Raw genomic sequence first — 230,686 nt, forward strand, 5'->3', positions numbered from 1 at the left:
TTAAAATGATGTCTGGCGATGTGCCACTTGATGTCATTTGGCTTGATTGAGCTTTACTTATTCATCTTTTGTATCTTATAAGGAAAATTGTATGAACTGTGCTTATCGTATTATTTTTAATCATGCCACAGGCGTGTGGCAATGTGTGAGTGAATTGGCTCGCAGTAAAGGCAAAACTAAGTCATTCAAGGCGTTATCTGTTGCCATTATGATGACGATGGGCAGTGAAGCTATGGCGGCTGATATTGAGCTGAGTGATGGGCAGGTGCATCATTATGATACCAGTGTTAGCTTAATTGGTGATATTTTAATCACTAATGCTGGTACGAAGCTGACAAGTGGCAACCAAGTTATTTTTGGCTCAAATCCTAATAATCCTGCCAATACTACCGACACCACCATTGAAATCAGCAATGGTGCCAGCACCGTCAGCACCATTGAAACGATTATTTCCAACAATAGCAACACCTTGGTAACTGTCAATAATGCCACACTTGATAGTGGAAAATCATTAATTGTGGGTTTCAATCCTAATTATACCGCAAAATTAATTGGTGAAAACGGTGCAAAAATCAATGCCAACGGCATTGTTAATATCGGCTATGCTGATGGTGGCACGGCAAGTGTGGAGTTATCAGGTGATGGCACCACTTTGACCGTCCAAACCGATAACAATAACATCATCAATATCGCCCTAGAAAACAACGCCATCGGCACCTTGAGCGTAAAAGACAAAGCCAGGGTTGATGCAGGACAAATAGCGGTCGGACGCAGTACTGGCTCAACAGGTACACTAAACACTGACAACGCCACCATTAATAGTAATAGTTTGATAGTTGGCGTAGAAGGCAATGGTATCGCCAATCTAACAAGCAGTACTTTCAATCTTAATAACGCCTATTCTTTGGCAGATGGCACAGGCTCAATTGCCAAGGTTGATAGCAAAAACAATTCCTTTAATATAGAAGGTATAATGGTTGTTGGGGCCAGTGATGCAGCAACCTTAAATAGCACAAACGACACCTATAAAATCACAAAGAATCTTACCGTTGGACAAGAGTCAGATTCCAAAGGGGTAGCAAACTTTACAGACAGCATTATAAGAGCAAAAGATTTTGTGCTTGCAGTGCGAAACGGCTCAAACGGTGAAGCAACCATCAATGGCACAAAAGCTCGTTTGCAAATTGAAAATGAGCTACACATTGGCTCAGGTGGTACGGGTGCATTAACCTTAAATCAAAACTCTGAGTATAATGTGGGGCACACTTATGTGGGCAAGGCCATCTATATCGGTGGCAGTGGTGCCAGCGGTACCGCTGGCACACAAGGTGGTACAGGTACACTGACCCTAAATGACAGCACATTGCGTACCAATGAAATTATGGTGGGTAATACAGGAAGTGGCACACTTCGCTTAAATTCGCTTGATCCTAATACCTACCTAACAGGATTATACACCAACCAAATCAGCCGCAATGCCAACTCTAAGTTGTCTGAAATTTATATCAATGGGGCAGAAATTGGCATTACTGCCGACCAACCTAATTTGTTTGCCAATTTTACCAAAGACAATAAAATTGAGCTTGGTAGCAAAGGCGTGATTTTCCAGACCGACAATTATCAAGCCAAAACTGGAACTGATGTTATTATCAATCCAAATGCCGTCATCACAGGCAATGTTGGTACGATTGATTTAAATAATCTTGATAAAACTTCTGGATTTATGAAAACTGGTAAAGGCACGCTGACCATTTCTGAAGACAGCAAGCAGTTTACAGGTGATTTGGCTGTAGCAGAAGGCACGCTTAAGATTGATGGTAATTATGTCATGAATGGCGAAAATCTTGTGATTGGTTTGATTGACAGCAATGAAGATGGATCTTTTGATAATCAAAGCGAATATGGCAAATTTGTCGTTACAGGTAAGACTGATATTAGTAATGGCAACCTAAAAGTTTATGTTGATGAAAACATCAACCAAGGCTTGGTATCTGGCACAGCAGTCAATGAAGTTGTGAGTGCAGGCACATTGGTCGGTCAGTTTAAACAAATCAGCGACAATCATGCTTTGGTGGATTTTACTGCCGATTATTCTGAAGCCAATAAAGTTCATCTTACCATGGTGAAACAAGGCTCAACGCCAACGCCAACGCCAACGCCAACGCCAACGCCAACGCCAACGCCAACGCCAACGCCAACGCCAAACGATGGTACGCGATTTGTTAAGGCTGTCAAGAGTGAAAATAACTTTGCTTCCCTACCTCTTGCCACAAGTCTAGAAAATGCGTTGGACGATTATATCGCCGCCAACAACAATACCATGCGCAAAGCCGACAGTTATGGGCTAATACAGCAGTTGGGACGCGACTTGCCATCATCAATCACAGACGCACAGCTATCACGCGTTGTTACAAGTTTGCAGCCGCTGCTTACAGGTTCGGTCAATCGCACCATCTTGACCGCCAGCCGTCATGCGGTTGATGCTATTTATGACAAACGCCTTAATTTTACGCCAATTGCTCAAGGTAGTGATGACCGTCAACGCAGCCTATGGGCAAAAGCAATCGGAGTGAACAACTCGGCAACAGGTACTGATGGTGCTTTGGGTTATAACCAGCGTGATTTTGGAGCGGTTGTTGGAGCAGATACCAGCTTGGGCAACGGCAAAATCGGCTTTGCTTTAAGCTATATTGACAGCAATACCGACAGTGATACGGTCAATCACAATGTTGCCGCCAAAACAGGCGAAGCTGTCATTTATGGTAACTATCAAGCCCATGACAACACAACAGCCTATGCCCATATCGGCGTAGCCAGAAGCGATATCCAAGGTGAGCGTCATATCGCCATCAGTAATCAAATCGCCAAATCTGACTACACTGCCGATACCGTCATGGCAGGGCTTGGAGTAAGTCATATGATGGGCGAAACAAACCGCCACATCGCACCGTTTGCTCGTCTGGATTATGCCCAAGTGCGTGCTGATGGTTATCGCGAAACAGGGGCAGGAGTCTATAATCTTGTTGTGGATAAGCAAACCTACACAAGCCTACGCCCAACACTTGGCATCAAAGCCGCTACCGCTATCAGCCCTCGTTTACAGTTGGCTGGCAATCTGGCGGTAAGCTATGAAAGTGGCGATAAACAAAACATCATCAATGCAGGTTTTGAGGGAACATCGCTTCGCTTTGCCACCACCGATACCGACATCGGTCGCACCATCGGCACAGCAGGCGTGGGATTAAACTACGCCATCAGCCCTGCTACAACCTTGAGCTTGAATTATCAAGGTCAATGGCGTGATAACTATGAAAGCCACGGCGGTGCAATTGGTATTAAATCAGTATTTTAATCCATCTATTTGCACACCAAAACAGCTGTATCAAATACAGCTGTTTTTTTATTGATAATCCCTGTTGTTTTGCCATCTCAACCAAGCCCAAAACATACCACAACGCTCCTATATATACATACCCACAAGATTGCCAAGAAGTGATACTTGCAACCTCAAATAGCCCAAACTTACCGTGAATTAAGCTTGGGATTAATGGTCGCACCCATGCCATTTAAACCAGTGAAATAATCCAAATAAAACACGCCTCTTAATTGGCGACTTGACTGTATTGATGGTTTGTATTTTGTTTGGTGGGATTTTTGACAACTTGTAGGCTTGGTAGTATGGTATAATGTGCCATAAAAGTTTAAGCATATCTACAGGGTTAATGCACAATGAAATTTAATAATGTGCATATGGCGTATTTCTGGTGATTACAAATTGCCACTTCTTGTATGTATACAATCAGTGGTTAAATTATCCCATATTGGCGTTAATTGACATATTTTTAAAATTTAGAATGTTTATCAAGGCTACAAATCCAACAACACCCCTGATGATTTTTATTAAACCCCACCGCAATCACGCCAGCAAATAAAGCGCAACATACCAAGACAACAACCAAACTGTGTCAGTTAGCCCTTGATTCAATCAAACCAAACTCACTCGGTAAATTGCACTTATTATGATAAAAAGACAAGATTTTTTTGGCAAAATTTGCTATCATTACAAGCATTTGGTAATTTTTACCATATGTAGCAATAGATTTTAAAATAAATAATAGGCAGCCAATGAATATTCAACAAATTCTTAATGATAAAATCAAGCAAGCCATGATTATCGCAGGTGCTTCAGATGACAGTGAGGCTCTGGTGCGTCAATCAGGCAAACCACAATTTGGGGATTATCAAGCCAATGGCATCATGGCAGCCGCCAAAAAAATGGGCAAAAATCCACGCGAATTTGCCCAAAGTGTGGTAGACAACCTAGCCCTTGATGACCTTGCCGAAAAAGTTGAGATTGCAGGTGCAGGGTTTATTAATATTTTCTTAAAAAATGACTGGCTATCCAAACAAGCCACCGCCTCTCAGCGTGATGAAAAACTGGGCGTTTTAACCAAGCAAAATCAGCGTGTAGTGGTGGATTATTCTGCACCCAATGTCGCCAAAGAAATGCATGTTGGGCATTTGCGTTCCACCATCATTGGCGATAGCATTGTCCGAGTGCTTGAATTTTTGGGCAATAGCGTTATCCGTGCCAATCATGTTGGTGACTGGGGAACGCAATTTGGTATGCTGATTGCTTATCTTGAAAAAATGCAAGCCGAAAACGCCAGCGAAATGCAGCTGGCTGACATTGAGGAATTTTATCGTCAAGCTAAGCTAAATTATGATAGCGATGAAAATTTCGCCGAAAAATCCAGAAATTATGTCGTCAAACTACAAAGTGGCGATGCCTACTGCTTGGATATGTGGCAAAAACTGGTCGCCATCACCATGAATCAGTGCCAGCAAACTTACGACAGACTTAATGTTACCCTAACGCCCAATGATGTGATGGGTGAAAGCCTGTACAATCCACTCTTGCCAGAAGTTGTGCAAACACTCAAAGACAAAGGGCTTGCTGTTGAAGATGATGGTGCTGTCGTTGTTTTTTTAGATGAATTTAAAAATAAAGACGGCGACCCAATGGGTGTCATTGTGCAAAAAAAGGACGGTGGCTATCTGTATACCACCACTGACATTGCCGCCGCCAAATATCGCTACGAAACGCTCAAAGCAGATCGCGTGGTGCTATTTACCGATGCACGACAAGCACAACACATCGCCCAAGCATGGCTGATTACTCGCAAGGCAGGCTTGGTTCCTGACGAATTTGGCCTTGAGCATTTTACCTTTGGCATGATGCTGGGCAAAGATGGTAAGCCTTTTAAAACTCGCACAGGCGGCACAGTGAAGCTCTCCGACTTGCTTGACGAAGCCGTCATGCGTGCCACCGCCATCATTGAAGCCAAAAATCCCACACTCAACGATGACGAAAAATCCGCCATCATTGATGCCATTGCCATCGGTGCGGTGAAATATGCCGATTTGTCAAAAAATCGCAATACTGACTATGTTTTTGACTGGGATAATATGCTCTCTTTTGAGGGCAACACTGCCCCTTATGTGCAATACGCCTACACTCGCATTCGCTCAATCTTTGCTCGTGCGGACATCCGCCAGCTGCCAGTTGGTGATATTGCCATCGGCACGGACAAAGAGCGTGCATTAATCATAAAATTACTGCAATTTGAAGAGGTGTTATTGCAAGTGATAAAAGATGGCTTGCCACATTTATTGTGTCAGTATCTATTTGAATTGGCAGGGATTTTTTCAGGATTTTATGAAGCCTGCCCAATTTTATCCGCCGATGATACCACCAAGACCAGCCGTCTATTGCTTGCAGATTTTACCGCCAAAACTCTAAAACAGGGCTTGGATCTGCTGGGCATTAAAACAGTTGAAAAAATGTAATCATAGGTAGAATCATGCACTCACCCCAAAAAGGCAAAACTGGCATTCAGCGTATCATTAATGCTGCAAATTATTCTTTGGCGGGACTTACCGCCGCCTATCACAATGAGGCAGCATTTCGCCAAATTCTTTGGCTAAATATTGTACTGATACCGCTTAGTTGGATACTGCCCGTTACTGGCGGCGAGCGTGCTTTGATGATTTTTGTTTGCTTGTTTTGCCTGATTGTTGAGTTATTTAACTCTGCCATTGAAGCGGTGGTTGATCGCATTTCTACCGAACATCACCCACTGTCAGGGCGTGCCAAAGACATGGGCAGTGCTGCACAGATGATTGCACTGACTGCCCTTGTGTTGGTTTGGGTGGTGATTTTGTTTGATAAGTTTGTTTAATTTAGTATGGTTTTATAAGCCAAAAGATTCTTTATAAACCCAAACTCCAAATCACAGCCATTAACCCTGAACAAGCTACATTTTTCATGAAAAACGATAATAATACTGACAGTATTGAAAAGACCTCCCACCATAGAGATGGTGAAGCTAAGTGGTGTGGCATGACCGCTGATAACGAATAGCTTGACCGAAACCAGTTCGGTAATTATGGATTAATGCAAAGGTGCCAAATCAAGACATCTTATTTTTTAGCAAGAACTTTTCTTAAAAAAATTCAATCAACATTGGCAAATATTTATGGCGTACAAACATTGTCTGGGTACAGATTTATAATATTACACGCTCAAATAATCTTAACCCCCAAATGCTGCATTTGCCGCATTGCCACTTGAAGCGAACCATCTTTGTCAATGGCAGCAGTTGCCTCTTGAATGACCGTGCAATCAAAGCCCAATTTTACCGCATCCATCGCTGTCCAAGCGACACAATAATCAGTTGCAATACCCACCAAATATAGTGTATCAATGCCCCGCTGCTGCAAATACCCTGCCAGACCTGTATATGTGCCATCTGCCTCAACAAAGGCAGAATAACTATCCACCGCCTGCTGATAACCTTTGCGAATAATCAGCTCGGCATGTGTGATATCCAAATCCTGATGAAAATCCGCATCCGCCGTACCCTGCACACAGTGTCTTGGCCATAATATCTGCTCACCATAAGGCAGGCGAATGCTCTCAAATGGCTGCTTATCCACATGATTATCAAAAAATGAAATATGATTGGCAGGGTGATAATCTTGCGTCAAAATCACATGGTGAAACTGCCGTGCCAGCTGATTAATCAGCGGAATAATCTTGTCAGCACCAAGCACCGCCAAATTACCAGTGATAAAACCATTTTGTACATCAACAACAATCAATGCCGTGCGATTTTGTTCGATTGATAAATTTTGCACAATTTCACCTTTATTAATAATAAATTGTATATTTATTTATAATACATATTCATCAAGGCAATCTGTCGCATAATGATGGCAATTGATGATATTTTATTAATAAAATATTTACCAATAGTTCTCTACAGCGATATTACCCACCCCTCTGCGATTCATCACCAAGCCTTGTGCTTGCAAGGCTTTCTTAGTATCCTCAACCATCTGCGGATTGCCACACAGCATCACATGAGAGCTAGAATCAAGTGGCACACCAGCAGCTCTGCTAAGCTCGCCTGTCGCAATCAAGGCTGGAATGCGTTGATTAAGACAGTTTGGCAGCAACTCTCTGGTAACAATTGGCAGATAGTGGAAATTTGCAGGATTGTCGGTCAAACTGGCAAAATTATCAGGCAAGCTATGTATCTTATCCTGATATGCCAATTCGGCAGCAGTTCTGGCACTATAGACCAAGACAATATCTTGATACTGCTGCCAAGCGTACAAATCCTGCAACATGGATAAAAATGGTGCAAGACCTGTGCCTGTTGCTAATAACCACAAAGTTTTTGGGCTGGGCTGCTGATAGCGAGACAGGGTCAAAAAACCAAATGGCGTGCTGTTAAGGTACAGCGTATCGCCTGCTTGCAGGTGCTGCAATTGTGAAGTAAACGCCCCTGTTGGCACCACCACCGAAAAAAATTCCAGCACCTCCTCATAAGGTGAGGATAGGAGTGAATACGCACGAAAAATCGGTGGCATCTGTGTCAGCTGCTTATCTTGATTGGCTTGTAGCTGCGATACCTTTAGCCCCAAGCGGACAAATTGCCCAGCCTCAAAACGAAACCCCGTTGGCCGTGTGGTGGTAAAACTAAATAAGTTATCAGACCACAGGGTTTTTGATAGTACCGTTATGGCAACTGCATTATCATCACTCATGAGAACTCTTTTTATTATTAAGACATGAAACCAAGCACTCAACAATCGCTTATTTTTGGATTTATCGAGTAAATTACTAACTATACCAAAGCCTGCAAAACAAAACAAGCACCAAAAGGTGCCTGCTTATTAGCCAATGGTTGCCAGCATCGCAAGTTGCATCAGCCCCTCTGGCAATACACCAAAGATAATGACCAATGCAGTTACAATCATTACCATCACGCCACCTGCTTTAATACCCCAGTGATCATGTGCATCAAATTCAAGGGCAAGTTTTGGTTTTTTGTACAAATTCACCAAAACCTTCAGATAATAATACAAGCCAATGGCACTGCCGATAATAATCATCGCTGCCGCCCAAAAACGCACACCCTCTACCGCAGCAAAGAAAATGGTAAACTTGGTAATAAAACCTGCCGTCAGCGGAATGCCAGCCAACGATAGCAGCATCACCGTCAGCACTGCTGTTAAAATCGGACGACGCCAAAATAACCCCTGATAAAAACGCACATCGTCCGCCTCACCGCTAAGAGAGGTATGACCTCGCTCACGATATGGGCTGGACATCAAAGCAATCACGCCAAACGCCCCGATTGAGGTCAGGGCATAAATCGCCATATACATACTTACCAAGCCTGCACCAGAAGCTCCAACTGACAATAAGCCAATCAATGCATAGCCAATGTGTGCAATGGATGAATATGCCAACATTCGCTTTAGGTTGTTTTGATTGATTGCCAGCAAGTTACCAACTACGATTGACAAAACGATAATCACACTTAACATGGTATCAAAAACTGTCAAAACAGGCACCATGCTGCCGATAAAAAACCGCAGTGCCAATGCCATCATCGCCACTTTGCTGACACTTGCCAAAAACGCCGCCACAGGTGCTGGTGCCCCTTCGTAGACATCTGACACCCAGCCATGAAACGGTGCTGCCGATAACTTAAAGGCAATGGCAATCAGCATCATCACCACGCCTGTTATCGCCAATACGGACAACTGTCCTGATAACAAGGCTTTTGCCAAATCGGCAAATGCCAAAGTACCCGTATCAGCAAAAATAAACGCCATACCCATCAGCAAAGTTGCTGATGCCGCTGCCGACATTACCAAATATTTCAGCCCTGCCTCCAGTGATCTGGCTCGCAAAAAAGTATATGCCAACATACCATACATTGGTATTGATAGCAGTTCAAGACTCATAAAGAACGCCGCCAAATGCTCCGCTGATACCATCAACATCGCACCCATGGTTGAGATAAGCATCAATAAATACAGCTCATCTTTATTGTCCTTGAGCGTCTCAAAAAATCCATAAGCCAGCGTACAACATGCCAATGCCGAGATTAAAATCACAGCCATGTTAAATTTGGCAAAACCATCAAACACAAACAGACCGAATGCCTCGCCTGACTCAATTAAGCCCATCGCCTGTGCCAATAAGGCAAGCAAGGCGATATTTAATCCCGCCACACTCAAACTGGCTGACCAAAAATGCGAACGCTTCATGGCGATGGCAATCATCACCACCAATGCTGTCAGTGCCACGACCAGTATCGGCAATAACGACCAAAGTGATGTCATAATCATAGGGTTCATATCACTCTCCCTGTGTTGTTTGCTGGATTTGAGTGGTTTGTGCGGTGGTGCCATCTTGTTGATAGGCTTTGGCAATCCACTGCATCGCTGTCTCTGACTTGTTTAGCACAGGTTGTGGATACAATCCCAACCACACCAATCCTATCGCCAAAGATAAGAGCAATGCCAATTCACGCTTGCCCAAATCTTTGAGCTTGCCACGATTTTTTTCAACCAATGATAAGGTAGTATTGTTGCCAAACAGTGCTTGATATACCATGATTAATGCATACAATCCAGCCAGCACAAGGCTTGCCGTTGCCAGAATTACCGCAATTGGATAATTGGCAAATGCACCCAACAAAATCAAAAACTCACCGATAAAGTTGCCAGTGCCGGGAATACCCAGCAATGCTGCACTAAAGAACATCAGTAGCGGTGCGATATAGCGAAATTGTCCCCACATACCGCCCATCAGCGTCATATCACGAGTGTGCAATCGCTCATATAACTGCCCTGCCATGATAAATAATGCTGCACTTGATAGGCCATGTGCTACCATTTGCACCATCAGACCTTGTAGTGAGATAATACTGCCATCATAAATCGCCAATACCACAAAACCCATGTGCGAGACGCTGGTATAAGCAAGCAAACGCTTAATATCAGTCTGAGCAAATGCCAAAAATGCTCCATAAAAAACACCAAACAAGCCCAAAGCGATGGCAATCGGTGCAAAGGCCTCAGAGGCATTAGGGAATAATGGCAACACAAAACGCAACAAGCCAAAGGCTGCGGTCTTAATCAAAATACCTGCCAAATCCACCGAGCCTGCAGTCGGTGCTTGAGCATGGGCATCAGGCAACCAGCCATGCAGCGGAAATACGGGCAATTTCACCGCAAATCCAATAAAAAAGCACAGCATGATGATATATTCCCAAGCACCCAGATTGCGTCCGAGCAGTTGGTTATAATCAAAGGTTAGTACTCCAGTTTGGCTAAAATTAATAACAACCAGCAACAAAATGCCAATCAGCATCACCAATCCTGAGGCTTGGGTATAAATAAAAAACTTGGTTGCAGCATATTCTTTGGTTTTGCCCGCTGTGGCATTATGCCCCCACAGAGCAATCAGGAAATAAATCGGCAGCAGCATCATTTCCCAAAAAAAGAAAAATAGGAACAAATCAACTGCCAAAAATACCCCAATGACACCGCCCAATGACCACAGTAAGTTCAAATGGAAAAATCCAACACGACGCTGAATCTCACCCCACGAACAACCCACTGCCATAATGCCCAAAAATGCCGTCAAGGCAATCATCAATAGCGACAAACCGTCCATCGCCAAATAAAACTGAATGCCAAAACTTGGAATCCAAGGCAAGACAAACTGTGCCGCCCATGGCAAATTTTCGCCAGTTGCCACAGCATTGCTGGCAAGCAAAGTACCAAAATCACCCTGCTGCCACAGCAGTATCGTCAAAGCAAAAGTAGCCATCATGCCAAGCAAGGCAATCCAGCGTGGCAAACGGTCGCTGATTTTTTCTACCAGCCAGCAAAGCAGCCCTGCAACAAACGGAATTGCAATCAATGTTGGCAGCACCCAATTTTGTTCCATAATCATTTTACACCACCATCATCATTGCCAAAATCAACACAGCTGCCACAGCCATGCCAAAACTTAGCATATGCGTACGCAGCAGACCTGTCTGAGTCTTAACCATTACTTTATTGCCAGCCGATGCCAAGGCTGGGAAAATATTTATCAGTTTATCAACAGGGTCATTTTTTAGCAGTTTGGCAATTGCCAAAAATGGCTTGACAAATAACCAATCGTACAAGGCATCGAACCCCAACCCGTGATAACACCAATGATACAAAGCAGCACCAAGGGTGGTATTTTTAAATTTATCCAACAGGCGACCTTGGTTAATAACATACAAAAACACAGCCACAAGTAAACCTGTCGCCATAAATGCCATGGCGATATATTCGGCACGATATTTACCCGCAACTTCGCCTGCTTGCTCAAGCAGCTGCCCCGCTCCCAAAGGCAACACTTCGTTTAACGGTGGCGTAATCAACGCCCCCAAGCCTGTGGATAGTAGCAAAAGCACACTAAGTGGCAACCAATATGCGATGCCAGACAAAGGCTCGGCATGGGTTTTTTCTTTGCCAAAAAAAGCAATCCAAACCAAACGGAAAGTGTACAATGAGGTCAAAAATGCACCGACAACCCCTGCCCAGAATAGCACTTGGTAGCCGCCTGCATACGCCTCCCACAGGATTGCTTCTTTGGAATAAAAACCAACGGTAATAAATGGCAAAGCAACCAAAGCACCGCCACCAACCACAAAACAGGCAAATACCAAAGGAATTTTTTTGGCAAGTCCACCCATCTTAAAGATATTTTGTTCATGATGAACCGACACAATCACCGCCCCTGATGCCAAGAACAGCAATGCCTTAAAAAATGCGTGCGTCATCAAATGAAAAATTGCCGCTTGCCATGCACCCACGCCCAGTGCAATAAACATATAGCCCAGCTGGCTCATGGTTGAGTATGCCAAAATTCGCTTAATATCCGTCTGTGCCAATGCACAAAACCCTGCCACCAGCATTGAAACAGCACCAACACCACCCACCCAGTACAGCAAGACATCAGGGCTTAGTATAAATAGCGGATGCAAGCGTGCAATCAAATACACGCCAGCAGTTACCATGGTTGCTGCATGAATCAATGCCGAAACAGGCGTAGGGCCTGCCATTGCATCAGCAAGCCAAGTATGTAATGGAATCTGTGCCGACTTACCCCATGCCCCACCGACAAGCATCATGGTTGTCAATATCATGGTAGGATTGTTGATATCAAACACCATTGGTGCTTTGGTGATGATTTCATTGATATTAAGCGTGCCAAATTCTCTAAATAACAAAAATAAGCCGATTGCCAAAAATACATCGCCAACACGCGTTACCGTAAAAGCCTTGATGGCAGCACGACCATTGGCACGGTTGGCAAAATAAAACCCAATCAAAAGATAGGAACAAATGCCAACACCTTCCCAGCCTAGGTATAATAATAGTAGATTATCCGCCTGCACCAACAGCAACATACTGGCAACAAACAAATTTAAATAACTAAAAAATCTGGCAAATCCCTGCTCGCCATTCATATACCATGCAGCAAACAGGTGAATCAAAAAACCAATGCCTGTGATGATGGCGGTCATGGTCAAGGTCAAGCCATCAAATGCCAAGCCAAAACTTGGGGCAAACTCCCCTATTTTTAGCCAAGTCCACAGTGGCACCTCGATACGCTGATTGGCAAAATTTTGCAAATAATCCAGCCCAACATACAAGGTAGCAGCCGCTGATAGCAACATCGAACCCGTACCAATAACAGCAGCCAGTGTTTGTGATAGACGATCACGCAAAGTTGCCAATATCAAAAATCCAATCAGTGGGCAAATAAAAGTCCACGCCAGCATACTCATATCCTACCCCTTTAATTTATTGGCTTTATTGACATCAAGACTGCCAAATCGATGATAAAATTGCAATAAAATTGCAAGCCCAATCGCCGCCTCTGCTGCTGCCAAAGTCAGCACAAAGATAAACATCACCTGTCCATCAGCACTGCCCCACATATTGCCCGCAACCACAAAGGCTAACGCTGCTGCGTTCATCATAATCTCAAGGCTCATCAGCATAAACAAGACATTACGCCGTGCCATCACGCCTGCCAATCCAATGGCAAACAATATCGCCGCCAAAATCAACGCATGGGAGCTATTCACCCCAAGACTGGCAACCTGCTCGGCTGTCTGCATAGAAATCTGATTGACTGTTGTCTGTACACTCATCACAGACCTCCTTGTCGTTTGCTGTTGCTAAATACTGGCATATCAGGCTGATTATTGGGATTATTTTGGGCGTGTTCTGTGTCTTGATAATGGCTGAAATTTTCATCATCAAGAGCTTTTTTGCCCAAATGATATGCCGCCACCAATGCCCCAAGCAGCAAAAATGCCGCCACTTCAACCAAAAGCACATAATGGCTAAATAAGCGAATGCCCACCTGCTTGGCATCAATACTGGCAGCTGATAGGCTTTGTGCTGAGCTTGGCGAGCTTAAAATCAATGCTGTCAATACACCTGCAATAATCAGCATCAGGCACATTGGCACCGCCCAAGCAGTTGAACTTAGCCATGATTTTTCTTCGCCAACATCACTGCCCAAATTTAGCATCATAATGACAAAAACAAACAGCACCAAAATCGCCCCTGCATAGACGATAATCTCCAAAATCCCTGCAAATGACGCACCGAGGATAAAAAATATCCCCGCCACCGCAAGCAGTGAAACAATCATTGATAAAATGGCGTGCACAGGGTTGGCGTGCGTTATAACTCGCAAACTGGCAAAAATCGCCACCGCCGCCAGTGCATAAAATCCAACCACATTGGCATCACTTAACAGTTGTGATAATACAGTCATCATGGCAATAAACTCCGCACATCGATTGGTGTTGCTTCATTTTGGTGCGAGCCTTTGGGGTTGTCTTTGGTCGCCATACCAGTAACTCGATAATAGTTATATTCAGGATATTTGCCCGTACCGCTGATGAGCAAATGCTCTTTTTCATAAACCAGATTTTGGCGATTGTACTCACCCAACTCAAAGTCAGGGGTCAATTGAATTGCTGTGGTTGGGCAAGCCTCTTCGCACATACCACAAAATACACAACGGCTAAAATTAATGCGGAAAAATTCAGGATACCAGCGACCATCTTCACGCTCGGCCTTTTGTAGCGAAATACAACCCACAGGGCAAGCAACTGCACACAAATTACACGCCACACAGCGTTCATCACCGTCTGGATCTCGTGTCAAGACAATGCGTCCACGAAAACGAGGTGGCACAGGCACGGGCTGCTCAGGATAAAGAATGGTATCTCGTGGACGCAGAGCGTGAGCATTCACCATCCACATTGAGCGGATAATGCTCATGATACCGACTGCGGTGTTTTTTAATGCTACTAACATAATTATTTATCCTTTATAATGTTCACTCTTAATCAAAATTTTATCAATCAATATTAAGAATGATTTATAAATACTCACCAACAATTTGTATGGGCAAAGTAACGATATCAATCAAAATTGCAGGTAAAACCAACGCCTTTATAACAGGTTGTAATTTCCACTCTTTCTCTTTCAATGCCACAAACACAAACGAAATAGGATTTTTAAAAGTGTGTTGCAGATGAGTATTTGGTATGATTTTTTGAGCTATCATTTTGCCCCCCACGCCAAAATTACAAAGGCGGTTGCCAATAAATTAACCAAAGTTACTGGCAGGCAAATTTTCCAGCCAAAATTCATCACCTGATCATATCTGGGTCGCATCAATGAACCACGAGCCAGTACAAACATTGTCATAAAAAACAAGGTTTTTATCATGAACCAAAAAATAGGCGGAATAAAGGGAATATCAAGATTAAACGGTGCTAGCCAACCACCAAAAAACAAGCAAGTCATCAATGCCGAAATCAGCACCACATTGACATATTCGCCAATGAAAAACATACCGAATTTCATGCCAGAATACTCAACATGATAGCCTTCTGCCAGCTCCTGCTCAGCCTCTGGCTGGTCAAAAGGATGCCTATGCGTTACCGCAACCCCTGCCACCACAAAGGTCAAAAAGCCAAAAAACTGCGGAATCACATTCCAAATCGTGCTTTGAGCCTCGACAATATCACGGACATTAAATGAGCCCGCCTGTGCCACCACGCCCATAAGCGACAATCCCAAAAACACCTCATAGCTGATGGTTTGGGCTGATGAACGCAAGCCGCCAAGCAGTGAGAATTTGTTGGCAGATGCCCAGCCACCGAACATTACCGCATACACTGCAAGGCCTGCCATCGCAAAGAAAAACAACAGACCAATATTCCAGTCAGCAGCCCCCAAAGTTGGCGACAGCGGAATGATGGCAAAACTTGCCAATGCGGTAAACATTGCAATGGCAGGTGCCAGAGTGAATATTTTTTTGTCGGCAAAATTTGGTGTCCAGTCTTCTTTAAAGAAAATCTTTAGCATGTCTGCAACTAACTGCAAACTGCCCTGCCAGCCGACACGGTTTGGGCCGTAACGATCTTGCCACAGTGCCAACATACGCCGCTCATAGACAATCATCAGTGCAGCAACAATCACCAAGCCCAAAAAAATCATCAATGCCTGAGCCACCAAAAACAATATCGACCACGCATCAAAACTTAAAGCATTGTTCAGCACCGATGGCATCTGTGGAATGACACGAACCGACATTATGCATTCTCCCTAATTGTAGTGCCTGTCTGTGGCGATACTGGCTGCACCGCACTTGCCAAAAATAACTGACTACGATGCTGCCTTGGTAAGTTTTTTAGGCTTTGGACATGACTTGGCTCAAACACACTCGCCACCGAATCGGCACGCCTGATGCTGGTTAATAGCTTGGGCGATAATGGCACTTGTCCTGCAGCATAGCCCACGCAGCCATCTGGCACATATTCCACAATCACCACAGGCAGGACGATTTCACCATACAATGAGTCTATCGCCAATAAATCGCCTGCCCTTACCTGCCAGAGATTGGCATCATTTTCGTTCATATACCAACCGATTGCTTGGATTTGCTCAGCAACGACAGGGCTTCGAGATGCCAAGGGGCTTGAGGCAAATAACTGATGCACAGGGAATAAGCGTACCACACCATGAAATACGCTGGTATTGGCAGGATCACTGATTTCCTGACGCTGGCTGGCATAGCGGTGTTCAAGTTTTGGTAAATAATCAAATAAACGCACACCAATATCGCCGCCTTTTAGCCTGCCGCCGATTTTGCTTTGGTATTTGTTCCATGCTTGCGGTGAGTTCCACCCTGCCGCCCATGCAAAAGGAATGCTGGCAGCACTGGTTTTATCGCCAACATAACCTTCCATTGAGAAGGTCAATGCCGTATCCAGATCCTTAGGCTGCATCGGTTCATGCACCGATAAGGTCGCTCGTATGGCAGTGCGACCCGAGTAACGGCGTGGCTCACGAGCGATTTTTAGACCGCGAATGCGATAATCGGCAGTTGGGGCAGCGTCCTTGATTGCTGCCAAACCATGCACTTGCTCGGCAATATCATCAATCACTTCGTCCAAATGGGCAGCCAGAGCTGTTTGATTTAGCTCATGCGATAAGGCATACAGCCACCGCCAACTGTCTTTAATGTTGCTATTTGGCTCATAGTATTTTTTATCATAAGCCTGAAAAAACCGCTGTGCTCGCCCTTCGCTTGACACCAGCGTGCCATCAGCTTCGGCAAAACTTGCCGCCGATAGCACCACATCGGCTTGATTGTGCCAAGGATAATGCTGATGATCCAGAACAATCAGGGTTTTGTTTGCTATTTGGGCAAGTGCATTTACCGTGCCAAGCTGACTTAGGTCATTTTCAAGCACAACCACCGCCTCATACTCCTGTGCCAGTACCTCTTCAATTGCTCGCCCGCCAAGCAGACTGATGCCAGCACTGTTTGCCGCTGGCAGTGCAAGATATATCGCTGCAATCGGTGCAAAATGCGTATCAAGCGGCTTGGGCTCTGGACGCACAATTTTTGCCTGATCTGTCTTTTGGGTGTCAGTTTGGGGATGCTCAGGCTTGGCAATCAGCTGCGGATCATGACTTGGCAAATCGGCTGACACATCAGTATTTTGTTCAGCTTGATAGTGGGCAATCTCCGCCTCGTTTGTCGCTTTGATGGCTTGGCGTTTTTTGCTCAAACTTTGTGCAATGCACGCTGCCGCCTCGATCACTGCTTGTGAGCCAAGCGAAGTTCCTGAAATAACCAGTGGCTGATTTGCCGAAACCAAATCAACAGCGATTTGATATGCCAAAGTTAGCATTTGCTCATCGGCATCAAGGTTGGGCTTAACAAGATTATCCAAATGCACATCAAAACAATCAATCACCTCAGCCACCAAATAGCCAAAGCGAGCAATGTCCTCAATGCTTGCCACGACAGAAGTTTTGGCAATGTCATCAAGTTTGGTATCAACCACATCAACCACATAGATTGGGCTAAAATCCCCCTGACCGATTCGCTGCACAGGTTCGGCAAGCCAATGGTCTGTGCGTAATGCCGTTGCCATTTGCCGTGCTTTATTTTTGGCAGCTTGGCGTACCGACAGTGCCACGCGTGCTGCTGTCTGGGTAATGTCCTCACCCAAGATAAAAACTGCATCCGCCTGCTCAATCTGTGCCACAGAAGGGTTGTACACACTATGATTACGCAAAATCTCAACCGATTTATCCACCAAAGTTTGTACCGCCATGCTCCAGCCTGTGCTGTAGTTGGCTGCTCCCACCAGTTTTTTTAGGGCAAAATTACTCTCAAGGCTTGCCATATCACTGCCAATACCGATGAGTTTTTTGCCGCGAAGCAGAGCGATTACCTTATCCAAAGCCGCTTCGGCATCCAGCTGCATTTTGCCTGCTGGTGTGTTTTGATAAGGGCTGGTTGGACGATCGGCACGATTGACATAACCATAACCAAAGCGACCACGATCGCACAAAAAATACCCATTGACATCTGGATTGTAGCGGTTTTCAATACGACGCAACTCGCCATAACGCTCACCAGCAGAAATGCTACAACCCGTTGAGCAGCCATGACAAACGCTGGGTGCATACTGCATATCCCACTTGCGATTATAACGATCAGAATGTGTTTTGTCAGTAAATACGCCTGTTGGACAGACTTCGGTCAAGTTACCGCTAAACTCACTTTCAAACTGACCATCTGTCTCACGACCAAAATACACACGGTTGTTCGAGGCATAGACACCAAAATCCTTGCCGCCTGCATAGTCTTTATAAAAACGCACACAGCGATAACAGGCAATGCAGCGGTTCATTTCGTGATTGATAAATGAACCCAAATCCTGATTATGATGCGTGCGTTTGGTGAAGCGATAACGGCGTTGGCGATGCCCACTCATATAAGTCATGTCTTGCAGGTGGCAATGACCGCCTTCTTCACAAGTTGGGCAATCGTGCGGGTGGTTGGTCATCAGGTATTCAACGATATGCTTGCGGAAGTTTTTTGCTTCCTCATCATTGACCGAGATATACATATCATTGGTTGGAGCAACCATGCAGCTCATCACCAAACGCCCACGCCCTGCCTGATAATCTTCTTCATTATTATACTGCTTGACGGCACATTGGCGACACGAGCCAACCGAGCCCAAGGCTGGGTGATAACAAAAATATGGCACATCAATGCCCAAAGATAGACAGGCAGCCAGTAGATTATCACTGCCGTCCACCTCTACCGTTTTTCCATCAATATGAATGACTGCCATCACAGCCCTCCTTGTTCGTGCTTATCTTCTGACACTGGCTGAATTTTTTGCTCAAATTCATGGCGAAAATACTTCAAGGCACTCATCAACGGCTCCATCGCACCGGGGGCATGGGCACAAAAAGTCTTGCCAATCCACAAATCACGCGTCAGCTCAGAGAGCTTGTCAATATCTGCCGACTCGCCCTGACCGTTGTCAATTGCGTCCAAAATCTTCACACCCCATGGCAATCCATCACGGCATGGCGTACACCAGCCACAAGACTCTCGCTGAAAAAACTGCTGCAGGTTTTTTGATAGGCTAACCATATCTTGGGTTTCGTCCACCACCATCATCAAACAAGTGCCAAGCCGTGAGCCTGCTTTCATGATGGGATCAAAGTCCATCACCAGATCCAAATGCTCATCGCTTGCGGTCAAAAAATCAGTAGAAGCACCACCCGGCAACCACGCCTTTAGTTTCAGACCATCTTGCATACCGCCAGCAAGCTCGATAATCTCACGAGCAGTATAACCAAAGGGCAGCTCCCACAGCCCTGCATCTTTGACACGGCCAGAGCAGCCCATGATTTTGGTACCAGGTGTTTCTGATTTGCCCTTGGCTTTGGGCAAATCCAGATACCATTGCACACCATTTAATAAAATGGCTGACATATTATTAAGCGTTTCTACATTATTGACCACCGTTGGTCTGCCCCATGCACCTGCAACTTGGGGAAATGGTGGCTTGGTGCGTGGATTGGCACGGCGACCCTCCAGACAGTTGATGAGCGCTGTCTCTTCACCACAAATATAACGCCCTGCACCAGTATGCACATGCAGCTTAAAGCCAAATTCTGTGCCTAGGATATTCTCACCAAGCAGTGCATTTGCTAGACATTCGTCAATGGCTGCCTGCAATCGCTCGGCAGCGATGATATATTCGCCACGGATAAAAATATAACCAACGCTTGCACCGATTGCATAAGCAGTGATAAGCATACCCTCAATCAGCTGAAATGGCAGTCGCTCCATCAGTAGACGGTCTTTGAATGTACCGGGCTCCATTTCGTCAGCATTACAAATCAAATAACGCACGCCACCATCAGGCGGGGTCATAAATGTCCATTTTAGCCCTGCATTAAATCCAGCCCCGCCACGCCCACGCACATTGGCAGTTTTTATCATCTCGCCGACTTCTTTTGGGCTTTTGCTAAGGGCGATTTTTAGACCCTCGAAGCCTTTTAGTGCCAAATAATCAGCAAGTTTTAACACGGCATCATGATGGTATAATCGCCAAGTCAATGGGTGAGAAAGACTGGTTGGTGCCTCGCCTTCCGCCAAGCCCACGCCGTAGATAGGAATCCGCTGACGGTTGAGCTGACTGGGTGCTTTGCCCAATTTGCGTGCGTCAATTTGGGCAGTAACTGTCGGTTTGCAAAAAGTCGCTTCACTCATAGATATTGCTCCAATAACATCGCCACTTCCTCGGGCAGGACAGGGCCATAAGTATCCTCATCAATCAGCACGCTTGCCCCTTTGTCGCAGTTGCCCAGACAACAAATCGGCAACAAGGTAAACCTACCGTCTGCTGTCGTCTGCCCAAATTCAATGCCAAGATTGCGGCGAAATGCCTCTGCCAATGCCTCATATCCTGTCAAATAACAAGCAATCGAATCACAAACCAAAATCACATGACGACCCACAGGCTGGCGATAAATGCGATTAAAAAAAGTCGCCACACCCTCAACATCACTGACAGCAATGGACAGCATATTGGCGATGGCGGCGACTTGGGCATCATCAACCCAACCGTTTCGTTTTTGGACAAGTTTTAGGGCATCAAGCACAGCGGCTCTTGGTTGTGGATAATGATGGATATGCTCAATAATGCCCTGAATCTCATCAGGCGTTAGGATTTGGTGAATATCCACTTTGGGGGTTTTATCGGTTACTATTTTCATAGAAAATACCATGTATGTGAAAGCTAGCTGGCAGGCTGGCTGATTTTATCCTTTGGCATTTTAAGATCAGATGGCAACTGATACTAAAATTTGTCTATTATACTCCAAAATTTTACGAAACTCTATACAGCAATCAACAATTGAGCAATTAAATCAACAAGCAGTTATATTTGTCTTTGCACTCACCAGTCAAAATCATTATCATTTTGCTTAATTTTATCCAATCTTTTACCAAACACTGCTTTGCAACCACAAAATACTTGACAAAAAAAAACCAATCACAGATACTGTTATGACAACAAAATCATCTAATAAGACAAGGAAGATTCATGCCAATCGCCAAATTAACCAAATTTCCCACAAATCTTAAGCTTATCGTCTTTTATGGCGTTGCTTTTGGCAGTTTTCGTATGCTGATTGGTGGCGTTTCGGTTTTGTATCTATTAAGCCGCGGGGTGTCGCTTGCCGACTTGGGGCTGCTTAAGTCGTTTCAGTTTGCCCTGATGATGTTTTTGGATTTGCCACTTTCTTATTTGACCGACCGCTATAGTCGCAAATTATCCACTATTTTGGGCATTGTGTTTGGTGCAGCTTGGCTTTTGATGACTGCTGCCGCCAGCGATTTGTGGCAATTTTATCTTGCCGAAGCATTCAACGCCGTCTCATTGTCATTATTTAATGGTGCTTATATTTCTTATTTAATTGACATAAAAAATAAGACCGCACCAGAGCTTAGCACCAAGACCTTGCTGGCGTATGATAACAAATATAACAGTCTGGGCATGGCAATCTGTGCCTTTGTTGGAGCCGCGTTTATCAGCCCACAGACCAGTGCCATTTGGTATATCGCAGGTGTGTTATTGCTTATCATCGCAGCAGGTGCATGGCTACACATGCCAAGCGATCAACAAACGCCGCAAGCCACCAGCACCACCAATCACCAAGACAACAAACTGCTGATGGTCGCTCGGCACGCAAAACAGCTCACAGACATTCTCAAGCACAAGCCACAGATTGCCTATGCCTTGGTGGTTATAAGCATTCTTTTGGTGTATTTTCAGATATTGGTTCAGCTGTGGCAACCGCTTGTGGATATTGTCAATCCCAGCACGTTTGGTTGGGTTTATGGTTTGTTCTTTTCGGTGCTAAGCATTGCCCAAATTCTCTCAAGCAGCTTTGTTGATAATGACAAGCTCTCCGCCATGCACAAAAAGATTGCCATTGTCGCCTTATTAACCATCGCCCTACTGTTTATGGCGATAAGTGTTGATTTTGCCACAAAGTCATGGTATACCACTGTCGGTATTTTGCTGTCTTTGTCGCTGATGTTTTTTGTGATTAAGGTACTGATGATTGAAGCCTCAGCAACATTTCACGACATCATACCTGATGCTCATCGCTCGGTGCTGGACGCTTTGGGATTTTTTGCCAGTCGCTTGGTGCTGCTTGTGTTATTTCCACTCATCACCTATTTGACCGACCGCTTGGGTTTTGCTGTGCTGGTGGGGATTTTTGTGATGATTTTGGCGGTTTATTTTGTTATAAAATACAAAATCAACAAGGCAAATTTGGCTTGATGATAAATTTCTAGACTTATCAAAATCAACCAGCTGTTCAAATTTTGCCGATTGTTACGAATTGGCAAAATATCTGTGGGCTGATGATATTAATTATAAAATATTTAATTATTTTTTGTTTTATATTTAAAAATTAACAAAAAAATACAATTTAATTGACATTGACATTGACAATAATATTATAAATTACCGTGAATTGACTTTGATAGATTTTAAAATAATCTTAAGCCTGTCTTATTAATTTTTCACGCCGCCAAGGCAAACAGCCACAAACGCACCACTGCCGATTTAAAGCCGCGCTTTGTTTTGTGGCATATTTAGCCATGACAAATCAGATATTTGGTTTTAAAAGGACTACCCAATGAATGAATTTTTTGCCGTTGCCTTGGTTACTATTTTGGCGGTGATTAGCCCCGGTGCAGATTTTGCCATCACCACAAAAAACAGCTATCTGTATGGGCGTGGCGTGGGGATTTTGACCGCTACAGGCATTGCGTTGGGCGTGCTGATTCATGTGGCTTATACGCTGTTGTTTGTGGGGGCGGTGATGAAATTCATGCCGAATTTTTTGGACATCATAAAATACATTGGGGCGGCATATCTGATATATATCGGCTACCAAACTTTTGTGCAAAAACCCATTGCCCAAAATGGCGACAGTCTGCCCATCTCACCTGCCCAAGCCCTAAAATATGGGCTATTCACCAATGCGTTAAACCCCAAAACCACGCTATTTGTGATTAGCACCTATACCCAAATTGTGAGACCTGACACCTCTTTGGGCGTGCTTTTGGGCTATGGGGCGTTTATGTCTTTGGCTCATTTTGTGTGGTTTGCGATTGTGGCGTTGCTGTTTTCACAGTCTCATCTAAGGCAGAAAATGCTGGCACACCAAGTCATCATCAACCGCATTATTGGCGTACTCTTGGCAGGGCTGGGTGGTTTATTACTGGTGAGTAATTTATCTTAGTCGTTGGTTTTGACAAATTACATTTGCCCTACAGATGGTTATTGCTTGGACTGCTTAGTGTCAATGATTTGATAATATCATCACAACAAGCACGCCATCACGGTTTATTTTTCTGCACGAAAATTTTTACCCAGCATCTCGCCAAGCCCTTGATAATGCCGAAAATTATAAATCAGCGGCTGCCAGAGCGTTGGGTCAATCTTATCTTTATCAAAAACCAACCCTTCTGCGGCATGAACCTGCAAGATTTTTAGCTCAACGATGGCATAACCATCTCGGTTGATGATATTGACAACCTCAGCTTCTGCCTGCAACGGGCATTCGGTGATTTTTTGTGGTTTCACCTTGAAAGACGGCTCGGCAGTCAAGCCAGCAAGTGCAAATTTATCATCACAGAACTGGTATTGCTCATTGACCGCTTGCATATTGCCCGTAAACGGAGCGATTTTCTCAACATTTTGCCACAGATTTTCGCTTGCGATATTTAGCACAACCTCTGGGCAATGCTGGATATTTTGATACGCTTTGCCCTGCACACCCAAACCGATGACGACATTATCGCCCAAGCACCAGCTTGACGAAATCGGACTGATGTTGGTTTTGCCCTGATTATCCACGCTGGTTAATAGCACGACAGGAAAGCCATAATAAAACATTTTGGGATTGATGGGAATGTGCATAATGCCTCCTTTACTGTCCATATCTTTGATGCTTGCTGTTTTTCAACTCCAAACGGTGCAATGCACGGCAAAATAACGCCTGATAACATTCATGCAATAAAGCCAAACTTTTATCCTGAGCAAATATCGCACTTTTAATGACAAAGTCGCACAGTCTGATATTATCCATGATAAAGCTATATCGTCATGACAAGGTTAATCCTCGCCGATACCAAACCAGTGGAAAATGCCACAAAAACGCATCTTTAAGACCGGCTACCCTACCAAAAATCCATGACACTTTTTATCACACCGACCGCACCCAACCCCAGCAATAATAACGCCGAGATAAGCATGGTAAGCTTGATAAATTTTGGCTTGCAAATTTTGCTAAATAAATAAGCATAAACCAACAAAATGGCATAGTCTAGCACCACCCAAGTAATGGTAAGTGTCGTGGCAGCGACAACTTTGGACTCAGCAACGCCAAAAAACAACGGAAAAAATCCAATAAAAAACAACACATCTTTTGGGTTGGCAATGCCCACCAAAAACCCTTGTTTAAGGTGTGTAATCAGACCTTGTCTGTCCGCTTGGTGCTTATACAGGCTAAGCTGACTGACCTGTTTTAACTCAGTGAGGATTGAAAAAGCAAAATAGATAATATACAAAGAGCCGACCAGCGTTAAGGCACTTAGCCACCGCTCATCAATACCCACCACACCAAACAGCACCAATAAGGATACGCCGATTAATACCAGTGAAGCCAAATTTGTACCAATAACGGTGCATAAACTCGCCATCAAACCATTGCTAGCACCATGATTGGCAACCATCACCGTAACAGGACCAGGGGTGGATAAAAATACCACAACCGACAGCACAAACCCAAACCAAAGTTGATAATCAAACATCGATACGCTCCTTGGGTATTTTTATTGGGCATGTATCTATAACCAAACCACCCTCTTCATACAGTTGATACTGTCGCCACTCTGGATTGTTAATATCTCCAAAAAAACCTAACTCGCTTGGGTACTTTTGAGATTTATTAAAAACACATATTCTGTTTCTAATTATCCTTCTAATATTCAAGTCTTTTTGTCTATCTATTGGTGCAACCAAATCAAACACTTCTCTAGGATTGATATACATATGCACTTGCTTGTCAATACCTTTTGAAAGCTCTATCAAGATACAGCCTGTAATTCTTGATAGTTTTAGCTGCAGATTTGATTATCCCGAGCTTTCATCAGCACATTTTAATTTGAAAATCCCAATTATATCACTTTTAATATTTTTATAAAGTTATCACGAACACTGGATGTATTTTCTGTACCGCTATAGCCAAATCTTGCATAATAACAAACGGATAGGTATGATGTTACAATTAAATCCTCACCTATTGCCTCTTGTAAAGAAAACTTATTCTTTGCCGATAGAACCATGGCTGTTACAACCGATTTATTGATTAGTGGATCGCATTCTTTTAAAAACTCCAGTGCTAAATCATTTGATTTTTCTTGAAAATACACCTGCTCAGTTCTACTTATCCTATTTCCAATGTTTATCATAACTGGCATAAAATGATCTTTATAAACAGAATTGTATAAATCCCAACCAATCCTACCTTGATTATATAAACCAGCATAAGTAAATCTTGTCGCATACAATATTGGCATTAACGCATTATAATTCTTTGGTAATTTTTCAGTTATCTTATTTAAATTGTCAAATATGGAACTAAAACTCCAAGGTTGAACAATCTCTACAATATTTAGGATAGAAAGAGGCTCTATATTATCCAACAAACCGTCTTTATCCAAGGTGCGTGATTTGTATTTTCCAATTTTATAAAAAATCATTATTTCATTTAGAATAAGAAGTCGCAAGTTTGCAATTAAATCCTGCAAAGGCTGTAGACCCATAGATAGCTTAATCAAAAATAGAGATGCTCGCTCTACCTCGTCTGGCATATCATTAATCATCGCACCACCATACTCGGAATAATCAATACCGCTATTCTTTACAAAATCTCTTGATTTCTCATCTCCATAGCTGGCACCGTCCAACTCTTGCAAGACAAAAAGATATGCCATTTCATAATCCCTTAAGTCTTTTTGTATTAGTGAAAATGCAAGTTTGGCAGCAGTATATTCCAATCCATCGGTTTGTATTTTTTGATAAAGCTCCATATCAGCACAAACAGATTTTTTTTTGAAAAAATCAAACATTGACATTCCCCTTGACAAACTTTCTTAAGAATCATTGATTATGATTTACCTATCACAATCCGCCATCACAATATCAATACTTGCCAAATAAATAATCGCATCAGACACCAGCGAGCCGTTAATCACGCTAGGCATTTGCTGTAGATGAGCAAAGGTCGGCGTGCGAATACGAGTGCGATAGCTCATTGTTGAATTATCCGAGGTTACATAGTAGCTATTAAGCCCTTTAACACCCTCCACCATGCACGCAGACTCACCTGCTGGCATCACAGGCCCCCATGACACAGAGACAAAGTGGTTAATCAGAGTCTCAATGTCTTGTAGTGTGCGGTCTTTTGGCGGTGGCACGGCAAGTGGGTGTTCGGCTTTATACGCTCCTGACGGCATATTATTCAGGCACTGCTCAATGATACGCAGCGACTGGCGAATTTCCTCAATTTTCACCAGACAGCGGTCATAAGCATCGCCGTTATAAAACACAGGAACTTCAAACTCAAAATTCTCATAACCCAGATATGGGCGAGCTTTACGCAAATCAAAATCAATACCTGTGGCACGAAGCCCCGCCCCTGTTACCCCCCAAGCCAGGGCGTGCTTGGCATCATATTGAGCCACTGCCTGTGTGCGTCCTTTTAGCACGCTGTTGGTCATGGTGGCTTTATAATATTCATCAATGCGTTTTGGCATCCAGTCCAAAAATTCTCGCACCAGACGCTGCCAGCCATTTGGCAAATCATGAGCCGTGCCACCAATTCTAAACCACGCAGGGTGCATACGATAGCCTGTTACCGCTTCAATGACATCGTATGCCTTTTGGCGATCGGCAAACATATAAAACACAGGAGTCATACCACCAGCATCTTGGATAAATGTCCCCCAGTAGAGTAAATTATTAGTAATTCTAAACAATTCACTCATCATAATGCGAATGGTATTGGCACGATCAGGCACGGTAATGCCAGCTAGCTTTTCCACCGCCATGATATAGGGCAGCTCATTCATCACCCCACCCAGATAGTCAATGCGGTCGGTATAAGGGATAAAAGAGTGCCAAGTTTGGCGTTCTGCCATTTTTTCAGCACCGCGATGATGATAGCCAATATCAGGAATGCAATCAACAATCTCCTCACCATCTAATTGCAGCACCAAACGAAACGCCCCGTGTGCCGATGGGTGGTTTGGACCAATGTTCAAAAACATAAAATCCTCATCACGCCCAGAGCGTTTCATTCCCCATTCTTCTGGCACGAAGCGTAAATTTTCTTGCTCAAACTGCTGCTTGGCAGTGTTCAAAAAATACGGCGTAAATTCGGTCGCACGAGCGTGATATTCCTTGCGAAGCGGATGCCCTTCCCAATATTTCGGCAACAAAATCCGTGTCAGGTGCGGATGGTCGTCAAACACCACACCAAACATATCCCACACCTCACGCTCATACCAGTTGGCATTGGGATAAATCTTGGTAGCACTGGGGATATGCTCGCCCTCTGCCAATGCGACTTTTATGCGGATATCACTATTTCGCTCAAGGCTCATCAAGTGATAAAACACAGTAAAATCGCTTGTCGGCAAGCCATATCTATGCTGGCGTAATCGCTCATCAATGGCAGAAAGATCCACAAGCATGACAAATGGCTTGGGCAAGGTGCGTAAATACAACAGCACCTCAAGCACTTGATGCTTAGCCACCCAAACAGTCGGAATGCCGTCTTGCGTCTCTTGGACGGTTAAATTATCAAACTTTGCACGAAGCTCGGTTAAAATCTCAAAATCGTGAATGTGATTAATGCTCATAATGTCCAACTTACTTTAAATCTCTACAGCCTTACAACAGCTAAAATATTTAAAAATTTATTCTATACCAAAAAATAAATTATTAGCTGTTTTAGCACAAAATAGAAACCAAATCCGCCAATAAAATAATTGTAAACAATCAATAATAAATCTAGGGAGCTTTTAGTACCGTTGCTTGACACTGCACAGGAAATTTAATAGAGTTAGCAATAAAGCATAATTTATGTGCCTGTTCATGCAAAGCCAATGCCAACTTTTGGTCGCCCTGGCTAATTTTTACCACAGGATTTAATGTCGCACAGACAAACTGCCCTGCATTTTTATCATCACCTTCATTCATTATTGCTGTGGCATTATCTTGGTATGCTTGTACCACAATTTGATTAACCGCACATAAATGCAAATACCAAAGTTTGTGGCAAGATGAAATGCTGGCAAGCAACAGCTCTTCTGGATTCCACTTGTGCTTATCACCGCGAAATGCTGGGTCTGATGATGCCAAAATATCCACCTTATCATCTGCCGAAATGACAAAATTGCGTTCATAACTGGTATAATCTTTAGTACCTACGCCAAGATTACCCTGCCAAGTAATACTAACTGTATACTGATGCGTTTTCATCACCCACCCTTTTGCTGCTTGTCCCAACTACATCATCAAACAATTTAGCTGGCAAATAATAATTGTCTGTACCCAGATAACAAAAATACAAATACATACCAAAATTTTACAAAAAGCACATTTGTCCCATTCAGATGGCTAGTAATGAGTGATATTATCTGTTTTAATGCTTTGACTTAAAAACAAACCCTGCCGAATTAACCTGTGCGATAGTTACCATAATGATAAGTTACAACCCGTGGTTATCCGCCCTATCAATACCAACCATCTGGACAAACATTGTCCTTTTAAATCTTTATTTGCTCATCTTAAATAACAATCAAAACGCATCATCTTGGCTTCTTAGATTTTTTACGGCAATGCGTTCGGCATTTTTACGATCTCGCTCTGGTGTCATCACAGGCTGAATAATGCCTTGATTGTCAAGATGAATGCCCAACGGTCGGCGTTCGTGCGTGATGGATTCTTGTAACAACATCAACGCCTGAATCAAAGCCTCGGGGCGAGGCGGACAGCCTGGAATATAGACATCGACAGGGATAATCTTATCCACGCCCTGCACCACCGAATAAATATCATACATACCGCCCGAGTTGGCACACGCTCCCATCGAGATGACCCACTTTGGCTCCAGCATCTGCTCATACAACCGCAAAATCACAGGTGCCATCTTGACAAAACAAGTGCCAGCAACAATCATCACATCCGCTTGGCGAGGTGATGCACGAATAACCTCCGCCCCAAATCTTGATAAATCATGCACGCCTGTCAAGGTTGTGGCATATTCCACATAGCAGCAGCTTGTGCCAAAGTTAAACGGCCAAAGAGAATTTTTGCGTCCCCAGTTGGCAGCAGCATGGGTCAAATCGGACAATTTGCCCAAAAAAACATTTTTCTCCACTTCTGCCTGCGTGATATCATCAACCACTTGGCGAGAATTGTGTGGATACTGGTTGCCATTTTCATTTGGGCGAGTTAAGGTGTATTTCATAGCGGATTTTATAAACTAAGTATTTGTTAATATTAAAAAAAGTTTTGCTATTTATCGCTTGGCATATCTTTGACTTTGCTCATCAAGGCAGGGTTTTGAGCTTTATTGCCACAAAAAACAACAGCGAATATCAACATGGCATCAATTCGATAATTGCCAGATTTCATTTGCTACCTCCTTAATCAAACTTCTGCGTGGTAACTCGCCCCGTTTGATTAATGTGGTCAATGTTTGCCATGTCGGTTTTGTCTTTTTCAAGCACTGCCTGCAAATCCTTACGCCCTGCAAAAATCTTGCCAGATGACTGTGCAGGCACTTTGCCTGTAGGGTCAGTGTGCAAATCATCAATCGTTGTAAAGGCAGTGATGCTCGCCAAATCAAAATCGGCAGGACGGCTTAAAATGCGTGGCTTACGCCCTCGCTTGTCAGCAGGTGCCCAGTTCATCGCTCCAAGTTTCATCTCATACAGCAGACCAACGAACAAAATGGCAATAAAAATGCCAGCAGCGACAAAGCCATACCAGCTAACCTCTCGCACACTGACTGCATAGGCGTACAAAAATAACGCCTCCAAATCAAAAATCACAAAAAAAATCGCCACCAAGTAGAATTTGGCAGATAGGCGAATGCGTGCCGATCCTGCCGACACCACCCCCGCCTCAAAGGTCTCTTGCTTTTGAGATCCTGACGAACGCCCACCCAATAAGCGTGGCACCACCAACATAAAAACAACCAGCCCTGCGGCGGCTAGCAAAAATGCAATCGCTGACCAATTGGCTAACATAATCACCTCTATGTGATTGTCTGTTCTTTAATAAAATAGCGATATTATAACACAATTTACAAAAAAGCATTACAACCATGCGTATTTTTCGGCAACAAAATCACAATTTGCCCCAATTAAGGCAATAAAGCGGCCAGCTGCCAGCGACACTTATCACATTATCACAAAAAAAATCCACATAGGTGCTTCCCATGTGGATTTTATTTAGCCGCTGTTATTGATTGATAACATCTGTGCCACTAGGTGGCGTGAAATTAAACTCTGCTGCAGGGATTTTTTTGTTGAGCGAAATATTACTAAAACGAATGCTGGTAATTTGCCCAATATTATCATGCAGCACCATCATCACAGGACGACCGCCATTAAAGCTAAGCGATAAACTCTTAAAGCTGGCATTGCTGGATTTGGGTGTCAATACAAAATAATTTCTGGCGGTATTTGGCTGACTTACGCTAAAATTGCGTCCAATTTGTGCTGGGTCGCCAGACAATAGCAAGGCTGGCGTTTCGCCAACTTGATTACCAACCGCTTGGCGAGTCGCTTGTTGCAAATCTTTATCATACACCCACAGCGTATTGCCATTGGCAACAATCAATTGCTCGGCAGGTGATTTGATTTGCCAGCGGAATTGATTTTGACGCTGTGCCGACATCACGCCTGTAAATTGGCTTTTTTTATTGCCAGCTTGCGTGGTTTGGCTAAAATTGGCGGTCATTGACTTAATGCCAATCAGCAGCTGATTGAGATTTTTTGTTGCTGTCTGCTCACTTGCCGCCGCTGCCTGTGCATTTATCGGCAATGCCATCGGCACAGCTGCCATGCTTAGACTTGCAATCGCCAGCATTGCCTTCAAGCTCATCGCTTTTAAAGGGGCAAAATTCGTCATTGTACACTCCACATGGTTAAAATTCTTATTGGTTTTTGATACCGCATTGGCATTGTGATATTTTGTCAAATCCACACCAAACCAAAGCTGTATCAACTTTTGGGCATATTTTGCCAAAAATATATATTGCAATCTACATAAAAATTGCAACCAGCAGCACTTAAATGTTACGCTTGACGGCGTCTTGCAAATTTAAGTAAACAAACTGACAAAATCATCAGCATACCAAGATAATTGTAACAAAAAATGACAATTAACAGGCAGGCAAATCAAACAAATCTTGTGATACTAAGGCAGCAATCGCTCAACTTGCCATGTGTCGCCATGCTTTTGGTATCGCATACGGTCATGCATACGCCCTGCTCGCCCTTGCCAAAATTCAGCAGTATCAACCACCAATTCATAACCACCCCAAAACTCTGGATAAGGCACATTATCGGCGTATTGTTTGTCAAGTTCGGCAAATTTTTGCTCCATGTACGCACGATTTTCGACCACGCCACTTTGTGGTTGGCTTACCCATGCACCCAGCTGGCTCTCGCGCGGACGCTTGGCAAAATAAGCTGCTGATTTTGCCACATCAACCTTGGTTATTTTGCCAGCCAGACGCACCTGACGCTCCTGTGCCTGCCAAAAAAACAACACTTCTGCATAAGGGTTACTGTCAATATCCTGCCCCTTGGCACTGTCATAATTGGTATAAAAAACCACACCTTGCTCGGTCAGTTCACGCATCAGCACAATCCGCACACTTGGGCGATTGTCCGCACCGCAGGTTGCCAAGCTCATCGCATACGGCTCGGGCAGATTTGCCGCCACCGCTTCATCAAACCAAGCTTGGAACAAATGAAATGGCGTATCAGGCAAGCCCAAATCCGCCAATGAGCCTTGTTGATATGATTGTCTGTGATCGCTTAAGTCCATAACGCCCCCAAGAAAAGTCCACAAAATTTTTGTGTATTTATTATAACACGATTTGCTGGCAGTGTATCAACCGTTATCATGCACAGCTTACCACCGCCAAATAAGCGGTTGCCATTTTGTTGAAGTATACAAAATTATGATGACAAAATGCGTTGCACCGCTTCGGCAAGCTGATTTGCCATCTGCTGACAGGTGGCAGCGTCTTGATGCTCAACCATAACACGAATCACAGGCTCCGTGCCTGATTTACGCACCAACAACCGACCCTTGCCCTGCAATTGTTGCTCGGCATCGGCAAAGATATTTGCCAGTTGTGTATTGGCATAAGGGTCGCTGATTTTGCTGACACGCACATTAATCAGCGTCTGCGGAAATGGCGTGTATCCAGCAACAAGTTCGCTTAATTTTTTGCCAGTTTCTACCATGCAGCTTAGCACCTGTAGTCCTGCAACAATCGCATCGCCTGTGCGGCTCTTATCCAGACACAAAATATGCCCAGACGGCTCGCCGCCAATCGTCCAACCTCGCTCTTGCAAATCTTGCATGACATAGCGATCGCCGACTTTGGCACGATGAAATTCCACACCTCGCTCTGCCAGTGCCAATTGTAGTGCGACATTGCTCATCAAAGTACCCACCACACCGACAGGTTTTAGGTGATTTGCCAAAATGTACAAAATACCATCGCCATCAACAATGTTGCCAGTTTCATCAACCATAATAATGCGATCGCCATCACCATCTAGGGCAAGTCCGACATCGGCAGCTTGCTCACGCACGGCTTGTTGCAGCGTTTGTGGATGGGTGGAGCCGCAGTTGCTATTAATATTAATGCCGTCTGGCGAATCGTTAATGGCGATGACTTTTGCACCCAATTCTTGCAAGACACTTGGTGCAACACTATAACCTGCCCCATTGGCACAATCAATGACAATTTTTAGATGAGATAAATTAAAATGATAAGGAAAACTACCCTTACAATACTCAATATAACGCCCTTTGGCATCATCAACACGATGATTTTTGCCAATGGCATCTGCCTGAATCCCAACCAAACGCTTCAAGCCCTGCTGGTTATCACCGATTAGTACATCAAGCTCGGCATTAATCGCATCTTGGAATTCATCGGAGATTTTTTTGCCTTCGTGAGAAAAAAACTTCACGCCGTTGTCCTGATAAGGGTTGTGCGATGCCGAAATCACCACGCCCATGTCTGCATGAAAACTTGTTACCAAATGGGCAATCGCTGGGGTTGGTAAAGGCCCAAGCATATACACATCAACGCCAGCGGCATTAAACCCTGCTTGCAACGCCGCCTCAATGACATAGCCTGACAGTCGCGTATCTTTACCAATCAGCACGCTTGGGCGTTTGTTTGGGAATTTTGCTGCCAATACCTTACCTGCACCAAAGCCCAACCGCAACAAAAAATCAGGCGTAATCGGAAATTCACCAAATTGCCCACGAATACCATCAGTGCCAAAATATCCCATAGTGTATCCTTATTGCATTTATCTTAAAATAGATTGTGTTTAGACAAATTTTTACCAATTATAGCACAATTGCCAAATAAACAAAAAATCAACAATTTAAGAAATTTAACAGGCATCTGCCTTGCACCATTATTAAGCTTATCACAAGAAATCATCTGGCAAAATAAACAAAAATTCGCTATGATAACTTCAACCGAACAAATCAATCTTGTGAGATGACAGATTTTCACCCCAGCAATTGCCTTGATACTGCCGCATTATCCACCCTGCCAAAATCACAACTGACAGGTAAGCCTGTGCTGCACTTTGTACACGCCAATGGCATACCTGTTGGCAGTTATCAACCACTGCTGGATTGTCTTGCTGATTTTTTTAGCATCAGCCATCTTGATAAGCTCGGTACGCATGACGAATACGCCATTGACAACCATTGGCAATCACTGACACGGCAAGTTGCCGATAGCATTCAGGCAAGCTGCCAGACGCATGGCGTCTCCAAACTTATCGCCATCGGTCATTCGCTCGGTGCCATGACAACCTTGCAAGCATTACCACTACAATCTAAGCGTATCAGCCAAGCCATCTTGCTTGACCCTGCGTTATTAATGACGCACCATGCTTTGTTGTTTGATATCGCCAAACTGCTGGATAATTGCAGCAAATATTTCACCAAAACCGAACATTATTTTGGCGACAAATTCTCCCCTGCAGGCAAATCCAAACATCGCAAAGACACCTTCTCATCACATCAGGCTGCCTATTTGGCACTACGCCACAAGGCTTTGTTTAGGGATTTTGATGAGTCTTGTTTTGAGCATTATATTCGGCATGGATTTGTTGCCGATGGCAATGGTGCCGTAACGCTTGCCATACCCAAGATGGCAGAAGTGGCGATTTTTCGCACCATGCCATCTTGGTATTGGCGAAAAAAGCCACAATTACCCTGCCCTGTTGGCATACTGGCTGGCAAAGACAGTTATTTTACTCGCATTGGCTCATATCGTGCCGCACAGGAAAAATTCGCCCTGCCTGTACAATACACGACAGGCTCGCATATGTTTGTTCTAGAACAGCCACAAGCTGTGGCGACAAAGATTTTATCCATGATTATCCATCAGCTGGATTTGACACATGACTGACAAACTTCAGCCGTTGCCACGCTATCACCCCTTGCTGGCAGCTGGACTGATGGTAGCAACCGCAAGTAGCATCGTATTTTTGCCAAATGCAGTATCATTCTTGTTTGCCCTGATGGCAGATTTATCGATGAAGGATTTTGCCAGCCTTCCCAATGCTGCCGCTGTCCGTGTGATTGTTCTGATGATTTCGGCAGTATTTTTATTAAGCCTAACTGCGATTTGGCAATATGTTCGCCTGTATGATGGCAGCACAATCAACTCATATCAGTTATGGCGGCGATATTTTGGCTTGGTGCCACCAGCAAAAAACACCATGCTGCCTGCTTTGACCGTATTGGCAGCTGCTATTTTGTTATCAACACTGGCAAGCGTCATGCTTGATGAATGGTTTGCCACACCCTCGGCATCAGCAGGTGTTGGCAATTTGTTGGGTAGCACGCCCTTGCCCCTGTTTATCATACTGGTGCTGATTGTTGCACCAATTTATGAAGAATGGATTTGTCGTGGTTTGTTTTGGCGATTGGGTCAAGATATTTTTGTGGCGTTTTTTCGGCAGATGGCAGTCGTTCATCTGGCAAATAGCATACTCATTAGTGCGATTTTTAGCCTGCTGCATTTTGGCTACAGTGGTGCCGATTTGCTGACGACTTTTGGTATCTCGCTGGCACTGTGCTATGTGCGTCTGCGTACCAAATCGACAATCGCTGCGATGGCTTTACATAGTCTAAATAACGCCCTAGCACTTGCGTTATATCTGCTTGATTAATTGAGCAAAGCATAGCTTTAACCATTATCAATATTTGGCTGGCTTTATCAGTCCGACTGTGATATTTTGATGGTTAAAATACACAAATCAACTTTGCTGGTTTGTTTTGCCCATGATAATCATTGTGCGATTGATGGTTGATTTTAAATGCATTTACGCCCAAATACGATGATAAATTGACAAAGAAAGTATGACAAATAAAAAACCAAACCCTTCATCAGACCTAGATGAATTAAGAGAAAACTTGGACAGGCTTACCAAACTTCGCCAAAGTCTCGCCGAGCGTCAGGCACGCAATACCATGCCGCCGCTAAAACCCTTGGGGTTTATTGACCTTTTGATTTTGATGGTGTGCTTTGCTGCTGCTTTTCTTGCTATTATTATCGCCCTTGCCGCTGTCTTTTTGTGATTTTTAATAACAAAATCCATCACTTGCGATTTGTAACCGACAAGCAACCCCGTAAAAACAGCAATCCTTGTGGTAAATTTGCCACCTTAAAAAAATCAGCAAGCAAAATCCTGCCCAAGCTAAACGCAATCAGTAAGGCTTGTGATGATTTTTAATTAATCTTTAGAAAAATATCAAAATAAAGCAAATAACGAGCGAATAAAAACAGTTGTAAACTGTATTATGTTTTGTTACAATCAAGACAGTTTTATAATAATCCACTCACAAGGAGGTCGTATGACTGACAGTATCGGTAATAAATTACTAAAATTTAGCCCATTGGCATTGGCAATCGCCCTGATTAATCCTGCTGCTGCAAGCACCCCGCAATTTGACCAAACGGTATTTTTTGGCGACAGCCTGTCAGATACAGGACGCATCAAAGATATTGTCAGCGGCAACTTCTTTATTGGCAGTTTTGCCAATGCCATGCAACCGTCATTTACCACCAATCCCGATCCAGCATGGACGCGTGTTTTTGCCGAGCATTATGGCACAGCAGCAAACCCTTACACCTCAAGCGACACACAAGGCACAAACTATGCTGTCGGTGGTGCCAAAGTCAGCGAAACTGCTGAGCAATTTGGTGGACTGGTGCGTATCCCATCGGTCAATAGACAAATCAGCGATTATCTAAATAACACGAACAACACCACCAACCCAAATGCTCTATACACCATCTGGGTCGGTGCCAATGACTTGCTTGCAGCCAGCACAACTCCAGATATTGCCGCCGCTGCCGCTACCATCAGTCAAGCTGCACAAAACCAAGCGGCACAAGTTGTTCGCCTACAGCAGGCAGGAGCGAACTATATTTTGGTGCCAAACCTTCCTGATGTTGGTCTAACGCCACGCAATGTCGGCGACGCTCGCCAAGCTGCCACTGCAACCACCGCTGCAAATTTATACAATAAAACTCTGTATAGCAATCTAAATCAAGGCACTGCCAATGTCATTGCCGCCAATACCTTTGCTCTGCTACAAGAAGCGGTTCGTGATAAAGAAGCCTTTGGCTTTAAAAATACCACCAACATTGCCTGTGATGGTGCATTATCCTCACTTACCTGTACAGCAAGCGACTGGCAGGCAGTTGCAGCCGATGCCAATGATACTTATATGTTTGCTGATGATATTCATCCTGCAGGGCGTACGCATCGGATTTTGGCACAGTATTTTGCCTCCATCATTGACAGCCCAGCTCAAATTGCCCAGCTGCCAACCGCTCTGATTAAAGATGGTAAATCAGCAAATACTCAGCTGAATCGCCGCTTATCCAACCTTGACAACCCAAGGCATTCTGTCTGGGCAGATGTTACTGCCAGTGGCGATAACAAGCCAAACGCCATCATCGGTCTGGATGTTGCTGGCGACAATCAACACACAGGTGCCTATATTCAACACCAAAGACAGGACTATACGCTTGGCAAAACCATCACTGCCGACAGCCGCCAAACAGGGGCAGGTATCTATCACCGCCGTGATTTTGGTAATGCTCGCCTAACCACCGCAGTCGGCATTGACCGCCTAAGCCTACAAACTGACCGCAAAATCGCATGGGACGGTGCAGCACGCAGCCATCAAGCTGAAACAACAGGCAGTCGCAGCTATGCCAGTGTGCAAGGCAGCTATGGTATCAACACAGGCAAAATCACCTACCGACCTTATATTGGCGTACTGGCACAAACCCTAAAAGTCAATACACTGACCGAAAATCAGCCCAAGCTATCAACCGCTCTTAGCTTTGATACACAAAAACAAAAATCCCTGCAAGGCGAGATTGGTCTAAACCTAACCGCCGCCATCAATGACAAAACCGAGCTGTTTGGTGGTGTTGGCTATCAGCGAGAATTTAACGATGACTTACGCACGATTACCACCACCGTAAGCTCCATTGCTGATTATAGAAGAGGATTTGCCCTGCCTATACAAAACGACAAAACTTCCGCCACCATCGCCCATGCTGGTGCCAAATTCAGACTTGGTGCAGCAACCAATCTGAGCATTGGTGCCAATGCCATACGACAAGATGGCGATACTGATGTTGGTGGTTTTGTTGGTTTACAAAGCAAATTCTGACCGCCATAAGCATAAAAAGCACTCAATTTATTGGGTGCTTTTTTATCAAACCTTCTATACCGATGGCAATTTTAGCTTTTCTCAAATACAGCTAACTTCCAGCTGCTCGCTATCATTCAACCACCCATTCAAGCAACCATCAATTTATCAAAATACCCATCGCAAGCAAAATCAAGCTGATGGCATTGCTTGCATAAAAATCAGGCAAATCACAATGCTTTTGATATCAGTATTGAAAATACAAGGCTAAAGAATTTGCCAAAACCAGACAAAATAAAGGGGATTTTTATCCCCTTTGATAAACCGATTAATTTTCCAGCAATTTAAAAAAATGCTCACGGTAATGACGCAGCTCACGAATCGAATCGCGAATATCGTCCAAAGCCAGATGCGTGCCACCTTTTTGGTAAGTTGCTGCCACATCAGGTCGCCAGCGATAGCACAGCTCTTTGATGCTTGAAACATCAAGATTGCGGTAATGAAAATAGCGTTCCAGCTTAGGCATTTGGCGTGCCAAAAAACGCCGATCTTGACAAATTGAATTGCCACACATTGGTGAAATGCCTGCATCCACCCATTTTGACAAAAATTCAATCGTCTGCGACTCGGCATCAGCCAGTGTGATATTGCTGCGGCGAACTCTGTCGGTCAAGCCTGATTGTCTGTGCTGATTTTTGCACCAATCGTCCATGCCATTTAATACAACATCGCTTACCTTGATGGCAAGCACTGGACCTTCTGCCAAGATATTTAACTCATCATCGGTTACGATGGTGGCAATTTCGATGATTTCATCATGCTGGGTGTCAAGCCCTGTCATCTCAAGGTCAATCCAAATCAGAGCCTTTTTTGGCTTGCCACTTGGCTTTGCGTGTCCGATATTGATTTTGTCAATTGCTTTTTTATCACTCATTTGTCATTTCCTATTGCCAATTATCAATCATCAATTCTACCATACCATCAACCAGCTGCCAAGCAACAGAAGCGGGCAGCCTTATTAACCAAAAACAAACAGTCTTACTCGTTTTGTCGCAAAAATTTTGTTATAATTGAGCTTTTGATACCAAATAACACACCAACACCACAATGCCAAAAAACAAAATCAAAGCATGGTTGCCAACTCCTGAAAAATTGCGTGAAAATCGCCTGATTGCAATGTTTACGCCATTTTTGGCAGACCCTCGCCTGTGGCAAATGAACCGCAGCTCGCTTAATCGTGCGGTGTATGTCGGTGTTTTGGCAGCTTTTTTCCCCTTGCCTGGACAAATGCCACTTGCCATCATTGGGGCGTTGCTTGTGCGTGCCAATATCCCAATGGCAGTTGCTTTGACTTGGATTACCAATCCTGTAACTGCTATTCCTGTATTTTGGCTGGCTTATTCACTTGGGGCGTTGTTGCTTGGTGAGCCGATTTTGGGACTGCGTGCCATTGGTGTGATTTTGACAGATTTGACCTTGTGGATTACCACCTCGCACGGGGTCAATCCCTTTGCAGGTCATCGTATTTTCTCATGGCAAGCAATGGTGCTTGGCCTGCTGCTAAGTGCCATCATCACCAGTGTGCTGCTGGGCATGGCATTTCGGCTGTTTTGGAATTATCGCACGGTACGAGACTGGAAATCGCGACATGGCTACAATGCCAAAGCACCAAAATTTCGTGAACAAAAAGGACACAAATCACGCGAAGCAGCCACACAAGTCAAGAAAGGAGATGATTTTTCAATTTAATCACGGTCATAGCTTTTATTGTCTTTTGGGATTTTTTCATGTTGATATGAAAATTTTTCATTAGAATTTTGCTCTTTTTTATCGTATAATTTCCCCCAAATACCCAAAACATTACCCACCTGTTCAGACCTGCGTCTGACAAATCATGACAACCTACCTACTTGTGCGAACGGTATTTATTCTGTCAAGCCTAAAAAAGCCACCAGAATTCGTGCAATTTTTTATTTTTAGAAGTGAACTCTTATGAACTATTCAGTCTTTACCTCAGAATCGGTCAGTGAAGGCCATCCAGATAAGATGGCTGACCAAATCTCCGATGCACTGCTCGATGCCATCTTAAGTCAGGACAAGGACGCACGCGTGGCGTGTGAAACTCTGGTAAAAACAGGGGCGGTGGTGTTGGCTGGTGAAATCAGTACACATGCCAATATTGATGTCGAAAGCATTGTGCGTGATACCGTCAATAAAATTGGCTACAACCATTCAGATTTGGGCTTTGATGGCTCAACTTGTGCGGTCATCAATATGATTGGCAAGCAGTCGCCAGAGATTGCCCAAGGTGTGGACAGGCAACGCCCCGAAGATCAGGGGGCTGGCGATCAGGGCTTGATGTTTGGGTATGCCACAAACGAGACCGATGTACTTATGCCAGCACCCATTCAGCTATCGCACCGCCTGATGGAACGCCAAGCCCAATTGCGTAAAGATGGCACTTTGCCGTGGCTACGCCCTGATGCCAAAGCACAAGTTACCCTGCATTATGATGATAAATTTCAGCCGTTTGCTGTTGATGCACTGGTGCTATCAACCCAGCACGACCCTGACATCAGCCAAAAAGACTTGCACGAAGCCGTCATGGAAGAAATTATCAAAAAGGTAATTCCTGCCGATTTATTGCACAAAGACACTTTGTATCATATCAACCCAACAGGCAAATTTGTCATCGGTGGCCCTGTGGGTGATGCAGGTCTGACTGGCCGCAAAATCATTGTTGATACTTATGGTGGCATGGCACGACATGGTGGCGGTGCGTTCAGTGGCAAAGACCCTTCAAAAGTGGACAGAAGTGCCGCCTATGCAGGTCGCTATGTTGCTAAAAATATCGTTGCTGCAGGCTTGGCAGATCGTTGCGAAGTTCAGGTCAGCTATGCCATCGGGGTTGCCGAACCAACCTCCATTTCGGTCAATACCTTCAACACAGGCAAAATCAGCGATGATGAGATTGTCAAATTAATCCGCACGCATTTTGATTTGCGTCCTTATGGCATTACAAGAATGCTAAACTTGCTACAGCCAATGTATGAAGTTACCGCAAGCTATGGGCATTTTGGTCGCACAGGTTCACAAAATGCCTTTACTTGGGAACAAACCGACAAAGCAGAGCTGTTGCGTGCAATTTTATAAGCAATCACCAGCCCCAGCCACCCAAAAGTCTTGGAATCTTTCTAAGACTTTTGCCATTTGAGAGAGATTATGAATAACGACAACCAATTTGACGAAGCACAATTTCAAGCACAAATGAACGCATTTTTTGAGCGTGCTGATGCCATCATCAACCTTGCCAACAGTCAGCTATCACCAAGCTCGCATGCAGGTCAAGTCGCTGCCAGTCTTAACTATGCTGCCGCTCGATTTGCCATTTCGGCTGCCAGCATTGGCTTTGTCAAGGGCAGCGATTTGGCAAAAGAAAAAGCCGATATTATTAAATTTTATAGCGAAAAATACCAACAAATGCTCGCCGAAAATCTTGACCAGTATATTGAAAATTTTGACCAATATACCAAAATAGCACAGCAAAAATAAACAGCAAAGCAGGCTAAACCTGCTTTTTCTTATCACTTAAGCCCATTGACCACTTTTCATCACAAGCACCCTGTCAGCCTGACTTGCCAACTGTCTGTCATGTGTTACCATCAATAACGCCATGCCCAGCGATGACTGCAACTGGGTTAATAGCTCAAACACTGCCTGAGCATTATCATCATCAAGATTACCCGTTGGCTCATCAGCCATCACCAGTTTTGGACGCGTAACCAATGCTCGTGCAATCGCCACACGCTGTCTCTCACCACCTGACAGCTCGCTTGGGCGGTGGTGCAATCGATGATTAAGCCCAACTTGCTCAAGCAGCTCATTGGCTCTGCTGGTTGCCTGTTTAATACTGATACCATCACGCATCAGTAATGGCATGGCGACATTTTCGGTTGCGGTAAATTCTGGCAGCAAATGATGAAATTGATAAATAAAACCCAAATGCTGATTGCGTAATTTGGCACGCTTTGCCTCATTTAAACTGGTCAGGCAAACATCACCAAGCCACACCTCGCCTGTGGTTGGCGTATCCAAGCCACCCAACAAATGTAGCAAGGTAGACTTGCCCGAACCGCTACTGCCAACAATGGCAATGCGTTCGCCCGCCTGCACGGTCAAATCAAGCCCCTGCAATACGGTCGTTTGGATTTTGCCCTCTTGATAGACTTTGCTGATATTAGTTGCTTGCAAAATCACACTCATACACACCTCTTATTCATAACGCAAAGTCTCAGCTGGCTCAATTTTTGAGGCTCGCAATGCAGGATATATTGTCATCAAAAAACTTAGCAAAAATGATGCAACAACAATCAATAACACATCCGCCAGTTGCACCTGCGATGGCAAGAAGTCCACAGGATAGACACTGCCATTAAACAAGCTAATGCCAAATACACGGCTAATAAACACAAGAATATCATTCACAGACAATGCCAAAGACACGCCCAAAATCGTGCCTGCCACCGTGCCAATCACGCCAATAATCATGCCTTGAATCATAAATACCTGCATGACAAGTTTTGGCGATGCTCCAAAAGTCTTTAAAATGGCAATGTCTGCTTTTTTGTCCGTAACCAGCATCACAAGACTTGAGACGATATTAAACGCTGCCACCACCACAATCAAAAACAGCAACAGACCTATCATTGCCTTTTCCATCTGGATAGCACTGAACAAATTGCCATGCGTACTCGTCCAATCGCTCGGGTATAATCGTGTCATATCAAGGCTTGCAGCATTATTTGCCACTTGTGGTGCTTGGAAAATATCGTTCAACTTCAGACGAATACCCTGTGCACCCTCTGGCAATCTTAGCATCACACCAGCATCACGCATTTGGACAAAGCCCATCATGGCATCAATTTCATTGCTAATGCGATACACACCCACCAAAGTAAACCGCTTAAATCTTGGAATCACCCCTGCTGCCGATGGTGATGCCTCTGGCAGAACCAAAGTTACTTTATCGCCCAGCCTAAGCCCCAAGTTCATCGCAACCGACTCACCCAAGATAATCCCAAACTCACCCGACTTTAAATTATCCAGACTGCCTGCAACCATATATTCATCAAGAATCGAAACTTGTTTTTCGTATTCAGGTTCAATGCCTGAAATCATAATCCCCGACACCTGCCCTTCGGCGGTGAGCATGCCTTGCAGCTGAATATATGGTGCATATGCCTGCACTTGTGGATTTTGCTTGCGGATTTTTTCGGCAATCTGTTGCCAGTCGCTAAGGATTTCAAATGAAGCTACCGACGCTTGTGGCACCATGCCCAGCACGCGGGTTTTTATTTCGCGGTCAAAACCGTTCATCACCGACAATACAGTAATAAGCACCGCCACGCCCAGCGTCAGCCCAATGGTCGAAATAAGCGAAATAAAAGAAATAAAGCCGTTTTTTTTGCGTTTAGCCTTGATATAACGAAGCCCAATAAATAACGCCAAAGGACGAAACATAAGCATAATCCAAACGATAAAATTAATCTAGTTTAGCATTTTTTATCATAAATACCAAATCAAGTCGCACCAATCGCCTGTTATCATGCCACGAGCGGTGGCTGCAAGCAACTTTTTGTGTTGCATCTTGATATTTTTCTTATCATCTCCATAAAGGTGGTAGGTATTTTTTGGTGATGGTATTTTGTAGTATTATTGCAAATATTCTTAAATATTACACATCATGCCAACCAACACACTAAGCCAACTGACATTTTGCACACTGACAAGTAGAGCCAAATCATGAGCAACCATACTTTTCGTTATCAATACACTCACGAAACAGCACCAATCAAGGTGGATTTGCCTTGCGACAAAAACGCTGGGCATGGCGACCATTGGGCAATTTTGACCGATAATATCAGTCACGATGTGCCTAATTGGCTACAGCAAATGTTAGAAACAGCCACCTTGCCACAAGGGCTATCCGCCCAAAATAGCAGCAGCAACAATAAGCTCCTGCTGGCCAGCAATGACCCATGCCATATCAAACAAATCCTAAGCATTAAAGATGGCAAACCCGAAGCATTTATCAACGCCTTTCCTGCAATCAACAGCCCCTATGGTGTCAGCTGCCAAATCGAACGCGTTATCCGTTGTGATACCACAGGCGATGCTATCTTATGCCTAAAAACTGCCGATGGCTCGCTGATTTATGCTTTTGATCAACTTTATGCCGTCAATCGCCATCACTATCGCACGCCCAAAAAATATTTTGTCAATTTTGGTGCATGGGCATATCAAATCACCCCAAGTCGCCAAGACGAAAGCATTCTTGTTGAAGACGAGCAAGCCATTCGCCACCATCGTGCCTTTCATGATATTGTTGCCGATCATCAGGGCAAAATCCCTGACAATATTGACGAGCTGATTCGCAATTGGCAACCCAAAGATGCCAAAGCCGATGAGCCACTACAGCCTGTTGAGATTAATCTTGGGCATATGTGTGCCTATTTGTACGGCGAGACATTTGGTCAGGAAGATGAAGCATGGTGCCAAGGTCAAGTTCTAGGCAAGTCATCGACAACTTTTTTTGGCAAAGCCATCACTTTGTTTGATGTTGTTATCTTGCGTGAGCCTGATGCCGACCCTTTTGTTGTGCGTATTGCCACGCCAAGCTGTGCTACGACCGACAGCATACAGGTACATGATTATATACAGGCAAATATTTGGCTACAGGCGGCAATCTATGGCGAAAACCAAAACCCCTCGCCTGCAAACACATGATTGCCAAAACCCTTGCCAAACATAGCCAAATGCACAAGATTAGGCAGTTTTTGTTAATGAATTCAACCAGTTGCCTATATCTTTTATCTGTGCCAAACAAACTTGATGTGCCATCGGATAACTGCTAAATGTCGGCTCAAGACCGAGTTTTTGCAGTCGTTCTTTGGCATCAAGCCCCAACACCATTGGCACAACATCATCAAACTGCCCATGGTCAATTTTGATGGCGATATCCTGATTGACGGCAACGCTATCAATCATCTCAGCACTGGCAAAATAAGTGGACAATGCCAAAAGCCCACCCAATTTTCGCTTGCTGGTCAGCACCGTATGATACGCCACCGCACCCCCTTGCGAGAAGCCAGCAATGATGATATTTTCGCTAGCTATGCCTTGTGCCACCTGCTCGGCAATCAGCTCATCAATCATGGCAGCAGAGGCAGTGATTTGTGCAATATCCACGCGTCTTTGTAGCGTCATTTCCAAAATATCGTACCAAGCTGGCATCACATAACCGCCATTAACGGTAACAGGAATTTTTGGTGCATGTGGAAAAATAAAACGCACCGCCACTTCATCTGACAAGCCAAGCTCTGGCACAATCGGCTGAAAATCATAACCACTCGCCCCCAAACCATGCAACCAAATCACAGCATGATTCACGGGCTGATTATTTGGATTATGCTCGACAATCAGCGTCTCAAGTGTTGCCATTGTATCACTCCTTTATCATATATTATTTAGATAATATTTATATTGTTATAAATTTATCAAGCAGTTCGATACTCATTATAGCACAAATCATCATTGACAGGTTTTTAATAAATTTTAAATTTTATAAATTATTTATTTTACAAATATAAAAAGCAATCATTGATTTATTACCCCTACCCAATCACTGACAGTGCTTTGTAAAATTAAGCATTCATACACTGCTTTTTTTATTCAGTCTATTTATCCATCAATCCCTTTGGCAATAATGACAAATCGGCATTGCAAACAGCAGGTAATTTAATAATTATCCATACTGTCTGACTGGAATTGTAAAATATCGTAAATGATTGCTGTTAATCGGTGATTTTTTCGTATAATATAGCATTTATCAACTTTATTAAGGGTCAAGTTATGCAATGGCGTGGACGCAGACAAAGCAGCAATATCGAAGACAGGCGTGGCGGTGGTGCCAAAAAAGTCGGTGGCGTGAGTATCTTTGGATTAATCATCGCTGTGGTGCTATGGCAGGTGTTTGGCATCAGTCCTGAGACCACTTTGGGAGTAACCCAACAAATTCAAAACCAAACGCAAAGCAGCACGCCAGTTAATGAAACTGCCGATATGGCACAAACTCGTGAATTTGTTGCCACCATCTTGGCAGATACCGAAGATGTCTGGACGCCGATTTTTGCTCAAGCAGGCAGTCGTTATCAAGAGCCAAGCCTAGTATTGTTTAGTAATTCTGTACAATCAGCCTGTGGATCTGCCAGCTCTGCCAGCGGTCCGTTTTATTGCCCTGCCGACCAAAAAGTCTATCTAGACACTCAGTTTTTCCGTGATATGCGAGTATCTATGGGCATTACAGGCGAAAAAAACAGCAGTGAATTATCTCGTCAAGATCAGGCAGGCGACTTCGCTCAAGCCTATGTCATCGCTCACGAAGTCGGTCATCATGTGCAAACACTGCTGGGCATTTCATCACAAGTACGCCAAGCCCAAGCCCAAGCAAGTACCACTGCCGCCAACAATCTATCCGTTCGCCAAGAGCTACAAGCGGACTGCTTCGCTGGCTTATGGGCAAAACAAAATCACGAACGCACGCAATTTTTGCAACAAGGCGATATTGAAGAGGCTCTAGATGCCGCCGAAAAAATTGGCGATGACTATCTCCAACAAAAAGCTGGTGGTCGTATCGTGCCTGACAGCTTTACGCACGGCACCAGCGAACAACGCAAACGCTGGTTTTATCGTGGCTTTCAGACGGGCGATGTTCAGCAGTGCGATACTTTTGCCACGCGTGAAATTTAAGAAATACAGCTCAACCACCTAAGGAATTATCATGAAATTGCCTACGGCATTGATTGAACTGATGACGCAATATTTTTATGAACGCACCGAACAGCCATTGGTGATTGACCCTAAAGTGCTGGCATATCGCTGGGTGGGCGATTCGGCAGGTCGCTTATTGCCGATTGATGTTCATTTTAAGGGCAGGCTGCATGATTTGCTTGGTATTGACAATCAAAAACAACGGCTGGTTGCCAATACTGAGCAGTTTCTCGCCAAACTGCCTGCCAATCATGTTTTGATGACAGGGGCAAGAGGTGCTGGCAAGTCATCATTGGTGCGAGCGTTATTACACGCCTATCATCATCAAGGCTTACGCATCATTGAACTTTCACGCGATCAATTGCAGTATTTGGACAAAATCCGCACCGCCATCAAAGCCTCTCGTCAAGCAGGCAATGGCAATCGCTACATTGTTTATTGTGATGATTTGGCGTTTAATGCCCAAGACGAAAACTATCGCACCCTAAAAAGCCTGCTTGATGGTGCGTTGGACAGTGAGCATGATGAAATCTTGATCTACGCCACCAGCAATCGCCGTCATCTGCTGCCACAGCTGATGAAGGATAATATCAACATCTACAATGGTCAAACCGATGAGGTCAATCCTTATGAAACCATTGATGAAAGCGTTTCCTTGTCAGACCGTTTTGGGCTATGGCTGTCGTTTACCGCCATGAATCAGCCACTATTTTTGCAAATTGTCGAGCATTTATTAAGCCAAGCCAATCTGCCATTTGACGCTACCGTACAAAGTGAAGCCCTAAAATGGGCAAGCACTCGTGGCTCTCGCTCAGGACGCATTGCTTATCAATTTGCCCAGCATTGGATCGGTCAAACGCGACTACAACAGCGTCAAGATCGCAGCTTGTGATACTCACCCTGCCTCATCACGCTGGTTCATTTGCCCATCGGCGGATAAATGCACACGCATCATATCCGCTGCCAATATCAGCTTGCCGCCATAGACATTTTGTACCTCTTGGCGAATATGCCCCATGTTTGGCTGAGTATCACTTGGATCATCAAACCCCAAAAATCTCGCACTAAAATGCGTCAAAATCAAATTCGGTATATTGGCACATTTGGCAAATTGTGCCACCTGCAAGGCACTGCTGTGCTGTGGATTAAACTTATTCTGAGCAAGTACCTTATCCAGCACCGCCTGCGTATAAGTCGCCTCATGCATCAATAAATCCGCACCCATCACCGCCTGCTGCAATAACTCTGGCTTATCATTATCACCTGCAATGACGATTTTTTGCCGATACTGACGCGAGATGACAAAATCACTGTGGCTCATGGACTGTGGCAAGCAAGGCTCATAACGACCAGCCAAAATCTGCTGCCAATGCTGCTTATCAATACCTGCTTGTAGCAACTTTGTTGTATCAAGTCGCCGCTCTGCCAACTCTTGGGTGATGACAAACCCAAAGCACTCAATGCGATGACTCATCAGGCATATCTGAATATCAATTGTCCAATCGTCAGCCAACTGATACTGCACGCCTGTGTCTATTATCTCGGCAATATCAATAAAATCAACCCGATAGCTAAGATTCATCTGCGTTAAGGATACGCACGCCTGCAATAAATCACCAACTGCCTTAGGTGCGATCACAGGCAGTGGCTCACTGCGTCCATGCATGGCAAGACTGGCAAGCAGCCCCATCAAACCATAACAGTGGTCGCCATGTGCGTGCGTGATACAAATCGCCTGCAACATTGACGGCTTGTGGGCGGTTTGTAGCAACCGATGCTGCGTCCCTTCGCCACAATCCACCAAAATCCATGGCGTTGATTTGCCCGCTTGCATCCGCCGTCCCAGCATGGATACCGCCAATGCCGAAACATTACGCATCTTGGTTGGTACACCACTTGATGTTCCTAAGAATGTCAATTCAAACATAAATCACTTATTTTTGATAAATATTTGTATTTTAAGGTATATTTTAACAACAAACAACACTTAGCAGCCTTCTTATCGCATCAGCAGCGAATACAGCCCAGCCAAATACTCAATAAAAAACTCCAACTAACAAGCTGGAGTTTTTGGGTTGGTATGGGCTTATTGAGCTTGGTCAAAGCGTTTTTGGGCTTCGTCCCAGTTTACCACCGACCAAAATGCCTTGATATAATCTGGGCGTTTGTTTTGGTATTTTAGGTAATAAGCATGCTCCCACACATCAAGACCGATGATTGGGAAACCTTGGCAACCTGCTACCGCTTCACCCATCAATGGGCTGTCTTGGTTGGCAGTTGAGACAACTTTTAGCTTACCACCATCAAGCACAAGCCATGCCCAGCCAGAACCGAAGCGAGTCGCAGCCGCTTTTTCAAAAGCCTCTTGGAATGCCTCTACCGAACCAAAATCACGCTCAATGGCATCTTTTAGCGAACCGCTCAGCGTTGTACCTGTTTTTAGAATCGTCCAAAATAGGCTGTGATTGGCATGACCGCCTGCATTGTTACGCACGCCAGTTTGCTTGTCTGCTGGCAACTTATCTAGATTTGCAATCACCTCTTCGGCAGATTTGTCTGCAAATTCAGTACCCTCAAGCAAGCCATTGGCATTGTTTACATAGGCTTGATGATGGCGAGCGTGGTGAATTTCCATAGTTTCTTTATCAAAATGTGGCTCTAGTGCATCATAGCTATAGCCCAATTCTGGTAATGTAAATGCCATTTTAGTATCCTTATCATTGTGGATTAAAAAACAAACAGGGATATTGCCATGGGCAACCACCCTTGCTATCAATATAAAGCCATTGTACGATAAATTCAAGCACAAATCACAAATTTCTGCCAAGTTTTTTATTCATGCCGCTTACTTTGGCTTTTGTGGCCTTGTGCGATAAATAAATCAAGCCTTCGTTGTCAAGCCATCAAGATTAAATTTGCATGATGTCAATATTGGCTTGCAAGTATGGCAAAAACTGCTAAAATAAATCCATCAAGAAAATGACAAATGGCAACCAATCAACCGTTTTTTGAGTTTGAGCAGTGAGCATTCACCAACCCAAATCACAAATCCACAGCCTGCTTGAGCGGCTAGATGACTATCACAGTCTGCAACATCATCATGATGTAGCCGTTGCCGATGCCATGGATAGGATTCAACAGTGGCAACGATGGCGTATGCAACAAACCCATGCAACACTTTTTGCCAAGCCATCAACCGCACCTTTGGCGGATTATCTTTTGTATCGCATTTATCATCGCCACACCTTTGATATCATTGCCAAGCAGCTACATACAGCAGCAACCCATGCCACCAAAGGCACAGGCAGACTTGAAAAACTCATACCAAAAAACACGCTCCATGCAGCGATTTTGGGCATTGATGCCACGCTTAATATGATTAAGATGGATTTGGCATTGGCAAAATATTACCTGAATCATCACCGCCATCAGCCGCTTGATGAGACGCTTATGCATAGCCTGTACCAAGCCGCCAACGACCCAGAGGCAAGGCTTGTGCAAATTAACAATATCGGTGAAGTCTGCCGCCTCTGCCATCGGCATTTTCGTTCATTTTTATTACAAAAATCGTTTAAATTTGCCAAATTTTCTGCCTATAAAAACGGCTATCAGCCTTTGTATGATTTTATTGGTGAGGGCTTGGCGGCGATTGATGTCATCGATGATATTGATGAGTTTGCCACTACTTTTGTTGCCAATGAGACCGCTGCCATTCGTCATTTTTATGATGATGGCGGTAAGATTTGACAAATCTATTCAAATTTTGCCAAGTTTTGCTAAGTCTGGCAGTACAACTTGGCTGATTTTGACAAACCAATCCAACAAATCACCCAAACCACACCAAGAATAACGCCCAATCATAAACACAGGGCGTAAATTTTGTGAAATTTTGGCAAATTTTCCCAATTTGTGAACAAAATAGTGTATTATTAAGCATTTAATCCATGCAGATTTATACAGCTAGGCATAACCATGACTGACAATACCGACAATCAATTCACCAATCCTAATATCCTGCCCACAGGCACACCGCAAGGACAAAGCAAGCTACAAAATCCTGAGGGAGTTGCAGAGGAGACAACCCATTTTGGCTATCAAACGGTGAAAAAGTCCGAAAAACAAGCCAAAGTTGCCGAAGTATTTAGCTCTGTTGCTCGCAAATACGATGTGATGAACGATTTGATGAGCTTTGGCATTCATCGCCTGTGGAAACGCTATGCCATCAGCCTAACTGGCGTGCGTAGCGGTCAGCGAGTGCTAGACATTGCAGGTGGCACGGGTGATTTGGCAAAAGTATTTAGCCGTGAAGTGGGCAGATCGGGCCGTGTGGTCTTGTCAGACATTAACGAGGCGATGCTCGAAGTCGGTCGCACTCGGCTTATTAACGCAGGTTGTAACAATGTTGATTTTGTACTTGCCAATGCCGAGACACTTGAGCCATTTGCTGATAATAGCTTTGATTTGGTAACCATCAGTTTTGGCTTGCGTAATGTTACCGACAAAGACAAGGCACTTTTGGCCATGCACCGAGTGCTAAAGCCTGGTGGTCGCCTGTTGGTGCTGGAGTTTTCTAAGCCTGTCTTTGAACCGCTATCAAAAGCCTATGACCTGTACTCATTTACCGCCCTGCCTTTGATGGGCAAACTTGTCGCCAATGATGCCGAAAGCTATCAGTATCTGGCAGAGTCAATTCGTATGCACCCAGACCAACAAACGCTCAAAGCCATGATGGAAAATGCAGGCTTTGTTAATTGTGATTATCACAACCTAACAGGCGGTATCGTGGCGGTGCATCGTGGCTTTAAGGCACATTCATGAACACAGCTCGTGTATTGGCATTGGCACTGTGCGAAAAACTCATCAATCGCATTATTTGCACCGACGCACTAAGCCAAGAAAAATTCGCTCCATTGTCAGGCAAAGTATTGCGTGTCATCATCAATAAGCCAGATATCGCCCTTGATGTGCTATTTGGCGAAGGCAGGGTACGCTTTGAACCTGTTGCACGGACAATTTTTGAGCCGCAAGGTGGTGTGGCAAGTCAGGCAGATTGTACTTTAAGCGTAGACAGTCCCAAGCATTTGCTTAGCCTGATGCAAAACCCATCAGGCAACCTGCCCATTCGTGGCGACCATCGAGTGCTGCTTGATGCCAAGACAGTGCTGGAGGGGTTTGAGCCTGATATTTGGTCGCAGCTTGAGAATGTTTTGGGCTATGGTGCAACTGGCCATCTGCACCTATTGGCACAGGAAATTTCGCCAATTTTTACCCCAATCATCACAACTCTCAAACGCTCATTGGCTGGCAGCAATCATCAGCACAGTCAGCTAGATGAAGCAATCCAAGCCAAAAAACAGCTGCTGTTACAGTTGCAAAGCGACATAGAACGCCATCAGGCAAAACTTGCCCAATTGCAACAAACAGACAACATTTTAGACACTCATTAAAACGACCGCCATGCTGCTTACTCATCGCAAACGCCTGCTGACCCTATACCGTATCGCTGCCAAATATCGCCTTGATACGCATTTTGCCGATGTACCAGAGTTGGCGGTATTGGCACGGCTGATACGCAGCCACCCTGCCAGCATTGGCAAAAAACATCAGCCACTTGGGGTGAAACTTGCCCTAGAAGAAATGGGTACGCTGTTTTTAAAACTTGGGCAGCTGCTCTCAACGCGTTCGGACTTATTGCCACCTCATATCATCAGCCAGTTGGCACTGCTGCAAGATAAAGTCGCCCCCTTTGCCACCAAGATTGCCATTGACAGTATCGAAAATTGCGATACTGGCTTGGGTCAATCTGTGCAGACGCTGTTTGCTCGCTTTGACCAAAAACCATTGGCAGCGGCAAGTATCGCTCAAGTACACACCGCCGCCTTTCACGATGGACGCGAGGTGGTTGTCAAGGTTGTACGCCCCAATATTCGGCAAGGTATTCTTGCTGATTTTGAGTTATTAAGACAAGTGGCACAGTGGCTATCGGCACGCATAGAAGCAGCACGAGCCATTCACCTGACCGAGATTGTTGAAGATTATCGACAAATCATGCTCAACGAACTTGATTTGACGCTTGAGGCTGCCAACAGTCGCAAAATGCGGCATAATTTTACCAATTCACGACTGATTTATGTTCCTGAAGTGTATTATGCCAGCCAGCAAGTCATGGTTGCCGAACGGGTATTTGGCGTGCCGATTTCTCATACCGATGTGTTTGACAAACTTGGCTATGACCGTGCCATGCTTGCCGAAAAAGGCTTAACCATCTTTTTTACCCAAGTATTTCGTGATAACTTTTTTCATGCCGATATGCACCCTGGTAATATCTTTGTTGAGACTTTGCCTGATGGTAGTGCTGCCAGTGAGCCTCGCTATATCGGGCTTGATTGTGCCATCATGGGTGAATTATCTCGCCAAGACCAACTCACCGTTGCACGCATGCTCCTATCGGTCATGAATGGCAATTATCACGCTTTGGTAGATATTATCTGGCAAGCAGGCTGGATACCCCCTTCGGCGGACAAGCACGCCTTAATTCGTGATATGAGTCGCATTGTCTCGCCAATGGTGCAAAAGCCAATCAATGAGATTGATTTTGCTGGAGTGTTATTTGAAATTCTAAGCATTGCACGCCGTCATCGCATGAGCATTCCACCGCAGCTGATGCTACTGCTAAAAACTTTGGTGCATGTTGAGGGCTTGGGTCGTGAACTGTATCCACAGCTTGATATTTGGCGACTTGCCAAGCCAATTCTCACCGCTTGGGTAAAAGATCAGCTCGATCCTGTCAAAAATCTACAAGAAATCAAGGCTCAGCTGCCAGAAATTTTGCTCTCCACCACTGACTTGCCCAAACTCATCAACCAAAGCACCCAAAGCCTTGCCATGCTGGGTGCCAGCCAAGATGCCATACTAAGACAGCTGCAAACCATGCGTGCAGACACGCTCAACGAACGCCGTCATGACTGGATTGCAGGCAGTGGCTTGGTGCTTATGCTGGCACTGTCAGCATGGTCGGCGGTTGCGATTCATTTGTATCTTGCACCTGTGTTTTTGCTCTTGGCGGCAGGGTTTGCCCTGTGGCGAATTTTACGCTAAACCTTGATAAACCACAGACACCATCACTGCCATTTATCATCCATGATAAGCTGCCTAAAACCAACTTTGTCATTATTTTGTTTATCAAGCCAATTTATGCCAGATGATTAATTATGCTCGTCAAGTCAATTGATACAAAGCAGACTTAATGCACTATGGTATATCTGCACTTACCAATCAAGCCAAATTAGTCAAAACCACATTATCAGCCAAACTGCCCCAAACATGGCAAAATTGCCTGATTCAAAATTATCCCACACCCCCAATCTGGATACAAATAACCCTGTACAACTTTGGCTGCACAGGGCTTGATTATTTGGCAAATTGCCGCTTTAGGCGTACAAACAACCAAATCAGCAGCACAATGCCAAGTACCGCAATTACCATACCAATGATTGGAAAAACAATCGATACCGCCGATAAGCCAATTGCCGCCCCTGTCTCCACCATACCGATGGCAGGATTAATCGTGCCTGCCGTGCCTACTGTGGACACCGCCCTTGTTGCTGCCGAAGTTGTTTTGATGGCTGTTGCCGCACCGCCACCTGCCACTATCGCCAACGCCCAAGTTGTCGCAGGGCTAAAGTCCGCCAAAGTACTTGCCATCACCAGCGTACCTGCCACGCCTGCCAATGGCACAGCAATCGTATCAAGCAGATTATCCACCACAGGCACAAGATAGCTGACCGACTCAACCACACTGGCAACGCCCAAAATCACCACAGCCGACAAGCTGCCCAGCCACAGCCAAGTATCGTTGAGTGGTATTAGTCCAAAATAGGCCGCAAGCGACAAGGCAAACAGCGGTACAAACAGGCGAAATCCTGCACTTGCTGCCAGTCCCACGCCCAAACAGACGCTCAAAATCATCTCTATGTTCATCAAACTTACCTTGTCATGATTATTGGTTTTTTGTGATATGGTGATACCAAACGCTAGGCTTTTGGCAAGGTTACGCCCGTTTGTCCTTGATATTTACCGCCGCGATCTTTGTAGGAAGTTTCACAAACTTCATCACTTTGGAAAAATAACATCTGTGCCACGCCCTCACCTGCATAAATGCGAGCAGGCAAATTGGTCGTGTTGCTAAACTCAAGCGTAACATGACCCTCCCATTCAGGCTCAAGCGGAGTTACATTGACAATAATACCACAGCGAGCATAGGTTGATTTGCCAAGGCATATCGTCAGTACATCTCTTGGGATTTTGAAATATTCCACCGTGCGTGCCAGTGCAAAAGAATTGGGCGGAATGATGCACTCATCACCAACGATATCAATAAAACTGCGTTCATCAAAATTTTTTGGATCGACAATGGCTGAATGCACATTGGTAAATACTTTAAATTCATTGGCACAGCGAACATCATAGCCATAGCTTGAAGTGCCGTAACTGACCAATTTTTCGCCCTGCTGATTAAAGCGAACTTGATTGGGTTCAAAGGGGGCAATCATCTGGTGTTGCTCTGCCATTTGACGAATCCAGCGATCTGATTTGATAGACATATTTGTCCTTTTGATTGGTTGCGATATTGGTTGGTTATTATAGTGTATTTGGCTGAAATTTTGTAGCAATAATCAATGCAACTGGATAATTTTACCACCATGCCAACTTACCCATGCTCGCTTTGGCTTGTTGCATTTGCCAAATTTGGCATAAATTTACCCAAATTCTGTCAAAATGCACACAGCTAACTTGTGAAATTGTACAAATCTGCTAATATAATACCATGGATTGACAAACAAGGATTTGCATGAACCGTTTTGATTTTAGCACCGCACCTTATAATGCTCTAACGCCCAAGCAACGCAACACACTGCAAGCTGCGACAGACATTGTATTTTTTGATGACAATGCCACCATCATCACCGCCCAAGACAGCATCGAGGCACTGTATATCGTCATCAAAGGCATGGTCAAAGAAATTGACGCCAATCAAGAGGTGCTGGCACTATATCACCCATCAGACAGTTTTGATACGCGAGCGTTGTTTGAGCAATCTTATCGCCACAGCTTTGTCGCTGTCGAACAAAGCCTGCTGTACGCCATACCCAAAGCAATCATTCGCCAGCTGATCGAAGAAAACAGCGATTTTGGGGCGTATTTTTTTGCCAACATTGCCGACAAGCTAAAAAACCAAGCAGACGGTCGCCGTGAGCATGAGTTGGCAGGATTATTCACCGCCAAAGTCCGCGATGCGTATCGCCCTTATGACAAGCTGCACAGTGGCACAATCAACCTGATAGAAGCTGCCAAAATCATGCAGCACAACAAATCTAAATCCCTGCTCATCGAGCATGAAGGCAAAATTGGGCTGGTAACAGAATCGCTATTTCGTGATGTCTTTATAAAAAATGCCGACACGCTCAATCCCTTTGATGCTGTGCATTTGTGGGCAAAATTTGACCTCATCAGCGTGGATATTCAGGATTTTATGTTCACCGCCTTATTAAAAATGATGCACCATCGCATTCAGCGTGTGGTCATCACCAAGCAAGCCAAGCCAGTTGGCGTGCTTGAGCAAGTTGATATTTTGGCATTTTTGTCCAATCACAGCCATCTGATTGCCGAAAAACTAGAAGTCGCCACAAGCCTAGACGAACTTGCCGAAGTTGCCCTACAGATGAATCACACCATCTGGGCGTTGCATTCTGGCGGTATGCAAGCCAAGCAATTGTCTCAATTGATGCAGGTGCTAAATGGACGCTTATTTGAAAAAGCATGGCAGATGATCGCCCCTGATACAATCGTCCAAAACAGCTGCCTGCTTGTCATGGGGTCTGAGGGGCGTGGCGAACAAGTGCTAAAAACCGATCAGGACAATGCACTCATCGTCAAAGACAGCATTGACATTGCCAGCGTTCGCCCTTATGCCGATAAGTTATCAGCCACATTGGAGCGATTTGGTTATCCGCCTTGCATGGGCAAAATTATGGTGAATAATCCTGCGTGGTGTCAGTCTGTCAGCCAGTTTGAGCAGACCATTAGCCACTGGTGCAACAATCCAAGCCCTGACAATCTGATGAATTTGGCAATTTTTATGGACGCTCGTGCAATCAGTGGTGATGAGACACTGCTTGATAGGCTGCGTGGTTATTTGTATCAGCATTTGGACGGTGATGTTGGTATGCTGATGAATTTTGCCCGTGCAATCAATCAGTTTGACGAAGATGGGCGAGGATTTTTTATGCAGATTTTGGGACAAAAAAAGCACAAGATGGACATCAAAAAAATGGGGACTTTCCCCGTGGTGCATGGTGTGCGTGCGTTGAGCCTACAAGCAAAAATCAGCGAAATCAACACCTTTGAGCGGATTGCTCGCTTGGCACAACTGGGACTTATCGAAAAACAGCTAAGCCAAGATGTCAGTGAAGCATTGGCATATCTGATGAACACTCGCCTAAAAAATGGACTGACCGCACTAAAGCACAACCAAGAGCTAACCCCCAACCAGATTGCCACCGAGCATTTATCAACCCTTGAAAGAGATCTATTAAAAGACGCTCTGCAAGTTGTCAAACGCTTTAAAAATCATGTCAGCAGTCATTTTAACCTGCAATATACTTAAATAATTTTATTAGGTCGCCTGCGATGATTCACAAGCTCATTCACCAGCATTACTACCGCCGCCGTCTCAAAGACAAGCGTTATGATTTTTTGTACGAAAGCCACCCTGATGAGCTGGTGAGCTTTGATTGTGAAACCACAAGCCTAACGGTCAGCGAGGCACAGATTATCTCCATCGGTGCGGTAAAAATTCGCGGTAATCGCATCCTAACCAGTGATACTTTTGAGATTTTAATCAAACCTGATGGACTCATGCAGGCAACCAATGTTACCATTCATGGACTAAGACCAAAGGATCTAAGCAATGGCGTAACCATTGAGGCGGCACTTGAGCAGTTTTTGCATTTTGTTGGTGGTCGTCCGCTGGTTGGTTATTTTTTGGAATATGATGTGGCAATGGTGAATAAATTCTTAAAACCCATGCTGGGCATCAAATTACCTCAGCCACAGATTGAAATCTCTCGTCTATTTCATGCCCAAGAAACCAAGAATAAATATTATGACAGCTATGTGGATTTGACAATGGCTGGCATGGTCAAGGCACTTGATATTCCCGATCTGCCACGCCATGATGCACTAAATGATGCTATCAATGTGGCAATGATGTATTTGGCCTTAAAACATCGAAAAATATAACCAATCAAAGCCCAAACCCAGCCACAACACAACCAAGATTGGACAATCAAACCAGCCAAGGCACAATAATCGGTGCCAAAAAAGCCGTGATAATGCCGTTTAAAATCAGCCCCAAAGACGCATAAGCAACATATCTTGAGCCAAGTTGCATGGCTCTTACTGTACCCAGTGCGTGCGATGCCGACCCCAGCGACAACCCCAAGCCCATTGGCAATCTCTGCCCAAAACGATGCAATATCCACACGCCCACCATCTGCCCTGACACGCCTGCAACCAAGACAGTTGATGCGGCAATCCCCACAACACCGCCTAAAGTCTCTATCACCTCGATGGCAATTGGCATGGTAACAGACTTCACCGCCGCCGCCAGCACACTGTCATGACTACCACCCAAAAGACGCACCAAACCTATCCCTGTAATGATGCCGACACTGCTTGCAATTATTTGTGAGACAATAATCGGCAACCACTGTGCACGAATTTTTTGCCACTGAATATACAGCGGCACAGCCAAACACACCACCACAGGCTGCAACCAAAAAGTCAAATAATTGCTCGCCTGCTCAAAACTCTGCCAGCTGATGCCTGTTGTCTTTAAAATAACAATCACGCCAATGGTCGTCAGCAGCGAAGGATTCAAAAGTGGCAGATTGCTGCGTTTTCTTAACCAAACTGCCAACTCAAACACGCCAATCAGAATAAAAAGCAACAAAAATGGACTGCTGCTCAACGAATTATGCCACTGTAGCAACAGCTCATTCATAAAAACCACTCTTGGACACTTTGTCAGCCAGCTGGCGTTTTTGTAAACGACGCAACCACCCATAAGAATACGCTGACGACAGCAGCACCAACACCGTGCTGACAAATACACCGACCAACAGCACCCACAAATCATCACGGATAATTTGCAGATACTGCATGATAGAGATACAAGCAGGAATGACCAGCAGCACCAAATAATCAAGCATTACCTTTGCCAGCTTTTCAACCGTTGATAACTTTACCAAGCCAAACTGCAATGCCAAAAATAACAAAAGCAGTCCAATGACGCTTGGTGGCAATGGCAAATTCGTCCATGCAATAAACACCTGCCCCACAAACAGACAGGCAAAGATAACCAAAATCCCCTTTAATAACATAAATTTTCCGCCAATGTTAAGATTTTAGCCCCATGGCATAACTTGCCACCATCGGCTTAATTCCTGGGATTTTGTCAAATGCCAGCAATCCAACATTGCGTGCAAAACGCATGATGGGGTTTGGGCTACAAAAACTGCCAATCACCGTATCACAAAATTTGATGACTCGCTGCTGGTCCTGCTTACGCATTTTTTCATAGCCTGCCAGACGATGATAATCACCAAAATCCACCGCACTGCCCTGCTCTTGTTGTGCTGCCGCCAGCAGATTGGCAAGCGTATAAGCATCTCTTAGGCACAGATTAAACCCTTGCCCTGCCACAGGGTGCAGCGTGTGGGCGGCATTGCCCATCAGCACAAACCGACCCAATACCTGACGATGTGCCAAAACTTTACGCAATGGATAAGCTCCTCGCTTGCCTGTTGCCACAAAGCGTCCTGCCGCCCTGCCAAATACCGATTGCAATGTTGCCAAATAATATTCGTCATCATGCAAATACCGCTCCTGTTCCCCTTGCGGACAAATAAACACCACCGAGCGGCGATAACCCTGCGTCAAATCACTGCCACCATCACCCACACCGTCTGTCAATGGCAACACTGCCAGCGGCCCTGCAGGACTAAACCGCTCAATCGCTGTATGTGCATGCGGCTTATCCGTCTGCACCACGCCTACGATGCCCACTTGTTGATAATCATGGCTATCCACGCCGATATGCAAAAACTGCCGAATGGGCGAATACTGACCATCGCACGCCACCACCAAAGCCGCCCGCAAAGTACGCTGCTGGTCTGTGCCAAACTGCACAACAACGCTGGCACTGTCTGCGTCCTGATAAGCCTCAATCACAGTGGCATCATCATAAAGCTCAATCAACGGATTGTCATAAACCGCCAACAACAACTGCCTGCCCAAGTGAGCATTTTCGATCACCTGACCAAAACTTTCCACACCCTCTTCGTCTTTATTGAGCGTTGCCTGGCCAAAGCTATCAAGCTCACTGATTTGCACACAATCAATGCGACAAGCATGACTCTGAAGCCGTTGCCACAGACCGATTTCTTGGTAAATTTGCACCGTCCGCCGAGATAATGCAGTGTTGCGACTGTCCAGATAATGCACGCGTGCAACATCATCGTCAGGCTCAATTTTGGGATATTTATACTGCTCAATCAGTGTGCTTTTGATACCATGGTGAGCCAATAATAAAGCAAAAGACAAGCCCACATTGCCGCCGCCGATTATCAAAACCGAATCCAACCGTTGTGTCATAGCTGTTTTCCAAGCATTTATCATAAAGGCAATATTGTAGCATTTTTGGTGGTTTTTGGGCAATGTCATCTCTGACAAATCACCATCAGCACGCACGCCACTTTGGTTTTTTATCAACAAATCAAGCGAGCCTAGAGCTTTCATCACACAAAAACCACCAAACGCCGCAGAGTATGATAAAATAAAACAATATTCCAACCCAAACCCACTATGACAACCGATACCGCCAATCCACCGCCTACCATCAGCGAAAAACTTGCCATCGCCATCATTGGTTTTTTTGCATTTTTGCAAGTATATTCAGTGCAGGCGATTTTGCCCGTGCTGATGAGTGATTTATCCGCAAGCGAAGTACAAGCTGGCATGGCAGTTGGGGCAACTGTACTTGCCATTGCCATCATTTCGCCATTTATGGGTATGATATCTGATGCCTATGGACGCAAATCGCTGATTGTTGCATCACTGCTGGCACTTGCTCTACCGACTGCATTGATTGGCATGGCAGATAGCATTAATCAGTTGATTTTATGGAGGTTTTTGCAAGGAATTAGCATTCCAGGCATCACCGTTGTGCTGATTGCCTACATCAGCGAAGAGTATCAAGACCACCTACCAGCGATGATGTCGCTCTATGTTGCCGCAACGGTACTGGGTGGTTTTGCTGGGCGATTTTTTGCAGGGCATTTTGACAATCTTATCGGCTGGCAATCAGGCTATCTGTTGATGGCAACGGCGACAGTACTTGGAGCAATCTGGGTGCATAAAACACTCCCTGCCTCCAAAAAATTTGTCATTAGCGAAAATTTCCAAGCTGCCTTTGCCACTTTATTTGCCCATGCCAAAAACCCCCATGTTATCAGCAGCGGTCTGCTTGGTGCTTGCGTGCTGTTTAGCTTGGTTGGTTGCTTTAGTTTTGTGAATTTGTATTTGGCAGATGCACCGTATTATCTGGGCACAAGCAGCCTTGCGAATATTTTTGCCATTTATTTGATTGGCATGATAATCACGCCATTGTCAGCACGCGTAGTGGTTTATTTTGGTATGATTACAACCATCTGTCTGGCGGTTGTTGTGTCTATGATTGGCTTGTTGCTTACTTTGCTTGAGCCATTATATGTTATTATCATCGGCTTAACTTTAATGTCATCAGGCGTGTTCATCACCCAATCAGCAACCATCAGTTATTTGACCAGCCATGTCAGCCATGGGCGTTCATTGGCATCGGGTTTGTATTATATGAGCTACTATGGTGGTGGGTTTTTTGGTGCATGGGCGTGTGCCATCGCCTACGCCCAAGGTCAGTGGCCTGCGGTGGTCGGGCTGATTATCGTGGTGCAGCTGGTTGCTTTGACAGTGGTGCTTGGGTTTATGAAAGCCAAGCGTTGTTAGCTTAGCACAGCCAATCGCAAGATATTTGACAACCCCCAATCATCACCACCAACCAAAAAGCCCCCGCCCCGTTGGCTTATCACTTCTTTGCCATAATTGTCAAATACACAGCTTAGCATAAAAACACACGCAATTTGGTGAATTTTAATAAATATAATTATTAAAAAATACCAAAAATTCAGCCATCAAGACACCGTTGCCACCTAGCCCTTTTTGGCAGCAAGCATTGCTTGAATATTGCTTAGATAATCATTTGCCACTTGCTTGGGGTCTTTTTGTGCAGCCATCCCTTTGTGGAATGGGTAGTTGATATGCTCAATCGGCAACTCGTCCAAAAACCGTGAAGGCGAGACTGTTTTATAATCGCTGCCAGAACGCCGTTGTTTGGCAAGCAGCAAAGTCAGCTCCACTTTTGCACGCGTGATACCCACATACATCAGGCGGCGTTCTTCTTCGATATTATCGGTCAAGATGGCATTATGATGCGGTAAAATATTCTCCTCACAACCGATGATATAAACATAATCAAACTCCAAGCCTTTGGCTGCGTGCAGCGTCATCAGATTTACCTTGTTGGTATTTTCCTCCTCCTGCTGTTGCTCTAGCATATCCAGCAGCACCAATTTACGAATCACCGCATCGATGGTTTTGTCATCATCATCTTCGGCACGGTTAATCAGCGAGCTGATGCTTGAATACAGCATTTCGATATTATCAAGTCGCCCTTTTTCTTGCTGAGGATTTTTGGAATCTTCTTTGATATAATCAATATATCCCGTCTCCACAATCATTTGTCGCACCAGTGGCATCGGATCGCTGTTGTCGTACAAATCTTGGGTGTAACGATCGATAAATTCACCAAAATCCTGCAGGGTATTGCCCGCCTTATTGCCCACAGCCGCTCGCAATCCTGAATGCGTACACGCCGCCAGCAGCGAAGTGCCACATTCTTGGGCAAACAGTCCCAACTTTTCAAGCGTTGCCGAACCCATGCCACGCTTGGGGGTATTAATCACTCGCAAAAATGCCGCATCATCATCTGGATTGATAATAATGCGTAGATAACCCATCACATCTTTGATTTCGGTGCGTGCAAAAAACGAAGTACCGCCTGACATTTTGTAGGGAATCTCAAGCTGACGCAATTGTGCCTCCAGCGAACGTGCCTGAAAATTGCTGCGATATAGCACAGCATATTTATCCCAAGTATTGCCATGCCTTAATCGGTGCGTCAATATCTCTTTGGCAACCCGCTCTGCTTCATCAAAATCATTGGCACAGGTAATCACCCGAATTGGCTCGCCATGACCCTTATCCGACCACAATGCCTTGTCAAAAATATGCTGATTGTTGGCAATGACAGCATTGGCAGCACTTAAGATACGGTTGGTTGAGCGGTAATTTTGCTCAAGCTTTACCACAGTTAGCGTTGGAAAATCCTGCTTAAGCAGTGCCATATTTTCAGGTTTTGCTCCACGCCAAGTGTAGATTGATTGGTCGTCATCGCCCACCACCGTAAAGCGTGCGGTTACTCCAACCAACAGTTTAATTAATTCATATTGAGCGGTATTGGTATCTTGATATTCATCAACCAACAAATAGCGAATGCGATTTTGCCACTTATCACGCACTTCACGATTTTCACGCAAAATTTTCACAGGCATCACGATCAAATCATCAAAATCCACCGCATTATACGCTCGCAGATTGCGTTCATACATGGCGTACAAATGGGCAAATAACAAATCCTCAGGATCGTCCAGTGTCTCGGCGGCAGCCTCTGGCTCAACCAAATCATTTTTCCAGTCCGAAATCATTTTGATTGCTTTGGCGACCAACTCTCGACTCTCAGCACCGCTCATATTATCCCGCATCATCAGCTCCATCAAGAGCCTTTTGCAGTCATCGGCATCCAAAATAGAAAAATTGGGCTTTAATGGGGTGTTTTTTAGCTCAAATCGCAAAAACTGCAAGCCGAATTGGTGAAAGGTAGACACCGTCAAGCCGCGAGATTTCTCGCTGGGGATAAGTTTTTGGACGCGTGCTTTCATCTCACGAGCCGCCTTATTGGTAAAGGTCATTGCCGTGATACGCTCCGCTGGGATATGGCACGCCTGAATCAAATGGGCGATTTTTTGGGTGATTACCGAAGTCTTGCCAGAACCTGCCCCAGCCAGTACCAAAAGCGGCCCTTGTGTGTGAATCATTGCTTCATGCTGTCGTGGATTAAGTTGGCTCATGCTGACCTTTTTAATTATTTAAAAATAAAATTTAATAAAAATACCAAGTTATCACTGGGCAATCAAAGCTCTTATTATAAAAGATTTATGCAGTTTCACCAAATCAATTCTGCTATTTTTATCAAAGCCATAAATATTATCCTCCTAAGAATTCTATCAGCAAGCAATTTATCACACACCCAAGCCAAAGGATAAATTTGCCGTCTTGGGATTTTTATGCTAAAGTTATTTGAACCATCACTACAATCAATGAATATGTCGCTAATTCGCCGCCGTAAACTCACTCAACGCCAGACTCGTCAAATTCAGCAAAATCAGCACAAAGACCACGATGATGGCACACTTGCCACAGGGGTGATTGTCTCGCATTTTGGCAAGCAGCTTGATGTGCAAATCACCGCCCTGCCCAGCATCTTGCCAGAGCATGACTCAGACGAGCAATTGCTGACACTTGGGGCAATTTGGCGATGTCATGCACGCACCAATCTGCCCATGCTTGCTTGTGCTGATACCGTGCAATTTAGTCTGGATTTATCCAGTGGACTGGGACGCATTGAGCGACTTTTGCCCAGAACAACGCTCATCACGCGTCCTGATCGCTATCATAAAGTCAAGCCTGTGGCAGCCAATGTTGATACACTGGTTATTGTTTTTGCCCCCTTGCCAAAACCTGCGGTAAATTTAATCGATCGCTATCTGCTTATCGCCAAACTTGCAGGCGTAAAGCCGCTGCTGCTTTTAAACAAGGCTGATTTGCTATCAGAGCACCCAGAAGTCGCCAACATCGCTTGCAATTACCAAAAACTTGGTGAGCAGTGTGGTTTTTCGCTCATTAGCACTTCTTTGGTTGATGATACAGGTGTTGATGAACTGTCGGCACATATTGATGGCAAACTTAGCATTTTTGCAGGGCAGTCGGGCGTTGGCAAATCCAGTCTTATTAACAAACTGCTGCCAAATGCCAATCAAGCAACTAATCAGATTTCTACCAATTCACAACTGGGTCAGCATACCACCACCACCAGCCGTCTGCTTGCCTACAACAACCACAAGCTGCATCAAGGCGGTATTATTGACACACCCGGCATTCGTGAGTATGGGATTTGGCATTTGTCCGCTGATGATATTTTGGCAGGATTTGATGAGCTGCGTCCACTGGCAGACGATTGTCAATTTCGTGATTGTAGCCACCATGCCAATGCCAAAGGCTGTGCCATGTGGGCGGCGGCAAATCGTGGTGAAGTACTGCCTCGCCGCATTGAGAGCTTGATTGGCTTGATTGACGAAGCCAAAAACGGTGCGGCAAGCAAATAGCCACAAGCCTTTTGCAGAAACTGGTGCAATTGTTGCAATTTTTGGCTATAATAACTGTTTTTATTTATAGCAAATAATCGGTTTTACCCTTATCAACACAACACATGGAGTTTATTTTGGAACGCTGGTTTGAATTTATGGGCAACCACCCTGTATTGTTTGGGCTATTGGCAGTGCTTATCATTGCTTTTTTTGCCATCGAGGGCAAACGCAGTGGTCGCAAGGTCTCACCCAATGAACTTGGGTTGTTGGTAAATAACCAAAACGCTCGCATTATTGATATCCGTGCCGCCAACAAATTTGCCGCAGGTCATATCACAGGCAGCCAAAATATCCCTTTTGGCGAGCTAAAAAATCGCCTAACCGAGTTGCAGGCAATTCAAGTGCCTGTGATTATCGTTTGTGATATTGGCATGCAAGCGGGTGCTGCTGTACAGCTTATCAATCGCCCAAACTTCATGCGTCTGGCAGGCGGCATTCAGGGTTATCAAGCGGCAGGTTTACCATTGGTCGGTGCCAAGAAAAAATAATCCATACGCCTTTTATGCACCCAAGGCGAGTCTGGCTTGAAATTTGCCGTCTTACCCCCATACTAATTAATACACCAAATTCATGCAAGAGTTCATGAATTGGCATTGTGAATAAATTTGGATTTTTTATGAAAACTGTAACCATCTACACCACCGCCACCTGCCCTTATTGCATTGCTGCCAAGCAGCTGCTTAACAGCAAATCGGTTGCGTTTGATGAGATTGATTTTCGCGGACTAACAGATGACGAACGCCAGCAGTTATCAGATAAAACAAAAGGCTATCGCACTGTACCGCAGATTTTTATTGGTGATGAGTTCGTTGGTGGTTTTGACCAACTCAATGCCTTAAACAACGCAGGCAAACTTGATCAGTTGCTTGCTTAACCATTTTTAATTTAAGGAAAATATTATGTCAGATGAACTAAATCAACCACAATTGGGGCTTGAGCGTATCTACACCAAGGACATTTCATTTGAAGTGCCAAATACCGAAGTATTTACCAAGCCATGGCAACCAGAAACCGATGTTACAGTCGCAACCAGCGTCAATGATCTTGATGAAGATTATAAAGAAGTGGTGCTAAATGTCAGCGTTACTGCAAAACTTGACAACAGCGTTGCGTTCATCGCCGAAGTACAGCAGGCGGGTATTTTCTTACTAAAAAATATCCCAGAGGCTGATTTGCCACACCTGCTACAAGCCTACTGCCCAAATATTTTATTCCCTTATGCACGCGAGGCCATCAGCGACATCGTAACTCGTGGCAGTTTCCCACAGCTTTTGCTTGCCCCTGTGAATTTTGAACAGGCATTCTTACAAAGCCAGCTGGCAAACGAAGACGCAGACAATGCCGATGCCTAAAATCACAAAAGCTCGATACCCATCGGGCTTTTTTATTGCAGCCATTTGACAAATAGTGATAAATAAATGCCGCACGCAAGTAATGCTTGCATAAATTGCACAATAATGCTAATTTTAGCATACTGTATTTTGTTAATTTTGAGCAATCCATGAAAAATGTACAACTAAAAATCCTTAACCCAAAAATTGGCACAGACCCTGCCTTCCCCCTACCCACTCGTGCCACCGATGGCTCAGCAGGCATTGATTTGCGTGCGTGCATCGATGCACCGATAACCATCAAAGCAGGCGAGACCAAGCTGATTGGCACAGGCATCGCCATTTATATCAATGATCCAAATTTTGCAGGAATCATTTTGCCACGCTCTGGACTTGGTCATAAACACGGCATCGTCTTGGGCAATTTGGTTGGGCTGATTGATGCTGATTACCAAGGCGAGCTGATGGTCTCGCTATGGAATCGCAGCCATGAGGACTTTGTACTAAACCCTGCTGAACGCATGGCACAGTATGTCATCACACCGATAGTGCGTCCAGAATTTGTCGTTGTTGATGAATTTAGCGGCACCAGCGAGCGTGGTGCGGGCGGCTTTGGCTCATCAGGTCGCAACTAACACATCGGGCTTAATCATCACCATCATACAAGGAGATATCATGTCGCTTAGCTTAGCAGATGCCAAACTCACCGCTGAAGTCATCACCACCGCCCTGCCCTATATCCAAAAATACAAGGACAAGGTCATCGTCATCAAATACGGTGGCAATGCCATGACTGACCCCGAGCTTGAGAGTTCTTTTGCCCGTGATATTGTACTGCTAAAAACAGTCGGCATTCACCCTGTGGTGGTGCATGGTGGCGGCCCACAAGTTGATAATCTGCTTCATGAGCTAGGTCGCCAGAGTCAGAGAATTGATGGCATGCGTGTTACTGACAAAGCAACCATGGAAATTGTTGAGATGGTGCTGGGCGGACAGGTCAATAAATCCATCGTCAGCCTTATCAACAAGCATGGTGGCAAGGCGATTGGCTTGACAGGCAAAGATGCCAATCTTATCCGTGCCAAAAAACTTTTGGTACAAAAAACCAATGCTGACAATCAGCCAGAGGTGGTTGATTTGGGCTTTGTTGGCGAGGTAGAATCGGTCAATAAATCAGTGATTGATATGCTAATCCAGAGCGACTTTATCCCTGTGATTGCACCGCTTGGCGTTGATAAACAAGGCAATACTTATAATATCAATGCTGATTTGGTTGCCAGTCGTGTTGCAGAATTTTTGGGCGTTGAACGATTATTACTACTGACCAATATTAAAGGCGTGCTTGACAAAGAAGGCAATGTCCTAAATCAGCTTCGCACCCAAGATGTTGATGCACTGATTGCAGATGGTACAATTAGCGGTGGCATGATTCCAAAAATATCAGGTGCATTGGATGCCGTAAAAGCGGGTCTAGGCAGTGCAACCATCGTTGATGGCAGAGTGCCACATGCTTGTTTGCTGGAGATTTTTACCGAAGAAGGTGTCGGCACCCAAATTGTCCGCTAGACAAGTTTTCTTATGACAACAATGCATTCCAAGTAGCCATCTGCCAAGCATAAATGCTCGCCAACACCACAGCAGAAATCACCCACGGCAACCATTGATGCTTGGCAAAGCGATGAAGGAGTGCATACAACACCCCCGCCGTTACACCAACCAAACTGCCACCAATATGCCCTGCATTACTAATGCCATCAACAGCAAATCCCACCAGCAGATTTATCGCCATCGTAATGGCAAGCCCTTTGGTATTTAGCACATAGCCAACAGGTGTTTTGCACATCGCCAAGATTAACAAAAATGCCCCAATGTCCATAATGCCACCCGATGCACCTGCCGTCAGTGTTGGCATTTTGCCCAGCTGCCACATTTGCCACGCCTCATAATTGACCAACAGACTGCCGCCCATCACCGACAACAAAAACAAGCCAAGCAATCGTAAACCGCCCAAAATCATCTCGGCTGCTTGCCCCAAATAATACATGGCAAAGCTATTAAACAACAGATGCAAAATCCCAATGTGCAAAAAACCACTGCTGACAAGTCGCCACGGCTCATGCAAGGTCGCTGGCAAAAAATTCGCCCCAAAACGCAGCAAATCCGCCATGCTTGGATCATCAATCCGAACACCAAGCAGGCTTTGTATCACCATAACCAACACAAAGCCTGCTATCAGCAACAAAGTAACTGGTGCAGCTTGCCACAGCATCTTGATATTCACTTTTGATTATCCAATAATTAATTTTAGCTAAATATGCAAATCATGCCCGCATCGATCACAAAATTGTGCATTGGTTGCATGGCCAAACTTGCCACAATTCGGGCAAGAAATGGGCTGTAGTTGTGGTCGCATGGTGCGAGTAAGCTCGGCAGTAAAAATCCCTGTCGGCACAGCGATGATTGCATAACCTGTAATCATCACCATGCTTGCTATCGCCTGACCCAGTGGCGTTTTTGGGGAAATATCGCCATAGCCGACTGTTGTTAGCGTTACCACTGCCCAATAAATCGACAAAGGAATGCTGGTAAAGCCATTTTCAGGCCCTTCGATGACATACAGCACCGAACCAAAAATCGTTACAAGCAATAGCAGTGATAAGAAAAATACCGTAATCTTATGCTGGCTGGTCTTAAAGGCGGCTGCCAAAAATCCTGCTTGCTGCATATAAGATTTTAGGCGAAATACACGAAAAATCCGCAAAATTCGCAACACACGCACCACCAACAGATACTGTGTGCCAGCAAAAATTAGGCTTAGGTAGCTTGGCAATACCGCAAGCAAATCCACCATGCCAAAAAAACTTGTCGCATAACGGCGGCGGTTTGGCGATGAATAAACTCTTAAGATATACTCAATAGTAAATAAAACAGTAAAAAACCATTCGGCAATAAAAAACAACCGTCCATACTGCAATCGCAGGTACAGCACGCTATCAAGCATCACCACCAAGACGCTTGCGATAATTGCCATTAAAATCAGCACATCGAACAATTTACCTGCTGGGGTGTCTGTGCCTTCGATAATGATGTGTATTTTTTCTTTTAAGGAAAGCTGATGAGAATGATGTGGCATAAACCAAAATCAGTGGATGAAATTTAGCATATTTTAGCCGAAAATTCACCAAATGAACAGTCTGCATTGTAATTAAAAAACCACCTGCTTGCAGATGGTTTTTAAGATAAATGTATAATTAAATAAATAGTTTAGAATTTTTCAATAAATTCTGCAAAAGCATTGGCAAAGCCCTGTAAAGTTGCCTTGCCTTTTTCTGATACCAGTTCGCCTTGTTCGTTAAACGCCCCTGCAAAAATATCACCAACATTGGCTGCAAATGGCAGTGTTGGCATATTTAACGCAGGACCCGTTGCCAATGTACGCAGCTGATCGGTTACTCGTGGGCTGGCACCCGCATTCACACTCATCAATGCCAAAGGCTTGCCCGTCCATGCACTCTGCCCCATTGGGCGTGAACCGATATCAATGGCATTTTTTAGCATCGCTGACGCTCCGCCATTATGCTCAGGGCTAATCCAAAGCACCGCATCCGCTGCCTTGATCGCCTCACGAAATTCATCATAAGCAGGCACGCTTTTGGCATCCAAATCACGATCATAAAGTGGCAGATGGGAGATTGGTACGATGGTGAATTGCAGCGATTGTGGAGCAACCGTTTGTAAATAATCAAAAGCCCAGCGATTGACAGAATTCTGACTGGCACTACCAATGAGTACCGCGACTTGCTTGGTCATGTTTTTCTCCGATAGATTTTAACAATGGTGGTTTTTGGTTTTGCCCATTATGCCAACAAACCATACAAACCACAAGCGGATTTTGGCAAAATAATTTTGCAAATTTGCAAAGATAAGCTGTCATTTATTAAACAGCTCAAACAAAAACCCCTTAAAAATTGCTTTTATTAAGAAAAATCGCTACACTTGTATAAATTTTTGGATAGCTATTATGAATCAGCCCAGTTTAGATGATATTCGCTTATTTGTTTCGGTGGTGCAAGCAGGCAGCCTAAGCCAAGCTGCACAATTGACTGGCGTTGATGTTTCTCGGCTTAGTAGGCGACTTACCCAACTAGAAAATGCACTTGGCACACAACTCATCAATCGTGGCAAAAAAGGCATCAGCACCAATGAGCTTGGCGAGCAATTCTTTATCCATGCGGTTAAAATGCTCCAAGAAGCAGATACCGCCATTGACAGTATTCGCAAGGGTTTGGCTCACCCTGCTGGCTTGTTGCGTATCTCGATTGCCACCGACATCGCCCATCAATACCTGCTGCCAGTGCTTGATGACTATTTGGTAAGCCACCCAGATGTTAGAATTGAATTAAATCTAAATCAAGAAAAAATTAATATAATCCAAGACGGTATAGACATCGCCATTCGCGTTGGTGCGATCAATAATGACAATGCCGTTGCTCGCGTTTGGCAAATGGTAGAATTTGGCATCTATGCCACAGCGGACTATCTGGCATCTCATGGCACGCCACAAACACCCGATGAACTGCACCAGCACAAAATCATCGCCCAAACAATGAGTCTGCCTTGGCACTTTCAAAAAGGGCTACAGAGCATCAGCATCACCCCTGACAGTTATTTTGGTTGTAATGATTTTACCATCACCGACCAGATGATTGTCAATGGTCTAGGTATCGGCAAAATGAACAAAAAATCTGCAGCTTGCCACCCAAACCTTGTCGCTGTATTGACAGATTGGCACATCGCAGCACAGCCCGTCTCTTTGGTTTATTATAAAAATCGTGGAACAACCCCTGTGATACAAAGTTTTATTCATTGGCTATTAACCAAAACTTAAAACAATCCAAATAAAAAGCTGCCAATTGGCAGCTAATTTTATAAACAAAACACATAACGGTAGACTTAGAAAGCGGCATTATTGAGCATTGATAATTTCACTTTCGACAATGCTGTCAAAAACATAGTATGGATTTTCTTTACCATCTGGGTTATTGTAGGCATTTAGGCGGATGATTTGTCGCACATTGCCCTGATGGTTAAAACCGTGTATCTTGCCATAAAAAGTTCGCCAAGCCCCAGCACCCACCTTAATACCTTCGGCATTATAATTCACCTTGCGTATTTTGAGGCACATTTTATCGCCACCTGTGGTATCCACACAATTGACCGTTTCTGGGTCAATTTCCCAGTACAGACGCACAGGCTCACCAAAGCGGATATTGTTTTTTAATACGCCTTGCCAAATCAGCACCTCAACCCCTTTTTGCTGCACCAAAGTTGCGGTTTGCTCATCAGGATTGTTGGCAAATCTTAGGCGAGACTGGGCTAATGCATTGGTAAATTTATCCTCAATTTGATTTAATGTAAGCTGACCATTATTGGTATTGTTGCAACTCATCATTGTTGCACCGATGGAATTTAGCGAAATAACACCCTCATTAAGTTGATAGCTGCTGCGATAATTATTACAACCCAAGCTATACGAAACCAAATTGTCGCCAAAATTCATTGTCGCCGACCGCTTGGCAATGATCGACTCATAACGCTCAATTGGTGCACCCTGCATCTGTGCCGACACCAAAACCCAGTCGTACTTTGCCAATTCAGCAGAATTTGCTGGTTGGTATTTATCACCAACATCATCAAAATTTTTTAGCTTTGGTTCATTTTCCTGTTTGTTTTTTTGAACCTTAATATCATACACCGCCCCATTGACCGCATCGCCGACCTTATAACAGCCACCCAGCAAAGCAGTTGCTGTCAAAACGGTTGCAAAAAATATGGTCGATGGTGAAAATGTCAAGGCTCGGGTTTTCATGTTTGTCTTGCCGATTGGTGAAATGTCTGTGTATCAACCGCACCGTACCCACTGGTGCAATACTAAGAATGGGCAGTTAACGGTTGTTCTGTTTTTTATTGTATCATTTTTAATGAATCAATTGTAGCAATAACTTCATATTTTTTGTAATACTTATTGGCAAAGTTGTAGCGTTTTGTAAATTTGACAAACGAATCCAAACTATTATATATGATTAAATACAAGTTTAATTATATAATAAAGTTATTGCACCATATCAGCATAAAAACAAACTCTTTTTCTTGTGGCTATAAAAAACCCCTGAATGACTTCAAGGGTTTTATTTGATAAGACAGATTACTCTTCTTCGGTTTGTGCTGCAGCATCTTCAGAAAGAATAGTAACCAAAATCTCAGCACTGATGTCATGGTGCAATTGGATAGTAACTTTGTACTCACCCACTTGACGGAATGCACCTTCTGGCATTTTCACTTCAGAGCGATCAACTTCCAAGCCTGATTTGGTCAGTGCGTCAGCGATATCACGAGCACCGATAGAGCCAAATAGCTTGCCTTCATCGCCTGACTTGGCACGCATGATGACATTCACATCAGTCAATGCTTCAGCACGCTTGTTGGCAGCTGCCAATTCTTGAGCTTCTAGTGCTTCTAGTTCAGCACGGCGAGCTTCAAATTTTGCCAAGTTTGCTTCAGTGGCTGGCAATGCTTTGCCTTGTGGGATTAGATAGTTACGACCGTAACCTGCTTTTACATCAACCGTTTCACCAAGTTTACCAAGATTAACGACACGCTGTAATAGAATAACTTGCATGATTTATCTCCGTAATTACTTGTGGTTGTCGGTATATGGCAACAATGCCAAGTAACGAGCTTGCTTGATCGCAACAGCCAATTGACGCTGATACTTGTTTGAAGTACCAGTGATACGGCTAGGAACGATTTTGCCATTTTCGCTGATATATTGTTTTAGCAATTCTACATCTTTGTAATCAATGTGAGAGATGCCTTCGGCAGTAAAACGGCAGAACTTACGACGACGATAAAAACGTGCCATGATGAAATCTCCTTAATTAGTTATCACTGTCAGCATCGTTCTCACCTTGCTCGGTGCGAACATCATTGCGACGGTTGGCTTTACGAGTACGCTTATCTTCTGCTTCTTTTGCCAAAGGCGATTGCTCAGTGATGGCAGCGTCTCTGCGGATAACCAGACTGCGGATAATTGCATCGTTGTACTTGAATAGCTCTTCTAGTTGAGCCAAAGTCTCTTCATTACATTCGATGTTTAGCAACACATAGTGTGCTTTGTGAATTTTGTTGATTGGGTATGCCAATTGGCGGCGACCCCAGTCTTCTAGACGATGGTTAGCACCGCCGTTTTCTTCTACGATAGAGCGGTATTTTGTTACCATGTCGGCAACTTGGTTGCTTTGATCTGGGTGAACCAGTAGCACCACTTCATAATGTCTCATAAGGACTCCCTACGGATTAAAACAGCCATCAGCAAACTTATTGTCTGACAATGGCAAGGAGATTGAAAAGTAAGTCATGCCAAGCACAACTCATTTAACAAAGCTGATATTATACAGTGTTTTTTGTCCAAAGGCAAGCCTTGGTTAAAACTTGTTTTGCTACACTGCCACTTATACTACGATATCACTCAGCTTCGCTGCTGTGCTGGTTTTGGGCTTGTAGATATTGGCGACGCTGCTCTTGGATTTGGAGAGTTTGTTGCTGTTTTTCGGCATTGGCAGCTATGACCGAGCGTGCCATCTGCCACACTGCACCAACCACCAATAGAGCGGCAAATACCGCAAAGATTGGTACAGCAGCGGATAACGCACCCAAAAAATCCTTCATCAAAATCGCATGAAATACGCCAAGCATAGCGGGTGCAATCTCGCCTGTGTTGCCTGCAGCCTGACCAGGTGCAAATAACACCGCTGCAACAAATACCCAGCTGATGCCCTTAAAGGGACGAGGAATCAGTCGCATGACAAGCAGCCACAAAACCAACACCAATGCTGAACAAACCGCATAAACAATCAGTGGCAACTGCCCTGCAGGTACGCCATCGGTAATACGGGCCCAAAAAGCAAAAAAACCAGCCAGCGTCTCGCTGATTTGTTCAAGTGGTAAATCTTTTAGCCAATTCATCATGACAACCAAAAATAAAACTTGATTTATTTTATCACGATTTTTTAAAAATAAAAATATCCAGAATGTACTTTTGTGCCAAGCAAAACCACAATATCAGCAAATAAATTAAGCCACACAAGCCTAATCAAACCGCTTATCTTGAGCCTCTTTTGCTTTATTTAGTGCCTGTGCTGTCAGTACATCGCTTGGCGGTGCTTGCACATAATAGCCCTGTTCGGCAAGTTTTGATATGACCTGATTGATATCCGCCTGTGCCAGCTTTTCTCGACTTGCCAAATCCAAGTGCATCACAAATTCCCCCAAGCCCAATTTGGCACGCAGCTGGCTTGGTAGCACGCCCAACCAATCGGTCAGGGCATCGGTATCGTTTGGATAATTGGGACGGGCAATGTACACATACCAGCCTTCATTTTTTGGGAATTTATAAACATCGCAATGCATGATTTTCCTCATACAATAATTAGAATAACAAAATTAAATCTACAGCTGATTGTGCGTGGCGATTTATCATTATTTTAACAAATTCTATCCACTCTTCGCAATCCACCTGTTTTTGCCACATTTTATGCCTAGGTGCGATTTATCATGCTTATTAATGCAATTTCTTTCATGGTTTGTTGAAAATTTTGACAAAAAATGCCAAATCACTGGCAAAATTACAAAAAGTGTAAAATTTTACTTGTAAAATATCACATTATTTTTCATAATAGAAAGGTGTAAAACATTCAGGAGAGCGTGCCTGTCTGTATTAAGCGGCACCACCGAAGGCGTAAACACCCTACAATCGCTCAGGTAAATGGGACTGAAATGTTTGTTTGGCACAATCTGGAGAGTACAATTGTACACCGAAGGGAAGAAAATCACCGCAGCGATGCTAAAGTGATTGAAAATCTCAGGTCAAAGGACAGATGGGGACTGTTAAATGCAAAACTTAGCACGCCAAGCTGCTAAGTTGTTTGCTGTATTTATCAATCACCCAATTTTATAAGGAAATCGCCATGACCGCTCCACAACGCACACCTTTATATGATTCTCATGTTGCTTTTGATGGCAAATTAATCGATTTTGGCGGCTGGGAGCTGCCTGTTAATTATGGCTCACAAATTGCCGAACACGAAGCTGTGCGTACCGATGCAGGTATGTTTGATGTTTCGCATATGCTTGTTACCGATGTTACAGGCGATAACGCAAAAGCCTTTTTTCAAAAACTTATCGCCAACGATGTTGCCAAGCTAACTTTTGTTGGCAAGGCTTTATATTCAGCCATGCTCAATGACAATGGCGGCGTGATGGACGATTTGATTGTCTATCGCATGAACGAAGAAGAAACCGCCTACCGCATCGTCTCAAACGGTGCAACTCGCGAAAAAGATTCTGCACAATTTGCCAAAATCGCCCAAGAATTTGGTATCATCCTCACCCCTCGCTATGATGTTGCCATGATTGCCGTTCAAGGCCCAAAAGCCATCGAAAAACTGCTCACCGTCAAGCCTGAATGGGCGGATAAAGTAAACGCTCTTAAGCCCTTTGTTGGTGCGGATATCGGTGATGGGTGGTTTGTGGCTCGCACAGGCTACACAGGCGAAGATGGCGTGGAGGTGATTTTGCCAGCAGAAAAATCTGGTGAGTTTTTCCAAGCCTTGGCAAAAGCAGGTGTGAAGCCTTGCGGACTTGGGGCGAGAGACACCCTAAGAATGGAAGCTGGCATGAACCTATACGGCAACGATATGACAGACGAGGTCAGTCCGCTTGAAGCTGGCATGGCATGGACAGTGGATTTGAAAGACGAAAACCGTGATTTTGTCGGTAAATCAGCGCTGGTGGCATTAAAGTCAGCAGGCGTAACGGTTAAGCAAGTTGGTCTATTGCTGGAAGGAAAAGGCGTCATGCGTGCAGGTATGGAAGTTGTAACCGATGCTGGCAGTGGCATTACCACAAGTGGTGTATTCTCCCCAAGCCTTAACCAATCCATTGCCATCGCTCGTGTGCCTGTAGATTTTACAGGTGAACATGCCAAAGTGATTATGCGTGGTAAAGAAGTGGAAGTGCGAGTGCTAAAATTGCCCTTTGTAAGAAATGGTAAAAAGCAGTTTGATTGATGATAATACCCAAAAGCATTGCTATGGCAAATGCTTTTGGGTAGATTTTAATAAGGTTATGGTTATGAAAAAACTGGCAATCGGTTTATTATTAAGCACGGTATCTGCATCGGCTTTTGCTGGCACACCAACTTTTAAAACTTTGACAACCGAACAGGATACTTTTGAGCTGTGTCAAGATATGGCAACCGCCCTAAATAGCAATGATATGAACCCAAAGCATATGACCGCAATCATGGAACCTTATTGGTCTTGGAGTGATTTACAACCTGAAAAATCATTGGCAGTAGTTGAAAATCAAGTTATTGAGCTTGCCCATAAAGGCGTTCCAATTTGGGGAAGTCCCATTGACGTCATTCCTTACAACACCACAAAATTTGGCAAAGATAACTATGTCCGTCATGAGTTTATGCTTCGTCGTGAAAACTTAGGCTTATGGTATCAATGCACCTTTTACAAAAGCAAAAATGATTGGAAGTTATTGTCATTCACCTTTAATGACAATGTTAATAACTTTTTGGATTAGCCAATTTTATAAAGGTAATAATAATTAACATCTTATTAGTTTTAGATAAAATTATTATTACCAAAAATTTTTATTAACCCCAAACCCCACTCAAAGGAGAATCCCATGAGCAATATCCCAGCTGATCTAAAATATGTAGCCAGCCACGAATGGTTACGCCTAGAAGCAGACGGCACAATTACCGTTGGCATTACTGACCACGCCCAAGATTTGCTTGGCGATGTGGTATTCGTTGAACTGCCAGAAGTTGGTACAGAAGTTGCAGCCGACCAAGAAATCGCTGTCGTTGAGTCTGTCAAAGCCGCATCTGATGTCTATGCACCAATCAGCGGTGAAATCGTTGAAATCAACGAAGAGCTGGTGGACAGCCCAGAGCTTGCCAATGAAGATCCATACGGCAAAGCGTGGTTCTTTAAAGTAAAACCTGCCAATCCTGCCGACTATGACAGCCTAATGAGTGCTGAAGAGTACCAAAGCAGTCTGTAAACAAAAAGCCAAGCGTAAGTTGTGATGATTTACGCTTGGTTTTGGTTATTTTTGGTTTAATTTAAAATGGTATTTTTGAGATAATATTTTAAATTAAATTTAACTATCTTTTAATGATAATTAGATTAATGGTGCAAATTATCTTAGGCAAAACTAAACAATTGTTAAATTTTCAAGCATTGGGCGATAATGGCAAATCGTCTTTGGTTTGGCTGTTTTAGAATTTGATTGACAGTTGTTATTTGCTTGGCAAATAAAATTTTAACAACAAAACCGAATAACTTATTGCTTATAAAGGCAAGCTCTGCCAAGGTGTTGATTAAAATGTCTGATGATTTTGTTAAAATTTATTATCGCAATACGGACGATGTAACTTGTCGCATTTTAGTTTTGGATAAAGAGAACAACATTATTCAAGATGAATTATCTGAATACAGTTCGGATGGAAAACACATTGCTGATGTTGTATTTGCACCAGACCATATTACCATTATTGGTATGCGTCAATATACAGAAAATGGTTTTAAAGATTTTCGTAGAATTGACAATGAATTGGTTTTAACACAAATTCAAACAAATAAATGGCTTGAACCAGAGCAAAAAGCAAAGGTAAGTTTTTATAATGCAAATGGCGATTTGGTTTATTATGATATTTTTGAAAAAGATAATGATTGCGGTATGGTAATTGTGGGCTCTTTTGATAAAAATGACACACAATTTTTTTGGGATAATTCACCCGATGAAGTAAAATTATTGCAAAGTTATTCTGATTACTAATTTTTTAGTTCTTTTAAATAAGGATAAATTATGTCATTTAACACCTTTTCTGACCTTTTTTACGAAAATGCGTTCGTTCATCGCCATCTTGGCAAGGATGCAAGCGAACAACAAGCCCTACTTACTGCGGTGGGGGCAAAAACCCTAGACGAATTTGTGGACTCTGTTGTGCCGCAGTCGGTGCGTTTGGGCAAAGCCCTAGATTTACCCCTTGCGATGAGCGAGCATAACGCCCTAGCCAAACTTCGCAAAATGGCGGATAAAATCACTGTCTCAAAAAGCTACATCGGTCAAGGCTACGCTCCCACTCGCCTGCCTGCGGTGATTCAGCGTAATGTGCTAGAAAACCCTGGCTGGTACACCGCCTATACGCCTTATCAAGCCGAGATTGCCCAAGGGCGTTTGGAAGCCTTATTAAACTTCCAACAAGTGTGCATTGACTTGACTGGTCTTGATTTGGCAGGAGCAAGTTTGCTTGATGAAGCCACAGCTGCCGCCGAAGCAATGGCGATGGCAAAACGCGTCAGCAAATCCAAATCCAATGCCTTTTTTGTGGACAATCGCACCTATCCACAGACGCTTGATGTAATTAAAACTCGTGCCAAATATTTTGGCTTTGATGTGGTGGTGGGTGATTTTGAAGTTGCCAAAAATGGTGAATTTTTTGGGGTATTTTTCCAATATGTCGGCAAAGATGGCGATGTTGTTGATTTGACCGATATCATCACAGCAGTTAAAGAAAAAGGTGCTTATGCCATCGTGGCAAGCGATATTCTAAGCCTCGTTTTGCTAAAATCCCCTGCCCAGATGGGTGCTGATATCGCACTGGGCAGCACCCAACGCTTTGGTATTCCAATGGGCTTTGGTGGCCCACACGCGGCTTATTTTGCCTTTAAAGACAAAGACAAACGCTCTGCCCCCGGACGCATTATTGGCGTAAGTAAGGACGCACAAGGCAACACCGCCCTACGCATGGCACTACAAACCCGTGAGCAGCACATTCGCCGCGAAAAAGCCAACTCAAACATCTGCACCTCTCAAGTACTACTTGCCAACCTAGCTGGTATGTACGCCGTTTATCATGGTCCAGTGGGTCTAAAACGCATTGCCACACGCATTCATGCTTTGGCGGTTGCTTTTGCTGAAGCAGTTAAACAAAAGTTTACCGTTGTCCATGGAGTATTTTTTGACACTGTCTTGGTTGATACCAAGGACGAATCAGTCGCCAATCAAATCATGCAAACTGCCAAAGCGGCAGGTTATAGCCTATGGCGTGTCAGCCCTACACAAATCTCGGTGGCATTTAACGAGCTGACTGACGAAGAAGAATTTAATGCCCTTTGTGGTTTCTTTGGCGTAACTGGCAGCTTGACCGAGGTCAAATCGGTGCTTGGCTCACAAGTGCGTGCTGACGACATTTTGACCCACCCTGTGTTTAACAGTCATCACACCGAACATCAAATGCTGCGTTATCTAAAATCTCTAGAAGACAAAGATTTGGCGATGAACCGCTCGATGATTTCACTGGGTTCTTGCACCATGAAATTAAACGCAACCAGCGAAATGCTGCCAATTACCTGGAATGAATTTGCCAATGTACACCCATTCGCCCCACGAGATGAAGTGGCAGGTTACATTGAAATGATTGACGGGCTACAAGAACAGCTAAAAGCCATCACAGGTTTTGATGAAATCAGTATGCAGCCAAACTCTGGTGCTTCTGGTGAGTATGCAGGTCTGTTGGCAATCCGCCGCTATCACGAAAGCCTCGGTCAAGCCGATCGCACCGTCTGCCTGATTCCTCGTTCGGCACATGGCACCAACCCAGCCACTGCCCAAATGATGGGCATGCAAGTGGTGGTGGTTGCTACCGATGAATTTGGCAATGTCGATTTGGACGATTTAAAAGCCAAATGCGAAACACACAGCGACAAACTTGGTGCATTGATGATTACCTACCCATCTACGCACGGCGTATTTGAAGAGGGTATCCGCGATATTTGTGATTTGATTCACACTCACGGCGGTCAGGTTTATATGGACGGTGCAAACATGAATGCTCAAGTTGCTCTCATGCAGCCTGCCGATGTTGGTGCTGATGTTCTGCACATGAATTTGCACAAGACTTTCTGCATTCCGCACGGTGGTGGTGGCCCCGGCATGGGCCCAATTGGACTAAAAAAACACCTTGCCCCATTCATCGCAAGCCACTGTGTTGCCCCTGTGCATAACGCCATCGAAGGTCAATCTGCGGTATCGGCCGCCCCTTATGGTTCGGCAAGCATTTTGCCAATCTCATGGATGTATATCACCATGATGGGTCGTGATGGTCTACTGGCAGCAACCAAACGAGCTCTGCTCAATGCCAACTATGTTGCAAGTCAGCTTAGCGATGACTACCCTGTGCTATATACAGGCAAAAATGGCCGTGTTGCCCATGAGTGCATCATTGACATTCGCCCACTAAAAGCAGACACAGGCATCACCGAGACCGATATTGCCAAGCGTCTGATGGATTATGGTTTCCACGCTCCTACCATGAGCTTCCCTGTGGCAGGCACTTTGATGATTGAGCCGACCGAATCCGAAAGCAAAGCTGAACTTGATCGCTTTATTGCTGCACTTAAGCAAATCAAGCAAGAAGCCCTCAAGGTCAAAGCAGGTACTGATGGTTGGACAGCGGACAACAACCCTCTGGTGAATGCACCGCATACCCAAGCCGTCATCACTGGTGATTGGGATAAACCGTATAGCCGTGAAACTGCCGCCTTTCCACTTGAGTACATTAAGGCTCATAAATTCTGGCCATCGGTCGGCCGTGTGGACGATGTTTATGGCGATAAGCACTTGATTTGCTCTTGCCCTAGCATTGACAATTATGAATAAGTCAATATCATTTTGACCCCAAAGCTGTTTATTGCTCATCTGGGCGATGAACAGCTTTATGTTATATAAACTGCAAAACCATCATCACTTACTTGGGAATAAATGCTATGCTGTGGTTTTTCTTTTGTATTGCTGTTTTGTTGTTGGGTTATTTTATTTATGGCAAAATTGTCGAAAAAATCTTTGTCATCAACCCAAACAAACACACTCCTGCCTACACGATGGCAGATGGCGTGGACTATGTACCCATGTCAAAAACCAAAATCTGGCTAATTCAGCTGCTCAATATCGCTGGCACAGGCCCGATTTTTGGCCCAATTCTGGGAGCTTTGTACGGACCTGTTGCGATGCTTTGGATTGTGCTTGGTTGTATTTTTGCAGGAGCGGTGCATGACTACATGTGCGGTATGCTCTCGGTGCGTAATGGCGGTGCCTCTATGCCCTATCTGACTGGCAAATATCTAGGCACTCCGATTAAAACCTTTATTAATATTCTGGCGGTTGTATTGCTTGTCTTGGTTGGTGTGGTTTTTGTGGCAAGTCCAGCACAATTGATGAGTACCATCACGATGGATATTTTTGGTAACAGTGGCGGTATCTCGGTTGATAATGCCGAAGCCGTTGGCACAGCTGCAAGCAACACAGCGGCAACTGCACTGGGCATGACCAAAGAAACGATACTTTTGGCATGGACGGCGATTATCTTTATTTATTATATCATTGCCACCTTGTTGCCAATTGACAAAATCATCGGCCGCATCTATCCTGTGTTTGGTGCATTGTTGCTATTTATGTCAATTGGCATGATGTATGGCTTGGTAAGCAATCATCTAGGCACAGGCTCGGTCAGCTTTTTTGGCTCTATTGATGGCTTGTCGGTTGATAAATTTTTCAGCAATTTACAACCAAAAGGTGATTTGCCAATTTGGCCACTGCTATTATTGACCATCACCTGCGGTGCATTGTCAGGTTTTCACGCAACCCAAACGCCACTAATGGCTCGCTGTGCCATGAATGAATCCGAAGGTCGATTTATCTTTTATGGTGCCATGATTGCCGAGGGCATCATTGCTTTGATTTGGTGTGCGGTAGGTATGTCATTTTATCCCGACCTGACAGCACTACAAGATGCCATCGCTGCAGGCTCACCGTCTAAGGTGGTATACGACAGCTCCATTTATTTTCTTGGTGCAATTGGTGGTGTGTTTGCCGTGCTTGGCGTGGTTGTACTGCCCATTACCTCAGGGGATACAGCGTTTCGTGCCGCTCGGTTGATTATTGCCGAATTTTTCAACTTAGAGCAACGCACTTTATTAAAACGCCTCTGGATTGCCATTCCTTTGTTTGTCATCGGCTTTATTGTCTCAAAGGTTGATTTTCAGATTCTGTGGCGTTATTTTAGCTGGGCAAATCAGACGGTTGCCATGGTCATGTTGTGGACGGCAGCAGGCTATCTGTATCGCTATCGCAAATTCCACTGGATTTGTACCTTGCCTGCCATCATCATGAGTGCTGCTTGCTACACTTTCTTGGCCTATAATCAAATCGGCTTCGGTCTGGATTATCAGCTGTCAGTATATATCGGTATTGGTCTTGCCATTCTCACAACGATTGCATTTTTCTTATTTGTCAAGCGTGAGCGTATCGCTGGTGATCCTGATGCACTGGTGGTTGATTCTAAGGTTGATTTTGGCAATCGCTCATAATCCACTCAGCAAAAAACCTTTGGTTAGCCAAAGGTTTTTTAATCCCATCGCCGTCCAAGATTGCCAGTCTTAGCGGCGATGATTTTTTGTCAATTAAATAAAGGCAAGTTAAAATACATATTCCAAGCTCAGCTTAAAGTTACGACCCGGTGCCAAGAAACGATTAATGCCCTGATTGGTTTTTTTGTCAATCATATTGCTCGTGCCAAATGGTCTGATTGATCGTGCCGAATCCCAAGTCATGTATTTTTTGTCTGCCAAATTATAAACGCCAGCTTGTAAAGTTAGGTTTTTGGTAGGTTTATAATATCCTGTCAAATCAACAGTTGTATAGCCATCACTTCGCCATCTAAGCGTGCTGTCTTTTGCACCCTCCTCTCGCCAAAACAAATTATATGTATCTTCTGCTTTTTTGGCACTGACGCGTGTGATGTATAAATTGGCACCAAACTTATCATTCTTAGCATCATAACCAACCCCAAAAACTGATGTATTTGGCTGAATGGCATTCATTGGGATATCGCCATCGGCACGCCCTTTTTGACGAGTCATTTGGTAACTTAGTTTCACCCCTTTCATGGCAGACACCAGCTCGCCTGCATTTAACAAAGCATTAATCTCAACCCCTTCTGCCTTGGCGGTTTGGCGATTGATGCTTTGATAAATCGGCCATCTTCTGGCACTGTTTTTTTCAATATCTGCCAAACCTTGGAAGCTAAAATCAATAAAATCGGTATATTTGGTCTCAAAAATACTGCCCGAAAGAAAGCCATATTTGCCATGGGTGGTCAAGACCAGCTCTTTGGTTTTGGCGATTTCAGGTTTTAGATTTACATTTGGCTTAACAGTGATATCAGGGTGCCTAAAAGTAAAATACATCTCATCTGCTGTCGGCATTCTAAAGCCTTTGGAGTATTTTGCTTGTATGTTCAAATAATTAGTCAAATCAAACGAAGGTGCTATCGAATACGAATGTTGCGAATGCGACCGAGGTTTGGAAAGATAAGCAATATTCTGCTCAGGGTTTGCTTTGACTGCTGCTTCATAGGCTTCTTTTCTGGCTTCATACGCTTTTTGATCTGCCAGATATTTTGGGTCGCTATAACCGCCATTATAATTCCAAAATCTCGGAGCTTCGCCAACATCATTGACAGGCAGCGGGACAAATAGCCCTTTTACCATGTCATCTGGGATTTTGGCAGTTTGACCAGCAACATAGTTTGGCTGATATTTAACACGATTATAACGATAGCCCAAGTCCACATTAAGTCTATCACCGATGGCGATTTTGTTACTGGCATAAAAAGAACTGTCTGTCGTCTTGACAGGAATGAGAAATGAAAAAACAGTTTGACCAGGGCATAATAAGCTGTTATAAGACGAAAAGTTCTCACAGGTGCGAAGCGTATCACTCAAATCCCAGCCCAAGGTTTTATCCGCCCACCATGTGGATGACCAAGCATTAGATCCTGATTTATTCACCATGGATTTTTCGGTGGTGCTATAGTAACCACCATAGCTGATGTCGTGTGATAAAGTATCGCCACCTATCCATTTTGTCAAGTCAAGGTTAAGCTGATTTGTCTTGGAATTCAAATCACGCTCAGAATATAAATTGGTCAAATAGCCCGGACTGCCCGGAAATGGCATCAGAATTCTATTTGAAAATCGCGAGGTCGTGGCATAGGTTTTGCCAGTATTTGGGTCAGTGCGTTTGCGATCCAAGTCCAATTTGATGGCATTGATAAACTGACCGTACTGTGCTTCATAAGCCTCAATCGGGCTGTTACAGTCAAATATACTACAATCAAACCAAAATTGATCAACACGCTTGTTATCAAAATTCTGATACACCTTGCCATTTGCCACCAGTTCAGCCCTGCCATCTTCTCCAGCTTGTACCACCAGCGGATTGCCGTTTTTGTCCACCACTTTGCCATTTTTTAGTTGCAGACCCAGTGGGTTGCTGACAGCTTGGCACTTTTCGCCATCGCAATAATCATCCGTGCGAGCTGTTGTGGTGATGTCTTGTTTGGTTAGACGCACAGATGCTTCGTCCCAAAAAAGATTGGGCGAGCTGTTGGTATAAGACAGCGAAAAAGCCTGACGCTTGGTTCTGTCATCGGTATGGCGAAGCTCCACCTCTTCAGACTCTGTCAGGGGTGAATATTTTAAGGTATAAGAAAAATCATTGCCTTTGGATCTTTGCTTGGTGTCATCTACACTGATGTCAAAACGATGGCGTTCATTGGCGGTATAGCCCAGTTTTAGCAGTGTGCTTTTTTGGGTAATGTCATAAGGATCGGGCTTTTCTCGTGTTTTGCCCTGAATGCTGGCATCATAATCATCATAGCCATAATTCTTGGTTTCGTTTTTGTTTCTGCGTGTTGCGATCAGCAGTGCATCAAAATCCCCCAAACGAGCCGCTGCCGTTGCACTGCCCATTTTTTGGTCATCGACACTGGAATAGCCCGTCTTTAGACCCACATGCCAATCTTTTTCTTGCAGATAGTCTTGAGCTTCTTTGGTCTTAAAGATTACCGCACCGCCCAAGGCACCACTACCAGCCGTTACCGAATCTGCACCCTTTTTAATGGTCGCTGTTTTGATATTTTCAAATTCAACACTGTTTCTGGTGTTGTTAAAATTACCATAACCCTCAAATAATTCCTTAAACCCTTGTGATGCCAAAGTCTCTGCCTGATGCAGCCCATCAACCATAATCGCCACACGGTTCTCATCAACACCACGGATTTGCATAGCCACTAGAACCAAATCGCCCCGCCTCCACAACCGTAATGCCTGTTTGATACTTCACCAAATCGCGACTGTCTGCAATCATATTGCGAGCAATCTGTCTGTCGTTGATGACCGTTTGACCCACAGGTCGTTTTAAGGTTTTCTTTGTGCTAACAACGCCAGTTGGTAACTGAACATGAAGTGCTGGTTGCTGCTTTACTTCCTCAGCATAAGCCTGTGAGATTTGAGCCATCAGCACAGGCACCAAGATGGATAAAAGATATTTATTTGAATGGTTTTTTCCTGTTTTGATTAGACAGTGAGGCATTGCTACATCTCCATGATAACAAATTTGATATTTTTTGATAAACAACAGCAATCAACAGTGATAAAGCTGCAATAATAGAAATTATAACCCAGAAGTTTTTCAATGTAAATAATATTCATTATATTTTGATAATTAATATTATTTGTTATGGCGATTTTAAACAAAATTTGATACAAAATTAGCCACAAAACAGTAACTTTTTTTAAAAAAAGCATACAAGTGTATTGTAATTTATACAAATTATGCTATTCTATCGGTGTCTGATTTGTATAGCTAACATATGTTCTTCTGCAAATCAGGTAATAAAAAAGGACAAAACAAGCAGGGGTAGCAAAACAATCGGCACATCATTGATGCACCTCCCTGCTCCTTTAAAGGAGTGATTTATGTCACAAAATCAACACGATATTCAAGGATACTGGAAGGCCAATATCCGCATTATTGCCATTTGCTTGGTTATTTGGGCATTGGTTTCGCATGGTTTTGCCATTTGGCTAAGACCTTTATTAGCTGGCATCTCTTTTGGCGGTGCCGATTTGGGCTTTTGGTTCGGTCAGCAAGGCTCTATTTTGTTTTTTATCGCATTAATCTTCTTTTATTCATGGCAAATGAATAAACTAGAAGAGCGTTTTGGAGTCAAGGAGGACTGATCATGAGCCAGTTTTGGATTAATATCATTTTTGTTGGTCTGTCATTCGCTTTGTATTTTGGCATCGCGATTTGGGCTCGTGCAGGCTCAACCAAAGAATTCTATGTCGCAGGGGGCGGTGTTCACCCTGTGGTCAATGGTATGGCGACTGCCGCTGACTGGATGAGTGCTGCCTCATTCATCTCGATGGCAGGTATGCTGGCAATGAGTGGCTATTTTGCCTCAGCCTATCTGATGGGCTGGACAGGCGGCTTCGTACTGCTCGCATTATTGCTTGCTCCGTATTTGCGTAAATTTGGCAAATTCACCGTGCCTGATTTTATCGGCGATCGCTTCTACAGCAAGACCGCTCGTTTGGTTGCGGTGGTTTGTTTGATTTTGGCGTGTACCACTTATGTTATCGGTCAAATGACTGGTGCTGGCGTGGCATTTTCTCGCTTCTTAGAAGTAGATAAAGACACAGGTCTGATGATTGCTGCCGTGGTTGTACTGTTTTATGCGGTACTGGGCGGTATGAAAGGCATTACCTACACACAGGTGGCACAATATGTGGTGCTGATGATTGCCTATATCATTCCTGCCATCTTTATTTCACTAAACCTAACTGGCAACCCAATCCCTGCCCTAGGTATGTTTGGTACTGATGTTGGTTCAGGCATGCCAATCTTACAAAAGCTGGATTTATTGGTAACAGATTTGGGCTTTGAGCAATACACTGCCGATGTACCAAACAAACTCAATATGTTCCTGCTGACTGCATCGCTGATGATTGGTACTGCAGGTCTGCCTCATGTTATTATCCGCTTCTTTACCGTGCCAAAAGTCTCTGATGCACGCACATCAGCTGGCTGGACATTGATTTTCATCGCCTTGCTATACACCACTGCCCCTGCAGTTGGTTCAATGGCTCGCATGAATATCATCAATACTGTCTATCCGCAAGGCATTGACGCACCTGCACTCCAGTACGAATCTCGTCCAGAATGGATGAAAAACTGGGAAAATACAGGCTTGCTCAAATATGAGGATAAAAATAACGACGGGCTGATTCAGTACTATAATGACAAAAATGAAGCTTATGCTGCCAAAGCTGCCGAAAAAGGCTGGCAAGGCAATGAGTTAGAGGTGAACAACGACATCTTAGTACTTGCCAACCCTGAAATTGCCAACCTACCAAGCTGGGTGATTGGTCTGATTGCCGCTGGCGGTCTAGCAGCTGCCCTATCAACTGCCGCAGGTCTATTGCTTGCCATCTCGTCAGCGGTATCACACGACTTGATCAAAAAGACCATCAAGCCAGATATTAGCGACAAAGGCGAACTGATGGCGGCTCGCGTCTCAATGACAGTTGCTATCGTTGTTGCAACTTATCTGGGCATGAACCCACCCGGCTTTGCAGCTCAAGTTGTTGCCGTGGCATTTGGTATCGCTGCCTCAAGCCTATTCCCTGCCTTGATGATGGGTATTTTCTCAAAACGCATCAATTCAACAGGGGCAACCGCTGGTATGATTGCAGGCCTAGTAACCACTTGTATCTATGTGTTCTTGTACATGGGCTGGTTCTTTATCCCAGGTACCAACACCTTTGAAAATGTAGAATCTCAGTGGATTTTGGGCATTTCTCCATTATCGTTCGGCACGGTTGGTGCATTAATCAACTTTATTGTTGCATTCGCTGTATCAGCGATGGGCAATCCACCACCAAAAGAAGTTCAAGATTTGGTAGAAAGTGTGCGTTATCCAAAAGGTGCTGGTGGTGCAATCGATCATTAATCGCCAGCATTAACAAAATCACCCAGAGTTTTTCTGGGTGATTTTTTATATAAATCACCCTACCAACAGCCGCCTTGATAAAATGAATTATTTTGATGGTATTTTGGCAAGCACTTGTTATAATAATCCAAATCTTGCCAACCTAACTTATTGATTAACAGGAATGTCAGTTATGATGTTTTGGGAAATTATCGCCACAGTAATGAGTGGTTTTTTGTTTGCGGGGCTTGTGTTGCCATTTCGCTTGATATTTAAACAACTACCAAAATGGATTGTTCCTGCCGCTGCTGGTATTGGCATGATTGCCTTTCAGGTTTATAGCGAATACAGCTGGGCAGATGACACCATCGCCAAACTGCCAGAGGGTGTTGTCGTGGTTGCAACCGTGCCGAGCAGCTCTTGGTATCGTCCTTGGTCATATCCCAAGCCGCAAGTTTTGCAATTTGTTGCTTTGGACAAAACAAGCATAAAAACCAGCCCCGACAGCCCAACAAGCAAGCAAGCCATGTTGTATTTTTTTGAGCGGCGAGCTGCCACTCAGACACTGCCTGTTAGTGTTGATTGCACTCAGCCACAGCTATCCTTTAGCCCACAAATGAATCAGGCGGTACTCCGCGAGCTTTGCCCTTGACGCGACTATTTACCAAACCAGTTCAGTAAATACGCCACCAAAAAGCATTTTGCCAACTTGGTTTAATCCTTGTTCATTATGGCAGGCTTGCAAATTTGCAATTGTTGCTTTTTGTGTTGCTTGGCTTTTCGCCTTTTGCCATTCGGCTCTTGCTTGGCTTGTTTTTTGGGCAAATGATTCAATCAAAAAAAGCGGTCGCTGGTTTTTTTGGGCTGCTTGGCAACTGTCTCATCAATCTTTTTGGCAATCTCTAGATAATGCTGAGCAAAATCAGCTTGTTGCAAGCTGTCAATTTTACCATCGTCCATAAAAGCACGGATATTGCCATCAAGTGGCAATTGCCCAAGCAATGGTACGCCATAGCGTCTTGCCATCTCATCACCGCCACCTGCACCAAAAATTGCTTCACTATGACCACAATTTGAGCAAGTGTGCAGTGCCATATTCTCAACAATACCCAAAACAGCAATGTCAGTTTTTTGGAACATGGCTACGCCTTTTTGGGCATCAAGCAAGGCGATATGTTGCGGCGTGGTTACAATCACCGCCCCTGTCAGCAAAATGCGTTGAGCCAATGTCAGCTGAATATCACCTGTGCCTGGTGGCATATCAATCAACAAATAATCAAGCATTGGCCAGTTGGTCTGTGTATACAGCTGCATTAACGCCCCTGTTGCCTTGATGCCACGCCATGCCACTGGCGTTTGCTCAGAATCCAGCAAATTACCAATTGACAAAACCGCAAGCCCCTGTGCATCAATCGGTACAAATTGATCATTCTCAACCATAGGCTTACTGCCTGCAACACCCAACATGGCAGGTATCGATGGGCCATAAATATCAGCATCAAGCACACCAACACGCTTGCCCAAAGCCTGCAATGCCAATGCCAAATTCACCGTGGTGGTAGATTTGCCAACGCCGCCCTTGCCTGAAGCGATGGCGATAATGTGCTTAATGCGTGGATGAGGGGTCAGTTCAGATTGCTTGGGGGCAGCTTTGGCTGGTGGTTTGTCTGATGTATGGCTATCCGCCGCATTTGCAGTATTGTCTGGCTGATGGGTTTGCACCATGCCCATATCAGCATTATCCACCACAGCATTAATATCAACCTGAACAATGCCCAGCCCATGCAGTTGCTGCTGTAACTGCTGATGACATACCTCAAGTGCCTGCATTTGCGTCTGCTTGATACGCACCTGCAAATTTAGCACCTGATTTGCTACTGATTGTTTTTCAACAAATGTCGCAAGCGGCTTGTCTGCCAGCATGATTTGCTCAAGCACTGCTGCAATTTTTGTTTCGGTGGAGTGTTTTTTGTTAAAGAAACCAAACATAGCCCAATCTTATTATCTGTCTTTGCTTAAATCAATTCAAATAAATACAATGCGTTTTTGACTTTGGCATTGCCAAGTCCACAAACCATCGCAATTGTTATTTTAGCACAAAATCACTGAAGCAAACTGACTTTTGCCATACAAAGGTAGCAAACAAGCCAGCAAAACCCAAGATGGCATTAAGCTGCTGGAGAATGGAGTGGATTTTTGTTACAATAATGCTTTATTTTATTGAGCGTTGTTATGACACAGTCCGACCAGACACCACTTGTTGATGATTATGACTACCATCTGCCAGAGCAGCTGATTGCTCGCACGCCACTTGCCAAGCGTAGCGACTCTCGGCTGCTGCATTTGACGCAGCATGGCTATCAAGATCGACAATTTACCGATCTGCCATCACTGTTGCGTGCTGGCGATCTGTTGGTGCTAAACGACACCAAAGTCATGAAAGCTCGCCTCTATGGTCAAAAAGCCACAGGTGGTGCAGTGGAGGTTTTGGTTGAGCGATTATTATTTAATGTTGCCAATGCCCCTTATGCTGCCTTGTGCCATGTGCGTGCCAGTCGCTCGCCCAAAATCGGACAAACCTTAAAACTTGCAGACAATCAATTATCCGCCACCGTGATTGATCGCAAAGAAAATCTGTTTGTGCTTGCGTTTGATGTGCCGATTTTGCCAGCCTTAGAACAATTTGGGCAAATGCCCATTCCGCCGTATTTTCAACGCAGTGCCACAAGCCTTGATGATGAACGCTACCAAAGCGTCTTTCATAACCCAAACCACACCGCCAGTGTTGCTGCTCCCACAGCCAGTCTGCATTTTGATGATGCCTTATTGCAACAAATCAAGGACAAAGGGGTCAATATCGCCTTTGTAACCTTAAATGTCGGTGCAGGGACTTTTGCCCCTGTCAAAGCAGCCAAGCTCTCTGAACATATCATGCACGCCGAATATGCACACCTGCCTGCTGCCACCGCTGAACTCATCAACCAAACCAAAGCAGCTGGCGGTCGAGTCATTGCTGTTGGCACAACCGTAACACGCGTCCTAGAAACAGCATATCTACAACGCACCTGCGACACACTGCACGAATTCGCTGGTGATACGCAGATTTTTATTTATCCACCCTATCAATTTGGGGTGATTGACTGCCTGATTACCAATTTTCACTTGCCAAAATCCACCCTGCTTATGCTGGTTTCGGCATTTATGGGAACTGATACCATCAAAGCGGCTTATGCCCATGCCATCAAACAAGAATATCGCTTCTTTAGCTATGGTGATGCGATGTTTTTGGAGCGTGCCACAAATTAAACCCACACAAACAACCCAAACCAATCAATCACCCATGCGTCTTAGCAAATTTACCGATACCATCCATGATTCACAAACCTTTGCCTTGTGTTATTTGATTGGGTTTTGGCAATTTCTACTCATAAAATATATCGCAAACAAGTACCTTGGCACCAACAATGGTGCCAGCGGCATTTTTATAGCCATATCAAATTAATAAAAATATCTTATATTAGTATAATATGCCATAATTTTTATTAATTTTAATAAAATATCATTATCATAAATATTAATTTTAACGCTTTTGCAAGTTGATTTTCTGCCACGCTATTGATAGATTTTTGATAAACTGTGCTAAAATACACCATTTTAACCGCAGTTATCTTGAGAAAATTATGAAATTCACCTTACACAATGTCGATGGTGGCAACAATCATGCACGCCGTGGCACGGTCAGTCTGGCACATGGTCAAGTGCAAACACCTGCCTTTATGCCTGTGGGTACTTATGGCACGGTCAAAGGTATGCTGCCTCGCGATATTGAGGGCATTGGTGCCGATATCATCTTGGGCAATACCTTTCATCTGTGGCTGCGTCCCGGCATGGAGGTGATTCGTGAGTTTGGTGGATTGCATAATTTTGCCCAGTGGCATAAGCCCATTTTGACCGACTCGGGTGGCTTTCAGGTATTTAGTCTGGGGGCGATGCGTAAAATCAGTGAAGAGGGCGTGGCATTTCGCTCGCCTGTTGATGGGGCTAAGGTGTTTTTATCGCCAGAAACTTCAATGCAAATCCAAAAAGATCTGAATTCGGATATTGTCATGCAGTTTGATGAATGCACTCCCTACCCTGCCACGCACGAAGCCGCCAAAGCCTCGCTTGAGCTGTCGTTGCGTTGGGGTCAGCGGTGCCTTGATGAACATCAGCGGCTGGGCAACAAAAATGCCCTGTTTGGCATTATTCAAGGCAGTATGTATCAGGATTTGCGTATGCAATCTCTCGAAGGGTTGCTTGCAATGCCATTTGATGGCTATGCCATCGGCGGTCTGTCGGTTGGTGAGCCCAAAGAAGAGATGATTCAGGTGCTAAACTATCTGCCAAACGCCATGCCAAGCGACAAGCCTCGCTATCTGATGGGCGTAGGCAAGCCTGCTGATATTGTCGAGGCGGTGCGTCGTGGGGTGGATATGTTTGACTGTGTCATGCCGACACGCAACGCACGCAATGGGCATTATTTTGTTACAGGCGATGCCAGCAACAAAGGCGTAGTGCGTATCAAAAACAGCCAATATCGCACCGATACCGCTCCACTGGACAGTCAGTGCGATTGCTATACTTGTCAGAACTTTAGTCGTGCCTATTTATACCATCTGCACAAATGCAAAGAAATGCTGTCAGCACAACTTGCCACCATTCATAACCTGCGTTATTATCAGCGACTGATGGCACAAATTCGCACCGCCATTGAGCAACAACAGTTTGACAAATTCTTAAGCGAATTTTATGGCAACTGGGGTATGGCTGTGCCAGAATTTGACAAATAGCCACGCACCAATCACACGGTTAATTTCAAGCCCCATTGACGGCGTTGCCAATCAGCCAAATAACTGCTGATAACTGGCATCATCAAAACCCACAGCCTGCTTATCGCCCATGATGATTGGTCGCTTAATCAGGCTTTGATTTTCTTTAACAATTTGATATAAATAATTAAGATTATTTTCATCTGGCTTGGCAATTGCCGCCTCGACACGCTGCTTGGTCGCCTCATCAAACTTGCGATAGGTTGTGCCTTTTTTATTAATCACCTTTTCTATACCAAAGGCTTTGACAAAGGCGACAAACTCCGCCTCGCTTAGCACAGATTTTTTGTAATCAAAAAACTGATAATCCACCGCCAAGCTCTCTAACTTATCAAATGCTTTTTTCATCGTGGCACAATTTTTGATGCCATAGATAGTGATACCCATATACACTCCAATTTGTCGAAAAATTTGGTTAAATTTGCCAAATTATAGCAAACTTTGATGAATTTTAGGTATAATAAGGGATTTATTGAATTTTTGATAATTTACACTGCGATCAGGTAACAACATGAGCCAACTTTCTTTAGAAAATTACGATTTTTGTGCAATAGAAAAACAACTACAAGACACATGGGAGCGTGAAAAACGCTATCACACCAGCAACGCTCCAAGCAGCAAACCGACACGCTATATGCTGTCGATGTTCCCCTATCCAAGTGGCAAACTGCACATGGGTCATGTGCGCAACTATGCCATCACCGATGTGCTAAGTCGCTACTATCGCCAAAAAGGCCATGAAGTTATGCAGCCGATGGGCTGGGACGCTTTTGGTCTGCCTGCCGAAAATGCCGCCATCGCCAACCAAGTTGCCCCTGCCAAATGGACCTTTGAAAACATTGCCAATATGCGTACGCAGCTACAGGCACTGGGCTTGTCAATTGACTGGTCTCGTGAATTTGCCACCTGCACGCCAGAATACTATCGCTGGGAGCAGTGGCTGTTTTTGCAATTGTACAAAAAAGGCTTGGTATACAAAAAACTTGCCACAGTTAATTGGGATCCTGTGGACAATACTGTGCTTGCCAATGAGCAAGTGGTTGATGGTCGTGGCTGGCGTTCAGGAGCGATTGTCGAAAAACGCGACATTCCGATGTATTATTTTAAAATCACGGACTATGCAGATGAGCTGCTTGACGATCTAAAAACACTCGAAGGTCGCTGGCCTAAGCAAGTGCTGTCAATGCAGCACAACTGGATTGGCAAAAGTCAGGGCATGGAGCTGGATTTTACTTACCAGCTTGATGGCATTGATGATGTGCTGCGAGTATTTACCACTCGCCCTGATACCATCATGGGGGTGAGCTATTTGGCGGTTGCCGCTGAGCATCCATTGGCTCAATACGCTGCCAAACACAATCCTGCTATTGCAGCGTTTTGTGCCGAATGCAAACAAGGCTCTGTTGCCGAAGCTGACCTTGCCAAAGCCGAAAAAGTCGGCATGGATACAGGCTTGTTTGCCCGCCACCCAATCACAGGCGAGCCGATTTCTGTTTGGGTTGCCAACTATGTGCTGATGAGCTATGGCTCTGGGGCGGTGATGGGTGTGCCTGCTCACGATGAGCGTGATTTTGAATTTGCCAATAAATACCAACTGCCCATCAAGCAAGTGATTGATAATACAAACAAAACAAGCGAATACGATTGCCAAAACTGGCAAGCATGGTATGGCGAAAAAACGGGTTTTTGTATCAATTCTGGGGTGCTAGATGGACTTGGCTACGATGAAGCCTGTGCCAAAGTCAATCAAATCATCAGCGAAAAAGGTCTGGGCAAGCTCACCACCCAATACCGTCTGCGCGATTGGGGCGTGTCTCGCCAACGCTACTGGGGCTGCCCAATCCCTATGGTAAACTGCGAATACTGCGGCACTGTCCCTGTGGACGAGGCGGATTTGCCTGTGGTTTTGCCGACCGATGTTATCCCTGATGGGCGTGGCAACCCCCTAAAACAGATGGCGGAGTTTTTGCACACTACCTGCCCAAAATGCGGTCAAGATGCCGAACGAGAAACCGACACTTTTGACACCTTTGTGGAATCCAGCTGGTATGCACAGCGTTTTGTTAGTCCGCATGATGATACACAAATGATTGACAAGGCTGCTGCCGATAAATGGCTGGCGGTGGATCAGTATGTTGGCGGTGTTGAGCACGCTGTCTTGCACCTACTGTATGCACGATTCTTCCACAAAGTGATGCGAGATGAGGGCTTGGTCAGTGGTGATGAGCCATTTGCCAATCTTTTGGCTCAAGGCATGGTGTTGGCTGGCACTTATTATCGTGAAAATGCCGATGGCAGCAAAAGCTACTACTTCCCACACGAAGTTGAGCTGACTGGCACGGCAGAAACCACCACCGCAACGCTCAAGGCTGATGGCAAGCCTGTGGTGATTGGCAAAATTGAAAAAATGAGCAAATCCAAAAACAATGGTGTCGATCCGCAACAAATCATTGAGCAATATGGTGCTGATACAGTGCGTCTGTATACGCTATTTACCGCACCTGCCGACCAGACGCTAGAGTGGTCAGACAGTGGCTTAAAAGGCCCGCATAACTTTGTCAAAAAAGTTTGGCGTACTGCCTTTGAGCATCTATCTGCCATTTCGGAGCTGACCGCTAATGATTTAACAATTGACAAAACCGCACTGTCCAAAGCAAGCAAAGATCTGCGTCGCAAAACACACGAAACCATTGCCAAGATTGATGCAAGTCTGGGTGAGCATTTGGCACTAAATACCCCTGTGTCTGGCTTGATGGAGCTGTGTAATGAGATTGGTAATTTTCATGCCAATAGCACACAGGAGCTTGCGGTTAAACATGAAGCACTGGTTACGCTATTGACCTTGTTGTCTTTGTACGCACCTCATGTGGGTGAGTATTTGCTTACAGCTTTTGGCATTGACACAAGCTCGCTTAGCTTCCCACAACTGGACGAAACAGCACTGGTAAATGACACCATCACCATGGTTGTGCAGGTCAATGGCAAGGTGCGTGGCAAAATGGAAGTCGCCGCCGACATGGATCATGATTTATTAATCAGCGAGGCAAAAGCACTTGAAGGCGTGGCAAAATTTTTGACAGGTGAAATCAAAAAACAAATTGTTGTGCCAAATAAACTCATCAGCTTCGTTGTGGCAGGTGCCTAATGAACAAAAAATTCCTACAAATCGCCCTTTTAACCATCACCACTGCAACCTTGAGTGGCTGTGGTTTTGGGCTTCGTGGCATTAATCCAGCAGCGACACAGCTCGCCCCTGCTTACAGTGCGGTTGATATCAGTGCCGAGGATACAGCTTTGGCACACGCCACCAAAGCCAAAATCAGCACCCAGTTGGCTCAGCTAGGCATTGTCAGCAGCTCCGATGTCGCAGGCAAAATCCATGTATACAACCTGCGTTATCGTGAGTACAAGCTGCTTGGTGTACTGACCGAAATCCGACTGGTGCTGACTGCCGATGTTCGCTATCAGCTGGGTGATAAGCGTATCACCAACACCGTACAAGTAGAACGCAGCTACCAGCACAACGAAGCCAGTGTCGCCACAAGCGATCAGCAAGGCAGCCAAATCAAAGTCTGGCTACAAGATAATCTTGCCGAACGCATTGCCGAACAATATCACGCACTGGCGAAGGCAGCCAGCCAATAATGCAACAGCGATTTTTGGCGATTTACCCCACCCTTGCCCAGCCACAAACCGTCCTTACTGGCTTGTGGCTTGTGCATTCTGATGAGGAATTGTTGCTACAGTGGCTGGTTGATGGTTGTCGTGCCAATTGGCAGGCAAATCGGCAAATCATCAAACGCATTGAGCTGACTGGCAGCAAAAGCTGGCAAGCGGTCATTGCTGAGCTGTCAGCACTGTCGCTATTTGCCGAATCTACCGCCATTATCGTTACTGGCAAGCACAAACCCGATGACGACACCCTGTCTGCCTTGCACGCCTTTGCTGACGATGCTAAGGCTGGCAACACCGCCCATCATCTGCTGTGGCTGCTGCCAAAGCAGGATAAAAAAGCCCAAAACAGCAAAGCCTTTAAGCTGTTTGACACACAAGGCACCGTTATCGATGGCAATATCAGCGGCGAAAATCAGCGTCAGCAACTTTTGACCATCAAGGCAGATGAGCTTGGTGTCAAACTTCACCCCTCTGCGTGGCAAGTGCTGATGGCACATACCGAAAACGATTTGCTAAGTGCTTATCAGACACTGTGGCGACTGTCATTGGTTGCTGATGGTGTGGTTGATGTGCCGCAGCTACAGACGCTGCTTGCTGATGGTGGTAGTTTCACGGTATTTGATTTGTCCGATGCTCTGCTCTTGGGTGATGCCAACACCGCCCTAAAAATCATTCATCATCTAAAACACCACGACACCGCTGCCAGCATTGTACTGTGGGCGATATTAAAAGACGCTCGAATCATCGCCGCCATGAAACAAGGCTCCGACCCGCTAACGCTTGGCGTTTGGCGTAACAAAATCACCACCTACCAACGCCTCACACGACAACTCTCGCCACAAGCCATCAGCCAACTTTTGGCACTTGGTTATGACATTGACAAGGCAATCAAAGGGCTTGGTGATGATAATGCGTGGCGATTGCTCGAACAAGCCGTTCTTATTTTTTGTCAAAAATCCACCATCAGCCCTGCCTGACAATCAGCCACCCCTCAGCTGATTAATTTACAAAAATTTACATTTTATTACAAATATAATCATTTACTCTGATAACGCTTAAATATAACTTGATATGATAAGGCAAAATTTTGCTTTAGTGATACAAAGTTACATTTGTCCGATTTTTTGCATCAATGATTTGGCAAAATACGCCGCCTTGGCTGTTTTGCCATGATTGCAAATGAAGATTTGCCAAAATTAAGGCATAGAGTCCTGTAACTTCGTCCGCCTCATCTACGGAATATTTTATGCAAGCTACCAAACCCTCCAAGTCAAAATTAGGTCATCGCAAATACCTCAAATGGTTTATTGCTGCCCTGCTTATCTTATTATTGGCATTTTTTATTTATAAAAAACTCAACCCCACCCCTGTTGCACCGACCTACTTGACTGGCGAGGTGCAAAGGCAAGATATCGAAAATACCGTCATGGCATCGGGCAAAATCAAAGCAATCGAGACGGTCAATGTCGGCTCGCAAGTTTCAGGTGAGATTACCCGCCTGTATGTTGATGTGGGTGATTTTGTCAAAAAAGGCGACATTATCGCCCAAATCAGCCAAGTGGAACAAAAAAACCTTGCCGCCAACGCCAAAGCAACACTTGAGCAAGCCGAAGCCAACCTAAGCCAAGCACAAGGGGATTTGGCGGCTCGTCAAGGTGAAGTTGCCCAAGCTGCTGCCACCGTTGAGACACGCCAAGCCGAGCTTAACCGTGCTCGCCAAAGTTTTCAGCGACTACAAGGACTGATAGAGATTAACGCCATCAGCCGTGAAGAGTATGACGAAGCCCAATCCAAAGTCGCCGTTGCCGAAGCCGCCCTAAAAACCGCCCAAGCAAGCCACCAAAATGCCCTAACTGCAATAAATAATGCCAAAGCCGCCATCAAAAGCCAACAAGCCGCTATCGGCAAGGCACGAAATGATGTCATCACTGCCGAAGAATCGCTAAGCCATACTACCATTCGTGCTCCGATGGACGGTACTGTGGTTTCAGTTACCCAAAAACAAGGCACCACTGTCAATGCCAACCAATCCGCTCCGACCATCGTAACGCTTGCTGACTTGAGCCGTGTGCGTATCAACGCCCAAATCTCCGAAGCCGATGTGATTAACATTCGCCCCGATATGCCCGCAAGATTTAATATCATTGGCAATCCAGATGAGCAATATAACGCCATCTTAAAGGGTATCGAACCTGCCCCAGAGACCATCAGCAGCACAAGCAGCACCAGTTCGGCAGTGTATTATATCGGCTATCTTGATGTGGATAATAGCGATGGCAGATTTCGCATTGATATGACAGCACAGGTCAATATCATCATCGATCAGGCAAAAAATGCTCTTGTTATCCCTGCTTCTGCCATCAAAACCGATAAAGGCAAAACCACCGTGCAAATTATTGGCAAGGACGGATTTGCCGAAGCTGTTGAGGTAAAAGTTGGCATTAATAACCGTGTCAATGCCCAAATCCTCTCTGGGCTACAACAGGGTCAGACCATCGTTATCGGCGAAAGCGGCGAAGGTGGTGATGAGCGTGGTAGCAGCAATCGAGGCAGATCGCCAATGATGCGATAATCAAGCAAGGAGGCAGTATGAACAGCTCAACCACGCAAAGCAACAAAACACCGCTGATTGAAGTGGTGGACTTGGTGCGAGATTTTGCCGCAGGCGATGGCACGATTCGTGTATTGCACGGCATTAATCTGACACTATATCAAGGCGAGATGGTTGCCATTATTGGACAGTCAGGCTCTGGCAAATCCACCTTGATGAATATTTTGGGGTGCCTAGACAAGGCAAGCTCTGGACAGTATCGTATTTTTAACCAATCCGTTGATGAGCTTGATGGTGAGGCACTTGCCAAACTTCGCCGTGAGCATTTTGGCTTTATTTTTCAGCGTTATCACCTGCTTGCCGATATCAATGCAGAAGATAATGTCATCGTGCCTGCCATCTATGCTGGCATGGATGGCAACGCTCGCAGGGACAGAGCCAAAAAACTGCTTAGCTCATTAGGGCTTGGGCAAAAATTACACAACAGCCCCAATCAGCTCTCTGGCGGTCAGCAGCAGCGTGTCTCAATTGCTCGTGCCTTGATGAATGGCGGTGAGGTTATCTTGGCGGACGAACCCACAGGGGCACTTGACAGCCAATCAGGCATTGAGGTGATGAAAATCCTGCACGAGCTAAAGCAGGCAGGACATACCATCATCATGGTAACACACGACCCATCGCTTGCCAGTCAAGCCGAGCGAGTGATTGAGCTAAAGGACGGTTATATTGTTGATGATTATTATACAGCAAATGCACGCCTCACCAACACACCGCCAGTCAATGCTACCAAATTTGCCAGCAAAGGTCGCCTGTTTGGGCTTTTTGACCGTCTAAAAGAAGCCTTCAAAATGTCGCTTTTTGCGATGATGGCTCATAAGATGCGTACTCTTTTGACCATGCTTGGCATTATTATTGGCATTGCCTCTGTGGTGTCAATCGTTGGTCTGGGGCAGGACTCCAAACAAAAAATCCTATCTGAAATCAATCAACTGGGTACAAATACCATCACAGTAATCAACGGCTATCCCTTTGGCGACCCCAGACGCCGCTATGGACAAAATAGCCTAACCGTCCAAGATGCCGAAGCTGTCGCCGCCCAGCCCTATGCCAAAAGCGTCAGCCCCCAAGTTGATAGCAGTGTTACCACTCGTTTCAAGAATATCGAAACCACCGCCAATATCAACGGCGTTGGTGATGAATATCTGAATGTAACGGGCGAAAAACTGGCAATGGGGCAAGGGTTTGATAAATCCAGCATTCTAAAAATGACCCAAGATGTCATTTTGGACAATAATGCCTACAAAACTTTTTTTGCAGGCAAGGGAGACCCCATCGGTCAGATTATCTTGATTGGTAATGTGCCTGCTCAGGTTGTTGGCGTACTAAACAGCAAAGACACCAGTTTTGGTCGCCAAACCAACACACCCCAGCTGTATATGCCCTACACCACCGTCATGTATCGTATGCTTGGCAGCAGTTATATTGATAGATTTGTGGTGCTGATTGATGACAATACACCCTCTGAAGTTGCCGAAACTGCCATCAGCAATTTGATTCAATCACGGCACGGCACAGATGATTTTAACATCATGAACACCGATTCATTCCGTCAAGCGGTTGAATCCACCACCAATTCTATGACGCTGCTTATCTCTTCAATCGCCATCATTTCCTTAATCGTTGGCGGCATTGGCGTGATGAATATCATGCTGGTATCTGTTACCGAACGCACCAGCGAAATCGGCGTGCGTATGGCTGTCGGTGCACGCCAAAGCGACATCATGCAGCAGTTTTTGATAGAAGCAGTGTTGGTGTGCATCCTAGGTGGTATCTTGGGCGTGTTATTGTCGCTGGTGATTGGCGTGCTGGTCAATCGCTTTGGCGGTGAGGATTTTGGTATGATTGTCTCGCCCTTGTCAATTGTTGCTGCCTTTATTTGCTCGACACTGATTGGCATCGTCTTTGGCTACCTGCCTGCACGCAATGCCGCACGGCTAAGCCCTGTTGAGGCACTTGGTCGCTAAAACAAAATCCAGCCAATGGCTGGATTTTTTAGTTTACTCCAAGCAAAACAAACAATTTCGCCTGTATCAGGTGCGTAAGCACACAAGCCAAACTTTGTTTTTCTTGTCCCCGACATATGTCCAAAATTCATCAACTTGCAATTTATGGTAATAGTGTTGTTTAGGTTTTATTTGATGGTTAGATTTTACTAAAACATTCAATACCTTATACTTGCTGATTTGCTCAATGACAACAATGTCAGCAATACTACAGCCGCAAACTAGCATTAAACGAATTTTATCATCGATAAAACTTTGACACCCTTTGTAGGTAAGTTCTGATTTATGGATAAATTGTCGATGACAATCTTTACATTGGTAGTTCTGTTTGCCATAGATTTTTTTACCGTTTTTCTTTATACTTAAGCTTAGACAGCTTGGGCATTGGATAATAATTTGTGTCTTCATAACCTCAAATTAACATCTTTTTCTCAAGTTGTCTTTATTATTTTTATCTCAGCATACTTTTCAAGCCACTACCGAATTTTTTATCAACACAACTACATCTTTAGGGGAAATTATGAATATCATTAAAAGCAAGCTCAACACACGCAACCACTGTTATCAACAAAACTACGCCCAGATGGCAGCCTTAAGTGAAAGTTTTACCAAAAAACATCAACTGCTCAATTAACGACAGCCTGCTTAAATTTCAAGAAATTCTTAAACTTGCCAAAACAGATGGCGTGCGTGTGCGTGGCTATATCTCATGCATGACAGATTGTCCTTATGAAGGTAAAATTTCGTCTGTGGCGGTCGCTGAAATTTATGCCAAACTGATTGATATGGGCCGCTATGAAATCTCCTTAGGCGAAACACTCGGCACAGCCACGCCAGATTAGAGTACAAACTGTTTGGCATGACTGCCTAAAACGCACTGACAAAGCACAGCTGGCTGGGCATTTTCATAATACCTATGGCATGGCGATTGCCAATGTTTATGCATCTTTACAAATGGGCATGGTATTTTTGATTCGTCCATTGCAGGCTTAGGCGGCTGCCCTTATGCCAAGGAAGCATCAGGCAATGTGGCAACCGAAGATTTATACCATCTGCTTGATCGGATGGGCTATCAAACAGGCATTGATAAAGATGCTTTAATGTTGGCAAGTAAAGACATCACAGGCAAACTGTCTCGCCATCCGTGTGAAAATACCGCCATCACTTATTGGTAAACATAGCTTAAATCCAAAAGCTGTCTGGGTTTGCTTATTCTTTAGTCTAAATCAATCACCACTTGTTCAACTTTGGTTACAAACTCACCTTGGTGTAAAGATTTCCATAGCTTGCCTGGATCAGCTTCTTCGATTTGCTTACTATCAATTAATTCATCAATAGTTTGCAAAATCAGCTTCTCATCAGAATTTGTAAAACCGCATCTAGCAAGCTCATTTACAATGTCTTGCAAATCACCCATTTGATGGTGCCGAAAAAATCTCGCTATTATCTCTTTTTGTTTTTTACTTTGTGCATCAGCCCAAAGACCAAATAGTATCAAGGCAGCAAAAATCACAAAAAATATTGACCAAACAGAAACAGTAATATCAAAAGCCCCTAGCAATAATTGAACCAACCAAGAAACCAGCAAAACGCCAACAGATATAGGGATTAAAAACGCCACATCTCCCAATATTTTTCTAAGAATAGCCCAAATAATACCAAGAAAAAATAGAAATATAATGATAGCAAATACAATTCCCATCACTTCACCACTGGTTTTTCTACATCATATCGAATTTGCTGTTCATCAAGCAATTTATTGGCAGATTCTGGCACCAAATAATCATGAATATTTACCGTATCAGCAATCAAGTTTTTGCATATCCATTGTTGTTTTATGTCTTGAAAATACAATTCGAATTCTAGCTGCATTTTTGTTTCTGACAATGTTTTTAAAACAGCATAGCCTGCAACATAACTCAGTCGCTCTTGGTTTTCAACCCTTAAAATAAGGGCATCAATTTTGTCAGAATGCAAAGCCATAAAACCCTCTAAAGTGGTTTGATTTATTTTAATGGCTGTGTTTAGCAATGACTCTACCGTATTATTTATCAGCTTTTTGGTCTCGTCTGACAGTATTGAAAATGGCTTTTTTTGAGTATTTTGTTTTTTCATATCAAACCCCCAAACGAAGCTCTTGTTGTATTTCATCGGTAATATCAGCTTGCGACCGATTCTCTGCCTTTTCTCTAATCCCAGGTGGTAAATCTTTAGCTTCTAAAGTTCTAGTCATCACCGTCTCTTGGTATTGACCATTATTTAAACGACTGTAATACTTTTGAACTGCCTTATATGTCTTAAAAAAATTACCATTTGATTCCAAAAAGGTACGAAAACCCACGATAGCGCTTGGTATAATAATTGTCTTAATTTTTTCTATGCTGGCACTAATGAAATTTTTAATTTCATTCCAAAAGACAGAAACAACAACCACGCCTGCTAAGGCGGCAGCTGCAACCATAAAAGGAATCATAATTTTTCTCCTTGTTGGATTTGTGATTGGGCATACGCTTCTGAGACGATGCGTTTTTTAACTTCAACTTGTGGACGATTATCATTAGCATGCTTACTTGCTAAGATACTTTGGATTTTACTCTCTATATTTTGATGACTGACAAAATCACAACCATCACTTTTTGCAGAAAACGCCGCAAGCAATACCGCATTGGCAATATCAGAGCCGCTAAGACCATCTGAAAACCCAATCAGTTTTTCTATATCAATCTGATGAGGTAGTTGCCTTGGGATATATTGCTTAAACAGCATCCTGCGTGTATCGGCATCTGGTAGTATAAATTCAATATGCATTAAAATCCGCCGCATAAATGCAGAGTCATAATTACTGATAAAATTTGTGGCAAAGATGACAGTATCATTGTAATCATTAAGCAAAGTTAGCATAACCGAACGCGTCTGATTGACACTGGTATCTGTTGCACTACTCATATTGGTTACACGCCGACTTAAAATCGCATCCGCTTCATCAAAAAACAAAACTGCATTATTGTTTTTAGCAAATTCAAATGCTGCTTGTATATTCTTAGGCGTTTCACCAACATATTTAGATTCAATATCACCATAATTTACAATAACCAATGGACGACCCACCGCATGAGCAATGGCATGTGCTGCCATCGTTTTTCCAGTGCCTGGTTCGCCATATAAGTTAATGATCATTTTGTTATCATATTTATGAGTAGCTGCAAAACCCCAATTATCAAATACCTCTTTTTGAAATTGACGCAAAGCAATCACACGCTTTAACTCCGCCTTGGTTTTTATTGGCAGAATCAAGTCTGACATTGCATACAGCGGCTGAGTTAATTCAAATGCAATAACAGGTTTTTTGACTTGCGATACAGCAGGTGCTTGGACTGGTGTAACAACCTGAGATTGTGTGGCACTTGTATTAATTGGCATGACATCTCCATAAAATAAATTAAACCATTATAGTTTACATAAAAACCATAATGGTTTACAAGTTTTTTTTTCGTTAAACTATAATAAAGTAATGAAAATAAAAACCCATAAGCAATTATTCAGTGAAAGATTAAACCTTGCAATTAAGATGGCTTACCCCGAAGGGTTGAAAACAAGTCAAATTGCAACTCAGTTTAATTTACAACACCCAAACACACCCGTTACCCAACAAGCGGTGCATAAGTGGCTGACTGGACTTGCAATTCCATCAGAAGATAAAATTCAAACATTGGCAGTATGGTTAAATATAAAACCAGAATGGTTAATTTGTGGCGAACAAAAAACCGACGAACAATTAAGTGCCATTGATGAAGCATTGATTGAGCTTGTACAGAGTTTGAATGAAAGCCAAAAAACAGCCATCATTCATCTAATTCAATCCTTTAAAACCCTGCAAAAAAACTAATTTATCCCTAAACTATCTAGAAAAATAAAAAGCAAACCTTAACAGATTCGCTTTTTTAATCATGCCATAAAATTACCAAATATCAGATTTGACTTTGTCTTTTAGCTTGCTGTCAAAATTTGCAAGTTTAAACACAGGCTCACTGATGCCAGCTTTGAGCTGATTTTGATAATCTTTCACCAAGGCAAACACATAGCGAGACAGCAGCAAAATGGTAATTAAGTTAATAAATGCCATCACGCCCATTGTCAAATCACCCATGTTCCATACCACATCAACTTTCACCACTGCACCAAAGTAAACAAAGCCCAATACCAGCATACGAAATACTGTCAAAAGAGCCGAATTGTCCTTTAAAAACTGCATATTGGATTCAGCATAGGCGTAGTTGCCAATAATGGTTGAGAAGGCAAACACAAACAAAATCACCGCCAAGAAATACTGTCCCCAGCTGCCCACATGGCTCTCAAGTGCCGCTTGGGTGAGCTGAATGCCTGTCAGGCTTGCTGCATTTTCGGGCAATTGTGCCAACAAAATAATAAATGCCGTGCAAGAACAGACGATAAGCGTATCCACAAATACGCCAAGCATTTGGATATTGCCCTGCTCCACAGGATGCTTGACACTGGCAGCGGCAGCGGCATTGGGTGCAGAACCTTGACCCGCCTCATTAGAATACAAGCCTCGCTTAATCCCCTGCATCATCGCAATTGACACCATTGAACCAAACAGACCACCGCCTGCCGCCTCAAAGACAAATGCCTTTTGGAAAATCAATGCAATCACCGTAGGCAACGCCGTGATATTCATCGCAATAATCACCACAGCCACCAAAAGATATACCAACGCCATCGCAGGCACGATAATTTCAGCGATTCTTGCCACACGCTTAATGCCGCCAAAGATAATCGGTGCAGTCAGAACCACCAGTACCGCCCCAACAACATGCTTATAAATCTGCCAATCACTTTGGCACTCTGGCGTATCTGTCATGCACCCTGATGCCGAAGCGATGGCAAGCGTGATGGTATTTGACTGAATCGCCTGATACACAAAGCCAAAGCACACAATCAGTGATAAAGCAAACAGCAGCCCCAGCCATTTTTGTCCCAAGCCTTGCTCAATATAATAAGCAGGGCCGCCACGGAACTGCCCTGTTGCCTTATCACGCACCTTAAACAGCTGGGCAAGACTTGACTCGGCAAGTGCCGAACACATACCAATCAAGGCAATCAGCCACATCCAAAATACCGCACCAGCACCGCCGATACTGATGGCAATTGCCACCCCTGCAACATTACCGACCCCGACACGGCTCGCCAATCCCGTTACAAAAGCCTGAAAGCCAGAAATGCCCTCGCCATCATGCTTGCGGCTGCCCAGCATTGATTTGATACTGCGTCCAAACAGGCGAAACTGTGCCAAGCCTGAAAAAATTGTAAAAAACAAACCAATGCCAATCAGCAACCAAATTAAAATATCCCACAAAGGCGTGCTAACCGCTTGCACTGCACAATCCAAGCCATTAACAAAATCAGGCTGGTTAAAACAAGATAAAGGATTATTGTACATAACTTTTTTCCAAAAAATAAAAGAAGCGGCAAAATACCACTTCCTTTTTGTTATTTAATCTGCCTTTGGGCAGTTGGTGTAACAAGACCAATTATAAAGCAAAATTTTGTAACAATCACGCAAAATTTTAACCGCTTAAGCATGATTGCTCTGCGTGTGGCTGGATTTGCCTTTTCTAAGGCTAAGCAGCCAATGCAAAAATATCGCCATAAAAGTTGCCGTGCCAATACCACCCAAATCAAAGCTGCCAATCATCAAACCAAAATTCCCCGTACCCAAAATCACCGTAACTGTCGCTACCATCAGGTTTTTGTTGTCCGAAAAATCCACACGGTTGTCAATCCAAATTTTTGCCCCAGCGATGGTAATCAGACCAAACACCACGATGGACGCACCTGTCAAAACAGGGGTTGGAATGGTTGAGATTAACGCACCAAACTTTGGCGACAATCCCAAAATAATAGCAAACAGCCCTGCCACCACAAAAATCAAAGTCGAGTACACTCTGGTAACCGCCATCACACCGATATTCTCGCCATAGGTTGTCATGCCTGTACCGCCCACCGAGCCTGAAATCATCGTTGCCACACCATCGGCAACAAACGCTCGCCCAAGCTCTGGGGTGAGATTTTGACCTGTCATTGCTCCCACTGCCTTGATATGCCCCAAATTCTCCGCAACCAAAATAAATGCCACAGGTGCGATGATAAGCATGGCATTGGCATCAAACACAGGGCTGGCAAAATTTGGCATACCCACCCATGCTGCCGTCTGTATCGCCGTAAAATCAATCGGCGTACCAAAGCCCAGCACATTGGTAACAATGGCATAAATCACATAGCTCAAGCTAAGTCCAAGCAGTAACAATAACCGCTGCACAAACCCTGTGCTAAAAACAGCAATCATGCCCATGCACAGCACTGTTATGAGCGTCATCCACAGTTCAAATGGCTTGCCTGCGACAGATGACACGGTTACAGGGGCAAGATTTAGCCCAATAATCATCACCACCGCCCCAGTAACCACAGGTGGCATGAGTTTTTCGATCCATGCAGTGCCTGTTGTCATTACCACAAAACCAATCAGTGCGTACAAAGCACCACAGGCAATGATACCGCCCAATGCCAAGCCCAGATTGGGATTTGCCCCAGAACCTGTTGCGTGTGCAGTTGCGGCAGCGACCACGCCAATAAAAGCAAAAGACGACCCCAAATAGCTCGGCACTCGCCCTCTGGTCATCACAAAAAATAAAATCGTACAAAACCCTGACAGCAAGATTGCCAAATTGGCATCAAATCCCATCAAAATCGGTGCAAGCACTGTCGCCCCAAACATCGCCAACACATGCTGCAAGCCCAGCATGATGGTCTGAGCAGGTGGCAGATATTCATCGGTTGCAACAGCGGTGGTGCTAAGATTGCCTTGATAAGGGCGAAAACTTGGAAACCATTTTGTCATACCTAAACCCAAAATCACATCAAAATGTAAATTAACCCAGTCAAATGTTGCTATATTATCACCGAATCACCACAAATGCCAACAAATTTCATTGGTAGCACAATCCACATTCTCAATGACCGACCAAATCTCAGTGCCAGCTTTTTATAGTTAGACACCACGTAAGCCAAGATGCCCAAAGCCACTGGCGGATTAATCATCAACCCAAGCACCATTTGCTATATTGCCTTGATATACATAACCCTCTGATGAAGGTTGTGGATTGTTTGCTTGGTTTACCTTGGTAAAAAATGGGTGGATTTTATTTGAAACCAAGGTTTGTTGATTGCCTTGATTGTCCCAAACTTCAATATAGACACTTTGATCATATTGATTGCTGTACTTATTTGTAACTGATTGGTAGTTTAACTTTCCCGTAATCTCATTTTTAGCTAAGACAAAATCTCCAATATTGATGTTTTCAATAGCTTTGTATCCTGTCAATGTTGAGATTAACATATCGCCACGAAATGAGCAGGTTTTGCCTTTTTGGACATTGCTTGAATTGGCTTTCCCTTGCTTAACCCGATCAACAACCCTACCGCCAACATTTTTGGTAATTTGAATTTTCAGCATTAGTTCTTTAATTAACTCTATCGCACCTAAATAATACCAATCTATATTTTTAGCCTGTCAATGTTTGCTTTCGATTTTATCTTTTATCTCTTATAGATACTCAGAATTACCCACTACAGGAAACTTCGGATTTTCCAAATCCCACTCTAAACCATGCTCAGTAAAAATATCTTCGAGTTTTTCAATAAAAGGTATATTGATTTCTGTGTCCCAGTTATCCAAATCTCTGAAGTATGCTTCCATCAGCTTGCGACCAAATGGAGTTAAAATGATATTAGCATCTATCCAGATTATAGATTCAAAATCATCAGGATCAGTAATAGACAAATGATAACAAAAGTCCTCAATGCCATCATAGGTTGTATTTGGGCTTTGTTCACTCTTGGTTAAAACATCAAAAGCAAAGTCTGTCAAACCACAGCTGTATATACGATAGATAAACTCCACGGCAAATTGCCATGGGTTATTGCCTTCTAGTATATATGTTGATGACATAGGATCAGTAACTAAGATATTTAAAAAAAACTGTGCCGCCAAAGCATCTTTTGGGTGCATCTTCATTTGGTTACTCCTTTGGGAATTTAAGTTTTAATTTACCTTTTTTGTCATTTCTTATGCTTTTGATTATGCGAGAGCTACTAAGCTCCACAGTAGCTGTGGTAGGTATGTATCTTTTCCTGCTTTACCTGCAGGTCTATAGACAACCCAAGTGCCGTCAGGAGCTTGGATAATTGCCATTATGGCTGTTTTATCAACAAGCAATTAGATTATCTATCAAATATCAAAGGTGGTTTTTGACTTAAAACATCAACAATATGATTTAAAAATACCAACCTATAATGACTATATTCTTTATTGTATATTTTTTCGCTTTGTGTATCAAACCATTGAGAGTACTCTGTCTGTGATGACTCAAACAACCAAGAAATCCCATCTAATCTATGATGGTTTAAAATGTTAAAAGCATAACTTTCAAATAAAAACCTAAAGCTAAAAAACCCATCAAATATAATCAATTTTTCACAATTATCAAATGTAGCATAAAATTGCAAAATATCTTGCTCAGCTTTGAGATTGTCAAGCATTCCCAAAGCCAGCCCTGTATTTTTACTTAAATCTTTCCAATTGCTCATATATTACTCTGTACTATTATATCTGATTAAAACCTGAACGAGCAGAATTTTATCAGCCATTGCTTAAGAAAGTGGGGTTTGCTAATGGGTGATAATTCGGTGATATTTTGATGATTCACTGTTGATGTTTTGGTGATTTTTTATTTTTTAAAGATTTTGAGTAAATTTACCAAAATTTAATGGCTGATTATTGTTTTTTAGGCAATAATTTTTCTACCACACCATACGCACCTAAAGGGTATAAAAAAGCATTTTAAATCAAATAGTTGTTGATTTAAAATGCTTGATTTTGTCTACAAATTGTAGACAAAATTATTTTAACTGTATGAAATACAGGGTAAAAATTTGTATACAAAGTGTATACAGGTGGGGTGAAAAATTAAGAGTATTTTTTCATCATATTATAAATATCAATTTCCCATTGCTCAGAGTTCTCTTGTGGTGTCCAACTTTGCAAGATGGTTTCATTTTCATTGATGATGTTATGAACATTACCGCCTTTTTCAAGCATAAGTTCAAGTACTTCTAAACTTCTTTCTTTGGTATAAGCAGCCATGGATAAAGGGCGTAGATTATCAATATTAGGAATATTAGGATCAGCCCCTGCATTCAATAATTCAATAGCAGCTTCTGCATTGCCACTACGCAAAGCATAATGCAGTGGTGTCATACCATAGATGTCTTGAGCATTGATGTCAAGACCTAGATCGATAAGGTATTTTACCGATAAACTTGCCTTATAATTATTAGAACTGGGGCTTAATAAAATTTTATGCAACCAATTCCATTTTGTTGATTTAGATGTATACCAAATACTGTGATTGTCACTATATTTATTTATTAAATATAGTGCATCATCAATCATGCCATCTTTGAAAGCTGATAAGATGTAAACACCTTGTTCTTCAGCTTCTGGATTGTAGCTCATCATTTAATACCTTGTTTTCGTTTAAAAAGAAAGCAGCATTCATCGTGGTATGCTAAATTCAAAAGGAATTTCTCGATATTCATCAATAATCTCACCATCTTTAATGAGTTTTTCGTACGCTCTTATCATCAAGTCGTAAATCTCAATTTTTACAGAGCACTGTTCCCATGAGTCGTTTGTATATAAACAACAAGAGCTTCTGAAATTGCCTCATAAGCTTGGTTTTCACAGGTTATATTCATAGTTTTTACTCACTGGTTGGACTCGTAAGGATTTAATATACGACCATCAATTATTGGAACAACCTTAAATTGATTTGGTTGCACTGTTTTATCATTTGGATAACTTATCTCAATCCTAATAGAAACAGATTTTCCTGCTTTAAGATGACAAACCAATTCATTTTCCATCTTCTTCCAATTGCTTCATCTGAGACTTAATCAAAGAATGGTGGGTGAATTTCTTGGCTTGGCATAATAATTTACCTTGTTGGATAACAAATTTAATGCAGAATAACAGTTTGGGGTTTTGGAGCTGTCTTTTGCTGTTTTGCCATGTTTAATTTACTAAAGACAGCCAGAATCTCTTGCTAATTTATTTGCTTGTTTTATTTTAAATAAATCCTTGATATTAATATGTAAATTTGCAATATTTAGATTTTTTAAGGATATGTAAGAGTGATAGTCATCTATATTATTAAATACCAGTAGATTTCCAGCATTGTCCAAAATAGCATACATAATATTATTTGGAAAATATTCAAATATGCCACCTTGTGAGCTATCGCATATTTTTCCTTCAGTATAAATTATAAAATGAGTGTTGTTATACTCTGTGCGGTTTATGATTGCTCCAACTGTTTTATTTTTCAGCGACAGATACTCAAAAAATGCATTATCCATCTCAATAGCATAATAATCACCATTAAGCCGAATCTCTCTTAAAAAAAAGATTTGCTTATATAAATAAATAATAGTTGTGCACATTAACAGAAAAAATATAAAAAATACTACATATTTTCTCATTGGAAATCCCTAAGATTTTTTATTTTATTTGCATCAAAATTACCATTGAATTTAATGTTATATGATGTACATCCACTCGTTGCTGTGCATCGTGGAGAGCCTATAACTGTTTCAATATTTCTAGGGACTGCCAGAATGCCTGAGTTATGCATTTCAAAATTATAGGTGTCATTAAACACGCCATAGGTTCCATTGGTTCTTCTGACCAATGTCAGACTTCCTGTAATCGCCCATACATTATAAGTAGTTGGTCTGACAACAATTACCTGTCGACCATCAGGTTTAGATTCCCACGAACTTCCAGTTATTTTCAGCTCACCCAGATCATTAACATCAACTTGTATTTCCAAATTTTCATTAGTATTTAGTTGATATAAGAGATCAGCCTGCCTTTTACTTCTTAGAAATTTCCATCCAGCATTTCTATCACTACTAATATGCCGAGCCATCTCATTTGCTTTATTCTGATCCGCTTCTGGCACTTTACCTTTATTGATATAAATAGCATTCCACCTAACCGCCTCTTCAGCACTTGCTGATGCTGTATTTACATCAAACTCGTATAATAAGGCAGCTGATGCTGACAGCAGTTTGGCGGTGTTGATGATTTTTTGTTTGTCTTGATCTGATAAGATGTAGGCAGTTTTACCATCAATCATGACTGCTGGATAGCGATTTGTCATCCAATCACCAACCATCTCACCTATCATAGCACCTAGGGCAGCTGATTCACAGTTATTTTTGGCAATTTCAGCAGAAATACAGCCTGTGAGGGCAGCAGCAAGTTTGTGTTTGGTGTTATTAATAAATCCTATGTCGTTTTCGTCTAAGGGTTTTACAAAATTACATTTGTTCTAAACCATTCTTATAGCTATCTAACTGTTTTGCAAGCTCATTATAAACCTGCCAAAATACTTTTTCAGCATTTGGGTCGGCATCATGAAATTTATCCCAAAAATCCCCTGAAAATTTTTGGTGCCTTAAAGTCAGTCCATCCAGATCATTTACACAAACCTCCCAATCAGATATTAGGCGACTATCAATAATTTCAAACTCATTTAAGCTCACCACAATTGGTGTATGAATATCTTCGCTTTTAACCACAATTTCTACAGAACCATCTAAGCAGTTGGCAACAATATCTAAAACAACATACAATTTATCTTTAATTAACCAACCTTCGTATTGCTTGTGCCTTGCGATAAATTTAACAATCATGGTTTTACCACTCCTTTTACTTTGTAGTCTTTGGTTTCGTAATCAATTTTACCTGTTTTAGTATTCATGTAAAAGTGAATTTGCATAGATTGACCATTGGGCATTTGGATGGACTTAGTTGTATACTTTGCCCAATCTTCAATTTTTGCACCATCTTTGGTTGGTATTTTTAAGGTTGGTAGTGTTTAAGAGATTGGGCAAATGTTGCAAATCCTTTAAGATGCCTTACTGATAATTGTCAAACTCCCACAGTGCAAACTGATTGATTTGATTGGCAATCTCATGCCAACTGTTGCCCGATGCCTGTTCAATACAATGCTGTATTTTTGTCTTAATTTGATCAAGATTAAAGCAGTCCACCAATAAATATCCGCGAACTGGTGCTTTGAAATTTTGTTCGTCAAACCATTTGGGTGTGCAAATGGTTAAATAAAAAATATCAGCACCTTCTTTATCCGATGCTCCTATTAGCAAGCATAGATCCAGATCAAAAAAATCAGGGTCTTCTGGTTGGTATTTTGTCAGTACAATATCAGCATCGGCAGCATAGATTTCTTTTAATATTGCTTGCATATTTAATTCTCTATATTTAAATGAGCATTACGCATAATTTTTCTCTTCCAAACTCCTTTAACCTTAATAAGCTCTATTGTTTCAAAATTCGCCTGAACGCCAGTTCGCCCATCATAGCACCTAGGGCGGCTGCTTGACAAGAACTGCCTGCAAGTTCAGCAGAGACACAATCTGCTAAGCCTGCAGTAAGTTTGTGGATTGTGCTATTAACAATGCCAGTGTCATTGACACCCACAAAAACCAATCACCCATGCTTATATTGGTCAATCAGCTATCAACATCGGCACAATTTGGTCTTTATAAAATCTTGCTTTTGCAGTATAATTAGTCAATTTTTATCAAATTTTGTGAGCTAACAATGAGCGAGCCGATTGACTACAAAAACACCCTAAACCTTGCTGATACTGCCTTTGCCATGCGGGGCGATCTTGCCAAGCGTGAGCCGATTTGGCTGGAACAGTGGCAAAAAGACGATGTCTATGGTCAGATTCGTAAGGCTCGACAAGGTGCCAAAAAATACATCTTGCACGACGGCCCTCCTTATGCCAATGGTCAGATTCACCTAGGTCATGTTGTTAATAAAGTCTTAAAAGATATTATCATAAAATATAAGACTCTTGATGGCTATGATGCACCCTATGTGCCGGGTTGGGACTGTCATGGCCTGCCCATTGAACAAAAAGTTGAAGGCATTATCGGCAAAGTTGGTCAGCCCCATAAAGACAAAAGCAAAAACGGCGAAATTGTCAATGCCACCGAGTTTCGAGGGGCGTGCCGAGCCTATGCCAAAAGCCAAGTTGAGTTGCAGATGGCTGATTTTAAGCGACTTGGTGTGCTGGCAGAGTGGCAAAACCCATACCTGACAATGAATTTTCAGCAAGAAGCTGACACGGTGCGTGCCCTAGCTCGCATCTATGCCAATGGACATATCGTGCGTGGGCTAAAACCTGTCAATTGGTGCCTAGACTGTGGATCTGCCCTTGCTGAAGCGGAAGTTGAATACGAAGATAAGCAATCCGATGCGATTTATGTTGGCTTTGATATCACCAACCGCGAGCAACTGACCGCAACTGCTAATATTGACGGTGTACTACAAGCGGTAATTTGGACAACAACCCCTTGGACGCTGCCTGCCAACCAAGCCATCTCAGCTCATAGCGAGCTTGATTATGCCATCATTCAAGGCAGAAAAACAACAGATTTTATTATCCCTAATGAAATCAGCAGCGAGAATTTTTTATTAAGACGATTGACCAAAAATGATAAAGCCCAGCTACAAAAACAGGCAAGCAATCCTGAAATCTGGGCATTGACGCCAACCAAGCGTCATCTGCCAGAGGTGTTTGATCCATTTTTTGAACAAGCACTCAAAGATCGAGCCTTTGCCATCATTGACAAAAAAACCAACGAAATCATTGGCACGACCCGTTTTTATGATGACCAGCCAAACAATGACAGCATTGCCATTGGCTTTACATTTATCGCCGCCGAATACTGGGAAGTAGGGGCAAATGACGAAATCAAACAAGCATTGCTAAACTACGCCTTTGGCTATAGAAACACCGTTGATTTCTACATTCATGAAGGCAATGAACGCTCTGCCAAAGCCATCAAAAATATCGGCGGTATTTATCAGCAAGATGTAGAAAATAAATTTGGCAAAATGTGGCATTATACCATCGCAAATCCAAAGCCAATCACTCGCCAAGCCAGTTTTATTGTGGCGGCTGATTTGGTAGAAACCTTTGCCAAAGAGGTGGGCTTGGTTGATTATCACAGCATCACAACCATCAAAGGTGAGGCACTGACCGCCCTAACAGCACAGCACCCATTAATTGATAGCCGTCAAGTACCACTGATTACAGGCGATCATGTTACTGCAGACAGTGGTACAGGGCTTGTGCATACCGCTCCTGCACACGGGGTGGACGATTATAATGTTGGACGCCAGTACAACCTACCCACCGAAAATCCAGTCGGTGGCAATGGCGTGTATCTGCCCGAAGCAACGGTCTTTGTTGGTGAGCATATCTACAAAGCACAGCCACAAATCATCAATACCCTACAAGCTTCTGGACATCTGTTAAAGCATAATAAAATCACGCACAGCTATCCACATTGCTGGCGACACAAGACACCGATTATCTTTCGTGCGACCGCCCAATGGTTCATCAGCATGGAAAAGCAAGGGCTTAAGCAACAAGCACTGACCGATATTGACAAGGTTGTTTGGACACCTGCATGGGGTCAAAACCGCATCGAATCCATGATGGGCACTCGCCCTGATTGGTGCATCAGTCGCCAACGCACTTGGGGCGTGCCAATTGCATTTTTCATGCACAAAGACACCCAAGAACTACACCCCGATACCGAGCAGTTGCTCGAAAAAGTCGCCCAAGTTATCGAAAATGGTGGCATTGAAGCATGGTTTGATACACCGAGCGAATATTTTATCGGTGATGATGCCAAAGAATATCAAAAATGCACAGATACGCTTGATGTGTGGTTTGATTCTGGAGCGACCAATTTTGCCGTATTGGGCAGTCGTGAGGTTCTTGCCAATCCTGCCGACCTGTATTTAGAAGGTTCAGATCAGCACCGTGGCTGGTTCCAGTCATCACTACTGGTCTCTGAGGCGATTTATAAGCGTCCGCCATTTAAGCAAGTGCTGACACATGGCTTTACTGTTGATGCCAAGGGCTATAAACTGTCCAAATCCAAAGGCAACACCAAGGGCTTTGAGCCTGCTGAACTTGCTGACAAATACGGCATTGACATTGTGCGTCTATGGGTGGCATCATCCGATTATCGCTACGAGATGGCAGTTTCAAAAGAAGGCTTTGACCGTGTTAGCGATATGTATCGCCGCATTCGCAATACCATTCGTTTCTTACTTGCCAACACCGATGACTTCAACCCTGCCACAGATATGGTTGCAGACGATACGCTCATCAGTCTTGACAAATATATCCTGCACCGCACTCATGCGGTACAAAAAAACATCATTGCTGCTTATGACAACATGGATTTTCACCAAGTTTGTCAAGCAGTGATGGCATTTTGTTCGCAGGATTTGGGCGGGTTTTATTTGGATATCATCAAAGATCGCACCTACACCACCAAAGCCTGCGGTCTGCCTCGCCGCTCAGCACAGACGGCACTGTATCATATTGCACACGCCCTGCTTCGTTGGATTGCACCGATTTTATCCTTTACTGCTCAAGAGGCTTGGCAGGTGCTAAAAAACACAGATGGCTATATCTTTACCCAAACTTGGTATCAGCTACCTACGCCACAGATGGCAGATATCAGCGTGGCGGACTGGGACGGCATTTTGCAAATGAAAGAAATGGTCAATAAAGCTATCGAACAAGCTCGCAGCGACAAAATCGTCAGCAGCAACCTAACCGCCCAAGCCATTATCAACACCAACAAACAAACCGCCGAAACTCTGGCAAAACTTGCCGATGAGTTGCGTTTTGTATTCATCACCTCCGATGCCACCGTTGCTATCAGCGACACGCCACAAATCACCATCCTAGCTGCAAATGGCAGCAAGTGCGTGCGTTGTTGGCACATTCGTACCGATGTTGGCACAGACAGCAACCACCCCGAGCTTTGTGGTCGCTGCATTACCAATTTACACACAGGCGAGGTAAGAAATTATGCCTAAGACGCACCCACTTGCACCAAATGGCAATGCCGCCTTTATTTATTATGGCATTGGTTTATTGGTGCTGGCATTTGACCAATTCATCAAGCATTATTTTGACAATAAATTGGCACTGGGCGAGAGCATCAGTGTCATCGAGCCTGTGCTGAATTGGACTTTGGCTTATAACTACGGTGCTGCTTTTAGCTTTTTGGCAGACGCTGGCGGTTGGCAAAAATGGTTTTTTATCATTTTGGGCATTGTGGTAACTGCTTATATCGTCATCTATTTACGCCAAATCCCAAAAACTGCCAAAGTACTAAGCCTTGGTTTGGCTGGCGTGCTGGGCGGTGCTTTGGGCAATGTGATTGATCGGGCGGTACATGGCTATGTCATTGATTTTATTCATGTACATTATGCCAATGTATGGAATTATCCCATTTTTAATACCGCCGATATTGGGATTTGTGTCGGTATGGCTTTGGTGATTTATGACATGTTGTTTTTGGAAAAAAAACGCCTACCAACTGGCTAAACCCACGCCATTGCTTGTTGTATTTTGGCGGTACTTCCTGCCGATCAAAATACAACGAGTTTTTCTATCACATAACGCCAACAAGCAAAACCCAAATCATCAAAGCTCAGCAAATATCATACCAACAAATCAACCGTAGTCCTGCCACACTTGACTTTGTCAAAGCCATACACCCCAAGCCACAACTGCTCAATTGTGCAATTTGACCAATTAACCCAAGCAAACTCCGATACGCAAAAATATCAATCGCACCAACACTGTGTATATTCAGCAAGACTGCCTGCCACAGGCGTGTATTCTGCCTTATTGATTTTTGCCCAGCAAGATAAATAACTATAAAATATCCAGCACAAAACAGACCACCATTATTTTGTAATAATAAAATATATATTGTAAGCAAAATACAAATTCTGGCTGAAAGTTTAACAAGCCAAACCTTTCCATTGTAAGCGTATGATTATTCAGACAATGCCTCTATCCATTATTACAATGATAAGCCAGCCCTATTGTTATATGCTGCATTTATGGTCAAAAAAACACCCAAGTTTGTCATCTTGGGTGTTCGTGGAGAAAGCAGTGATTGACTGCTTAGAAAGTAAAATTCACACCGACACGATAATCACGCCCTTGTGCAGGTACGCCAGAATTGGCACGCTGTGAATGTGGTAGGTAGTATTTATCAGCCACATTGTTAATTGCAAAATTAACATTCAGCTTGTCTGTGCCATAAGGCTTCCAGTTGGCAAATAGGTCAGTTTTGTTATAACTTGGGCGAATTGGATTAGCAACCGAGTTATCATTAACCGCACCCACAGTGGTGGTTACATCACGGTTACGCACGCCTACTTCTAGGTTTGGATTTTTAAAGCGGTAAGACAAAGAACTGGTTACTGTGCGACCGATATTAAAGGCAAAATCTGGATTTAGATCGCCTTCGATATCTGGCAAACCATGGAATTTTGGATCGTTATCAGAGACGCTAACACGAGCTGTCAATCCACCTTGGCGATAACCAACACCCACTTCATAGCCCTGATTGGTGATATAGCCAACATTGGCAATATTGCGAATTTGTTTGGCATCATGGCGGTTTTGTGGATTTACTACCGCATCGTCAATTTTTTGCCAGAAATAGCTACCATCAAGCGTCAATTTACCTTCATTGGCAAAAGTATGATTTAGGTTAAAACCAACTTCGGTATTGCGTGCCCGTTCTGCCTTGGTGCCATCAGCGATTGAAATAATACCGCGTCTGCCATGCGACATCACCGCATCATATAGGCGTGGGCTACGAGTAGCGTAGTTGTGGTTGGCATTTAAGCTAAGCGATGGTGTCGCTTGCCAAATCAGACCAAGGCTTGGGTTAATTGCCCCATCAGATACGGTTTTGCCGTCCATTGCCTTGTAGGTGAAGTGGTCATAACGCACGCCTGCAGTTACAGTAACTGGACCGACATCACTGATTGCCTCAAAGTAAGCACCTGTGTCCGTTTTTTCGGCATTTCGAACATCAGCCCCCAATTCAACCATCTGCCGAGGCTGTCCCCTTCCAGCAACATTGATTCTATCGGTAGCTTTGGAATAAAATGGCGGCTGTGCTTCTTGATAGCGGTAATTCACCCCGTATTTTACCAAAGTTGATTCGCCAACCTGACTGTCAAAGTTAATGTTCGCACCTTTTGTGGTGATGGTTGTCGTGGTTGGGCCTTGAATGTTGCCGCAATAGCCACAGCCACTGTCATCTGCCGAATAGCGTTCATTTTTAATCAAATAAGCATTGGCAGTAATATCGGCAAAACCTAGGTTTTTGGTCGTCCACTCAAGGTTTGTCTGGTCTTTGCTCATCTCACGATAGCTTGGACTTTGGCGAGTGTCCGTACCCCCAAAGTCAGGAAATTCCTCACGCACCGTACGCATACCTTTGGTAATCTCACGAGTTTGGCTTAATACCAAGCGATGATTGCCCAAGTTCAGACCTGCTTTTGCCAAAAATGCTTGCTTGTCCAACGCACTGTAGGTGATGACAGATGAGCCATCAACAGGGTTTTTGTAATCCTTACCTGCTTTATAATTTTCATCATCATCGGCACGATTGGCAGATAATAACAAATCAAAATTGTCCGCCTTACCAAAAGCAGTTACGCCGTAGCTGGCAGTTTTACCATTGCTGGCATAGCCTGCATTGAGCTTTACACCATAATTTTTATCACTGCCCTTTAATAAATCGGCAGCATCCAGTGTTTTTGCGATGATTGCCCCATTGGTTGCACCAATACCCGCCGATGCCGAACCTGCCCCTTTTTGGACACTGACAATTTTTACCAAACTTGGATCTAGGATAAATCTGCTTTGATGATATAGTACTTGTGCATCGCTGTAGCCATTATCCACCTTGATATCGATAGAGTTTTGACCCATACCACGAATGGCAACATATTGCGATGTGCCATTACCACCTGCAAACTCAATGGCTGGCTCTTGGTTCAGTAAGCCACGCAAATCCGTCTCGGTGCTTTCGTTCTTTTGTGCTGTGGTTACAACATTGGTTTTTACTTTGGCACCTTGTCTGTCAGCAGTAACATAATCAGTTGCCAACACGACATTAGCAGTTGCAGGGGGAGTTGTTTTGGTTGCTGCAAAAGCAGTGCCATAGCAAACGGTAGCAACAGCAACGCTCAACGGCAATAATTGCAATTTTTTCATAAATTCTCCAATGATTTTTGGACAAAACTTAGTTTTTGGTTATAGCAACAATTACCCAACACCAGCGATATTATGGCAAGAAATTATACAATAATACAATCAACACAACAAGCTGGTAAGGTACAAGCAAGAATTCTAGCAGAATATTTTTTGTTTGTAAATGATAATTTGTACTATTTAATAAAATAAATGCAAATGACTTGTATTTGTAATATGGTAAATACAACAACCGTTCAGTTCATGCAAGCATGACTGTCCTGCCGATAAATATTATGAATAAATCAACGCCAAAATCCCATAGGGCAAACCAAAGGCACAAAAAAAAAGCCAAATGCAATGATTTGGCTTTTTGGATTGACAGGCTTAGTTTTGGCGATAGTTCGGTGCTTCTTTGGTAATCTGCACATCATGAACATGGGATTCTTTCATGCCTGCTGAGGTAACTTTGACAAAAGTGGTATTTTTACGCATCTGCTCAATGGTTGCACAGCCTGTATAGCCCATGCTTGAACGCAAGCCACCTGCCAACTGCCCAATAATGCCCGACACAGGGCCTTTGTATGGTACACGACCCTCAATGCCTTCTGGCACGAGCTTTTCAACACCGTCTTTGGCATCCTGAAAATAGCGATCTGATGAGCCATTTTGTCCGCTCATCGCCCCCAGACTACCCATGCCACGATATGCTTTGTAGTAACGGCCTTGGAATAGCTCAACCTCGCCCGGTGCCTCTTCGGTACCAGCCAACAAACTGCCCACCATGATACAAGATGCACCTGCAGCGATGGCTTTTGCCATATCGCCACTAAAGCGGATACCGCCATCGGCAATCAGTGGAATGCGGTCTTTTAATGCAGTGGCTACATTATCAATGGCACTGATTTGTGGCACGCCAATGCCTGCGATAATACGAGTTGTACAAATAGAACCCGGTCCGATACCAACCTTAACAGCATTTGCTCCTGCATCCATCAATGCCAATGCTGCATCACCTGTTGCGATATTGCCACCGATGACTTGGGTATTGGGGTAGTTTTTCTTAATCCATGCAACACGGTCAATCACCCCTTTTGAGTGTCCGTGTGCGGTATCAACGATGATGACATCAACCTGAGCCTCAAGCAATGCCTCAACACGAGCTTCGGTATCCGCCCCTGTCCCCACAGCCGCACCGACACGCAAGCGTCCCTGACTGTCTTTGGCAGCATTGGGATTGTTTTCGGCTTTGGCAAAATCATTGACAGTAATCAAGCCTTTTAGGCGATATTCATCATCAATCACCACAACTTTTTCGATGCGATGCTTGTGTAATAATTCTTTAATGCGTTCTTGGGTTTCGCCCTCTTTGACCGTAACCAGCTTGTCTTTTGGGGTCATGACATTGGCAACTGGCTGATCCAAATTGGTCTCAAATCGCAAATCGCGATGGGTAACAATGCCCACCACTTTATTTGTACCAGCTTCCACCACAGGCACACCACTGATTTTATGCTCACGAGTCAGGGCAAGCAGCTCGCCAACACTGACATCAGGTGTAACCGTAATGGGGTCTGCCACTGTACCAGCCTCGAACTTTTTAACATGGCGAACACGGCGTGCCTGATGAGCAATGTCCATGTTTTTATGGATAATCCCCATACCACCAAGCTGTGCCATTGTGATTGCCATTTTTGATTCGGTAACTGTATCCATCGCCGCTGAGATAATCGGCAAATTTAGCTGAATATCCGTGGTTAGGCGTGTGGTTAGATTGGTTTGTTTGGGTAGGATTTCAGAATAGGCGGGCAACAACAAGACATCATCAAAAGTCAAGGCGTCGTAGGCAATGCGTAGCATGGTTATTTTCCTGTATAAGTGCCAAATCATAATCAATTTACCGCCAATCGGCAAAATAATTACAAAAGACAGCTGTAAAATAACGCCGTATTGTATCATAAAATGGTGATTTTTTGCAAAATTTTCTTCATTCTCCTTTATATCAATGATAAAATCCCAATGTTGGTCGTTAAGTATATCAAAAATCAGACGATTGTTTTAATTTTGAAATCATCAAACCTTAAAAATATACCAAGATAATGGAGATCATAAATGAAGAGTTGTATTTTGTTTATAATTGGCATTGGTCTGACCAATAATCTTTATGCAGCAGATTGGACAGCTGCATTTAGTTATCTTGAGCAAGGCAAGAAAGGCGATGATGGCAAATTACTTGATAGTATTATGGAAAATACCTTTGAGCAAATCACCAATACCAAGAATCAAAATCCAGATACTCAGCCTATTTATAAACTTAGCAAGATGGCAAGGACAGGTAAATTTAACAATATCAGCATAGCTTATCGCAATGATATGCTACCAGCTAAAGTGTATTATAATAAAGATGATACCTATCTGATGGCTGTATATCCTTTAAAAAATGCCACGCTGTATGGACTACCTTTGCAAAGTTTTAGCTATTATCTTGGTTGTGACGAATGCGACTATGTTGGATTTTATGCAACATTTAAACCAATGAGCAAACAACAATACCTAAACTTACAAAAGACAATCAAGTTTAAAAACGAAGAAGAAGATGGATGTCTGGGTGAAAATCAACCTTTGGCAAGTTTTGAGCAACGCAATGGAAGAGTTCATTTATCTTTAAATATTGGCTGCTAAATTTTGGCTAATTTTGCACAAAATGATGATTTTTGGCATAATAATCATACCCATCACCCAACTTTAGCTATTTTATTGAGAGATGACATGACAACCATCAAATCACGCTTAACAATACTCATCGCCACCATACTGCTGACCGCCTGTGGTCAAAATACCGCCCAAAGTGCCACAAAAGCCACCGCAGCCACCCAAAGCACCCCAACCACCGAGCAGCAAAGCAACAGTGAAGTGGTCGCAGCCCTGCAAAACAACCTTGCAAAATCCGAGGTTGGTATTAAGCCCATTGCTGCCTATGCCACCGCCATGCCTGATATTTTTTGGGTAAATTTTGATGATGCACCAGCCATGTTTACCGACAAGACAGGCAGCTATCTGATTCAAGGGCAAATCGTCAAATTAGGTCAGCCTGATATCCAAGATATCGGTGCTGATGCCATTGCCAATATTGCCAAACAATCCTTGGCAAACATTGACAGCAGTGAGATGATTATCTACCCTGCCAAAGGCAAAAAACAAGCTGCTGTTTATGTTTTCACCGACCCAACTTGCTCATATTGCCAAAAACTTCACAAAGAAATTGAGCAAATTACCGCAGGTGGTATTGAGGTACGCTATTTGGCATGGCCACGAGCCGAACGCGATATTCCGTTGGTTGAATCGATTTGGTGTAGCACAGACCGCAAAGCTGCCCTAACCGCTGCCAAGCAAGGTCAAACCATCAACAGCACCACTTGCGATAATCCTGTCAAACGCCACAAATCATTAGGCCTACAACTTGGAGTCAGTGGCACGCCTGCGATATTTACCGAATCAGGTCGGCAAATTGGTGGCTATCTGCCAGCCAGTGAGCTTATCAAAGCCGCCACAAGCAACTAACATCTGGCAAGGTTGGCTAAAAACGCCAGCCTTGCCTTTTATGCCCAAGTCCTGCCAGTAATAATTTAAAAGCAAAGCACCTAGCGACACGGCAATTCCAAACCACTTAATCACACCCTGAAAATTTGGCAACAAACCCAAAAAATCTCTGGCATAAAACACAAAGTTGTGGTAGATTAGAGCATTTAAACTTCAAACACAGCTTAACAAACCATCACCAAACAAAACGCACCCAAGCCCCAAAGCTCTTCTTGGCTGGACGAAAAAGTGCCTGCTCATCATTTGTTTGTTGCAATGGCTTATTGGTATGTTTATGACGGTATTTGATTATGCCAATCAAGGCAAATTTTTGCTGTTAGGCTGATTAATCTTAAAGACTTTCCGACACAACGGAGCATTTTGTGAAAAACACCATCAATCTTGCCGTGCTGGGTCTTGGCACTGTCGGTACAGGCGTGCTAAATCTCATTAAGGACAATGCCAAAGAATTGGCTCGTAGAAGCGGTCATCATCTCAAGGTAACTTATGCTGGCACACGCCGTCAGCGTGATGATATTGACCCAACCATTCGCCAAACTGATGATTTGATGGCTATTGCCGCAGCAAGTGATGTGGATATCATCATTGAGGTTATTGGCGGTACAGACATCGCCTATGAAGTCATCACGCACGCCATTCGCCACAAAAAACATATTGTTACCGCCAACAAAGCCCTGCTTGCCAAGCACGGCAACGAGATTTTCCGCCTTGCCGAAGAACATGGCGTGCAAGTGCGTTATGAGGCGGCAGTTGCTGGTGGCATTCCCATCATCAAGGTTGTGCGAGAGGCTTTGGCGGCAAATAAAATTGACTGGCTGACTGGCATCATCAACGGCACGGGCAATTTTATCATGAGCGAAATGCAACAAAAAAATCGCAAATTTGATGAAGTGCTTGCCGAAGCACAAGCCCTAGGTTATGCCGAAGCTGACCCTACTTTTGATGTTGAGGGCATTGATGCCGCTCACAAGCTGTCATTACTTGCCTCGATTGCCTTTGGTATCCCTGTGCAGTTTGACAAAGTGTATTGTGAAGGCATTACCAAAATCAACCTGCAAGATGTCATCTATGCCAAAGATCTTGGCTACACCATCAAGCATTTGGGTTTTGCCATTCGCCGTGATGAAGGCATCGAACTGCGTGTTCACCCTGCCCTAATCCCTGCTGATGCCCTGCTTGCCAATGTCAATGGCGTAAAAAATGCCGTCATGATTGACGCTCATCCACTGGGGCAGTCTTTGTATTATGGCGATGGTGCTGGTGCTGGTGCAACTGCATCGGCAGTGATGGCAGATGTGATGGATTTGATTTATGTCATCAAAGCAGCCACCCCAAGCGATGTGCCACATTTGGCATTCATACCAGAAGAGCTGTCAGATACGCGTATTTTAAGCAGCGATGAGATGACCTGCGGCTATTATCTGCGACTGACTGTCAAAGACGAGCTGGGCGTGTTGGCAAGTGCCACGCGTATCTTGAGTGATAATGGCATTAATATTGATGCCATCTTGCAGCGTGATGCACACAAATCAGGGCTTGTGCCAATCATCATCTTGACACTGCCCGTTGTCGAAAAGCAAATGAATGCCGCCATCGCTCAAATTGAAGCACTTGCTGCCGTAACCGAGCCTGTGGTACGCATACGCCTTGAGAGTCTGGATTAATGCTCCCAAAAAGATGGTTATCACAACCATCTTTTTTGTTTCATTTAATTAACAAGCCTAGCATCAAGCCTTGCTTGGATTTATGGATAAATAAAAAATACCAAAACCACTTTGCCAAAGAATAAAGCACTGTTGGTTTTGGTATTTGTCTTTTATTGTGCATTGTGTTGTGTTTTGTTGGTAATTTTAATAACCAAACTTACAACAAATCAAATCCTACGCCAGCTGGTACCTGCACGGCTATCCTCCAGCTCAACCCCCAGCTGCTTTAGCTCATCACGAATGCTGTCCGCCAAGGCAAAATTCTTTTGTGATTTGGCAGTGGCACGCTGAGTGATTTTTTGCTCAATCTGCTCATCGCTTAGCCCTGCTTCGTTGCCGATTTTTGCCTGCAAAAATTCACTCGGTGTTGCTTGAGCGATATTTAGCACACTTGCCAAAGTCTTTAGGGTGCAAGCAAGATGAAGAGCCTCTGCCGTTTGTTCCGCCTTAATTGCACGGTTGATACTTGCCGCCAAGCCAAACAATACGCTGGTTGCTTTTGCGGTGTTAAAATCATCATTCATCGCCTCAATAAAAGCCTGCCCCGCTTGGCTTGCCCATGCTGCATTGTCAATAACAACCTTGCCAATGGCTTCGGCAGATTTGAGCGATTGGTACAAGCGGCTTAATGCCGTGTGGCTTTCTTTTAAGGCGGTATCAGAAAAGTTCACAGGACTGCGATAATGGCTGGATAACAAGAAAAAACGCACCGTTTCGGGGTGGAATTTTTCCAAAACTTCGCCAATGGTGAAAAAATTACCCAAAGATTTGCTCATTTTTTCGCCATCGATATTAATAAAACCCATGTGCATCCAATTGTTGGCATAGGTCTTGCCAGTTGCACCCTCGCTTTGGGCAATTTCATTTTCATGATGAGGAAACTGCAAATCATGACCACCGCCATGAATATCAAAAGTCTCACCCAAGCAGCAGGTACTCATCGCACTGCATTCAATATGCCAACCTGGACGGCCTGCCCCCCACGGGCTTGCCCAATGTGGCTCAGACGGCTTGGCAGATTTCCACAAAACAAAATCAAAAGGATTTTGCTTGTCATCACTCACCCCAACTCGCTCTGATGCACCTGCTTGCATTTGTGCCAGTTTTCGCTTGGAGAGCTTGCCATAATCAGCAAAACGCTCCACTGCGTAATACACATCGCCACCTGCACCTTGATAGGCGAGATTTTTGTCAATCAAGGTTTGAATCATCTGCTGCATAGCATTGATATGAAGCGTGGCTTTTGGCTCGGCATCAGGTGAGGCACAGCCAAGTTTTTGTTCATCTGCGTGCATTGCCTGAATGAATCTTTCGGTCAGCTGCGAGATGGTTTCGCCATTTTCATTGGCACGATTGATGATTTTGTCATCAATATCGGTGATATTACGCACATAATTGACCTCATAACCCAGCTGTCGCAACCATCGCACAATTACATCAAAGCCAACCATCACTCGTGCATGACCCATGTGGCAATAATCATAAACCGTCATGCCACACACATAAATACCCACTCGACCCGCCCGCATCGGCACAAATCTACGCTTGCTTGCTGTCAGCGTATCATAAAGCATAAGCGAATTTTGAGCAGCTGCCAAAGAAGTGCTGCAAATGGTTGCGTCTGTCATATTATTTTCCAAAACAATGCGATATCAGCAGCTATCATATCAAAATTTTGCCAAAAAATAAAAGGTCTGTACACAAAACTCCAGAAAGCCTGCAAAATTGCCACACAAGCATAGATTTTTGATGATTTTCATCGCGATATCAGGTATGATAAGCAGTTTAGCTATTTAAAATAATGATTTGTACAAGGGTTTGATTTTACCATGACTGCCAGCACCGCCAACCGCAAGATTTTAGTAACCAGTGCCTTGCCTTATGCCAACGGCCCAATCCATCTGGGGCATTTGGTTGAATATATCCAGACTGACATCTGGGTGCGTGCCATGAAAGCCATGGGGCATACCGTTACTTATGTGTGTGCCGATGACGCTCATGGCACCGCCATCATGCTAAAAGCAGAGGCCAACGGCATTAGCCCAGAGGAGCAAATTGCCACCGTCAAAGCCGCTCATGAGCAAGATTTTGCAGGGTTTTTTATTGATTTTGACAATTATTATTCAACGCACAGCCCAGAAAATGAGCAATTAAGCCAAGAAATTTATACCAAACTTGAAGCCGCAGGTTATATTTTTACCAAAGATGTTGAACAATTATTCGACACCAAAAAAGGGTTATTTTTGGCAGATCGCTTTGTCAAAGGTGAATGCCCAGAATGCGGAGCAAAAGACCAATACGGCGACAACTGTGAGGTTTGCTCAAGCACTTATAACGCCACCGAGCTAAAAAACCCCTACTCTACGCTAAGCGACAGCACGCCTGTCATAAAATCGTCCAAGCATTATTTTTTTGATTTGCCAAAATTTGACACTTTTTTGCAATCATGGACAAAATCAGAAGGCAGATTGCAATCAGCAATCTACAACAAACTTAGCGAATGGTTTCAAGCAGGGCTTGCCCCTTGGGATATCAGCCGAGATGCTCCTTATTTTGGCTTTAAAATTCCCAACACGCCTGCAGGTGAGCCTGATAAATATTTTTATGTCTGGCTTGATGCCCCTGTTGGCTACATGGCGAGTTTTAAAAACCTATGCAGTCGCACAGGTCTTGATTTTGATGAATATTGGCAAAAAGACAGCAGTACTGAGCTGTACCACTTTATCGGCAAAGACATTGTCTATTTTCACGCACTGTTTTGGCCTGCCATGCTTGAAGGTGCAGGATTTCGCACACCAACAGCCATCAATGCTCATGGATTTTTGACCGTAAATGGTGAAAAAATGAGCAAATCTCGTGGCACTTTTATCCAAGCGGCGACTTATCTTAACCACCTAAACCCTGAATATCTGCGTTATTATTTTGCCAGCAAATTATCAGCCAGCGTTGAGGATATTAACCTAGATCTTGATGATTTTATGCAAAAGGTTAATTCTGACTTGGTGGGCAAAGTGGTAAACATCGCTTCACGCTCGGCAGGATTTATCCACAAAAATAACGCTGGCAAACTCGCTCAGCACCTAGCAGAGCCTGTACTGCTTGAGGAGATTATCGCTTGTGGTGATGACATTGCCCAAGCCTATCAAGACAGAGAGTTTTCACGAGCAACTCGCCTAATTATGGCGTGTGCCGACAAGGCCAACGAATACATCGATGCCAACAAACCATGGGCATTGAACAAAGAAGGCAAAACAGATGAAGTGCAGGCAGTATGCACCGTTGCTTTGAATATTTTCCACAAGCTGATGATTTATCTATCACCGATATTACCCCAATTGGCAGAAAATGCACGACGCTTTCTTAATGTTGAGACACTGCAATTTGCGACACGCCATCGGCTATTGCTTGATCATCAAATCAATCCATTTAACCCCTTGATGAGCCGTGTAGAAAAAGACAAAATCAACGCCATGATTGACGAATCCAAAGACAGCCTAGCTGCAACCACTGCCAGCAATGACAACAAACAAGCAACACCCCAAGCGACCGCAGCCCACATCGGCATTGATGATTTTGCCAAAGTTGAGATGAAAGTAGCCCATGTGCTAAGCTGTAGCCGTGTTCAGGGGGCTGATAAGTTGTTACAGTTTTCTTTGGATATTGGTGAGGATAGCCCACGCAATGTCTTTAGCGGTATTGCCAAATTTTATGAACCCGAAACACTGGTTGGTAAAAAGGTGATTTGTGTTACCAATCTTGCTCCTCGCAAGATGAAATTTGGCATCTCTGAAGGCATGATTTTATCCGCCGAAAAAGAAGGCAAGCTCAGCGTTGTGCTACTGCCTGATACCATGCCCATCGGTGCAACGCTTGCCTAAAATTGCCAGCCTGTCAGCTTTGGCTGCTTGCATCATTTGACCGTGCTTGACTTGTGCAAGAAATACACTGCCATCATGGCAATCCACCCATCATGCTTTGCTGCTTGATGGGTGTTTTTGTCAAAGCAAACTCAATCAAGCCTGTGATATTATCATTAAAACACCAGTAGCTACTTGATAGTAAATTAAAATTTATTTAGATTTTTGTTTTTCTTAATAACTTCTTTGGCTTGGTCAAATCATAACTGCCATCAATCAGCAGCACCAGCTCATCAAACGGCACAGAGCCATCAAGCAGTATCGTCAGCCAATGCTGTTTATTCATGTGATAAGCAGGCAATATACCCTGTTGCTGCTGCAAAATCATCACCATATCAGGTCGGCATTTTATATTCAAAAAATCACTGCTGCCCAGCCTAGCAACCCCCAGTTTGTGATATTCAATATGACCAATCAAGGCAAACCATTTGCCCTTTTGTCCGCCACTGCTTGGGTGCCTAAGCACGGCATAATCGGGCAAATTTGCCCATAAATACTCGGCTGATACACCATACTGCGTAAGTGCATATGCAAAAATTTCTTGACGCTGATTCATCTACTATACCTATCGTAGCACCATGTTCATGCCCAAATCAGCACAGCCAAATCTGCGTACTGATGATTTTATTAACCATTTATCTTGTACATTGTGCATGACTGTGATATTTTATCAATTTACCAATCGCCATAGTACCACAACCCATGCACAAAATCATTCATATTGACATGGACGCATTTTTTGCCAGTGTCGAACAGCGGGATTGTCCACAATATCGTGGCAAGCCTTTGATTGTCGGTGGCGACCCCGATGGGCGTGGTGTGGTTGCTGCTGCCAGCTATGAGGCAAGACAGTTTGGCATTCGCTCGGCGATGAGCTGCCGTGATGCCAAAAAACGCTGCCCTGATGCGATTTTTGTTCGACCCAGATTTGAGGCATATCGTGCCGTCAGCCAGCAGATTTTATCACTGATGTATGCCATCACGCCACTGGTTGAACCGCTGTCTTTGGACGAGGCGTATCTTGATGTCAGTGAGGTCTGGCAGGCGTATGGTTCGGCAACCGCCCTTGCCAATGAACTGCGTGCCAAAATTTATCAGCAGACGGGATTGACCGCATCAGCAGGCGTTTCGCATACCAAAATGCTTGCAAAAATCGCCTCCGATCTTAACAAGCCCAATGGCATCACAGTCATCATGCCCGAGCATGCACAATCCTTGATTGACTCTCTGCCGATTGAGAAATTTCATGGCATCGGTCATGCCAGCAGCGAAAAATTGCACGCAATCGGCGTACATACAGGCAGACAATTACGACTGACACCGCTTGAGACTTTGGTGCAGTTATTTGGCAACAAACGGGGCAAATTCTATCATGATATCGCACATGGCATTGACACTCGTCAAGTCAAAGCCGAGCGTGTACGCAAATCTGTCGGCACCGAGATTACTTTTGGTGAGAATATTTATCGTGATGACATCTTGCTTGCCAAACTACAAGAGCAAACTCGTCAAGCATTTGGCAGGCTCTCCGACCGCAATCTACAAGCCCACACCATCACTTTAAAGGTTCGTTATGCTGATTTTAGCCAAATCACTCGCAGCCACTCGCTAAAGTCCCCTTATCAATCCGCCGATGATGCGTATAAATGGCTTAGCGAGCTGTTTCGGCAAATCCCACGCACTCAGCCAATTCGTCTTGTTGGCGTTACTTTTTCCAACCTACAAAGCCAGCAACAATCAACCCAGCTACTGCTCGATGGGCTATAGCTTGGGCTGGTGATTGTATTTTCGTTTGATGAAATTGGTTAAATGTCCAATTACCACACCTGTATAAATACTTAAAAAATAATACAAACTTCTCCAATACCAGAATGCCCTCTAAAAATAGACGATCGTCATGCTCCAGTATTGATATTATCGTACAAGTATATATTAGGGTGCTGGAGATAGGAAATACTAAGGGGTTATTAGGCTAGTAACTACATCAATCGCTGTTCAGCAATATTAAACCATTGCAATTCTTTTTCACAGCCAATAAATTGACGGTTTAAATTTAAGCAAGCAACACCTGTAGAACCTGTTCCCATAAATGGATCAAAAATGGTATCATGCTCATTGCTATGAATTTGGATGACTTCTTGCATAAGTGCAATTGGCTTCTGAGTGGGATGCAAAGTACGCTCTTTACCCAACAATGTCGGTGTTTGAAAAAAACCCCTTTGGTAAGGCTTATTGTTAGGTTTATTAAACACCCATTTGCTATTTTTTGATTTCACCGCCCAAATCATAAACTCCATATCTTGCACATATCTTCTATTAATATTTCTAGGCATAGGATTGGCTTTTTGCCAAATCATAACATCCTTGACCACACCCCCCAAGCTTTCAATCTTTTGAGTAATATGTGATATAAAGCGATAAGAGCAAAAAATAATCATTGAGCCATCCTTATTCAGCAATGGATATGCCAAATCCAACCAGGCTGTTAAATCAAAATTCCAGTCCCAATCACCAAAATCTAAGCCTTTACGCGGATTGTTCAATGTATGAAAATTGTTTTCTTGAGAAATTACATAAGGTGGGTCTGTTATAATGTGATTAACAAACTTACTTTGCTTTCGTAAGTTTTTCATAACCATAATACAATCATCGTTAAAAATTTTAATATTTTTCACTGGGCTGAATAATGATAGGTTTGACATAATTTATTCCATCAATTTCTTAATTGACTTAGCGATTTCAAAAGCCAATTTCGGTGGTACGGCATTGCCAATCTGTTTACACACCTCGGTCTTATTGCCATAAAAAATAAAATCATCTGGAAAGCTTTGCAAACGTGCAGCCTCTCTGGGTGTAATGGCACGATTTAATTCAGGATGTGAATTACAACCATTACTAGGGGTATCAAAACGGGTATCAATAGTGGGTGACACCCCTTGCCATTTTAGCCTTCCCCAAGTTGTATCGAATTTTTGGCGACCTTTTAAATGCTCAGGCAAGCTAGATTTACCACCTTCTGGTGGAATCATAGCTAATTTAGCAAGAGCAATTGGGCTATGATTTGTTGCTTGGTGATTATATAAATGGTGTGAATTTTTTCTCATTATCTGTTGATATTCAGATTCTGCAGATAATATATAATCTTGACAAAATTGCCCATCTCCGCTATTTAAAAAATGCAGATCGCTCATTGCTTGATAAACTGTTACATAAGGCTGTTGCTCTATACTGTGAAAATCAAATGGTTGTATTTTTGTTGCAATAATAAAAACACGCTCACGACTTTGTGGAATGCCGTAATTCTTTGCATTAAGCACCTGATATCGCACAAAAAAGCCCATTTTTTTTAAACCTGATAATATTTGATTTAAAAAATATTCATTAGTACGATTGGTAAGAGCTTTGACATTTTCCATAACAATAAATTCTGGATCAATTGATTTAACAATATCAAGGTATTCACGAAATAGGTAATTGCGATGATCTTCAAGACCTAATTTTTTGCCTTTTAAAGAAAAGCCTTGACAAGGAGGTCCCCCCAAAATACCGCGAATATTATTATCCTGAGCTATTTTTATAATTTCTTTTTTTACATCACTTGAAGTCAAGTCGCCACATAAAATTTGGCTATTTTTATGGTTTCTTTGATAAGTTTCTAGGGCTTGTGCATTAAGATCTACACCTAAAATAGTAGAAAACCCTGCTTGTTCAAATCCATAGGACAAACCACCTGCACCACAAAATAAATCTAGTATGTTCATTATCTTAATCTATCATAAATAAATTGAATACAATTGTTTTCATCAGTGAAGTTTAGGCAAAATTCTTTTGCTTTAGGGGCGTTAACTAAAATTGCACTAATTAATTGCTTTTGGTAAGTCTCATCGGCACGATTTTTAGTTAAAGCTCGATGGCAGGCTGGACAAAGCTTAACTAAATTATCAATTTGGTCAAGTGTATGATCTACCGAAAAAGAAATGACATGATGTATCTCTAAATAAAAACGCTCTGAATGGCGATATTTAAAGGTGCGACTTTCCAATGGGTAAATATTTTTGCAGCATGCACATTCATCATCAAAAAATGCCCGAACATACTGCACAATTCCTTGGTTCCTCTTGACTCTTTCATCAATCATTTCATCATAAACAAACCCTAATACTTTGCGTAATTGCTCTATTTCTCGTTCAGTATTTTGCTGATTTAAGACTTTATCTTTATAAAACATTAAGCGTTCAATAAAGGTCTTGCTTTCCCGGGCTATATTTTTTGTGATAATAAGTTCATTATTATGCAATAAAATATTTGCTTTAAACTTATTTACTTTTAACAAATCCTTTGCTAGATTATCATAAAAATAACGTAAGTTTATACGAAATTGAGTATTGCGTTCATTTTCACCCACGATAAATTGATATTGCAATTCTCTAAAGTTTAGATTTAATTGGCGTAAATCACTAATATTTGTGAGCAACTTAAATAAATGATCTAAATATTGGAAACTTACAATTTGACGTGGTAAATCTAAGCTATAAAAATTCAGCTTAAAGTCAGGGCTGCCACGCAAACCAAAAAAGGATAATAAAATTAAATTAGAAAAGTCATGATCGGATATTTGATGTTCTATACGCTTAATTTGAATATATTTATAGATTTGATTAAAAAACTCATCGCTTGGTAAATCGGTTTGGATAAAAAACTGATGTTTTGTTTTATTTAATTGAAATAACAATCCTGTAAAATCACATAATAGTTGATTATTTTCTTGATAAATAATCTCAGTTAATTCTACTGGAGAATATTTAGATGATTTATAAGATGATTCAATCACAAAGCCTATATCACAAGGCTTTGTATTGGCAAAAGCAACTAATAATGCCACCAATGTAGCATTATTGATAAAATCATCACAGCTCAAATTAGATTTTAAATAAGATGATTGTTGCATAACTATAAACTCTTAAGCTGATTCATATTCCCTTTCACCTTATCAATCTGCCCAATTAACTCAGCAAGTTTGGCTTTTTCTGCCTCCACCACCGCAGGCGGTGCTTTTGCCACAAAGCCTTCATTGGCAAGTTTACCTGCGATTTGGTCGTGCTGTTTGGTCAATTTATCCAGCTCTTTTTGCAGGCGACCAAGCTCGGCAGCAGGATCAATCAAGCCTTTCATCGGGACCAGTACCACTGCACTGCCAACCACCGCCGATGATGACAACGGTGCTTTTTCGCCAGAGGCAAGATAGTCAAGGCTTTCAACTTTTGCCAATGCCTTAAATAATGGCTCAATACGGACAATGGTATCATGCTCATTTTGGTTGATATTTTGTAGCAGAACGGGAAGTTTGACACCATTACCCAGCTTCATCTCGCCACGGATATTTCGCACCGCACCAATCAAACCCTGCAACCATGCCATGTCCGACTCAGCCTGTTCGCTGATTTTTTGCTCATCAGCCACAGGGAACTGGCTTAGCATGATGCTTTTGCCGCCTCGGTCAATCATTGGTGCAATCACCTGCCAAATCTCCTCCGTGATAAACGGCATCAATGGGTGAGCCAATCGCAATGCTACCTCCAGCACGGACAGCAACACACGGCGAACCTCCGCCTTTCTCTCCTCGGATACTTGCTCATCAGCCAGCACAGGCTTGGTTAATTCCAAATACCAATCACAATACTCATTCCAAATAAAGTCATAAATCGCCTGTGCCGCCAAATCCAAGCGATAGGTGTCAAATGCCAAATTTACCGCCTGCTCGCATTTTTGCAGTCGGCTGACAATCCATCGCTCAGGCAATTCCCACAAATCAGCGCGAGCTTCTTTGGCAATGGTTTTGCCCTCAACATTCATCAGCACAAAGCGTGTCGCATTCCAAATCTTATTACAAAAATTACGGTAGCCTTCAACGCGTTTTAGGTCAAATCTAATATCACGCCCCGTGTTTGCCAATGCACAAAAGGTAAATCGCACTGCATCTGTGCCAAAGGCTGCAATCCCTTCGGCAAATTCTTTGCGAGTTGCTTTTTCAATCTTGCTGGCATCTTTGGGATTCATCAGCCCTGTGGTGCGTTTGGCAACCAGACTCTCAAGGTCAATACCATCAATCAAATCCAGCGGATCTAGCACATTGCCTTTGGATTTGCTCATTTTTTGACCTTCAGCATCACGCACCAAACCATGCACATAGACGGTCTTAAATGGTACTTGTGGCGTGCCATCTTTGTCTTTGACAAAGTGCATGGTCATCATAATCATGCGAGCTACCCAAAAGAAAATAATATCAAAACCTGTTACCAGCACGCTGGTTGGGTGGAAATTTTGCAAAATTTCATTGTCAAAATCAGCATCAGTGCCCGTCCAGCCCAGCGTTGAAAAAGTCCACAATGCAGAGCTAAACCAAGTATCAAGCACATCTTCATCTTGGCGTAACGCCATATCGCCCAGCTGATATTTTTGGCGGACTTCCTTTTCATCGCGACCGACATAGACATTACCCACCTCATCATACCACGCAGGAATGCGATGCCCCCACCACAGCTGACGGCTAATGCACCAGTCTTGAATATCACGCATCCATGCCATGTACATATTGGTGTACTGCTCTGGTACAAATTTAATGCGTCCATCTTGCACCGCTTCGATGGCAGTTTTGGCAAGTGGTGCGATTTTTACATACCATTGATCGGTCAATAGCGGCTCAATCACCACGCCAGATCTGTCGCCATAAGGGCGTTTTAACTCATGCGGCTCAATTTTTTCCAAAAATTCATGTGTTGTCAAATCCTCAATAATCTTGGTGCGAGCATCAAAACGATCCAGCCCACGATAGGCAGCTGGTGCATTGTTGTTCATCGTACCATCAAGATTCATCAGATTAATGATTTCAATATCATGACGCTGACCAACTTCATAATCATTAAAATCATGTGCAGGGGTAATCTTTACACAGCCTGTGCCAAACTCTGGATCAGGATATTCATCTGCAAGCACAGGAATCACACGATCGGTAAGCGGCACATGCACCATCTTGCCCACGACAGCCGTATAGCGTTCATCATCAGGGTGTACCGCCAAACAGCCGTCTGCCAAAATGGTCTCTGGACGAGTAGTGGCAATGTGCATATATTTACCATCAAGGCTTAGCCCATTGGCATCTGTTTGTCCTGCCACAAAAGGATAGCGAACATGATACATAAAGCCTTTTTCATCACGGTTTTCTACTTCCAGATCGCTGATGGCAGTCTGTAGCTTAATGTCCCAGTTTACCAAGCGTTTGCCACGATAAATCAGTCCCTGTTCGTGCAGACGCACAAAAACCTCTTTGACAACTTGCGACAAATCCTCGTCCATCGTAAAGCGTTCACGCGACCAGTCAATGCTTGAGCCAAGCCTGCGAATCTGATTGGTCATCGTGCTGCCTGATTGCTCTTTCCATTGCCAAACTTTTTCTAGGAATTTTTCTCGTCCCAAGTCATGGCGAGAAATGCCCTGTAGCCCCAACTGACGCTCGACCACCATTTGGGTTGCGATACCAGCATGATCTGTACCGCCCTGCCAAAGCGTATTGCACCCTTTCATGCGATGATAACGAGTCAAAGCGTCCATGATGGTATTATTAAAGCCATGCCCCATGTGCAGACTGCCTGTTACATTTGGCGGTGGCAACACGATAGAAAATGACTGCTGCTTGTCGAAACTTGGGCGAAAATAACCATTCTCCTCCCAAGTTTTGTACCATTTGCTTTCAAAAGATGAAGGGTTGTAGACCAAAGACATCTGACTAGACATAAATTTTTAACCTTAAATTTTCAAGTGCATTCATCTGATAAGTTTTTAATCAGTTTAAATTGGCATTATCAAGCCTACCGACAAATCAGCCAAGCAAAACAACAACTATAGCAACCATCTGAAACGCTGTCAATTTTTCATTGAATAAAACTGCATAAATCACAGCAAATTATAACAAAGCCTTCGCCTGATGATAAAAATACACTGCACGCCTCCAGCAAGTAAATAAGTCAATAAGCCTTAATAGGTATGCCAATCTTTATCAGCCAAACGGTGTAGCATCATCAAGCCCATGCAAGAATAGTACATAATCATCATAAAATCAATATCATGCCAAAGTATTTCAAGGTACTTTTTTGTTGTGTTGCACGGTAAGATTTTTAATAATTTCATCATAGCCTGCCTGATAATTGGCGAATTGCAGCAGTCCAGTATCAATATTTGGTACGATTTTTTTGCCCGTTGGCGGGCTTATCATGCACACAGGTGGCAAAAACCCAAGCCTTGTTGCCAAAAATGCCAACAGCTCAAAACTGCTCACGCTCACCCCATCACAGGCAAGATAAATTGGCTTGGGCTGGTCGGTCAATACAATCTGGTAAAGCACATTTACCAAATCATCGGCAAAAATCCGATTGGTATAATGATGGCTTGGCACGCCGTGCTGATACGCTTGCCTTGCCTGATCGATAAGCCGTGTGCTGGCATGATGATAGATACCCGCAGCACGGACAATAACTGCTTTTTTGCCAAAGGCTTGTTGCAGTACCTTTTCGCTATCTAACAGTATTTGAGCGATGGGGGTGGTTGGTACAGCTGGCGTATTTTCGTTGATTGTCTCGCCTGCATTTTCACCATAAACTGCGGTTGATGAGACAAACAGCATCTGCTTTAGTCGATACTGCCAGCGACTGTCCGCCGCCAAATCGGCAAGATGACGGCATATCCGCCAGTAGCTTTCTTGGTAGGCTTGGCGATGGTTGGCGGTGGCTCTGGCTTTGTTTGGTGCGATGATGATGACAAGGTGCGTTACCCCCATCAGTTCGTCTGCCTGCAAGGCGGCAGCATCTTTTTGGTGCAAACAAATGGTAGGGTTGTCATATTGGTGATGGCTGCGAGCGACTGTATGCACCGCATAAGTATCAGCCAGTTTGAGCGATAAGGGCTTGCCTATGCGACCTTGACCAATGATGAGAAATTTTTTTGTCATAATTTGTCCTTATTCCTTAAAAATATCTGTATAGATACAGCATTGCCTGCTTGTTGCTTGCATCATTTAGCCGTTCGGCTTTGGCAGTCAGTCGCAGGGCATGGTTTGCTGACAAATCTTTTTGTACGGCAAAGCCCACTGTTGGCTGCATATAGCCAGAGCGATTTGACGAAGCACGGTCAGGGTGATAATAATAAGGCATATCAAGCTGTGCCATCATACGCACAGACTTTGTCAAATAAGACACGCAGCCAAGCGATGGCCCCAGAGCCAACCGATAGCCTTGATTGACACGCCCAAGTTGCATTTTGCCATCAAGCAGTGCATAGCAGACGGTATCGGCAAACTCACCACGATTGTCATCTGTCTTGCCAAATGCCCATGATTTTCCCCGCTGCACACCAACATCAAACACCAAGGCATCATCATTGGCAGGTGATGATGCGTCAATCACACGATGCAGCCGAATGCCCATGCCTGTTGCATAAGCCGCCTTGTCATCGCTGGCATTATTTTTGGCAGTATTGACAGGGTTTAGGCTACGCGTTGCAAACAAGGTAAAATCATCAAGTCTAGGTCTGTGATTATCAGCCCTGACCGTCAATGATAATAACTGCAAATCAAGCAGCTGACGAGTGCCATTTGGATTGTCAAGCAAATCCTGATAAGCTGCCGTCAATTGCACGCCATAGACTGCGTCATCGGCCTTCTTATCAAAGCCACCGCCAACACCAAAGCGATACACAGCATTAGCTTGGGTTGGGTTGTTATGATTTGGCAGCAACTCGGACAAATCACCACCACGATTCAGCCGAGCTTGACGAATGGTTGCTTGCGAAGGAATAAACCGCTCATCTGCCAGCATATTTTGTTGCTTTAGCACAAAAGCCATGCGTGCTGGTATCACCACCTTACCAACTGCTTTGCTTAGTTGTGCTTTGTCCCTGACAACATCAAGCAATCGCACAATTTCGGTGGCACAATTATCATGGGTGAAAAAATACGGCCGTGCCATGTCTTTAATTTCCCAAATATGCCGAATGATTTGCATGACCTCATCGGCAGTCAAGTCCAGCTCAAACTGCCACAAATCCCGCCCATCTTTAACCAGATAATCCTGTGCTTTTTGCTCATAGCTCATCATCTCCATCACGCCTGCATAGCCACCAAAGATGGACTTGGTGGTGGATTTGATGGCATTATCCGCCCTGTCGGTTGCCACGGTATAATTTATCGCCACAGCCTTAGAGTCATCAATCGTGTCTGCATCAGCACGCAACCAGACATGACCAAATGCCGAGGCGATATTATTGGGATTTTCTTCGGCAAATATCAGCGACAACCGCTTGGCATTGATTGTATCGGCAAACTGCCAAAACGCCTGACATGACGAGTCATCGACCCTCGTGTTAATCCCACGCTCTGCCAGCGATTGATTCAAAAAATACACCCGTGCCACAAACTGACAAATCGCCTGATTATCACGGTTTTGCATGGCGGTTAGCATAGCGACAAGCTCAGCTTGCGGATTTTTCTCACCCTCATCGCTCAAAAAGAACTTGGGATTTTGTACACGACTTTGATCGTTTTTGGTTGGCGTATCAGCAAATAACAGCAATCGCCGCCATGTGGTTGTCTTTGCCAATTGAGCCACTGTAGCATCATCAAGCCCAAACGGATTACCCAGCTGCTTCTTTGCAACTGTTGTCATCGCCCTAATGTCAGCTTGCTTGGACAATCCAGCCTGTACCTGTGCAGACAATGCCATACAAATAGCAACAATCGCTTTTAACCTTATCATAACTTGCCATTTATTCATATCATCACCCAGATGGAGCAATCAATGATACCCATCGCTAAGCTTAGTATCAGCCTTTGTTCAATCAAGGCATTATGCCAAAATTTATCACAAAAATCATGCGTCAATTGTGTTACAATACAAGAAATTTTGGTCAATATCAACTCATGAACCCTTCATCATTTTTTATTAAAGACGGTATCTTACAAGGCAGCACTTTTGTTGCCTCGCCGAATTTCAACGCACGCCCAGCTGACTTTGGTGAGATCTCGGCAATCATCATTCACAACATCAGCCTACCTCCTGCACAATTCAACCAAAGCGATGGCACAGGCACGCACTATGTCAAGGCTTTTTTTCAAAACAAGCTCATCGCCACCAACCACCCATATTTTGCCGAAATTTGCACACTGCAAGTATCTGCACATTTATTTATTGAGCGAGATGGTACGGTTACGCAATTTGTTAATTTTAATGACCGAGCATGGCACGCTGGCATCTCAAGCTATCTTGGGCGAGCCAACTGCAATGATTTTAGCATTGGCATTGAGCTTGAAGGCACAGACCATCAGGATTATGAAGAAATTCAATACGAAGTATTAAGCCAAATCATCGTTGCCATTTACCATGCCTATCCTGCCACTCGCCGCCAGCTGGCAGGTCATAGCGACATCGCCCCCAACCGTAAAACCGACCCTGGCAAGCATTTTGATTGGCAAAAATTACGCAGCATGGTTGCACAATTATACCTATCCACCAGCAAGCAATCGTGCTAATTTGCCACGCACAACCCCTTGGGCAGCTGTCAAGCAACCGCTTGATAATTGCCCAAAATTTTGGCGGTAAATTTACACAAACTTACAAATTGACCACCAAAACCGCCCTGCCTAAGCACAAAATCCAAGCAAAAATCATCAAAACCAAGTAAAATACTACCTTTTGGCAATGTTGATTTTATTATGGCAAAATCTCGGCTTTTTCGCTCAACCATGATTGTCAGCTCAATGACAATGCTGTCTCGCATTTTGGGCTTGTTAAGAGACATGGTGCTGATGAGCGTTTTTGGTGCAGGCGGCTTGATGGACGCATTTTTGGTGGCCTTTAAAATCCCCAATTTTTTGCGTCGTTTATTTGCCGAAGGGGCATTTAGCCAAGCCTTTGTGCCTGTTTTGACCGAATACAAAGAAAAGCGAAGTTTTAACGAAGTGCAGCTGCTGATTGCTCGCACCTCTGGGGTGTTATCGCTGATTTTGCTCGTGCTGACTGTGGTGGTGATTATATTGGCACCGCAAGTTATTGCCCTGTTTGCCCCCGGATTTATTGGTGATGCCCAAAAATTTGACACCGCAGCCGATTTATTGCGTTTGACTTTTCCGTATTTGCTGTTTATCTCAATGACGGCTTTTTTTGGCAGTATTTTACAAAGCTATGGTCGTTTTGCCGCCCCTGCTTTTGCTCCTGTACTGCTCAACCTTGCGATGATTGGCGGTGCTTTGATTCTTGCACCAATGATGGATACACCCATCATGGCATTGGGCTATGCCGTTGCTGTCTCTGGCATATTGCAGCTGGTTATTCAGCTGCCGCAGTTGTGGCAACAAAAACTGCTTGTTGCTCCCAGTATCAATTTTCATGACGATGGCGTCAAAAAAATTCTAAAGCTCATGCTGCCAGCAATTTTTGGTGTTTCTGTTACTCAGATTAACCTGCTATTAAGTACGGTATTTGCCTCACTGATGATGGCAGGGTCAGTCTCTTGGATGTATGCTGCCGAACGCCTAAGCGAACTACCACTTGGGCTGATTGGCGTGGCAATTGGCACGGTGATTTTGCCAAGCCTTTCTGCAAGTCGTGCCAAAGCTGACCAAGAAACTTTTGTCAAGACGCTTGACTGGGCAGCACGGCTGATTATTCTGGTGGGACTGCCTGCAAGCCTTGCCATGTTTGTGCTGTCCAATGTGCTGATGGACGCTTTGTTTGTGCGTGGCGAATTTGACGCCAACGATGCCTTGATGAGCGGTGTGGCACTAAAAGCACTCTCTGGGGGCATCTTGGGCTTTATGCTCATTAAAATTTTTGCCCCTGCGTTTTTTGCCGATCAAGACACCAAAACCCCTGTCAAAGTTGGCATTATTTCGGTATTTGCCAATATGCTGTTTAGCGTCCTGTTTATTGGGATATTTTATTTGGCACGCCTGCCGTTGCATGGCGGCTTGGCACTGGCAACCACCGCTGCAAGTTTTGTCAATGCTGCACTTTTGTACTTTATCTTGCGCCAAAGAGGCATTTATCGCTTTGGCAAACCATGGCGAAAACGCTTTGCCCAATTTATCATCGCCAGCACCGTCATGGTGATTGCCCTGTATCTGCTGCTGCCATTTTATCCAGCACAACAAACTCAGTGGTATAAGTTACTGTGGTTATTAATCATTTGTTTGGCTGGTGCTGCCGTGTATGGTGTGGCACTGCTTGCCACAGGATTTCGCCCCAGTCAGTTGCGCCATCATTAGATGCCAAACAAAAGACACAAGCCATACAAATATTACACAAAAATACTTGTAACTTATGATAATCATCGTAAAATAGCTATTGTGGTGAAATTACCAAGTATGGCATCATGCCCAAACCAACAATTGATTAAGGAAATTCTATGCTAAACACTTCTATCAGTCAGCCTGTTGCTACCAATATTGATACAACGCTGAATCTTGAGCAAATCCGTGCCGAATGCCAAGCACTGGCAAAATCCCGAGCCAAAATATCTGCTGGCGTGGCAGTGATTCCATTGCCATTTTTGGATGTTGCGGTTGATGTTGCCATGCTAAGCAAATTATTGCCTGAAATTACCGCTCGCTTTGGACTAAAAGACGAAGCGCAACTTGCAGGCAATGAAACGCTCCGTGAACAAAATCTCAAAGACCGCATCATCGCTGTTGGCGGCTTGATTGCCGCTCGTGGCGTGGTAAATAAAACCGTGCAAGGCTTTGGTGGTCGCTTTATTGGCAAGCAAGTCAGCAAATATATTCCACTGGGCGGCTCAATGGTTGCAGCAACTTTGGGTTATATGATTTTTAAGAAAATCAGCTTTGACCACATCGAAGAATGCTACGCCATCGCCAAAAAAGCCCAACGAGAGGCTTTGGCAGCAACTCAATAAATAACTGCTGTCAATTTATTGGTATTTTTAAATAAATAATTAAAAAAATACCAAAATTTGCACAAAAATCTCAGCGATAAGCCTTGAGCAATTCTCATTTTCACTTGCTTTAAGGCTTTTGCGAATTTTTGGTATATTTTTTCACTTTTGGCATAACAAAATAACAGGTTTTATTTGAGAAAATTGCCCAAACACGCTACAATAAGCCAGTTTTGGGCATTGCCCTTTCTTATTAGTTATTCTTTTGGGCAAAATGCCCCAGCCAACCGCTAGCATAAGGTAAAAACATGACTTTTGTTGTAACTGATAACTGTATTTTGTGCAAATACACCGACTGTGTGGAAGTATGCCCTGTAGACTGTTTCTACGAAGGCCCAAATTTTTTGGTCATCAACCCTGATGAGTGTATTGACTGTGCCTTATGCGAGCCTGAATGTCCAGCCAATGCGATTTTTTCTGAAGATGAACTGCCTGCAGGTCAAGAAGAGTTTTTGGCACTCAACGAAGAGCTGTCAGGCGTATGGACAAACATCACCGAGAAAAAAGACCCGCTGCCTGACTACGAAAAATGGGACGGCGTTGAGGGCAAGATTCAGTACCTAGAACGCTAAATTCACACCAATAAACACGCTTGGAATCGTTATGCAAACACTGGCAACTTGCTTGGTCTTGATTGTTATTATTGAGCATTTTTTTATCATGTACCTTGAAATATGCAAGATTCCAAGCTCACAAGCTGCCCGCATTTTTGGTCTGCCGATTGAGTTTTTGCAACAAAAAAGCGTGCAAGTTTTGTTTAGCAACCAAGGGCTGTATAATGGCTTTTTGGCAACAGGGCTTGCGTGGGCGTATTTTTTTCGCCCCACAAGTTGCTCGCACTGATGCCAGTATTTTGTTTCTTGGCTTTGTTATTCTCGCTGCCATTTGGGGTGCCATCACCTCAAATCCAGCCATCTTAATCAAACAAGGACTGCCAGCAGTATTGGCACTGTTAGCGGTGCTGCTCATCTAATTTGGCATACACGATTAATTCAATCCCCCTTAATGCATTCACCCATCTGCTGATGGGTGTTTTTTATTACCTTGTCGCCAGCACAAGTTTATCATGATATTTTTTCATGTTTCTTTGAAAATATTGACACTTATTCATCATAAAAGTCCGTTATAATGCACAATTTTTATTAATCATAAATAATAGCAAAATATCGGTTATGAATAACAGCTCTCATCTTGCACAGCATAATCTGGCTTATGCCATCAATCACACCCCCATGCACCGCTACCAATGGCTGATTGTTGCTTTGGCAGTTGTCCTAAATATGCTTGATGGCTTTGATGTACTGGCAATCGCCTTTACCGCCAAAAGTATCCAAAACGAGCTGGGGCTGACTGGCACGCAAATCGGCAGTCTGATGAGTGCAGGATTTATTGGCATGGCGATAGGCTCTATGGGACTTGCTCCATTTGCTGATAAATTTGGTCGCCGTCCCTTATTAATCATCGCAACCGCCCTATCAGCACTTGGTATGCTGATGACTTATTTTGCCAGCACGGTCGAGGGCATCGCATTGTCGAGACTGATTACAGGCGTGGGCGTGGGTGGGATTTTGCCCTGCACCAATGTCATTGTCAGCGAATACGCCAATCAAAAATGGCGTGGTCTGGCAATCGCCATCTATGCCAGTGGCTTTGGTATCGGTGCAATGCTTGGCGGTCTGTCGGCAGTCATTTTGCAAGATGAGTTCGGCTTTCGTTCGGTATTTATGACAGGTGCTGTTTTGACAGGCTTGGCACTTGTTGCCATCATCGCTCTGTTGCCAGAGTCTGTGTCATTTTTAAACCAACAACAACCAAGCAACGCCGCCAACAGACTAACCAAGATAGCCAACAAAATCGGCAAAACAGGCGACTGGCGACTGCCGCCTCTTAGCAAGCAATCAAAACAAACCACCGCCATCAGCCAGCTGTTTACTAGCCAACAATACAAAACCACCCTGCTAATTTGGCTTGCGTTCATTGCTGTTATGTCGTCTTTTTATTTTGTCAGCTCTTGGACGCCTGCATTGCTAGAATCCTCAGGATTGGCAAAACAACAAAGCCAAACAGTCGGTATGGCGATCAGCATCGGCGGTGCGGTCGGCTCGTTGATTTTTGGCTTCTTGGTGAGTCATCTTAGCCCAAGATTTACCCTGATGACATTTATCGCATTATCATCGCTTGCCATCATTGCTTTTGTTTTTAGCCCCAATCTTGCCATCGCACTTGTTTTTGCTGTGCTTATCGGTGCTTTGATAAATGGTTGTATCACAGGCCTGTATGCCATCAACCCAACTCTATACAAGCCAAGTTTTCGCAGCACAGGCGTTGGTACAGCAATCGGCATCGGGCGACTTGGCTCAATCGCCTCACCAATTTTGGCAGGCAAGCTGCTTGATTTGGGCATTGGCAAAGATGATTTGTACTTAGGTGCCAGTGGCGTTATTTTGCTTGCCTGTGTCGCTGTGTATTTTTTGCACATTCCCAAGCAAACTGACTAAAAGCATAATTCGATAACAATTAACACTTTTATCAAACCAACCAGATGAGGATTTAGCCATGTCAAAACTATTTGCAACTGCCACCGTGCGTCATCAAGCCCCTTATCGTAACGATGTCGTTGGCTCATTTTTACGCACCCAAGCCTTAATGACTGCCAAAGAAAAACTCAACGCAGGCACAATAAGCAGCGATGATTATCAAGTGATACTTAAGCAAGAAATCAGCAAATTGGTCGAAAAACAAAAACAGCACGGTCTTAATGCCGTCAGCGATGGTGAATTTAGCCGTGTATGGTGGCATTTGGATTTTTTGGCGGACTTAGAAGGAGTGCAATGGGTAGAGACCGAGAATTTTTCCGTGCAGTTTAAAGATGCCAAGCCAAAAAGCCACAGTGTAACCATCACCGACAAGATTGATTTTTCGGACAAGCATTCATTCATCAATGCCTATCAGCTTCTTGCCGATGCTGCAGGCGAGACGCCGACCAAATTTACCATTCCCTCACCCTCAATGCTGCATTTGGTTGCCTGTGTGCGTGATCCAAACCATCAACCAATTGATCGCTACCAAGATGAAGCAGTGCTGTATCGTGATATTGGCGATGCTTATATCAAGGCAATGCAAAAATTTTATGCAATGGGGCTAAGAAATCTGCAACTTGATGACACCAGCTGGGGTCAATTTTGTGCGGTGGATAAGCGTGCCGAATTTGCCGCTCGTGGCTGGGATTTTGACAAACTTGCCAAAGATTATGTTGCTATGATTAATCGCATCGTTGATGCCAAGCCTGCCGACATGACCATCACCATGCACATTTGCCGTGGCAATTTTCGCTCCACATGGTTCTCAGAAGGCAGTTATGCCCCTGTTGCCGAAGTGCTGTTTGGCAGCTGCCGTGTTGATGGATTTTTCTTAGAATATGACAGCGATCGGGCTGGCGATTTTGAACCATTAAAGCACATCAAAGACCAGCAAGTCGTGCTTGGACTGATTACCTCAAAAACAGGCGAGCTTGAAGACAAAAATGAAATCATCGCACGCATTCAAGAGGCGACCCAATATATGGACATTAATCAGCTGTGCCTAAGTCCGCAATGTGGTTTTGCCAGCACCGAAGAAGGCAACATTCTCACCGAAGAAGCCCAGTGGGCAAAAGTCGCACTCATTCGTGAAATTGCCGATGAAGTTTGGGGTGCGTAGGCTCACCAAAAAGCACCCGATAAACAATTGGGTGCTTTATTTATTAGTATTAATAAACAATGCTTATTTAATCTTTGATAGGTGTTTTGTTATAAAAGAGCAAATTTTCGTACGCCCCAAGCCCTTGTTTGATTAACTCTGGCAAATGATGAATATTTGGCAGTACTTCGCCACAAGCAATCAGCCCAAAGTCAATGCGGTCTTGATAATTGGCAAAGCTGATATTCAACGCCTGCCCATCAAACAGCACAGAAGCAGGATAAACAGCTGATAATCTTGCACCATTTAGGTATAATGGCGTATTGTCATCACCAGGGATATTGGAGATTACCAAATTAAACGCTTGTTTTTTTGGATACAATCGCAGTGCCAAATTCACCCCCGCCCACGCATAATGTGCAGCTGTATAATTGATAAATTGTGCCTGCGTCATACGCTGCATTCGTGCTTTTCCAGCTTGAATGCTTTGACTTATTTTGTTAATTCTAACTAACAAATCCTCGTCAGCCGTTCCCAGATTTGTCGGGATAAAAGAAATCTGATTGCCCAGTGCTGTATCATTATTGCGTAGCGAAATTGGCACAAAAGCAATCAGCGATTTGCTTGGCAGAGCATTTTGCTGACAAAGATAAGCTCGCAGTGCATAAGCACACACCGCCAAAATCACATCATTGGTTGTCAGCCCAAGCGTTTTGGCAATCTCCACAAAGCGTGATTTTTGTAGTGCAATTGCCAAAAAATCTCGCCGTGTGGTGATTTTTTGATTAAATAGCGATGGCGGTGCTTGCAAACTGCCAATAAACGCCTCTGTCTGCCCTTGACGATACAGCTTATAATCTTGCTTTAGCTCAGCCAGTACAGGCGTAATGCTACCAAGCTGCTCTGTTAGGTGTTTTAAAAATGACTTATTTTGCCGCACAAAACTGCTCTGACGCTGGCGAATTTGTCTTGACCAAAGCGGCTGTGGCAAAACCTCGTCAGCTCGCCCAGAAAGCAAGCGTTGGAATAATCGCATCGCTGCCACGCCATCAAGCACCGCATGATGAATCTTAAGGTACAAAGCAAATCGCTTGGGGGCGTTTTCATGCTCTGGCTGCAAGTTGCTGAATAAGTGCAGCTGCCACAGCGGTCTGTCTTTTGACAAACGCTCTTCGTGCAAATTAGAAACTTTTTCTAGCAATTCGGACATTTCGCCAGTTTGTAGGCGATGATGGTAACAATGCTTGTGCCAATCAAAGCGGCTGGTTTTTTGCCAAAAAATCCCTGCAAGTTGTTGATTAAATGGGAAATTCGGCAAATTATCAACATCCGCCTGTCCAAGCAGTTGGGCAAAATACCGTGCCTCGTCTTGACTGGTGCTGTGCTTTGGCAATTCAAATACACAAATCCCTGCCACATGCATCGGCTGCTTGGCATTTTCTAACAATAAAAACAATAAATCAACAATGCCAAGCATACGCACAATCTACCGTCCTTAAAAAACTGTGCCTATGATAGCAAACTTTGCGACATTTGATAAGTCTTTCATGATTATTTTTTAATATTTAACAAACAAACAGTTATTCACATCAGTCTGTTAATTTAAGTGAAAAAATACCCCGTCTGTGGCGAGCTTGCCTGTGCCATGTAGCGTGGCGACATTCGCCCTGCCAAAAACGCCGCACGCCCAGCCTTGATTGCATATTGCATCGCCGTTGCCATCAAAGTGGGATTTTTTGCATGAGCAATTGCCGTATTCATCAGCACGCCATCGCAGCCAAGTTCCATGGCAATAGCAGCGTCAGAAGCCGTACCAACTCCAGCATCAACCAGCACAGGCACTGTGCTTTGTTCGATAATCAAGCTAAGCGTATGGCGATTGAGCAGACCCAAGCCAGAGCCAATCAAACTCCCCAGCGGCATAATCGCCACACAGCCCATGCTTGCCAGCTCATTTGCCACGATTGGATCGTCAGAAGTGTACACCATGACCTCAAATCCATCATCAACCAGTTGCTTGGCTGCTTTGACCGTCTCAATGACATTGGGATACAGGTTTTTTTCGTCGCCCAGCACCTCAAGCTTGACCAAATTATGCCCATCAAGCAACTCCCTTGCCAACAAACAGGTACGCACCGCACTGGATGCATCAAAACAGCCTGCCGTATTTGGCAAAATTGTATATTCCGTTGGCGGAATAATATCGAGCAGATTTGGCTCATTGGGATTTTGTCCGATATTGGTGCGGCGAATGGCAACGGTAACAATTTCTGCACCACTTGCCTTGATTGCCTGATGAGTGGCGTGCAAGTCTTGATATTTGCCTGTGCCCACCAATAAGCGAGAATCAAACTCTCTGCTGCCAATTACCAATTTGTCTGCATTCATCATCCTTTGCCCCAATAAAAGTCATCAGCTGCATTGTATCGCAAAGCCATCAAGATAACAATGCCAATCAAGGACAAAATCAACAAATCACACCACAAAAGCAAAGCCTACCGACCATCATTAAGCAATCTGTTAAATTATAATTTATAATAATTGATAAATAATACGCATCGCCAGCAATTCTCTTGCTCACCAATACACCACCAAAGCAGCCCGATGACAGTAACAGCTTTTGTTGCTACGCCAAAGTTTTGCTCAGCTTATTGCGTTGATTGTCAATTTGTTGGTTGCTTTTTCTCAGATTTTTGGTAAATTTTTATAAATAATTATTAAATATATTATAAATTAACCAACTGGTTTTTGACATCGCTTAGGCTTTTTTATACCAAATCTAAAGTTTGTTGCATTGACAGATACGGTGTCATAAGCAGCCCATTTGACAAATTCCACAACCACCATCTACTCAAACTCCCCATAGTTTGAGATGATGATAAGTTTGAAAAACGCTAGCAAGCGTTGGTCATGTAGGGCGAAAATAAAGCAACAAAAAAAGCCCAAGCTAATGGCTTTGGGCTTTATAATATTGAAATTTTACAAGAAAATGGGGCGACTAATGGGACTCGAACCCACGACAACCGAGATCACAACCCGGGGCTCTACCAACTGAGCTATAGCCGCCATAAATACAACAGGCAAATGGCACGCCTGGCAGGATTCGAACCTGCGACCACCTGCTTAGAAGGCAGATGCTCTATCCAACTGAGCTACAGGCGCTCATGATTGGCTTTCGCCAACAAAAAAAGCCTGTTCGGCTTTAAAATGGTCGGAGTGGAGGGATTCGAACCCCCGACCCTCTGGTCCCAAACCAGATGCGCTACCAAGCTGCGCTACACTCCGATTTTCAACTTCAAGTCTTGACTTGCTAATCAGCTCGTCGTTGTGGTGCGTATGATACAACCAAGTCGGCTTACTGTCAAGAAATAAATTTCAAAAAAATTCAGAAAATTTATAACTTATTGATTTTTATATATTTTAATCTTTCGTGCCTGACTGATTGTCATCAGTATTACGAACGATAGTCATGCCATGTACCACTGCCGCTCTGGTACCACCTGTTAAATGAATAACGGTGCGACCACCATCTAACTGCTCAATAAGTTCCGCTGCTTTTTGTGCTTTTGTGCCACCGCCACACAAAACATAAATATCACCCTGCGTTTCGTCAATCAGCTGCCGATTAATCGTTGCCAATGGTTGATTGGTCGCATATTCAATATGCCCCTGTTGATATTTGTCAGCATCACGCACATCCCAAATAATCTTATCCGCTGTCGGTGTAAATTGGGTAATATCCAGCGTCTTAATCATCACTTATCTCCAAAATAGCCAAATCATCTGCAAATATCATACCAACACGGACGGTTATTTACAACACAACCTTGCCATTTTATGATATTATCTGTGCAGTTATGCTTTTTGTTATTTTTATCACTCATCAAGTTGCATTTATATGTCAGCACTCCGCAAACATCGCTCATTTTTTCGCAGTAAGCGGCAAACCACCCCAGCAAGCGTTGCTGGCAAAAGCCTTGCGCTCTGTGGACAGCATGGGGTCTGACCGCTGTATGGCTACACAAGCCCATCGGTGCTGGCAGTTATGCAATCATTGCCCTATTGCCCATTATCTTTTTGGCAACTTTTTACAAAAAACCAAAATACGCCAAAGCTCTTTTGCTCATCAGCTTGATTATCATTACTCTGTGGTTTGTCGCCATGCAGCCCAGCAACAATCGGCCGTGGCAAGATGAGGTGCTTCAGCAATTAAGCTATGAGCAGCAAGGCGATATCATCACCATTAACAATGTACGCAACTTTGATTGGCTAAGTGAAAACGACTACATTGCAAACTGGCAAACTCGCCGCTACGATTTATCCAAGCTACAGACACTGGATTTGTTTGTTTCCATTTGGGATAACGAAAATATCGCTCACACGCTGTTATCGTTTGGCTTTTCAGACGGTCAGCGATTGGTATTTTCTATTGAGATACGCAAAGAAATTGGTGAAGACTTTTCATCAATTGGGGGATTTTTCCGTCAATATGAACTGACCATTGTTGCCGCTGACGAAAAAGACATCATCTATACACGCTCCAATGTTCGTAATGAGCGAGTGTATCTATATCCGCTAAACTACCCCAAGCCTTATATTCGTAAGCTATTCATGAGCTATTTACAAGCTGCCGAAGCACTAAAAGACACTCCCGCTTGGTACAACACCCTAACCGCCAACTGCACCACAGAGATTTTTAAGCTTATCAAAGACATCACGCCCTACCCTCGCGATTATCGGATTTTGGTATCGGGCAGGCTGCCAGCATACCTGCACGAACTTGGTGTGATAAATCAGCAATACTCATTGCAAAACTGGAAAGAAATGGCGTTTATCAATCCAAAAGTCGCCGCTTATTCGGCAAAAAACCCCATTTCCTCCCAACAATTTTCACAAAAAATCCGTGAAAATTTACCTCCTGCCACCGAGCCTGAGCCAGCAAAAAATTAAACCAAAGCAAATAAAATAATATTTTTCAATGAGTTAAATCAAAACACTGCAACCTACCTCCCAAATTCACCACAAACCGCCGCATCATTTGTCAGATTTAACAATCAGTGCTTTATCTACAATAAAGCACTGCGATTAAGCCACTCCCCCAAGTGTATAATGGCTAAATCTTGTCAGTTGCAAAAAAAATAAATCATCTAAAATCAAAATCTTATAAAAATTTTCTCAAGTAAATAAAAAAACCCTTGCCAAAATACAAAAATCATATATAATACCCATCATCAAGACAACGCAAGTTTTCTTAAGCAACAAATTGGGGACGTGGCGAAATTGGTAGACGCACTGGATTTAGGTTCCAGCGCCGCGAGGTGTGAGAGTTCGAGTCTCTCCGTCCCCACCATATCAACCAGTGATGTTCACTGGTTTTTTTATTGGCAAATTTTTGCTCAATGAGCAATTGCACTTGCCAACGCCATTCCTTGCACCGTACTGTAGCAAGAAACCTGTTAGGGTGTGCAGTGCTATTCGGTAGATGCCGCCTTCTTGCTATTTTCTCTTAATTCTTTTTTTAAATCAAAGTTTTGATTAGCTTGTAATGCCCGTGGATTTTTGCCACCCCACCCGTATTTGCGGCATTTGCTATCAGCTGCCCATGAAACATTAATAAAAAATTTTTCTTTTTGATCTCGGAAGCTAAAATCCATACCAAATTTAATCACAGTTTCCTCTTTACAGTATATATACCCCTCTGGAGTTTTAACAGGTGTGATTTTTTTCTTATTTATATTTTTTTAACCTTGTCACTTTTATCTTCTAAAAATGATCTAGTCAAAGAGCGATGAGAAAATTTACCCTTACTTATATAGCTCTCATTATCATAGGATTTATCAAAATCTGTAAGTTCATTCATAAGTTGCATTGGCTGTGGTTCAAAAAGTATACTGACCAAACCCAGCCATAATTGATATAGTGAAACAATAAATCAAACGCTTTAAAATGGTTGGCTAACTTCTTTAAAAAACAGCAAGTATGAAAACAATCAATAATGTTTTGTAATAATAGAAAATAGCACCATATTTATCAATCAAAGTGCCGATATACATTGGTGCAAAAATAGAAGATACCACCTCTAATACCATTGCCAGACCAAAAAAGCGATACTTTGTGTCATTTGCAACAAATGAACGGCTGATGCGACCAACAGCAATGCCTTAATCACATTCAACAATAGCTCTGCTATGAATATTCTTGCCATAAAATATACTCATTTGCCCATTGTATAAAATCATCATAACAGAGTGCTGCTTGTGGCTCGTCTTCGCTTGCAAAAATTGCAGTACAAATTCCTTGCACATTAGAGACAGTAGGATGAATGGTTTGTTCAGCCAAAACATCACAATGGTAGTCTACAACATGGGTTAAATCGCAAGTTTTTGCAATATGTTTTATTTTGGCGCGGACTCGTCCCAAGCTAAACACCACCCAACCACCACTTGTTGTGTTGTTTTTTTGTTCAACCTTTGCTGGTCTTTGATGATATAAAGTATCTAGCAACCAAGCATTTAAATCGACACCGCGCACCAAATCATTGGTTTGATTGATTCCTGCTCCACCTGTTCTGCAAGCAATTTCGCACAGAACAACGGTATCATCTTGATCAATAAAATATTCGGCATGAAATGTAAAAGCCATAGGAACATCAATGGCACTCAACACCTCTTCATGAGCCTTTTTTAATTTTTGATACGTCGCTGATTGATTGGGCAATAAAATTGACCCCAATGAAAAATTATGATAGAAATCATCAATCAAACCGTGAATGTATTCGCCACAAGACAAATATTGTATTTGATTGTTATAGCAAAAACCATCAACATGATATAATTTTCCCTCAACATAACTTTCAATCATTAAACTAGGTTCGGTAAATCCATTGCTACGAAAATCTGATTGAGCAAACGCCTCTATATCTGCAACCGATCTTAAAATTTGCGTACCAACACCTCCGCCACCCTCCTGTTGCTTCACCACTACAGGAAAGCCATTTTTTTGGATAAAATCATGAATATCTAACACAGATTTTACCTCTGCAAAACAAGGGGTCTTAACACCTTTAGATGAAAAATAATGTTTCATCGCTATTTTATTTCTAAAGATACGCAATATGTTTTCAGGAATATGGTCAAGGCCAAGCCACTGATTCATTCTGTGCGCCCTATACAAATCAAACTCAGCTACAGCAAAAACAAGCTTAATTTTGGCAGTTAAATGAAAATGGTACACATAATTTTCAAGCTGTCCACTTTTATCATAATTGCTCACCAAGACAAAACTACACACCATCCCTTCAATCATCTGGGCATATTTTGCACAAGTTGCTGTCATTTTTTCCTTAGAAGCCAGTACAACCACCTTGTCTTTTGAGGCAAACTTTTTTAATACTGTATATAAAGCATATAAATTGCCTCTGTGCAAAAGAATAATCACTGAAATTTACTCAACTATCGCTTGGGTTAAAAATTGATTACGAATTTTATGGGCAATCATCACACATTCATCAAAATCATTAGCATAAACCACTGCCATGGTATGACGCATTGCCGAACACTCTGGGCGAATAACACACTCTCCTGGGCTGATATTTATCTCAATTTCATCAATATAATCGCCATAATCTTGCAAATCAGGCATCTTCACATAAGTGGCACCTTCTACAAAGTTGGTAAAAATCACATGGGCAAATTTGGCCTTAATGGCTGCAGGTGTATATGCAATATGTGCAAGCTGGTGCAAATAGGCTTCGATTAAATCAACGCCAGTGGTCAAACGCACTAGGCTTACAATGCGATCGCCACCTGTGCGAGAATGCCCCTCTACAATATGCACACCCGTTTGGTTGATAATAATTTCGGTGTGCGAAGGCCCTTCTTGCAATTCCACCAAATCCAAAAACTCTTTAACTTTTTGTATTATCAAACTGTAGCTGGCATCATCTAATTTGGGTGGCATGATATGACCAGTTTCAATAAAATCTGCATCAATGAATTTTTTGGTAATGGCGATAATCTTATGTTGCCCATTATCGCTCAAAGCCTCTACACTATATTCATCACCATGAATGTATTCTTCCACCAGCACATATTCAAGTTCTTGATATTTCTGAACAAAAAGTTCAGTGTCTGTTTTTCCAACAAAATAACGCCCAATCAAACGGCTGCCGAAACCATCTACTGGCTTAACAATTACATCAAAATTAATACTGTTCAATAACGATTGCAAATGCGATACTTTTGTTAATTTTGACCACATGATAAAATGCTCTGCCAAACAATGTCTCATTGCTTCTTTATCACACAATCTTTGTACACAAGATACGCTATTTGCCCGAAGATGATAGCATTCATTCAACTTGGCTGCCAATAACAAATACCCTTCGGTAAAAGAAACAAACTTGCAAATTGTGAGCTTGGAGCAATAAGCACCTAACACATGTGTGATTGCATCGTATGTGATTGCATTTAAACCAATTTGAATATAATCATCACGAAAAACGAAATGTTCTTTTGTTTGGCGAATATCAATAATTTTTAAGCCCCTAGGGGCTCTGCGTAAAATCGCTTCGTTTGCACCAATTATAACAACCCACATACACGCTCTCCATTAATCATTTGTGTTATTTTTAAGACTATGTTTTTCATAAAGTATTGCACATCATTGGCATCAAACAACGAACGCCTATATTGCATTCTCAATAAAAATTCGTCCTGATAAGCATCGATATAAAGCATCATGTCAAATTTCACATCAAAACCCAAATCCTGATGCAAGATGCCATCCGTCTTCATTGATAGTTTTTCTGATTTTTTATTTAATAAGCTAATAAAGAATGTTGTCAAAGGAAATCTGTCTTGATCAAAATGACAATTTTGCATTTTAACCAACTCATCATATTGCAAATCTTGGTACTTCATTGCTTGATATAAGCCATTATGAACATACTCTAAATAGCATTTGGTATTACGCTCCAAAACACCATTTAAAAAACTACGCACCGTAACTAATGAAATAAAATTCCCAATTACCTCTTCTTCGTATATAGTCATTCTGCCCAATGCGGGTGTCCCTACCACAACATCATTCACTTGATACTGCTCGTGCAAACACAAAAAATAACTTGCTAAAATTACCGTAAATGGCGTGCATTGCATTTTTTGAGCAAATAATTTAAGTTTTTTGGATAAATCAACATCAAGCAATAAAATACTCTGAAAACCTTTTGCATTAAAATCAGGATATTGGGTGGCAACATTAATTTTTTTATAGGGTCTTTGATACAGATTTTGCCAATATTGCAAAGAAGAATCGCTTGTACCGCAATGATTGAGTGAATATCTACTATACTGCAAAGGCTTGATAGATGGCGTTTTGCCGTTTAAGCACTCTATCAATTCTTGTTTAATTAGTCCTTGAGAATATCCATCACAAATTAAGTGATGGATATTCCATACAACCATTTGATAGCTTGGGCTTTGTACAAGCGTCATAGAAAATAATGGCCATGTTTGTATGTCAATTACTCTTGATGCCTGCATCAATCTGACTTGATTGAGTGTATTTTCAAAATCACCATCACTACATACAACTTGCGTTATTTTATGATTTTGATATACATCCTCTGGCACCAAATGCATTTTTTCATCAAGACAATATGATTGCAATGCATCATGGCGCGCAATCACAGCAATCAAAGCGTCTTGTAATTGTTGAATATCCACCCTTGAAAAATCCCATAGCACCAACATATTGCACCAATTACGATTGTACATTGGCATATAAATATTTTTGTAGCGTTTTTGTTGAGGGGTGAAAGGATAGCTAACAATTGGCACATCAAAGCTTTGAGCATCCTGAAAGAGCTGGGCATCTTCAGATGTATGCTTTGGCTGCTGATTTAGCCAATGACAAAAATCTTGAATTACTGGATGCTCATAAACAGACCAATAATCAATTTTTTTGCCAGTAGCACGCTCAAGCTCAATTGCAAAATAAGCAATGTCCAAAGAATCGCCACCAAGCTCAAAAAAGCTGTCATTTCGGGTAATCGCACCCTGATAACCTGTTACTTTACGCCAAATCTGATACAGTATATCATCATCTTGGACGTCAATGGTCTGCTGATTGGCATAACTCAATAAAGCTTGCCGGTCAATTTTGCCACTTGCTGTGCGTGGCATTTGTTCCAAATGATAAATTTGATTTGGCAAAATGGGCTGGTATAGCTTGTTTTTAAGTTGATCATACACCAAAGATTTTTGTAAAGATCCGGTATAAAATCCGATGATTTTGGACCTGCAATCTTGCAAAACAACACTTTGAGTAACACCCTCAATGGCCGCAAGATGAGTATTAACATCACTTAAATGCACTCGCACACCATTGACTTTTATTTGATCATCAACACGCCCTTGCACAAACAGTAACCCATCTTTTATCTCACCGATATCACCTGTTGGATACCATTGCTTTCCATCTTGCCATACAAAATTATCATACCCCAGATAGCCCAAACTTGGGTATTTGGTATGTATGAGAATCTGATTTTGATCATCTAATACAAATTCCGTATCAGGCAATGCCCTACCCACAGGAATGGCATCATAATTTTCTATTTGTGCCAAATCTCTGTCATAATAAAATTTTGCCAGCGTAGTTTCTGATGGACCATACAAATTAACTAAGCAATCAACCACAAAATACTGTTGTAAGTGATACACAGTGCTTTTTTGTAATTTTTCTCCTGCAAAAAATACCTTTGCCAGTGGCAGTTTAGATTGCCCCAACCTCATTGTGTTCAACCAAAAATCAAAAACTGAAGGCACGCCATACAACACACTGATTTGTTTGGTTTTAAGCCATTTTGTTAGACACTCACCCGATTGATACTTCAAATCAATATTAGGAATAACCAATGTTGATCCCGAGATTAAAGTTGTAAAAATTTCTCGATAAATCACATCAAAGGCACAATTTGTCGTATGTGCAACACGATATTTGACCTCATTAAAATAACGCTTCTTTTGCCAGCAAATAAAATGCACCAACCCCGCGTGAGAACCTAAAATAATCTTTGGCTCACCTGTCGATCCTGAGGTTGTAACCACATAGCCCTCATCCTTTGGATTGATTGGTTGCTCAATATTGGCACACAACGAGATAGTTGATTGATTTTTCTTAATGTCTAATAAATCTTTTTGATTAACTACTTTTTTACAATCTATTTGGGAGAGAATCTTTTGATTAAACTCTTCACCTCTCGCTGCATCCAATAGTACACAGCTTTTTTTATGTGCAAAAATGGCAAACATCATTGCAATCATTTCAACAGTGAGCAGAGCATCACAATGTATGGCGATTCTTTGAGTGGGAATTGTAGTTAGATATTGATAATAGATATGAGATAATTGCAATAATTTTTCATAAGAAATATATTGCATTGGACTTTCGATTGCAACATCGCGATTATTCTGAGCGACTTTTACAAATAAGCCAAATAAATTATCCATTTACCAAATATCCTTTATTTTCAACAGTATATTTTTTTATTCTATCATAATCATTAACATTGACAGTTTTGATCATCCATCTTTGTTTGGCAGATTCAATATGATTCATTGCCATAATTTTCTTACAATGTATGGAATAATTATTTTGTGAAGCAATTAAATCACCCGTTCTTAAATGAACACAAATTTTATTTTTATGCAATAAAGCGATTAGTTTTTCAATCAACGCTAGACCAACATCTGTGGTTGCTTTTGTACGATTTTCAAAAAAACGCAAATCCACACCATCAATATCACTTAATATTGGATGTAAATTTGCCTCACCCAATCTTACTAGGCTTTTATATGTACTCAAATCATCATACGGTGTATAGAACTGTGCTTTTGCTTGGTCTATGTTGGTTGTTTCTAAAATAAATTCATACAAGCCTCATGGAACTCTATTGCCTTCAATTAACTTGCTAATGCAATTTTTAAAAGCTTTATAGTCATAATAAGGATTATGAAGATTTAACAATATCGTTTGCAATTCCAAACTTTCATCCAGAGCCACTCGATACTTAATCAAGGTTTTTCCTAAAAATATCAATATCTAACCATTCTAGCATTTCATACGAATAAGCACAACTAAATAATCTCTAACCAATACAAATAACAACAAACCCCCTCCATCACTCGATGAAGGGGGCTTAAAAGGGATGCTGACGATGACCTACTCTCACATGGGCGAACCACACTACCATCGGCGCTAAGACGTTTCACTTCTGAGTTCGGGAAGGGATCAGGTGGTTCCATCTTGCTATTGTCGTCAGCGTAAAAGGATTAACAACGCTGTTATGAGTCTGTTATTTGCATTTAACTTGTTTTGTTAAAATCAATTCAAGATATTTTCTTTATCAAGCTTATTAGGTAAAATCTTTACACTTATTCATACTAAACCACTTGGGTGTTGTATGGTCAAGCCAAACGAGCAATTAGTATTGGTTAGCTACATGTATCACTACACTTCCACACCCAACCTATCAACGTCGTAGTCTACAACGGCTCTTTAGGGAAATCTTATCTTGAGGTGGGCTTCCCGCTTAGATGCTTTCAGCGGTTATCCCATCCGAACATAGCTACCCGGCAGTGCTACTGGCGTAACAACCGGAACACCAGAGGTTCGTCCACTCTGGTCCTCTCGTACTAGGAGCAGATCCTCTCAAATTTCCAACGCCCACGGTAGATAGGGACCGAACTGTCTCACGACGTTCTAAACCCAGCTCGCGTACCTCTTTAAATGGCGAACAGCCATACCCTTGGGACCTGCTTCAGCCCCAGGATGAGATGAGCCGACATCGAGGTGCCAAACACCGCCGTCGATATGAACTCTTGGGCGGTATCAGCCTGTTATCCCCAGAGTACCTTTTATCCGTTGAGCGATGGCCCTTCCATACAGAACCACCGGATCACTAAGACCTACTTTCGTACCTGCTCGACTTGTGGGTCTCACAGTTAAGCGCGCTTTTGCCTTTATACTCTTTGAACGATTTCCGACCGTTCTGAGCGCACCTTCGTACTCCTCCGTTACTCTTTAGGAGGAGACCGCCCCAGTCAAACTACCCACCATACATTGTCCTTGATGTTGTTACATCTAAGTTAGAACCCCAACATAACCAGGGTGGTATTTCAAGGTTGGCTCCATGGCAACTGGCGTCGCCACTTCAAAGCCTCCCACCTATCCTACACAAGTTAGGTCAAAGTTCAATGTAAAGCTGTAGTAAAGGTTCACGGGGTCTTTCCGTCTAGCCGCGGGTACACAGCATCTTCACTGCGATTTCGATTTCACTGAGTCTCTGCTGGAGACAGCGCTGCCATCATTATGCCATTCGTGCAGGTCGGAACTTACCCGACAAGGAATTTCGCTACCTTAGGACCGTTATAGTTACGGCCGCCGTTTACTGGGGCTTCGATCAAGAGCTTCGCATACGCTAACCCCATCAATTAACCTTCCAGCACCGGGCAGGCATCACACCCTATACGTCCACTTTCGTGTTTGCAGAGTGCTGTGTTTTTAATAAACAGTTGCAGCAGCCTGGTATCTGCGACTGCCAACAGCTCAAAGAGCAAGTCTTATCACCATCAGCAGCGTACCTTCTCCCGAAGTTACGGTACCATTTTGCCTAGTTCCTTCAGCAGAGTTCTCTCAAGCGCCTTGGTATTCTCTACCTGACCACCTGTGTCGGTTTCGGGTACGATTTGTTTATGACTATCGCTTAGAAGCTTTTCCTGGAAGCAGGGTATTTGCCACTTCGCCAGTAAACTGGCTTGCTATCAGATCTCAGTAATAGTCTAGCGGATTTGCCTACTAAACCTACCTACATCCTTCCACCTGGACAACCAACGCCAGGCTGACATAACCTTCTCCGTCCCTCCATCGCATCATAAACAAGTATCGGAATATTAACCGATTTCCCATCGACTACGCCTTTCGGCCTCGCCTTAGGGGTCGACTCACCCAGCCCCGATTAACGTTGGACTGGAACCCTTGGTCTTCCGGCGAACGGGCTTTTCACCCGTTTTGTCGTTACTCACGTCAGCATTCGCTCTTGTGATACCTCCAGCATACCTTACAATACACCTTCACAGGCTTACACAACGCTCCCCTACCACTTAATTGAAACAATTAAATCCGCAGCTTCGGCTCCTAGTTTGAGCCCCGTTACATCTTCCGCGCAGGCCGACTCGACTAGTGAGCTATTACGCTTTCTTTAAAGGGTGGCTGCTTCTAAGCCAACCTCCTAGCTGTCTGTGCCTTCCCACATCGTTTCCCACTTAACTAGGAATTTGGGGCCTTAGCTGGCGGTCTGGGTTGTTTCCCTCTTGACGACGGACGTTAGCACCCGCCGTCTGTCTCCCGGATAGTACTCTTGGGTATTCGGAGTTTGCATCGGTTTGGTAAGTCGGGATGACCCCCTAGCCGAAACAGTGCTCTACCCCCCAAGGTATTCGTCCGAGGCGCTACCTAAATAGCTTTCGGGGAGAACCAGCTATCACCGAGTTTGATTAGCCTTTCACCCCTATCCACAAGTCATCCCCTACCTTTTCAACGGGAGTGGGTTCGGTCCTCCGGTGCCTGTTACGGCACTTTCAACCTGCTCATGGATAGATCACTCGGTTTCGGGTCTATACCCTGCAACTAAAACGCCCTATTAAGACTCGGTTTCCCTACGCCTCCCCTACACGGTTAAGCTTGCTACAGAATATAAGTCGCTGACCCATTATACAAAAGGTACGCCGTCACCCGACCACTTAATCGTTCTGCTGTTGTGCAAATTGCGATTTAATGCGGTTCATTAAGAAAGTTCTTATGCGACCATTATTTTTAATGGTTCGCTCTCGCTTTCTTGCCACCTGCTCGTTGATATAGGCTTCACAATAAACTATTTGCCATTTTCTTGCTCTGGTTGAGTAAGTTGTGCCATTATTATGATTAACAATTCTTTGTTTTAAATTGGTGGTAAAACCAACATAAAACTCATCATGATTGTCAATATTTTGTATGACATAAACATAATAAAAGTTCATGCTATCCTCAAAACGATTAAGTGGTCGGGCTCCGACTGCTTGTATGCACACGGTTTCAGGTTCTATTTCACTCCCCTAACAGGGGTTCTTTTCGCCTTTCCCTCACGGTACTGGTTCACTATCGGTCAGTCAGGAGTATTTAGCCTTGGAGGATGGTCCCCCCATCTTCAGACAGAATTTCTCGTGTTCCGCCCTACTTAATATGTTAAAATTGCAGTTTCGCATACAGGACTATCACCTACTATGGTTGGCTTTCCCACGCCATTTTGCTACTACAAATCTAATCGGCTACTCCCCGTTCGCTCGCCGCTACTTGGGGAATCTCAATTGATGTCTTTTCCTCGGGGTACTGAGATGTTTCACTTCTCCCGGTTCGCCTCATAAAATAAATTATGATACCTAAGTTATCTTAGGTGGGTTTCCCCATTCAGAAATCGCCGGGTCACAGGATATTGCCACCTCACCGACGCTTATCGCAGGCTATCACGTCTTTCATCGCCTCTGACTGCCAAGGCATCCACCATGTGCACTTCATTACTTGACCATACAACCCCAAATAGTTTGTTGTCGTATGGGTAATGTGTAACGATTCACCTATGTTTACGCTTGATTCAGTTCTCTTTACTTTGTATTGATTGCTCAATACTGGTTAATTATTTGTTGGAATAAATAATTAACCCAGACTCATTACATGTTGTTAAATAATGTTATAAACTTCGTCAGTTTATAGATAGTTTCTACATTAAGTAGAAAGAAGAAATCTTCTAAAAGATTGCTTATTTCTAATTAATGGTGGAGTTAAGGAGAGTCGAACTCCTGACCTCCTGCGTGCAAGGCAGGCGCTCTACCAACTGAGCTATAACCCCATAAATGGTGGGTCTAATAAGACTTGAACTTATGACCCCCGCGTTATCAACACGGTGCTCTAACCAACTGAGCTATAGACCCGAAAGCCGTTAAAAAATTGCTTTTGCAACCTTCTAACTTTTATTCAACTAAAGAACAACTTGTTGTGAATTCTTGCCAATCAGATAACTTCGTTAAGGAGGTGATCCAGCCGCAGGTTCCCCTACGGCTACCTTGTTACGACTTCACCCCAGTCATCGACCCCACCGTGGTGATCGCCCTCTTGCGTTAGGCTAACCACTTCTGGTGAGATCAACTCCCATGGTGTGACGGGCGGTGTGTACAAGGCCCGGGAACGTATTCACCGCAGCATTCTGATCTGCGATTACTAGCGATTCCGACTTCATGGAGTCGAGTTGCAGACTCCAATCCGGACTACGATTGGCTTTTTGAGATTAGCATCACATCGCTGTGTAGCAACCCTTTGTACCAACCATTGTAGCACGTGTGTAGCCCTGGTCGTAAGGGCCATGATGACTTGACGTCGTCCCCGCCTTCCTCCAGTTTGTCACTGGCAGTATCCTTAGAGTTCCCGACTTAAATCGCTGGTAACTAAGGAAAAGGGTTGCGCTCGTTGCGGGACTTAACCCAACATCTCACGACACGAGCTGACGACAGCCATGCAGCACCTGTATCACAGTTCCCGAAGGCACTAAGCTATCTCTAGCGAATTCTGTGTATGTCAAGACCAGGTAAGGTTCTTCGCGTTGCATCGAATTAAACCACATGCTCCACCGCTTGTGCGGGCCCCCGTCAATTCATTTGAGTTTTAACCTTGCGGCCGTACTCCCCAGGCGGTCTACTTATTGCGTTAACTGCGTCACTAAGTCTTCAAGAGACCCAACGACTGGTAGACATCGTTTACGGCGTGGACTACCAGGGTATCTAATCCTGTTTGCTACCCACGCTTTCGCACCTCAGTGTCAGTATGATGCCAGGAAGCTGCCTTCGCCATCGGTATTCCTCCAGATCTCTACGCATTTCACCGCTACACCTGGAATTCTACTTCCCTCTCACCTACTCTAGTTACCCAGTATCAGATGCAGTTCCCAGGTTAAGCCCGGGGCTTTCACATCTGACTTAAGTAACCACCTACGCGCGCTTTACGCCCAGTAATTCCGATTAACGCTTGCACCCTCTGTATTACCGCGGCTGCTGGCACAGAGTTAGCCGGTGCTTATTCTGTGGGTAACGTCAGGGCTAATAGGTATTAGCTATTAGCTTTTCCTCCCCACTTAAAGTGCTTTACAACCAAAAGGCCTTCTTCACACACGCGGCATGGCTGGATCAGGCTTTCGCCCATTGTCCAATATTCCCCACTGCTGCCTCCCGTAGGAGTCTGGGCCGTGTCTCAGTCCCAGTGTGGCTGATCATCCTCTCAGACCAGCTACAGATCGTCGCCTTGGTAGGCCTTTACCCCACCAACTAGCTAATCCGACTTAGGCTCATCTAATAGCGAGAGCTTACGCCCCCTTTCACCCGTAGGTCGTATGCGGTATTAGCTATCCTTTCGGATAGTTATCCCCCACTACTAGGCAGATTCCTAAGCATTACTCACCCGTCCGCCACTAAGTATCAGGAGCAAGCTCCCTAACTTCGTTCGACTTGCATGTGTTAAGCCTGCCGCCAGCGTTCAATCTGAGCCATGATCAAACTCTTCAGTTTAATCTTTTAAAGCTCATTTAGATATTACTAGCAAAATTTGCTCATCGTGTAAATGAATTAACTTTGAGATTTTTTGTCGAGATAATAAATAAATGATTTATTTTTTAATTTATTTAAGTATCTTGTATTGACAAAAATCCACACAAGTTGTTCTTTAGTTTGGATTTTAAATAGTTGTTGAACACTGTCGTCCAGTTGTTCAATGAGTTGCGTATTATATACGCTTTTAATTGTTTGTCAAGGGGTTTTAAAGATTTAAATTAAAAATTTTTATTTAAACTTTTTAACCCAGCAAATCAACCTAAGTGATTGATTTAGCTCAAGTTTTTTATTACTTGGCTTGCTTGAGTGGTGCGTATTATACGCACCAGAATTCATGTTGTAAAGGGGTTTTTTGGGGGATTGGGAATAAAGTTTGTAAGTTGTTGATTTTAGGGGGTTTGTTTTTTTTAATTTTTTTCGTTAAATTTGGTTATGCTATCAAGCAAAAAGCAAAATTATCATCAAAAAATAAAAATCCCCATCAAAAAATGGGGATTTTTAGGTTTAAGGAGAAATTAGCATGAGCCATGAATTAGAATTCATAGTTTACAGCTAGGTTGTAAGAAGTGCCTGCACTGTTGGTTGCCAAACCCAATTTGGTCGCAAATTGCTCATTGAAACGATAACCTGCACCAATTGCAACGGCAGTTTCAGACTTATAACCACCAACAGCTGCTGACACATTCACTTTGCCAACATTGTATGGCTGGAACAAACCCGCCAAAGCTGCTTGGGTTGCCATGCCCTGACGAGTTTCTTTTTCTAGACCGTCAAAGCGATTTGACAACGCATCTACTTGAGTTTTGTCAGCCTTGCCTGCCAAAGTATTTTCCACACCATCAACACGGGTTGTCAGGGCAGTTACATCTTGCACGCTGGCTTTTAGAGTTTGAATATTGGTTGCATTGCTGGCAATATTCACTTTGTTTTGCTCAATGTCTGCCACATTGGCTGCAACAACTGGAGTCAAAGCATCAATGCTTTCTTTATTAACTGTTGAAAGCAGTGCCACAGCATTAATATCTGCTTTGTTTTGTGCGATATCAGCTTTATTTTGTACAATATCAGCCTTGTTTAGCAAAATATCATTAGAATTTTGAGCGATTAATGTGTTTGCATTATCGATTTTTTGGCTGTTGGTTGCGATATTGGCAGCGTTTTTCTCGATAGCGGCTTTGTTGGTTGCGATATCAGCTTGGTTTTGTGCAATATCAGCTTTGTTTGATGCAACTTCATCGCTTAGCAATTCGATATTTAGTTTATTAACAACAATTGCTGCTTGATTTTGTGCAATCGCTCTTCTGTTTTCAACAACCACTGGGGCAATTTGAGCAATGTCAGCTTTGTTTTTGGCGACAACTGGTGCCAAAGTATAGATATCAGCTTTATTTTGTGCAACAACTGGTGCCAAAGCATCAATATAGGCTTTATTTGTATCAATTGCTTGCTTGTTTGATGCGATATCAGCAGCATTTTTCTCGGTAGCAGCTTTGTTGGTTGCGATATCTGCTTTGTTTTGTGCAATATCAGCCTTGTTTAGCAAAATATCATTAGAATTTTGAGCGATCAATGTGTTTGCATTATCGATTTTTTGGCTGTTTGTTGCAATATTGGCAGCGTTTTTCTCGATAGCGGCTTTGTTGGTTGCAATGTCATTGGTGTTTTGTGCAATATTGCGTTTATTGGTTGCAATATCATTGGTATTGGTTTGAATTTGGGTGGCACCAGCAGATTCTTCAAGTCTATCTAGACGAGTTGTAAGTCTGGTTAAATTACTGTTGGTAGTTAGCAGTTGGGTTTTTAGGGCGAACTTATCATCAGCCTCTGCCTTGGTGTAAGAAGCACCTGCTAGGGGGGGGGGTAACTGCTAGCAAACTGCTGACAAGTACAACCGATTTCTTGAGTTTCATGTCAAATCCTTAAGGTTGAAAGTTTAAATAAAATAAAATCACACTTATTAACAGTGTTCTATTATTCTAGTACAAATATTACACAAAAGCAAATAAATTTCTTAAATTTTTTAGCCCCCCCCTGATATTTTAAGTTATTGATTTTAAAATAAATTTTTATAATGATGGCTGTCTTCTTATGCCCATCTATCATATCCATATTCATTATTATCAGTTATATATTGATTATCATGCCATCTTGACAAGTTGCAATAAAATAAAAAAGCTTGGCGAAACACCAAGCCTTTGTGATAACGCTTTTTAACATCAGCCTTTTGCGATTAATGCAACCAAATCCTCCACTTCGGCAACTGTTGTATCAAAACTACACATCAAACGCACCACCTTGCCATCATTACCATCAAATCCGTCCCAATCATAAAATGCGTATTTTTGGCGAGCGGCGGCTGACTGCTGGTCGGACAATCTGACAAATACGCCATTTGACTGCACAGGATACAATGGCGTAATGCCCAGTGCTTGTAATTTTTCTGCCAACAAAGTTGCCATGTCGTTGGCATTTTTGGCATTTTCAAGATATAAATTATTGCTAAGCAAGGCGATAAATTGAGCAGAGATAAAACGCATCTTTGAGGCGGTTTGTAAGCCAACCTTACGCAAAAAACGCATGGATTGTGCCAGCTTATCATCAAAAGTAATCAAGCACTCGCCCATCATCATGCCATTTTTGGTGCCACCAAAAGACAGCATATCCACGCCAGTATCGGTAATCATCTGACGAAAGCCCACGCCCAAATGCACCGCTGCATTTGACAATCTGGCACCATCAACAAAGACTTTTAGATTATGCTCATGTGCCGTTTGGCAAATGTTACGCAGCTCATCAAGCGTATAACAAGTGCCGCATTCGGTTGTTTGGCTGATATACACGACCGCAGGCTGGGCCCGATGCTCACTGCCGATATTATAAAGCTGTGATTTGATAAGCTCTGGGCTAAGTTTGCCATCGGTGCTGGCAACTGGCAATAGCTTTAAGCCCCCAACCACCTGTGGTGCGGTGCTTTCATCTTGATGAATGTGTGCTGATTCGGCACAAATCACCGCTCCCCAGCGAGGCATTAACGCCTGCAGACCCAATACATTTGCCCCTGTGCCATTAAACACAGCAAACGCATGGGCATCTTTGCCAAAATGCTCACGGATGATCTGCTGCAAAGCATCGGTATATTCATCATAACCATAAGCAGCGACATGACCAACATTGGCATCAATCAACGCCTGCATAATCGCCGAATGCACCCCTGAATAATTATCCGATGCGAAAGTTTTGGCAAAAGATTGGCTCATATCACCTCCTTTAATAAAATTTATAAAATAAACTAATCAAAAATCTGTATTATATATTGACAATGCTATTGATTATAAAGCATTTTTGGCAAAAGATAAACCTTTTACAACCCAAACCATCAGCAACAAACCACTTATCATCTTAAACCAATCACCAGCTTCATTTGACTTTATATTATTTCATTACAAAAACGGTGCAGGAATATGGGCAGATTATTGTGCAGGAATTTTGCCTATTGCGATAAAATTTGCTACAATACAAGGTCTATTTTTATTTTTCCAATCGGTAGCGGTTATATGTTTGAAAGTAGCAAACATCACTACCAACGCCAACTTAAGGAGTTTTTATGGTCGCAATCACTTTACCAGACGGCAGCATTCGTGAATTTGACGGCGAAACCACCGTCATGCAAATCGCCCAAAATATCGGTGCAGGTCTTGCCAAAGCCACCATCGCAGGCAAAGTCAATGGCAAACTGGTGGATGCGTGCGACCCCATCACAGCCGATGCCAGCGTCCAAATCATCACCGCCAAAGATGCCGAAGGCGTAGAAATTATCCGCCATTCGTGTGCTCATTTGCTTGGTCATGCCGTCAAACAGCTATACCCTGAAGTAAAAATGGTCATCGGCCCTGTCATTGAAGATGGCTTTTATTATGATGTCTATAGCGAACGCCCATTCACCCCAGAAGATATGGCAGCCATCGAAGCACGCATGGTTGAGCTTATCAATCAAGATTATGATGTCATCAAAAAAATGACACCAAGAGATGAGGTGATTGAGGTATTCAAAGCTCGTGGCGAAGACTATAAACTGCGTCTGATTGACGATATGCCTGACGAAACCGCCATGGGTCTGTATTATCACCAAGAATACATTGATATGTGCCGTGGCCCGCATGTGCCAAATACTCGCTTTTTAAAGGCATTTAAGCTCACCAAAATGAGCGGTGCTTACTGGCGTGGCGATGCCAAAAATGAACAATTGCAGCGTATCTATGGCACTGCTTGGGCGGACAAAAAAGACCTAAAAGCCTACATTGAGCGTATCGAAGAAGCCGAAAAACGCGACCATCGCAAAATCGGCAAGGCACTGGAGCTGTTCCATCTACAAGAGCAAGCCCCTGGCATGGTTTTTTGGCACCCAAATGGCTGGACAATTTACCAAACGCTTGAGCAATATATGCGTCAAGTACAAAAAGACAATGGCTATCTTGAAATCAAAACGCCACAAATCGTTGATCGCAGCCTGTGGGAAAAATCTGGCCATTGGGAAAATTATGGCGAAATGATGTTCACCACCTCAAGCGAAAAACGAGACTATGCCATCAAACCAATGAACTGCCCTTGTCATGTGCAGGTGTTCAATCAAGGGCTAAAATCTTACCGTGATTTGCCGCTGCGACTGGCAGAATTTGGTGCCTGTCATCGCAACGAGCCATCTGGCTCGCTACATGGCATCATGCGTGTGCGTGGCTTTACCCAAGATGATGCCCATATTTTTTGTAGCAATGAGCAAATTCGCCAAGAGGCACATGACTTTATTAAACTTACCTTAAATGTCTATAAAGATTTTGGGTTTAATGAAGTGCAAATGAAGCTCTCCACCCGCCCAGAAAAGCGTGTTGGTGCTGATGAATTATGGGATTTGGCAGAAAAAGATCTGGCCGATGCACTCAATGATGCAGGTCTAGACTGGGAGCTACAAGAAGGCGAAGGGGCATTTTATGGGCCTAAGATTGAGTTTAGCCTAAAAGACTGCCTAGGTCGTGTTTGGCAATGTGGCACTTTGCAACTTGACTTTAACCTGCCTGAACGACTCGGTGCTGAATTTATCAACGAACAAGGCGAAAGAGAACGCCCTGTCATGTTGCACCGTGCGATTTTGGGGTCGTTTGAACGCTTTATCGGTATTTTGATTGAGGAATATGCAGGCTTTATGCCACCTTGGCTTGCCCCAACCCAAGCGGTAGTGATGAACATCACCGACAAGCAAGCAGCGGCAGTTGAAGCGGTGGTTGGCAAGCTGACACAAGCAGGTTTGCGTGCCAAAGCTGATTTGCGTAACGAAAAAATCGGCTTTAAAATTCGCGAACGCACCCTAGAACGCATTCCGTTTATGCTCGTTTTGGGCGACAAAGAAGTCGAAGAAGGCACAGTAAATGTGCGTACTCGCGAAGGGGCGAATTTGGGCAGCATGAGTGTCGATGCCTTTATCACCCTGCTCAATGAGGCCATCGCCCAAAAAGGCAATTATGTGGCAAAGACGGCGTAAAGATAAAGCCTTAAACCCCCCATCAAGCTTGACTTGGTGAGGGTTTTAAACTTGTCAGATGATAAACACCCTAGCGTAACGACCTTAAATTCTTACATCGCTAAGGTCTGCAACCTTTAATCACTCTGATCTGATCATCTCTGACACGCATATGCCCATGGCTCGGCTCTTGACTGTGGCATAAAATGCACAAGACCTTTAAATTACTAAGGCGGTTATTTTGCTTAACGCCATCAATATGATGCACATGTAATAAATTTTTATGATTGGTTAGATTGGCATGACATTTTTGACAACACCAATTAGCCTGCTGTCTTAGGCGTTGGGATATTTCTTCCCAATCTGCTGCATAACCAGCTCCGCCCTGTCCCACATCTTTTGGTTTGTGTTGTTTTTTTAAGGATAAACGCTGTCCATATTCTTTAAAATATTCAGCAATATCAAATCCATGATAAATTTGCGATTTTGATTTTTTACCACTGTCATAACCTTGGTAATTCAAATGCCGAAGACAATTTTTACAAACTTTTAACCCCACCTCTTCTTGCACATATTCATTACCAATTTTTCCATGCACCACAAAAACCCCATCTTGATTATTGGTAACTTGATATCTGTCATACCTCTTCTTAGCCTTCATATCCTGTAGTGTTCTACAAGTAGCAATATGAAATTTATTCCCTTCTCTCTCGCCAGCAATAACTTTGTCAATATAAAATCCATGATCAGGAATAAATAACAAAATTAGCTCATCTTGATATGTTAATACACCATCTACCGACACCACATCATCGGGATTGATAGATATACCCGTTCTCGTGCCTAAGTTTGGCAAGTCAAAAACAATATTGGGTCTTGGTGTCGTTTGGAGACTAAAAGGAACAAGTTCATCACTAATACTAAGTGCAATATTTTGTAATTGCTTAACAATTAGTGAAAGTGCATTTGCTTTATTAGCCATTACTGATAATCCTGCGTAATTTTTGCATACCCCACCCCAAATGACCACCCCATAAAAAACCACCAGCCAAGCCAATCTGCTCAACTGATGGTTTTGATGTCAATTTGCTTTTAAAACCCCACCCCCAAACTCACCCCACTCACCCAATCTTTGTTTGAAAAACCTGTGGGCTCGCTGATTGCTTTTGAGGTGAAAATGTCATAGTTAAAGCTTAAGTAAGGATTCTTGGTATTTGGCATGTATTGTCCTTTAATGCCAATGGCGGCACCTGCTAGATGCTGTCCCAGCAATAGCTCATTTTGGCTTTTGTTGTGGTTGGTGATGTAACCTGTATCCAATCCCAAATAGATGGCATGGCTTGATTGGCTGTTTGCTTTTTGCTGATTTAAAAAGCTTGGATAAAAGCTGATATCTTGTCTTACCAAGATGCTATTATCTGCTGATAATGAACGCTCCCCATCAAAGCCTCTAACAGTGTACCTACCACCAATTGCCATCTTTAAATCTGGTGTTAGACTGTCTGTGGCGTATTGGGCTTTGAGTGTGGTACTGTGGATGATGGGTAGTGGTTTGTTGTTAATGCTTGGGTTGTATTTACTTGTTAGATTGGCGTTTAATTGATAAATACCAACACGGGCAGAACCCTCATCAAACAGCTCTTCTGGTGAGGGCAAGGCATTAAAAGCTGCACTGCCGCGTTTATAAGAAATATCTGTCGTAAGTTGATGCTTGCCTTGTTTTAGGTAGGTTTCATGAGTAATGCCCATTTGATAACCAGCAATCTTACGAGTTTGTACATCGATGATTGTACCATCAATATCACTTTCTTGAGATTTGATAAACCCACCGACATACACATGGCTTTTGCTATGAGCATCTCTGTGTATTAAGTGTGATAATTTGGCATTATACCCACGAGAAGTACCACCATAAACATAATCTTGGGTGCTGCCTGCTACGGTTTGATGATAGGTGTAGCGATTGGCATTTAGTTGTAATAAACTATTTTTAATTGGCAATACATAACCAATACCATAATTCTTAGAGCCTTTGCTTTTATTAGACGGATAATCTTTATCGTCATTAAGCTGATTACCCAAATCCCGCCCAAAGCTTAAATAGAGTAAATCATTAAAATTTGCCAAATTATCCACACTCAAGGTTGCCATGCCTTGATATTTACCTGTGGATTTAGAGCCTGAATCATCGACGCTTAGACTGCCACGAATGCGGCGGTTTTGACTATAGTCAATTAAAATATCGCTAAAGCCAATACGCTTATCACCAGACGGCACAATCTTAAAATTAGCATCACTACTTGGCACGCGTTTAAAGTTCTCAAGCATGGTTTCTAAATCACGGATGTTTAATAGCTTGCCTGTTTGTGTGGTAAGTGCTGTGTCTAAAACAGCAGGATAAGCCATGTTTGTCTGTTTAACATAGACAGGCACTTTACTATCTGCTGTATTTACCAGCACTTTAGCAATCTTACCAGGAATTAAGGTTAATCTTAATTCACCTCCAGATAAATTCTGATCAGCCACCATAATACGACTGGTAACATAGCCTTGTTCAATTAAGCGGTTTTGTACACGAGTCAAGACAGCATTGATATCACCTACCGCCATACACTTGCCTAACACACTACCATTGCCCATAATTTCAGGAAGTAAAGCAAAGCCAAGCTTGTCTGCAAAGGCAATATCATCTTGTGATAACACCGAATAGCCAATCCGATAAATATCAAAGCAAATATTGCTATCATCTGCCAAAGCTTGCTCATCGTTGATGGCAGACGGGATGGAATCAATACCTGTTAATACCGTTGGATTGGGTACCAATTGGTTAAGCAGAGCTTGATTGCGAGCATCTTGGGTTTGCAGGAGGGCTTGGCTTTTGGTGTTGGCAAGGGCGATGCCGTGAGTAAAAATTGCTGTCATGCAAATAAAAAGAACGGAGTATCTAGCCATCACCAAATTTCCCAAAAATATCAAAAAGAATATATCAAGCGGTGTTAATCTGCACAAATTGTTAATTATTGCTATCATTATACTAAAATGTTACAATCATATCACTATTGTTTTTATCTGTCAGAGATTTGAACCGTGAACCATATTTATAAAATCGTCTTTAATAAATCCACACAGACTTGGATGGCGGTTTGTGAATATGCTCGTGGTGTGTCTTGTAACAGTGTCAGTGCTGGCAACAAGCCGTCAATAAAAGGCATGATGGGCAAAGTAACCGCTTTATCCTTTGCAGTATTTGTGGCTTTACAGTCAGCCCACGCCAACACCCCAACAACCATCTTAGCCGACAAATCCGCCGATAAATCACTACAACCCATTGTTCTACCCACAGCCAGTGGCATCACTTCAGTCAACATCACCACCCCCCAATGCTCGCGGTTTATCCAATAACCATTATAGCCAATTTGATGTCGGCAGTTCTGGTGTTATTTTAAATAACAACCGCCAAGCAACAAATACCCAAATTGCAGGCTTTGTGGCAGCCAACCCCTTTATGGCTCGTGGTGAAGCTTCTACCATCTTAAACCAAATCAATTCAAGCAAGCCAAGTCATTTGAACGGCTTCATTGAAGTGGCAGGTAAAAAGGCAGATGTCATCATTGCTAATCCATCAGGCTTAGTGGTCAATGGTGCAGGGCTTATCAATGCAGGCAATGCCCATCTGGCAGCAGCAGGCAGCCAAGTCAATCAAGGGCAGGTATCTGGTTATCAAGTCAGTGGCAACTCTGCTGCTCATATTGAAGTCAATGGCAAACTAAACCTACAAGGCACCGATTATGCCGCTTTAATTACCAAAACTGCCCAAATCAATGATAAGATTTATGCAGGTAATACGCTTGATATTATTCTAGGCGAAAATCAAATCAGTCTTCAAAATGGTGATTTTACCAAGCTTAATGCCACTAATAAACAAACCAGTGCATTATCCGCCAGTCAAACCACCAATAAAGAACAGCGAGGCGTTGCCCTAGACATCTCATCTTTGGGTGGTATGTATGCTGGTAAAATCCATCTGATTGGCACGGACAAAGGCTTTGGGGTTAATAACACTGGTGTCATCACCGCAACTGGCAAAGGCGTACAGGCAGGCGGTACACTCACCCTAGATGCTCAGGGCAATCTTGTCAATGCTGGCATACTGTCTGCCAAAGACAAACTTGCCATCAATACCCATAATCATTCTGTTCTAAACGATGGCACACTGCTTAGCGAACAAGCCAATCTCACCATCAATACAAAAGACCTTGAGAGTGCAGGCACCATCCACAGCACTCAGACCACCCAAATTGATGCCACTGATACTTTAAACAATCAAGGCAGTATTTATGGCGGTGTTTTACAACTTACCACCAATCAGCTTGATAATACAGGCAAACTCATCCAAACAGGCACAGGCCGTCTTAATATCAGCACAGACACACTCACCAACAGCAATAAAGCCGTCATCGGTCAAAGTCTGTATGAGCAAACCACCCTCGATGCACCAAGCACGCCAAGCAGCGATCAGAGTGCTGGTACTATTGGTAGTGATTCTAAAGACAATACAACAGCCAACACTGCCAACTCATCAAACCCATCACTACCTGCAACCACAGACACAACTCAGTCCATCCCAGTACCAAGTGCTGATGGTTTTATCACAGCCAAATCTTTGACCAACACAAACGATCAAGCACTCATCACAGCCACAGGCGACATTAGTATCACCGCCAATCAGACAAAGAACACCAATCAAGCATCCATTGACGCACAAACCTTAAACACCAAGACTCTTACCAACACCGACAGTAAAATCGCCTTAGACACCGTTAACTGGCAATTAACCAGCTTTGACAACAGCAAAGGCGATATTAGTGCCAAAGATGGTATGGTGATTGACAGTGAATCTACCATCATTAATGCAGAGGGTAGTTTGACAAGCGGTGGTGATATGATACTTATCGCCAAGGACAGTATTATCAATCAAGACGGCACCATTACCGCAGTCAAACAAGCAGATATCACTGCCAAAGAATTACAAAATGGCGGTACTATCACGGCTGATACGCTGACCATCACCCAACAAGCAGACTATACCCACACGGATCAGGATAAGCTTGTTGCCAATCGCCTAGCGTTTACAACAAGTGGCAAGCTGATTAACCAAAGTCAATTTACCGCCGATCAAGATTTGACACTGAATGCCAATGACATCACAAACCAAGGCTTGATCAACAGTGAAAACACATTCATCAAAGCTGCAGGCACCATTGATAACTTGGCTGGTGGTCGTATCTATGGCACACACCTTGCCATTACTGCCGACACACTAAACAACACCCCAGCCAAAGCCAGTGATACCGACAGCCATCACACCGCCCCAGTCATTGCAGCCAGAGAGCGTCTGGATATTGGTGTAAACACCCTAAACAACAACCCCAACCCTGACAGAGCGGGCAAATTCAACGAAAACTTCGACAGTCAAGCTTTAATCACAAGTCTTGACAGTCTTAACATTGGCGGCAGTCTTGATGACAATCATCATGCCACAGGCAAAGCCGAAGCCATCATCAATAACGGTGCAACCATTGAATCTGGTGGGCAGATGCAGGTTAATACCAAAACCTTGTTAAACACCAATGCCGACTTTAACAAGCATACAGTCAAGGTAGAGGAAGAATCTGTCTATGGACAAACACTCTATCGCAACCGTGAGCAGTCAGGGGCAGCTCCTGTCATTCAAAAAAGCACCAATACTGATGATTTGGGCAATAAACCAATGGCAGGATTGTTTGACTGCCCAGAGGGTAGCGACTGCATCATCAACTACGGCAATGATTCTGCCATCTGGTCGTACTTTAAAATTGAGCCGCCCAAAGAGCCTATCCCAAGCATTAAAGCTCAGGATCTGTTAGATGAGCCTGATCTGCCAGAAAATGAAACCACCCAAAGCTGTGCCTTGGCACCTAAAAGCAACCAAGCCTGCACACAATACAATGAAGACTTGGCAAATTACACCAAAGCCATGGCTCCTTTATTAACATGGGAACAGAACAATGCTGCTGCCATTGAAGCATTGGAACTTGCCATCAGAGCATACAACCGCCAATTTAACAAAACCAAAAGTGATGTTGATTTGGCTCTCAATATCTACACCACCGATGAAGCCTACCTAGGTCCAACCAGCCGTAAAGGTGCACCAACTGGGGCTTTGTATGTCAAACAAGCAAATGGCAGCCACCAGCGTGTTGGTGAAGAGATTGATGAAATCACTGTAGACTTTGTTGTTTATGAGGATAAAACTTTAACCTCTGACCCTGCTCGCATGGTGGCAGGAGGCAACCTTATCATTCAGGGCAATACACTGATTAATGATAAAAGTCAGATAAATGCAGGCGCAGGCTTTGCAGTGCTTGGCGATACTGTCATCCAAAACCCTGACAACGGTCTGTATGGTGAAAAAACCAAAGTAACCGAAAATGGCCGCTTTATCAGCCGCACAGTTGTCTCCTCTGGTGCAGGTCGTAGGCATAAGCGTATTGATATCGGCAGCGGTGCCTTTGTACAATCCTTTGCTCCGCTGGCAACTTACGAGCTGCCTATCCTAAACGCCACCATCAACACCACAGCAAGCAGCACAAGGATTGATAAGCCAGCCACAATCAATAACAACTCTGTCATTATTGATATCAACAGCAATGACAATAACATCATCATCCCAACATCAGCCCTATACACCATCAATGCTGATGACCCAAATCAACCGCTGATTCAGACCGATGCCGCCTTTACCAATTACAAACAGTGGCTATCGTCCGATTATATGCTAAAAGCACTACAATCAGACCCAAATCACATCCACAAACGCCTATCTGATGGCTATAAAGAACAGCAATACCTCAAAGAACAATATCAGCTATTAACAGGCAGACACATCAACACCGATTATACCAATCAAGAACAAGCCTTTAAACAGCTGATGAATCAAGGCATCACGGCAGCCAAACAGTTCGGCTACACACTTGGCACGGCACTTACGCCTGATCAGATGGCAAACTTAACCACCGACATCGTCTGGCTGGTCAAAGAGTCCATCACCTACACCACCAAAGACAAAGATGGCAATACCATCACCAAAACCCAAGATGCCTTAGTACCCAAGCTATATCTAAGATCTGCCAATATCACGACAGGCACACTTAGCCCTGATGGTAGGTATGCTGCCATGTCTGGCAAAAACATCAACATAGAGCTGACGGGCAATCTAGATAACAACGGTAATGTCATTGCCAAAGACAGCATAAACATCACCGCAAACAACGCCACCAATAAAGGTGCTGTGCAAGGCAACTTTATTGCCATCACAGCAAACAATGACATCACCAACCATGGCACCATATACGCAAACAGTGCCATGAGCCTTGATGCCAAAAACCAAATCATCAACGAAAGCCTAACAGCTACCCAAACAAACACACAAGGACAAAGCTCTTCATCCAACACCACCATCACACACATCGCCACCATCCGTGTGGGAGATGGTTTAAAAGACCAAACAGATGAACAGGGTAATCCATTAACCACTCTAAACATCCAAGCGGGTAACTATGTCCTAAACAAAGCTGCCAACATACAAAACGATGGCGGCAGTACCGACATCACCGCCGAAAACGGCATCGACATTGGCACTGTTACCGTAAGCAACCATATTAGTGCGGTGGCAGATGACAACAATTACTTTAAGTACAGCCAAACAGAAGATGTGGGGCCAAATATTAGCAGTTATGGTGATACTGTGATTGCAACAACAGGTCAGGGGGCAGACATTACAGGCAAGGCCGCCAATATTCGGTCAGGGGGTGTAAGTGCTGTTATAGCGACTGGTGATGTACGCATGAGTGAAGGTCGGCAGATAGAGAGTGTGGATAGTGCAAGTTTACACACCAATCGCCGCTTAACAGGCAGTAAGACCGAGCAGTCCAGCTTTGAGCAGCGCAGCAGCACCAGCATAAAAAATCAGGTGAGTGGCAATCAAGTTGTCATCAGTGGTGTCAATACTACTTTGATGGCAACTGAAGTATTGGCGGATGGCGATATTCTTGTTAAAGCCGACAAACAGCTTAGCATTGGCTCTGCTGAAGACAGCCTAAGTAGCCACAGTAGCGAGCAAACCACCAAAAAAGGCATATTTACCACCGCACCCGCCTCAGTGACCCTAGGCAAACAGCACACTCGCCAAGAAAACAGCCATGAGCAAACCACCCATACAGGCTCACTGATTGGCACCATAGGGGGTAACATCCGCCTTGAATCAGGCGATAAGATAGATGTCATCAACAGTGACATCATCGCCCAAAAAGATGAGACAGATGCCAATACAGGCAATATCTTATTTAAAGCACAAACTGTCAATATCACAAGCCAAAATGCCACTACTGCCAATACATACAGCTTTAGCCAGAAAACCACAGGTGTTACCGCCAGCGTCTCTAGCAGTCTTGTTGGTGATGTTCAAAGCATTATAGCACTCAAAGATGCCACCAAAGACACCAATTCTCGCAGAATGCAACTGATGGGAGGTCTTGCAGCTGTCTCCAAAAGCTACACACTCGCCAAAAACCTAAAAAACAAAAACTTCGGCAGTATCCGTGCCCAAGCTACCATCGGCAGTCAAAGCACCAAAAGCAACAGCCAAAGCCATCAAGAAACCAATGACGCTGCCAACATTCATGCAGATGGCAATCTCATCTTTGATGTCAAAGGCAAAGGCGATGACAGCACACTAACCGTCACAGGCTCAAACATCAGTGTTGGACAAAACCTATACAACCATGTTGAGGGCGATGTCATCTACCAAGCCTCAACCCAAACCAGCACCCAAGACAGCCAAAACAGCAGTAAAGGCGTAGGCTTTGGTGTTTATGCCTCTGCCAATCTTAGCACCGATGGACTAAGCTCAAACTCTGCTGGCTTTACCGCTAATGCCAATAGAGCAAAAGGCAGTAGCCAAGAGATTGCCACCACCCACACCAATACCCAAATCACCGTCGGTGGCACCACTTATAATGACATCAAAGGCAATCTTATCCTAGATGGTGCCAACCTTAGCACTCAGCACTTAACAGGCACTGTTGCCAAAGACTTAATCATTAATAGCCGTCAAGACCAATACCAATACACCTACAATCAACAACAAGCAGGATTTAGTGCCGATGTTGGCTTTGATGGCAAACCTCAGAACCTTAGCGTCAATGGGGGCAAAACCAACATAGATATCAGCTACGCCCAAGTAACCAACCAATCAGGCATCAAAGCCAATCGATCAACCCTATCTGTACAAGGACAAGGTAGCTTCACTGGTGGCTATCTCATCACTGACAAAAACCAAAACCAAACCAACTTTACCCAAGGCATCCAAATCCAAGACATTGAAAATCACCTAAATTATGAAGGTGATGCCATCAGTGTCGGTGTAGGGATTGGTTTTAATAACAAAGAGCAAGACAACAAAAACAGCGAAAGTAATCAAAGTAATCAAGCAAGCCAAAATAACGAAAACAACCAAATCAAAACCAGCTACAACGCTAGTTTGCAAGGCATTGGTTATGGTACAATACCCCCAACCAACAAAACCAGCACCACTCACTCTGCCATCACAGACCAAGCAGGACTTGACTACATCAACACAGAAAACTTCAACCAACAACAAACCCAAAACCAACTTAACCAAATCATCAACAATGATTTTAACAAAGACAAAGCAATTAAAGAGCTAAATGCTCAAGTGGTAATTACTCAAGCCTTTGACAGTGAACGCCGTAAAATAAAAAGCGAGTACGCCAAAAAAGCAGAAGACTACCTTAAACAAGCCAAAGACTTACCAGATGATGACCCAAGAAAAACAGAACTGGAAGCTAAAGCCCAAAAGATACAAACCAACCTAAGAATCTTCGATAGCATCACCTCAGCCTTGTACACTCCTAATTCAAATGGTATCATAGGTGATGTGGCAAGAGCGGCAAGTCCAGAGCTTGCTTATCGGATTGGGCAATATTTTAAAGAAAATAAACTTAAAAATGAAATTGATGGTGGTAATCGCCCAGAAGAACAAAGCCTGCAACACCTACTGGCTCATGCCATCTTGGGTGCTGCCGTAAGCTATGCTACAGGCAATAACCCAATGACAGGTGCCTTATCAGCAGTAGGCAGTGAAGCTGTTGCTCCAGTTTTATCAAATTATTTATATGGCAAAAAACCAAACGAGCTTAGTCAAGATGAAAAGGATACCATCACAAGTATTCTAAATCTAGCCACTGCGACAGCCATCTATACAACAACTGATGGCAGCACCACTGATGCAGTGAGTGGAACTGAGATTGGGAAAGTTGGGGTTGAGTGGAATGCTGGACACTCAGCAAAACAAATCGCAAGCATTTCAAAGAGACAGCAAAACGAATGTCAATCTTTGGGCATACCTTCAAATCAATGTGGCAAGTATCATGGTGAGAAAAACCTTGAAACCCTCAGACAAATAGGCTTGTTCATTATACCAACCACTCCAGAAGAAATTGCTATTGCAGTTGTAACTGGCGGTGCTGGTGGGTATGTGATTAAAGCTGGAGGTAAAATTCTTAGCAAGACTTTTAAAAGCAAAGATGAAGCTGAGAAGGTGTTGGCTGAGGCAAAACAAGCTAGAATTAACAACAATATACATAGAGATGATGATTTATTGAACACCCTCAGAGGAGGGCAAAGAAGGTCTAATGCTTATTCACATAATTGGACATCGGCTGATTTAAAATCAACAATTGATAGATTTGCAGGAGCTAACCCAATAGTAAGCCGAACACATTCAGGAAAGATTATTTACAAAAATAGAGATAATGGCATTGAGGTCATCTATGATCTGGAGGGCGATTATTTTAGAATTCTTGACCCAAGAATTTCGGGACAAAGAAAATATCTTGACTTAAATGGAAATGTACCAACTAATAAAACCTTGCCCAATGGTAAGCAGACTGGTAGAACAAAAGCTGAATACAATGAAGCTACACATTTCAAGGTGAGGAGATGATTAAATATGGCTAAAATTAGAAAAATTTCCATACCTATATCTATGGATGCTTTAAATAGATTAAATTATGATATCTGCGAGAGTGGGGATTTGCTTGAAATAATTATTGAGGAATCTGAATTTGATTCTTTATTAAAAACAGGGCTATTCGTTGAAATAAATAAAAAACTAGATGTATTGGTCGGTGATTACGAAGATGAATTAATTTTTTCCAAGGACTTTGAAGTGTTGGGAAAAATTCTATATGATTTTATTTTTATCAATCCAAATAATAAGGTTTTGTACAAGTTATATTTAATTTATGAAATAGCCTGTGTTCTAAAAACGGGGATATTAATTAGCTTTACCCCTATAAATTTGGGTCTGCATAGCCCGTAGCTGATAAGAAATCAGCCCGTAGGCTCAGGTTACCAACAGCGTAACCCAGCATTACAGTGCAACCCATTGAATTGTTTGATTTGCTAAACCCCCAAAACCCATGAAACATCAACCCAAAAGACCCAAACCCATGACCCATACCAACCACTCATCTTACCGTATGCCAGCCCTACCAACACGATTGGCATTGGCTGTCTCTTTGACTCTGTGCTGTTCAGCTTATGCCAATACTCCTGAACAGATTGCCCATCAGCAAATCTTGCTGAATGAACAAAGACAAAACTTTCTAGAGGTGGGATTGAGTTTAGACTACCCAACGGTCAGGGTGCACGATATAATGCAAATGGTGAATTTAGTGGGTTTTTAGATCCGAAAAAATAAACAGAGGCGCAAATTGTTCGAAATTCTCTATATAAACCAAGGAGAGAATGATTATCTTGGTGCAGAAATATCAATCAATAATCAGATTGTCTGTCTTATCGGCATTGATAGCGACTTGGAAATTTTTATTGAGTTTTTTCATGATTATAGAATATCTAATGATGTGCAGCTAAAAATAGCATTTTCTGAATTTTTGTTGGCGGTACAGGAGTGTGAAAAAGAGCTTATTATGGTTGTAAATAAGCTAAGGTGTGATGTATGATATTGTAGGAGGCAAGCCCCAAAAAGAATCGGTGATTATGCCCAAAACAAAGAACTTGAACTGCTTACACAGGGCAACACCGAAGAAGCTAAGAAATGGGCAGAGGGTGGGGTTTATCGTGTTGCTTTGCATACCCTAATTGGCGTTTTAGGCACTGGCACAGTTGAAGGAGCCATCACCACAGGTTCTGTTGCAGTATCAGCACCAATACTAAATAAGATATCCCAGCAAGTAATCAAGATACTTATTGATCAGGGTGTATCACCACAGATTGCTAAAAATGCCGTTGATCTCGTCAGCAATCTCGGCATTGCAACAATCACCCAATTGGCAGGAGCAGAAACCGCAAGCACTGCAATGGCAGTGAATGTGGATGCGTTTAATAGGCAGTTGCATGCCAATATGGGGGAGGCTTGGGTTATTGAAGAGCTTTACAAAAGACAAGGCAATCACAAAAAATGGTCAAGAGAACAAATTGCTAATGCCCTAAGAGCTGCTAATTTTAAAAAAGGTAGCTTCTATGAAAGTGCTGATAGTCATAATGCCGTTCCATCAAATAGACCTGATTTGGGCTATGATAATTTGGTTGGCGTACAATGGAATAATCATGGTACTGGCATCAGTCTAAATATCCCCAAAGTTGATCCAAGTTTAGTTGCATACATTCAAAGTCATACTGGCAAGGGTGATTTTGCGTCATATCAATATACTTGGAATAATAACAGGATTATTGGTAATCAACAGCCCTCAACAATACCAAGAGCAACAAGAGTTCCATATACTGACTACAGCAGGTCTCTTCAGGCACACAATACAGCAGTGATGAATAACCCACCGCTTGTTGCTTGTTCATTGAATGAAACACGACATTGCAGGGAAATGGATCAAAAAGGAATGGAAAGCATGACGAATGTTTCTTATTTTATACCAGGGGGTAAATATTTAAGAGCGACAACAGAGCCACTGGCGATAGCATCAAAAATAGAAAACGAGGGGCTTGGTAAGACTGTGGTTGGTCTTGGTGTATCTAAGACAACCGAAAGAATAATAAGAACCCCACAAACTTCAGCTATTGTTGATCAGCTGGGTACAAATGATGCCATCTCCAATGCGATATATGATAGTTGCATATCCCAAAAACTTAGAGGAGAGCAAAAAGATGAATGTAAATAAAATCATGCTTATTACTCCCTTTTTGATAAGTATTATTGTATCAATTGAGTTGGATAAGGACTATTATTTTGATTTTTATGAATTTTTTATGGTATTATTCATCTCTTTAATGTTTTTTATTGATTTTTGGAACTATATTCACGGTGAGAATTTTTGGTCATTAGGCAATCGCATAAGCTCTACTGACAGTAAATTGTATAGATTTTACTGGTTCTTTTTAATGCTTGCTATATATGTTGTCGCTGTTTTTTATTTTTTATTTAGGGTTTAGTTTGGGTTGAAGGTATTTTTGATAACTAAATAAAACTTAAGAATCTTCGATAGCATCACCTCAGCCTTGTATGCTCCTAACGCCAATGGTATACTGGGCGATGTGGCAAGAGCAGTAAGCCCACAAGTAGCTTATAACATAGGACAATACTTTAAACAAAACAAAACCCTAAACCAACTAGACAATGGTAACAGACCAGAAGAACAAAGCCCACAACACCTACTAGCCCATACCATACTAGGTGCTGCCACAAGCTACGCCACAGGACAAGACATTGGTATAGGTGCTTTATCAGCAGCAGGCAGTGAAGCTGTTACTCCAGTTTTATCAAATTACTTATATGGCAAAAAACCAAACGAGCTAAGCCAAGATGAAAAAGATACCATTACAAGTATCTTAAACCTAACCACAGTTGCCACTGCTTATAGCACAACAGGCGGTAGTGTAGCCGACGCAGTTAATGGAGCTGAGATTGGGAGAGTTGGGGTTGAGAATAATAATATAATCCAAGCACAATTTTGGAAAATAAAAACCTTTGTCAAAACCCCTCCTGCAGATGCTGTATTATACTCATACGAAGGAATTGAGTTTTATGCACCACCACATGCTAATTTTATAGAAGTCTATCAAGCGGGTATGCAAAATGCCCAAGCAAATAAAATAACTCCACAAAAAGATTCTCAAGTATATATACCAGCTGGTATGATCGATGGGGTTGCTTTGTATGAAAGCATCTCATTCTATAATATTATGGATGATGATGTTGGACATCTTGGGAGATTTGACTACCAGAGAGATTATAAAAAACGCAAATTTATCGCTCCTTATACAGATGCGGCAAATTTCGCAGTTGGGGTTTATTTGGCGGGAACAGGACTTTCTTATGATGAGGCAATGAAGATACCCACTCAATTTGCAAATATGTTTTCCAGCAATGCAGGAGATCCAGCTCAAAGAAAGTTTTGGGATTTGGGATGGAGAGCAGCAAAATCTGGACAGTTAAAAAATCTGAGACGGCAATGAAAATTTCATTCGTAAGATTAGCTATCATAGTCTTTATACTGATTGTATTTGGTTTTTATTTTGCAAGTATGAAAATCAGAGGATTGGATGTTAGAAAAGATTCATATTTTGGTGAAAGCATGGGAGACATTCCATTTAAATACAACTCCACAAGGAAAGTGGCAGTTACTCAGTCTGTTACTATCAAAAGCGGTGAAGTAATACACAGTGTGTATATTTTCAAATTCTATGGGGTCTTTTATAGAAAAAAACTTGTATTTAAATTTAGAGGTAGCCCGATATGTAATAATTACAGTTCACAAACAGTAAATTCATGGTTGGTTTGGGAGAGTGATAAAAAACTAAAGATGAGTATAAATATTAATACGATTCAGGAGATATTCTTACAGAAAAAAGATTATAAAAATGTTCGAATAAACTACCAGTATTATTCCAAATCGTGTGTTGCAAGATAATCAATGTATTAAACACTAATCAATCATCACTCACCAAAAAAATCAGGGTTATTTGCCACCTCACCAACTTCTGTCACCTTGGGCAAACAACGCACCCAAGATGACACAACAACCAAGCAAACCACTTATACAGGATCAACCATCGCTGCCTTAGATGGCAGCGTTACACTCATTAGCGGTAATAGCCTACATGTCACCAACAGCGATGTCATCGCCCAAACCAAAAATAGCACAAATACAGCATCAGACAAACAAACAGGCAATATCTTTATTGAAGCCACCGATGTTACCATCGAAAGCCAAAATGCCATCAATGAGACCAGCAACCATTTCACCCAAAAAACCACAGGTGTTACCGCCAGCGTCTCTAGCAGTCTTGTTGGTGATGTTCAAAGCATTATAGCACTCAAAGATGCCACCAAAGACACCAATTCTCGCAGAATGCAACTGATGGGAGGTCTTGCAGCTGTCTCCAAAAGCTACACACTCGCCAAAAACCTAAAAAACAAAAACTTCGGCAGTATCCGTGCCCAAGCTACCATCGGCAGTCAAAGCACCAAAAGCAACAGCCAAAGCCATCAAGAAACCAATGACGCTGCCAACATTCATGCAGATGGCAATCTCATCTTTGATGTCAAAGGCAAAGGCGATGACAGCACACTAACCGTCACAGGCTCAAACATCAGTGTTGGACAAAACCTATACAACCATGTTGAGGGCGATGTCATCTACCAAGCCTCAACCCAAACCAGCACCCAAGACAGCCAAAACAGCAGTAAAGGCGTAGGCTTTGGTGTTTATGCCTCTGCCAATCTTAGCACCGATGGACTAAGCTCAAACTCTGCTGGCTTTACCGCTAATGCCAATAGAGCAAAAGGCAGTAGCCAAGAGATTGCCACCACCCACACCAATACCCAAATCACCGTCGGTGGCACCACTTATAATGACATCAAAGGCAATCTTATCCTAGATGGTGCCAACCTTAGCACTCAGCACTTAACAGGCACTGTTGCCAAAGACTTAATCATTAATAGCCGTCAAGACCAATACCAATACACCTACAATCAACAACAAGCAGGATTTAGTGCCGATGTTGGCTTTGATGGCAAACCTCAGAACCTTAGCGTCAATGGGGGCAAAACCAACATAGATATCAGCTACGCCCAAGTAACCAACCAATCAGGCATCAAAGCCAATCGATCAACCCTATCTGTACAAGGACAAGGTAGCTTCACTGGTGGCTATCTCATCACTGACAAAAACCAAAACCAAACCAACTTTACCCAAGGCATCCAAATCCAAGACATTGAAAATCACCTAAATTATGAAGGTGATGCCATCAGTGTCGGTGTAGGGATTGGTTTTAATAACAAAGAGCAAGACAACAAAAACAGCGAAAGTAATCAAAGTAATCAAGCAAGCCAAAATAACGAAAACAACCAAATCAAAACCAGCTACAACGCTAGTTTGCAAGGCATTGGTTATGGTACAATACCCCCAACCAACAAAACCAGCACCACTCACTCTGCCATCACAGACCAAGCAGGACTTGACTACATCAACACAGAAAACTTCAACCAACAACAAACCCAAAACCAACTTAACCAAATCATCAACAATGATTTTAACAAAGACAAAGCAATTAAAGAGCTAAATGCTCAAGTGGTAATTACTCAAGCCTTTGACAGTGAACGCCGTAAAATAAAAAGCGAGTACGCCAAAAAAGCAGAAGACTACCTTAAACAAGCCAAAGACTTACCAGATGATGACCCAAGAAAAACAGAACTGGAAGCTAAAGCCCAAAAGATACAAACCAACCTAAGAATCTTCGATAGCATCACCTCAGCCTTGTACACTCCTAATTCAAATGGTATCATAGGTGATGTGGCAAGAGCGGCAAGTCCAGAGCTTGCTTATCGGATTGGGCAATATTTTAAAGAAAATAAACTTAAAAATGAAATTGATGGTGGTAATCGCCCAGAAGAACAAAGCCTGCAACACCTACTGGCTCATGCCATCTTGGGTGCTGCCGTAAGCTATGCTACAGGCAATAACCCAATGACAGGTGCCTTATCAGCAGTAGGCAGTGAAGCTGTTGCTCCAGTTTTATCAAATTATTTATATGGCAAAAAACCAAACGAGCTTAGTCAAGATGAAAAGGATACCATCACAAGTATCTTAAGCTTAACCACTGCCATAACTACCTACACCACAACAGGCGGTAGTGTAGCCGATGCAGTTAATGGAGCTGAGATTGGGAGAGTTGGGGTTGAGTGGAATCAAGGTTTGATTTTACATGGGGGAGCACTAGGAGAGCCGAATGGGGTGGATGTCCTAAGGGGAACCATAACAGGTCTCATGTTTGATTCTAATTTTGATTTAACTTTAAACCCAAAGATTAATTATGATGGTATCGGAAACAACGATCCGCAAGCAGGTGTGGATTTAGCAAACAAGTTTAGCCACTCAACAGGTCAACCCAAGGTGCTTGCAGGATATAGCGTTGGTGGCGATGCTGCTTTAAGAGCTGGATCTCCATTTGGTGGGGGAAAATGGGATTTGAGAGTTATTGCTGGTGCACGAGTAAACACTAGCGATGGGGTTGATTTCGTAGAACGATTGGAAATCAATTCTGGTAATTCTAAAAGGGTTATTGTGGTAGGAATTGTTGGAGATATTAACTTGGCTAATGATGGAGTTCCTAGTGTGATCGGAGCTCCGTTTGGCGATAGGTCTTATGAAGCAATAGTTAGGGCTATTAATCGTAGACATGGTAGTCTTAATAACTTTTATGCCAAGTTTCCAAATGTGATCATTCAACCATCCTTTGGTGCACACGGTGGTGGAGGAAATTCTCAGGAAATGCAGAAGGCAATTATTGAGGGTTATAAGCGACTTAATGCTAGGGGTATTCCAAGGTGAGAATAAAAGTCTATGTTTTATCACTCCTGTTGAGCCTATGTTATGTGAATGGTTATTTATATGATTATATAAGCCCAGATTTTAGCTATCCTGTCGATAATAACGACCATATAATGATACTTGTTATGGCGTTTTTTATTCCTTTATATGCTTTTGTAGCAGGCTTAATTTTGCTTGATATGCCATTGCCAAAAAGACTTGTTTTTAGCTTGATTGCCGCTACAATAATGCTGTTGTTAATTATGGCTTCTGGAGAGTTGTATTTGCTTTTGAGTTAGTGGTTATTGCATTTTCTCAATCCACCAAGCTGGATCTTGAATAATTCTTGCTTGATTTTGTTGGTATTAATGTTATTGCACAATACAATCAGCAACCAAGCCAACATCAATACCACCTACGCCCAAGTAATCAACCAATCAGGCATCAAAGCCAATCAATCAACCCTATCTGTACAAGGACAAGGTAGCTTCACTGGTGGCTATCTTATCATTGACAAAAACCAAAACCAAACCAACTTTGCCCAAGGGATAAATACTCAAAATATAGAAAATCATCTCACCATCAATGGCAATGCCCTACAAACTGGCATTAACATCAGTCAAAATGGCATATCGCCAACAGGCTTAGGCTATGGTACAATAGACCCAGTCAACAAAACCAGCACCACTCACTCTGCCATCACAGACCAAGCAGGGCTTAATTACATCAACACAGAAAACTTCAACCAACAACAAACCCAAAACCAACTTAACCAAATCATCAACAATGATTTTAACAAAGACAAAGCAATTAAAGAGCTAAATGCTCAAGTGGTAATTACCACAGAATTTGGTAAAGAAGCCCCAAAAAGAATCGGTGATTATGCCCAAAACAAAGAACTTGAACTGCGTGCACAGGGCAACACCGAAGAAGCTAAGAAATGGGCAGAGGGTGGGGTTTATCGTGTTGCTTTGCATACCCTAATTGGTGTTTTAGGTACTGGCACGGTTGAAGGAGCCATCACCACAGGATCTGTTGCCCTATCTGCACCAATACTAAATAAGATATCCCAACAAGCAATCAAGATACTTATTGATCAAGGTGTATCACCACAGATTGCCAAAAATGCCGTTGATCTCGTCAGTAATCTCGGCATTGCAACAATCACCCAACTGGCAGGAGCAGAAACCGCAAGCACTGCAATGGCAGTGAATGTGGATGCGTTTAATAGGCAGTTGCATAAGCAGGAAAAAGACCTTGCTGCGACATTGGTTGGTTTAGCCAAAAAGAAAGGATTAAAAAGACCTGACGGGAAATCTTATACGCTTCAAGATATTGAGGATGCTTTGCGTTGGGCAAATAGTGGTCGTTACAATGAGAGATTTAATCAGAAGGTAGGTGCTGTAATTAATTCACAAAATACCTCTAAGATTAAAAATGTGCTTTATGATAACGCAATTGGTAAAGAGTACGATCCAAGACTTTGGAATGTTGATACACGAAATGGTATTGTTAGCATGAATCAAAATTTTAGCAATATCAAAAAACCAGATGATAATTTAATAAAATTTATCCAAGTACAAGCATCGAGTTATAAATATACATGGTATAAGGATAATATTGCCACCAATAAGCCAAGTTCAAAATCCACGCCAGTTACACATACGGTCATGCCAATAAAGCAGGTTGCTCAACAGGAAATAGATTCTCGCAATGCTGCCATTATGAGCGGCAATTACCAAGAGTGTGCTTTTAATGAGACGGTATATTGCAGGCAACAAGATCAAAAAGTAGTTACAACAATGAATAATGCCTCGCATTTTATACCAGTCATGGGGAAGACGCTTTATGCTGTAACAAAACCATTGGCAGTGGCATCAAAAATAGAAAACGAGGGTTTTAGCAAGGCGGTTCTTGGCGAGTTTGTCTCTAAGAGAACAGAAAATGCTGTTGGTTCAAACAAAAAAATATCGGCAGTTATTGATCAGATGGGTGTCAATGATACTATCACAGATTGTATTTATAATAATTTTAATTCACAATCATCTAAGGGAAATGAAAATGTATGTCAGTAATAACATATTACTTGGAGTATCACTAGCTATTAGCTCAGTAGTGGCTATCACATTTAAAGATTCATTTGGCTTTAGTTTTGGTCAATTTGTTATGGCTTTTGCGACCAATCTCTTATTTCTTCCTGCTATACGTGATTATTTTGCAGGGTTGGAGTTTGAGTCAGTAGGCATGAGAACAAAAGCTACGGCTAGCAAAATCGAAAGGTTTGTTTTCTTTTTATTGACGCTTGGCATCTACTGCCTTATCATTGTTGGTATATTTTTAGGAGCCGTACTAGAATAACACTTATATTATACTAGCTTTATAAAGATAACCCATTGTAAAATAAACAAAAAGCCTAAAAAGCTTGCTTGAATTTTTGTACTTGGAATAACTGCTCGTTCAGCAACTTTATTTTATTACAAAATCAGGCTTGCAATAGACTATCATTTAACCCAAGAAACCAAAGAGTTCTTTGACGGTGAAATTGAACTTGATTAGGATAACGAAGGCGGTACTCAAAAAGGCAAGCGTGGTTGTGGTGCTGGTGGTAAAACTGCTGTGTTTGGTTTGTTAAAGCGAAATGGTAGGTTTATGTGGTTGTTGTTAAAGATACCAAGCAAAGCACTCTAATGTCTATCATCACAAGTAAAGTCAAGCCTGACAGCATTGTTTATACCGACAGCCTGTTATCAAAGAATGTGAGTTTGGATTTAACCGTGGTATGCCATCTAGTCAACTTAAGGTATTGAGAAAATGGTGGGGGGGGTAAGCCTTATCTACTACAGCCTCTTTTTATATTTTTAATGCTTTGACATGGAATTTTATTGGTTTATAAAAATGAATGCAAATAAAATTATGCTTATCGCCCCCGTTTTAATGGGTATGATTGCATCAATTGAGCAAAATCAGAAATATTATTTTGATTTTTATGAATTTTTTGCAGTATCGATTATTTCTTTGATGTTTTTTGTTAATATTTGGAGATATATTTATGGAAAGGATTTTTGGTCGCTTGGAGTAAAAGTAAGATCAAATGAGCATAAGCTATCAAGATTTTTTTGGTTTTCTTTGACGATTATATGTTATTCCGTAGGCATTTTTTATTTTTTATTTAGAGTTTAGCTCATTGGGGTTATTGCAAATCATCTGAAAACAAAGCCCAAAAGATACAAACCAACCTAAGAATCTTCGATAGCATCACCTCAGCCTTGTATGCTCCTAATTCAAATGGTATCATAAGTGATACACTAAGAGCAGTAAGTCCAGAGCTTGCTTATCGGATTGGGCAATATTTTAAAGAAAACAAACTCAAAAACGAAATTGATGGTGGTAACAGACCAGAAGAACAAAGCCCACAACACCTACTAGCCCATACCATACTAGGTGCTGCTGTAAGCTATGCCACAGGTAATAACCCAACCATAGGTGCCTTATCAGCAGTAGGCAGTGAAGCTGTTGCTCCAGTTTTATCAAATTATTTATATGGCAAAAAACCAAATGAGCTAAGTCAAGATGAAAAGGATACCATCACAAGTATCTTAAGCCTAACCACAGTTGCCACTGCTTATACCGTTACTGATGGTAATGTTGCAGGTAGTGTGAGTGCTGGGGAGATTGGGAGAGTTGGGGTTGAGTGGAATAAGAATAGAAATAGTCTACATGCCTCAATAGCAATTAATAATGAAAAATGCAGGAATGGAGATGTAAAAGCCTGTGAAATTAGAACTCTTGGCGATATTCTTGGAGGATATGTTGATAAATACCATGATTTAACCATATACTCGGTCAGCGGGGGTGTGTTTTCTTATACTATTATTGTGAATAATAAAAATGATACTGTCTGGGTAGGTGGCTTGCCTGAGTCGGATGATGTCAATAATTATCGATCTGGGGTTGGTCTATCTCTTAATCCAAAAGATGTTTTTAATAAGATTCAGCAAGATGCCAAATCAGGTAAAATAAGAAAGATTCAAAGCGTAGGAGCTTCGGTTCAGGTTGGCAATGTTCTTGGCAGGGATAAAGCTGATGATATTGATAAAGCTATCTCTGGTAGGTCTCTTGGCGTGCAAGCATGCAATATTGGCTGTCTTGGTATATCCAAAGGTGAGAAAAAAGATGGTGCTGTGATTATAACCACAGGGGTTGGCACCACCCAAATTGGCATTGGAGGCACTGTCATGCGTCAGCTAACCCAGAATGAGAAAAAACAATTGCAAGATTTGGGGATTTTGCCATGAATCGATTAATCCGAGTCGTGCAAGTGATTGTGGCAATGATTAGTACAACATTGCTTGGTTTGTATTTTTATAAGTTATACAATCCTGATAAAAGTTTTGCAGAAGCTAATCCTTATTTGTTTAAATGGAAATATTTTGATATTCCAACCAAAGAAGAATTAAGAACTGTTATTGATGATCTGACGGGTTACTATCCCATATATGGCAAAGATTTTTATGCCGGTAATTCACATTATTTAAGTCGAAGTTTTTATGATGACATTACAGACAGAGTAAAAAAAGAAGCATCTATGCAAAAACTTGTAAAAATAGAAACAGAAGATGGTGATATTTATTGCAAGGGTGAAATAAAGATTAGTTTTGGCATGGATTTAAATATTCGTACTCAAACAGAGATGTTCTTTATTGATGCTTCTTGGAGTCCTAGCAATGAATGCCGCAAATACTGGTGGGGTGGCAAAAATCCACGGGCATTACAAGCTAATCAAAACTTTGATTTAAAAAAAGAATTAAGAGAAAATAGCAAGAAGGCGGCATCTACCGAATAGCACTACACACAATAACTGCTGCTCTAGCCACAGGTACAATAGAAGGAGCTGTATCAGCAGGCACAACCGCTTACGCCATTCCAAAGATTGATGAATACCTTACAAAACAAGGCTTTGATGAAACCACAAGACAAACCGCTTTGCTTGCCCTATCAGCAGCCCTAGGCACAACCATAGGCGACAGCACAGCAAGCACGGTGAATAATGTGGGGCAGACAAGGTGGAATTATTTGAGTCATCTTGAATTGGCTAATTGGAGACAGGTACTTCAAGCATGCAAGGGCAACGCAGTTTGTATTGAAAACAATAACCGCTTTTATGCACAAAAAAATCTACAAAATACCCAAGAATTTGAAAATGCCTGTATTAACAACTTCAATGCAAGCAATTGTCAAAACCTAATCTTGCGATTTCAAGATGGCACACAAGGTGATTATAATTTAAAATACATACCAAATCTTTATGCTGACATATCAAGACTTGGCGGTGCAAATGCCAACACCACCATTAATAGTATCCGATGGAATAATGCCACAGGTGGTTATTTCATCAGAGATACTGGTATTGTCAATATCAATCGCTATCATGGCAATGAAGCCCAAGCATTTATAGGTGAACTTGCCAATGATAGACTGTATGGCGGCGGTCGTGCTGGTAGTGTGGCTGGGATGGCTGGGTATGGGGTTGTACCTAAGACTTCCAAGAATGAAAACCTTAATCAAAAAACACAAACTACTACTGTATCATATGTAGACAAACCTAAACAAAAAGTAAATTCCTTGGAGGTTGGGAGTGTTGTTCAAACTCCAAGTACTCATCCAGAGAATTTTAAAAAAGAAGGTAAAAATTATGTTAATAAATATACAGGTGAAATATGGCAAAAAAGCAACTCGCAACACAGTGATAAGCTTAAGAGTGGAAAGTTGGTTTAAACAAAAAAGGCAAAATGCAAGAACCGACCGAATCTAAAAAAATTACTGTGGGAATGAGTGATGGAAAAATCATTAAAATTGAAAACAAATAATGCCGTTAATTTAATGGGAATTAATTTTAACAGTTTTAGTTCCAGTTCTGGATGGGCAGGTTATTTTTACACCCCTGATTTGACAGGGCTACACGAGATCAAGCAAGCATCTCAATTAGTTGAGACATTTTTTAATATCAATGATTTTTTTATGATTAGTGCATTATCTTATAATAAAAATAAAAATATCTTTGATTTAAACCCAGATGATCCTGATGACCATAGAGATATTTTGAAAAACAGACTATTTGGCGAGTCCTATAAAAAAGCAATTGATTATGGCTTTTTGCAGGAAAGCAATGAGATGTTTTTTCTTGAATCAGAACAGGGCATTCTTGCACAAATGCTAAGGTTGGATTTTGACAGCAGTGTGTTTTTGGAATTTTGTGAAGTTTTGATGGCATATTATTTTTCACCAGTAATTGGTCAAGAGTGTTTTTTAATCAATCCAAAACTTGGCATTGCTCTTTATCCTCATGATGACCATGGCTATGGTTGCATCAGCCTAAATAATACCGACGAAGAAAAAAGACTTTTGGTAGATTTCTTAAAGTTTTGTGCACAGAACGATTCGTTTGAGGTTTTTATTGAGCAATAACACCTAGGTTTTGCCATTTCGAGACTAATTGTAAATTGCTTGATATTTACAGTTGGCAAAGCTACAATAAAAACAAATATGACCAACTTTGCCCAACACCAGTTTAATCAACACAACTAACTTCAACCAACAACAAACCCAAAACCAACTTAACCAAATCATCAACAATGATTTTAATAAAGACAAAGCGATTAAAGAGCTAAATGCTCAGGTAGCTATCACCCAAGCCTTTGACAGTGAACGCCGTAAAATAAAAAGCGAGTACGCCAAAAAAGCAGAAGACTACCTTAAACAAGCCAAAGACTTACCAGATGATGACCCAAGAAAAGCAGAACTGGAAGCTAAAGCCCAAAAGATACAAACCAACCTAAGACTATTCGATAGCATCACCTCAGCCTTGTATGCTCCTAATTCAAATGGTATCATAGGCGATGTTACAAGAGCAGTAAGTCCAGAGCTTGCTTATCGGATTGGGCAATATTTTAAAGAAAACAAACTCAAAAACGAAATTGATGGTGGCAATCGCCCAGAAGAACAAAGCCTACAACACCTACTAGCCCATACCATACTAGGTGCTGCTGTAAGCTACGCCACAGGCAATAACCCAACCACAGGTGCTTTATCAGGAGCGGGTAGTGAAGTGGCTGCACCTGCCTTGGCTAATTATCTATATGGCACCAAAGACCCAGAACTACTCACCCAAGACCAGAAAGACACCATCACAAGCATTCTAAACCTAGCCACTGTTGCAACCGCATATACCACAACGGGCGGTAATGTCACCGATACGGTGAATGCAGTTGAGGTTGGGAAAGTGGGGGTGGAGAACAACCAAAATGTAGAAATCCTTTTGGAAATTATGCGAGAGGATAAACTGCGTAGTGATCCTGAATGGGATAAAGCCTTTAGGGAAGCTGAGCGGAAACAGCTAGTTATTTTAAATGAAGCTGCCAAACTCGTTATCTCACCTTATGGTGCTGGCGTAGATTATTACAATGCTGAAAATTTAAGTGAAAAAGCTTTAGCAATCGCCTCTGCGATTCCTGCTGAACGAGCTGCAACAAAAGGCTATGGTTTAGCAAAGAAACTGTTTGAAGAGGCTGCAGCTCTATATAAATCGAACAAACTGACTTCAGCGGGCAAAAAAGTTGAACAGGCAGTTGTTGAACTACAGCGAGGACGAACAAACCAATGGAGTCAGTTAGCCAATAAGCCGCAAGCAAATAGTATTTATCGTTTTGACAATGGTTTTCAATATACAACAGATGCACAAAAACGAGTCAAAGAAGTAAGTGCTGACCTAAGAATAGATCCCTGGAATAGAAACGCCTACCAACAGCGTATTGCAGGTGGTTCATGTCGTCAAGAAAGTGATTGTGGCGGACATTTAATTGCCTCGATATTCGGTGGTCCTGGTGAGGCTATTAATTTAGTGCCTATGGATGCTAAATTAAATGGCGCTGGCGGAGCATGGTACACAATGGAGACTAGATGGAAAAATACACTTGAAAATAATGGTACTGTTCAAGTTAAGATAGAGCCTATTTATATTGGTAATAGCAAGAGACCAACATCTTTTAAGGTACGAGAAGTTGTTAATGGTAAACTTTACGAATTTACTTTGCAAAACACCGAAACTGGGAAATAAATTATGAGTAAGCACAAAGCATATCAATCAATATTTGACAAACTGTCAGAGCTAAAACCAGAATTAGCATCAAAATATTGTATAACAGGATATATTTACCCAACATTTTCAGCCAAATCTGCTCACTGGATAATCAAAGAACAGGAGTATAGTTATAATTTTGATAATTATCCAAGTTATGATATAGATATGCTTATGAACGATGTTTTTAATATTATATATTATAGTCATTTTGAGCTATCAATATGCGATCAAGAAGTTCAGTTATGTTTTAGAGAAATACCAGATGAAAACCACTGGAATGCCTTATGTATGAAAGGGGTATCAGAATTAAAAGAATCTGAATTAAAACAATATGGCATACCTGTATCTGTATGGAAAGAAAAAGTAAATGAGTTTAAAGATAATAATTATATTGAAAATATAATAAAAATTGAACCTATTTATAGTAGCAATAGTAAGAGACCTGACTTTTTTATGGTACATCAAACGATTAATGGTAAAAAATTTGATCCCATACCATTAGAAAACAAAGCCAAACCAACGGAAGAATGAAATGAAAAGTGAGCAAATAATATATCAAGAAATCAAAGATATTTTATGGTCTATAATACCCCCTAAAGAAAGCAAAATAGCATTCAGGGGTTATATATACGACTCGCCAAATCAGCTGGGTTGTCATAAAATTCTTGATGATGGTCAGATGGAGTTGATTGAGATACCCAGCGGGATTCTCTTGCAGTTAATGTATTTAATGAAGGATTTGCAAAAATGCGAAATATTCTCCCAAAAACCTTGGACGCATTTCAAGATAATTTTTTTAAAAAATAAAATGTTCGAAGTGGATTTTGCTTATATTCCCAAAGAAGATAGTTGGGTTAATTTAATCATGAAAGGAATCAGTGACCTAACCGAAGAGGAATGGAAAAATACAGGCATTCCAAAAGAGCTTTGGGAAGAGCGTGTATTTTATAAAGACTCAGGTCAGCTTGGTAAGTTGCAATCCTATTTTATTAATAAAGAAAGACGTGAAGAGTTTAGCAACCTGACAGATGATCAATATATTTATCAGCAGATTGCAGAGCTTTTGCGTTCAATAGCTCCAAGCAACCAGTGCAATCTTGTGCTTAGTGGTTATGTTAAAAATCAATTATCACAACTGGATTTTCATCAAGTGATGGATAATGGTCAAACATTGCACATTGATATGTCTTCTGATGAGCTTTTGACATTACTGCAACTTCTTGAAGATTTACAAAATTGTAAAATCTTCGCCAAAGAACCATGGACGCATTTTCACATCACGCTTGATAAAGATGATAAATTTAAGATGGGTTTTTCTTATGAGAATTGATGAGGGATAAATATACCATCTTAAAATTGAAGAGTAAGGTTTGACAACAGGCTAAGTTTTTTTGCAATGCACAGGACTTAGTCCTTTTTGTCATATTAGCCCCAATCTAATTATTGACAAAGAAAAGCACTTACCACAAGATATGATGTAAAAATATACCTACTAGGCACAGACCAACTAACACATTGGGATAGCTTTTATGAGTTTATGGTATGGTATTTGACTGTTGATGAAAAATAATTAAGTCAATCATAAACAGGAAAAACCAATCAACAATGTATATCTAGTGGGCGTGACAGACTATCAACCGGCCACGGTGGGCATCCTTGTATGTCAGCATAAAGCACGCGTCGCACCCATACACCAGCAAAGCAAAGGTCTGTAGTTGTGCTAAGACATAAACCCAACCAACCCCCACCCGACGCCACCATCTTTTTTGATGGTGGTTTTGTTCTTGATAAAGCAGTTTAGGGATACATTTCCCTTAGTTTGGGATCTTCATTGATATACGCCTGCACTCTAAAGCAGACATCCCGATAGCCGTGCCAGTAGTAATTAGCATCTTGTTTATCAAATGTATGTCGATCCCAGATGTCATCCATCCACGGAGTAAAGGCTGCTCGTGCAGTCAGCTTAAGTGGATGCTCTATACCTTGTTTTGGCTGTTCACAGACGGCTGCGTCAAATAAGTAGCTCATGGTTTGGTGTTTATACTCACCATGTTTACAAATATCTTTGAGTGCCAATGCAAGCAAAGCTTGTATTCTAGCACCTGTAGCACCAACCACATTACTAAGATGAATATTGGTAGTGTGCACCTGGGCATGCTTGTGGCTAAACTGCTTGATGAACAATACATCACCAGTAGTACTGTCATTTCGAATAAAGGTAGTAGCCCAAAAAGTATGCTGTAACAAAAACTAAAAAGACAACTTGCACAAAAGTTGGTAATTTACGGTTATGAAGACACAAATTACCATTACTTGCCCAAGTTGCCTATCGGTTAGTATAAAGAAAAATGGCATAAAAAGCTATGGCAAACAAAACTATTTTTGCAAAGATTGTCATAAACAGTTTGTTCATCATTTACAGCTTACTTACAAAGGTTGTCAATCTTACATAGATAACAAAATACGCTTAATGTTAGTTCGTGGTTGTAGCATTGCTGACATTGTGATACTTGAACAAGTGAGTAAGGGCAAAGTGCTTAGTGTGCTTGCAAACAGTAATCACCAAATCAAACCAAGACAAAAGCATTACCATACCTTAAAGATAGATGAGTTTTGGACTTACGTGGGTAACAAGAAAAACAAAGTTTGGCTCATCTATGCGTACGATAGACACACAGGTGAGATTGTTGCCTATGTATGGGGCAAAAGAAACCTTGCTACTGCCAAACAGTTAAGGTCAAAACTGATGAGTTTAGGTATAAGTTTTGATAAAATTGCTTGTGATGATTGGGACAGCTTTCTGACGGCTTTTAAGCACTCTATCAAACAAGTGGGTAAACGCTTTACCGTTGGTATTGAAGGCAATAACACAAGGCTTAGAACCTTTGCTAGGCGAGCATTTAGAAAAAGGTGTTGTTTCTCTAAAAACCCAACCAATCATCTTAAAGCATTTGACTTGGTGTTTCATTATATCAACTATGGGTGGGTGTAGCATACTTTTTGAACCAGGGCCTTTTTTTTAAGAATTTTGAGGTAGAATTAGAATCTAAATACTGTTCTTATCAACTCTTATCAACATTTTATTTTAGATCAAGGAGCGGAAATGAAAATAATCAAACCTTTAATCTTGGGTTCAGTACTTACTTTATCCAGCGGGATTGCTTCACAGGTAAATGCAGGTACTGGCGGTTGGTGTACAGTAGTTAATGCTCGCACTCCATTAAACATTCGTATTGCACCTGGTGCTGAGAATCCCATCATTGGAACCTTAAAAAATGGTTCGCCAGTTACTCAGGACTATATCACTTATTATGATAGCAAGGGGCGTACTTGGAAGCACATTATTCAGCCTTCGAGCGGCATTGAAGGATATGTTCGAGCCAAATATCTAAAATGCGAAGATTGACTCCATAAATTATATAATTTGTATTTTTCAACATTGTCCAAGAATTGAACCAGGATCCAATCAATGAAAAAACTTGCATTTATCACTTTGGCAGCTCTAACCTTTGGCATTTCGGCACACGCCACACCACCGACCGATGGCGAATGTATTGTTGCCGACCCTACAGGTACGCCATTAAAATATCGCTCCGCTCCATACGGCAAAGTGCTTGGCACGCTTAAAAATGGCAGAAAAGTTTATATCATTGAAGATTATCGGTATGATAAAAATGGCAAACCTTGGGTTGAGGTTTATCCCACAGGTGGCGGTGATGATAACAGCTTAGGCTGGGTGTATCTCAAATACTTGCGATGCACAATGTACCCTAAATAATTCACTCGGCACACTACCAAACGGTACATGGATTTATATCAATGATTGGAAAATTGACAAAAATGGCAAACCTTGGGTGCGTGCATTTAGCCATTCAAATAATCGTTTTTTGGGCTGGGTGTATTATAATTACCTAAGCTGTTAATCATTTACCAAGATTAATTTACCCAATATCGCCTAATATTGGGTAAATTTTTTAAAAGTGCATAAAACCATTTGACAAAAATTTAGCAAATGGTAATAATAGACACTTTAATGCCAAAAAGTATTGGCAGACAGGTCAATGATTGATTGCCTAGACTGCATCACTTATTGACAAAAGAGCAATCAGATTGGAGTAAGACCCATTAAACCGTCAAATCGTTTAAACATCAACGAAGAAATCCGTGCCAAAGAAGTTCGCTTGGTTAAAGAAGATGGCGAGCAGCTTGGCGTGGTTGATTTGCAAACCGCATTAAAAACGGCTGCTGATGAAGGCTTGGATTTGGTAGAAATCGTTGCCGATGCCAAACCCCCTGTTTGTAAAGTAATGGATTATAAGCGTTATCTTTATGAACAAAAACAAAAAGCCAAAGAAGCCAAAAAAAACCAAAAACAAACGCAAGTGCGTGAAATCAAACTTCGCCCCGGCACCGAAGAAGCAGACTATCAAGTCAAGCTGCGTAAAATTGTTGAATTCATTGAAGACAAAGACAAGGTCAAAGTCAGCATTCGTTTCCGTGGTCGCGAAATGGCACACCAAGAAATCGGCAAGGCACAACTTGAACGCATCATCGCTGACACTGCCGAGATTGCCAGCGTTGAGCAGGCACCAAAAGTTGAAGGTCGCCAGATGGGTATGTTGCTTGGTCCAGCCAAGAAAAAATAAACTTGCTGAGCATCATCAAACAAAGCACCAAGATGATTGGTGCTTTGTAACCACATCAGCTAATCATGGATACGCTGCTGCATAATCAAAGCATCAACCGATTGCCCATCGTCAGTACGATAATAGCCCTCTCGCACATCGATTGGCTCAAAGCCTTGTCGTTGGTACAAGCCAATGGCAGCAACATTATCCGCTCGCACCTCAAGCAATAGCCGCTCTGCACCAGCTGCCGCTACCGACTGATTGACCGCCGTCATCAAGCGTGTTGCTAGCCCTCGCCGATGATAATCAGGGTGGGTGCCAATGCGGTGGATTTCGGCAGTCTCAAACACCACCTGAAACAAACAATATGCCACAATTGACAACTGATTGTCTGCTAGCGACTGCTGTAGCCACATCGTTGCTGCCTCTCCTTGCAAACAGTCGCCACGCATAGCACCATCGATTGGCTTGGCTGCAACCACCACAGCAACAGCTGCTCCAAATTGCCCAAGCATGGTCTTAATTGACCCCACCTGCCAAGCATCGTCAGGCAAGGCTGATTGCTCCAAATAAGCCAAATGCACCAACAAATCATGCCATTGGCACGCAGTTTTGCCGTCCAAAATAACCACCATAAATCCACCATATCTTATCACACACAAAGCAGGCTTTATGATACAATAAAGCACAAAATGAGAAAATATTTTTTTAGGTAAATTACGATGACAAACAAAACAAAAAAAACCAAATGGAATGACCCAAATGCCGCCATTGAGGCTTCAAAATACCAAAACCCCATTCCTTCACGCTTATTAATCCTACAAACAGTCGCTGCTTTGACCAATCAAGCACAGGCTGCCACCCAAGAATCGCTGGCAATGCACTTTGGCTTTTTGGACGATGGAGATCGTTTTTTTGCCTTGACCAATCGACTAAAAGCCATGCTAAGAGATGGACAGCTTGAACGCAGTGATGGCATTCATTTTAGCGTCGCCCCCTTGCCAACTGTGCTGTCAGGCACGGTCAGCTGTAGCCCAAAAGGCTTTGGCTTTGTGGTGCTTGATGATATGCCTGATTTGTTTTTGCACGAAAAGCAGATGCGATTGGTGTTTGATGGTGATAAAGTTGAAGTGGTTGCCACACAATATCGTGGCAAAGACGAAGCACGCATTACCAAAGTTACCGAACGCAATCAGCTGGAGTTTATCGGTAAATTAAGCTCTGATGACGAAGGGTATTTTGTACAGCTTACAGGTGTCAATGCCCATCAGCCCATCACCGTTACCACCGAAAATGTCGAAGAGATGAATGCAGGCGTTGGTGATGATGTCAAGGTGGCACTGATTGATCTGCCAAGTTATCAAGAATTTGCCACTGGCAAAATCACCGAACTGCTTAGTAGCTTAAATGACCGTGAGCTGATTATTGAGACCACGCTGTATAATTATGGCATTCCGCATGAATTTAGCCATGCCGCCATCAAACAAGCAGAGCTTTTTAATGAGCCAAACGAAAAAGATTATAAAGGCAGAGTTGATTTGCGTCATTTGCCTTTGGTTACCATTGATGGTGAAGATTCACGAGATTTTGACGATGCGGTCTATGCCGAAAAGCGTGCTGGTGGCAACTATCGTGTCGTTGTTGCCATTGCTGATGTCAGCCACTATGTAACGCCACAATCAGCACTAGATAGCGATGCTTATGAGCGTGGCACTTCGGTATATTTTCCCCATCGTGTGATACCGATGCTGCCAGAGATACTGTCAAATGGACTGTGTTCACTCAATCCCAAAGTGGACAGACTGTGCATGGTCGCTGATATTAAATTATCTCGTGCAGGCAAGGTTACCGCTTATGAATTCTACCCTGCCATCATGCACTCACAGGCTCGCCTGACTTATAATCAAGTCAATGCGTATTTTAATGACCCGACTAACGAAACGCTGCCTGATGAACTTGTCAAAAACCCTGCGGTTCTTAAATCCATTGACACACTACACCAACTGTATCAAGTGCTTGACAAACGCCGCGAAGAGCGTGGAGCGATGGCATTTGAAACAGCAGAAACTTACATAAAATTTGGCAAAGATGGTGATATTATTGACATCGTTGCTCGTACTCGTGGCGAGGCTCACAAGCTCATCGAAGAGTGTATGTTGCTTGCCAATACCTGTGCGGCAAACTTTGCTCTAAAACACGATTTGCCCGTCTTGTATCGCAATCATGACAAGCCAAACGAAGAAAAATCAGCCAGATTGCATGACTATGTCAAAAATTTCGGTCTGTCATTTCCCGAATCATCGCCCACGCACGAAGACTATCAGCGAATCATCAAGGCAACTGCCGACAGACCAGATGCCGCCAGCATTCATAGTATGCTACTTCGCTCAATGATGCAGGCGAACTACAGCCCAGATAATATCGGTCATTTTGGCTTGGCTTATGATGAATACAGCCATTTCACCAGTCCAATTCGCCGCTACCCTGACCTAATGCTCCACCGTGCCATCAAGGATAAAGTGAGCAAACAAAAACCACAAGCACCCATTTACAAAACCCTGCATGAGGCAGGTGAACAAACCAGCCTAACCGAACGGCGTGCCGAGGAGGCATCTCGTGATGTAGAAACTTGGCTAAAATGCCACTATATGCAGCGTCATCTGGGCGAGCAATTTACCGCAACGGTCAGCAGCGTTACCAGTTTTGGCTTATTTGCCGTGCTAAACGACTTATTCATCGAAGGCTTGGTGCATATTTCGGGGCTGGGCAATGAGTATTTTGATTATGATGAACAAGAACAAAAACTTGTTGGCGACAAAGGCTCCTATTTTGGCTTGGGTGATACGCTGCTTATCGAAGTGGCGGCGGTTAATATGGATTTACTACAAATTGATTTTCGTTTGATTGAACAATTAGGTCGTGTTGATCGTGATGGAGTCAGCAAAAAACTCTCCAAAAAATCAAGCGACAAGCCAAAAAACAAACGCAAAAAATCCAGCAAAACTTCATAACACCAAACGCCAATGAAACAACATCATTATCCACTTATCGAAGGCTTGGGCGACTGGCTGTGTGCTTATCTTATCAGTGGCAGCATTGTGCTGCTTACTGGTGGTGGCACACTGCTGTTATTTGCCGTTGCTTTATTTATTATTATCCTGCTCAGTTTTGCATTGAATTTTACCCTGTTTAAATTCGCTTGTTATATATTGGCATTGATTTTTTGCCTTGTGGCAACTCTGGCAATTTTGCCAATCCAGCAAGAATTGACAGCAACTTGGTTGGTAATTGGCTTTATGTTAATGACGCATATTTTCTTAACATATCGTTATTATAAAATTAAAATTTACAAAAAATAAACCATCTATTCATTACAAACAAATCACCACGCCGTCATTTGCAGGCTTTGGCTTGATATATCAGCACGCCCATCAAACACACCAAACCACACTTCTTTAATTAATGCCTATTAGCTTGGCATCAATCACTTACTTGTTCAAGCACCAATCCATCATCAGAGCCTTTATATTGTCAATAATTATAATAAATTATCATATTATAAATAAAAATTAATTAATAATAACCGTGTCAGCTGGTTAATTTTTGGCAAATGGTTTTATAACTAAAGCAAAAACTGGCTTTTATTTATTGATTTTACAAATGTTTTCATCATTTTTTGGCTTATATTTCGGCTTTTGCCCTATAAATTTTTGCCATTTTGGCGTATAATGGGTAGGTTAATGGTATGAACATTCATATTTTGGCAAACTTTGTGTGATAATTTTGCCAATGTTTCGTTTCATGCTCTCCTTTGGACAAAACAGCTACGCCACCTGTCGGTCGCACCAGCTTTGTGTTTTTAGGAATTTTGGAACCAGCCATCAATCCTACTTTTTGGCAATTGGCTGGAATGTTTTGGTCTTAATTTAAGTATCCGCTTATGATTACCATAAAAAAAGGCTTGGATCTACCCATCACAGGTGAACCCGCCAAACAAGTTAGCGAACATACGCCCACCAAGGTAGCGTTGGTCGGCTACGATTATGTCGGCATGCGTCCCACCATGTATGTTCAGCCAGGCGATACTGTCGCCAAAGGACAGGTGCTGTACGAAGACAAAAAACGCTCAGGTGTTGTCTATACAGCACCAATCAGCGGCACTGTTGTTGCAATCAATCGTGGCGAACGACGAGTTTTTGAAAGTTTGGTTATCGCTGCCGATCCACAAAACAACAACGAAATCACTTTCAATGCCTATCGCAGCGAGGACTTGGCAGCACTAGATAGAGCAACTGTGGTTGAGCAACTGGTTGCCTCTGGCGAATGGACGGCATTTCGCACACGCCCCTTTAGTCGCACACCGCACATTGACAGCACGCCAAGTGCCATCTTTGTTACCGCAACCGACACCAATCCGCTTGCTGTCGATCCTGCGGCGGTATTGTTTGAAGAAATTGCATCATTTAATGATGGCTTGGCGGTACTATCTACCCTGTCGCCTAAGACCTTTGTTTGTCATGGTGATGTCGCCCCAGAGGCTCTGACAAAAGCTGCTGATGGTAACGAAACCGTCTATCAAGGCTTTACAGGTGTACACCCAGCAGGCAATGCTGGCACGCACATTCACTTTTTGCACCCATTGGCACGCGGCACAACCGTCTGGACAATCAATTATCAAGATGTTATCGCCATCGGCAAACTGTTCACCACAGGGCGTATCTATACCGAGCGACTGATTAGCCTTGCAGGCCCTGCGGTCAATAATCCACGCCTGATCCGCACCACAAGAGGTGCAGATTTGACTGAACTGACCCAAGGCGAGCTAAAGGGCAATGACAATCGCATCATCTCAGGCTCGGTGCTGTCAGGTCGCACTGCCAAACAGGCGGTGGCGTTTTTGGGTCGTTTCCACAACCAAGTATCGGTGCTTGCCGAAGGTCGTGAACGCCCTGCGATGCACTTTTTTAGCCTAGGGGCAAATCGCTTCTCCAAACTACCGATTTATATCTCGCAATTTTTCAAAAACAAAAAATACGATTTCACCACCAGCACCAATGGTTCGCCGCGTGCAATGGTGCCAATCGGCGTTTTTGAAAGAGTTATGCCACAAGATTATCTGCCCACACAGCTGCTGCGTGCCTTGATTGTTGAAGACATCATCAAAGCGGTAGAGCTGGGTGCTTTGGAGCTTGACGAAGAAGATTTGGCACTTTGCACCTTTGTATCTCCAGGCAAGTATGAGTTTGGCGATATTTTGCGTGATAACTTGACCCGTATTGAGCAGGAAGGCTAACGATGAAATTTATTCACAATATCTTTGACCGTATGGAGCCGTCCTTCACCAAAGGCGGCAAGTACGAAAAATATTATGCCATCTTTGAGATGTTTGACACTTTCTTTCGTCAGCCTTCATCTCAGACCTATTCGGCAAGCCATGTGCGTGATGGCATTGACCTAAAGCGTATCATGATTACCGTCTGGCTATGTACTTTCCCTGCGATGTTTTGGGGCATGTATAATGTCGGCTTTCAGGCACTGACCGCCATCAATGCCATGGGCATCACCCCTGAAGGCTGGCGTACCGTCATCACTGCTCTGGCAGGCTATGACCCGAACAGCATCTGGGCGTGCTTTGTCTATGGTGCGATGCAATTTTTGCCAATTTATGCAGTAACTTTTATCGTTGGTATCTTGTGGGAAATCATCTTTGCGGTGGTGCGTGGACACGAAGTAAACGAAGGTTTCTTTGTTACCTCAGTCCTGTTCGCCCTATCACTACCACCTGATATTCCACTATGGCAAGTTGCTTTGGGTATCAGTTTCGGTGTTGTTGTCGCCAAAGAGGTCTTTGGTGGTACTGGCAAAAACTTCATCAACCCAGCACTTGCAGGTCGTGCATTTTTGTACTTTGCTTATCCTGCCTATATCTCAGGTGATGCGGTATGGACTGCGGTTGATGGCTTTAGTGGTGCAACACCGCTCGGTCTTGCAGCCCTAGGCGTAACGCCAGATCAATTCGTTGATGCTTATGGCAAAGCCATCACTTGGAGCGATGCTTTCTTGGGCAATATGCAAGGTGCCATCGGCGAGGTTTCAACACTTGCTATCTTAATCGGTGGTGCGGTACTTATTTATACCAAAATCGCCAGCTGGCGTGTGATTGCAGGCTCAATTATTGGCTTGGTACTGACAGCACTTGCCTTTAATTTATTCAGCGATGGCAGCAACCCTATGGCAAGCCTTGCCCCTCAGTGGCACTTGGTTATCGGTGGCTTTATGTTTGGTGCGGTATTTATGGCAACCGACCCAGTGTCTGCTGCCCACACCAACGCAGGTCGCTGGTGCTACGGACTTCTTATTGGCTTTATGACAGTTGCCATTCGTGTGATAAACCCTGCATTCCCTGAGGGTATCATGTTGGCAATCTTGTTCGCCAACTTGTTTGCACCGATTTTTGATTACTTTGTTGTCCAAGCCAACATCAAACGCCAAACCGCACGGAGGTTAGCAAATGTCAGCCAAAAATAGCAACATCAAGACCATCACCACCGCTTTGGTGCTGTGTTTGGTCTGCTCGGTGATGGTTTCTGCCGTTGCCGTTGGTCTAAAACCACAACAGCAAGACAATGCACGCCTTGATTTGAACAAAAACATCTTGATTGCTGCTGGGAAATTTGATCCAAACAGCGACAATAACAGCGTTATTGCAGAGCGATTTGACAACTTCGAGGTGCGTCTGATTAATCTGCAAACTGGTCAATTTGCCACTGAGCAAGAATTGGCCAAAGCAGGCATTAGCGATGCTGCAAGCTATGATGTCGCCAAAGCAGCCAGAGTGCCAGCCCTATCTACACCGCTTGAAAATGACATTGCGGCAATCGGTGGCAAGCCAAAATTTGGCAAGGTTTATCTATCAAAAGATGCCAATGGCGAGCTTGAGCTGCTTGTTCTGCCATTTAATGGTGCAGGACTGTGGGGTCAAATCTATGGACTAATCACCATTGACAAAGACCTTAATACCATCAAAGGGGTGAATTTTTATCAACATAAAGAAACACCGGGTCTGGGTTCTCGCATTACCGATGAGCCATGGCGTGCTCAATGGGTGGATAAAACCCTCTATGACGAACAAGGCAAGTTACACATGACCATTGTCAAAAATGGTACAGCCAAAGACACTCAAATTGACGGCATCAGCGGTGCAACCTTGACAGGTCGTGGCGTAAACAATATGGTGCAGTTTTGGTTGGGCGAAGAAGGCTATAAGCCATTTTTAGACAATCTGCGTGCCAATAAAGCAGAAAAAGGAGCATAATCATGGCAGATACCAAAGAAATCTTGACCAGACCTGTGTTCAATAACAACCCCATTGCTCTACAAATTCTTGGTATTTGTTCGGCTCTGGCGGTAACCACTAGCATGACCAACGCCTTGGTTATGTGTATTGCATTAACACTGGTTACAGCGTTTTCTAGCTTTTTTATCTCAATCATCAGAAATCACATTCCAGCCAGCATTCGTATCATCGTGCAGATGGTTGTTATTGCCTCGTTGGTTATCGTGGTTGATCAAATTCTAAAAGCCGTTGCCTATGATGTCAGCAAATCTCTTTCTGTATTCGTTGGCTTGATTATCACCAACTGTATCGTAATGGGTCGTGCTGAAGCCTTTGCGATGAGCAACCCACCAATCCCAAGTTTCTTGGACGGTATCGGCAATGGCTTGGGTTATTCAGCCGTACTGCTTTTTGTTGCCAGTATTCGTGAAATCTTGGGCAATGGCAGCTGGTTCGGTATGCAGCTACTCGAAAAAATCACTGACGGCGGCTGGTATGTACCAAACGGTCTGTTGCTCTTGCCACCATCGGCATTCTTTGTGATTGCATTGTTTATTGCCATCGTTCGCACCTGCAAGCCTGAACAAGTTGAGCCTGCCGAATTTGTCATGAAGCCACAATCCAAAGGCATGGGAGGACACTAATGGGACACTATATCAGCTTATTTATTACCTCAGTTTTTATTGAGAATATGGCGTTGGCCTTTTTCTTGGGCATGTGTACTTTTATTGCCATCTCCAAAAAAGTCTCAACCGCCATCAGCCTAGGCATTGCTGTTATTGTTGTAATGACAATCACCGTACCTCTTAACAACCTGCTGTATCAATACCTCTTAAAAGACGGTGCATTGGCATGGGCTGGCTATCCTGATGTTGATCTTAGCTTTTTGGGATTGCTAAGCTATATCGCCCTGATTGCAGCAGTTGTACAGATTATGGAAATGTTCTTGGATAAGTTCGTCCCAAGTCTATACAATGCTCTTGGCGTATTCTTGCCACTGATTACGGTGAACTGTGCCATCATGGGTGGTGTATTGTTCATGGTTGAGCGTGATTATAACTTTGGCGAATCTATCGTTTATGGCATCGGTGCTGGCACAGGCTGGGCATTAGCAATTGCTGCTTTGGCAGGTATCCGTGAACGACTCAAATATTCAGATGTCCCTGCTCCTTTGCGTGGACTTGGTATTACTTTTATCACCGTTGGACTGATGAGCCTTGGCTTTATGTCCTTTGGTGGTATGTCGCTATAAGGAGAGGTTATGGAATTTGGTACAGCGATAGGTGGTGTGGTAATGTTTACCATCATCATCATGAGCTTGGTTGCAGTGATTCTGGCAGCACGCTCACGATTGGTTAGCACTGGTAAAGTTACCATTAATATCAATGACAATCCTGACAATAATGTCGTTACCGAAGCGGGTGGCAAATTGCTACAAACGCTTGCTAACGAAGGCATATTTTTATCATCAGCCTGTGGCGGTGGTGGTACTTGTGGTCAGTGTCGCTGCAAGGTTATCTCTGGCGGTGGTGAGATTTTGCCAACCGAAGAGGGGCATTTTACCCAAGGTGAAATCCGTGATAATATGCGTCTTGCCTGCCAAGTAGCAGTCAAGCAAGACATGCAAATTGAGATTGATCCTGAATTTTTTGATGTCAAAAAATGGGAATGTGAGGTTATCTCTAATGACAATGTCGCAACTTTCATTAAAGAACTGACCCTAAAAATCCCTGAAGGCGAAGTTGTGCCATTTCGTGCAGGTGGCTATGTGCAGCTAGAAGCCCCACCGCACACTGTGCATTATAAGGACTTTGATATCGCCGAGGAATATCACGAGGACTGGGACAAGTTCAATCTGTGGCAATACAGCTCAACAGTAACCGAGCCTGTGATTCGTGCTTATTCAATGGCAAACTATCCTGAAGAAAAAGGCATCATCAAGTTTAACATCCGTATCGCCAGCCCACCACCTCGTGGCGGCGAAGGCATTCCACCGGGCAAAATGTCTTCTTATGTCTTTAGCCTAAAGCCAGGGGATAAGATTACCGTTTCTGGGCCTTATGGTGAATTTTTTGCCAAAGATACTGATGCTGAGATGGTGTTTATTGGTGGTGGTGCTGGCATGGCACCGATGCGTTCGCATATTTTTGACCAATTAAAACGCCTCAAATCCAACCGCAAAATCAGCTTTTGGTACGGTGCTCGCTCCAAGCGTGAAATGTTCTATGTTGAGGATTATGATGGCTTGGCAGCAGAGTTTGATAACTTTGAGTGGCATGTTGCTCTATCTGACCCAATGCCAGAGGACAACTGGGAAGGTTATACAGGATTTATTCATAATGTCTTGTACGAAAACTACCTAAAAGACCACCCAGCACCAGAGGACTGCGAGTTCTATATGTGTGGGCCTCCAGTAATGAACGCCGCTGTCATCAAGATGCTAAAAGATTTGGGCGTAGAAGATGAAAATATCTTGCTTGATGATTTTGGTGGCTAAAAGCACAAACCGCTGGCAAATGAACCGACCCCCAAATCTTAGACACAAGATTAAAGGTTAGGTTGATAAAGCTAAGTGGTTTGACCAAGGACTAAGCTTCTGTATCTGACAGGACTTAGTCCTTTTAGCTTGGTCTTTATTCTATCATAATTGTAATAATGAATGTACTCATCAATCGTTGTTTTAAGCTCATTGATGGATGTGAAAGTGGTTTGTTCATAAAAGATTTCCTGTTTGAGTGTCCCAAAGAAACTTTCAATGGCTGCATTATCAAGACAATTACCCTTTCTTGACATACTTTGGATTAAGCCTTGTTCCTTTAAAGTTTGTTGATAATGATACTGTTGGTAGTGTATACCTCTGTCTGAATGAATGATGGGTGTTTCATTAGGTCTTAGTTTAGATAAAGCATTACTTAACATCTCATTAACCAAGTCATAAGTAGGTCGTTCATTGAGAGCATAACTGACAATCTCGCCATTAAACAAGTCTATGATGGGCGATAGATACAGTTTTTTCTCTGTGATTATGCCATTTTGTGCCTCATCTTGCACCTTAAACTCTGTTACATCAGTTGACCATTTTTGATTGGGTCTTGTGGCTTTAAAGTCTCTTTGTAGAACATTGTCTTTAATCTTGTCTTGGTGTTCCCCTTGATAAGAGGAGTAGGCTTTGTATTTTCGTTGTCTGATTTTGGATTTCAAGCCCATTGCTTGCATTAAGCGTTGCACTCTTTTGTGGTTGATGACAAGACCTTGATTGTTAAGCTGATGGTTGAGTTCTAAGGTAATTCTACGATACCCATATCTGCCTTTGTGCTTATGGTAGATGTGGTTAATGCGTTCTTTTAGGAATTGGTCTTTGTCAGGCTTTGTACTTTGACGAATGTGGTAATAAAACACACTTCTTGGCAGGTTTGAGATTCCAACAAATCTTTTAGAGGGTGTTTATGCCTTAATTCTTGAACAATCAGGACTTGTTCTTTGATTGTTCCTTTTGACGAATTAAGGCATCGAGCTTTTTTAGGTAGTCGTTTTCTGCTTCTAAGTATGCTAGGCGTTTTAGAAGTTTGGCATAGTCATCATCTTGTGGCTTGGTTTTGCTTGTTGATTTGTTTTTGGTTGTTTTGTCTTTATTGGTATTGTGTTTGTTTGACATTACTTTTCTGCCTTTGGGTTTGGGAGTAAGTCCCATTATACCAAAGCTTTGATAGGACTTTAACCAGTTTGACAGTAAAGCAGGTTGTGGTAGATTAAGCTCTATGGCAAGCTGTGTCAAAGATTTGCCAAGAAGAACTTGTTGTACAGCGTTAAGTTTAAAGGTGGTGTCATAGATGGCTTTGGTTCTTCGTCTTTTAATACCATCAATACCGTGTGTTTGGTAGAGTTTGACCCAAAGCTCTACTGTTTTGTGGTCTAAACCAAAATGTTTTGCTGTGCGTTTGTAGTTGTGATTGTTTTGATAATAGGCCATCACAGACAGCTTGAAATCAAGTGTGTATTTTGCCATAGAAAGCACCCCAAGAGTTAGTAGTGGAATGTCTAACTTTTGGGGTGCGGTTCAAATGCTGGCGGTTTTTTATACTGCAACCACCATTGTTTTTGTGCTTAAATTGCCATCGGTATGGCTTTATTATAAATCTCAAGCCACAGCTTTGTTGCATTGCTGAATTTACTCATCATCCGCCAAGCCCACACTCCAAATTCTCTGACAACAAACCCCATCACAGCCCATAACCTTGCTTTGTCATCACTTATGGATTATTACATTTCAGCTTAATCATTTGTCGGCTTAGTGGCATAAGCGACACAATCAGCCCCAGCTCTTACAACAAATCGCATAAAGTTAATATGAATGGCTTACAAATCATCATATCGGTTGTCATTTGCTCACCTTTGCCAAACCACCCCACCAGTTAGTTGAATTTGAATAAATACACGGCAGGTTATTTTTGGCATCGTTATTTATCTTTATCAATAAAAACAAATTACAAAAAAAATCGGATAACCAGTATCCGATTTTTCATTTTGTTCTATTATGGCTTAAGTAGCCCCGCCTGCCCCATCGCAGGATCGCTGTCATAGGCTGCTATGGCATCAGCAACGCTTAACCCCAGTGCCTTGGCAACGCCTTCACCATAGGCTGTATCACATTTGTTGCAATTGCGAATGTGGCGGTATTTGATAAAATCAGGAGCATCACCCATCGCCGCAGCAGTATTATTAAACAAGGCTTGCTTTTGTGCATCACTCATCAATTGGAATAAGGCTCGCGGCTGGCCAAAATAATCGTCATCATCAGCACGGAAATCCCAATGGGCGGCATCGCCATTAATTTTTAGCGGTGGCTCGGCATAGGCAGGCTGCTCTTGCCATTGATTAAAGCTGTTTGGCTCATAGTGTTTTAGTCCGCCATAATTGCCGTCTACACGACCCTGCCCGTCTCTATGGTTGCTCATTACAGGGCAGCGAGGGGCATTGACAGGGATTTGATTGCGATTCACGCCCAAGCGATAACGCTGAGCATCAGCATAGTTAAATAGGCGTGCTTGCAACATTTTGTCTGGCGACACACCAATCCCAGGCACCAAATTGCTCGGGGCAAAAGCCGCCTGCTCAACATCTGCAAAGAAGTTTTCTGGATTTTTATTGAGTTCAAATTCACCAACTTCAATCAGTGGATAATCCGCCTTTGGCCATACTTTGGTCAAGTCAAAGGGGTGGTATGGCACTTTTTCAGCATCTGCTTCTGGCATGATTTGTACATACATTGTCCACTTGGGAAAATCACCACGCTCAATCGCCTCAAACAAATCTTTTTGGTGGCTCTCACGATCTTTGCCAATCACCGCTTCTGCCTCGGCATCGGTTAGATTTTGGATACCTTGCTGAGTCTTGAAATGAAACTTCACCCAAAAACGCTCGCCTTCGGCATTCCAAAAACTGTAAGTATGGCTGCCAAAACCGTGCATATGGCGATAGGATTTGGGAATGCCGCGATCGCTCATGACGATGGTTACTTGATGGAATGCTTCGGGCAGCAGTGTCCAAAAATCCCAGTTGTTGGTCGCAGAACGCATATTGGTGCGTGGATCACGCTTGACCGCTTTGTTCAAATCAGGGAATTTGCGTGGATCTCGCAAGAAAAACACAGGGGTATTATTGCCCACCATATCCCAGTTACCCTCTTCGGTATAAAACTTCAGGGCAAAACCACGAATATCACGCTCAGCATCAGCAGCTCCTCGCTCACCTGCCACTGTGGTGAAACGAGCAAACATTTCGGTTTTTTTGCCAATTTCGCTAAACATCGCCGCACGAGTGTAACGGCTAATATCACCTGTTACTGTAAAAGTACCAAAAGCACCAGAACCTTTGGCGTGCATACGGCGTTCTGGAATAACCTCACGGGCAAAATCTGCCAACTTTTCATTTAGCCACAAATCTTGGGCAAGCAGCGGTCCACGCGAACCTGCAGTAAGACTGTTTTGGTTGTCGGCAACTGGTGCACCATTGCTCATGGTAAGATGGGTTACAGGGCATTTGCTCATTAGACTGTCCTCATGTTATGTTTTATTAATTCGCCAATGATGGGCGATTTGCGGTGGCTTGGTGGCTACATCAGCTACCAACCAACACAAACATTATGCCAATTTCTCTATGATTGGTAAAATAATAATTTTTAATTATATCAATTGATTTTATAAATCAATTTTGGGTAAGCGATGACGATAACATCGTGCCACTGTTTGTTATTATTTTGCCAATTGGCACAAGTTAAGATAGCACATCAAGTGGCATGATGCCTATTTGTTTTTATAAAAAACCACTTAAGCGTAACACTTAAGTGGCTATTGTAACTCAATTTATACACAGGCAACTTAGCCCATTTGATAATAAGTCGCTGACCCAGGGCCAACTGGCAGACCCAGTACAAATACCCAAATATAAAACAGCAGCGTCCAACCAAATAAGAAAATCATCGAGTACGGCAACATCATCGCCATCAGCGTGCCAACCCCTGTGTCTTTTTTATAGCGAATCGCCACCGCCATAATCAGCCCAAAGTAACTCATCATCGGCGTGATGATATTGGTTGTACTGTCGCCAATACGATAGGCGGCTTGAATCATCTCAGGTGCATAGCCTGTCAGCATCAACATCGGCACAAAAATCGGTGCGGTAATCGCCCATTGTGCCGAGGCCGACCCGAGCATCAAATTCACCAATGCACAAATCAAAATAAACCCAACCAATAGCAACGGACCAGTCAGACCGATATTATTCAAAAAATTCGCCCCAGAAACCGCCATCACTTGACCGATATTTGACCAATTGAAAAATGCCGTAAACTGTGCTGCAAAAAACACAAGCACAATATACATGCTAAGCGAACTCATCGCCTGACTCATCGCATCGACAACATCTTGGTTGTTTTTGATACTGCCTGTAATCTTGCCATAAATATAACCCGGAATGGCAAAGAACACAAAAATAAACACCACAATGCCATTTAAAAATGGCGAACCTGCCACAAGTCCTGTTTCGGGATTTCGCAGCACACCATCGGCAGGGACAATCGTCCACGCCAGCAACAAACAAAATACCACCATGCTGACTCCTGCCCAGATTAGCCCTTTTTTCTCCGTGGCGGTCAATTGCTCAATCTTGCTATCTAGCACGCTGGGGTCGTCAGCATCATTGGGATTGTATTTACCAAGACTTGGCTCAACGATTTTTTCGGTAACAAAATAGCCCAAAGCACTGACCAAGAAAGTACTCGCTGCCATAAAATACCAGTTCGCCTCTGCACCAACGACATAATTAGGGTCAATAATGCGTGCCGCCTCTTGGCTGATGCCTGATAGCAAAGGATCGACAGTACCCAGCAAAAGGTTGGCACTGTATCCACCCGAAACCCCTGCAAATGCAGCCGCCAAACCTGCCAGAGGATGGCGACCCAGCGAATGAAAAATCATCGCCGCCAGTGGAATTAGCACCACATAGCCAAGCTCTGATGCGGTGTTTGACATAATGCCTGCAAATACCACCACCAGCGTTACCATCTTGCGAGGTGCATTCATCACAAGCCCTCGCAGTGCCGCCGAAATCATGCCTGAATGTTCAGCAATCCCCACACCAAGCAATGCCACCAGCACCGTTCCCAATGGAATAAATCCAGTAAAATTGCTCACCAAATTCTCAACAATGCGTGCCAAACCATCGCCATTTAGCAGATTGACCACATAAATCATGCCATCAGCACTGCGACCTTTTGCCCCTTCAGGTCTCGGGTCTAGCACTGACACGCCCATCATTGACATTACCGCTGACAAAACCAATAAAATCAGCGACATCCACACGAATAAAATCACAGGGTGTGGTAACAAATTCCCCAGCCACTCAACGCCACGCAAAAAGCGTTGCATACGAGAGCTGTTTGCTGCAGGGGGTGTTGAAGTACTCATTATCTCTCCTTGTTGTTTTGCAAAACAAAAATGACTGACAATACCGCCAATCAGAGCATTTTTGCATTTTTCTTATTTGTAATAATAGAAAATGTTATATTACTGTCATATTATAGCAATAAAATCGCCATAGTCAAAACCTAAAAACAACTCATTCTCATTTAAATCCTATTATCATTACATCAGGTAAATAAAAAGCCCAAGAATCATCTTGGGCTTAAATACACTCAAAAATCAGTGCTGATGACCGCCTGCACCATGTGCATGACCATGAGCAATCTCATCAGCGGTTGCTTCACGCACTTCAACAATCTCCACCTCAAAAGTCAGCTCAACGCCTGCCAACGGGTGATTGCCATCAACGATAACAACCTCGTCATTTGCTTCTTTAACCGTAACAAGCATGACTTGGCCATCGTCAGTTTGTGATTGGAACTGCATACCAGCTTCAATTTTGTCCACGCCCTGAAAATTGGCACGAGGTACCTCTTGCACAGCTTCGGCAAGGTACTCACCATAAGCATCTTTTGGGGCAACAGTGGCGGTGAACTTGTCGCCAACTTTTTTGCCAGCCATTTGCTTTTCAAGGCCGGGGATAATATTATGATGACCATGCAAATATGCTAGTGGCTCACCACGAGATTGATCAAGCACCTCACCTTGTGCATTGGTCAGTGTGTAGTTGAATTTCACGATGGTATCGTTGGCGATGATTGTCATAAGTATTCCTTAGTAAATGTGCCAGCTTGGCATTCAAACCAAATGTTTAAGACCACAGCATGGCAAAAAGTTGCTTTCATTATAACAGAAATTTGTCGCTTTTCCCAATGCTTTGCAAAAAAGTCGTTACAGTGTGTAACTTCTTAAAGAAAATAAGCAGAAAAATTTGAAAAGATGGTAAATTTTGGTATGATGATAATTTGTTTTTGATGTTATGATGTAGTTGTTAAATTTTATATAAATATAATTAAGCAATATTTCATTATTAGCATGATAAAATTATTTTTGCAAACTTGAGTTTATTATCATGACCATCCAATCTGCACCCACCGACAATCAACACGCCCTTTTGGCAAACACGCCACACTATCAAATTAGCTTTGAGCGATTTAACGAACACTTAGCCGATATATGCTTTGACTTCGTTGCCACCACACACGCCCCCACCCTGTCCATGGTAACTTGGCTGGCGGGCAGTTATTTGATTCGTGAATTTAGCAAAAATATTACCGCTGTTGATTATCAGCTTGACGGCACAACCCATCGCAGCGAAAAACTCAACAAAAATACCTTCAAACTTAGCCATGTCAAGGCAGGCGACCGTGTCCGTGTGCGATACGAGGTATATTGCCGAGATTTGTCAGTGCGTACAGCGTTTGTTGATCAGACCAGACTGTTTGGTAATTTTAGCTCATTGCTGCTTTTGCTTGATGATGCCAAACACACGCCTGCAACCCTGACCTTATCTGTGCCGATGCAGTTTTTGGCACAGCACCCAAACTGCCAAATCGCCTGTGGACTACAGCACGAAACCGTACAAAGCAAAACAGGTATTGAATATCGCTTTGCTGCTTTGGCAGCATTTGACTATTTGGACTATCCTTTTGAAATCGGCACGCAGGATACTTTTGAGTTTGTGGTTAATCATCAGCAAAAAACCCTGCCGCACCGATTTTTCTTGACAGGTCGTCATCATGGACAGCTTACTCGCCTACAAAGCGACCTGCAAAAAATCTGCCAAACTTACCTTGATTGGCTGGGTGATGCACCATTTGGGCACTACACCTTCATGGCGATGGTTACCAACAAAGACTATGGCGGGCTTGAGCATATCAACTCAACAGCACTCATCAGTCCACGCAGCGATATGCCACGCATTGACGAACCCATGCCGCCAAGCGATGGTTATCAACGATTCTTAGGTCTATGTAGCCATGAATATTTTCATGCATGGTGGGTAAAAACCGTCAAACCTGATGTGATGATAAACAATCCACTCACCCATGAATCCTACACGCCGTTGCTGTGGGTCTTTGAGGGCTTTACCAGCTATGTTGATGATTTGATACTGCTTGTTGCTGGTGCGATTGACAAAGCCAGTTATTTTAAGCTCATCAGCGACCAAATCAACCGCTATCAACAAACAGATGGCAAGGCATATCAAAGTGTTGCCGAATCCAGTTTTGATGCTTGGATTAAATTTTATCGCCCTGACGAAAATTCAGCCAATCAAGGCATCAGCTATTATAACAAAGGGGCATTGGTGGCATTGCTGCTGGATTTGATGCTGCTTGACAAAAGCTCAGGAAATTATCGTCTGCTTGATGTCATCAAACACTGCTATCAGCAAAGCAACAATCAACCTTTTGGGCTAACAACTGAAATTTTGGGCGATATTATTGCACCTGTGCTGGGCAGACAAGCATGGCAAGAATTTTATGAAAATTATGTCATCGGCACACAGCCTCTACCGCTGGAGGAATATCTTGGCAAATTTGCCATCACGGTCAATCACCAAGAGACAAGCAAGCCTTGGGGCATGAGCCTATCTACTGGCGATCAGCTGACCATCACGCATATCCATCGCCAATCAGCTGCAAGCCAAGCGGGGCTGGCGTATAATGACACCATCATTGCCATCGATGGGCTAAAAGCAACCAATCAACTGCTAACACTGCTAAACAAACAACAATCCATCACCAAGCAGCCTGTGCAGATTCATGCTTTTCGCCGTGATGAACTGATGACCTTTGAACTCCTGCCAGACAATACATATCACCAAACCCTTAGCTTGTCTGGTGATGGTGGGCAGTGGCTGTCGTTTTGTTTTGATAAATAACCAATGCCCAATCAAGGTTGTCAATCGCGGTAAATGTGCTTGGCAGCCTTAAGGTTATATCTCCAAAATAAACTAGTCAGCAAATCTGTGTCTTTTTGGGTTTTGGTTTCGGCGTGTTATTGATGATTTGGTGCCAAAATGGCCAGCTCCAGACAGTGTGCGTTGTGCGACTTTTGGGCGAGCCACAACACCAAGATTTGCCAATTTTTCATCACTGATAAATATCGTGCGACTCTCACCAACTGCCAAATCATCAAGTCGCCAACTGCCCACTTGATAACGAATCAAGCGTAAGCACGGCAAACCAACACTTGCCACCATACGCCTGACTTGGCGGTTTTTGCCCTCACAGATAGTGATGGTAAGCCATGCGGTCGCAATGTGTTTACGCTGCCGTATCGGTGGCTGTCTTGACCATAGCGTGATTGGCAGCTGCAACTCTGCCAAGTGCTGTACCTTGGCGGGCAATGTCTTGCCATCTTTTAATAACACACCAGCTCGCAATGCGTTTAGCTGCTCATCACTTGGGATATGTTCAACCTGCACCAGATAGGTTTTGGCGTGCTTTGTTTGATTTTTATGAGCCTGCCCCACAGGTGGCGTGGTGATGGCATGATTCAGCCCACCGTGATCTGTCAGCACCAATAAGCCTTCAGAATCTTTGTCCAATCGCCCTGCCACACGCAAGCTCTTATCATCAAAAAAATCTGCCAAGGTCAGCATCTGTTCGTTATCTTTACGAAATTGACTATGCACACCAAAAGGCTTGTTAAACAATACAACTTTTGCCATCAGCACCACCATAAATCACAATCAAAAAACCAAGCGATATCATACCGCTTGGTTTTGTATTTGACAATCTGTTGATACAATTACTCAAAGAGCAATGGTCAGATTATTTCTTATCAGCATCAGCTTTTTGTGCTTGCTCGGTGGCAGTTGCCTCGCTGTTGTCAGCATTGCCAACGGCTGCAACTTGCTCACCTTCTTTTAGTACAGTAAATTCAATGCGGCGATTTTGGAAGCGACCTTGTTCAGTGGCATTTGAGGCAACAGGTTGGCTAAAACTTGCACCCTTCACACTCAAACGCTCTGCTGGCACACCTTTTGATACCAAATAATCACGCACAGCTGCCGCACGAGATTCTGATAATTTTTGGTTGTATTCATCGCTGCCTTGGTTGTCGGTATGACCGATGATACGCAAAGTTGCTGCAGGCAGGCTTGCCAATTTGGCAGCTGCCAAGTCAAGAATTTCTTTGTTCTCAGCAGGAATGTCGCTAGAATCGGTAGCAAAATTGATGATTTGCAAGTTCAAGGCACGCACCAAGTCATCTACTGACACTTCTGCACCTTCGCCCAATCCAGAAATCGCCGTGCGTGCAGATTCAATGCTTGATGCCACAGCTGTTTGGATATCTAAGGCAGGCTCGGCTTCGATGGTAAAATCTGCTGGCAAAATACCTTTAGCACCATCAACCAGCTGTGTGATATGCTCAGGACTTGCTGCATTAAAGCGAACAGTTTGTCCGTTGATGGCAACGCTTGAGCTTGGCATATCTTTCATCAGACCCAAAATCGCTGGCAAGTATTCAGCGGCAGGCATGCTGGTGGCGTGTGTGTTTGTGGTCTCTGCCGAGCAGTTTTCTGTACCAAATACTTGTGCAACTGCTGCACGCACTTGACCAGCCAATTGCTCATTACCAACTTGAGTACGGCATGAATAAATTGCCTTGCCTGTCTCATCAACCGACAAGCTCAAGGTTGCAGGAGCGGCTGCCACAGCACCTGTATCTGCAGTGTCAGCTGCTGGTGCTGCGGTTTCGCTAACTGGAGCAGCAACTGGTGCTGGCTTTTCTTGGCAAGCACGCAATAATAGCCATGCCAAACCTGCAAAAATCAACAAACCAATGATTGGCAATATTGTCTTTAAAAAACTGCTCTTTTCTTTTTCATAATGCTTTTCGGCAGCAGTATTCACATGAGCGGCCTGTGGTTCAGGCTTGCTTACTGGCGTGGCTACAGCTGCTACAGGTGCTTCGGTAGTAACTGTATTGGCTGCGGCAGTACCTGCAGCAAATAAACCTGCTGGCAATAACGCATACGCCCACGCTGGCAAACGGCTCTGCTCATTAGCCAACTGATTACGCAAAAAAGCAGGGACAGTAGTCGTGCCTGCCAATTCTTTTAGACGTGCCACGACCAAAGGTGCTGCTGTTGCAATCGCTGTGTGTGCAGACACGGTTGATAGCCCAAATTCTTGACCCAGCTTGTCGCTTAAGGTAATGCCCTGCTCATCATCTGTGCCAAAAGCAATTTTTAGCAGATGATGACCGTAACCCAGCTCATTTTCTGGCAAAGTGGCAACACGCTGGTACACATCTTCGTTACTCAAGCGAGCTGCAAAAATGGCATAAAATGTCTCAAGCAGGTTTGATTTATTGGCATTGTCTCCATCTTGATTTTTGATGGCAGCCAAAACATGTGGCGTAATCAATTCGTGCAATTTGCTAATTAAACTCATAAGTTGCTCCCTGTGGGCTAAATTTTCAAAATTAACCGTAATTGTTGCAATAACAAAAACAATATAAACATAATGGCAAAGCCACCGATTTGGACATATTTTGACTGATTTTTATCTAAGTTAAAAGGGTTTGCAACAATTGATAAACAAATCAACGCCATCTGCCACCAAAAACGCCCATCGTGTTACAAAACCGCCTGAAATCTTTGTAATTATTTACAGTATCGCAACAGTTTGGTAGGTTTGATGATTAATGCCGCCATCAAAGCTGATTTACTTTGGTATACTTCTCATCATGGTACAATTAAGGTGATTTTTTGGCATCGTTTTGATACAATAATCCGCACATTTAGCACATTATCACACTCTTTAAGCCCATGAACCACACCACTGCCATCATTATTATCACAGTTATTATCAGCATTGCCGCTTGGCAATCTCGCCCTTTGTTGGAGCGATTGATTTTTTATCCGCCTGCGGTGCAGCGTGGTCAATATGATCGCCTGCTGACGCACGGATTTATCCATGCTAATGGTATGCACTTATTGTTTAATATGTTTACGCTGTACTTTTTTGGGCGTGCGATTGAACGATTTTATATTGACAAATTCGGCAGCCTAGGCTTTGTAGCTTTTTATGTATTGGCGATTGTTGTTGCCATCATTCCAAGTTATCTACGCCACAAAAACAACGCCAGATACCGAAGCCTTGGTGCGTCAGGTGCGGTATCAGCAGTGCTGTTTGCCTATATTTTATTTGCCCCTTGGAGTACTTTATATCTTTTTGCCATCGTGCCAATTCCTGCGATTGTTTTTGCCATCGCTTATGTTGGCTATAGCATCTGGGCAGACCGTCAGCATGGCGGCAGCATCAACCATTCAGCACATTTATTCGGTGCGGTTTTTGGCGTGGTTGCCACCATCATCATCGAGCCTAGCATCGTCCTGTATTTTATCGAAAAATTACTAAACCCAGCCTTTTGATACCAAGACACATTGACAAAATGGCGTTGGCAACAGTATAAATTGCAACGCCATTTTATAAAAATACTATTTTATTTAATTAGATTATATAAACAAAAATACCGCTGATTGTTTAATTTTTATTAAAATTTGCCAAAAATTAAACTTGAAATTTTGGCAAATCCACCAAACAATCAACAATCACCACGCCTGAAAATATCGCTCAATATAACCCACAGGTAGCGTCTGTAAGGTATAACGCCAATTGGGAGTTTTATCCTTATCAATCAGCAACGCCCTCACGCCTTCGGCAAATTCACCTTCGTGCATACAATGCACAGCGATAACAAACTCCATCGCCATCACCGCATCAAATTCCATCTTCTTTGCCTGATGGTAGGCACGCCATGTAATCGCTGCCGAAATTGGCGAACCGTTAAGATAATTTAACAAAGCCTGACGGATATAGCCACCATCAGCTTGCTTGGTTTGCATTCTTGCCAAAGTATCAAAATCATACAAACTATCCACACGCATAAGCTGTGCAATCTCATCATAATAAGGCAGTAGCCAACCCTCTGCCAAGCCTGTAGTATTGTGTAATTTTTTTAATGTATTTTTTAAATTTTTATGATTTGTTATTATATCATCATGCCAACACATTGCCTGCAAAGCAGCAATAAGACGCTCATATTCACCGCCCACATCACCTGATAAGGCATAATCAACAAGCCCCAATACCAATGCATCTGAGGCATTAATCCTAGCACCAGTCAATCCCAAAAACAAACCAATGTCATCAGGCAATCTTGACAAAAAGAACGAACCGCCAGCATCAGGAAACAGCCCAATCGCCACCTCAGGCATTGCCATCATGGTGGTGCAGGTAGCGATACGATAACTTGCTGGCGTGGCAATGCCCATACCACCGCCCATCACGATGCCATTTGCCCAAACGATGATAGGCTTGGCATAATGCTTGATTTGCTTGCATAGCTCATATTCTGTGCCAAAAAATTCACACGCCACCTGATTGGGAAAAACACTCGGATCATAAGCATGATACAGCCCACGGATATCGCCCCCTGCACAAAATGCCTTGTCGCCTGTTCCTTCTATCAGCACCGCAACCACCGTCTCATCATCTGCCCATTGACGAAGCAACGCCCCGCTCTGACTGACCATCTGTACAGTTTGGGCATTGAGCGAATTGGGGTTATTTAGGCATAGGCGTGCAATTTTTTTATTATCATTAACAATGATAAAATCCGTGATAATGCTCATTCTCCCTCCAAATTTTGATGGCTTGGTTTTTTGATTATACAAAAAATATCACCATCATCGCAAATTTTTACTCATGCTTATCAAGCCAAGCAAGCACATCGCCAAAACCAAATTAGACCAACCAACACCACTGGCGTTAATTTTTGTCAAAATTTGCTATAATAATCAATTATATGCTTATTATGCAGCCATCAAGTCGCCATCATGGCTGATATTGATGCCGATAACTCTGATTTATTCTCAACTTTGGACAAAATATGTATTTTTTATTATCTCCTGCTAAGAATTTGGACGAAACAACGCCAGTGCCACTGCCGTTACAGTCTTGCTACACAAACCCTGTGCTGATTGAGCAATCAATAACGCTCATGCAAACGCTCAAGCACTGCGATGTGCTTGATATTCAAGAGTTGATGGGCGTATCAGCCAAAATCGCCCAATTAAATGTCGATCGCAATCAGCGATGGGCATATCCATTTGACGACACTGCCAAGCCTGCGGTTTATCTGTTTGATGGCGATGTCTATACAGGGCTGGACGCTTATGCCCTAAAGCAAGAGCAAATCACATACCTCAATCAGCATCTAGGCATTTTGTCAGGTCTGTATGGACTGCTAAAACCTTTGGACTTAATGCTGCCTTATCGCTTGGAAATGGGGGTTAAATTTAAAACCCCGCAGGCGGATAATTTGTATCAGTTCTGGGGCGATAGCATTACCGAAGCCATCAACCAAAACTTAGCCAAAACGGGCGATACGCTGGTTAATTTGGCATCAAACGAATATTTTTCGGCAGTCAATGCCAAAAAAATCAACGCACAAATCATCACGCCTCGTTTTGAGGACGAAAAAAATGGCAAATATAAAGTCATCAGTTTTTATGCCAAAAAAGCTCGTGGCATGATGGTGAATTTTGCCGCCAAGCACAATATCAGCCACCCTGATGAACTAAAAGCATTTGACAGCGAAGGCTATTATTTTGTTCCACAGCTAAGCGGTGAGCATGAATGGGTCTTTCGCCGCGATGAACAAAAATAACCCTTGCTCCAAACCAAATCATGCACGATAAATTATCAATACCTATCGTTGGCAGGTTTGTATTTTTGCAAATTTATTTTGCAAAAATCGCTATTTATTTTGGTAAGTAAAACCTTATAAACTTATCAATGACAACAAGGCAAACAACTAGCCTAGCATTTGGAGTATGTTATGAAACAAGTTTTGAAGGTTTATTCTGCACCTACAAAGCATTGGGTTGGTGATGGTTTTTTGGTGCATACCATGTTTCATTATCAACAAAGTTATAAAAATATCGACCCCTTTTTGTTGATGGATTATGCTGCACCGCATTATTTTGCCAGCAATACCGCACAGCCCAAGGGTGTTGGCGAGCATCCTCATCGTGGATTTCAGACAGTTACCATTGCCTATCAAGGCGAGGTTGCTCACCAAGACTCGGCAGGTGGTGGCGGTGTCATCAAATCAGGTGATGTACAATGGATGACGGCAGGCTCTGGGGTGATGCATGAGGAATTTCATTCACCAGCATTCTCCCAAGCGGGTGGGGTTTTTGAGATGGTGCAGCTTTGGGTTAATTTAGCCGCCAAAGACAAGATGACACTGCCAAAATACCAAGCCATCAAAAGTGATACAATACCCACAGTAAATCTACTGGGTGCTGGCACTGCCAAAATCATCGCAGGCACGCTTGATGGTATCACAGGCCCTGCTGATACCTTTGGTCCGATTAATCTATGGGATACACAGCTCATTGCTGGTGGTGGCTATGTCTTTGATGTTCCACAATCGCACAATTTGTTGATTTTGGTGCTGTCAGGTGAGATTGTGATTAACGATACGCACACAGCACAGGCTGCCGAGCTTGCCACCTTTGAGCAAGGCGGTCAGGACGTAAAAATCCATGCCATCAGCGATGCCAAAATTCTCATCTTGACAGGTGAGCCAATCAATGAACCTGTGGTTGGACATGGTCCATTTGTGATGAATACAAAAGCACAAATCATTGAGGCGATTGACGATGTGTAGCGTGGTAATTTTGGGAAAATCAGACCCATCTCCCAGCCCTAATAATAACAAAAACCCCAAAGTCATGCTTTGGGGTTTTGTACATTTTAAGCTGTGATAATTATTCACCAATCGCTTGAATTGCCGTCAAGGCGATGGTATAGACAATATCCTCAACCAAAGCACCACGAGACAAATCATTAACAGGTTTATTTAAGCCTTGCAGCATTGGTCCAACACTGATAACGCCTGCGGTGCGTTGCACTGCTTTATAAGTTGTGTTGCCCGTGTTCAAATCTGGGAAAATTAGCACATTGGCCTCGCCTGCTACTGGTGAGTTTGGTGCTTTTTGCTTACCGACATTTGGCACTGTTGCCGCATCAAACTGTAGTGGCCCATCAACTTTTAATTCTGGAGCTTTGCTACGAATAATCTCAACAGCAGCTTTCACCGTTTCGACATCTTCGCCTGCACCTGAATTGATGGTGGAGTAGCTCATCATGGCAACTTTTGGCTCGATGCCAAAGGCTTTGGCAGACTCGGCAGACTGAATGGCAATCTCTGCAAGCTGTTCAGCGGTTGGATTTGGATTCACCGCACAATCACCATAAACCATCACCTGCTCAGGCAGTAGCATAAAAAACACACTCGACACCAAAGAGTACTGTGGAGCGGTTTTGATTAATTGAAAGGCTGGACGAATGGTATCGGCGGTTGTATGCACCGCACCCGAAACCAAACCATCAACATCGCCCATGTGTAGCATCATCGTACCCAAGACAACCGTATCGGTCAATGCTTGTTTTGCACCTGCCTCATCAAGTTTGCCCTTGCGGCGTTCAACCATCGGTGCAACATAATTATCTGCGATGCTTGCAGGATCAATAATCTCAATATCCGCTGGCAAAACAACGCCGCGTGCTTGTGCCACCTGTTCAATTTTGCTGCGTTCGCCCAACAATACACACTGTGCAATGCCACGACTTTGGCAGATTGCCGCCGCTTCAATGGTGCGAGGCTCATCACCCTCTGGTAGCACAATGCGTTTTTTGGCAGCTTGGGCTTTTTGCACCACTTGGTTGCGAAACGCATAAGGCGATAGTTTTTTCTCACGAGCTGCCGCCTTGTACTCATTAACAAGCGTATCATTGACAATAACCGCTTCGCCACTTACATTTGCCCAAACAGCAGTATCGGCAAAATCAGCAGTATCAGCTGCAATCACGCCCAAAACACGCGATGCAGTAACGCCACCAAAAGTCGCTGCAAATAAAGCAAACTCGCTGGCATTTTGACTGACAAACAACACATCAGCATCTAGCCCATTTGCCAAATTTTTATTCACCTGATTGGCAAAAGGTGCAACTTCACTCGCCATCACCCCTTTGACAACCGTAAGAGCTGCCGTTTGCTCCGCGACAACTTGCTCAAGCAGTTCATCCGCCACGCCATCGCTGACCGCCTGACGCAATTTGTCCTCACCTGCACCATCAAACGGTGCCAAATAAGCTGCACCAATCGCTTTGGCGAAATTTTCGGCGATACTGGCGAAATTTTCGGCACGGAAAGTTGGAACTAATAACAAAGATTTCATAAATATTCCTAAACAATTTATTTAATGAATATCACAAGTATATGGATAAAGCAATTATCTGATTAAATCAACTTGCCAGCTTATAAGCCAAGTACCGCACGGCTTTCGTTGGCAATTTGTCGCTCTTCATCTGTTGGAATAACCCACAGCTCAATCGCCGAATCAACAGCATGGAAACTACCTTCTGCTCCACGGAACAATGTATCATTTTTGGCGGTGTCAATCTTAGCACCCAAATGCTTCAAGTGAGCAACAATGGCAGCACGCATATCAGCACCATTTTCGCCAACACCACCTGTGAAGGCAATGCCAGTCAGCTCAGGCAAAGCAGCTGTCAAGCCCAAGATATATTTTGCAGTGCGATAGGCAAACATCTGTAGTGCCAAGCGAGCATCTTCGTTACCTTCGGCATCAGCAGCTTCTAGATTACGCATATCATTTGAGATGCCCGATACGCCAAGCAAACCGCTTTTTTTGTTTAATAGGGTATCAATCTCTTCAATCGACAGACCCAGCGTGCGATTTAGATGAATGTGCAAGCTAGGATCAACATCACCACTGCGAGTACCCATCATCAAGCCCTCAAGTGGCGTGATGCCCATGCTGGTATCCAAGCTCTTGCCGTCATATACCGCTGTTGCCGAGCAGCCATTGCCCAAGTGTGCAATCACCCAACCATGCGTTGCAGGCTTGCTGGTTAATTCGCTGGCACGGTTTGATACATAGGCGTGCGATGAACCATGAAAACCGTAACGGCGGATTTGATGTTCGGTGTACAATTGCTTTGGCACAGCATAGCGATAAGCGTGTGCTGGCATGGTTTGATGGAATGCAGTATCAAAAATCGCCACTTGTGGTAGGTCAGGATAAATACTATTAATCGCACGAATGCCTGCAGCGTTGGCAGGGTTGTGTAGCGGTGCCAAGCTGGTCAGCTCTTCGATGGTTGCCAATACTTCATCATTGATGATGGTTGCTGATTTAAATTTATCACCACCATGCACAACACGATGACCGACCGCCACAGGCTTATGCTCTTTGATTAAATCTTCTAAAATCACCTTTAAGGCATCAGCATGTACGCCATTGGGAATTTCGATGATGGTTGCCTCGCCCGCCAAGTTTTTGTGCTTGATTCGTGCTTCAGGATTGCCCAGACCTTCTGCCAATCCTTCGATGCGGCTTTCGCCATCTTCGCTGATTAGGGCATATTTAATTGATGACGAACCACAGTTTAGTACCAAGGTTGGATTGACTAAGCTCATTAAGCACTCCTAAAAATAATGTGTAACCAAAATGCCTTTTTCTTACAAATATTATTCGGCAACTTTGGGATTGTAAAAACATTATAAATTAACCTTGATTGCCAAGATTGTCAAGTAATAAATGCTGTTTTGCCAAACTTTTTATGCCATTGATTATAATGACTAACAAGTAACTTGATTGCTTCAGCAAACTTTTGATGATAAATGCAAATAAAAACAGCATTTGCATACTTCTGGATAACTATTCGGCAAATTTATGCTAAAATAAGCAGATTTAACAACTGCCCCTTAAGCATTATAACCACCCAAGCTGCTCATTTTGACAAATTTTGGACACAACATGAAAAAAATACTCCCCTGCCTTGTTTTGATTACCCTAATTACTGGCTGCGGTCAAAAAGGTGCATTGTACCTACCAAATAGCAATCCAGTGATTGATACCACGCCTGCCAGCAGCAATC

The 230,686-nt window shown here is 43.1% G+C and carries 201 protein-coding genes, 6 tRNA genes, 3 rRNA genes, 3 pseudogenes and 2 riboswitches (1 of these 215 running past the window's edge); of the genes and pseudogenes, 105 read left to right on the forward strand and 108 right to left on the reverse strand.

All coding sequences use genetic code 11. The features are described from left to right. Positions 1-91: 91 nt before the first annotated feature. From EL162_RS08615 to EL162_RS08625, 3 genes are all read left to right on the forward strand, one after another. Positions 92-3,352, forward strand: coding sequence for an autotransporter domain-containing protein (locus tag EL162_RS08615; protein WP_126331432.1), 3,261 nt, complete (start codon positions 92-94; stop codon positions 3,350-3,352). Positions 3,353-4,125: 773 nt separating this feature from the next. Next, positions 4,126-5,850 carry an arginine--tRNA ligase gene (gene argS / locus EL162_RS08620; protein WP_126331433.1) on the forward strand — a complete coding sequence of 575 codons (1,725 nt, stop codon included), beginning with the start codon at positions 4,126-4,128 and terminating at the stop codon, positions 5,848-5,850. A gap of 14 nt (positions 5,851-5,864) precedes the next feature. Beyond that, complete coding sequence (locus EL162_RS08625; RefSeq protein ID WP_076555377.1) at positions 5,865-6,242, forward strand: diacylglycerol kinase; 378 nt, start codon at positions 5,865-5,867, stop codon at positions 6,240-6,242. 343 nt (positions 6,243-6,585) lie between these two features. On the opposite strand, the gene EL162_RS08630 is transcribed toward EL162_RS08625, so the two are convergent. From EL162_RS08630 to nuoE, 13 genes are all read right to left on the reverse strand, one after another. Next, complete coding sequence (locus tag EL162_RS08630; RefSeq protein ID WP_375537715.1) at positions 6,586-7,203, reverse strand: nicotinamidase; 618 nt, start codon at positions 7,201-7,203, stop codon at positions 6,586-6,588. Positions 7,204-7,308: 105 nt separating this feature from the next. After that, complete coding sequence (locus EL162_RS08635; RefSeq protein WP_126331434.1) at positions 7,309-8,115, reverse strand: ferredoxin--NADP reductase; 807 nt, start codon at positions 8,113-8,115, stop codon at positions 7,309-7,311. 129 nt (positions 8,116-8,244) lie between these two features. Next, complete coding sequence (locus EL162_RS08640; RefSeq protein WP_076555379.1) at positions 8,245-9,720, reverse strand: NADH-quinone oxidoreductase subunit N; 1,476 nt, start codon at positions 9,718-9,720, stop codon at positions 8,245-8,247. A gap of 1 nt (position 9,721) precedes the next feature. Next, positions 9,722-11,326, reverse strand: coding sequence for an NADH-quinone oxidoreductase subunit M (nuoM, locus tag EL162_RS08645; protein WP_126331435.1), 1,605 nt, complete (start codon positions 11,324-11,326; stop codon positions 9,722-9,724). Between the two features lies 1 nt (position 11,327). Beyond that, entirely contained in the window at positions 11,328-13,199 is a 1,872-nt protein-coding gene (nuoL, locus tag EL162_RS08650) for an NADH-quinone oxidoreductase subunit L (RefSeq protein ID WP_126331436.1), read from the reverse strand. A gap of 3 nt (positions 13,200-13,202) precedes the next feature. Then, positions 13,203-13,535, reverse strand: coding sequence for an NADH-quinone oxidoreductase subunit NuoK (gene nuoK, locus EL162_RS08655; RefSeq protein WP_076555446.1), 333 nt, complete (start codon positions 13,533-13,535; stop codon positions 13,203-13,205). Positions 13,536-13,567: 32 nt separating this feature from the next. Next, a complete protein-coding gene (gene nuoJ / locus EL162_RS08660) occupies positions 13,568-14,206 on the reverse strand; it encodes an NADH-quinone oxidoreductase subunit J (protein ID WP_078310271.1) in 639 nt (212 codons plus the stop codon). Continuing rightward, positions 14,203-14,751 carry an NADH-quinone oxidoreductase subunit NuoI gene (nuoI, locus tag EL162_RS08665; protein ID WP_076555382.1) on the reverse strand — a complete coding sequence of 183 codons (549 nt, stop codon included), beginning with the start codon at positions 14,749-14,751 and terminating at the stop codon, positions 14,203-14,205. The genes nuoJ and nuoI overlap by 4 nt, the downstream gene beginning before the upstream one ends. A 64-nt stretch (positions 14,752-14,815) precedes the next feature. After that, the gene (locus EL162_RS08670; protein ID WP_126331438.1) at positions 14,816-15,004 is read right to left on the reverse strand and encodes a hypothetical protein; all 189 of its coding nucleotides are present in this window, start codon (positions 15,002-15,004) and stop codon (positions 14,816-14,818) included. Next, positions 15,001-16,038: an NADH-quinone oxidoreductase subunit NuoH gene (gene nuoH, locus EL162_RS08675; protein ID WP_126331439.1), complete on the reverse strand. Its 1,038-nt coding sequence runs from the start codon at positions 16,036-16,038 to the stop codon at positions 15,001-15,003. The genes EL162_RS08670 and nuoH overlap by 4 nt, the downstream gene beginning before the upstream one ends. Continuing rightward, entirely contained in the window at positions 16,038-19,106 is a 3,069-nt protein-coding gene (nuoG, locus tag EL162_RS08680; protein ID WP_126331440.1) for an NADH-quinone oxidoreductase subunit NuoG, read from the reverse strand. Before nuoG ends, nuoH begins: the two co-directional genes overlap by 1 nt. Then, the gene (nuoF, locus tag EL162_RS08685) at positions 19,106-20,542 is read right to left on the reverse strand and encodes an NADH-quinone oxidoreductase subunit NuoF (RefSeq protein WP_126331441.1); all 1,437 of its coding nucleotides are present in this window, start codon (positions 20,540-20,542) and stop codon (positions 19,106-19,108) included. The genes nuoG and nuoF overlap by 1 nt, the downstream gene beginning before the upstream one ends. Next, positions 20,539-21,048, reverse strand: a complete 510-nt coding sequence (nuoE, locus tag EL162_RS08690) for an NADH-quinone oxidoreductase subunit NuoE (protein ID WP_076555387.1) — start codon at positions 21,046-21,048, stop codon at positions 20,539-20,541. The genes nuoF and nuoE overlap by 4 nt, the downstream gene beginning before the upstream one ends. 329 nt (positions 21,049-21,377) lie before the next feature. Between nuoE and EL162_RS08695 the strand changes: the two genes are divergently transcribed. Together EL162_RS08695 and EL162_RS08700 are read left to right on the forward strand one after the other, a co-directional pair. Next, positions 21,378-22,625 (forward strand): MFS transporter, encoded by a 1,248-nt coding sequence (locus tag EL162_RS08695; RefSeq protein WP_126331442.1) that lies wholly within the window; start codon positions 21,378-21,380, stop codon positions 22,623-22,625. Between the two features lie 361 nt (positions 22,626-22,986). Beyond that, the gene (locus tag EL162_RS08700; RefSeq protein WP_126331443.1) at positions 22,987-23,595 is read left to right on the forward strand and encodes a LysE family translocator; all 609 of its coding nucleotides are present in this window, start codon (positions 22,987-22,989) and stop codon (positions 23,593-23,595) included. Positions 23,596-23,699: 104 nt separating this feature from the next. On the opposite strand, the gene EL162_RS08705 is transcribed toward EL162_RS08700, so the two are convergent. The 11 genes from EL162_RS08705 to glmM form a co-directional block, all read right to left on the reverse strand. Further along, the gene (locus EL162_RS08705) at positions 23,700-24,275 is read right to left on the reverse strand and encodes a flavin reductase family protein (RefSeq protein ID WP_126331444.1); all 576 of its coding nucleotides are present in this window, start codon (positions 24,273-24,275) and stop codon (positions 23,700-23,702) included. Between the two features lie 260 nt (positions 24,276-24,535). Then, positions 24,536-25,168 carry a LysE family translocator gene (locus EL162_RS08710; protein ID WP_126331445.1) on the reverse strand — a complete coding sequence of 211 codons (633 nt, stop codon included), beginning with the start codon at positions 25,166-25,168 and terminating at the stop codon, positions 24,536-24,538. Then, on the reverse strand, positions 25,161-25,448 hold the full coding sequence (locus EL162_RS08715) for a YqcI/YcgG family protein (RefSeq protein WP_126331446.1): 288 nt from the start codon (positions 25,446-25,448) through the stop codon (positions 25,161-25,163). The genes EL162_RS08710 and EL162_RS08715 overlap by 8 nt, the downstream gene beginning before the upstream one ends. Positions 25,449-25,534: 86 nt before the next feature. Then, positions 25,535-26,488, reverse strand: coding sequence for a hypothetical protein (locus EL162_RS08720; RefSeq protein ID WP_126331447.1), 954 nt, complete (start codon positions 26,486-26,488; stop codon positions 25,535-25,537). A gap of 45 nt (positions 26,489-26,533) precedes the next feature. Further along, complete coding sequence (nuoC, locus tag EL162_RS08725; RefSeq protein WP_126331448.1) at positions 26,534-28,282, reverse strand: NADH-quinone oxidoreductase subunit C/D; 1,749 nt, start codon at positions 28,280-28,282, stop codon at positions 26,534-26,536. Positions 28,283-28,433: 151 nt separating this feature from the next. Then, positions 28,434-28,904, reverse strand: coding sequence for an OsmC family protein (locus EL162_RS08730; RefSeq protein WP_126331449.1), 471 nt, complete (start codon positions 28,902-28,904; stop codon positions 28,434-28,436). 319 nt (positions 28,905-29,223) lie between these two features. Continuing rightward, positions 29,224-29,895: an NADH-quinone oxidoreductase subunit B gene (locus EL162_RS08735; RefSeq protein WP_126331450.1), complete on the reverse strand. Its 672-nt coding sequence runs from the start codon at positions 29,893-29,895 to the stop codon at positions 29,224-29,226. A gap of 178 nt (positions 29,896-30,073) precedes the next feature. Further along, a complete protein-coding gene (ndhC, locus tag EL162_RS08740; protein ID WP_375537533.1) occupies positions 30,074-30,682 on the reverse strand; it encodes an NADH-quinone oxidoreductase subunit A in 609 nt (202 codons plus the stop codon). A 211-nt stretch (positions 30,683-30,893) separates the two neighbouring features. Then, positions 30,894-31,565: an outer membrane lipoprotein periplasmic chaperone LolA gene (gene lolA / locus EL162_RS08745; protein WP_170161444.1), complete on the reverse strand. Its 672-nt coding sequence runs from the start codon at positions 31,563-31,565 to the stop codon at positions 30,894-30,896. A 288-nt stretch (positions 31,566-31,853) separates the two neighbouring features. Further along, positions 31,854-32,489 carry a pyridoxamine 5'-phosphate oxidase gene (pdxH, locus tag EL162_RS08750; protein WP_126331451.1) on the reverse strand — a complete coding sequence of 212 codons (636 nt, stop codon included), beginning with the start codon at positions 32,487-32,489 and terminating at the stop codon, positions 31,854-31,856. Positions 32,490-32,623: 134 nt separating this feature from the next. Next, complete coding sequence (glmM, locus tag EL162_RS08755) at positions 32,624-33,982, reverse strand: phosphoglucosamine mutase (protein ID WP_126331452.1); 1,359 nt, start codon at positions 33,980-33,982, stop codon at positions 32,624-32,626. Positions 33,983-34,197: 215 nt separating this feature from the next. Here glmM and EL162_RS08760 point away from each other — a divergent pair, with 215 nt between their 5' ends. The 4 genes from EL162_RS08760 to EL162_RS08775 all read left to right on the forward strand — a co-directional run bounded on the left by EL162_RS08760 (position 34,198) and on the right by EL162_RS08775 (position 38,411). Further along, positions 34,198-35,121: an alpha/beta fold hydrolase gene (locus EL162_RS08760; protein ID WP_126331453.1), complete on the forward strand. Its 924-nt coding sequence runs from the start codon at positions 34,198-34,200 to the stop codon at positions 35,119-35,121. After that, the gene (locus tag EL162_RS08765) at positions 35,114-35,887 is read left to right on the forward strand and encodes a CPBP family intramembrane glutamic endopeptidase (RefSeq protein ID WP_126331454.1); all 774 of its coding nucleotides are present in this window, start codon (positions 35,114-35,116) and stop codon (positions 35,885-35,887) included. The genes EL162_RS08760 and EL162_RS08765 overlap by 8 nt, the downstream gene beginning before the upstream one ends. A gap of 190 nt (positions 35,888-36,077) precedes the next feature. After that, positions 36,078-36,296, forward strand: a complete 219-nt coding sequence (locus tag EL162_RS08770; RefSeq protein WP_126331455.1) for a hypothetical protein — start codon at positions 36,078-36,080, stop codon at positions 36,294-36,296. A 276-nt stretch (positions 36,297-36,572) separates the two neighbouring features. Beyond that, complete coding sequence (locus tag EL162_RS08775) at positions 36,573-38,411, forward strand: autotransporter domain-containing protein (protein ID WP_170161445.1); 1,839 nt, start codon at positions 36,573-36,575, stop codon at positions 38,409-38,411. Between the two features lie 307 nt (positions 38,412-38,718). On the opposite strand, the gene orn is transcribed toward EL162_RS08775, so the two are convergent. Next, the gene (gene orn, locus EL162_RS08780) at positions 38,719-39,324 is read right to left on the reverse strand and encodes an oligoribonuclease (RefSeq protein ID WP_197718973.1); all 606 of its coding nucleotides are present in this window, start codon (positions 39,322-39,324) and stop codon (positions 38,719-38,721) included. A gap of 173 nt (positions 39,325-39,497) precedes the next feature. Here orn and EL162_RS08785 point away from each other — a divergent pair, with 173 nt between their 5' ends. From EL162_RS08785 to EL162_RS08795, 3 genes are all read left to right on the forward strand, one after another. After that, a complete protein-coding gene (locus EL162_RS08785) occupies positions 39,498-40,139 on the forward strand; it encodes a DUF2062 domain-containing protein (RefSeq protein WP_076555409.1) in 642 nt (213 codons plus the stop codon). Between the two features lie 243 nt (positions 40,140-40,382). Beyond that, complete coding sequence (gene metK, locus EL162_RS08790; RefSeq protein ID WP_126331457.1) at positions 40,383-41,543, forward strand: methionine adenosyltransferase; 1,161 nt, start codon at positions 40,383-40,385, stop codon at positions 41,541-41,543. Positions 41,544-41,612: 69 nt separating this feature from the next. Next, positions 41,613-41,942: a DUF3144 domain-containing protein gene (locus EL162_RS08795; RefSeq protein ID WP_076555411.1), complete on the forward strand. Its 330-nt coding sequence runs from the start codon at positions 41,613-41,615 to the stop codon at positions 41,940-41,942. Positions 41,943-41,978: 36 nt separating this feature from the next. On the opposite strand, the gene lolD is transcribed toward EL162_RS08795, so the two are convergent. Next, a complete protein-coding gene (gene lolD, locus EL162_RS08800; protein WP_126331458.1) occupies positions 41,979-42,653 on the reverse strand; it encodes a lipoprotein-releasing ABC transporter ATP-binding protein LolD in 675 nt (224 codons plus the stop codon). Positions 42,654-42,662: 9 nt separating this feature from the next. Beyond that, positions 42,663-43,910 (reverse strand): lipoprotein-releasing ABC transporter permease subunit, encoded by a 1,248-nt coding sequence (locus EL162_RS08805; RefSeq protein ID WP_126331459.1) that lies wholly within the window; start codon positions 43,908-43,910, stop codon positions 42,663-42,665. 282 nt (positions 43,911-44,192) lie between these two features. Between EL162_RS08805 and EL162_RS08810 the strand changes: the two genes are divergently transcribed. Next, positions 44,193-45,176 carry a hypothetical protein gene (locus EL162_RS08810; protein WP_126331460.1) on the forward strand — a complete coding sequence of 328 codons (984 nt, stop codon included), beginning with the start codon at positions 44,193-44,195 and terminating at the stop codon, positions 45,174-45,176. A 39-nt stretch (positions 45,177-45,215) separates the two neighbouring features. Here the strand turns inward: EL162_RS08810 and EL162_RS08815 are convergent, their stop codons facing one another. Then, a complete protein-coding gene (locus tag EL162_RS08815; protein WP_126331461.1) occupies positions 45,216-45,890 on the reverse strand; it encodes an alpha/beta hydrolase in 675 nt (224 codons plus the stop codon). A 411-nt stretch (positions 45,891-46,301) separates the two neighbouring features. Here EL162_RS08815 and ypfJ point away from each other — a divergent pair, with 411 nt between their 5' ends. After that, complete coding sequence (gene ypfJ / locus EL162_RS08820; protein ID WP_076555416.1) at positions 46,302-47,198, forward strand: KPN_02809 family neutral zinc metallopeptidase; 897 nt, start codon at positions 46,302-46,304, stop codon at positions 47,196-47,198. 31 nt (positions 47,199-47,229) lie between these two features. Beyond that, positions 47,230-48,111 carry an ATP-binding protein gene (locus tag EL162_RS08825; protein ID WP_126331462.1) on the forward strand — a complete coding sequence of 294 codons (882 nt, stop codon included), beginning with the start codon at positions 47,230-47,232 and terminating at the stop codon, positions 48,109-48,111. Positions 48,112-48,114: 3 nt separating this feature from the next. Here EL162_RS08825 and EL162_RS08830 read toward each other — a convergent pair whose 3' ends face one another. Further along, positions 48,115-49,146: a ribonuclease Z gene (locus tag EL162_RS08830; RefSeq protein WP_126331463.1), complete on the reverse strand. Its 1,032-nt coding sequence runs from the start codon at positions 49,144-49,146 to the stop codon at positions 48,115-48,117. Positions 49,147-49,305: 159 nt separating this feature from the next. After that, entirely contained in the window at positions 49,306-49,923 is a 618-nt protein-coding gene (gene sodA / locus EL162_RS08835) for a superoxide dismutase [Mn] (RefSeq protein ID WP_076555419.1), read from the reverse strand. Positions 49,924-50,240: 317 nt separating this feature from the next. On the opposite strand from sodA, the gene EL162_RS08840 reads away from it, so the two are divergent. From EL162_RS08840 to EL162_RS08855, 4 genes are all read left to right on the forward strand, one after another. Further along, complete coding sequence (locus tag EL162_RS08840; protein ID WP_126331464.1) at positions 50,241-50,966, forward strand: FFLEELY motif protein; 726 nt, start codon at positions 50,241-50,243, stop codon at positions 50,964-50,966. Positions 50,967-51,191: 225 nt separating this feature from the next. After that, positions 51,192-52,037: a bifunctional demethylmenaquinone methyltransferase/2-methoxy-6-polyprenyl-1,4-benzoquinol methylase UbiE gene (gene ubiE, locus EL162_RS08845; protein ID WP_126331465.1), complete on the forward strand. Its 846-nt coding sequence runs from the start codon at positions 51,192-51,194 to the stop codon at positions 52,035-52,037. Beyond that, positions 52,034-52,666 (forward strand): SCP2 sterol-binding domain-containing protein, encoded by a 633-nt coding sequence (locus EL162_RS08850; protein WP_076555422.1) that lies wholly within the window; start codon positions 52,034-52,036, stop codon positions 52,664-52,666. The genes ubiE and EL162_RS08850 overlap by 4 nt, the downstream gene beginning before the upstream one ends. Before the next feature lie 10 nt (positions 52,667-52,676). Next, positions 52,677-54,317 (forward strand): AarF/UbiB family protein, encoded by a 1,641-nt coding sequence (locus EL162_RS08855; protein ID WP_076555423.1) that lies wholly within the window; start codon positions 52,677-52,679, stop codon positions 54,315-54,317. Positions 54,318-54,629: 312 nt separating this feature from the next. Here EL162_RS08855 and EL162_RS08860 read toward each other — a convergent pair whose 3' ends face one another. Both EL162_RS08860 and dcd read right to left on the reverse strand, forming a co-directional pair. Further along, positions 54,630-55,199, reverse strand: a complete 570-nt coding sequence (locus tag EL162_RS08860) for a DUF4126 domain-containing protein (protein ID WP_126331466.1) — start codon at positions 55,197-55,199, stop codon at positions 54,630-54,632. Between the two features lie 53 nt (positions 55,200-55,252). After that, complete coding sequence (dcd, locus tag EL162_RS08865) at positions 55,253-55,822, reverse strand: dCTP deaminase (protein ID WP_126331467.1); 570 nt, start codon at positions 55,820-55,822, stop codon at positions 55,253-55,255. A gap of 248 nt (positions 55,823-56,070) precedes the next feature. On the opposite strand from dcd, the gene EL162_RS08870 reads away from it, so the two are divergent. Together EL162_RS08870 and EL162_RS08875 are read left to right on the forward strand one after the other, a co-directional pair. After that, positions 56,071-57,885 carry a DUF294 nucleotidyltransferase-like domain-containing protein gene (locus EL162_RS08870; protein ID WP_126331468.1) on the forward strand — a complete coding sequence of 605 codons (1,815 nt, stop codon included), beginning with the start codon at positions 56,071-56,073 and terminating at the stop codon, positions 57,883-57,885. A gap of 23 nt (positions 57,886-57,908) precedes the next feature. Further along, positions 57,909-58,520 carry a 3'-5' exonuclease gene (locus tag EL162_RS08875; RefSeq protein ID WP_076555427.1) on the forward strand — a complete coding sequence of 204 codons (612 nt, stop codon included), beginning with the start codon at positions 57,909-57,911 and terminating at the stop codon, positions 58,518-58,520. Positions 58,521-58,566: 46 nt separating this feature from the next. On the opposite strand, the gene EL162_RS08880 is transcribed toward EL162_RS08875, so the two are convergent. From EL162_RS08880 to EL162_RS08890, 3 genes are read right to left on the reverse strand one after another with little or no spacing between them, the layout of a single operon-like run. Next, positions 58,567-59,283: an LrgB family protein gene (locus EL162_RS08880; protein ID WP_126331469.1), complete on the reverse strand. Its 717-nt coding sequence runs from the start codon at positions 59,281-59,283 to the stop codon at positions 58,567-58,569. After that, positions 59,276-59,662 carry a CidA/LrgA family protein gene (locus tag EL162_RS08885; RefSeq protein ID WP_076555429.1) on the reverse strand — a complete coding sequence of 129 codons (387 nt, stop codon included), beginning with the start codon at positions 59,660-59,662 and terminating at the stop codon, positions 59,276-59,278. The genes EL162_RS08880 and EL162_RS08885 overlap by 8 nt, the downstream gene beginning before the upstream one ends. A 16-nt stretch (positions 59,663-59,678) precedes the next feature. Beyond that, on the reverse strand, positions 59,679-60,935 hold the full coding sequence (locus tag EL162_RS08890; RefSeq protein ID WP_126331726.1) for an FAD-dependent monooxygenase: 1,257 nt from the start codon (positions 60,933-60,935) through the stop codon (positions 59,679-59,681). Positions 60,936-61,145: 210 nt separating this feature from the next. On the opposite strand from EL162_RS08890, the gene EL162_RS08895 reads away from it, so the two are divergent. Then, on the forward strand, positions 61,146-62,324 hold the full coding sequence (locus EL162_RS08895; RefSeq protein ID WP_126331470.1) for an MFS transporter: 1,179 nt from the start codon (positions 61,146-61,148) through the stop codon (positions 62,322-62,324). A gap of 203 nt (positions 62,325-62,527) precedes the next feature. On the opposite strand, the gene EL162_RS08900 is transcribed toward EL162_RS08895, so the two are convergent. After that, positions 62,528-64,564, reverse strand: coding sequence for a UvrD-helicase domain-containing protein (locus EL162_RS08900; protein ID WP_076555432.1), 2,037 nt, complete (start codon positions 64,562-64,564; stop codon positions 62,528-62,530). A 255-nt stretch (positions 64,565-64,819) separates the two neighbouring features. Between EL162_RS08900 and rsgA the strand changes: the two genes are divergently transcribed. From rsgA to argB, 6 genes are all read left to right on the forward strand, one after another. Beyond that, positions 64,820-65,878 (forward strand): ribosome small subunit-dependent GTPase A, encoded by a 1,059-nt coding sequence (rsgA, locus tag EL162_RS08905; protein ID WP_126331727.1) that lies wholly within the window; start codon positions 64,820-64,822, stop codon positions 65,876-65,878. A 116-nt stretch (positions 65,879-65,994) separates the two neighbouring features. Continuing rightward, the gene (locus EL162_RS08910; RefSeq protein ID WP_076555449.1) at positions 65,995-66,408 is read left to right on the forward strand and encodes a rhodanese-like domain-containing protein; all 414 of its coding nucleotides are present in this window, start codon (positions 65,995-65,997) and stop codon (positions 66,406-66,408) included. Between the two features lie 128 nt (positions 66,409-66,536). Next, positions 66,537-66,794, forward strand: a complete 258-nt coding sequence (gene grxC, locus EL162_RS08915) for a glutaredoxin 3 (RefSeq protein WP_076555434.1) — start codon at positions 66,537-66,539, stop codon at positions 66,792-66,794. Between the two features lie 25 nt (positions 66,795-66,819). Beyond that, positions 66,820-67,272, forward strand: coding sequence for a protein-export chaperone SecB (gene secB, locus EL162_RS08920; protein WP_076555435.1), 453 nt, complete (start codon positions 66,820-66,822; stop codon positions 67,270-67,272). A gap of 149 nt (positions 67,273-67,421) precedes the next feature. Beyond that, positions 67,422-67,886 (forward strand): dUTP diphosphatase, encoded by a 465-nt coding sequence (dut, locus tag EL162_RS08925; protein ID WP_126331471.1) that lies wholly within the window; start codon positions 67,422-67,424, stop codon positions 67,884-67,886. Positions 67,887-67,926: 40 nt separating this feature from the next. Next, positions 67,927-68,817 (forward strand): acetylglutamate kinase, encoded by an 891-nt coding sequence (argB, locus tag EL162_RS08930; RefSeq protein ID WP_076555437.1) that lies wholly within the window; start codon positions 67,927-67,929, stop codon positions 68,815-68,817. Positions 68,818-68,827: 10 nt separating this feature from the next. Here argB and EL162_RS08935 read toward each other — a convergent pair whose 3' ends face one another. The 3 genes from EL162_RS08935 to EL162_RS08945 all read right to left on the reverse strand — a co-directional run bounded on the left by EL162_RS08935 (position 68,828) and on the right by EL162_RS08945 (position 71,061). Then, positions 68,828-69,532: a rhomboid family intramembrane serine protease gene (locus EL162_RS08935; RefSeq protein WP_227543397.1), complete on the reverse strand. Its 705-nt coding sequence runs from the start codon at positions 69,530-69,532 to the stop codon at positions 68,828-68,830. A 27-nt stretch (positions 69,533-69,559) separates the two neighbouring features. Next, on the reverse strand, positions 69,560-70,384 hold the full coding sequence (locus EL162_RS08940) for an ion transporter (RefSeq protein WP_076555439.1): 825 nt from the start codon (positions 70,382-70,384) through the stop codon (positions 69,560-69,562). 131 nt (positions 70,385-70,515) lie between these two features. Continuing rightward, on the reverse strand, positions 70,516-71,061 hold the full coding sequence (locus EL162_RS08945; RefSeq protein ID WP_126331472.1) for an NADPH-dependent FMN reductase: 546 nt from the start codon (positions 71,059-71,061) through the stop codon (positions 70,516-70,518). A 211-nt stretch (positions 71,062-71,272) separates the two neighbouring features. On the opposite strand from EL162_RS08945, the gene EL162_RS08950 reads away from it, so the two are divergent. Beyond that, on the forward strand, positions 71,273-72,139 hold the full coding sequence (locus tag EL162_RS08950; protein WP_126331473.1) for a LysR family transcriptional regulator: 867 nt from the start codon (positions 71,273-71,275) through the stop codon (positions 72,137-72,139). A 78-nt stretch (positions 72,140-72,217) separates the two neighbouring features. On the opposite strand, the gene EL162_RS08955 is transcribed toward EL162_RS08950, so the two are convergent. The 6 genes from EL162_RS08955 to EL162_RS08980 form a co-directional block, all read right to left on the reverse strand. Beyond that, complete coding sequence (locus EL162_RS08955) at positions 72,218-73,120, reverse strand: META domain-containing protein (RefSeq protein WP_126331474.1); 903 nt, start codon at positions 73,118-73,120, stop codon at positions 72,218-72,220. Positions 73,121-73,456: 336 nt separating this feature from the next. Beyond that, positions 73,457-73,930, reverse strand: a complete 474-nt coding sequence (gene rplI / locus EL162_RS08960; RefSeq protein ID WP_126331475.1) for a 50S ribosomal protein L9 — start codon at positions 73,928-73,930, stop codon at positions 73,457-73,459. Between the two features lie 15 nt (positions 73,931-73,945). Continuing rightward, complete coding sequence (rpsR, locus tag EL162_RS08965) at positions 73,946-74,173, reverse strand: 30S ribosomal protein S18 (protein WP_076556033.1); 228 nt, start codon at positions 74,171-74,173, stop codon at positions 73,946-73,948. Between the two features lie 16 nt (positions 74,174-74,189). Then, positions 74,190-74,591, reverse strand: a complete 402-nt coding sequence (gene rpsF, locus EL162_RS08970) for a 30S ribosomal protein S6 (protein WP_126331476.1) — start codon at positions 74,589-74,591, stop codon at positions 74,190-74,192. 184 nt (positions 74,592-74,775) lie between these two features. Continuing rightward, a complete protein-coding gene (locus EL162_RS08975; RefSeq protein ID WP_227543398.1) occupies positions 74,776-75,279 on the reverse strand; it encodes a hypothetical protein in 504 nt (167 codons plus the stop codon). Positions 75,280-75,399: 120 nt separating this feature from the next. After that, positions 75,400-75,720, reverse strand: coding sequence for a YcgL domain-containing protein (locus EL162_RS08980; RefSeq protein ID WP_126331730.1), 321 nt, complete (start codon positions 75,718-75,720; stop codon positions 75,400-75,402). 275 nt (positions 75,721-75,995) lie between these two features. Then, positions 75,996-76,094: riboswitch (glycine riboswitch) on the forward strand. Then, a riboswitch (glycine riboswitch) is annotated at positions 76,095-76,197 on the forward strand. It begins immediately after the preceding riboswitch. Positions 76,198-76,277: 80 nt separating this feature from the next. On the opposite strand from EL162_RS08980, the gene gcvT reads away from it, so the two are divergent. The 6 genes from gcvT to EL162_RS09010 all read left to right on the forward strand — a co-directional run bounded on the left by gcvT (position 76,278) and on the right by EL162_RS09010 (position 83,759). Further along, on the forward strand, positions 76,278-77,378 hold the full coding sequence (gene gcvT / locus EL162_RS08985; RefSeq protein ID WP_126331477.1) for a glycine cleavage system aminomethyltransferase GcvT: 1,101 nt from the start codon (positions 76,278-76,280) through the stop codon (positions 77,376-77,378). Positions 77,379-77,442: 64 nt separating this feature from the next. Next, positions 77,443-77,904, forward strand: coding sequence for a hypothetical protein (locus tag EL162_RS08990; RefSeq protein WP_126331478.1), 462 nt, complete (start codon positions 77,443-77,445; stop codon positions 77,902-77,904). A 105-nt stretch (positions 77,905-78,009) separates the two neighbouring features. After that, the gene (gene gcvH / locus EL162_RS08995) at positions 78,010-78,390 is read left to right on the forward strand and encodes a glycine cleavage system protein GcvH (protein ID WP_126331479.1); all 381 of its coding nucleotides are present in this window, start codon (positions 78,010-78,012) and stop codon (positions 78,388-78,390) included. A gap of 228 nt (positions 78,391-78,618) precedes the next feature. Continuing rightward, positions 78,619-79,167, forward strand: a complete 549-nt coding sequence (locus EL162_RS09000) for a hypothetical protein (protein WP_126331480.1) — start codon at positions 78,619-78,621, stop codon at positions 79,165-79,167. 30 nt (positions 79,168-79,197) lie between these two features. After that, positions 79,198-82,053, forward strand: a complete 2,856-nt coding sequence (gene gcvP / locus EL162_RS09005) for an aminomethyl-transferring glycine dehydrogenase (protein WP_126331481.1) — start codon at positions 79,198-79,200, stop codon at positions 82,051-82,053. A 107-nt stretch (positions 82,054-82,160) separates the two neighbouring features. After that, entirely contained in the window at positions 82,161-83,759 is a 1,599-nt protein-coding gene (locus EL162_RS09010; RefSeq protein WP_126331482.1) for a carbon starvation CstA family protein, read from the forward strand. A 108-nt stretch (positions 83,760-83,867) separates the two neighbouring features. On the opposite strand, the gene EL162_RS09015 is transcribed toward EL162_RS09010, so the two are convergent. Together EL162_RS09015 and EL162_RS10210 are read right to left on the reverse strand one after the other, a co-directional pair. Continuing rightward, positions 83,868-86,519: a TonB-dependent hemoglobin/transferrin/lactoferrin family receptor gene (locus EL162_RS09015; RefSeq protein WP_227543399.1), complete on the reverse strand. Its 2,652-nt coding sequence runs from the start codon at positions 86,517-86,519 to the stop codon at positions 83,868-83,870. Beyond that, a complete protein-coding gene (locus EL162_RS10210; RefSeq protein WP_227543400.1) occupies positions 86,500-86,826 on the reverse strand; it encodes a hypothetical protein in 327 nt (108 codons plus the stop codon). Before EL162_RS10210 ends, EL162_RS09015 begins: the two co-directional genes overlap by 20 nt. Before the next feature lie 386 nt (positions 86,827-87,212). On the opposite strand from EL162_RS10210, the gene EL162_RS09020 reads away from it, so the two are divergent. The 3 genes from EL162_RS09020 (at position 87,213) to EL162_RS09030 (ending at position 89,879) form a co-directional block, all read left to right on the forward strand. Then, the gene (locus EL162_RS09020) at positions 87,213-87,476 is read left to right on the forward strand and encodes a DUF4212 domain-containing protein (protein WP_076556021.1); all 264 of its coding nucleotides are present in this window, start codon (positions 87,213-87,215) and stop codon (positions 87,474-87,476) included. Positions 87,477-87,478: 2 nt separating this feature from the next. After that, positions 87,479-89,248 (forward strand): sodium:solute symporter family protein, encoded by a 1,770-nt coding sequence (locus EL162_RS09025; RefSeq protein WP_126331483.1) that lies wholly within the window; start codon positions 87,479-87,481, stop codon positions 89,246-89,248. A 172-nt stretch (positions 89,249-89,420) separates the two neighbouring features. Beyond that, positions 89,421-89,879, forward strand: a complete 459-nt coding sequence (locus EL162_RS09030; protein ID WP_126331484.1) for a hypothetical protein — start codon at positions 89,421-89,423, stop codon at positions 89,877-89,879. A 182-nt stretch (positions 89,880-90,061) separates the two neighbouring features. Here EL162_RS09030 and EL162_RS09035 read toward each other — a convergent pair whose 3' ends face one another. Continuing rightward, on the reverse strand, positions 90,062-91,216 hold the full coding sequence (locus EL162_RS09035; RefSeq protein WP_076556018.1) for an Mrp/NBP35 family ATP-binding protein: 1,155 nt from the start codon (positions 91,214-91,216) through the stop codon (positions 90,062-90,064). Between the two features lie 243 nt (positions 91,217-91,459). Between EL162_RS09035 and queA the strand changes: the two genes are divergently transcribed. Together queA and tgt are read left to right on the forward strand one after the other, a co-directional pair. Then, on the forward strand, positions 91,460-92,533 hold the full coding sequence (gene queA, locus EL162_RS09040) for a tRNA preQ1(34) S-adenosylmethionine ribosyltransferase-isomerase QueA (RefSeq protein WP_126331485.1): 1,074 nt from the start codon (positions 91,460-91,462) through the stop codon (positions 92,531-92,533). A 374-nt stretch (positions 92,534-92,907) separates the two neighbouring features. After that, positions 92,908-94,056 (forward strand): tRNA guanosine(34) transglycosylase Tgt, encoded by a 1,149-nt coding sequence (gene tgt / locus EL162_RS09045; RefSeq protein WP_126331486.1) that lies wholly within the window; start codon positions 92,908-92,910, stop codon positions 94,054-94,056. 51 nt (positions 94,057-94,107) lie between these two features. On the opposite strand, the gene EL162_RS09050 is transcribed toward tgt, so the two are convergent. After that, a complete protein-coding gene (locus tag EL162_RS09050) occupies positions 94,108-94,482 on the reverse strand; it encodes an ArsC/Spx/MgsR family protein (protein ID WP_126331487.1) in 375 nt (124 codons plus the stop codon). Positions 94,483-94,606: 124 nt separating this feature from the next. Here EL162_RS09050 and leuS point away from each other — a divergent pair, with 124 nt between their 5' ends. The 5 genes from leuS to EL162_RS09075 all read left to right on the forward strand — a co-directional run bounded on the left by leuS (position 94,607) and on the right by EL162_RS09075 (position 102,345). After that, on the forward strand, positions 94,607-97,240 hold the full coding sequence (gene leuS, locus EL162_RS09055) for a leucine--tRNA ligase (protein WP_126331488.1): 2,634 nt from the start codon (positions 94,607-94,609) through the stop codon (positions 97,238-97,240). Further along, positions 97,240-97,740 (forward strand): LPS-assembly lipoprotein LptE, encoded by a 501-nt coding sequence (locus EL162_RS09060; protein WP_126331489.1) that lies wholly within the window; start codon positions 97,240-97,242, stop codon positions 97,738-97,740. The genes leuS and EL162_RS09060 overlap by 1 nt, the downstream gene beginning before the upstream one ends. Beyond that, positions 97,740-98,747 (forward strand): DNA polymerase III subunit delta, encoded by a 1,008-nt coding sequence (gene holA, locus EL162_RS09065; RefSeq protein WP_126331490.1) that lies wholly within the window; start codon positions 97,740-97,742, stop codon positions 98,745-98,747. The genes EL162_RS09060 and holA overlap by 1 nt, the downstream gene beginning before the upstream one ends. Positions 98,748-99,016: 269 nt before the next feature. Continuing rightward, positions 99,017-100,342: an efflux RND transporter periplasmic adaptor subunit gene (locus tag EL162_RS09070; protein ID WP_126331491.1), complete on the forward strand. Its 1,326-nt coding sequence runs from the start codon at positions 99,017-99,019 to the stop codon at positions 100,340-100,342. Positions 100,343-100,359: 17 nt separating this feature from the next. Continuing rightward, positions 100,360-102,345: a MacB family efflux pump subunit gene (locus tag EL162_RS09075; protein WP_126331492.1), complete on the forward strand. Its 1,986-nt coding sequence runs from the start codon at positions 100,360-100,362 to the stop codon at positions 102,343-102,345. A gap of 32 nt (positions 102,346-102,377) precedes the next feature. Here the strand turns inward: EL162_RS09075 and EL162_RS09080 are convergent. Continuing rightward, positions 102,378-102,792: pseudogene (locus EL162_RS09080) on the reverse strand (IS1 family transposase); the annotation flags it as partial. Between the two features lie 169 nt (positions 102,793-102,961). Between EL162_RS09080 and EL162_RS09085 the strand changes: the two are divergent. After that, positions 102,962-103,559: pseudogene (locus EL162_RS09085) on the forward strand (hydroxymethylglutaryl-CoA lyase); the annotation flags it as partial. A 41-nt stretch (positions 103,560-103,600) separates the two neighbouring features. Here EL162_RS09085 and EL162_RS09090 read toward each other — a convergent pair. The 4 genes from EL162_RS09090 to EL162_RS09105 are packed head-to-tail and all read right to left on the reverse strand — an operon-like array spanning position 103,601 to position 105,687. Further along, positions 103,601-104,086 (reverse strand): hypothetical protein, encoded by a 486-nt coding sequence (locus EL162_RS09090; RefSeq protein ID WP_126331494.1) that lies wholly within the window; start codon positions 104,084-104,086, stop codon positions 103,601-103,603. Next, positions 104,086-104,499, reverse strand: a complete 414-nt coding sequence (locus tag EL162_RS09095) for a hypothetical protein (protein ID WP_126331495.1) — start codon at positions 104,497-104,499, stop codon at positions 104,086-104,088. Before EL162_RS09095 ends, EL162_RS09090 begins: the two co-directional genes overlap by 1 nt. A gap of 1 nt (position 104,500) precedes the next feature. Then, on the reverse strand, positions 104,501-104,857 hold the full coding sequence (locus EL162_RS09100; protein WP_126331496.1) for a hypothetical protein: 357 nt from the start codon (positions 104,855-104,857) through the stop codon (positions 104,501-104,503). After that, positions 104,854-105,687, reverse strand: a complete 834-nt coding sequence (locus tag EL162_RS09105; RefSeq protein ID WP_227543459.1) for an ATP-binding protein — start codon at positions 105,685-105,687, stop codon at positions 104,854-104,856. Before EL162_RS09105 ends, EL162_RS09100 begins: the two co-directional genes overlap by 4 nt. A 265-nt stretch (positions 105,688-105,952) precedes the next feature. Here EL162_RS09105 and EL162_RS09110 point away from each other — a divergent pair, with 265 nt between their 5' ends. Further along, positions 105,953-106,270, forward strand: a complete 318-nt coding sequence (locus EL162_RS09110) for a hypothetical protein (RefSeq protein ID WP_197718974.1) — start codon at positions 105,953-105,955, stop codon at positions 106,268-106,270. A gap of 72 nt (positions 106,271-106,342) precedes the next feature. Here the strand turns inward: EL162_RS09110 and EL162_RS09115 are convergent, their stop codons facing one another. The 12 genes from EL162_RS09115 to EL162_RS10065 form a co-directional block, all read right to left on the reverse strand. Beyond that, the gene (locus EL162_RS09115) at positions 106,343-107,842 is read right to left on the reverse strand and encodes an alanine/glycine:cation symporter family protein (RefSeq protein WP_126331499.1); all 1,500 of its coding nucleotides are present in this window, start codon (positions 107,840-107,842) and stop codon (positions 106,343-106,345) included. A gap of 135 nt (positions 107,843-107,977) precedes the next feature. After that, entirely contained in the window at positions 107,978-109,300 is a 1,323-nt protein-coding gene (locus EL162_RS09120) for a solute carrier family 23 protein (protein ID WP_126331500.1), read from the reverse strand. A 192-nt stretch (positions 109,301-109,492) separates the two neighbouring features. After that, the gene (locus tag EL162_RS09125) at positions 109,493-109,915 is read right to left on the reverse strand and encodes a polymorphic toxin-type HINT domain-containing protein (protein ID WP_126331501.1); all 423 of its coding nucleotides are present in this window, start codon (positions 109,913-109,915) and stop codon (positions 109,493-109,495) included. A gap of 90 nt (positions 109,916-110,005) precedes the next feature. Continuing rightward, the gene (locus tag EL162_RS09130) at positions 110,006-110,476 is read right to left on the reverse strand and encodes a hypothetical protein (protein ID WP_126331502.1); all 471 of its coding nucleotides are present in this window, start codon (positions 110,474-110,476) and stop codon (positions 110,006-110,008) included. 206 nt (positions 110,477-110,682) lie between these two features. Continuing rightward, a complete protein-coding gene (locus EL162_RS09135; protein WP_126331503.1) occupies positions 110,683-111,048 on the reverse strand; it encodes a hypothetical protein in 366 nt (121 codons plus the stop codon). Positions 111,049-111,427: 379 nt separating this feature from the next. Continuing rightward, on the reverse strand, positions 111,428-111,979 hold the full coding sequence (locus tag EL162_RS09140; RefSeq protein WP_311195366.1) for an ankyrin repeat domain-containing protein: 552 nt from the start codon (positions 111,977-111,979) through the stop codon (positions 111,428-111,430). 248 nt (positions 111,980-112,227) lie between these two features. Further along, complete coding sequence (locus tag EL162_RS10060; RefSeq protein ID WP_170161446.1) at positions 112,228-112,386, reverse strand: hypothetical protein; 159 nt, start codon at positions 112,384-112,386, stop codon at positions 112,228-112,230. A gap of 156 nt (positions 112,387-112,542) precedes the next feature. Further along, positions 112,543-113,001, reverse strand: a complete 459-nt coding sequence (locus tag EL162_RS09145; RefSeq protein ID WP_126331504.1) for a hypothetical protein — start codon at positions 112,999-113,001, stop codon at positions 112,543-112,545. Then, entirely contained in the window at positions 112,998-113,684 is a 687-nt protein-coding gene (locus EL162_RS09150; RefSeq protein ID WP_227543401.1) for a VENN motif pre-toxin domain-containing protein, read from the reverse strand. Before EL162_RS09150 ends, EL162_RS09145 begins: the two co-directional genes overlap by 4 nt. Positions 113,685-113,844: 160 nt before the next feature. After that, a complete protein-coding gene (locus EL162_RS09155; RefSeq protein ID WP_126331505.1) occupies positions 113,845-114,219 on the reverse strand; it encodes a hypothetical protein in 375 nt (124 codons plus the stop codon). Between the two features lie 225 nt (positions 114,220-114,444). Then, positions 114,445-114,792, reverse strand: coding sequence for an Imm8 family immunity protein (locus tag EL162_RS09160; protein ID WP_126331506.1), 348 nt, complete (start codon positions 114,790-114,792; stop codon positions 114,445-114,447). A 73-nt stretch (positions 114,793-114,865) separates the two neighbouring features. After that, entirely contained in the window at positions 114,866-115,036 is a 171-nt protein-coding gene (locus tag EL162_RS10065; RefSeq protein ID WP_170161447.1) for a hypothetical protein, read from the reverse strand. A 114-nt stretch (positions 115,037-115,150) separates the two neighbouring features. Between EL162_RS10065 and ileS the strand changes: the two genes are divergently transcribed. After that, positions 115,151-118,465 carry an isoleucine--tRNA ligase, N-acetyltransferase domain-containing gene (gene ileS / locus EL162_RS09165; protein WP_126331507.1) on the forward strand — a complete coding sequence of 1,105 codons (3,315 nt, stop codon included), beginning with the start codon at positions 115,151-115,153 and terminating at the stop codon, positions 118,463-118,465. Next, on the forward strand, positions 118,458-118,979 hold the full coding sequence (lspA, locus tag EL162_RS09170; RefSeq protein WP_126331508.1) for a signal peptidase II: 522 nt from the start codon (positions 118,458-118,460) through the stop codon (positions 118,977-118,979). The genes ileS and lspA overlap by 8 nt, the downstream gene beginning before the upstream one ends. Positions 118,980-119,567: 588 nt before the next feature. Here the strand turns inward: lspA and EL162_RS09175 are convergent. Then, positions 119,568-121,682, reverse strand: a complete 2,115-nt coding sequence (locus tag EL162_RS09175) for a TonB-dependent receptor domain-containing protein (protein WP_126331509.1) — start codon at positions 121,680-121,682, stop codon at positions 119,568-119,570. Positions 121,683-122,045: 363 nt separating this feature from the next. Then, positions 122,046-123,518 (reverse strand): IMP dehydrogenase, encoded by a 1,473-nt coding sequence (gene guaB / locus EL162_RS09180; protein WP_076555975.1) that lies wholly within the window; start codon positions 123,516-123,518, stop codon positions 122,046-122,048. Positions 123,519-123,770: 252 nt separating this feature from the next. Between guaB and EL162_RS09185 the strand changes: the two genes are divergently transcribed. The 3 genes from EL162_RS09185 (at position 123,771) to EL162_RS09195 (ending at position 126,922) form a co-directional block, all read left to right on the forward strand. Then, positions 123,771-124,340 (forward strand): hypothetical protein, encoded by a 570-nt coding sequence (locus EL162_RS09185; protein WP_126331510.1) that lies wholly within the window; start codon positions 123,771-123,773, stop codon positions 124,338-124,340. 87 nt (positions 124,341-124,427) lie between these two features. Next, positions 124,428-125,219: a DsbC family protein gene (locus EL162_RS09190; protein ID WP_126331511.1), complete on the forward strand. Its 792-nt coding sequence runs from the start codon at positions 124,428-124,430 to the stop codon at positions 125,217-125,219. Between the two features lie 401 nt (positions 125,220-125,620). After that, positions 125,621-126,922, forward strand: coding sequence for a homoserine dehydrogenase (locus EL162_RS09195; RefSeq protein ID WP_076555963.1), 1,302 nt, complete (start codon positions 125,621-125,623; stop codon positions 126,920-126,922). A 209-nt stretch (positions 126,923-127,131) separates the two neighbouring features. On the opposite strand, the gene cysS is transcribed toward EL162_RS09195, so the two are convergent. Then, positions 127,132-128,538 carry a cysteine--tRNA ligase gene (cysS, locus tag EL162_RS09200; protein ID WP_446030807.1) on the reverse strand — a complete coding sequence of 469 codons (1,407 nt, stop codon included), beginning with the start codon at positions 128,536-128,538 and terminating at the stop codon, positions 127,132-127,134. 255 nt (positions 128,539-128,793) lie between these two features. Between cysS and metG the strand changes: the two genes are divergently transcribed. After that, positions 128,794-130,842, forward strand: a complete 2,049-nt coding sequence (gene metG, locus EL162_RS09205; RefSeq protein WP_126331513.1) for a methionine--tRNA ligase — start codon at positions 128,794-128,796, stop codon at positions 130,840-130,842. Between the two features lie 196 nt (positions 130,843-131,038). On the opposite strand, the gene EL162_RS09210 is transcribed toward metG, so the two are convergent. After that, positions 131,039-131,437, reverse strand: coding sequence for an MmcQ/YjbR family DNA-binding protein (locus EL162_RS09210; protein WP_126331514.1), 399 nt, complete (start codon positions 131,435-131,437; stop codon positions 131,039-131,041). Positions 131,438-131,583: 146 nt separating this feature from the next. Here EL162_RS09210 and dinB point away from each other — a divergent pair, with 146 nt between their 5' ends. Further along, the gene (gene dinB, locus EL162_RS09215) at positions 131,584-132,648 is read left to right on the forward strand and encodes a DNA polymerase IV (protein WP_126331515.1); all 1,065 of its coding nucleotides are present in this window, start codon (positions 131,584-131,586) and stop codon (positions 132,646-132,648) included. Positions 132,649-132,860: 212 nt separating this feature from the next. Here dinB and EL162_RS10115 read toward each other — a convergent pair whose 3' ends face one another. From EL162_RS10115 to EL162_RS09240, 6 genes are all read right to left on the reverse strand, one after another. Continuing rightward, a complete protein-coding gene (locus EL162_RS10115; protein WP_197718975.1) occupies positions 132,861-133,583 on the reverse strand; it encodes a DNA-methyltransferase in 723 nt (240 codons plus the stop codon). Positions 133,584-133,586: 3 nt separating this feature from the next. Further along, on the reverse strand, positions 133,587-134,642 hold the full coding sequence (locus EL162_RS10120) for a DNA cytosine methyltransferase (RefSeq protein ID WP_197718976.1): 1,056 nt from the start codon (positions 134,640-134,642) through the stop codon (positions 133,587-133,589). After that, entirely contained in the window at positions 134,642-135,829 is a 1,188-nt protein-coding gene (locus tag EL162_RS09225) for an HNH endonuclease (protein WP_126331516.1), read from the reverse strand. Before EL162_RS09225 ends, EL162_RS10120 begins: the two co-directional genes overlap by 1 nt. A 2-nt stretch (positions 135,830-135,831) precedes the next feature. Beyond that, the gene (locus EL162_RS09230) at positions 135,832-138,672 is read right to left on the reverse strand and encodes a valine--tRNA ligase (RefSeq protein ID WP_126331517.1); all 2,841 of its coding nucleotides are present in this window, start codon (positions 138,670-138,672) and stop codon (positions 135,832-135,834) included. 343 nt (positions 138,673-139,015) lie between these two features. Then, positions 139,016-139,882, reverse strand: coding sequence for an NAD-dependent epimerase/dehydratase family protein (locus EL162_RS09235; RefSeq protein ID WP_126331518.1), 867 nt, complete (start codon positions 139,880-139,882; stop codon positions 139,016-139,018). Positions 139,883-139,898: 16 nt separating this feature from the next. After that, on the reverse strand, positions 139,899-141,683 hold the full coding sequence (locus tag EL162_RS09240) for an Lnb N-terminal periplasmic domain-containing protein (RefSeq protein WP_170161448.1): 1,785 nt from the start codon (positions 141,681-141,683) through the stop codon (positions 139,899-139,901). A gap of 164 nt (positions 141,684-141,847) precedes the next feature. Here EL162_RS09240 and ampD point away from each other — a divergent pair, with 164 nt between their 5' ends. The 8 genes from ampD to EL162_RS09275 all read left to right on the forward strand — a co-directional run bounded on the left by ampD (position 141,848) and on the right by EL162_RS09275 (position 148,575). Further along, positions 141,848-142,456, forward strand: coding sequence for a 1,6-anhydro-N-acetylmuramyl-L-alanine amidase AmpD (gene ampD, locus EL162_RS09245; RefSeq protein ID WP_126331733.1), 609 nt, complete (start codon positions 141,848-141,850; stop codon positions 142,454-142,456). A 183-nt stretch (positions 142,457-142,639) separates the two neighbouring features. Then, positions 142,640-144,190 (forward strand): murein biosynthesis integral membrane protein MurJ, encoded by a 1,551-nt coding sequence (gene murJ, locus EL162_RS09250; RefSeq protein ID WP_126331520.1) that lies wholly within the window; start codon positions 142,640-142,642, stop codon positions 144,188-144,190. Between the two features lie 140 nt (positions 144,191-144,330). Continuing rightward, the gene (locus tag EL162_RS09255) at positions 144,331-144,837 is read left to right on the forward strand and encodes a hypothetical protein (RefSeq protein WP_076555954.1); all 507 of its coding nucleotides are present in this window, start codon (positions 144,331-144,333) and stop codon (positions 144,835-144,837) included. Between the two features lie 287 nt (positions 144,838-145,124). After that, positions 145,125-145,448 carry a ferredoxin FdxA gene (gene fdxA, locus EL162_RS09260; RefSeq protein ID WP_076555953.1) on the forward strand — a complete coding sequence of 108 codons (324 nt, stop codon included), beginning with the start codon at positions 145,125-145,127 and terminating at the stop codon, positions 145,446-145,448. Positions 145,449-145,536: 88 nt separating this feature from the next. After that, positions 145,537-145,719, forward strand: coding sequence for a DUF1304 domain-containing protein (locus EL162_RS10420; protein ID WP_375537716.1), 183 nt, complete (start codon positions 145,537-145,539; stop codon positions 145,717-145,719). Next, entirely contained in the window at positions 145,655-145,849 is a 195-nt protein-coding gene (locus EL162_RS10345; RefSeq protein WP_259772326.1) for a DUF1304 family protein, read from the forward strand. Before EL162_RS10420 ends, EL162_RS10345 begins: the two co-directional genes overlap by 65 nt. A 199-nt stretch (positions 145,850-146,048) precedes the next feature. Then, positions 146,049-147,374 (forward strand): MFS transporter, encoded by a 1,326-nt coding sequence (locus tag EL162_RS09270; RefSeq protein ID WP_126331521.1) that lies wholly within the window; start codon positions 146,049-146,051, stop codon positions 147,372-147,374. 58 nt (positions 147,375-147,432) lie between these two features. Further along, positions 147,433-148,575, forward strand: a complete 1,143-nt coding sequence (locus EL162_RS09275) for a 5-methyltetrahydropteroyltriglutamate--homocysteine S-methyltransferase (protein ID WP_126331522.1) — start codon at positions 147,433-147,435, stop codon at positions 148,573-148,575. Positions 148,576-148,642: 67 nt separating this feature from the next. Here the strand turns inward: EL162_RS09275 and EL162_RS09280 are convergent, their stop codons facing one another. The 6 genes from EL162_RS09280 to EL162_RS09305 form a co-directional block, all read right to left on the reverse strand. Then, complete coding sequence (locus EL162_RS09280) at positions 148,643-150,031, reverse strand: wax ester/triacylglycerol synthase family O-acyltransferase (protein ID WP_227543461.1); 1,389 nt, start codon at positions 150,029-150,031, stop codon at positions 148,643-148,645. Positions 150,032-150,156: 125 nt separating this feature from the next. Continuing rightward, positions 150,157-150,942 (reverse strand): thiazole synthase, encoded by a 786-nt coding sequence (locus EL162_RS09285; protein WP_126331734.1) that lies wholly within the window; start codon positions 150,940-150,942, stop codon positions 150,157-150,159. Positions 150,943-151,544: 602 nt separating this feature from the next. Continuing rightward, a tRNA-His gene (locus EL162_RS09290) sits at positions 151,545-151,620 on the reverse strand. Between the two features lie 19 nt (positions 151,621-151,639). Next, a tRNA-Arg gene (locus tag EL162_RS09295) sits at positions 151,640-151,716 on the reverse strand. Between the two features lie 46 nt (positions 151,717-151,762). Further along, positions 151,763-151,839 (reverse strand) — tRNA-Pro (locus EL162_RS09300). Between the two features lie 135 nt (positions 151,840-151,974). Beyond that, the gene (locus tag EL162_RS09305) at positions 151,975-152,310 is read right to left on the reverse strand and encodes a rhodanese-like domain-containing protein (protein WP_126331735.1); all 336 of its coding nucleotides are present in this window, start codon (positions 152,308-152,310) and stop codon (positions 151,975-151,977) included. Between the two features lie 306 nt (positions 152,311-152,616). On the opposite strand from EL162_RS09305, the gene EL162_RS09310 reads away from it, so the two are divergent. Further along, entirely contained in the window at positions 152,617-153,504 is an 888-nt protein-coding gene (locus EL162_RS09310) for an Lnb N-terminal periplasmic domain-containing protein (protein ID WP_170161449.1), read from the forward strand. Positions 153,505-153,819: 315 nt separating this feature from the next. Beyond that, positions 153,820-153,904 (forward strand) — tRNA-Leu (locus EL162_RS09315). A 121-nt stretch (positions 153,905-154,025) separates the two neighbouring features. Here EL162_RS09315 and EL162_RS09320 read toward each other — a convergent pair. The 10 genes from EL162_RS09320 to EL162_RS09365 all read right to left on the reverse strand — a co-directional run bounded on the left by EL162_RS09320 (position 154,026) and on the right by EL162_RS09365 (position 166,205). Then, entirely contained in the window at positions 154,026-154,223 is a 198-nt protein-coding gene (locus EL162_RS09320; protein ID WP_126331525.1) for a hypothetical protein, read from the reverse strand. Positions 154,224-154,740: 517 nt separating this feature from the next. Next, the gene (locus EL162_RS09325) at positions 154,741-155,991 is read right to left on the reverse strand and encodes an ATP-grasp domain-containing protein (protein ID WP_126331526.1); all 1,251 of its coding nucleotides are present in this window, start codon (positions 155,989-155,991) and stop codon (positions 154,741-154,743) included. A 6-nt stretch (positions 155,992-155,997) separates the two neighbouring features. Next, on the reverse strand, positions 155,998-156,831 hold the full coding sequence (locus tag EL162_RS09330; RefSeq protein ID WP_170161450.1) for an ATP-grasp domain-containing protein: 834 nt from the start codon (positions 156,829-156,831) through the stop codon (positions 155,998-156,000). A gap of 305 nt (positions 156,832-157,136) precedes the next feature. Then, positions 157,137-160,067 carry a condensation domain-containing protein gene (locus EL162_RS09335; RefSeq protein WP_126331528.1) on the reverse strand — a complete coding sequence of 977 codons (2,931 nt, stop codon included), beginning with the start codon at positions 160,065-160,067 and terminating at the stop codon, positions 157,137-157,139. Then, complete coding sequence (locus tag EL162_RS09340; RefSeq protein WP_126331529.1) at positions 160,060-160,494, reverse strand: hypothetical protein; 435 nt, start codon at positions 160,492-160,494, stop codon at positions 160,060-160,062. The genes EL162_RS09335 and EL162_RS09340 overlap by 8 nt, the downstream gene beginning before the upstream one ends. A 272-nt stretch (positions 160,495-160,766) precedes the next feature. Beyond that, positions 160,767-160,880 (reverse strand): 5S ribosomal RNA (gene rrf / locus EL162_RS09345). 140 nt (positions 160,881-161,020) lie between these two features. Next, positions 161,021-164,178 (reverse strand): 23S ribosomal RNA (locus EL162_RS09350). Positions 164,179-164,424: 246 nt separating this feature from the next. Next, positions 164,425-164,500 (reverse strand) — tRNA-Ala (locus EL162_RS09355). A gap of 5 nt (positions 164,501-164,505) precedes the next feature. Next, positions 164,506-164,582: transfer RNA gene (locus EL162_RS09360), tRNA-Ile, on the reverse strand. 93 nt (positions 164,583-164,675) lie between these two features. After that, positions 164,676-166,205: ribosomal RNA gene (locus tag EL162_RS09365) — 16S ribosomal RNA — on the reverse strand. The 16S, 23S and 5S rRNA genes sit together here with 2 tRNA genes alongside, the layout of an rRNA operon. Before the next feature lie 305 nt (positions 166,206-166,510). Between EL162_RS09365 and EL162_RS09370 the strand changes: the two genes are divergently transcribed. Further along, positions 166,511-166,771, forward strand: a complete 261-nt coding sequence (locus EL162_RS09370; RefSeq protein WP_126331530.1) for a hypothetical protein — start codon at positions 166,511-166,513, stop codon at positions 166,769-166,771. 8 nt (positions 166,772-166,779) lie between these two features. On the opposite strand, the gene EL162_RS09375 is transcribed toward EL162_RS09370, so the two are convergent. Then, the gene (locus tag EL162_RS09375) at positions 166,780-167,817 is read right to left on the reverse strand and encodes a YadA C-terminal domain-containing protein (RefSeq protein ID WP_126331531.1); all 1,038 of its coding nucleotides are present in this window, start codon (positions 167,815-167,817) and stop codon (positions 166,780-166,782) included. 646 nt (positions 167,818-168,463) lie between these two features. Continuing rightward, on the reverse strand, positions 168,464-169,504 hold the full coding sequence (locus EL162_RS09380) for a threonine aldolase family protein (RefSeq protein ID WP_126331532.1): 1,041 nt from the start codon (positions 169,502-169,504) through the stop codon (positions 168,464-168,466). A gap of 85 nt (positions 169,505-169,589) precedes the next feature. Between EL162_RS09380 and EL162_RS09385 the strand changes: the two genes are divergently transcribed. Together EL162_RS09385 and thrS are read left to right on the forward strand one after the other, a co-directional pair. Beyond that, on the forward strand, positions 169,590-169,889 hold the full coding sequence (locus EL162_RS09385; RefSeq protein WP_126331533.1) for a hypothetical protein: 300 nt from the start codon (positions 169,590-169,592) through the stop codon (positions 169,887-169,889). Beyond that, positions 169,852-171,780 (forward strand): threonine--tRNA ligase, encoded by a 1,929-nt coding sequence (gene thrS, locus EL162_RS09390; RefSeq protein WP_126331534.1) that lies wholly within the window; start codon positions 169,852-169,854, stop codon positions 171,778-171,780. The genes EL162_RS09385 and thrS overlap by 38 nt, the downstream gene beginning before the upstream one ends. A 100-nt stretch (positions 171,781-171,880) precedes the next feature. Here the strand turns inward: thrS and EL162_RS09395 are convergent, their stop codons facing one another. Together EL162_RS09395 and EL162_RS09400 are read right to left on the reverse strand one after the other, a co-directional pair. Beyond that, entirely contained in the window at positions 171,881-172,741 is an 861-nt protein-coding gene (locus EL162_RS09395) for an HNH endonuclease (protein WP_126331535.1), read from the reverse strand. A gap of 110 nt (positions 172,742-172,851) precedes the next feature. After that, the gene (locus EL162_RS09400) at positions 172,852-174,681 is read right to left on the reverse strand and encodes a ShlB/FhaC/HecB family hemolysin secretion/activation protein (RefSeq protein ID WP_170161414.1); all 1,830 of its coding nucleotides are present in this window, start codon (positions 174,679-174,681) and stop codon (positions 172,852-172,854) included. Between the two features lie 165 nt (positions 174,682-174,846). Between EL162_RS09400 and EL162_RS10425 the strand changes: the two genes are divergently transcribed. The 21 genes and pseudogenes from EL162_RS10425 to EL162_RS09500 all read left to right on the forward strand — a co-directional run bounded on the left by EL162_RS10425 (position 174,847) and on the right by EL162_RS09500 (position 199,135). Continuing rightward, on the forward strand, positions 174,847-175,161 hold the full coding sequence (locus EL162_RS10425) for an ESPR domain-containing protein (RefSeq protein ID WP_126330325.1): 315 nt from the start codon (positions 174,847-174,849) through the stop codon (positions 175,159-175,161). Then, positions 175,106-182,824 (forward strand): two-partner secretion domain-containing protein, encoded by a 7,719-nt coding sequence (locus EL162_RS09410; protein WP_126331536.1) that lies wholly within the window; start codon positions 175,106-175,108, stop codon positions 182,822-182,824. Before EL162_RS10425 ends, EL162_RS09410 begins: the two co-directional genes overlap by 56 nt. 6 nt (positions 182,825-182,830) lie before the next feature. Further along, a complete protein-coding gene (locus EL162_RS09415; RefSeq protein ID WP_126331537.1) occupies positions 182,831-183,202 on the forward strand; it encodes a hypothetical protein in 372 nt (123 codons plus the stop codon). A gap of 297 nt (positions 183,203-183,499) precedes the next feature. Beyond that, complete coding sequence (locus tag EL162_RS10435; RefSeq protein WP_511261907.1) at positions 183,500-183,583, forward strand: hypothetical protein; 84 nt, start codon at positions 183,500-183,502, stop codon at positions 183,581-183,583. Positions 183,584-183,596: 13 nt separating this feature from the next. Continuing rightward, positions 183,597-183,845: a hypothetical protein gene (locus EL162_RS09425; protein WP_126331539.1), complete on the forward strand. Its 249-nt coding sequence runs from the start codon at positions 183,597-183,599 to the stop codon at positions 183,843-183,845. A gap of 126 nt (positions 183,846-183,971) precedes the next feature. Continuing rightward, positions 183,972-185,018 carry a hypothetical protein gene (locus EL162_RS09430; protein ID WP_126331540.1) on the forward strand — a complete coding sequence of 349 codons (1,047 nt, stop codon included), beginning with the start codon at positions 183,972-183,974 and terminating at the stop codon, positions 185,016-185,018. Between the two features lie 337 nt (positions 185,019-185,355). Beyond that, positions 185,356-186,312 (forward strand): VENN motif pre-toxin domain-containing protein, encoded by a 957-nt coding sequence (locus EL162_RS09435; protein WP_170161451.1) that lies wholly within the window; start codon positions 185,356-185,358, stop codon positions 186,310-186,312. Beyond that, entirely contained in the window at positions 186,264-186,767 is a 504-nt protein-coding gene (locus tag EL162_RS10215) for a hypothetical protein (protein WP_227543402.1), read from the forward strand. Before EL162_RS09435 ends, EL162_RS10215 begins: the two co-directional genes overlap by 49 nt. Before the next feature lie 78 nt (positions 186,768-186,845). Next, positions 186,846-189,689 carry a hemagglutinin repeat-containing protein gene (locus tag EL162_RS09440; protein ID WP_126331542.1) on the forward strand — a complete coding sequence of 948 codons (2,844 nt, stop codon included), beginning with the start codon at positions 186,846-186,848 and terminating at the stop codon, positions 189,687-189,689. Between the two features lie 44 nt (positions 189,690-189,733). Next, entirely contained in the window at positions 189,734-189,967 is a 234-nt protein-coding gene (locus EL162_RS09445) for a hypothetical protein (RefSeq protein WP_076556277.1), read from the forward strand. 36 nt (positions 189,968-190,003) lie between these two features. Further along, the gene (locus EL162_RS09450; RefSeq protein ID WP_126331543.1) at positions 190,004-191,743 is read left to right on the forward strand and encodes a hypothetical protein; all 1,740 of its coding nucleotides are present in this window, start codon (positions 190,004-190,006) and stop codon (positions 191,741-191,743) included. Further along, the gene (locus EL162_RS09455; protein ID WP_126331544.1) at positions 191,730-192,026 is read left to right on the forward strand and encodes a hypothetical protein; all 297 of its coding nucleotides are present in this window, start codon (positions 191,730-191,732) and stop codon (positions 192,024-192,026) included. The genes EL162_RS09450 and EL162_RS09455 overlap by 14 nt, the downstream gene beginning before the upstream one ends. A gap of 72 nt (positions 192,027-192,098) precedes the next feature. Then, positions 192,099-192,495: pseudogene (locus EL162_RS09460) on the forward strand (transposase). Between the two features lie 68 nt (positions 192,496-192,563). After that, positions 192,564-192,848, forward strand: a complete 285-nt coding sequence (locus EL162_RS09465) for a hypothetical protein (protein WP_076554470.1) — start codon at positions 192,564-192,566, stop codon at positions 192,846-192,848. Positions 192,849-192,934: 86 nt separating this feature from the next. Continuing rightward, positions 192,935-193,963 (forward strand): VENN motif pre-toxin domain-containing protein, encoded by a 1,029-nt coding sequence (locus EL162_RS09470; protein ID WP_170161452.1) that lies wholly within the window; start codon positions 192,935-192,937, stop codon positions 193,961-193,963. After that, the gene (locus EL162_RS09475) at positions 193,960-194,511 is read left to right on the forward strand and encodes a hypothetical protein (RefSeq protein WP_126331546.1); all 552 of its coding nucleotides are present in this window, start codon (positions 193,960-193,962) and stop codon (positions 194,509-194,511) included. Before EL162_RS09470 ends, EL162_RS09475 begins: the two co-directional genes overlap by 4 nt. A 230-nt stretch (positions 194,512-194,741) precedes the next feature. After that, on the forward strand, positions 194,742-195,443 hold the full coding sequence (locus EL162_RS09480) for a hypothetical protein (protein WP_126331547.1): 702 nt from the start codon (positions 194,742-194,744) through the stop codon (positions 195,441-195,443). 60 nt (positions 195,444-195,503) lie between these two features. Continuing rightward, the gene (locus EL162_RS09485) at positions 195,504-196,133 is read left to right on the forward strand and encodes a hypothetical protein (protein ID WP_126331548.1); all 630 of its coding nucleotides are present in this window, start codon (positions 195,504-195,506) and stop codon (positions 196,131-196,133) included. Positions 196,134-196,221: 88 nt separating this feature from the next. Then, complete coding sequence (locus EL162_RS09490) at positions 196,222-197,781, forward strand: DNA/RNA non-specific endonuclease (RefSeq protein WP_126331549.1); 1,560 nt, start codon at positions 196,222-196,224, stop codon at positions 197,779-197,781. 3 nt (positions 197,782-197,784) lie between these two features. Further along, the gene (locus EL162_RS09495) at positions 197,785-198,336 is read left to right on the forward strand and encodes a hypothetical protein (RefSeq protein WP_126331550.1); all 552 of its coding nucleotides are present in this window, start codon (positions 197,785-197,787) and stop codon (positions 198,334-198,336) included. A 1-nt stretch (position 198,337) separates the two neighbouring features. Then, positions 198,338-199,135, forward strand: a complete 798-nt coding sequence (locus EL162_RS09500; protein ID WP_126331551.1) for an immunity protein YezG family protein — start codon at positions 198,338-198,340, stop codon at positions 199,133-199,135. A 467-nt stretch (positions 199,136-199,602) separates the two neighbouring features. On the opposite strand, the gene EL162_RS09505 is transcribed toward EL162_RS09500, so the two are convergent. Continuing rightward, entirely contained in the window at positions 199,603-199,953 is a 351-nt protein-coding gene (locus tag EL162_RS09505; RefSeq protein WP_126331552.1) for a hypothetical protein, read from the reverse strand. Positions 199,954-200,095: 142 nt separating this feature from the next. Here EL162_RS09505 and EL162_RS09510 point away from each other — a divergent pair, with 142 nt between their 5' ends. From EL162_RS09510 to infC, 4 genes are all read left to right on the forward strand, one after another. Further along, entirely contained in the window at positions 200,096-200,797 is a 702-nt protein-coding gene (locus tag EL162_RS09510; RefSeq protein WP_126331553.1) for an IS1 family transposase, read from the forward strand. A 111-nt stretch (positions 200,798-200,908) separates the two neighbouring features. Beyond that, a complete protein-coding gene (locus tag EL162_RS09515; RefSeq protein WP_126331554.1) occupies positions 200,909-201,211 on the forward strand; it encodes an SH3 domain-containing protein in 303 nt (100 codons plus the stop codon). Between the two features lie 63 nt (positions 201,212-201,274). Next, a complete protein-coding gene (locus EL162_RS09520) occupies positions 201,275-201,583 on the forward strand; it encodes an SH3 domain-containing protein (RefSeq protein WP_126331555.1) in 309 nt (102 codons plus the stop codon). A gap of 370 nt (positions 201,584-201,953) precedes the next feature. Then, positions 201,954-202,451, forward strand: a complete 498-nt coding sequence (gene infC / locus EL162_RS09525; RefSeq protein ID WP_197719021.1) for a translation initiation factor IF-3 — start codon at positions 201,954-201,956, stop codon at positions 202,449-202,451. 59 nt (positions 202,452-202,510) lie between these two features. On the opposite strand, the gene EL162_RS09530 is transcribed toward infC, so the two are convergent. Next, entirely contained in the window at positions 202,511-203,068 is a 558-nt protein-coding gene (locus EL162_RS09530; RefSeq protein ID WP_126331556.1) for a GNAT family N-acetyltransferase, read from the reverse strand. 87 nt (positions 203,069-203,155) lie between these two features. On the opposite strand from EL162_RS09530, the gene rnr reads away from it, so the two are divergent. The 8 genes from rnr to nqrF all read left to right on the forward strand — a co-directional run bounded on the left by rnr (position 203,156) and on the right by nqrF (position 212,266). Further along, a complete protein-coding gene (rnr, locus tag EL162_RS09535) occupies positions 203,156-205,444 on the forward strand; it encodes a ribonuclease R (RefSeq protein WP_126331557.1) in 2,289 nt (762 codons plus the stop codon). A 12-nt stretch (positions 205,445-205,456) separates the two neighbouring features. Continuing rightward, on the forward strand, positions 205,457-205,792 hold the full coding sequence (locus EL162_RS09540; protein WP_076555790.1) for a hypothetical protein: 336 nt from the start codon (positions 205,457-205,459) through the stop codon (positions 205,790-205,792). Between the two features lie 581 nt (positions 205,793-206,373). After that, positions 206,374-207,726: a Na(+)-translocating NADH-quinone reductase subunit A gene (locus tag EL162_RS09545; protein WP_126331558.1), complete on the forward strand. Its 1,353-nt coding sequence runs from the start codon at positions 206,374-206,376 to the stop codon at positions 207,724-207,726. Between the two features lie 2 nt (positions 207,727-207,728). Further along, on the forward strand, positions 207,729-208,961 hold the full coding sequence (locus EL162_RS09550; protein WP_126331559.1) for an NADH:ubiquinone reductase (Na(+)-transporting) subunit B: 1,233 nt from the start codon (positions 207,729-207,731) through the stop codon (positions 208,959-208,961). After that, positions 208,945-209,748, forward strand: a complete 804-nt coding sequence (locus EL162_RS09555; protein ID WP_126331560.1) for a Na(+)-translocating NADH-quinone reductase subunit C — start codon at positions 208,945-208,947, stop codon at positions 209,746-209,748. The genes EL162_RS09550 and EL162_RS09555 overlap by 17 nt, the downstream gene beginning before the upstream one ends. A gap of 2 nt (positions 209,749-209,750) precedes the next feature. After that, the gene (locus EL162_RS09560) at positions 209,751-210,413 is read left to right on the forward strand and encodes an NADH:ubiquinone reductase (Na(+)-transporting) subunit D (RefSeq protein ID WP_076555794.1); all 663 of its coding nucleotides are present in this window, start codon (positions 209,751-209,753) and stop codon (positions 210,411-210,413) included. Further along, on the forward strand, positions 210,413-211,021 hold the full coding sequence (nqrE, locus tag EL162_RS09565; protein ID WP_076555795.1) for an NADH:ubiquinone reductase (Na(+)-transporting) subunit E: 609 nt from the start codon (positions 210,413-210,415) through the stop codon (positions 211,019-211,021). The genes EL162_RS09560 and nqrE overlap by 1 nt, the downstream gene beginning before the upstream one ends. A gap of 9 nt (positions 211,022-211,030) precedes the next feature. Beyond that, a complete protein-coding gene (nqrF, locus tag EL162_RS09570; RefSeq protein WP_126331561.1) occupies positions 211,031-212,266 on the forward strand; it encodes an NADH:ubiquinone reductase (Na(+)-transporting) subunit F in 1,236 nt (411 codons plus the stop codon). A gap of 71 nt (positions 212,267-212,337) precedes the next feature. Here the strand turns inward: nqrF and EL162_RS09575 are convergent, their stop codons facing one another. The 5 genes from EL162_RS09575 to EL162_RS09595 form a co-directional block, all read right to left on the reverse strand. Beyond that, positions 212,338-213,168, reverse strand: a complete 831-nt coding sequence (locus EL162_RS09575) for an IS3 family transposase (protein WP_170161453.1) — start codon at positions 213,166-213,168, stop codon at positions 212,338-212,340. A gap of 67 nt (positions 213,169-213,235) precedes the next feature. Continuing rightward, the gene (locus tag EL162_RS09580; protein WP_126331563.1) at positions 213,236-213,775 is read right to left on the reverse strand and encodes a helix-turn-helix domain-containing protein; all 540 of its coding nucleotides are present in this window, start codon (positions 213,773-213,775) and stop codon (positions 213,236-213,238) included. Between the two features lie 526 nt (positions 213,776-214,301). After that, positions 214,302-215,816, reverse strand: a complete 1,515-nt coding sequence (locus tag EL162_RS09585) for a catalase (protein ID WP_126331564.1) — start codon at positions 215,814-215,816, stop codon at positions 214,302-214,304. Between the two features lie 330 nt (positions 215,817-216,146). Continuing rightward, positions 216,147-217,733 (reverse strand): AbgT family transporter, encoded by a 1,587-nt coding sequence (locus EL162_RS09590; protein WP_126331565.1) that lies wholly within the window; start codon positions 217,731-217,733, stop codon positions 216,147-216,149. Between the two features lie 234 nt (positions 217,734-217,967). After that, the gene (locus tag EL162_RS09595; RefSeq protein ID WP_126331566.1) at positions 217,968-218,453 is read right to left on the reverse strand and encodes an FKBP-type peptidyl-prolyl cis-trans isomerase; all 486 of its coding nucleotides are present in this window, start codon (positions 218,451-218,453) and stop codon (positions 217,968-217,970) included. A gap of 307 nt (positions 218,454-218,760) precedes the next feature. Here EL162_RS09595 and EL162_RS09600 point away from each other — a divergent pair, with 307 nt between their 5' ends. Next, a complete protein-coding gene (locus EL162_RS09600; RefSeq protein WP_126331567.1) occupies positions 218,761-220,572 on the forward strand; it encodes a M61 family metallopeptidase in 1,812 nt (603 codons plus the stop codon). Positions 220,573-220,644: 72 nt separating this feature from the next. Here the strand turns inward: EL162_RS09600 and EL162_RS09605 are convergent, their stop codons facing one another. Together EL162_RS09605 and EL162_RS09610 are read right to left on the reverse strand one after the other, a co-directional pair. Continuing rightward, the gene (locus EL162_RS09605) at positions 220,645-221,364 is read right to left on the reverse strand and encodes a pseudouridine synthase (RefSeq protein WP_126331568.1); all 720 of its coding nucleotides are present in this window, start codon (positions 221,362-221,364) and stop codon (positions 220,645-220,647) included. A 103-nt stretch (positions 221,365-221,467) separates the two neighbouring features. Continuing rightward, a complete protein-coding gene (locus EL162_RS09610; RefSeq protein WP_126331569.1) occupies positions 221,468-223,096 on the reverse strand; it encodes an OmpA family protein in 1,629 nt (542 codons plus the stop codon). Positions 223,097-223,473: 377 nt separating this feature from the next. On the opposite strand from EL162_RS09610, the gene EL162_RS09615 reads away from it, so the two are divergent. After that, on the forward strand, positions 223,474-224,079 hold the full coding sequence (locus tag EL162_RS09615; protein WP_126331570.1) for a rhomboid family intramembrane serine protease: 606 nt from the start codon (positions 223,474-223,476) through the stop codon (positions 224,077-224,079). A gap of 180 nt (positions 224,080-224,259) precedes the next feature. On the opposite strand, the gene EL162_RS09620 is transcribed toward EL162_RS09615, so the two are convergent. Next, the gene (locus EL162_RS09620; protein ID WP_126331571.1) at positions 224,260-225,342 is read right to left on the reverse strand and encodes an enoyl-CoA hydratase/isomerase family protein; all 1,083 of its coding nucleotides are present in this window, start codon (positions 225,340-225,342) and stop codon (positions 224,260-224,262) included. Positions 225,343-225,599: 257 nt separating this feature from the next. On the opposite strand from EL162_RS09620, the gene yaaA reads away from it, so the two are divergent. Beyond that, a complete protein-coding gene (yaaA, locus tag EL162_RS09625; protein WP_126331572.1) occupies positions 225,600-226,379 on the forward strand; it encodes a peroxide stress protein YaaA in 780 nt (259 codons plus the stop codon). A gap of 171 nt (positions 226,380-226,550) precedes the next feature. Next, positions 226,551-227,387, forward strand: a complete 837-nt coding sequence (locus tag EL162_RS09630; protein ID WP_126331573.1) for a pirin family protein — start codon at positions 226,551-226,553, stop codon at positions 227,385-227,387. Between the two features lie 100 nt (positions 227,388-227,487). On the opposite strand, the gene pta is transcribed toward EL162_RS09630, so the two are convergent. Both pta and EL162_RS09640 read right to left on the reverse strand, forming a co-directional pair. Beyond that, on the reverse strand, positions 227,488-228,960 hold the full coding sequence (gene pta / locus EL162_RS09635) for a phosphate acetyltransferase (protein ID WP_076555806.1): 1,473 nt from the start codon (positions 228,958-228,960) through the stop codon (positions 227,488-227,490). Between the two features lie 80 nt (positions 228,961-229,040). Next, complete coding sequence (locus tag EL162_RS09640; RefSeq protein ID WP_126331574.1) at positions 229,041-230,225, reverse strand: acetate/propionate family kinase; 1,185 nt, start codon at positions 230,223-230,225, stop codon at positions 229,041-229,043. 340 nt (positions 230,226-230,565) lie between these two features. On the opposite strand from EL162_RS09640, the gene lptM reads away from it, so the two are divergent. Beyond that, positions 230,566-230,686, forward strand: the 5' portion of a protein-coding gene (gene lptM, locus EL162_RS09645; RefSeq protein WP_126331575.1) for an LPS translocon maturation chaperone LptM. Its footprint extends 14 nt past the window's final position; 121 of the gene's 135 nt are visible here — the first part of the coding sequence; its start codon is at positions 230,566-230,568; its stop codon lies beyond the right edge, outside the window.

Origin of the sequence: Moraxella cuniculi (assembly GCF_900637105.1) — a bacterium.
Lineage (GTDB): Bacteria > Pseudomonadota > Gammaproteobacteria > Pseudomonadales > Moraxellaceae > Moraxella > Moraxella cuniculi.

What these genes read in the sequence shown, in the direction of transcription:
- EL162_RS09555 (WP_126331560.1), top strand. Translation starts at nt 208,945, where the DNA reads ATGTCAGCCAAAAATAGCAACATCAAGACCATCACCACCGCTTTGGTG.
- EL162_RS08980 (WP_126331730.1), bottom strand. Translation starts at nt 75,720, where the DNA reads ATGCATTGCGATGTTTATAAATTCCCAAAAAATGAAGGCTGGTATGTG.
- EL162_RS08720 (WP_126331447.1), bottom strand. Translation starts at nt 26,488, where the DNA reads ATGTTTGATTTTTTCAAAAAAAAATCTGTTTGTGCTGATATGGAGCTT.
- orn (WP_197718973.1), bottom strand. Translation starts at nt 39,324, where the DNA reads ATGAGTGATAAAAAAGCAATTGACAAAATCAATATCGGACACGCAAAG.
- nuoM (WP_126331435.1), bottom strand. Translation starts at nt 11,326, where the DNA reads ATGATTATGGAACAAAATTGGGTGCTGCCAACATTGATTGCAATTCCG.
- EL162_RS09255 (WP_076555954.1), top strand. Translation starts at nt 144,331, where the DNA reads ATGCTAAACACTTCTATCAGTCAGCCTGTTGCTACCAATATTGATACA.
- gcvH (WP_126331479.1), top strand. Translation starts at nt 78,010, where the DNA reads ATGAGCAATATCCCAGCTGATCTAAAATATGTAGCCAGCCACGAATGG.
- EL162_RS10120 (WP_197718976.1), bottom strand. Translation starts at nt 134,642, where the DNA reads ATGAACATACTAGATTTATTTTGTGGTGCAGGTGGTTTGTCCTATGGA.
- EL162_RS09510 (WP_126331553.1), top strand. Translation starts at nt 200,096, where the DNA reads ATGAAGACACAAATTACCATTACTTGCCCAAGTTGCCTATCGGTTAGT.
- EL162_RS09150 (WP_227543401.1), bottom strand. Translation starts at nt 113,684, where the DNA reads ATGACAAATCGCTATCCAGCAGTCATGATTGATGGTAAAACTGCCTAC.
- EL162_RS09115 (WP_126331499.1), bottom strand. Translation starts at nt 107,842, where the DNA reads ATGTACAATAATCCTTTATCTTGTTTTAACCAGCCTGATTTTGTTAAT.
- EL162_RS09210 (WP_126331514.1), bottom strand. Translation starts at nt 131,437, where the DNA reads ATGAATCAGCGTCAAGAAATTTTTGCATATGCACTTACGCAGTATGGT.
- lolD (WP_126331458.1), bottom strand. Translation starts at nt 42,653, where the DNA reads ATGAGTGTGATTTTGCAAGCAACTAATATCAGCAAAGTCTATCAAGAG.
- EL162_RS10420 (WP_375537716.1), top strand. Translation starts at nt 145,537, where the DNA reads ATGTACCTTGAAATATGCAAGATTCCAAGCTCACAAGCTGCCCGCATT.
- EL162_RS09615 (WP_126331570.1), top strand. Translation starts at nt 223,474, where the DNA reads ATGAACCACACCACTGCCATCATTATTATCACAGTTATTATCAGCATT.
- EL162_RS08900 (WP_076555432.1), bottom strand. Translation starts at nt 64,564, where the DNA reads ATGAGCCAACTTAATCCACGACAGCATGAAGCAATGATTCACACACAA.
- EL162_RS09305 (WP_126331735.1), bottom strand. Translation starts at nt 152,310, where the DNA reads ATGATTAAGACGCTGGATATTACCCAATTTACACCGACAGCGGATAAG.
- pta (WP_076555806.1), bottom strand. Translation starts at nt 228,960, where the DNA reads ATGAAATCTTTGTTATTAGTTCCAACTTTCCGTGCCGAAAATTTCGCC.
- guaB (WP_076555975.1), bottom strand. Translation starts at nt 123,518, where the DNA reads ATGCTACGCATTGCCTACGACGCCTTGACTTTTGATGATGTCTTGTTG.
- ileS (WP_126331507.1), top strand. Translation starts at nt 115,151, where the DNA reads ATGAGCGAGCCGATTGACTACAAAAACACCCTAAACCTTGCTGATACT.
- EL162_RS08625 (WP_076555377.1), top strand. Translation starts at nt 5,865, where the DNA reads ATGCACTCACCCCAAAAAGGCAAAACTGGCATTCAGCGTATCATTAAT.
- EL162_RS08955 (WP_126331474.1), bottom strand. Translation starts at nt 73,120, where the DNA reads ATGAAAACCCGAGCCTTGACATTTTCACCATCGACCATATTTTTTGCA.
- EL162_RS08885 (WP_076555429.1), bottom strand. Translation starts at nt 59,662, where the DNA reads ATGTTATTAAAGGGGATTTTGGTTATCTTTGCCTGTCTGTTTGTGGGG.
- EL162_RS09590 (WP_126331565.1), bottom strand. Translation starts at nt 217,733, where the DNA reads ATGAGTACTTCAACACCCCCTGCAGCAAACAGCTCTCGTATGCAACGC.
- EL162_RS10345 (WP_259772326.1), top strand. Translation starts at nt 145,655, where the DNA reads ATGGCTTTTTGGCAACAGGGCTTGCGTGGGCGTATTTTTTTCGCCCCA.
- tgt (WP_126331486.1), top strand. Translation starts at nt 92,908, where the DNA reads ATGAAATTCACCTTACACAATGTCGATGGTGGCAACAATCATGCACGC.
- metK (WP_126331457.1), top strand. Translation starts at nt 40,383, where the DNA reads ATGAACTATTCAGTCTTTACCTCAGAATCGGTCAGTGAAGGCCATCCA.
- EL162_RS08890 (WP_126331726.1), bottom strand. Translation starts at nt 60,935, where the DNA reads ATGACACAACGGTTGGATTCGGTTTTGATAATCGGCGGCGGCAATGTG.
- EL162_RS09240 (WP_170161448.1), bottom strand. Translation starts at nt 141,683, where the DNA reads ATGATAAGGTTAAAAGCGATTGTTGCTATTTGTATGGCATTGTCTGCA.
- EL162_RS09155 (WP_126331505.1), bottom strand. Translation starts at nt 114,219, where the DNA reads ATGATTGTTAAATTTATCGCAAGGCACAAGCAATACGAAGGTTGGTTA.
- EL162_RS10210 (WP_227543400.1), bottom strand. Translation starts at nt 86,826, where the DNA reads ATGCCTCACTGTCTAATCAAAACAGGAAAAAACCATTCAAATAAATAT.
- EL162_RS09485 (WP_126331548.1), top strand. Translation starts at nt 195,504, where the DNA reads ATGGAAAAATCATTAAAATTGAAAACAAATAATGCCGTTAATTTAATG.
- ubiE (WP_126331465.1), top strand. Translation starts at nt 51,192, where the DNA reads ATGACTGACAATACCGACAATCAATTCACCAATCCTAATATCCTGCCC.
- EL162_RS08700 (WP_126331443.1), top strand. Translation starts at nt 22,987, where the DNA reads ATGAATGAATTTTTTGCCGTTGCCTTGGTTACTATTTTGGCGGTGATT.
- EL162_RS09225 (WP_126331516.1), bottom strand. Translation starts at nt 135,829, where the DNA reads ATGCAACAATCATCTTATTTAAAATCTAATTTGAGCTGTGATGATTTT.
- EL162_RS09120 (WP_126331500.1), bottom strand. Translation starts at nt 109,300, where the DNA reads ATGACAAAATGGTTTCCAAGTTTTCGCCCTTATCAAGGCAATCTTAGC.
- EL162_RS09270 (WP_126331521.1), top strand. Translation starts at nt 146,049, where the DNA reads ATGAATAACAGCTCTCATCTTGCACAGCATAATCTGGCTTATGCCATC.
- lolA (WP_170161444.1), bottom strand. Translation starts at nt 31,565, where the DNA reads ATGACGAATTTTGCCCCTTTAAAAGCGATGAGCTTGAAGGCAATGCTG.
- EL162_RS09475 (WP_126331546.1), top strand. Translation starts at nt 193,960, where the DNA reads ATGAATCGATTAATCCGAGTCGTGCAAGTGATTGTGGCAATGATTAGT.
- EL162_RS09030 (WP_126331484.1), top strand. Translation starts at nt 89,421, where the DNA reads ATGATGTTTTGGGAAATTATCGCCACAGTAATGAGTGGTTTTTTGTTT.
- EL162_RS09015 (WP_227543399.1), bottom strand. Translation starts at nt 86,519, where the DNA reads ATGCAAATCCGTGGTGTTGATGAGAACCGTGTGGCGATTATGGTTGAT.
- nuoL (WP_126331436.1), bottom strand. Translation starts at nt 13,199, where the DNA reads ATGAGTATGCTGGCGTGGACTTTTATTTGCCCACTGATTGGATTTTTG.
- EL162_RS09630 (WP_126331573.1), top strand. Translation starts at nt 226,551, where the DNA reads ATGAAACAAGTTTTGAAGGTTTATTCTGCACCTACAAAGCATTGGGTT.
- EL162_RS08880 (WP_126331469.1), bottom strand. Translation starts at nt 59,283, where the DNA reads ATGAATGAGCTGTTGCTACAGTGGCATAATTCGTTGAGCAGCAGTCCA.
- EL162_RS09035 (WP_076556018.1), bottom strand. Translation starts at nt 91,216, where the DNA reads ATGTTTGGTTTCTTTAACAAAAAACACTCCACCGAAACAAAAATTGCA.
- queA (WP_126331485.1), top strand. Translation starts at nt 91,460, where the DNA reads ATGACACAGTCCGACCAGACACCACTTGTTGATGATTATGACTACCAT.
- rnr (WP_126331557.1), top strand. Translation starts at nt 203,156, where the DNA reads ATGACAAACAAAACAAAAAAAACCAAATGGAATGACCCAAATGCCGCC.
- EL162_RS10115 (WP_197718975.1), bottom strand. Translation starts at nt 133,583, where the DNA reads ATGTCAAACCTATCATTATTCAGCCCAGTGAAAAATATTAAAATTTTT.
- EL162_RS08730 (WP_126331449.1), bottom strand. Translation starts at nt 28,904, where the DNA reads ATGAAAACGCATCAGTATACAGTTAGTATTACTTGGCAGGGTAATCTT.
- EL162_RS08775 (WP_170161445.1), top strand. Translation starts at nt 36,573, where the DNA reads ATGACTGACAGTATCGGTAATAAATTACTAAAATTTAGCCCATTGGCA.
- EL162_RS08735 (WP_126331450.1), bottom strand. Translation starts at nt 29,895, where the DNA reads ATGAAATACACCTTAACTCGCCCAAATGAAAATGGCAACCAGTATCCA.
- EL162_RS08805 (WP_126331459.1), bottom strand. Translation starts at nt 43,910, where the DNA reads ATGTTTCGTCCTTTGGCGTTATTTATTGGGCTTCGTTATATCAAGGCT.
- EL162_RS09585 (WP_126331564.1), bottom strand. Translation starts at nt 215,816, where the DNA reads ATGAGCAAATGCCCTGTAACCCATCTTACCATGAGCAATGGTGCACCA.
- EL162_RS08830 (WP_126331463.1), bottom strand. Translation starts at nt 49,146, where the DNA reads ATGTTTGAATTGACATTCTTAGGAACATCAAGTGGTGTACCAACCAAG.
- EL162_RS08815 (WP_126331461.1), bottom strand. Translation starts at nt 45,890, where the DNA reads ATGGCAACACTTGAGACGCTGATTGTCGAGCATAATCCAAATAATCAG.
- EL162_RS09600 (WP_126331567.1), top strand. Translation starts at nt 218,761, where the DNA reads ATGACCATCCAATCTGCACCCACCGACAATCAACACGCCCTTTTGGCA.
- EL162_RS09145 (WP_126331504.1), bottom strand. Translation starts at nt 113,001, where the DNA reads ATGAGAAAATATGTAGTATTTTTTATATTTTTTCTGTTAATGTGCACA.
- EL162_RS08825 (WP_126331462.1), top strand. Translation starts at nt 47,230, where the DNA reads ATGAAATTGCCTACGGCATTGATTGAACTGATGACGCAATATTTTTAT.
- gcvT (WP_126331477.1), top strand. Translation starts at nt 76,278, where the DNA reads ATGACCGCTCCACAACGCACACCTTTATATGATTCTCATGTTGCTTTT.
- EL162_RS08710 (WP_126331445.1), bottom strand. Translation starts at nt 25,168, where the DNA reads ATGTTTGATTATCAACTTTGGTTTGGGTTTGTGCTGTCGGTTGTGGTA.
- EL162_RS08670 (WP_126331438.1), bottom strand. Translation starts at nt 15,004, where the DNA reads ATGATAGCTCAAAAAATCATACCAAATACTCATCTGCAACACACTTTT.
- dinB (WP_126331515.1), top strand. Translation starts at nt 131,584, where the DNA reads ATGCACAAAATCATTCATATTGACATGGACGCATTTTTTGCCAGTGTC.
- EL162_RS09280 (WP_227543461.1), bottom strand. Translation starts at nt 150,031, where the DNA reads ATGCTTGGCATTGTTGATTTATTGTTTTTATTGTTAGAAAATGCCAAG.
- EL162_RS09495 (WP_126331550.1), top strand. Translation starts at nt 197,785, where the DNA reads ATGAGTAAGCACAAAGCATATCAATCAATATTTGACAAACTGTCAGAG.
- EL162_RS09190 (WP_126331511.1), top strand. Translation starts at nt 124,428, where the DNA reads ATGACAACCATCAAATCACGCTTAACAATACTCATCGCCACCATACTG.
- EL162_RS08765 (WP_126331454.1), top strand. Translation starts at nt 35,114, where the DNA reads ATGACTGACAAACTTCAGCCGTTGCCACGCTATCACCCCTTGCTGGCA.
- EL162_RS09335 (WP_126331528.1), bottom strand. Translation starts at nt 160,067, where the DNA reads ATGGATAATTTATTTGGCTTATTTGTAAAAGTCGCTCAGAATAATCGC.
- nuoC (WP_126331448.1), bottom strand. Translation starts at nt 28,282, where the DNA reads ATGAGCATTAATCACATTCACGATTTTGAGATTTTAACCGAGCTTCGT.
- EL162_RS09455 (WP_126331544.1), top strand. Translation starts at nt 191,730, where the DNA reads ATGTATGTCAGTAATAACATATTACTTGGAGTATCACTAGCTATTAGC.
- nuoJ (WP_078310271.1), bottom strand. Translation starts at nt 14,206, where the DNA reads ATGATGACTGTATTATCACAACTGTTAAGTGATGCCAATGTGGTTGGA.
- EL162_RS09380 (WP_126331532.1), bottom strand. Translation starts at nt 169,504, where the DNA reads ATGAGCCAATCTTTTGCCAAAACTTTCGCATCGGATAATTATTCAGGG.
- lspA (WP_126331508.1), top strand. Translation starts at nt 118,458, where the DNA reads ATGCCTAAGACGCACCCACTTGCACCAAATGGCAATGCCGCCTTTATT.
- EL162_RS08705 (WP_126331444.1), bottom strand. Translation starts at nt 24,275, where the DNA reads ATGCACATTCCCATCAATCCCAAAATGTTTTATTATGGCTTTCCTGTC.
- EL162_RS09105 (WP_227543459.1), bottom strand. Translation starts at nt 105,687, where the DNA reads ATGTCAGACTTGATTCTGCCAATAAAAACCAAGGCGGAGTTAAAGCGT.
- EL162_RS09415 (WP_126331537.1), top strand. Translation starts at nt 182,831, where the DNA reads ATGGCTAAAATTAGAAAAATTTCCATACCTATATCTATGGATGCTTTA.
- EL162_RS09560 (WP_076555794.1), top strand. Translation starts at nt 209,751, where the DNA reads ATGGCAGATACCAAAGAAATCTTGACCAGACCTGTGTTCAATAACAAC.
- yaaA (WP_126331572.1), top strand. Translation starts at nt 225,600, where the DNA reads ATGTATTTTTTATTATCTCCTGCTAAGAATTTGGACGAAACAACGCCA.
- EL162_RS09175 (WP_126331509.1), bottom strand. Translation starts at nt 121,682, where the DNA reads ATGAAAAAATTGCAATTATTGCCGTTGAGCGTTGCTGTTGCTACCGTT.
- rpsR (WP_076556033.1), bottom strand. Translation starts at nt 74,173, where the DNA reads ATGGCACGTTTTTATCGTCGTCGTAAGTTCTGCCGTTTTACTGCCGAA.
- EL162_RS09025 (WP_126331483.1), top strand. Translation starts at nt 87,479, where the DNA reads ATGAGCCAGTTTTGGATTAATATCATTTTTGTTGGTCTGTCATTCGCT.
- EL162_RS09235 (WP_126331518.1), bottom strand. Translation starts at nt 139,882, where the DNA reads ATGACAAAAAAATTTCTCATCATTGGTCAAGGTCGCATAGGCAAGCCC.
- EL162_RS08990 (WP_126331478.1), top strand. Translation starts at nt 77,443, where the DNA reads ATGAAAAAACTGGCAATCGGTTTATTATTAAGCACGGTATCTGCATCG.
- EL162_RS09515 (WP_126331554.1), top strand. Translation starts at nt 200,909, where the DNA reads ATGAAAATAATCAAACCTTTAATCTTGGGTTCAGTACTTACTTTATCC.
- EL162_RS09550 (WP_126331559.1), top strand. Translation starts at nt 207,729, where the DNA reads ATGAAATTTATTCACAATATCTTTGACCGTATGGAGCCGTCCTTCACC.
- EL162_RS08850 (WP_076555422.1), top strand. Translation starts at nt 52,034, where the DNA reads ATGAACACAGCTCGTGTATTGGCATTGGCACTGTGCGAAAAACTCATC.
- EL162_RS09275 (WP_126331522.1), top strand. Translation starts at nt 147,433, where the DNA reads ATGTCAAAACTATTTGCAACTGCCACCGTGCGTCATCAAGCCCCTTAT.
- dut (WP_126331471.1), top strand. Translation starts at nt 67,422, where the DNA reads ATGAAAAATGTACAACTAAAAATCCTTAACCCAAAAATTGGCACAGAC.
- EL162_RS09140 (WP_311195366.1), bottom strand. Translation starts at nt 111,979, where the DNA reads ATGATGAGCTACAATCCAGAAGCTGAAGAACAAGGTGTTTACATCTTA.
- EL162_RS09090 (WP_126331494.1), bottom strand. Translation starts at nt 104,086, where the DNA reads ATGGGAATTGTATTTGCTATCATTATATTTCTATTTTTTCTTGGTATT.
- nuoI (WP_076555382.1), bottom strand. Translation starts at nt 14,751, where the DNA reads ATGTTAGTAGCATTAAAAAACACCGCAGTCGGTATCATGAGCATTATC.
- EL162_RS09605 (WP_126331568.1), bottom strand. Translation starts at nt 221,364, where the DNA reads ATGGCAAAAGTTGTATTGTTTAACAAGCCTTTTGGTGTGCATAGTCAA.
- argB (WP_076555437.1), top strand. Translation starts at nt 67,927, where the DNA reads ATGTCGCTTAGCTTAGCAGATGCCAAACTCACCGCTGAAGTCATCACC.
- EL162_RS09135 (WP_126331503.1), bottom strand. Translation starts at nt 111,048, where the DNA reads ATGAGCAATTGGAAAGATTTAAGTAAAAATACAGGGCTGGCTTTGGGA.
- EL162_RS09130 (WP_126331502.1), bottom strand. Translation starts at nt 110,476, where the DNA reads ATGAAGATGCACCCAAAAGATGCTTTGGCGGCACAGTTTTTTTTAAAT.
- EL162_RS09230 (WP_126331517.1), bottom strand. Translation starts at nt 138,672, where the DNA reads ATGTCTAGTCAGATGTCTTTGGTCTACAACCCTTCATCTTTTGAAAGC.
- EL162_RS09395 (WP_126331535.1), bottom strand. Translation starts at nt 172,741, where the DNA reads ATGGCTAATAAAGCAAATGCACTTTCACTAATTGTTAAGCAATTACAA.
- rpsF (WP_126331476.1), bottom strand. Translation starts at nt 74,591, where the DNA reads ATGAGACATTATGAAGTGGTGCTACTGGTTCACCCAGATCAAAGCAAC.
- EL162_RS08860 (WP_126331466.1), bottom strand. Translation starts at nt 55,199, where the DNA reads ATGAACATAGAGATGATTTTGAGCGTCTGTTTGGGCGTGGGACTGGCA.
- ampD (WP_126331733.1), top strand. Translation starts at nt 141,848, where the DNA reads ATGAACCCTTCATCATTTTTTATTAAAGACGGTATCTTACAAGGCAGC.
- EL162_RS08695 (WP_126331442.1), top strand. Translation starts at nt 21,378, where the DNA reads ATGCCAATCGCCAAATTAACCAAATTTCCCACAAATCTTAAGCTTATC.
- EL162_RS09520 (WP_126331555.1), top strand. Translation starts at nt 201,275, where the DNA reads ATGAAAAAACTTGCATTTATCACTTTGGCAGCTCTAACCTTTGGCATT.
- EL162_RS08975 (WP_227543398.1), bottom strand. Translation starts at nt 75,279, where the DNA reads ATGATGAATTGGCTAAAAGATTTACCACTTGAACAAATCAGCGAGACG.
- murJ (WP_126331520.1), top strand. Translation starts at nt 142,640, where the DNA reads ATGGCAAAATCTCGGCTTTTTCGCTCAACCATGATTGTCAGCTCAATG.
- sodA (WP_076555419.1), bottom strand. Translation starts at nt 49,923, where the DNA reads ATGGCATTTACATTACCAGAATTGGGCTATAGCTATGATGCACTAGAG.
- holA (WP_126331490.1), top strand. Translation starts at nt 97,740, where the DNA reads ATGCAACAGCGATTTTTGGCGATTTACCCCACCCTTGCCCAGCCACAA.
- EL162_RS09050 (WP_126331487.1), bottom strand. Translation starts at nt 94,482, where the DNA reads ATGGGTATCACTATCTATGGCATCAAAAATTGTGCCACGATGAAAAAA.
- leuS (WP_126331488.1), top strand. Translation starts at nt 94,607, where the DNA reads ATGAGCCAACTTTCTTTAGAAAATTACGATTTTTGTGCAATAGAAAAA.
- nqrE (WP_076555795.1), top strand. Translation starts at nt 210,413, where the DNA reads ATGGGACACTATATCAGCTTATTTATTACCTCAGTTTTTATTGAGAAT.
- EL162_RS09020 (WP_076556021.1), top strand. Translation starts at nt 87,213, where the DNA reads ATGTCACAAAATCAACACGATATTCAAGGATACTGGAAGGCCAATATC.
- nqrF (WP_126331561.1), top strand. Translation starts at nt 211,031, where the DNA reads ATGGAATTTGGTACAGCGATAGGTGGTGTGGTAATGTTTACCATCATC.
- EL162_RS08615 (WP_126331432.1), top strand. Translation starts at nt 92, where the DNA reads ATGAACTGTGCTTATCGTATTATTTTTAATCATGCCACAGGCGTGTGG.
- EL162_RS09075 (WP_126331492.1), top strand. Translation starts at nt 100,360, where the DNA reads ATGAACAGCTCAACCACGCAAAGCAACAAAACACCGCTGATTGAAGTG.
- EL162_RS09110 (WP_197718974.1), top strand. Translation starts at nt 105,953, where the DNA reads ATGGCTTACCCCGAAGGGTTGAAAACAAGTCAAATTGCAACTCAGTTT.
- dcd (WP_126331467.1), bottom strand. Translation starts at nt 55,822, where the DNA reads ATGTCTATCAAATCAGATCGCTGGATTCGTCAAATGGCAGAGCAACAC.
- glmM (WP_126331452.1), bottom strand. Translation starts at nt 33,982, where the DNA reads ATGGGATATTTTGGCACTGATGGTATTCGTGGGCAATTTGGTGAATTT.
- EL162_RS09400 (WP_170161414.1), bottom strand. Translation starts at nt 174,681, where the DNA reads ATGACAGCAATTTTTACTCACGGCATCGCCCTTGCCAACACCAAAAGC.
- argS (WP_126331433.1), top strand. Translation starts at nt 4,126, where the DNA reads ATGAATATTCAACAAATTCTTAATGATAAAATCAAGCAAGCCATGATT.
- EL162_RS09100 (WP_126331496.1), bottom strand. Translation starts at nt 104,857, where the DNA reads ATGATTCCTTTTATGGTTGCAGCTGCCGCCTTAGCAGGCGTGGTTGTT.
- metG (WP_126331513.1), top strand. Translation starts at nt 128,794, where the DNA reads ATGACTGCCAGCACCGCCAACCGCAAGATTTTAGTAACCAGTGCCTTG.
- rsgA (WP_126331727.1), top strand. Translation starts at nt 64,820, where the DNA reads ATGTCGCTAATTCGCCGCCGTAAACTCACTCAACGCCAGACTCGTCAA.
- EL162_RS08870 (WP_126331468.1), top strand. Translation starts at nt 56,071, where the DNA reads ATGAACCGTTTTGATTTTAGCACCGCACCTTATAATGCTCTAACGCCC.
- EL162_RS09500 (WP_126331551.1), top strand. Translation starts at nt 198,338, where the DNA reads ATGAAAAGTGAGCAAATAATATATCAAGAAATCAAAGATATTTTATGG.
- cysS (WP_446030807.1), bottom strand. Translation starts at nt 128,538, where the DNA reads ATGCTTTATGATACGCTGACAGCAAGCAAGCGTAGATTTGTGCCGATG.
- pdxH (WP_126331451.1), bottom strand. Translation starts at nt 32,489, where the DNA reads ATGGACTTAAGCGATCACAGACAATCATATCAACAAGGCTCATTGGCG.
- EL162_RS09465 (WP_076554470.1), top strand. Translation starts at nt 192,564, where the DNA reads ATGAATGCAAATAAAATTATGCTTATCGCCCCCGTTTTAATGGGTATG.
- fdxA (WP_076555953.1), top strand. Translation starts at nt 145,125, where the DNA reads ATGACTTTTGTTGTAACTGATAACTGTATTTTGTGCAAATACACCGAC.
- EL162_RS08795 (WP_076555411.1), top strand. Translation starts at nt 41,613, where the DNA reads ATGAATAACGACAACCAATTTGACGAAGCACAATTTCAAGCACAAATG.
- thrS (WP_126331534.1), top strand. Translation starts at nt 169,852, where the DNA reads ATGGTCGCAATCACTTTACCAGACGGCAGCATTCGTGAATTTGACGGC.
- EL162_RS09530 (WP_126331556.1), bottom strand. Translation starts at nt 203,068, where the DNA reads ATGGTGGTTATTTTGGACGGCAAAACTGCGTGCCAATGGCATGATTTG.
- EL162_RS08760 (WP_126331453.1), top strand. Translation starts at nt 34,198, where the DNA reads ATGACAGATTTTCACCCCAGCAATTGCCTTGATACTGCCGCATTATCC.
- EL162_RS10215 (WP_227543402.1), top strand. Translation starts at nt 186,264, where the DNA reads ATGGAGAGCAGCAAAATCTGGACAGTTAAAAAATCTGAGACGGCAATG.
- EL162_RS09010 (WP_126331482.1), top strand. Translation starts at nt 82,161, where the DNA reads ATGCTGTGGTTTTTCTTTTGTATTGCTGTTTTGTTGTTGGGTTATTTT.
- gcvP (WP_126331481.1), top strand. Translation starts at nt 79,198, where the DNA reads ATGTCATTTAACACCTTTTCTGACCTTTTTTACGAAAATGCGTTCGTT.
- EL162_RS09640 (WP_126331574.1), bottom strand. Translation starts at nt 230,225, where the DNA reads ATGAGCTTAGTCAATCCAACCTTGGTACTAAACTGTGGTTCGTCATCA.
- EL162_RS09595 (WP_126331566.1), bottom strand. Translation starts at nt 218,453, where the DNA reads ATGACAATCATCGCCAACGATACCATCGTGAAATTCAACTACACACTG.
- EL162_RS08640 (WP_076555379.1), bottom strand. Translation starts at nt 9,720, where the DNA reads ATGAACCCTATGATTATGACATCACTTTGGTCGTTATTGCCGATACTG.
- nuoG (WP_126331440.1), bottom strand. Translation starts at nt 19,106, where the DNA reads ATGGCAGTCATTCATATTGATGGAAAAACGGTAGAGGTGGACGGCAGT.
- EL162_RS09610 (WP_126331569.1), bottom strand. Translation starts at nt 223,096, where the DNA reads ATGAGTTTAATTAGCAAATTGCACGAATTGATTACGCCACATGTTTTG.
- EL162_RS08810 (WP_126331460.1), top strand. Translation starts at nt 44,193, where the DNA reads ATGAGCAACCATACTTTTCGTTATCAATACACTCACGAAACAGCACCA.
- EL162_RS08635 (WP_126331434.1), bottom strand. Translation starts at nt 8,115, where the DNA reads ATGAGTGATGATAATGCAGTTGCCATAACGGTACTATCAAAAACCCTG.
- nuoK (WP_076555446.1), bottom strand. Translation starts at nt 13,535, where the DNA reads ATGCAGACAGCCGAGCAGGTTGCCAGTCTTGGGGTGAATAGCTCCCAT.
- EL162_RS10060 (WP_170161446.1), bottom strand. Translation starts at nt 112,386, where the DNA reads ATGGAAAATGAATTGGTTTGTCATCTTAAAGCAGGAAAATCTGTTTCT.
- nuoE (WP_076555387.1), bottom strand. Translation starts at nt 21,048, where the DNA reads ATGAAAATAGTAACCGATAAAACCCCCAAAGTGGATATTCACCAAATC.
- EL162_RS09095 (WP_126331495.1), bottom strand. Translation starts at nt 104,499, where the DNA reads ATGAAAAAACAAAATACTCAAAAAAAGCCATTTTCAATACTGTCAGAC.
- EL162_RS08770 (WP_126331455.1), top strand. Translation starts at nt 36,078, where the DNA reads ATGACAAATAAAAAACCAAACCCTTCATCAGACCTAGATGAATTAAGA.
- ypfJ (WP_076555416.1), top strand. Translation starts at nt 46,302, where the DNA reads ATGCAATGGCGTGGACGCAGACAAAGCAGCAATATCGAAGACAGGCGT.
- secB (WP_076555435.1), top strand. Translation starts at nt 66,820, where the DNA reads ATGTCAGATGAACTAAATCAACCACAATTGGGGCTTGAGCGTATCTAC.
- EL162_RS08785 (WP_076555409.1), top strand. Translation starts at nt 39,498, where the DNA reads ATGCCAAAAAACAAAATCAAAGCATGGTTGCCAACTCCTGAAAAATTG.
- EL162_RS09060 (WP_126331489.1), top strand. Translation starts at nt 97,240, where the DNA reads ATGAACAAAAAATTCCTACAAATCGCCCTTTTAACCATCACCACTGCA.
- EL162_RS09545 (WP_126331558.1), top strand. Translation starts at nt 206,374, where the DNA reads ATGATTACCATAAAAAAAGGCTTGGATCTACCCATCACAGGTGAACCC.
- nuoF (WP_126331441.1), bottom strand. Translation starts at nt 20,542, where the DNA reads ATGAGTGAAGCGACTTTTTGCAAACCGACAGTTACTGCCCAAATTGAC.
- EL162_RS08875 (WP_076555427.1), top strand. Translation starts at nt 57,909, where the DNA reads ATGATTCACAAGCTCATTCACCAGCATTACTACCGCCGCCGTCTCAAA.
- EL162_RS09620 (WP_126331571.1), bottom strand. Translation starts at nt 225,342, where the DNA reads ATGAGCATTATCACGGATTTTATCATTGTTAATGATAATAAAAAAATT.
- EL162_RS09125 (WP_126331501.1), bottom strand. Translation starts at nt 109,915, where the DNA reads ATGCTGAAAATTCAAATTACCAAAAATGTTGGCGGTAGGGTTGTTGAT.
- EL162_RS08945 (WP_126331472.1), bottom strand. Translation starts at nt 71,061, where the DNA reads ATGACCAAGCAAGTCGCGGTACTCATTGGTAGTGCCAGTCAGAATTCT.
- EL162_RS09285 (WP_126331734.1), bottom strand. Translation starts at nt 150,942, where the DNA reads ATGAATGCAGACAAATTGGTAATTGGCAGCAGAGAGTTTGATTCTCGC.
- EL162_RS08950 (WP_126331473.1), top strand. Translation starts at nt 71,273, where the DNA reads ATGAATCAGCCCAGTTTAGATGATATTCGCTTATTTGTTTCGGTGGTG.
- EL162_RS09185 (WP_126331510.1), top strand. Translation starts at nt 123,771, where the DNA reads ATGAAGAGTTGTATTTTGTTTATAATTGGCATTGGTCTGACCAATAAT.
- EL162_RS09160 (WP_126331506.1), bottom strand. Translation starts at nt 114,792, where the DNA reads ATGCAAGCAATATTAAAAGAAATCTATGCTGCCGATGCTGATATTGTA.
- EL162_RS08855 (WP_076555423.1), top strand. Translation starts at nt 52,677, where the DNA reads ATGCTGCTTACTCATCGCAAACGCCTGCTGACCCTATACCGTATCGCT.
- EL162_RS09540 (WP_076555790.1), top strand. Translation starts at nt 205,457, where the DNA reads ATGAAACAACATCATTATCCACTTATCGAAGGCTTGGGCGACTGGCTG.
- nuoH (WP_126331439.1), bottom strand. Translation starts at nt 16,038, where the DNA reads ATGTCGGTTCGTGTCATTCCACAGATGCCATCGGTGCTGAACAATGCT.
- EL162_RS09070 (WP_126331491.1), top strand. Translation starts at nt 99,017, where the DNA reads ATGCAAGCTACCAAACCCTCCAAGTCAAAATTAGGTCATCGCAAATAC.
- grxC (WP_076555434.1), top strand. Translation starts at nt 66,537, where the DNA reads ATGAAAACTGTAACCATCTACACCACCGCCACCTGCCCTTATTGCATT.
- EL162_RS08895 (WP_126331470.1), top strand. Translation starts at nt 61,146, where the DNA reads ATGACAACCGATACCGCCAATCCACCGCCTACCATCAGCGAAAAACTT.
- EL162_RS08940 (WP_076555439.1), bottom strand. Translation starts at nt 70,384, where the DNA reads ATGCCACATCATTCTCATCAGCTTTCCTTAAAAGAAAAAATACACATC.
- rplI (WP_126331475.1), bottom strand. Translation starts at nt 73,930, where the DNA reads ATGCAAGTTATTCTATTACAGCGTGTCGTTAATCTTGGTAAACTTGGT.
- EL162_RS09580 (WP_126331563.1), bottom strand. Translation starts at nt 213,775, where the DNA reads ATGGCAAAATACACACTTGATTTCAAGCTGTCTGTGATGGCCTATTAT.